The organism is Edaphobacter sp. 4G125 (assembly GCF_014274685.1).
Lineage (GTDB): Bacteria > Acidobacteriota > Terriglobia > Terriglobales > Acidobacteriaceae > Edaphobacter.
On sequence record NZ_CP060393.1, the window covers coordinates 3807214 to 4037899 of the forward strand.

Here is a 230686-nt window from a genome sequence, read left to right on the forward strand (position 1 = left end):
GCGTTTGAAGTCCGTAGAGAAGAAGTTAAAAATCCATAAAATCAAAGCCCATCTGTTTCAATTGCATTCGGATCAGGGTGAAAGCGGTACCCAACCCAAGGCTCGCTTTGAATATACTTCTGTCCTTCTCCACGTTCAATTTTTTTACGAAGCGAAGCAATAAGAACTCGAAGGTACTCCGGCTGGTCTTCTCCTGCTGTTCCCCATATTGAGCGCAATAAGATCTTGTGCGTAAGCACCCGACCTGGAGATCGCGCAAACAGCAAAAGGAGGTCGAATTCCTTTGGTGTCAGATGAACAGCCTGACCCCGAACGATTGCCGTATGAGCATCGGAATCGATAACAAAATCTCCGATTTCCAAATATGTTTCCACGACTTCAGATGCAGGAAGACGCCTAAGCTGAGCTCGGACACGAGCGAGCAGCTCCGGCATACTAAATGGCTTCGTAAGATAGTCATCCGCCCCTTCATCCAAAGCACTGATCTTCATCGCATCCGAGTCGCGGACACTGAGAACAATAATTGGTGTTTGTGAAAGATTGCGAATTGCACGCGTGAGTTCTAGTCCGTTCAGCTCTGGCATCGCCAGATCAGAAATGACAAGATCAGGTTGATCGGCCTCAAAACGATTCAGCCCCTCCAGCCCATTATTGGCTGTCACAACTTCGTATCCGCTCCCCTGCAGAGACGCCCGAAGCATACGAGTAATCTGTCGCTCATCATCGACAACTAATATCTTTCTCAATGTTTCTCCTGCGTTACGATGTGCAAATCGACATGTGGCGCCTCTGACATAAACCTTTGAATCGCAAGATAATACAGATAACTGTTAAGCCCATGCACTGCCGATCTCCCTACGATCGCTTGAGTAATTCGATTGTCTCGCACAAAAGCTGCCGTCGCGCGCGCTGTATCCTTACCATCCAGAAATACAATCGAGGCCCCAAGATTTTTGGCGAACTGCAAGCTCGATTCCAACACCTTTTTTCGATCAGGGTTATCATCGCGCCCACTGGAAACATGTAGAACATACAACTCTGCATCCAGCGCCTCCGCCAATCGTGCGCCACGTGCAATTAAATCTCGTGCCTGAAAATTAGAACTTATACAGACAGCCACTTTTTCTGAAACCGCCCAATGTGCGCCAAGTTTCTTTCTCCGCACATAATCGTCAAGATTGCGATCCACTGCGCGGGTTACTCTTTGTAGGGCCATCTCCCGGAGGGCGATCAGGTTTCCACGTCGAAAAAAATTAGACAGTGCTCGTTCCACGCGCTCTTGCGGATAAATATCACCCCGTTGCATTCGGGTGACCAATGCTTCCGGGGTCAAATCGCTGATCACGATTTCGTCTGCTCGATCAAGCACCCAATCAGGAATCTGCTCACGGACGCTGATCCCCGTAAGGGCCTGCACACGTGGAGCGAGACTCTCTATGTGTTGAATATTGATTGTGCTCAAAACATCAATCTTATTTTCTAGAAGATATAGAACATCTTCATAACGCTTAGGGAAACGGCTCCCTTCGATATTCGTATGTGCGAGCTCATCAATCAGAGCAACTTGGGGCATTCGCGCAATAATTGCGTCCACATCCATCTCTGAAAATACAGTGCCCTTGTAGTTGATCTCCCGCCGCGGAATATGCTCAAGCCTGGATTCCAACTCTGCCGTATTCGGTCTACCGTGTGTTTCGACGATGCCTATAACGACATCTTCACCTCGGCTGCGACGACGAATGCCTTCGCTCAACATGCTGAAGGTCTTTCCTACACCGGGAGCGTATCCAAGAAATACCTTAAACCGGCCACGCTGCTTCTCAGGATCGCTGGTCAACAGCCATTCTTCTGGTGATTTCCTGCTCTCCATCATGCAGCTACAATGCTCCTTATGAATTCGCGCCGTTTGATTATGACAACTCGATGGACGCTTGCATTTAGTGCTCTCGCCGGAATTGTAGTCATATATCGCTTGTGGCTCCACGTCAACCCCACCACAGTCGCCCTTACCCTTCTACTCTTTATTCTTATACTTGCGGCAGAGTGGGGATTGCGATACGCGGTCGTCATTTCCGTTGCTGCTACCGCTCTTTATAATTTCTTTTTCCTTCCGCCAGTGGGAACATTTACAATTTCCGACCCACAAAACTGGCTTGCGCTGTTTACATTTCTTTCTACTGCAATCATTGCCAGCCGCCTTTCCGAACGCGCTCGCGATGAAGCCTGCGACGCCCGCGCAAGGCAACGAGAATTGGAGATTCTGCTCCACCTCAGTCAAGAACTTCTGCAATCCGAAACCATCGCTACTCTGCTGAGTTCCGTGCCATCAACTGTAGCAAGCGTTACTGCAGCAAAGTCGAGCATCCTATATCTGCTGGAGGGCAATAAGCTGTATCAGGCCGGTGTTGACCTCGTCTCGGACATTGAACTTCCTCATCTGCGCCAATTAGCCAAAACACTCCCGAATGTCCGCCAGGAAGATAACGAGATGCAGATCCCCATTCGAAGTGGAGTAAAACCGCGAGGTTTGCTCCTTCTACGAGGCGTCACGCTTTCTCCTGAAACACTTGGAGCTGTTGGCAGCCTGATCTCCATCTCTTTAGATCGCGCGCAAGCCTTTGAAAGCATCGCGAAAGATCAAGCGGCAAAAGAAACCGAGCGACTCCGGTCATTGATGATCGACTCTATTACCCATGAATTGCGCACCCCGCTTACTTCAATCAAAGGCGCAGCAACCACTTTATTAAGCGGAGAAATTCAAAAAGAAGAGCAACATGAGCTACTGACCATCATCGATGAAGAAAGTGACCGCCTCAATCGACTCGTTTCCGAAGCAGTTGAAATGGCCCAACTTGACGCTCAACAGGTCCAAATGCACTTCAGCCCAGTAAAGATTCGAGATCTCATCGATGAAGCCCTTTCAACTTGCAGCTGGATAGAAGATCATCATTCGCTGCAAGTGAACATCCCAGATGGCCTGCAGATTCATGCCGATCCCGCAGTTTTTCAAAAGGTCCTCAGTAATCTGCTAGAGAATGCCGCAAAATATTCAGCGCCAGGCACACTTATCACGATATCCGCAGAGATAAAAAACGAATGCGTTGCGATCAGCATCGCAGATCAGGGAGTTGGCATTGATCCATCAGAGCAGGGCCTCATCTTTGAACGCTTTTACCGTGCCCGCTCTCTAGTCAGCGGAACTTCTGGCACGGGAATGGGCTTAGCCATCAGTCGAGCTATTACTGAAGCGCATGGAGGGAAGATTACCGTTGTCAGTCAGCCCGGACATGGTTCAGTCTTCACAATCTACTTACCCTCACCCGCCCCCATCTCTGTTAAATAAAGAAGGAGAGGATTTCTCTCCTCTCCTTCTCAAGACTGTACTCTGCTTCGAATTAATGGGCTGCCCACTCAATCTTAGAGAGGTCAATCCCTTCTTTCACCATCTCGTAAAGCGGGCTCAGTTCACGCAGCTTCTTCACAACGTCGATGATTTTATCTGCGACATAATCCACTTCAGCCTTCGTGTTGAAGCGACCCAGGCCAAATCGAATCGAACTATGGGCAACATCATCTCCCAGGCCAAGAGCCTTGAGGACGTAGCTGGGCTCAAGGGTGGCCGAAGTGCAGGCAGAACCCGATGAAACCGCTACATCGTTGATCCCCATCAGCAGGCTCTCGCCTTCAACATAGACGAAGCTCATGTTCAAGTTACCCGGAAGGTGATGCTCCATGTTTCCGTTTACATGAACGTAATCGAGGGCACTCTCTAGTTTGTGCTTCAGATAATCGCGCAACTCTTTCTCACGCTTTGCTTCAGCGTCCATCTCATTCAACGCAATCTCACACGCGGCTCCCAGACCAACGATGCCTGGAACATTCAGCGTTCCTGAACGCATTCCACGCTCATGACCGCCACCGTTAATCTGCTCGGAGATCTGCACACGAGGATTACGTCGGCGAACGTACAACGCGCCTACGCCCTTCGGACCATAAAGCTTGTGCCCCGAAAGCGATAGCACATCGATGTTGTCTTTCTGCACATCCACAGGAATCTTTCCTACAGCCTGCACAGCATCTGTATGGAAGAGAACTCCCTTTTCTTTACAAATCGCGCCGATCTCGCGAACTGGCTGAATGACCCCGATCTCGTTATTGGCATACATGATGGAGACCAGAATCGTCTTATCATCAATGGCCCGCTTGAGATCTTCAAGATCGATCAGGCCGTCTGCCCCAACGGGAAGATAGGTTACGCGATATCCCTGCTTCTCAAGCTTCTTACAGGTATCGAGAACTGCCTTGTGCTCCGTAACCTGGGTAATGATGTGATTACCGCGCTCGCGATACATCTCCGCGATGCCCTTAAGCGCAAGATTGTTCGACTCCGTTGCTCCAGAGGTGAAGATCACTTCCTTCGCCGTCGCTCCAATTAGCTTCGCTACCTGTTCGCGCGCCTTTTCGACTGCCTTTTCGGCTTCCCAGCCAAAGCTGTGGTTTCGGCTGGCTGCATTCCCAAAGATGTTGGTCAGATAAGGCATCATCGCCTCAAGAACTCGAGGATCCAGCGGCGTCGTAGCGTGGTTATCCAGATAAATCGGAAGGCGGACTCCTTCTGGAAGTGGCGTTGATGATTCTGCGATAACGACTCCGGTTCCATTGGTGCTCATAGAATTTCCCACTCCTGACGTTCTTTCCGTAAATCTCTACCTAATGTCTTTTGAAAAGCTGGCCTACATCGCGATCGAAACCAGACCGCCGCCAACTGCATTTGTCGCAGCATGTTCTGGTTCGATCAGGTCAGCAATATAGATGCCGCTCAATAGAGCTTTGATGCTGTCGTTCACCTTACGCAGCGGTTCTTTGATGGTGCAGGTACTAGTGAGATCGCAAGCTCCGTGAATCGTAATGCAGCTTGTAATAAAGAGGGGGCCATCAATCGCCCGGATGACCTCAAATGCCGAAACCTCTTTGGCCGATCGAGCCAACGCATAACCGCCATTGGTGCCAGCATGAGAAACCAACAAGCCCGATTTGGCCAATGTTTGTAATATCTTAGCCAACAGTTGCGGGGGAATATGATAGGCTTCGGCAATATCTTTTGCGCTATGCGCAGAACCGCTCGTCTGTTCCGCCAGATATTTCAGGGCCATCAACCCATAGTCCGCTTTTTTGGTGAGTCGAAGCATTTTGAGTCTACGTGCCCATCTCCCAGAAGCTCTTCAAAACTCTGTAAAAATGCCTGACGAACCTCGGAACGGGGCTATGGATAGTGTACGTCTGGAAAGGAGGACGCCGCAAGCATATCTCCTACTCCTATCCCTTTCTCATGGACAGCTCTTTTGGTATTTTTCTCGAATTTGCCGTTGACAACCTCTACGGGTAAAAGCAGAATCCAACCAATTCATCCCATTTCCAATTCGCTTTATGACTATCCAGTGCAAACACCCCATTGTTAAGATCGTCTCCCGCGATGAAGACGCCGAGTTCGTCGAATGTCAGATGTGTGGAGAAATCTTTGATTCCACGGAATTTCGTGACATTGCCATCGAAGAAAGCACTTCCGCAGAAGAGGAAAGCTAAAGTCTTGAAAGTGGCCTCTCTCATGCCGATTCCCAATTGGAGTTGATCCGCCTGAAGACAATCCACGCATACTGCGCTGCTGAAACGGGGGCTAGAACAGCAATAATCTGCAAAAGTGCTCCCGTAAGCAGATTGAGCCAGGCCATGGGCCAGAGCTTCCCCAGAAGGACTCCCACCACTCCCAGAATCTGAACCAGGGTATTTAGCTTCCCCAAAATGCTCGGGCGAAAATCCCTCAGCGTACCTGTAGCAAATAACAGGGTAGAGATGAGTAGTATCCCCAGATCTCGACTAAAGACCAGCACCGTTACATAGCGCGGGATAGCGCCAGCATGCGTCAGAACCAGAAAAAGCGTGCTCAACAGAAGCTTGTCGGCTATAGGGTCAAGGTATTGTCCGAGCGTTGTCTTCTGACTCAACCAGCGTGCTAATAAACCATCCAGCGCATCCGTTAGCCCTGCCAGAAGAAACAGAGCAAAGGCCAAAGAATAATTGGTGTCCAAAATCGCAATCACCAGGAAAGGCAGAATAAATAACCGCATCATGGTGAGCAGGTTGGGCGTAGCGCGAACTTGGTCGAGAAAGGACACAAATAATAATTTTGCTTAAATAAACGGCCTTATTTTGCAGCCTGTCGTATCGTAAACGAAAATAAGCCTCAATTCGCCCCGCACACGCCAGAACAGTTGATCTCTGTGATGATTGTCGTTAGACTAAGGCTACGCATTCAGGCGCGTAGCTCAGTTGGTTAGAGCGCTACCTTGACACGGTAGAGGTCAGCGGTTCGAATCCGCTCGTGCCTACCATATCTTTACCACTTACAACCTCCTCAAATTCGATTCGCCGTGTCGCTGCAGGACAGATGCACCGCTTCAGGATGGCATCGAAGCTGTAACGCGGCCTTCCCTTCTTCCGTGCGCTAGCGAAGATCCAGCCCTCCAACTGCAAACCGCTGATCTCTATTCTCGGCAATCTTCATATGGGCAACTGATTTGTAGCTGTACGCTCCAGGACGAAACTATTCTTGATCCATTTCGCAGGTGGCGGCAGCACGTATGCGGAAGTTCTCATTAAAAAGGTCGCAAGTATATATTGCGAGCGGAAATGGATGATACCTACTCCCAACTCGCACTTGCTGTCACTCAAGGCGGCGGCACCGACGCAGCCTTCGTCTAAAATCCGCGAACGGTTGACCTGCGTCAGTCAAACATGTTCCTTCGCCACCGCCCACCGCCCTAAACTCTTCCGGAACTTTATCAGTCACGGGTGCAGATCGTTTGCAGGCGCTGGGATCTCCACGAACATTAGGCCTCTAGAGAACGGAAGTCATCGCCCCAACATCTAAAACTGGCACGCTTCTTCTACCAAACCGCTGCCATCGTGTATGTTTTTCCTCAGACATCAACAGTCATCCGGCCCTTGCTTGGGGGCCAGAATTTGTACTCCAAACTGGAGGATGTCAGCGAAGTTCGCGGAACCATTTTGAACTCGAATGGTTGGAGCAAAAATACCCAGGATAGCCACGATGATCGAACGAAGATTAGCTAAGTATTTGGGAGATTTAAATACAATTCATAACGCATCGTTACGAAAACAGAATATGACAGCTATATCGGGAAATCTATATCTTCAAAAAACTGATAGTTCGCAAGACTGGCAGGCGGGGAAAAAAAACACGCCACCTTCATCTCGATGTCAGACAGATTTTCAAGCATATGGATCTTACCCTTAGGAAACAAGACAGCGCATCCTGTCCTCACCAACTCTACTTCGCCATCTACCAGCACACGACCATGGCCACTAAGGATATAAATAACCTCTTCTCCATTTGGATGAGAATGTGCTGGACGTACTCGTTGACCAGGTCCAACATGAATGACAGCCATCGTGCAGTACTGAGCACCGGTATTTTCCTGTGAAATTACCCAGCGCAGCTTTCTTCCCGGAAGGTCCAACTCCTCTACTGTGGCCTCATCTACGATTGGTATCGGCATAGAAATATCTCATTTCCTAACTTCTCAATTGTTTCTGAATAGCGCTCGAAATTGCTGCTGGGGTCAGATCGAAAACATCGATCAGTTCTTCGTAAGTTGCGGAATGGAGAAATTGTTTATTTCCGTTGACATCTAGCGTATTGATCGAAAATATTTTGCTAAGCCCGGAGAGTTTAACATCGGCCTGATGACGATAGAGTACTTTCAAAAAGTTCTGCCAAAGATAACCGTTATTCTGCTCCGCAAAGACCATGGGCAAACCAGTTCGATAAAGTTTCATCAATAACTCTCCATCAATGGAGGGCATATCAACGACTGTGATATTGATCCCTTCTCTTGCACAGATATCTGCTGCACCGAGAGCCTCATGTACTCCACGGCCGCTACTAATCACAATCGCGCAGTCATTATCACTCTCTCGAAGTGTATAACCCATTCCATATTCAAACTGGTAATCGTCCTCATAGAGAACAGCCGATCCTGTACGCATCACACGCAAATAGACCAACCCTTTATTCCCGTCCATAATCCACTTCATGATCGATAACATCTGCTGTGGACAGGAAACATCGATAATCTTCAAATGGGCCACCGCGTCAAACGTCGTCGCATCGTCGTTGCCCATATGGGTCGCACCGTTCGTTCGCGTCTCAAAATTTGCTGCTGTAGCAAGGAAGGTAATGTCGAGGCCATGTCCTTCATTCAGCCAACCGTCAGTTGCCGCAATAGTCTCCAATCTCTCCTGATGTCCAACAGCTATGCGTCGCAGGACCTGCCAATTAAAAAACGGACAGAAGGTGCTGCACCACGTGTTATACCCCAGAGCCGCAAACGCTTCCGAGATTAGCATCATGTTCGCTTCAGCTACACCAACATTTAAAGCGCGAGCTTGGTCGACACTCCCTGTCCCCGCTTCGAGACCACTGGTAGAGGCTAGATCAGAATCGATAGATACGACATGCGAACTCTGGGCAAAGACCTTCATCCCCGCAGTCACAATCTCGGCAGCACTATAAGTCTTACTTTTATCCAGCCTCGGCAAAGCTGCAGCTTCATATTGAATTTTCTTATCTCGCCGAGGAGCACGCTTCGTAAGAAGCGGCCCAATCACCTGTTCAAGAAATGATTCACCTAAAGAGTGATCTGTCGATAAATGCATACGCTCTGCTTCGTTCAGCAGTAACTCACGCGTCGCCACGCCATCTGAGCTCTCAGGGAATTCATCAAGAAATGCACGAAATTCTTCCACTCGTGCGACTCTCCGTTGCTGCTGCAGGAGGAGTTCTTGAGCAAGCGCAGTTGTCGGCACTGTAACTTTGTGCTTATTAAAAAAATTCGAGAAAGCTCCAAAACCTTTTCTCGTGTTACAAAGAATCGCCGTCGGCTTTCCACTACGAACGCCAAAGCGAAAGGCATTCAAAGCCGAGAAAATACCGTCATATTGCGTTGCATCGACGTTATGTGTATTCCACCCGAAAGAACGGAAGACCTCTTCTAGAGGAGGCATTGGATACAACATACGGTCGTGAATATCAAGCTGACCATTATTCCGATCGACCAGAACACAGAAGTTATCAAGGCCGTGCTGGGCTGCGTACATCACAGCTTCCCAGCAAGACCCTTCCTGCAGTTCTCCATCCCCCACCATACAGTATGAATCGAAACGAGGATTTCCCTTGCCAGCAATAGCAAACCCTTGCGCAACTCCAATTCCCTGTCCCATCGGACCGGTAGCGATCTGCACACCTGGGAGAATGGGGCCTGGATGACCGTTCAGCAGACTTTCATAGGATCGTGAATTTCGGAGAATCTTCTCATCGAAATATCCTATCTCCGCATAGATTGATGCCAAAGCCGCAACGGCGTGTCCTTTGCTCAGCGTGAACATATCCTGCCCCAATCGGGTGGGATCTGCGATATCTAACCGCAAAAATCCACCATAGAACAGTGCAACGAGAGGCAAAATGGCTGAGAAGGCTCCGCCCGCATGAAATCCTCTGTCTATGGCATCGCCGCTCTGTCCCAGGGTAAGGATACGGATATCTGAATCCTTGATCGCAAGAAGTTTCAGCATCCCGGCTTGAAACATCACATCTCGATGCGCAAAAGGCTCGCAGTTCGGAGTTCGGGTCTCAGTCGTTGCGAAGCCTGAGGGACTCATCGCTCTATATCCTCACGTTTTTATTATGCATAATACGCAATATATATTGCGTCATTAGATGAGAAGTATATGTAGCACAGCAAACCTCCGTCAACCTCAACCCTCGAGCTTCTCCCTTAGACGAAATAAAATGTTGTCCCTAGAACTACAACTCAAAGCAGGAGAGCCCATGCGAATCGCGATCATCGGTGGAACCGGCCACATTGGCAGCTATCTCACCCCACAACTCGTAGAGGCGGGACATACTGTTCTCTGTGTAACCCGCGGGCTCAGGCATCCATATCTCGAACACTCCGCCTGGAAAGCAATCCGGAACGTTTTTCTCGATCGAGATGCAGAAGAGAACGCAGGAACTTTTGGTGAGAAGATCGCTTCGCTCGAAGCGAATGTCGTCATCGACCTGACTTGTTATCGCCTTGAGAGCGCAGAGCAGCTGGTCGATGCGCTCTGTGGTAAAACGGAACATCTGCTTCATTGCGGAACTATCTGGGTCCATGGTCCGAGCGCTGAGGTTCCGACAACCGAAGACGCAGTGCGAACTTCTTTTGGCGACTACGGTATACGTAAGTTGCAGATCGAACAATATCTGCGATTAAAGGCCCGGCGAGAGGGCTTTCCGGCAACCATACTTCATCCGGGCCACCTGGTTGGAGTTGGATGGAACCCAATCAATCCACAGGGAAACTTCAACCCTTCGGTCTTTTCTAATCTGGCTCAAGGGAAAATTGTTACGCTGCCTAACTTTGGCATGGAAACCGTGCATCATGTTCATGCTAGCGATGTAGCACAGGCATTTATGTGTGCTCTAGCAAGGAGAAGTGTTTCCATCGGCGAAAGTTTTCATGTTGTGTCCCCGGCAGCAATTACCCTTCGAGGCTTCGCAGAACGGATGGCCGACTGGTTTGGTCACAAGGCGAATCTTACATTTCTGCCGTGGAAAGAGTGGGAAAAAACCGTCAGCGAAAAAGACGCGCGATTAACCTGGGATCACATTGCTCACTCACCGAATTGCAGCATCTCCAAAGCCCGTAAGCTACTGGGCTATGCTCCTCGCTATACTTCGCTTCAAGCGGTTCAGGAAGCAGTAACCGCTATGCAGGTGAATGATTTATCGTTACTGCATAGCGGTGATCCAGCTTAGAATCGCGTGACCAATCCCGAGCCTTCTCACCATTGATTTAGTTCACGTTAGAGTTGTTGCTGCCGGTACCAATATCACATCAAAATCTCCAGGAAAACAGCCCACTGGCCATCTCAATAGAATCGGTTAGTAGCGTTCATTCCAATGCACCATGGGCAATCCAGGCATCGGGGCGCGGAAGTATGGAATGCTTGGTGCGCGAAGCGAACCTATATAGACCGTTTGAAGATCGGACCCGCCAAACGTAACACTGGCCATCCAGGGGGCAATGCCTCGACCAGTCGCGAATAACGTATCTTCTGTAACAGAACCAGATATAAATTGCTTCTCCAGAGCGTCCACTTTCACCGGATCTCCTTCATCCAAAAGAACCCGCAGATCGCCATCAGGAGTCAGCACAAATAGTTTGTCTGAATAGACGCATGTGCCCCAAAGATTTCCGAAACTATCAAACGCGATTCCATCTGGCCAGGCCCCTTTTCCCAGACTCGACGGACCAAAGACCTCACGATCGCTCAGCGCCCCATCTTCATGTACACGTAGACGGCTTATGCAACCACCCGTTGTTTCCACCACATACATATATTCTTCCCGAGCATCCAGGCGGATCTCGTTCGTAAAATGGAAGCCATCAGCAACGATCCGGAACTTTCCATCGATATATTGAGCAATATAACCATCCGATAGATCAGGCCTAAGCGCGTGCATCCAATTCTTGATCCGAGTTGAAACAGTAATCCAGATATGTCCTTTCGAATCGCGCAGCACGAAATTAACCTTGCCGATCGCCTCACCGTCGATGCTGTCAGCAAGCACTTTCGACTCACTTCCCGATCTCGTCATTATCTCGAGCCGGTCAGTTCCAAAGTTTGAAATGAGGAGATCTCCGTTCGCCGCAAACGCCAGCCCATTCGGAAGCGTTCCGGTTAGATAACGCGCACCTTCGTTCTCTGCTTCTGAGAAATGAGAAGAGATCTTTTGCGTGATAATCTCTTGGGTTCCATCATGCCGCAGTCGAACGACGCCACCACGAGAATCTGCGGACCACAAAGTGCCGTCTTTCTCCGCAAGAATGCATTCAGGCCTCTGCAAGTCCTTGCCGATATATTGCAATTTTGATTTATCGATCTCAAAATCGAGGATCGGATTTCTCATCTTGTTGGCTATCCTTATATTGCATAATATGCAATATAATTTGCAATATTAGCACAAAATGAAATTTTGAAAAATTCTAAAAAGGCAGTCCCCCTAAAAAGGAAAGACACCAACATCCGTCGGTGTCTTTCCTTGGCAATTGATCGTTAAGCGCTCTGTTCAGAGACTTCGTCAGATACGCTCAGAAGCTGACCAATTTTTTTAGCGCACAGCATCACTAATTTGGAATGCGAAGGATAATGTTCCTTCAGAAAGCGCGAGGCAGGCGCTGAGATACCAATAGAGCCCACAATCATGCCAGTATTTAACCGAATCGGAGCTGCTACACAACGTATCCCCTCCATATACTCCGCGTCATCGGTCGCATACCCATGATCGCGAATCGTGACACATTCTCGCGACAGTGCAGGTATGGTCTTGATTGTAGTCTTGGTGAACTTCTGTAAAGAGTCGGCCCCGAAGATATGGTGCAATTCCTTCTCTCCCAGATCAGCCAGTAGGGCTTTTCCATGAGCAGTAGCATACAGTGGCACTAGTTCGCCAGTTTGACCAGCAACCACAATGACATGATGGGCATGAACAGAATCGATAAAAAGCGCGCTTCTGCCTTCCCGAATAGCTAGGTGGGCTGTCTCATTGAGCCCCTGTGCGAGCGCCTTAAGCTCCTGGTGCGCCACACGAACGAGCATATTACTCCAGTCATATTGACGAGAGAGCGTCCAAATCGCCGAACCGAGAATATAGTCTTTGCGGCCGGCCGGTGTAGATAGGAAGCCCCTCCTTCTCAGAGTCTGGGCCAAACGGAAGGCGCTGCTCCGGTCGACTCCAAGCAACTCGGACAGCTCACCAAGAGTGACCGGCTGTCTCGACGTGGCAACGGCTTGAAGAATAGTTAGACCGCGATCAAGGCTTTGGATAAATGGAACTTGGGCTACTTTTTTTGGCATGGTTCCTGCTATTCAAGCTCGGAATCGGACTCCAATAGACTGCAAGTAGTCCCGACTTTGTTTTGCCAGGTTCATTGAGGTCGGAGACGGATTCCTAAAATCATTATCTAACTCGACCATTACCATACCACTAATCTTTCGTCCTTCCATCAGGTCTAGGATTCCAGGTACATCCACTTCCCCCTGTCCAAGGGGGCAATATCCTAAAAGAGCATCATCTTTTCCATTGAAATCCTTCAAATGCATGTGCTGAATCAAAGGTAAGAAATCCTTAACTACTTTAAGGGCATCCTGACCTCCTTTGGTCAACTGTCCCACATCAGGACCAAATTTCAGATGATGGGTATCCACGGTCTCCATCACAGCATAGGTTTCATCGCGCGATTCAATGCAGGTTCCCGTGTGTTGATGCAGCACCGGTGTCAAACCTTGGTCCGTTACCGTCTTGGCGAGTTCATTCAACATACCGATGATGTTGGCTTTATTAGAAGCGAAGTCATAGGTTTGCCGTGAAACCTGATTCGGCCCTACGACGAAAATCTGTCCTCTATTCTTTTTGATTAATTGGCACCATCTAACGGCCTTCGCCAACTCCTCTTTTTTACGAGCTGGTTCGGTCAGATTCATCGTGCAATACGCTGAGATCAGAGGAATATGATTCTTTCTCAGGATCGAATAGAAGCCGCCCCTTTCCTCTTCTTTCTCCAGAACCTCCCCAAAGGTCTCAAAGCCATAGAACCCTAACGAGGCGACATCCTGAACCGCAGATTCGACGTCGGAATTTCTCCACGTAATACCCGTGTGCCCCAGATGGATCGTTCTTCGCTTCGACGATGCGCAAAAAGCAGGCGTCGCGACGAGTCCGGCAGAAGCGAGAGCCGCGCGCAAAAGAAATGTGCGACGAGCCAGAATGGAATTCAAATGCTACCTCCCCCAACGTATTGATCATGTTTGCGTAAAAAGCAAAACATATTGCAATATACGCAATATAATTTGCGCTTCTTTTCAGCGACCTGTCAAGCTAGACTTCGGCCTCATGAAAGTCCGCTCCTCTCAAAAAACATAAGTCATCCTAAAGACTTACGCCTTGACGTAGGGATAAGCGAAAGATAATATTTTTTCGCGATATATTGCATTATATGCAATGTTATTCTCTTTTTATGCAATATAAACTCTCGTAAATTAACGAACCTTCTAAGTCGGCTCTAAGTCGATCTTGGATGGGGAGGAGCATCCTTTGCCCGACTATTCCAGCTTTGACCTTAAAGACAAAATTGCCGTCGTAACAGGCGCATCTCAAGGGATCGGCCGAGCAATCGCTCTAGGGCTCGCGCAAGCCGGAGCCCATCTGGTGCTCGCTAAATATCCCGGCCCCCGAATGGAAGAGATCCAACAACTACAACAAGAGATTGAAGCGCTGGGGCGGCAAGCTCATATCGTCATAACCGATGTCAATAAAGTCACGGACTGTCGCGCTTTGGTTGATCAAACGATCGCCAGATTCGGCCGCATCGATATTCTTGTTAACAATGCAAGCTGGACCGGAACCGGAGATGCGCTCGACGTTACGGAAGAGGAATATGACAAGACTTTTGATGCAACCGTGAAGAGTATCTTCTTCGCATCCCAGGCGGCTGGCCGGGTTATGCTCGCTCAAGGAAAGGGTCGCATCATTAACATCGGTTCTAACTTTGGCGAAATTGCATTTAAGAAACGCGCTGTTTACGCTGCCGCTAAAGCCGCTGTCCACCACATGGCCAAAGCCCTCTCGCTTGAATGGGCTCACCAGGGTGTACTGGTTAATACCGTCGCACCTTGCATTACGGAAACTGAATCGCGCAAAAACATCCTTGAGCGGCCCGGATATAAAGAATGGGCAACCCAGGAGATGATTCCACGCGGACGATGGAACCAGCCTGAAGACCTTATCGGCGCGGTGCTCTTTCTAAGCAGCGACTTCGCGGATATGATCGTCGGCCACACTCTCATGGTGGATGGTGGGTGGACCATCCACTAATCTCGATTTCTATCGGACAACAATCTTCAACTGATGAAATTTTCACAGGAGCGACAGCTCGATAAAGGACAAAATATGAGATTAAAGGGCAAGATCGCTATTGTGACAGGAGCGGGCCAGGGGATCGGGCGAGGGATTGCAGAAGTTTTTGCCCATGAAGGTGCGGATGTCGTCATCAATGACCTGACTGCGGATTCGCGAACGGATGAGGTCGCAAATAACATTCGAAACAAAGGTCGTCGCGCGATTGTCGTTCCGGGAGATGTGTCCAGGCGCTCCGATGTCGAACGTGTCTTCGATACTGCATGGGCAGAGCTTGGCCCAGTCGATGTGCTTGCGAACAATGCTGGAATCGAGACGATCATTCCATTCACCGAGCTCACAGATGAACAATGGGAGGCGGTCACGACTACGAACCTGAAGAGTGAGTGGATGTGTTCACAGGCTTTTTGCAGGCGCCTGATCGCTGAAGGGCGCAAAGGATCCATCATTAACATCGGATCCATCCAGGCAGCTCGGGTGCTCCCAGGACGTACCCACTATGCTCCCAGTAAACTAGCAATCGAGGCGCTAACTCGCAATATCTCTGCCGAAGTAGGAGCCAACGGGATTCGTGTTAACTGTATTCATCCCGGCCTAATTGATACCCCTATGATTCAATGGGTCCTGAATAGACCAGATATCCTTCCTCAGGTGGTCACCCAAATCTCGCTCGGTAGACCGGGACTTCCGGCGGAGATCGGCTCTGTGGCAGCCTTTCTCGCTTCTGACGAAGCCTCCTATGTAACAGGTCAATCTTTATATGTAGATGGTGGATGGGTGGGCAAATAATAACGCGCCTGAAAAGCGCTCTATTCGAAAAACACTCGCGCCGAGACGAGTCTTTTCATTTGCTAATGACTTACATCATCATCGTCGAATGCTCAATGCAGTCAAACAGGAGATATCGACCGGACCGATATGTGATCAGTCGATATCTCTGACTCTTCTTTCCTTACTCAATCGAAATTATTTCTTCTTTTCCGGTAGTGCGAAAACAACGAACTGGTTATGCACTGTACGTACGGGCTTAGTGCCAGAGCCCGCAGGCCTTCCGGAACCCTTCGGGCCGATGACTCCGCTTGCGGCGGGAACGACGACGTACTCGCGACCGTTCACAGCATAAACGGAGGGAATCCCTACAGCATTCTCCGGAAGATCTCCTTCCCATAGAGTCTTACCGGTGTCCGCGTCGAGTGCGATCAGTTTCTTCAGGCGATCTTCTGGAACAAAAAGAAGGCCACTTCCGGTGATGGCGATTCCGACCTTATTGGTGTCGCCTGTGCCAGTCTTGATGCCTTTAATGGGATAGTTTGGATCGCTATCGATCGGGACCTGCCATAACTGCGCGCCGGTATTCATGTCATATGCCGAAAGCGTCGTCCATGGCGGACGCATCACGCCATTGCCTGCTTTGGTGTACCAATAACCATAATCGGTGCGCCAGCGCGGCTCGCCTTCAGCTAGACCTTTCATCACCTTGCGAGGTGGAGCGTCACTCGGTATGAACCCATTGTTGACATAGGTCAATAGATCAGTCATCGACTGACCAGTGATGTTCGGAAAGCCCGGCATCGGCGACTTACCCGCATGGATGAGATCGATAAGCTCTTCATTGTTCAAACGGGCGTTGACGCCGATCAGAGAAGGAAATGTTGGCGGGTGGCCGGTGCGATCGGCCCCATGACAGACTGCACAGTTCTTCTGGTAGAGAGAGCGGCCACGCTCCATCGGATTGTTCCCTGCACCAAATTGCGGCCGAGACTTGGTCAGCTGAATTACTGCAGGAATGTCAACACCGGCCACATACACTCGTCCACGCACGGGATCGGCAGAAGTTGTGCCAAAGTTCGCTGCACCGTTGCTTCCTGGAGCTTCAAGTGTGGGTTTGGTGGAGGGCGGTGTGAAGATGCCTTCCCATCGCAGGGTTCGAAAACGAGCTTGGATCTCCGAGCGCTCTGGCTCCGGAATCGCCGGATCGATATCGTCAACCGTGAAGGTCTGACGTACGAAAGGCTTCAGTACAGTGGGGAACGGTTGGGTTGGTGAAAGGCGTTCCCCCTCCATGTGCTCTCCCTGCGGTACAGGGCGCTCTTCAATGGGAAAGAGAGGTTTGCCAGTCACGCGATCAAAGGCAAAGAGAAAACCGGTCTTTCCGGCGATAGCGACCGAGTCCACCTTTTTACCTTTGCTTTTGGCTGTGAACAGAACTGGCGTGGAAGCCAGATCATAATCCCACAGATCATGGTGGACATCTTGAAAATGCCAGAGAAGCTTGCCGGTCCGGATATCAATGGCGAGCAAACAATCTGCATACAGATTGTCTCCGGGACGATCGACTCCCCAAAAGTCATAGGTGCTGGAACCTGTAACGGCATAGAGAATGCCACGCTTCTCATCGACGGACGATCCCGTCCAGGAGTTCGCTCCTCCGTTAAAGGCTCGCGGATTGGGTCCCCAAGTCTTCGCCTCCGGTTCGTCCGGCGTTGGAATCGTATGGAACTGCCAGACAAGTTTGCCAGTATTAAGGTCAAAGGCACGGATATCTCCGACGGGCGATCCATACTCCTCACCCGGAGATGAGCCAACAAGCAATGTGTCACGCCATACCCTCGGTGGCGAGACACTCTGCACATTGAATATGACTTCGGGATCACGCTCGAGGCCCTGTTTTAAATCCACATCATAAGTTGGATCGAGCTTTCCTGTTTCGGCGTCGATCTGTCGAATGTGATTGGCGCGGTAGAAGACGATACGACGCTTGGTGTGGTCGGTGCTCTCCCAATATGTCAGGCCGCGCTGACGAGCGCTTACCATCTTTGGCTCCGAAACCCATATCTCCTTGCCAGTTGCGGCGTCGAGCGCTGAAATAGCTCCACCATTCTTGCCGCTGAGATACATGATCCCGTTAATGATGAGTGGATTATCGATCGAAACCGACTCCCCGATATCGTAGGTCCAGGCCACCTGGAGATCTTTTACGTTGGAACGGTTAATCTGCGTTAGTGGTGAATAATGATTCCCCTCTTGATTCGCTTCATAGGTTGCCCAATCAACGTTCAGAGACTTTCCAGCACCGCCGTTACCCATAGCACCATAAATTGCAAAAACCGATAGCGCTGCAACTCCGGCACCACCAGCAACAAACTTCAACCCGCCACAAAATTTCATCACAAACACCCTTTTGTAAGTCCCCTAACACCAGTCAGCAAACAATATGCTGGCGCGGCTCTGTGCTGAGCCGCGCCAAGGGTTGAGATCAGAAAGCAAACCTCGCATGCATCTGGATTTGACGTGCATCGAAGCTGTTCAGGTTGATCGTCCCGAAGGTAGCACTCGTGCCCAGTCCAGGAATGAGGCCACCGGCTAGATTATTCGTGAGATTGGTCGACCCGAGGCCACCGGTATTGTTGTTCCCGGAATTATTCCACTGCGCATTATTGAGCAGGTTCGTTACCTCAGCCGAAATATCGATCCGATACCTCTCATGGATCGGGAACGCACGACGTAGACTGAAATCCACGTTATAGCGCGCCAGTCCGCGCATATCGCCACTGGTCTGCGCATGGTTTCCGATCCAGTAGATATCAGGGACAACGCTCCCGTTCGGCGTAGTGATGGTGCGCCCCGAGAAGGCACAGGCGTTGTACTTCAGCAACTGATACTTGCCTGGGGTTACTGTTTTGCCGCAAGGGAGCGTCACCGTAGTCTTGCCGTCGTAGCGCTTCTGCAGTGCCGTCGGGACCTGGATCGGCACCCCAGGCACGCGATCAACTCGCGATGTGAGAGCACTGCTGTTCATACTGACCGTAATCGGCATACCACCTTGAAGGCTGACAACCGATCCGAGGCTCCAGCCGCCAAGAGCAAAACGTGCGGCCGGATTCTCCAGGGCATGCTTTCCATTCTTGCCGAAGGGCGAGTTATAGACGATCGTTGCGACGAAGCGATGAGGAACATCCGCGAGACCATAATTCCGGTTCAGGCTGTTGTGGATGAGGTCAGGCGTTCCGACCGTACCACCGGAGTTGACACCCTGCCCATCCTCAATAGGAGTCGTAACATAGTCCAGCTCTTTGCTCCATGTATAGTTCGCCGAGAGATTCAACCCAGAAGAAAAGGCATGGGTGAGTCTGGCTTGCAGAGAGTTATAACTGCCGTAACCACGTGAACCGTCAAGCGTGGCTCCCCAGAGCAGAGGATAGGGCATATAAGGAATCTGCTGCTGGAGGGTGCGGCCAGATAGACCTCCCTGGAAGGGAACCAGGCTGGCACCAGTCTGATATGGATTTGTGACCTGGACATTGGCCGGATTTGTTTGGCCATTGCTCGCGACGTATTGATCATGCCAGTTTCCTAACACCGACGGATCAATGCTTTGAAGATTCTGGAAAGGCTGACTGCGAGTGGTCAGATTATTCGAAAAAGACCCACTCCAGCCCAGAGACATGATCCACTGGTCGCCTTTACCGAACGCCTGTTCGATAAACACATTTCCTTGTTTGGCGACCTGATTCTTCAGGTGCCTGTCAAAGTAGGTTGTCTGGGTTCCATAGATCTGCGGAGCCGATTGATTTGCGCCAACGGCAGCAACAAGAGGAGCCGGGTCGCTAAGACGTGTGACCGGGACGCCGTTCGGGTTGGCGCCGTAGGGCAGTGCCTGATTGCCGGCAGCAAACGGAGCTCCACCGTAGTCGTTAGAACTGGAAAAATAACCGCTGTTACTCGGCAGGTAGGTGATGCCGAATCCGCCTCGAATAACCGTTCCTGGATATACCTGATAAGCGAATCCTACACGCGGCTGGAAGTCGTGGTACTCCGTATCCCAAAGATTGCGGCTATACCCATTGACACCAGGGAAGGCGAATACTCCCATCGAACCGAAGGGATTCTTCTTCGTAAAATCGATGGCAGTCATCCGGTTGTAACGCTCGGTCACTCCTGGCTGTACGTCCCAGCGTAGACCGAGGTTGATGGTCAGATTCGATTTCACCTTCCAATCGTTCTGTGTATAGACGGCGAAGTACTTTGCAGTATAGGCGGGCTTAAGGTTTGCTCCAGGACGAACGAACCAGACCCCCTGGCCCAGCAGCATCGCTGCCGAGTTCACTCCAGCCAATACAGGCGACGTATTATTCGGCGCAGACCCTCCAGAGGCAGTGACGTATCGGAAGGAGTAGTTTCCTCCAGGATCGGCCGCACAGCAGCCACCGATGTTCGACGAGCCCTCTTCAAAGTCGGTGTAGTTTGCCAGCATGACGCGATACTCTGCACCAGCCTTATATGTCCAGTTGCCCGCCACCTTCGTAACGCTTCCGTTGATCGCATGTGCGATCTGGCTCTCGCGTTTATTGGCAAACTGTCCGCTGGAAAGAGCAGTCCAGTTGCTTCCTCCACCTGTTCCGCCACTAAAGCCGTTCGGGTTGACTACAGGGGCTGACCCCATCACGGCAAAAAGTGCCTGCGTTGCGGGGGCGATTCCAAAATCGTTGTACTGGGTAAAGCCTGACTGATTGCCGGCCAGATTATAGGTGCTGATTCTGGTGACGCCATAACGGACATCGACATAAAGCGTTGGCCGCACGACGATGGTGTCGCCGAGCTGCGCATAGTAATTATTGTCTTGCGTCGAGCTTGGAGCGTTATTGAAAGGAGCCGTACCGAATGCGCGTGGTTGTGTAATTTTTCCGAAGTCGTATCCGCCACTGCTGTAAAACGAGTGATTGCCGAGCTTGTAATCGATGCGTGTACTCAGCGTCTGGCGTCGAACCGTATTGACCACCGCCGAGGTGTAGTTGTTGGTGTTGTATACGTCATCAGGAGTCCTGTTAGGGAGCGGATAGAAGCTGTACATCAACAGAGCAGCTGGATTTGGATTCGGAATGATGGCATTCGGAATCAGCGCTCGCTCATAGAGATTAGAAGCCAATTGCGTAACTTGGTATGGGTTGTAGATCTGAACTGGAACTGGTCTTCCACTGGCATCTTGTGTAAGGGTCTGGCTGAAATTACCGACACGCTCGAGAGCGGTGGGAACGGTCTGTAAATAGTTCTGTCCCTGGTTGAAACGCAGGTAATGATAGCTCGAAGAGAAGAAAAGCTTGTTCTTGATAATCGGACCGGACAAGCCGCCGCCGAAATCGTTCACTTTGAAGGCTGGCCTGCGAATCCCCTGGGCTTTATTTCCCGGAGTGTTCGCGTTGAGTGCCTCATTGCGGATCATGTATGAGGCTTGGCCATGGAACTGGTTTCCACCGGATTTGGTGCTGATCGCCATCACCGACATGCCTCGACCGTAATCCGCGGTGAAGTTATTGCTGATAATCCGGACCTCTTGAATACCTTCCGTATTGGGAATGACCGCCGCTTCGTTGAAGCCATTGCCGGTAATTGGAAGTCCGTCCAATTGAATATCATTTTCAAAGGCGCGGCCGCCATTTACTCCGATAGACGAGTATTGAGCGCGGCCCGCAACCCCAATGCCGAAAGAGTTGAGCGACTGGCTGTTTGCAGTCTGGTTCCGAGGCTGAACACCGTTCTGCAAGGTTGTGTAATAAAGCGGGTTCTGAGTGATGTTGGGAATGGCGTCAATCACCTCCGCGCTAACCGCCGAAGTGATGGTGCTGCTCTCAGTTTGCAGTTGCACACCCGACGCCTGAATATCGACCTGCTCAGTCGCGGTACCGACCGACAGCGTACCATCCACCTTCACCGTCTGTGCGACGCTTAGACGTACACCTGTAGCCGAGTACTTTTGAAATCCAGACTTAGTTACCGTAACGGTATATGTTCCCGCTGCCAGATACGGAATCGTGTATTGACCGGCCTGGGTTGTCTTCCCCGCGTACTCGAGGTTCGTTGCCTCATCCCGTGCAATCACGTCCGCATCGACGACAACGGCTCCCGTCGAATCCATAATGGTGCCAGTGATGGTGCCGGAACGGACCTGAGCATAAGCTGCCTGAACCAAAAAAATCAGCAGACTTGCACAAAGTATCCAATATTTTTTCAAGTTGACGTTCATTTGCGGTGCCTCCCTTATGCCATGTAGTGACGACATCCTCGTCAATTACATATTGCATATTACGCAATTAATATTGCATTATTCGACGAGGCGAATCGTAGCAATATGGAGGAACGCGAGTCAAGAAATTGTTTTGCATGAAATCAATTTTTTAGATTAGGGGGCAAATGCCCCGGAGCGCCCCCATCTATACAGGCAGGATGGCAGAGGTTCTCTGATCCCGTCTACTCGCTGGAACCACTCGACAAATTCGGCGGGCTGCCCCCGACTACAGCTCGGCGACTCCGCCTGCGTATCCCTGATCGCAAGGAAAATCTCCTCTCGTCGAGAACATGCCAAGGGTTGCAAGCATCGAGAATCGCAGCATTTTTGAATTCCACTATCATTTCACCGGTAAGCGATAAAAATCGCTTCAGCCGGAGCACGTCAACGGCAATTGCTTTGATCTGTGTGACTCCATGCGTATGAATCTCGCCTGCCAATGAGCGCGGCTACTTCCCCTGAACAGAGCCCGTACGTCGCGGAATCCCCCAATAAATAAAAGTCCCAAATCGCGTGGACGTTACAACATCGATCGCCCCATCATGATTGAGATCAACAGCAAGCACATCCGAGCCGACACCACTGTGCGTATCGATCAGTTGAGGAAGCAACTCAGCGCCACCGGGAGCCTTATGGTTTCGAACTGTCTTATACCAGTAGAGAACTGGGGCTCCTCGCGGGTCTGGATCTAGGTTGGTATCAAGATGCGAGAAATAACGCTTCCCCGCGATAAAATCAGGAATCCCATCCCCATCGACATCGGCATATCCTGTCCCATGCAACTCCGAGAATGTAACCCCTCCGGCATTCTTGGTCGATCGGTCATCCATGATCATGTGTTCTGTAAAGGTGATCTCGCCGGCGGCATCCCTTTTCTGCTCATACCAGGCAAGCCCCCAGCCATGAGCGTTGAGCGAGGTCACGATGTCGTTAAGTCCATCGCCGTTAGCGTCATAGACAGCCATAACACTTCCTCCCATCATCCCCCGTCCGAACTTTGCGAAGGCTGCAGGGTGATAAGTCCAGAGACCCGAGTCTGCTCCAGCAGCTGGTTGTTCCCACCAACCATAAGGGTTCACGATATCCATGCGACCATCGCCGTTGATATCCCCCACGCCAATGCCGTGTCCTGCACCATACCCGCTTTCAGAAATGTCATGCACTATCCACTTTTCGGTAGGCTTGGCAGGATCAGGCTTTGCATAACGGATACGCCCATCGCCAGAGTAGATTAGCTCCGGTTTCCCATCACCATCGATATCGCGCAGTACCGCAATCTCGCTCTGTACGCCTCCTCCAACAACATACTTCTGCCAGCGGCGTCCTTCGCCCTTTGGGTTAATGTAGAGCTGGATGCCGGAATCTCCTCCGAACATTACAGTAAGGACATCGGGCCAGCCATCTCCATTGAAGTCAGCGGCAAATTCCATCGTCGAATCAGTGGCGAACTCGGTCGTCGGGTTGGATGCCAATGCAACATAGATCTCACGAGACTTCCGATAATCTGGACCGTAGTAGATATAAGGGCCTGAGATCACATCGAGCACACCATCCTGGTTAAAGTCAGCAGCTGCCGTCCCCCAGGAGTAGTAAAAGTCGCTCAGTCTTTGCTTACGAAAGTGTGGGCCAACCTTTTCCTCATCTCTTACCTTCAGAGACATATCCATATAAGCGAGCCCGCGAAAGTGAACTGCCCCCTTACCACCTACATGGAGCGCCACTGGACCATATCCACCATCTTCAGCAATCGCACCTTGCTGGTGGCCATCGTTAAGAAAAGAGCGGACCGTGTTGGTATCAAAAAAAATCTCCACCGAGTTCCACTCGTGAGGCCGAAGCGAAGTATCGGCGGGCTTCACAGGAAGGTCGATGCTAGGACGCTGCGGCCTCGGCCTGTTCCCTGCTTGCGATTGAGAGGGCGAAGGCGGGGGCGTCACGCGAGCCAGCAGACCGCCTCGTGGGAGCTTATCTTTTTTCACAATTCTTCCACTGGAGTCGATCTTCACCGCATATGTATTCAGAACTGAATCATCAAGTGAGACGTAAACACCCTTCATCCCACCATCCGGCGTTTTCTCAGCGCGCAGCAACACCCCGGTCTCGCAGCCTTCTTCGCAACGAAACTCCGTATAGAAACTAATGTCCTGGTATGAGTTACCCAACACCAGCCAGCCACCCATGTCGTCGACCGGCCGCCCCGTAATCGTACCCGTATCAGCGCTCCATTTCGACTCGCCTAACGTGTGCCAACCCTTTATCGAGGACCCGGTAAATCGAACATCGGGGTTGAACGAAGGTCCCGACGCAAATGAAATTTCCGCGATAAACAATACGATCAACAGAAGCAGATTTTGTCTCATCTATACTCCCCGAGCATCTATCGACTAAGGTTCAATCGGATATATTGCGAATTATGCAATATATTGTGCTTAATACGAGAAATAAACTATAGAGTGACGGCATGCGATCGTCAACAGCCTCGCACACTTTCCTTGCATATTCGCTCACTTCTCGGTGTCCCGCGACTGTCAGCCCCTACGATCATCCTCAGCACCTTTTGAGCGGCCTACGTCAATGCCCGATATGGCGCCGCAGAGGTCGTTGGGTTCGAATCCCCATAACGTAGTAGGTGACAGATACAAACCAGATGTATCTGTCTCGCAGTACTTACAGGCTTTTGGGAGTGTGCGATCAGATCCTGAGAAAGATCTTCCTGCGGTACATCCAGAAAAGCATCAGCCAATAGGTCGTCAGCGTAAGAACACCGACAACAGTCGGTTCGGCGTACGCGCCGAATGCATTCAACCCCCGTGCGCTGATGTGTGTGCGGAAACTGCGTTGGATGAACTCTTCCATCAGATGCACCATCAGGTAGGCGGAAATAGCATTCATGCCGACCACAACAAATGGGAATGCAGCCCGAGAATGCTTCCTGGTATAGACACCCCAACAGAAAAGCGCGAGAAAAAGGATGCAGACCCCGCCGCTGAAAAGCGTCCATGACGGCGTCCAAATGCGCTTTACGATGGGGCAGATACCTGTAACGTGCAGCACGACACCCACCACCATAAGGCCCGCCGCAGTCGTAAGCATCCGGCGAAATGGAATCTCCGGTTCCGATTGAATGAGCCATTGCCCCGTGATAAGCCCGATAATCATCGTGCCCAGCGTAGGAATGAAGCTAAGCGTGAGATATCCTCCACCATTGAAGCGGAAGGCCTCCGGACGCGGAAAGAGGTTAAGGAACCAGAGATCGAACGCCTGGCCGAAGTTACTGTTCTTGTTCCAGTGGCTCGCGAATCCGTGGTACAGATGTGACCAGTCGGCCGGCACCCCAACAGAGGGATAGGAAAAGTTGGCGCCTGGCGCTGGATAGACCGCCCATGCCAGCCAATACCCAAAGAGGATGAGACCCAGGCTTGTCCATTGCCAGCGAGGACGAACAAAAGCAAGCAGAAATGCGAACGTATAACCGAGTCCGATCTGGGTAAGCGTGTCTTCGAACGTGAAGTTCGTAACAGCGCTATGGGTTGAACGAAGAAATATCCCTAGAAACACGAGCACCACGCTGCGCCATACCGTATGCAGAAGCATCGCCTGGAAAGGCTGTTGTCTCTTCATACGGCTGCGCAGCGAATAAGGGAGCGCCACCCCAACCAAAAACGTGAATCCGGGCTGGATGGTATCGTGCAAACTCATACCCGCCCACTCGACATGGGTCTGGTTGTACGCAAGGATCTTCAGAAGCCAGCTCGTAGGATGCACCAACGCGAGCTTGGAGAAATGCAGGACCTCGCCCATCATCAGGAGCATAACGAAACCCCGATACGCATCGATCGCAAGGTTGCGTTTTGGCAAAGACTCAGTAGACGAAGCCATGTTGTGGATACATCCTCAGATCGTTTGTAGGATTCGGAGGAGAGTAGAAGATCAACAAACGAAAGTCAATAAAGCTTCCCCACAAATCAGACAGTACAGTAGACTTTTCGTGCGAAAGCACGACCTGCTACAGACAGCCTCGGATAATCTGCGATGTGAGCTGACTCTCCTGCGCATAACGCAGCAACTCTCTAGTGCAGTGCGAAAATCCGGCACGGCAAGTCCTGCAACCAGCGCAGTCCTTAACTGGAAAGGAACCAAACTTAGATGAAGGCCACGCGACGGGATTTTATTAAGACCTCACTCGGTACCGCAGCCGCCATTGGATTCCCCACTATCGTTCCTGCCACAGTTTTTGGACAAAAGGCCCCAAGCGAACGAATCAATATAGGAGCCATCGGCGTCGGTCGAATCTCCCGCGGACATGATCTGCCGGCCATCTTTAAATATGACGGTGCCCGCGTCATTGCCGTCTGCGATCTGGACGCAACACGGGCCGAACTCGGCAAACAATTCGTGACCGATGCCTACACAAAGAAGCTGGGCAAGCCGTACGATGCCGTCACGGTTTATCACAATTTTCACGAGCTTCTGGCAAATAAAGAGATCGATGCCGTCGTGATCTCCACTCCCGACCATCAACACGCGATCGTGGCCGCCGCAGCCGTGCGTGCAGGAAAAGATGTCTATCTCCAGAAGCCCGCCTCTCTGACCATCGCGGAAGGGCGTTACCTGAGCAACGCCGTCCAGGCCACTGGAAGAATCCTCCAGATCGGAAGTCAGCAGCGTTCATGGAAGCAATTCCATCGCGCCTGCGAACTGGTTCGCAACGGCCGCATCGGAGAGATCAAGCACGTAGAGATTGGCCTCCCCGGAGATCCCTCCGGCGGCGATCCCACCCCCATGCCGATCCCGCAGGGATTCAACTACGATGCGTGGCTGGGCTCGACTCCCGTTGTTCCCTACACCGTAGACCGGGTCATGCCCCCAAAGGGATTCGATAGGCCAGGATGGCTACGCATCGAACAGTTCGGGGCTGGCATGATCACCGGCTGGGGAGCCCATCATGTCGACACTGCTCATTGGGGCATGAATACCGAATATACCGGCCCCGTCGAGATCTGGGGAACAGCAGAGTTCCCCAAAACCGGCCTATGGAATGTCCACGGGAAATTTCTGACCCACGCCAGGTATGCCAACGGAATCACTATGGATATCTCGGGCGACTTTCCCAACGGCATTAAATGGTATGGAACCGAAGGGTGGATCTTCGTCACACGCGACGAGATGACGACACCCACCGCCGGCGCAGGGCAACCAGCAAAGATTGAGCCACTGATGGCCAGCAACCCGAAGATTCTCGATTCCGTCATCGGCCCTAACGAAATTCATCTCGAAACCTCCAGCGAGCATCATGCCAACTGGCTCGATTGCGTCCGGTCTCGAAAGCAACCCCTGGCTCCCATCGAAATCGGGCACCGGGCATGCTCCACCTGTCTTCTGCATCACATCGCAATGAAGACCAATCGACACCTTCACTGGGACCCCGAACGCGAACGCTTCAACAATGACAAGGAGGCGAACGCTATGCTGTCGCGTTCCCAGCGCTCACCCTACACCTTCGAGCAAAGCAGCTGGATATAAAACCTCGTTTACTCGATTGCAAACAAGGACGCCGACATCATCTCTCCGCGCATTCGTCCAAGAATGGCGGCCAGCTCATTTGCCAGTGACGGCATACTTCCCCGCTGCAACGCGGTTGAAAATTCCTGCATCTCCGGTGGAACCAGAGGTTCACGAATCGATGCAACAGGACCTGGCTGCGTATCTGTGTTCTCTGCTTCAAGATAAGCAGCCATCTCTCTCAAAGTATTGGCGCATGATTCCTCGAAGTGGTCCAGTGCTGCTTGAATCTTCTCTGGAAGGTTGGCCGTCTCTCCAAACGCGCGATACTGCAAAAGTGCAAGGTCCAGCAAATAAAATGTCCGCAGCATCGCCTGCCATCGCCGGATGCGATCCCGCGCCGCCATATGCTGATTCCGTAGCTGTCCGATCTCAAACGGCACTGCGTCAGCCTGCGCATTCACGCTGGAAAAATTGTTGTAGATCCTGTCTCGTAGCTTTCGTGCCGTAACAATGGCCACAGGATCGCCTGGATGAAGCTTGATCACCGCCAAATCCGCCATCAGCCGTAAGTTCTTGATAAAGGTCCCCACCATCTGATTCGCTGCGGTCTTCTGTTGAAGCTGATCAAACACCAGCCACATCATTGCAATCCCCAACAGCACGCCGATGGCCCGGTCGCGAGCAATCGCAAGCGAAGTCTGAATCGTGAAGTCATTCACATGGATGAGGTAAAAAGCCAACGCAATCTGTAGTCCGCAATATGACAGTCTCGGGCTCGACGTCGCGATCCATGCAGCAATCGTTGAAACAGCAACAAATAATAGTGTGAACCCAGTGATCGAATCGAGATAGGGAAGAACAAAGATCTGCGCGCCAAGCCCAAAGACAAACCCGCCAATCAACGCCCCGGCAATCCGCAAAAGCTGCTTCTGCCGCGAAGCCCCTATATTCGATAGTGCTGTCAGCACGCACGTCGTCACTGATGTTGACAACCCCGGCCAGTCCAGCGAGGCATAAAAAACATAGCACAGCATTCCCGCAAGACACCCTGCCAGTGCGTACCGCACATGCTCAGGATTCGTAAATGCGTCCCGCACCAAAAACCCCTGTTTCTTCTCCTCCGGAACATGCGAAAACGCGCGATACGTCTCCAGCGAGGTCGCACCTTCAAAGACTCGCGGGATCAGCCCAATCATCTCCTCCAGCTCTCGCAGTAACGAGACGTGGGATGCAGTAGCCTTCCGATTCACGGGCGGCGGCTTATGTCCCTCTTTCAGGTATCTCCGTATATCAGCCAGCTCCAGCTCCATCTTGGCCGCAAGCTGTCGATCTTCCGCAGAGATCTCCGGATAGGCCTGAATCATGCCTGCCGCAAAATCAATCGAACGCCCTGCCAGGGAAACCACCGCTGTCATCTGTGCGCTGTAAAGCTGTTCGTAGTTGGTATGAGCCAGCAGCCTCCGCAACGCTCCAACGCCTGTAAGGGCATACTGCGCCAGCTTCTGCTCAGTCTCTCGCGATACCGGAGTGCCATTCGCATACTCCCGAAACATCGCCTGCATCGCCTCAAGCCTTGTGTCCAGGGCAACGAGCAGCTCATCTTCGTGGCGAAATGCGTGAAACACCGCCTCCACACCAAACGTTACCGCCGCCCCTACAGCAGGGGAACACACCTGCCACAACGTACGCTCAAGGTTTAGCTCGGCCGGTCCCGGCAGATACCATACCGCGATAGCCGAAGTCGCCATTAGACCAAGTCCGCTGGCAATGCTGTAATTCGCAAGTACGCGAATAGCAAAGAAGATCAGAAAGATGCTGAAGGCTTGCCACAGAAAATGAGTAAGGGGAGTCGATGCAAACATCGCCGCCCCCACCGGGATAAAAACCGCACCGATCCCAAAAGCAATCACCACGCTCCACGCCGACTTTGCCGTGGAAACAAGGTTCTCGCGTGAGATCATAAACGCATACAACGGACCGATCGCTCCGCTAGGAATGCGAAACGTCATCACTAGGATCATGGTGATCGTTGCCGAAATCACCATGCGTGCAACAATAGCGCCCCGTCCTGGGTAGGGTGCCAGCTCCTTCTTCAAAAAATCAACGAACCACGCTCCGAAGCTTCTTGTATCGGTGCGCGGAATGGTCGCGGCAGTAGCCATCTCTACGACTCGCCGCGAATCACAACAATCGCCGATTCGCTAATGCGAAATAGGTCCGACGGCCCTGCCTCGATCCGTACGCGCACAGGAAATCGCGACGCCAGATGGACCCAGTTCAGCGTGCGCTGCACATCCGGAAGCCCCTGCGAAAGCCGCCCCACAATGTCTGCATCCGGAGTCACGCCAAACCCCACACTATCCACGACTCCATGCAAACGCACATTAGGCCGCGACAGCACATAGACGTCCGCCTTCATCCCCGGATGAATGTGATGAAGCTGCGTCTCGCGAAAATTCGCCACTGCCCACCACACGCGCGTGTCGATCAGCGTAAAGACCTGCTGCCCTGCATGGGCATATGCTCCCTCTGAGATCGTCAGGTTCGTCACTCGCCCATCGAACGGCGCATAGAACCGGCAATTGTCCAGATTGTATTGAGCCGTATCGATCGCGGCGCTTCGTCCTCCACGCTGTGCCACCAGAGGCTCCAATGTCGTCACCGCATGGCTTGCCTGTTGAACCTCATTATGGCTCTGCTCCAGTACGGCTTCGGCCTGCTTGTATTGCGCCGTCGCCGAAGCCAGCTGTGCCTGCGAGAGCGCCAGCTGCGAGCGAGCGCCTACAAGCGCCTGTCCTCGAGTCACCTGCAAGGTCCTCGCCTGGTCCACTTGATCGACCGTAACAAACTGTTTCGTCAACAGCGGCTCAATCCTCTGTAGATTGTTGGTCGCATACGTCAGTTCAGCCTGCGCGCGATCCACCGCAGCCTTCGAGGTGGATACATCCGCCTTCGCCGCCTCCACCGCCGCGGCCGCGCGGCTCAGACTCGCCTCCGAGCTCTTCGTGCTCGACTTCGCAACATCCACTGCGCTCACCTGCGACGCAATCGTGCGCCGCTCATCGACGATCTGGCCTTCAAGAGCAGCCTGCTCCGACATCGCATGTCTCAGGGCATATGCATAGGGACGCTCGTCAATATCAAAGAGCAGGGCCCCCTGCTTCACCTCTTGATTGTCCGCGACATTCAACTTCATAATCGGGCCACTCACCACCGGAGCCACACCAATAAAATTTGCCAGCACCTCTGCATCGTCCGTGCGCGGATTCAGCGTATTCTCTCGCAAAACCAGTAGACCCGTAATCGCAGCGCACACCACAGACGCAATACTGATGATGCGTCCAATTCGCCGGCGTCCCTCTTCCGATTCCGTAAGCGTCATCATCCCCTCAAATCACCGAAACAAAATCAGCCAAAGCGTAAACGCAAAAAATGCGGCCAGGCAAGGATAGACAACAATCGATGGCTTGACCTCTTTTTCAATGCGCAACCGAACGAAGACCCAATACGACAACGCCGCCAACGTAATTCCCAGAACAATACAGAACAGCCATGCAGGGAAAAAAGAACCCAGAATATTGAAGGATGGCGCGCGGGAACACCCGCTCAACCAGGGCAGCGTACCCGCAACCGAGATCTTTCCTACAACACACCGCTTCCTCGTCATGGACCCGCCTTTCGTGGAGGAGCCGAGATCCAGTCCCCCGTCTCAAATGCCAGGTTGGCCGATTGCAGTAACAGCTGTGTCCTCGCCGAAACGTCCTCCGACCGCGCTACTGCCAGCGCCTTCTGCGCCGCAACAACATCCAGCAGATTCCGAACCCCATACGAGTACGACTCCTGTGCCGACGCATACGATTCGTCCGCAGCAACCAGCAACGCCGCAGCCGCCTGTTGCTGTCGCTGCGCCGTCTTCATGTTCGAATACGCTGCCCACACCTCATTCGCAATCTGGTCGCGTAACGAGTCAATCTCGGCCTGCGTCGCCGCCCGCGCCGCTTTTGTCTCGGCGACTTCGTGCTCGCGACGCGTGCCATCAAAGATCGTCCACTTCAGCGCGAGACTTACGTTCCAGGTCTCTCCGCCAACATATGCCGGCGGCAGCAGCTCCTGCCGCCCATACTGCCGCGTAGCGCCGCCATCTCCGTTAAAGCTCAGCGAAGGAAAATACGCAGAGCGTGCCCGTTTAATTGCCGCATCATCCGCCCGTAGGTTTGCCAACTGCGCCTTCAGATCAGGCCGCTGTTCAAAGGCACGGTCAATCGCTGCATTCACATTCTCTGCGAGCTCTCCGGGAAGGTTCAGCTTAGTAATGTCTTCGACCTGCAAAGCAGTGTCCGGCAGCAACCCAAGAACCGTCATCAAGTCGCCCCGTGAGATCTCCTCCGCTCCAATCGCCGCCTGCAAATCATATTGCGACTGTGCCGTCACCGCCTGCGCCTCCAGCACATCCGGTTTTGTGCCCAGTCCATGATTCAAGCGATCCTGGGCATCTTCCTGTACCGCCTGTGCATTCTTCAGGCTCACCTCGGCAGCCTCTCTCTGCCCCACGGCATTCAACAACTTGTAATACGAGGCCATCGTCTGGAAGATGATCTTCCGATGCGTATCGTTAAAGACCATATCGGCAGCCAACAAACGCGCCTTCGCCTCGTCGATCGTCCCGCTCCTCTCTCCAAAATCCAGGACCAGATATTCCATGTGGATATCCGGAGAAAACACCCCGTAGGTTTGCCGGAAGAAGGCCGAGTTGAAAAGGATCCGCGTCCTGGTCGTATTGGCAACTGCAACTGCGGCCACGGTGGGGAAAAGAGCGCTCCGGGCAACTCCCAGAACAGCAGCACGTTCCTTAGCTCGCTGCCATGCAACGCGAGTCTCCGGATTATGCTGCTCAGCAATATCTACCAGCTCCGCCAGCGTATAGGTCTTGTTCGCATCTGTCGGGTACTTCGTCTCCGGAAGCGAGGAGACCTGCTGTTTCAGCTTCTGCTCGGCGGCGTCATGCCATACAGCGCCAGGAGACGGCGGAGCGCTTTGCGCCCACATGCTCTTCGAGGCACAAAAGAGACAACAGCCAACGATCGCAATCTGAAAGTATCTGCTCATCCCGACTAGAAACAGCGAAAGCCAAGTCTCAATTCTGCATCGACCAAACGCCTGAAACAAGAACAGATCCAATGACACCCCCAAACGAAGCAACACTCACAATTTGCAACCCACTCTCACCCCGACCTTTCCCAGGTGTCATTCCGGTCGAAGGTGCGAGGCGATGTAGCCAAAGGCCCCCCGCATTTCGCCGGGTGCCCCTATCTTCGCGACAATTTCATCGTCACTAGGCGGGTTTGCAGGATTCCACCAAAGAATTCAACCGGTAGCGGGTGTGCCCTGTACATGACGCGCTCTTAATCGCGCCCCTGTGTGGGACATTTCGCGCATTACGCGACCTACCTCAACTTCTGTCAAGCCCCATGTCCCTCTAACCCACACAATCCACAAGAGATCCCATTTGCAGATCTCCCCTATTCACTCCTCTACAATAGGAGTAGAGCCTTGGCCTTCGAGTCAGGCTTTTGTCTTTTAAGTACAGGGGGGAGAAAGAGAACACCAAGTCCACCCTCATCTTATCTGTTTCGAATACTTTACCTACTTTTCGGGGGGGGAGGCCCTTATGCAATCGACGACCACAACTGATTTGCACAGACAGATCCGTAACTCCCAAGTGAACTGTCTCAGAGCCAACGCTCCTGCCAACACATCCTCGCCACGGCCGACGCCGCGGAAGCCCTCCCTACGCAACGAAAAGTTTTTGTTATTGCCATCACGACACCTGCCGTCCGTCCTCACTGCATCCCTCAAAACCCTCGTGCGGCACCGTGGCGAACTCCCGCAGGATGAGAACAAAACGCCGGGCGATACTACTGCGACACAGCCTGCTATTCTCCCCAACCTCAACGCTGCATCCCAAACACAAGCCAAATCCGTAGTGAGAGATTCACGCGTCCACAACAGGCGCGGAATTCCACGAAGGCGCAAAGACAAACCCACGCGACGTATCGTAATCTCTCTTTATAACCATAGCCTTCCCCAAACTTTGCTTCACGGAGTGACATGCAGAACATCGTAGAAACTCAGTTAGATCGGTCCATCGCCACGCTCACCGCGGTCCGTCAGAACAAGAACCTCATCGATACCGTCGTTCAGGCGGCCCAGGCGATCGCCCAGGCCATGAAGAATGGAAATAAACTGCTCGTAGCAGGCAATGGTGGCTCGGCTGCCGATGCCCAGCACCTCGTCGCAGAGTTTGTCGGCCGCCTCACTCGAAATCGCCCTGCATTACCAGCCGTCGCGCTCACCACCGATACCTCGATCCTTACCGCCGTCGGAAACGACTTCTCCTTCGACGATGTCTTCGACCGCCAGGTGGAAGCCATCGGAAAGCCCGGAGATGTCTTCCTTGGAATCTCTACCTCCGGCAACTCACGCAATCTCGTCAAAGCTTTGCACCGCTGCCGCGACCAAAAGCTCATCACTGTTGGATACCTCGGCAACAAGGGCGGTACTATGGCCCCTCTCTGCGACTATCCCGTGATCGTACCTTCGAACGTCACCATGCAGATTCAGGAATCGCACCTCGCACTCGAACACATCCTCTGCCTCGTGGTCGAGCGATATTTCTTCGGCGAAGGCTTCGATAACATCCCGCAATACGTCGCGGAGTAAGCATCTTCGAAGCCTCAACCCTCCAGACGTGCTTGAAGCTGCTCAAGCGTGGCGCCTTTGGTCTCTGGATAAATAAAGAGCACGACAACGAACTGCACCGCCGTCATCGCTGCAAAGAAGTAGAACGGAGCGCTCCGGGAGAACTGCGCCACCGCAAGAGGGAACAATGCTGCGATCACAGCATCGCTGATCCAATGGGCGCTGCCTCCAAGGCTCTGCCCCTTGGACCGCACCTTCGTAGGAAAGATCTCTGAGATATAAACCCAGATCACCGCTCCCTGAGATAACGAGAAGAGGCAGATAAACGTAACCAGCAGCCACACAACTCTGCCCTGGTCGATTCCCGAACTGAAGATCCTGGCCGTGAGCAGAAGACAGACGAAGGTTCCCGCGGCCCCGATCAGCAACAGCAACTTGCGGCCAATCTTATCGATCAACAACATCCCAATGGCTGTACCGATAAGGTTCGCAAGTCCGATATAGATCGATTGTGAAAAGGTTGAAAGCCGACTCAGGCCCGCTGCGGCAAAAATGTCATTTGCGTAGTACAGAATCGCGTTGATCCCTGAGAACTGATTAAACAGCCCGATCGTAATCGCGAGAAAAATTGGAAGACGAAGCGACCACTGGAACAGTGGTTGTGATTTTTCCAGTCGCTCGCTGTGTAACGACGATCGAATCTCGGAGAGCTCGTGCTCCGGGTCTTCTGTCCCCATCATCTTCAGCACAGCGAGAGCATCTTCCAGGCTGTTCTGCGTAATCAAAAACCGCGAACTTTGCGGAATCGTATAAAGAAGCACAGTAAACAGAATCGCCGGAACCGCTGCAATCCCGAGCTGCCAACGCCATTCCATCAGGCCAAGCCCAAGCCGGGCAATCCACCAGTTCGAGATGTATGCGAAAAGGATTCCGAGCACAACGTTGGCTTGAAACAAGCCGACCAAACGTCCCCTCCATTTGGCCGGAGCAAGCTCTGCAATGTAGACCGGACCCAGTACAGAAGATCCTCCGATCCCCAGGCCCCCAATAAATCGGAAGATCATCAACGACGGCCAGCTCCATGCGAAGGCGCACCCCAGGGCGGAGATCATGTACAGAATCCCCATAATCCGAAGCGCATTTCGACCACCGATTCGCTGCCCCAGCGGACCCGCCAGAATACAGCCGGCTACCGTTCCCCAGAGCGCAATCGAAACCGTCAATCCAAGGGACTTCGGAGTCAGGTCAAAGACCTTGGTCAACAGCGAGGTTGTACCGGAGATCACGACCGTATCAAAACCAAAGAGGAAGCCGCCCAGGGCTCCCACTGCGGTGCTACGAAAAAGGCTGGATGTCATGCGCATAGGGTGAAATCAATTCTCCAGAGTGGCTTTGATCATACTTGATCCTGTATTTTCCGTTACTTAGAGAGACCACCCTGGCTCCTTTGGAGGATCAGCTTGTAACTATCCCCTCGATCCGTTACCATAGATTGGACATGGTAGAGGGTTAGCGGTTTGTCATCCGTTCTGCCTACCACTTTCGCAATTGAAGTGCGTTGAAGCTTGGATCAGGCTGGTTTGCTCCTGTTCCATCATGGAAGCACTCGTCGGCGAAAGCTCATGACATCAAGATTGGAGCAGTTTTATGGCGCAAAAATGTGATCTCTGCGGTAAAGGCCCGCAGTTCGGCAACAATATCTCGCACGCCCACAACACGACCCGTCGGCGCTGGAATGTGAACCTTCAGTCGGTCAAGGCTCTCGTCGATGGCGCAAGCAAGCGTATCCGTGTATGCACCAGCTGCATCAAGACCGGAAAAATCGTCAAAGCCGCTTAATCGCTGATCAAAATCGATAGAGGCCCCAATCCTTTGGATTGGGGCCTTTACGTGTTCCCTGAAGAAATTTACGCCTGCTTCTCAAAAGCGAGTGACGCGCTATTGATGCAATAACGCATTCCTGTTGGCCGCGGGCCATCCGGAAAGAGATGTCCTAGATGCGCCCCACATTGTGCGCAAGTCACCTCAATCCGAGTCATTCCGTGAGTATTGTCTTCATGCGCCTCAATAGCATCGGCGGAAACCGGCAGCCAAAAACTCGGCCACCCGCTCCCTGAGTCGAATTTCTTATCCGATGTAAACAACGGAGCGTTACAGGCGCCGCAATGGTAGATTCCTGTCTCATGGTTATTCAAAAGGGCTCCGGTGAAAGCTCGTTCGGTTCCCTTTTCGCGCATGACATGGAACTGTTCCGGCGTCAGCAGCGCACGCCATTCCGCTTCGGTCTTACGGATCTTTTCCTGTTTCTGAATCTCAGACATCGCTTACCTCACATTTATTGGATGCGATTCAGCTCTTCCGGTCACGCTTTGGCGACAACCTCAATCTCGACCAGCGCATCCTTCGGTAAAGCCGCAACCGCCACCGTCGAGCGGGCCGGAGGAACTACTCCCTGCGGAGCAAGGTATCGTTCATAGACAGCATTCATCGCAGCAAAATCGCCCATACTCTTGAGGAAGACGGTGGTTTTGACCACATCCGCAAGCTCTAGCCCTGCTCCCGCAAGCACGGCCTTGATATTCTCCAGCACCCGAACTGTCTGCTCCGCGACTCCACCTGAAACCAGCTGGCCCGTCGTCGGATCAAGAGCGACCTGACCGGAACAATAGAGCATCTCGCCTACGCGAACTGCCTGAGAATAAGGGCCAATTGCGGCAGGAGCATCTTCGGTTGAAACACGGATCTTTTTTTCGCTCATAGACCGTCAGTCTATCGTGAACAGCTTTTCTCAACAAAACTCACTCTTATGCAATCATTTGCGGCAACCCTAAGAGGTCCTCTGCCCTCTCATAAGAGGCATCGCGAACAGGAAATTGTCCGTAAATAAACCGAAGAACCCGTGTGCGGGATTATGATTCCGCCGACGTACGATTTCGAAAAAAGGAGAAAGTATGGGAATTCTCGACACGATTCAACAGCTTGCAGGACAAACGGGAGCAGCCGCTCAGGGAGATCAGGCAAAGATTGCAGGAGGCTTCATCGAGGCGCTGACCGCACATCCCGAAGGAATTGAAGGTGTGCTCAACAGCCTGAAGGCAAATGGGCTGGCAGAACATGTCGGTGCCTGGGCTGCCGGACAAGCCCAAACCGCAACGCCTGAACAGATTCAGCAGGGGCTGGGATCGACTGGGCTGATCGAAAAGACCGCTCAGGCCGCAGGCGTCTCTCCCTCGGCAGTAACCTCGGCGCTTGCGATGGCACTCCCGATGGTGATCCAACACTTCGCACCCAATGGTCAGGCAGCCGAGCAAAGCACCTTCGGCAGCCTTGCACAACAGGTTCTCGGGAAGCTTCTGTAATATCCATTCTTCATTGACTTCACATCACGCGTCGCGAATGCGATTCGCATTGAAAAGGAGAGTACCGCATGGCTGATCTTGGACAACTCACACAGAAGTACCAGCCTGTGATCGACACGATTAATAGCTTCAGCGAGTTTGGCGCATCCGTTGAAGGCGTTGACCTGGCTGGCGAACAGCTTCACTTGAAAGCCTCTGTCCCTTCAAAGGTGATTGCGAACCGCGTGTGGGACAGCATCAAGCAGGTCGACCCTTCTTACTCCGATCTGAAACACGAGATCGCGACCACAGGCGGCGACAGCCAGGCTTACACAATCAAGTCCGGCGACAACCTGTCGAAGATCAGCAAGCTGTTCTACGGAACGGCAAATAAGTACAACGAGATTGCTCAGGCAAATGGCATTGAAAACCCTGACCGCATCCAGGCGGGCCAGCAAATCAATGTACCCGCCCTCGGATAAAATCGAGCATCTTTCACAGCTGCAAACCGCGATCGTTTTTTATGGTCGCGGTTTCTTCATTTGTGGATAACTCCAATTTGGCGAATCAGTTGCAACATATACCTTCGCAGGCGTGAAACTGGCGTGCGCTGGTATGAAAACAGGAAAGTTTGGGCAACAAGACAGAATTTCTTTCCTATCCAGCAAATGTCAGCTGAAACGTCCTCGGAGGCAAGCGTCTGCGCCATTATCCGAGGCAGAACCATGGAAGGAGCATCATGAAAGCGAAATGGTTCCTCGGTAGCTTACTTTCCGTTTCGGCTCTTACAGCGCCTGCATTCAGTCAGGTCTCCATCTTTATCGGAACTCCACCGCCACCTGTTCGCTATGAAATAGCTCCTCCGATGCCGTATCCCGGATCTGTGTGGACGCAGGGTTACTGGGCTCCGGTCGACGGCCGGTATGTCTGGTATCCAGGCCGTTGGGCAAGACCTCCTTATTATGGAGCAGCGTGGTACGGTCCACGCTGGGAACACGGAGATCGCGGATGGCGTTATCGCGAAGGTGGATGGAGAGGCCGCAGATGGCGTGATGACGACGATCATGGTCATCGCGGCCACGGTCGCGGTCATGGCTATGGACACGACAGGTAATCCGCAGCTCATTGCTTTTACATAAAGATCAACCCGGCATATCCGCCGGGTTGATTCGTTTATCACTCGATGATTGATCACCAGGTGATTTGCACTGTGTGTTCTGAATAACCTCCTGGCTCACCAGTTACAGTGATCCAGTTCTGGTTGAGCTTTGCACCTGTCACCCTAACCGCACGGCCAGTACGGTTAACACGTACAAAGATACGCTGATTAACCTGAGGCGGCACATCCAGCTTCAGAACCAGAGAATGATCTCCGTACTCTTGTCGAATAATCTTCATCTGGCTGGTTTGCTCTCCAGGCTGTATCGGTTGAAATTCCAATCCAACCTCAACCTCTGGAAGAGGAAGCCGCTGGTGATACACCGAAGCAGAAGCGGCAGAACAAGGAGTTTCAGCACTGTCAAAAAATCGCTTCGAATTCTGGAGACATAACTTGACTGGCTTTGAGGAGGTCACTTCAACATCAAGATTCGCGCCATCCCGGCGCATCTGTAGATTCAGTCTTGCGTCGCCAAAGGGGACATTCTTCAATGATGCCTCCGACCATTCCGCCGGCAACTTGGGATCGACTCGCAGACGTCCTGTCAGAGCGTCGACTTCTAATCCAAACAAGCCCCGAATCGCGGGAGTAAGCACCATGGCCGAAGACCAAAGCTGGTGCGAACTGCTTCTTCCGAGCGGCTGATAGAACTCTCCAGACAATACCTCTGTAACCGCACCCGGGTCCTGCAGCCAGGTAAGCTGCGCATTCTGTTTCAAATGTGCAAACCCTGCCTGCGGACGATCAGCGCGATACTCCGCCAGCGAAGCCCATCCTGTATACAACGGCCACACCGAACCATGGTGATAGCTGATCGGATCATAGGTTGCTTCTCCAACCGCCATCGACCGCGTCCCCCAGTCGGTTGAGAAACGATGCATCGCCCAAGCATCGAACATCGCATCCGATTGTGGAAGCGTTAAAGCCCCGCTCCACCATGCAACCGAAGGAAAGATCGTATGCTGCGTATCGAATGAGCCATCCTTACTTCGGCTGAAGTTATAAAAACTGTCACTGTTGCGATACGTTGCCAGATAATCCCGAATAAGTTTCGCCTGCTGCGTAGCTGACGATACCAGTTCATCGTCTTTCATTATTTTGGCAAGATGCGCGATCGCTTCGGACGATTGTTCATCGAGTGCTGCAAGATAAATCTCCTGCTGTGGCATCTTCGGCAGCCACTCTTCCACCCATCCACTACCCTGCGAGTTATCGTAAACACCATTCGTTGTATGAGCTCGTGTAAACGCATAAGCACGTTTGATGTTGTCCCAATGTTCACGCAGATAACGAACATCTCCGCTGGCATTCACGTAGTCGGCCATCTGCATCACGAAGAGTGGTGTGGAATCCGCAGCTGCATAGAGATAGGGAAGGCTGGCCCAATCCAACAGATCAGCGGTTTGCGAAACCTCGTGCATCATCTTGCCGTCTGCACGTTGATGCGCCAGCAAGAAGTCCATCGCTTCGCGACTTAGCTTGAAATCACCATAGCTGTTTACTGCATAGAGGCTCCATAACGTATCGCGCCCAAAGAACCACCCGAATCCAGGACGCGCAGAATCACCGGATGTATACCATCCACCTGCCAGACCGGAGCCAATCACAGAAGACACCCTGGCTTGTTCGATGGATATCTCCGCCCACCGCAAAGCGTCATCCAGTTTCCTATCGGGAGTCTGTGCAGTCAACCGCGTGTCGAAGAAGTGGTCAAAGAAATCAGCCGTTGAACGATACAGCGCTGGTATCTGCTGTGCGACCCCCATAAGCTGGCTTTCAAGCTGTGAAGAATTTAGCTCTGGCTTGCCACTGACTCCCGTGACTGCCGCCAGTAGAGGGAAAAACTTTCGGTCGTCGCGAGCAGGATCATAGTGAATCTCGAACTCCAGGGGCAGTGTTTGCGGCCGTTCCTGGTAAGGGCGAATCAAGCCACGCGTACTGCCGGGCATTGCTACCATTCCAAAGAAGTTGGGATTATCCGTAGACAGCGTATAGATTCCTCCATCGCCTACGCTGGTCCACGAGCCATTAGGACGGCCAAAGTTCGGAGCAGGCCACTGTCTCTCCATCGATGGCTCAAATTGAAGCGTCACTGTAGCTGGACGCACTGCATGAATCTCGAACAGCACCACCGCCGTAGCAACACCCGGCTGTGCCGAACGAGGAATAAACATGTGCTGCTTCACCGTAATTGCAGCATGGGAGTATGTAATCGTCGTGTGGTCAGGTCTAACCTCAATCTGCGATGCATGTGCATTGAGATCGATGATGGCATCATAATTCTGCAATCGCGCCGTGAGTCGAGCGTTATGCAGAATCTTTACAGGAAGCAACCAGAGCTCGAAGCTACCGTCCTGCTGGCCAAGAATAGCCCCTCGCTGCCCTGTCACGCTGAAGGGACGATTCGTCTGCGCAGGTTGTCGAATCACGAGAGGATTGCCGTCGAGAGGAAAATCTGCGACGGGAGCGAAAGGGGGTTGTGTCTCAGCCATAAGCAAGGGAGAAAATAGAAAGACGCAAAGCAGATTTCGCATCGTAAGCCGGAAGTCTCGCACAGTTCCTCTTCTTTCTTTCGGGATTCTTATAAACCTTAAATGAGTAATCACAGTAAAACAGGAGCTGCCACAGGCAGCCCCTGTTTTAAACGTTCATCCGCTCAGAAAGTAATGCGTCCAGCAAACTGCAACTGGCGCATGCTGGAGTTCCCTTCCAGACTGGTAATGATGCCACCCGCCGAGCAATCGATGCAACGAGCATTCGATGCCGTCGGAATATCCAGCGCAGCGTGGTTGAACATATTGAAGGCCTGGAACTGGAACTGTGCCTTCACGCGTTCCGTGATGGGAATGTCCTTGATGAGGGCCGCATCGGCATAGTAATCACGTGGCCCCACGAATGAGTTGCGGCCGATGTTACCGATCGCACCAAACGCAGGACGAGCAAACGCTCCAGAAGTAGCTCCGTTGCTTGCCAGTGCTGCCACTGGCGCGAAGTACTGACGTGAGTGCGTGACAGGATCAAGCGATCCCACCTGAGTCGTAAAGCCCCCGCCCGCCCGATCCGGCCGGCAGTCGCTGCTCATACCCGGACCGCCAAAGTTGGTGTCCAGGTCCTGATCAGCTCCGCACTCCGCATAGGTTGGAGTGAACGGGCGTCCGCTCTCCCATGTCGTCGTGCCGCTCAGCGTCCATCCGCCAATCGCATAATCCATCATGCGATTCACATGGTTCGCGAACATCCGATCGCGTCCAAACGGAAGAGCATACACACCGCTCATCACGAAAACGTGCGTACGGTTCGTATCGTTGCGCCCTCGGCTCAGCTGCGGATAGTTCGCGAAGACCGCGTCGTTGGCATAATTGATTGCCTTCGACCAAGTATAGTTTGCGTTGAACTGCAAGCCATTGCTGAAGCGCTTATCGAGCTTCGTCTGCAATGCGTGATAGTTGGCATTGGCCGTCGGCGCAGCCGAGGTCAAACCGTTTGAGCAGCAGATCGTGGGAGCTCCCTGATAAAAACCGCTGAACTTGTTGTAGTATGGCCGCCGCGCTGCATTGTTTCCGAGCTGACTCGGCGAGGTCGGCAGTAGTGGTGAATTAAAGTCGAATCCATACGTCTCGCCGGGATAGATTCGCTCGGAGTGGTTCCCCACATAAGCAATCTCCGCTGTAAACGTATTGGTGAACTGCTGTTGCAATGAAAGGTTCCACTGATCAACTTTAGGAAGCTGAATACGGCTTCCGCGGAACTGCGGGCTGGTGTTGTTGGAGAAAGGAATAATTCCATTCGAAGGAATCGTAGGCGCTTCAGGCTTCGCAGGAAGTGTCGTCAGGGTGGCGAAGTAATCTCCTGTTGCGCTGGTCGATCCCTGATCTTCGTTGTTCAACACAGGAAGATTGTGGGTAAGGACGGAGCCAAAAAGCGTTCCAAAGAAACCGACGCTGTCATACACCTGGCCGATTCCGCCGCGGATGACTGTATTCGGATGTACCTGATAGGCGAAGCCGAAGCGGCCGGCAAGATTCATGTAGTCCATCTTCTGGCCACCATTGGTGCCAATACCACTAGCACCGGCAATACGGATGCCACCAGCATTGATATCGGCAAAACCACCATTTCCAGGACTATTAACTGTCTCTGGATAGATGATGTCCCAACGCACGCCATAGTTGACTTGCAGCTTATTGGTCACGCGCCATGAATCCTGTCCGTAGAAGGCTCCACGCTTCTGACGGTTAGAAGCATTCTGCGAGTAGACATCGAAGCGCTGGAAACGGGCCACCTGGCCGAAGAGCAACGAAGCCAATGCATTGCCACTCGAAGGAACAGGATCCAATGGCCCCGCTGCCGTCGAAGCCGACGCAAAGTTCAGCACGCCTGCACGGTCGTTATCACTTGCATTTCGAAGATTCAGGGCATAGCGAATATCACCACCGAACTTGATGGTGTGGTTCCCCAGAATCTTCGTCCAGTTGTTGGCAAGCTGGAAGACCTGCTCGCTCTCCAGCAGGGGGCAGTTGCAACCCTGGTTGCCGAAGTTGCTGATCGTATCGGTCATGGAAAAGTTCGGCAGACCGCTACTGTCAGGCGCAGTATTCAGATTCGGAATCCCGGCATTAGCGGCGGGAGTTTGCCCCGCAGTCAGTTTGCTCAAAGCAACGTGATAGCTGAGGAATCCAAAACGAAGGTCCGTCAGTAACGAAGGGCTCACGGCCCAATCTGCGCCAAGTGCCGCGCTCTGGTTTTGCACCTGTCCGTTTCCTGTCGTTCCATTCATTCCAAAGCCAGGGCCTCCTCCTGGCCCGAAGGCTGCGTTGCCAAACAGACGGAAGAGAGCATAGTCGTAACGGCCAAAGGTGTGAATCTTACCGTTGAGCTGATGGTCGAGCCGAACATCGGCCTGATCGGCATTGCTACTCCCATTCCCCGAAGCAGCAAAGTTATTCACGATGGACGTTCCGTTCGTGTTCGGAGCTGGAAGCAGCTTCAAAAGATTGATCGCCTGTGGCGAAAGAACCGAGCGCGGAATCGCATTGCTGGCATACTGTTGGCCTGCAACACCCGTTCCCGAAGGATGATAGTAGACCGGCTGCGATCCCAGGTACTGACTCAGATCGCAGGTTACACCCGAGTTTTGATTAATACAGGTATTGATCACTTGCTGAGTCGGAACAGAGAGCAACTGACTTGCGCCAAGACGCTGACGTGTCCCCTGATAATCCATGAAGAAGAATGTGCGGTCCTTAATAATTGGCCCCGACAGCGATCCGCCGAACTGACCGAACACCTGCCCCGGAATATATTTTCCCGTCACAGGGTCCGGTGTGGATTGGGTAAACGGATTCCGCGCCAACTGCTCTCCGCTATGACGATAAAAGAACGCATCGCCGTGAAACTGATTTCCACCGGACTTGGTCTGCGCGCTGACGATTCCACCGACAGCTCCGCCAAACTCAGCATCGTAATTTGAAGAAGTAACCTTCATTTCGCCGATGGAGTCGAGTGTGGGGTTAATAACAATAATCCCCAGAACAGGCTCGCGATTGTCCGTTCCGTCGAGCAGCCAGCCCTGAACTCCGTAACTCGATCCATTGGTCGTCACCGAAGTGGTTCCTTGTGGATTCTCCGGGCCATTGATGTTGAAGCTCGAGTGCTGCACTCCAGGGGTCAGAAGCGTAAACTGGGTAAAGTTGCGATTCAGATTCGGAAGATTTTGAACCGCACGCTCATCCAGAATCTGCGCCACGTCGGCTCGATCAGTCTTCAGCGCCGGGACCTCGTTTGCGGAGACTGTTACTGACTCCGTGGCCCCTTCGACCCCAAGCTGCACATCAATCAATTGTGCTGCGTCCGCGTGAACCGCTACGCCTTTCGTCTCTTTCGCGGTGAATGTCGAGGCTTCAACCTTCACATCGTAACTATCGGGAATCAGATGCCCGATGCTCCACGCACCGCTATCGTTCGTCTGCGTCGTCTGAGTGGTTCCTTTGGCCGTATCCGTAACAGTAACTGTTGCGCCTTTAACGACTGCCCCCGAGCTATCTGTCACAGTTCCATAGAGGGAACCATAGACCGCCTGTGCCAGCAGCCCTCGCGAACCGGTCAGCAACAGACACACGGCTGCTAACACCAGCCATAAGCGGGCTGCTTTTATATATTTCATCTTGTCCTCCTGATGATTGAGGCAATGTGCCACTTCAAACAGATGCACAACCTCATACAACAGTGGCTAACTCTCCATGCCTGAAAACATGAATGTCACCGTATTCACGGTGCTCAACGTCGTTTGACGGGTGAAATTTCAGCGTGAAATACTCATAGTTGCTGTGAGTGGAGCTGCTGTATATCCTTCATTCCTTGGAGGAACAATGAATGATCCACGTTGGGCCCTCGCTCAACGTATCATTGCCAGTCCACACCTGAGTTCCTCGCCCAAGTTATGCGATTTCTTTCTGTACGTTGTGGATTGTTGTTTGCGCAATGCGCCGGAAGAAGCGACTGAACAGCAGATCGGCGTTCACGTCTTTCATCGCATTCCGGGTTACAACTCCAGCGATGACAGCATTGTGCGTTCGCAGGCTCGGCTCCTGCGCATGAAACTGACAGCCTACTTCTCAAACGAAGGAAGCCACGAAGAACTTATCGTTGAGATTCCAAAAGGCCACTACCTACCGGTCTTTCGGCCGTCCGCGCAAACATTTCCCGCCCTCGAGATTGTTCAACCTGCCGAACCAGCGTTTATCACACCCGTTGATCCGGTAAACGAACGGGCGCTCGCATCTCCACTCCTTAATAAGGAGCAGAGCAAGAAGAACTCTCGCTGGACGAATCTTGCTGTAGCGCTCGTCTGCCTTCTGCTCGGCGGTCTGGCCGGTCTCTTGCTCGGCCATCACTTTTTTTCGGTCTCTTCTTCTCGTACCGAAGTCGACGTCTTCTGGAAGCCATTTTTGGATGGCGAACCACCACTGATTATCTACAGTAATCCTCTTTTCAGGGGTACTCCTTTTACAGGCCTGAAGCTTGTCCCAAACGCGGATACTCCCGACTCCGCGGAATACACAGGAACTCCAGATGAAACCTATACCGGAACAGGTGAAGTTGCGGCCATTCACGAGCTGACCAAGATCTTCGACAGCCAGCAAAAAGATTTCACGCTGAAACGTAGTCGGCTTGTCACATGGGACGAAGCAAAGTTGCGTAATCTCATCTTCGTGGGCGCACCAAGTCAAAACGGCGCGCTACAGGATCTCCCGACCATCTCCGACTTTGCCATCAGTCTGGATGCCGGCAATAAGGGATATATCGTTAACCGTCATCCTCTCCAGGGCGAACCCCAAAGTTTCGTTCCGTCCTCTCCCAACGATGAATATGCGATCCTGGCCTCGATCCCTGGTATTCAAGCCAACCGTCGCATCGCAATCTTTACCGGCCTGACCACCAACGGCACTCAGGCAGCAGTGGAATTTGCCTGCAATCCGGATAACGTACAACAGCTCGCAAACCGAATCGGCTTGTCCAATGGGGTCCTGAAACCTTTTGAGGCCGTTCTGCATGTCAAATTGAGCGGGGGCGTCCCCATTCAGTCCGACCTCGTTGCAATTCACCCTCATTAATTGACCATCTGCTCCATCCTGAGGACATCTTCTGTTCAATAGGTGCCTTTTGAACGACCTGCCATTACACTATCCAAGGCATCCCTGATTAAGTACCCATAAGAAAGGGGGGAGCTACTATGGAAGACACCGCACAGCGCTGTATTGCCATTATTGCGAAGGCCAAAAACATCCCTGCCGACAAGATCACCCTCGATACAAGCTTCGAGGAGCTGAATATCGACTCGCTCGACAAGATCAACATCTCCTTTGAGGTAGAAGAGGCATTCGACATCGCCATTCCCGATGATGCCCTCGGTTCTCTTAAGACCGTCGGCGATGTCGTTCGTGGAGTCGATCAGCTGGTTGCAGCGAAGACCTCTGGCTCTGCCCCTGCCACCGCATCCTGAGACCCGAGGAGCCCGCCTTTCACGTGAATCGTGTTGTTATAACTGGTCTTGGATGCATCACTCCTATCGGGTCGACCGTCGATCTCTTCCGCGACTCTCTCTTCGCAGGCAAGACCGGCATCGCGCCTATCGCCGCTGTTCCTGATGCTCCTGAGGGAGACCCGGGCGTCCGCTACTCCCAGGCTGCGCAGATCTTCGACTTTGATCCCGCACAACACCTCGACTCCGGCATCATTACAGCAACCAACCGCAATACCCAGCTCGCCATCGTTGCTGCGCGTCAAGCTGCCCGTCAGGCCAGCCTGACGGAGCATCACGCTCCCGAAAACATCGCCATCATCATGGGCTGTGCCTGCGGGGGCCGCTCTTCAGAAGAGAGCGAAGTCAAAAAACTCTACCTGGCAAATGCCCGGGCCCACCCGCTGACCATCGTCCGCACGATGTCATCGGCAGGGGCCAGCAATATCTCGATCGATCTGCGCATCACCGGGCCAACGCTAGATATCTCCACCGCCTGCGCCTCGGCTACCCATGCAATTGGCATGGCCTTCCACATGGTGCGCTCCGGCATGACGACAGCGGCCATCGCTGGCGGTCATGAAGCCCCCTTGAGCTGGGGTTTCTATCGTGCATGGGATTCCATGCGGGTCGTCTCCCCTACGCGGTGCCGCCCCTTCGCTGCCGATCGTGACGGAATGACTCTGGGCGAGGGCGCAGCCATGCTCGTTCTCGAAACCCTGGAGTCCGCCCAGGAGCGGAATGCCCCAATCTTCGCAGAGATCGTTGGCTTCGGCATGTCCGCGGACGCCAACCACATCACTCAGCCGCAAGCCGACGGCGCCGCAACTGCCATGCGTAAAGCTCTGGCCGATGCGAATATCTCGCCTGGGGAAGTCGGCTACATCAACGCGCATGGAACCGGAACCCAGGCCAATGACTCCACCGAAGCCGCAGCGATCCATCAGGTCTTCGGGGCTCGCGCAGCGAAGATTCCAATCAGCTCGACAAAAGCCCTCCATGGGCATTCCATTGGAGCCAGCGGCGCGCTGGAAGCACTTGCCACAACGCTGGCTCTTCAAGAAGGCAAGCTTCCTCAGAACGGCGATGTTACCAATCCCGATCCTTCGCTGAACCTTGACATCATCATCAACGGACCTCGGCCAACTGGAGCAACCATTGCTCTCTCCAACTCACTGGCCTTCGGGGGACTCAACGCCGTAATCGCACTCCGCACCTGGCAGTAGATATTTCGACAAACTTCGCAAAAAGAGCTGGTGCAGATGCATTTCATTCGCACCAGCTTCTTTCCCTTAAGCAAAATTCGTCTCGAGCAACTTCTCCAACCGGTCGTAGCTGGCCGCAACTCCACTCTCCATCGGGGAACGCAGAACCGTATCGCGCGTCTCCTGCGAGGAGTAGGTCACGGTGCTCTCTACCGTCGTGATGCCGTTCTTCTCCGTAAGAACAGTCGTAACAACCGCGCTGCCCGGATACCATGCTTCATCGAATTGCTCCGTCGCCGATATCCGTTCATGCGGAATAACCTCGCGATAAACGCCACCCATTCCCATCTTCTGGCCGTTGTCGTGGGTCCACTCGTAACGGTAAGCACCTCCAACCTTCAGATCGATGGTGCATACGGTCATCGTCCATCCCGAAGGGCCCGCCAGCCATCGACTCAGCAGCTCGGGCTTGGTCCATGCATCGAAAACCAACTTCCGCGGTGCCTGAAACTCCCGCGTCATCACGACCTCGCGGTCACCTCTTGCAGCGACCTTCAACTTCCCTGTCTCATTCGTCGGCATCTATAACTCCTTTGGAATCGTTTATCTGAAACCGGGCTACGCAGTTGGAATAAGAATCTCTGTCACCAACTTGTCTTCGGGCGTCGTCTTGGGATCATTCGTATAGTGTTCGATGGTGAAGTCATCGCGTAGTGGAATCTTCTTCTCACCAACAATCGACCACACACGCCCGGAGGCCTCTGGCAGATTGGAATAAGATCCCGTCAAAACGAACCGGCTATACTTCCCACCGCCGAACTGTATCGATTGCACATCTGGTGGCAGCTGCTCTGGTGCGGCGGCAAGCAGAAAGCCAGCGCGATAGACCTTCGGCCCGATCTTATAGAGAGCCATCGCTCCGCTGATTTTGTTGTGCTTTGAGATGGCAGGTTCAAGATGATGCAGCTCTTGCCAGGCCTGTGCCGCAGTGTTTAAAAACGGACCTATCTTTTCAATGAAAACATAGTGGGTTGTGGGCTGCGTAACAATCTCCGGTTCGATTGTAAGGTTCATATCGTCTCCTTTTTAACTTCCAAAAATGCCGTTCTCATTTCGCTTTATGATGTCTTCTCTTCTGCCGTGTTTTCGTATTCCTCATTCGGCTGTCTTCGGCCTTCAACTCTTCCAGCAAGAGATCCAGACGGGCAAAATTTTGTTCCCATACTTCGCGATAGCGCTCCAGCCACTCGCTTGCCTCAGCGAGAGGCTGCGCCTCAAGTCGGCACGGCCTCTTCTGAGCATCCCGTCCCCGCGAAACCAACCCTGCACGCTCCAGCACCTTCAAATGCTTGGAGATCGCCGGCTGGCTCATTGCGAATGGCTCAACCAGCTCCGCCACCGAGGCTTCACCTTCTGCCAAACGAGCGACAATCGCTCTCCGTGTTGGATCGGCTAATGCCGCAAAGATTGCATCCAAATTCGGAGAAGTCGGTGCAGCGAACTGAATACCATAACTCATAAGCTATATAACCTATTGGTTATATACATCGGATAAGCATTTGCGGTCAAGAGATTCACTTTTTTCAAAATCTTTTCCTCGAGCTGTCTTTGTCCCTGCATACCTCTCCGGTATAGGGTTGAGAATATGAAGGAGTTGCGTAAACTCTCCATTGCAGTTCCGGCCCTTGTTCTTCTTGCGAGCTTGATCGGCGCCTATCTTACCCGTGGCGCCATGGCAAACCTCCCCTTTCTCCGCGCCAACGGTCGTACATACGGCTCTCGCCCCTCTGGCGAACTCGTCGATCAACGCCCCTGGCAAACCATCGAGGCGCTCGCTCCTCTTGCCGTATCGGTCGAAGAGAAACGACTCGTCCGCGAGGCCGAACGCCTTGCCGATCACGAAGTCGATCAGGCCTTCGCCCAGGCGCTCCGTCAGACATCGCTTGAAACCAAGACCCTGACTGGAGAAGCCAAAATCCTGCAGCAGAGGATTGCGACCCTGCAAGCAGTTATCAAAGATGATCAGGCCAAGCTCGACAGCCTCACCGCTGCTTCAAAAAGCTCGAATCCTCCCTCATCCGACGATCTCGATGCAGCCAAAGCGCAGGTGCAGTTAGATACGGATGAATTGAACGATGCGAATGAAGACTTCGCTCGCATGATTGGCGACAAACGCGGCCAGGTTCAGCAGGAGCTCGCAATACGCGAAGCCGCGATGAAGAAATTCGACGAGCAGAACGATGCTGCTTCCGCTCCATCCTCCGTACAGACCGCTAAGCGATACGGAACCCTCTCCGGACGCATCTCTGCCTGGTTCGATCAACTCACTCGCATGAATGCGATTGCGCAGGCCCAGGCCGAAGCCAGTACGGGCTCTGCTGCTCTCACCAAAGAACACGCTAGCATCGAAAGCCAGTTGAGTGATGCAAATACGGCAAATGCACAGGACACCAACACGCGCAGCCGTGTCGCACGGCTCGCCCGGATGCATACGCTTTCGCAAATCCACTCTATTCTTGATGACCGCATCCAGACCCAAAAGCAACTTGCAGCCGTGTATGGGCGATGGATGGATCAGGTAAAACGCCAGCACCAAATTATCCTTCATCTTATTCTTCAGTCCATTGGCGCAATCGCATTTCTTTTCCTCTGCTCGGCAATCATTACAGCGATTACAAGAAAGTTGCTCAACCGGCTCAAGATCGACCGTCGGACATCATTAACACTGCATACGATCGCAAATCTTGCGATTCAGATCATTACGATCCTACTGGTGATTCTTGTCATCTTCGGTGTCCCCAGCCAGATGCCCACCATCATCGGCCTCGTCACGGCCGGTTTAACTGTCGTCTTCCAGGACTTCATCCTCGCCTTCTTTGGCTGGTTTGTCCTCATGGGGAAAAAAGGCATTCGCGTCGGAGACTGGGTTGAGATTAATGGCGTCGGAGGCGAGGTCGTCGAAGTCGGACTCTTCCGTACATCATTGTTAGAAACCGGTAACTGGACCGACAAGGGCCATCCCACCGGGCGTCGCACCAACTTCATGAATGGCTTCGCTATCCGGGGTCAGTACTTCAACTTCTCCACCTCAGGCCAATGGCTCTGGGATGAGATCCGAGTCAATATCCCTACCGGCCCACACACCTATCAAATCATCGATGCCATCCATAATGCAGTCCGGCAGGAGACAGAAAAGAGCACCAAACTGGCTGTAACCGAATGGCAGCGAGCCACCGGAGCACATGACATGAGCCAATTCAGTGCCGAACCCTCCGTCGACATGCGACCGGCCTCATCCGGAATCGACGTGATCATTCGTTATGTCACTCGCGCATCGGATCGCTTCAGCGTTCGTAACCGTCTTTATCAAACTGTCATCGAACTCATGCAAAAGAAAGAGGAAGCTGCTGCTCTCGAATCCAGCGAGAAGTCAAACTGAAGCTCAGGAGCCCTAACGTGAACCTGCTTGTCATCAACAGCGGATCGTCCTCCATCAAATTCTCGATCTTTTCTACGGATAGCAGCTCTCCTCGCTCGCTTTACGAAGGCGAAGTCCTTGGAATCGGAACTGGTAACGCGACCTTCGATTTTCATCGGACCGGAGACAGTTCATCTCCTGCAAAAATCAAGGCTGACGATCCCGTCGCAGCGATCAATAAAGTTGTTGAAGCTGTCACACAGTCGAGACTTCCATCCATCAACGCTGTGGGATACCGCGTCGTCCATCCCGGACCCAAACTCGATCACCACACTCGCATTACCGAATCGGTTCTAAGTGATCTCAATCACGCCGTCCTCTTCGCTCCTCTTCATGATCCATCCGCGATCAGGATCATCCACGAAGGAATGAAACACTTCCCTCGCCTCCCGCACTTCGCCTGCTTCGATACGATCTTTCATCAAACCATGCCTGAGGTCGCGACCGCCTATGCCATCCCCGCCGAATATCGCTCCCAGGGAGTCCGGCGCTACGGCTTTCACGGACTCAGCTGCGAATCCATCGTCGAACAGATGCACTCTACGAACTTTCCCCTCCCGCACCGCATGATCATCGCCCATCTCGGCAGCGGGTGCAGCGTCACCGCTCTCGTGGATGGCCACTCCATCGACACATCCATGGGGCTCACCCCCACCGGCGGAATCGTTATGGGAACCCGCCCTGGCGATCTCGACCCCGGACTCGTTCTCTATCTCCTTCGGCAACAACAAGGAGACAGGGACACAGCCTTTAAATCCGTCGAGCATCTTCTCAATCACAACGCTGGAATTACCGCTCTCTCTGGACTTCCCAACGATATGCGCTCTACCCGAAAAGCAGCCGCAGAGGGCAATTCTCAGGCACAGCTCGCCATTGATGTTTTCACTCGCAGTGTCCGCAAAGCGATAGGAGCGTACACCTGGCTCATGGGAGGACTCGATGTCCTTGTCTTTACCGGTGGCATTGGCGAACATGACACCAAAACCCGAGCTGAAGTCTTGGCCGGACTCGATTCTCTCGGCATTCAGATGGATGCTGAGTTAAATCTTGCAGAAAACAAACAGCCCAATAATCCCATCCAGCAGATTTCCGCATCTGAATCAAAAACAAAGGTCTTTCGGGTTCCAGCGAAAGAAGATTGGATCATGGCGATCCATCTTCAGCAGATGCTTACTCAAGCCTGATCCACACGGGTCATCAAGTCCTGATTTTTAGAGGAGAAATCGCCCATGCCGACGACACGTCCTGAGAAGACGAAGAAAACATCCGGGATCCTCAGCGAAGACGAACTACGCAAAATGGACGCCTATTGGCGAGCCTGCAATTACCTCTGCGTCGGCATGCTGTATTTGCAAGAAAACCCTCTTCTTCGTCAGCCTCTGAAGCCGGAACACATCAAAAACCGTCTGCTCGGCCACTGGGGCTCCGATCCAGGCCAGTCCTTTACCTGGGTCCACCTTAATCGGCTTATCAAAAAGTATGACCTCAATCTGATCTTCCTTTCCGGTCCCGGTCACGGCGCTCCGGCGACACTCTCCAACTCTTATCTCGAAGGCGTCTACTCCGAAATCTATCCCGATAAGAGCGAAGACGAAGAGGGAATGAAGAAGTTCTTCAAGCAGTTTTCCTTCCCTGGTGGAATCGGGAGCCACTGCACACCTGAAACTCCCGGCTCCATTCACGAAGGGGGCGAGCTCGGCTACAGCCTCTCGCACGGATTCGGCGCTGCCTTCGATAATCCCGATCTGATCGTCACCGTCGTCGTCGGAGATGGCGAAGCCGAAACCGGCCCACTCGCGACGAGCTGGCACTCCAATAAATTTATCGATCCCGTCCGTGATGGGGCCGTGCTTCCTGTCCTGCATCTCAACGGATACAAGATCGCCAACCCGACCATCCTGGCGCGTATCTCTCCGGAAGAACTCGAAGCGCTCTTCCGCGGCTATGGCTGGACCCCTTATGTAGTCGAAGGAGATGATCCGCACCTCATGCATCAGAAGATGGCCGAGGTCACTGAAAAGTGCATCCAGGAAATCCGGGACATCCAATCGAAAGCTCGCAGCAGCAAATCAAAATCGCCCGAGCGTCCACGCTGGCCCATGATTATCCTGCGCACACCAAAAGGCTGGACTGGCCCCAAAGAAGTCGACGGCCACAAAGTTGAAGGCTTCTGGCGCGCGCATCAGATTCCGATTCTCGATCCTAAATCCAATCCCAAACACCTCAAGCAGGTTGAAGCCTGGATGAAGAGCTACAAGCCCGACGAACTCTTCGATAAATCCGGTCGGTTCATCGAAGAGCTCCGCGAACTCGCCCCCAAAGGGAAAAAACGGATCACGGCCAATCCTCACGCCAACGGAGGTCTCCTTCGCAAACCGCTTGACCTGCCCGACTTCCGTAAATATGCCGTCGAAGTCAAAAAGCCCGGCCAGATTGAGATCTCTCCGACCTACAACCTCGGCGGATTTCTCCGCGATGTCATGCGCAGAAACATGACATCCTTTCGCGTCTTCGGCCCGGATGAAACCGCCTCAAATCGCTTGCAGGTTGTTTACGAAGCCAGCCCGAAGACCTGGATGGCAAAGATTCTCCCGGAAGACGCAGACGGCACTCTCATTGCGCCTGACGGCCGAGTGATGGAGATGCTTAGCGAGCATACCCTCGAAGGCTGGTTCGAAGGATACGTCCTCACCGGCCGTCATGGATTCTTCTCCAGCTACGAAGCCTTCGTCCACATCATCGATTCCATGTTCAATCAGCATGCCAAGTGGCTGGAGAAAAGCAAACTCGAGCTACGCTGGCGCGCGCCCATCTCTTCGATCAATCTTCTGATTACTTCTCTCGTCTGGCGACAGGACCACAACGGCTTTACCCATCAGGACCCCGGCTTTGTTGATGTGGTCGCCAACAAGAGCCCCCATGTAACGCGCATCTATCTTCCGCCCGACGCCAACTGTCTGCTTTCAGTAACGGATCACTGCTTGCGCAGCGAAAACTACGTCAACGTCATCATCGCCGACAAGGCCCCCCACCTTCAATACCTCAAGATGGAAGACGCGATCAACCATTGCACCAAGGGCATCGGTATCTGGGACTGGGCTTCTACCGACGCTGGCGTTGAACCCGACGTCGTCATGGCCTGTGCCGGGGATATTCCTACCGCCGAAGCTCTCGCCGCAACAGCCATCTTGCGTGAGCACTGTCCGAACCTGAAGATCCGTTTCGTCAACGTCGTCGATCTCTTCCGCCTGATGCCGGAGACTGAGCACCCTCATGGGCTCTCCGAACGCGAGTTCGACGCGCTCTTCACCCTCGATAAGCCAGTCATCTTCAACTTCCACGCCTACGCCTCGCTCATCCACAAGTTCACCTACCGCCGTAGGAACCATAACAATATTCACGTGCGTGGCTATAAGGAGCGAGGCAACATCAACACGCCGCTCGAACTCGCCATCCTGAATCAGATCGACCGCTACGATCTGGCTATCGACGTCATCGATCGCGTGCCTCGTCTTCAGGCCACGGCTGCTCATCTGAAAGAGTGGCTAAAAAACGAAATCATCGAGAGTATCAACTTCGCCCATCAGAACGGCATTGACCGTGAAGAGGTCACCAACTGGAAGTGGCCTTTCTAGTAAAAAGCAACTCCTCGTCGTACTGTTCATATAGAGCGATACAATTCCTGAGCCATGCAATAACCTTGTTGGCTCATTCTTTTTTGTAGCGAGGAATACTTTGAAATCAGGAAAGTGGACCACTGCCTTTGCAAGCGCCTTGATTGCGTTGGCCGCCATTGCTCATGCGCAAGCCAATAAAACAAAGAATGTAGTCATCGTCATGACCGATGGACTTCGCTGGCAGGAAGTCTTCCGCGGAGCCGACGCCTCTCTCTTCCCCGACACAAAAGATGCAAATGCCGAAGACAAGAAACTGCGCCAACAGTTCTCTCCCGGAACACCCGAACAGAACCGTACCGCCCTGATGCCCTTCTTCTGGAACACCATCGCCAAACAAGGCCAGATCTTTGGCGATCGCGATGCGCAATCGAGCGTTGTTGTAACCAATGGATTCAAGTTTTCCTATCCCGGATATAGCGAAACCCTGACCGGCAGACCAAATCCAGCCATCGATTCAAACGACGCTCCCAACAACCCACATGCAAGCGTGCTGGAGTGGCTGAATAACCAGGCTGAATTCAAAGGCAAAGTAGCCGCCTTTGCCATGTGGGATCGTTTTGCCCAGATCCTTCGCAGAAGCGAATCAGGCTTGCCGGTGAACGTCGCTTACGAGCCGTTGATCCTCTCGCCCATGCCTCAGGGACTCTCCGATTTGAACGCCGTCAAGACCTCACTCCCCCGAATCTTCGGAGACGACGAATCCTACGATGCGCCAGAGTTCTATCAGGCCCTTGTCTATCTGCATCAGAAGAAGCCACGCGTTCTCTTCATCTCACTTGGCGAAACTGACGATTGGGCTCATCGCCGAAATTATCCGCAGTACCTTGCTTCAGCGCATCGCTTCGACAGCTACCTGCAGACCCTCTGGAACACGCTTCAATCCATGCCGGAGTATCGAAACTCCACCACCCTCGTACTGACAACCGATCACGGACGCGGCTCCGGAAAAGAATGGAGCAGCCATGGACAGAAGATTGACGGAGCCGAGAACATTTGGACAGCCTATCTCGGACCCGACACCCGCGCGCTCGGTCAAAGAGCGAACGTCCCGCAACTCACCCAAGGACAGCTCGCAGCAACCGTAGCCGCTCTCCTCGGCAAAAACTTCGGCGCGACCGATCCCTCCATCACGCCCAGCATTACCGACGTCTTAGCTCACTGATTCCAATTCATCGAACATCTCTTCGTCGCGCAAGGTACACGCCATCCATCTACGCTCCGCCGCGCTCCAGCTCCCTCGTCTTCAGCACAATCATGTACTCATAAAACGACTGTAGCGTCGCATAGGTCACTCCGGCTCCGCCATCCAGAATGGCTCCGCGAAAGAACATCATGTACGCCCACTTGATCAGCGGTCGTGCAGGCATCCTATAAAACAGCGCCTTCTGATGTAGTCTTCGCGTGTGAAAGTCAGGATCGCGCAGTGCACTCTTCCACGAAGGATTCCGCAGCCCCTGCTGACGATAGATCAGCTCCGCCTCCATCGTCGAATAGGTATTGTGCTTCGCCACCCAGTGCGCAATCCCTTTTGAAAATGGATAGTGATCCAGCGGATATCCCAGATCCGCCACTCGTCCATCGACCTCAATCACCTCGTTGATGGCCCGCGTATACTTCGCCCTCTCCGGCCGCACCAGCCGGATATAAAACGGTGAAATCTGCGCATGCTTCAGCCATGTGCCAAACAGAAAATCCCTTCGCCGCAGCCGGAAGCCCGTCACATTCTCCGACGCCCCCAACACCACCTGCTGCATCTCCCGCGACAGCTCCGCGGTAGGTCGCTCATCCGCATCCAGCAGAAATAACCAGGGATATTTGAACTTTACTTCGGTCATCCCCGCATTCCGGTGTGTCGCGTAGTTGTCGAACGCCCGCTGCGTCACCTTTGCTCCCGCAGCCTCCGCAATCTTCACCGTATCGTCCGTCGAGTATGAATCTAAGACGTGCACATCATCCGACCACGCCACCGACTCCAGGCACCCCGGCAGGTCGCGCTGCTCATTCTTGGTAAGAATCAGGACCGAAATCATCTCCCTCCATTAGACCATCTCCCCTCCGCCCTTCCCCATGCCCCAAAAGTCCACTTTTTCTCCTCATACAAAATCCGTCTTCTCCATCTAAACTCATCCCATGTGCGGAATCGTTGGATACATTGGTCCGAAACCTGTCGTGCCTGTCATTATCGAAGGCCTGCGCCGCCTCGAATACCGCGGTTATGACTCCGCAGGCATCGCCGTCGCCGGCAACACCGCCGGACTCGAGCTCCGCCGCGCCCCCGGCAAGCTGCGCAATCTCGAAACCGTCATCGCCGACCATCCCATCACCGGCACCTTCGGCATCGGACACACCCGCTGGGCCACGCACGGTCGCCCCACCGAAGAGAACGCCCACCCACACCGCGACTGCACCGGCTCACTCGTCGTCGTCCACAACGGCATCGTCGAAAACTACCTCGCCCTCAAAAAAGAACTGACCGCCGCCGGTCACAAGTTCGTCACCGAAACCGACACTGAGATCATCGCCCATCTCATCGAGCAAGAGCTTAAGGACACACCCGAGCTCCCCCTTGAGGAAGCAGTCCGCGAAGCCGTCAAGCGCCTCACTGGAGCCTTCGCCATCGGAGTCCTCTCCGCCAACGAGCCCAACAAGCTCGTCGCCGCCCGCATGGGACCACCCGCCGTCATCGGCATTGGCGACGGAGAATTCTTCCTCGCCTCCGACGTCCCCGGCATCCTTCACCACACCCGCAACATCCACTTCCTCGCCGACGGCGAACTCGCCGTGCTCACCCGCGAAGGCGTCGCCCTCTCCGACTTCAATGGCCGCCCACTGCCGCTCAAAACTCAGCGCATCGCCTGGGACCCCATCCAGGCCGAAAAAGCCGGCTACAAGCACTTCATGCTTAAGGAGATCAACGAGCAGCCTCGCGCCATCCGCGACACCACCCTCGGACGCATCTCTCTCGAAACCGGCCAGGTCTTCCTCGACAATCTCGATCTCTCCGCCGACGACATCCGCCACGCCGCCCAGATCACCATCGCCGCCTGCGGAACCTCCTGGCACGCCGGACTCGCCGGAAAGTTCATGATCGAACGCCTCGCCCGCCTCCCCGTCGACGTCGACTACGCCTCCGAGTACCGCTACCGCGATCCCATCCCTAATCCCAAAGCCATTGGCCTGCTCATCACCCAGTCCGGCGAAACCGCCGACACCATCGCCGCCCAGACCGAGCTCATCGACAAAGGCTCCAAGACCCTCGCCATCTGCAACGTCGTCGGCTCCGCCATCACCCGCCGCGCCAACGGAACCATCACTACCAACGCCGGACCTGAGATCGGTGTCGCCTCCACCAAGGCCTTCACCGCGCAGCTCACCGCGCTCTTCCTCCTCGCTCTCCACCTCGCCCAAACCCGCAATACCATCACGCCCGAGCAGTCCCTGCACCTCGCCACCGAGCTCTCGAAGATCCCTGGCAAACTCGAGTCCATGCTCTCGCTCAACCGGCCCAACATTACCGGCATGTCCGAAGGAGTCGCCGCCCCCTCACCCGCACCACCATCTTCTTCGAGTGTCATTCCGGGCGATCGAAGTGGAAGTGTCAGCGGAAAAAATGAAAGCGTCATCCTCAGCGGAGCGGCGTCAGCCGCGCAGTCGAAGGATCTGCGGTTAACACCGTCAGCCAACATCCCCTCACCCTGGACCGGCCCCGAGCGCCGCCGCACTCCGCGCCTCTCCCTCGACGAGCAGTGCCAGCACCTCGCCCGCCTCTTCCACTCCGCCAACGACTTCCTCTTCCTCGGCCGCGGAATCCATTACCCCATCGCCCTCGAAGGCGCTCTCAAGCTCAAGGAGATCTCCTACATCCACGCCGAAGGCTACCCCGCCGGCGAGATGAAGCACGGCCCCAACGCCCTCATCGACGAGGCCCTGCCCGTCGTCTGCATCGCTACCAAGGACCCCTCCGACCCCGCCAGCGTCCTCAAGTACGAAAAGACCCTCAGCAATATTCAGGAGGTCACCGCCCGCTCCGGCCGAGTCATCGCCATCGCCATCCAGGGCGATACCGAAATCCAGCAGATCGTCGAACACACCATCTACATCCCACCCGCCCCCGAGCTACTTCTCCCCATCCTCGAAGTCGTTCCGCTACAACTCCTCGCCTACCACATCGCCGTAAGAAGAGGATGCGATGTAGACCAGCCTAGGAATCTGGCGAAAAGCGTGACGGTGGAATAGTTTCATTAAATACAAAAATTAGGATGCCCTCAAACTATGGCCGAATCGAACGGGCTGCTTTCTGCCGAAGAAATTGCTGAGATAAAGCAACGCGCTCTGAGAGCTATAAGCCCCCTGGAGCCTCCGAGCCGCGGTAAAAATTACAGAGTAGGCGATAAACGAACCGAGGCGGGGAAGAATCTCCCAGAATATTACCTTGTCTACTTCTTACTCGTAGAACTATTGGGATTCCCACGCGGAGGTCGGTGGGAAAAGACTGCTTGGTCCATACCGGTGGATTTCGAGGGCAACCTTGCCTTTGTCGAACACAGAAAATTTGGCCTCGGCATTTTCTCTCCTGGCGAGCCTGATGATGAAGTAGTCGCGCAACAGATCGTGGCTTCGATCAACCGCGGGGTAAGAACTGCAAAAGAATTCTTCAACCATCTCGCTTGGCAAGCAGTAGAACAATCGCAATTAAATGTCACCAATACCAGTCGCTGGCTATTTGACAGATATAGGTACATCTACGACCGCTTCCGAGAGAAATCTGAGGAGGCAGAACGTAGAAAAGAGGAAGTGATAACTACTCGTAACGAACATAGCAATGGAAGTCACTCAACGATGTATTCACGTCCGAGTTTTCAACTCCGAAGAGAAGCTACTTGGTTTGGGCTTTCGGCCATTGAGGCGTTCTTTAGTTGGACAGAACATGTACTTGTACATGTCGCTGTTCTGCGTGGAAACATCAAAACCGGTCAAGAAGTGGCAGATCTAGCAAGACAAGATTGGCAAATCAAAGTGAGGGCGGCTCTCGACATCAGTTCAGCTGAAACTAAATCTATTTTCGACGATCTCTTGCTAATTAGACGACAGATTCGGAACTACATGGCCCACGGTGCGTTCGGTAAACATGGCGAGGCATTTTTGTTCCATTCAGCCGCCGGGGCTGTTCCGGTGATGTTGACGGAGAACGAACGCTACTCCATCTGGGAAGAGCCGATGTTTGATGAGACCTTCGCCTTGCAAAGAGCTGAGGCTTTCATTGAGCACCTATGGTCCGGTGATCTCGCTCCAGCAAAGATCCATATCCAAGACGCGAGTCTGCCAACTATCTTGCCTTATGCATCAGATGGAACGTACGCTCGGGCAATGAGTTCGGTCGGCGAAATGGAAGACTTCACGGAATATCTATCCCGTCGAATGGATGACGCCGCGAACATGGATTTCTAAAATGGCGGTAACCTAAGCGTCACATACATTCGAGCGGTGGGTGACCACACATCCAATCCTACCCATAACGGGTGCCCCATTCATGGCGCAGTCTTATCGCGACATGAGTAGGCATTCGAGCGAAGCTCGAACCGTTCTCCCTCACACCGGCCAAAATCCAGACCATGCCCGTAGGCCTCGAGCGGAGACAACAAACAGGCCAGTTCCACTTCATCACCTTCAGCTGTTACCACCGTCTCTCCTTCCTCAAAGACCCCGAACCTAAGAACATCCTCGAACAGGTCATCGAAAAGACCCGGCACTCGCACTCCTCACCATCTACGCCTACGTCCTGATGCCCGAGCACGTCCACCTCCTGATCAACGAACCGAAGTCCGCACTCTCTCCTCGTTCCTCAGAGTCCTCAAAGGAGAATCCTCCAAACTCCTCAAAGGTTCACGCAACAAGTTCTGTCAGAGCGTTATTACGACTTCAACACCTTCACCTCCGGAAAATTCGTCGAGACGGTCCAGTACATCCATCGCAATCCCGGGGTCCCCAGACAGCTTGCTGGCTGGGGTGGAATCCCATCACCCGAAGCATCGTCTCCTGCCCTGAAGACTACTGCTGGAGCAGTTTCAATCACTACGCTATAGGTCATCCCGGCATCATCCAGATCGATTGCGAATGGCCCAAAAAGTTTCGTGCTACGCACGAAACCCCACTCATGCCGCGATAAAACCCTCGTCACGAATGGGCCACCCAATAATCGCCGTTTCTAACTCATCGATCTCTCGGAAACCGGCTCGTTGATCTGGATCAGCGGCTGGACATTCGTAAAGTTCGCAATATCCCCTACGACCTCTTCGCCCGACGCTGCAAGCGCGCTCTCGAACGCCTCTTTCGAAACAAACGTCAGCAGCGTGATCACCTCATATCCAGGCCCACCGCCATCGGGAGCAGCAACACCGCGCATCCACTCCATCTTCACCAGTCCCAGGCTCGTCCATCGCAGCTGCACCAGCGGCATGTGCTTCTTCTGGTAGTACTCGTGATCGAACCGTGATTCGCCATTCCGTGGATACAAAACTGAGATAATCGTCATGCCCCGAATCATACCGGACATCCCGCATCCATCCATGCCTTGAAAAGTGCCACCCGATCTTCCGGCCACGGTTCATCCGGAGGCATCGAACCATCCGCCACCGTGGCATACACGCTCTGTGCATTGGCAGGAACGCACATCCATTTGGGATCATCCAGAGCAATCCCCATCGGCGTCATGCAATCAATGTCCCCATCCCGAAAAAGCGGTCGAATGTCCTTCGCAAAACTCAGTGCCATCATCCCTCCCGTGGAGCATCCTTCCTTAGGATGCTTCTAAGTCCGATCCCACTGCTTGCGTAAGCGCAGGAATGGCTCGCATCTGACTGGTCCTCCACGAATCGGGTGTCCCATCATGCGCCGTTGCAAAGAGAACGAAACGCACCACATTTCATGCATAGCTTTGCACATGTCTGCAATAAAACTAACGCATTATCAATAGTTTAGGAATGGAACTCGAGCTGCATATCCTTGTTCATCCTCTACAGCTCTCGAACACGGGCGTTGTAGACATTTCTGTCTGCACAAAGGAATTAAAATGAAAAGGATGGCTGCAGTCGTCGCCGTTGTACTGCTGTGTTTTGCTTCCGCCGCTTACGCCGACAGTTTTTCGATACATATCACCGTGGACGAAAACGGCAACGGGACATTCACGAACACTACCGGTTTTTATGACACGTTGACCGGCTACATGGCTGCGGACCCAGGTCCGGGCGGCGCGTCGAGCGCGCTTACTTACTCATTGCTTAACCCTCCAGGGCTGATTTCGGGCGACCTCCTGATCTACAACGGCAGCGTGTTCAGCGATGTGGTTCGTTTCAATTCGTCCAACGGCACGCTTGTCTTCTATTCCAATCCAGCCGATGGATACGATAGCCTTGCGGACATCGCGTCGCCTCCCGGCTCCTATTACTCGAACACTTTAACTCTTTTCGAGATAGATGGAGTCGTTAACTTCACGCCAACTGCCGGCCAGCCCGGGTTTGTGACTGGCGCGGCGGGACCGATCACCTACACGCTGTTGAGTGATCCGGCTCCAGTCCCGGAGCCTTCTTCCCTATTGCTGATAGGGACAGGCGTTCTGGGCGCGGTCGGTGCGCTCCGGCGTCGGTTCAACGCGTAAGACTGTCGGTAAAACTCGTAGAAATATCGAGCCGTGGCTGTAGCCCACACATCAGCCAGCCATACGTCGGGTGCCCATTCATGCGGCTTCATCGCATGAGTGGGCACCCGAGCATAGTTCGAACCGCCTTTACAAAACCGGCGTAAAATCCACCCATGTCGAACCCTGTCCCCACCCTCTACGAATGGCTCGGCGGTTCCAGACCTCTTGTGACCCTCCTCGATCGCTTCTACCAGAAAGTCCCCTCCGATCCTCTCCTCGCTCCACTCTTCGCGCAAATGCCACCCGAGCACTTCCAGCATGTCGCCTCTTTCATCGGCGAAGTCCTCGGCGGACCTGCTGACTACTCCGCTCATCACGGCGGGCACGCCAACATGGTCCAGCATCATCTCGGCCGGGGAATCACCGACGAGCAGCGTAAGCATTGGATGCAGCTTTTGCTCGAAACCGCAGACGAACTGGGCCTCCCCTCCGACCCCGAGTTCCGCTCCGCTCTTGTCGGTTATCTCGAGTGGGGTTCCCGTCTGGCCGTCATCAACTCAGAACTTCCTGCGGATGCTCCCGTTACCGAAGCCCCCATGCCTTCCTGGAACTGGGGAGCTCCTGGCGGCCCCTATCAACCCGAATAGCTTACGCTGCCAGGCCGGAACCTGTTCGCTTCCGCGAAAGGAAGTAGAACCCGATTCCCATCCCAATCAGCGTCACTCCAGCGGCCAGCCCAAGCAGCCGCAATACCGCAACCGTGTACTTTCCCGACGAAGGAACATAGTTGCAGCAATAAAGCAGGAACAGGTCCTTCGCTGAAGCAATCTTCAGATTCGAGGCATTGACCAGCGCGAGCCGCACATCTCTTGTCGGATAATCGATCCCCGCCAGATACTCCGACATCCTTCCATCGGGAGTCGCAAACATCACCACGCTCGAGTGCGCAAACTGGTCCATCTTCCCATCCGGTCCCGGCACTCGCACATAGTGGAAGCCCGTCGCCTCGCTCAAAGCGGTAATCTCCGCCTGCTGTCCGGTCAAAAAATGAACCCCGTTCCCTGCATCCGGCTGGCCCAGTTCCGTCAAAAATGTCTTCTTTGCCGAACTCGCATCTTGTGGAGTGTCCATCGGGTCGATGCTGACCACCACCACGTCATAATCTTTGCCTGCCGTGAATCCAACCCCTCGCAATGCGGTCGAAAGGCCATGCAGAACCTGCGGACACAGCATCGTGCACTTGAAGTACACCAGCGCCATGGCGACCGGTCGCTTGTGGAAGTACTCATCCAATGCGACCTGCTTCCCGGTCTCGTCGACAAACGATGCCTTGAGCGGCAAAGGCTGGTTCAACCGCTCCACAAGCCCGGCATCCTTCAAATAGTTCGGAGTAGTCTGCGATGTCGAACCCAGAGGATGGCTATCGTTAAGCTGCTGTCCCCACAAAGCCGCCCCGGATAAGACCAAGCCCAGAACCGCCACTACACCGAAACGCAAAAAACGCATCGAAATCCTCTTTCTGCAAGGACGCTCTAACTTTTATGCTACGCCCCGAATATCTCGGTCTGGGAGTCTGTCAAGTCCAAATCCCTTCGATATCACTGATTCCACAGCACATCCCGATTGCAGATTGACCCCTTCCACTTCGCTAAACTGGAAGTAGAGCTGAAACGAAAAGGAGTTCCGAAATGTCTCCTTTCCTCATCCTGCACTCGCGGCAAGTCCAGACCTAAGCCCCATCTCCTGAATACTTTGTACAAAAACAGGAGGAGGGGCATCACACCCGGCAACCGCTACAGGAAAACCGCTCACGTACAATCGGTTCGATAGAAACCTTTTGCCGGAGCCATATCCTGTCCCATCTGCTTCCATCTTTGACCTCGGCCCTCGGGCTGCTGCTGGCCCCGCATGGCTTTAGCCACTATTGGAAGTCGCACTACCTCGACCAGACCTTCAAGGGGCTCTATCGCTGGAATGCTTTCGATACAGCGCTGTTGATTCCTTACTTCGTCGTCATGGTCATCCTGGCGTTCTACGGAATCCATCGCTATCAGCTCGTCTGGCTCTATTACAAGAACCGCAAGAACGCCAGCAAATGGAACGAGCCGCTGGCCCGTTTCGTCGAAGGTCAGCTTCCCTTCGTCACCATCCAGCTCCCCATCTTCAATGAGCAGTTCGTCATCGATCGCCTCATCGATGCTTGCTGCCGCCTCGATTATCCTCGCGACCGCTTCGAGATTCAGGTGCTCGACGACTCCACCGACGAAACCACGGAAGTCGCCCAGCAGATCGTCGAACGCTACGCCACCGGCTTCGCCGGAATGGACCCGCAACCCATCGTCTATATCCATCGCACCAACCGCTACGGCTTCAAAGCGGGTGCGCTCGATAACGGGCTCAAGTCCGCGCGTGGCGAATTCGTCGCCATCTTCGACGCCGACTTCGTCCCGCCGCGCGAGTGGGTCATGCAGGTCATCCACCACTTCGCCGAGCCGCAGATCGGCATGGTTCAGACCCGCTGGACGCATCTCAATCGCGATTACAGCTTCCTCACCCAGGTCGAGGCCATCATGCTCGATGGCCATTTTGTGCTGGAGCACGGCGGCCGCTCCCGCGCAAACGTCTTCTTCAACTTCAACGGCACCGCCGGAATGTGGCGACGCGAAACCATCGGCGCCGCCGGCGGCTGGCAACACGACACGCTCACCGAAGACACCGACCTAAGCTATCGCGCCCAAATGGTCGGCTGGAAGTTCAAGTACCTCCAGGATGTGGAGTGCCCCGCCGAGCTTCCCATCGAGATGACCGCCTTCAAGACCCAGCAGGCACGGTGGGCTAAAGGACTCATTCAAACCGGCAAAAAAATTCTCCCGCGCGTCCTCAAGAGCGACGTGCCTTGGCACACCAAGCTCGAAGCCTGGTATCACCTCACGGCAAACATCAGCTATCCCTTGATGATCATCCTTAGCATCCTGTTGATGCCCGCGATGATCATTCGCAGCTGGCAGGGCCTCTTGCAGATGCTGCTGATCGATCTGCCACTCTTCATGGCCAGCACCATGTCGATCTCCAGCTTCTACCTCGTCAGCCAGAAAGAGCTCTTCCCCAAGAAGTGGGGCCGAACATTCCTGTATCTCCCATTCTTGATGGCACTTGGCGTTGGCCTCACCATCACAAACACCAAGGCCGTGATGGAGGCGCTCTTCGGTGTGAAGTCCGCCTTTGCCCGTACTCCGAAATATCGCGTGAACAAAAAGGGCGAGAAGAGCCAGGCCAAGAAGTATCGCAAGCGCCTCGGCATCATCCCCTGGATCGAGCTCGCCATCGGATGCTACTTCGCCGCGACGGTCTGGTATGCCATCACGACAGAGAACTACTTCACCGTGCCCTTCCTCGTTCTCTTTGTCTTCGGTTACTGGTACACCGGCCTGCTGAGTCTTCTTCAGGGGCGTTTCGAACGCTTCGGAAACGCCGGGCAGGAGTTCCACGAAAAGCCGTATCCGATGGGAATTTAAGATTGCTTGCCCTGCATGTGTCATCCTGAGCGAAACGGCGTCAGCCGCGCAGTCGAAGGATCTGCGTTTCACTATGCTGGACGAGCGCAGTTAGCACATCAGAAATACGGGGTGCCGCCAAATGAAGATACGAATATGGATCGCAACCATCCTACTCACTCTCTCCTGTGCTTCCTCTTTCGCCCTCGACTCTGTCCCTAAGCCTGAATATCACCAGCGCCGCGCCGCGCTTGCAGAAAAACTGCACGGCGGCATCGCTGTTCTCTTTGCTGCAGAAGAATCTGTTCTAGACTTCATGCCTTACCGTCAGGACTCGGACTTCTACTATCTCTCCGGGTGGAACGAGCCCGGAGCCGCAATCGTCATCCTCCCTGCTGTTGACGCAGCTCCCGAGACTCCCGGCACTGCACTCGGAGGCCGCGCAGCGCAGCCCTACCGCGAGATTCTCTTCCTGCCAACGCGCAATCCTCGCACCGAGAAGTACACCGGCCCCAAGATGGATGCAGCCACCCCTGGCGTCGCAGCAACCACGGGCTTCGACGAAGTGCTGCCGATGACTGAGCTGCCTGCCGTCCTGAACAAGATCGCGCAGGCAGACCGCAATCGCATCCGCGATGTATGGACAGAAAAAGACTCTCCACAGGCCAAAGCCCTTCTCGGATTCACCGCCGCTACGTTGGGCCTCTCTGATCTTGAATCTGCAGGCGATGTCTCGCAGCCCATCATGACTCTGCGAGCATTCAAATCCCCCGCTGAAGTGGAACTAATTCGCAAAGCGACTGACGCCTCCATTGCAGCGCAGCTTGCAGGTATGAGAACCATCATGCCTGGCGTTCGCGAGCGTACCGTCGCCGGTGTCGAGATCGCAAAGATGATGCAGGAGGGTTGTGAGCGACCGAGCTATGCTCCCATCGTCGGTTCAGGCCCCAACTCCACCACGCTGCACTACAGCGACAACTCCCGCATCATGAAGTCCGGTGATACGGTCGTCATCGACGAAGCCGGCGAGTACAGCATGTACGCCTCCGATATCACTCGCACCATGCCCGTCAGCGGCCACTTCACCGCGCGGCAGCGCGAAATCTACAACCTCGTCCTCGGTGCACAGCGAGCCGCAGCCGCGGCCTTCGTTGCCGGTAAGTCCACCATCAATGATCCCCAGCATAAGCGTCCCGATTCACTCGACACCATCGCCTTCAACTACATCAACGAGCACGGCAAAGATCTCCACGGACAGCCGCTCGGCCAGTACATGGTGCATGGCATTGGCCATCTCGTCGGTATCGATGTCCACGATCCCTGGGAATACTCCAGGCCTCTCGACAAAGGTATGGTCTTCACCATCGAACCCGGACTCTATCTACCCGAAGAGAACATCGGCGTCCGCATCGAAGATGTCTTCTACGTCGGTCCCGATGGTAAGCTCATCGATCTCGTAGAGAAACTTCCTCACGAAGCCACGGATATCGAAGCCGCGATGAAAAAGTAATCTCTGTTCGCGAGCACGAAAAAGCCCGGCATCACGCCGGGCTTTTTCTCATCCACCCACAAAAACTACCAGCGAATACCAACCGTGATTGGGAAGTATCCCGTACGCTTGTTGTTCTCTGGATAGTACGAGTTCACCGAGTTGGAGCTGGGCTGGTTGTCGACCCAGACATACCGCGCCTCCGCATACAGCTTCTCCGAAGCAAATCGCGAGAACCGGTAGGTAAAACCGATACCGCCATTCACACCGCCAGCATTATTCGAATAGTGATCGAAGGTCTGGTTCTGGGTGAACTGGTAGCAGAAGCCGAAGAAGTCGCAGAACACACCGGTCTGCGGAAGAGTCCAGTTCGTAATCTTACGGTAGAAGCCGCCACCGCCGATCACGTACGCCCCCACCGAATCACCCTGATAGAAGGTGTACATCGGATTCAGCGTGAACGACCACATGTGCGCATTGCCATCGAGGCCCGCAAGGCTGATGGGATTTCCATTGCTGTCGACAAGGTTGAGATTGGTGTAGCGAGCATATTGACGATTGATGTTTCCACTCGTCAGACCGAGCTTGTCATAGTCATATTGCAGCAGCACGGCAAACTTTTTGCTGAAGTTATATCCAGCGCCCACCTGGAACTTCCAGCTTGTGCCAAGCTCTTTACCTGCAGAGCCTGTGGGCAGGGTAAAGCCTGCGCCAGCGTTGAAAGTATATTTGTTCGAACCATCAGGATTATGCCAACGATCGCTGTAATTGGTGCGGCGTCCATAGGTGCGGCGCGGTGGCGGCTGGTCTTCTCCAAAACGTGGCATAAAGTTTTCTGCCGAGGCCACCTCATCGCTGCTCGAAGCACTCGAGCTGTAGTTCAACTCTGCCGGTCGAGTCAGATCAATCGGAGCCATCAGACTCTTCTTCAGGTCAATGGCCTTTCCTGCATCCGGTGCTGGTGCGGCAGACTGTGCATAGAGGCACACGCTCGTCCCCGCACTCAAAAAAGCTACAGCGGCGGCGTAGGCCACCGTTCTGGAGAGACGGTTGTTGCTCGTCATGAAATGCATCCTTCTAGCTCCCCTTGATAAAAATCTACTGGTTCTCTAACCCTAACTCACAGCGCTTGTTGTGTAGGACGCGTGAAATTAGAAATTGGATGACAATATCTCGTTCAGTTTGTGACAAAAAGACAAAGGAAAAGGGCATCCTTCGTTCGGGATGCCCACGTATTGTTTTCCTTATTCTACCGCTTAGTGGATGTCGAATTGCTCCGGATGGAGGCTCGGGTCCGACTTCACCAGAATCGTCTTGCCCACCATCTCTTCCATCTCCTGCAGCCACTTCGTCGAAGACTTCAGTTGCTTCACCACATCGGGATGCACACGCAGCATTACATCGTTGCGGTCCAGGTGCTTCGACATCTTCCGCATCTCGACATAGATGTCGTTGCACACTGTCACCGGCGACTTCACCATGCCCGTTCCCGCGCAAATGTTGCACTGCGTCGAAAGCGTACGCTCCAGCGACTGTTTCACGCGCTTGCGCGTAATCGCCACCAGACCAAAATCGTTGAACTGAAGAATCTTCGATGGAGCACGATCGTTCTTCAACTCCTCTTCCAGTGCCGCCATCACCTTCTGACGATTCTTGCGCTCATCCATATCAATGAAGTCGATAATGATGATGCCGCCCAGATCGCGCAATCGGATCTGACGCACAATCTCCGGGATTGCATCCAGGTTCGTCTTCACAATCGTGTCTTCCAGACGCGCCGTTTTACCGACATACTTGCCGGTGTTGATATCGATCGCGACCAGGGCTTCGGTCTGGTTGATCACAATCGATCCACCGGACTTCAGCCACACCTTCGAACGCAGCGCCTTGTTGATCTCCTCAGTGATGCCGAACTGTTCGAACAGCGGCGTCTCCTTGGTGTACAGCTTCACGCGGCGAATCAGGCTCGGCTGGAAACGCTGCAGGAAGCGAAGAATCCGCTCGTAGTTGTCTTCACTGTCGACCCAGATCGCCGAAAAGTTATCCGTCACCTGGTCACGCAGAATGCGCTCGACAAGATTGAGATCGTGATAGATCAGCGCCGGCGACTTCGAGGACTCCGACCGCTGCTTGATGTCGGCCCACAGGTTCAACAGGAATCGCAGATCGCTGCGCAGCTCTTCTTCCGTCGCTCCAGCCGCAGCCGTGCGAACAATAAAGCCACCTGCTGCATCGCCTTTCTCGCTCAGCAGAATCTCCTTCAGCCTGCGACGCTCGCCATCCGACTCAATCTTGCGTGAGACACCCGTATGGTTCACCGTCGGCATAAACACCAGGAACCGGCCCGGCAGAGCAATATGCGATGTAATTCGCGCACCCTTCTTGGCGATCGGCTCCTTGGCGATCTGGACCAGGACCTCCTGGCCCGGCTTCAGAAGCTCGGTGATCGCTGGAAGATCGGTCGCCTGCACCGAGCTGCGGCCACGACGGCGATCTCCACCGCCCGTGTGACGCACTCCGCGCCCTCCGCGGCGATCTCTACGGCCACGACGGCGATCAAACTCACGCGCAGGCTCCTGCTCAGTCGCTGCACCGTCGGCCACTGCACCGGTTTCACTCTCTTCGGAGTCTTCCTCGTCCGTCAGGCCTTCGTCTTCTTCAGTTTCATCCTCGACAGCGTACTCGGCTCCTGCTGTCTCGTAGCTCCCATCGTCGACGGCTTCTTCCTCTTCGAAATCTTCTTCTTCCAGCGCAGGAGCCGTGACCTCGTCGATCGACATCTCGCGGATCATCGTCCCCAGATCCGCAGCGCCCTCCAACGTCTCCTCCTCATCGAAATCATCCAGCTCTTCGATCGAGCTGGCAAACAAGGTATCCGGATCGAGGGCCGCTCCATGAATGGCTCCTTCTTCGATTCTGTCCGCTGCATGTTCGAACGCCTGCTGCTCTGCCTCTGTCTCGACTGTGCTGACTTCCGGCTCAGGCGAAACCATCTCGCCACTGGCCTCGATCGAAGTCACCTCGTGAACCTCCGCCGCCACCTCTGGTTCTTCTGGCGCGGTCGCATGAGTCTCTACAAATTCGTGCTGCTCAATCTCGACGTGCGGTAGCTCAGAGTGATGTGCCGCAACCTCCTCGACTGGAGACTCCACCGGCTCTTCCACTGGCGCACTCTGACGAAACTCACTCGGAGGAACAGGATCGAACCGATACGACACCGAAGTCTCTTCGGTTGGTTCATACTCCACAGGCTCCGCGGGCTTCTCCTCCAGGGGAGCGCTGGCCAACTCTTCGGTGGTGGTCTCCTCAACCACCTCTGGAACAGGAGCCGCTACCGGCGGATCCTTTCGGCGACGTCGCGACAGCGACTCACCCGGAAGCACCAGACCGCCATCCCATCCCGCCGGAATCTCATACCCGGGCGCTGTCGGTGCAGCAACCACCGGTGCAGGCTTCGCTGCGCTGGCGACAGGCTCCTCTTCCCCCGGTTTGCGATACTTCGAGAGAGACTCGCCCGGAAGCACAATCGCCTCATGGCCCGGCTCCGGCTGGTCCTTCTCTGTCGAATACTCCTCGCCCGAACCCTCTAAACCATACAGCGATGTTCGCGGAGCGAATCCTCGCGGTGCGCGGCGCCCACGATCACGCCCGCCACGGTCGCGCCGACCCCGGCCACGATCTTCGCTGCGATGAAAGCCCTCATCCGAAGGCTGCTCTGTTTCAGGCGCAGACTCCAGAACGGCCTCCACGGCCTCGGTCGATCCATCAATCTCGATTGGCGCCCCATATTCCTCGCCTTCCTGCTGAGGCTCGACTGTCTGCTCGCCCTCGGCGCTCTGCTGACGTCCACGTCCACGTCCGCGCCGACGGCGTCCGCGCCATCGGCGGCTGCCCTCTGCCGAGGACACACCCTCACCTTCACCCCGAGCCTGCTCGCTATCCTGCTCCTCGGCTCCTTCAGAAGGCCCATCCTGTCGGACGTACTCTTCTCTCTCCGAAGCAGCTCCGCCCTCGGCGTTCTGCTGACGTTCGCGGCTTCCATTCCGGTCCCGGCGATCGCGACGGCCACGCCCCTCTCCCGATCCCGAAGCCCCCTCGCGACGTCCACCGTTCTTGTGCGAACCTTCGCCCTCGAAGTCGGCAGAGTCTCCCGCCTCCTCCATAAAGTCCGTGATGTACAGGAAGGCATCGCGCTCCAGCCCGATATCCACAAAGGCGGACTGCATGCCTGGTAGGACGCGTGTCACACGCCCGTTGTAGATCGATCCCGCGAGAGTATATTCATTCTCCCGCTCGTAGTAGACCTCTGATAGAGCGTCACTTTCAACAATGGCAAGCCGCGTTTCATGCGGCGTGCTTGAAATATAAATTTCCTTCGACATTCGTCTGCTCTTTTCCGCAGACCAGACAAGAAGAATCTAGAGCTAGATGCAGCTCACCGAAGGACGGACAGGATAGGACACGAGCGCAGACTCGAAAAAACGAGGGCCAGCCGATAGATCAAAATGTGGGATAACAACTCTGCCTGTCCGCCTCCCGCTACTTGCGGGTGGAACAGGACCATTGAGATCGGATACGCCTGAAAAATCTCCGAGCCACTGCCGGAAGCATGCGGACTTTGTGACCATAACAGCCTCAATCTTCACGATTTGAGGCGGGGCCGTTTGCCATCCGGATGCACTCATTTTCCTGAAACCTGTCCGGCCAATGGACCGATGTCTCTCGCCTGGCCGGCCTTTTCTTTCAAAAATCAAAATCTTGTTAGCCGCTCCGGCGATCACACGATTCAGCAAGGAGCGGGATACCTCTGACCCGGCATCTACAGCCTGTCAGGTTGCTGTCTTTAGTATTGCACTAAAGTTATGGCAACCGCCAGTATGGATTCCGCTTCCTCCAACCCCATCACCGCGTGCGCATACGAGCGAACCCGACCCTCGGTCTGCCGAAACTCCTCCACCGTCATTCTGAGCCGTAGGCGAAGAATCCCTATATTTCAGGCTGTCAAGTCGGAAAATGAAGCAAACTACACAAACCAAAGTACATCTTCATTGCAGAATGATCCCTTCCAAGTCGCTATCCTTAAAAGAGAGCGAAAAAGGAGTTGTCCAACATGCTAAAGGAGCGGAAGTACGAGCCTAACCAGCTTGAATCCAATACTTTGCACAAAAACAGGCGGGGGGAGGGGTCAGTTCACAAACCGGCGCATCCTGACATTCATCACGATGCCAAGCGCCAGGAACGTGAACAGAACAGACGATCCCCCATAACTCATCAGCGGCAGCGGAATTCCGGTCACCGGCATCATCCCCACCACCATGCCGATATTGACCGCGATCTGGAACGTGATCACCGCCACCACTCCCATGATGATGAAGGTGCCGGGCAGATCGGCGGCCGTCTGGGCATTCTGAATCAACCGCATCAGGATCAGGAAGTACAACAACAACACCCCCATCGCACCGACAAAGCCGTGCTCCTCGCAAAACGCCGCAAAGATAAAGTCGGTATAAGGAATCGGGAGGAAGTCTCCCTGGGTTTGGGTGCCCTTGTTGGCTCCCTTGCCCCAGATGCCACCGGAACCCACCGCGATCAGCGACTGGCGAATCTGGTAACCCGATCCCCTCGGGTCCGAGTCAGGGTCGAGAAAAGCATTGATGCGGGCCTGCTGATACGGTTTCAGCCGCTTACCGCTCTTCCAGGCGATCCCACCAATCATCACGAGGACCAGCAGAATAATGCCGACCTGTTTCGGCCGGATCCCGCCAAGAAATAGCCCTGCAATCAGGACCGGAGAATACGTCAGCGACGTCCCCAGATCGGGCTGAGTCAATACCAGCCCCATCGGAACGCAGACCAGTGCAACGGCTTTCCATATATCTGGCCACGTCAGGTCCTTCCCGGCCAGATTCCAGAAATAGCGGGCCACCGCCACAATCAGCACCAGTTTCACCCATTCGGAAGGCTGGAAGTGAACACCGCCTCCAAGATTGATCCACCGACGCGCACCCAGTACCTTCTGCCCCACCAGCTTCACCGCCAGCAACGACAAAATACTGATTCCATAAGCCCACGGCACGATATCGAGTAGGCGATGGTAATCGATCATTGAGATCAGAAACATCAGCAGCAGGCCTACGACCAGAAATCCGATCTGCTTGTGATCGAAGCCATGAAACTTCGTATGCACCGTCGCCGATTTGATCTCGAGGACGCTGATCACCGACAACAGCATCACAAACCCGAGCAGGACCCAGTCGAAATCGCGATAAGAAGAAAGGCGGAACATGAAATAGCTTGAAGTCAGATTACCTGAATCGAAACCACGGAAACTTGCTAGTTATTCGTAGCAGTTGATGGAACTGTCGCACTCGTGGCTCCTTCCCTATTATTTGAGGGAGGAGAAGCAGGAAGGGAAGGCTTTGGAGCTTCAGCGATTCGAAGGTTGTTCTCACGCCTGCGTTGCTTTTCGACAAAGGTATTAATAATTCCTGCCGCTAATCGGGCGGAGTTATTGCCCCAGTAACCGTGTTGCCACAGAACCGCAACCACAATGTCGGGGTTCCGGCGGGGCGTCATTCCGACAAACCATGCATTCGGAATCGTATCCTTGTTCTTGCTGCTTTTATCGCGCCCACTGACGACATCGGCCGTACCGGTCTTGCCGGCAAAGTCGATACCTTCCAACCGGGCAGCGTAAGCCGTACCGATCGGTGCAGAGGTTACGGAGTACATGGCATCCGTAATAATCTCCCAAATCTGAGGCGAGATAGGAATGGTCTTTTCGCCGGAGCCGGGAAAGGTCTCATGAATCGCCTCCAACTCATCGGGCGGGACCTCATTCGGGAAGACCAGGTGCGGACGATGCATCACTCCGCCGGAGGCAATACCGCCGAGCGCGCGCGCCATTTGAAGAGGCGTTACCGTCACGGCTCCCTGCCCGATGCCAACCGAAATCGTCTCGCCTGCGTACCACTTCTCGTGAAACGTCTTCATCTTCCATTGCGTGGAGGGCATGATGCCCGCCGCTTCATCCGGAAGGTCGACCCCGGTCTTCTGCCCGATGCCGACCGAGCTTGCATACCGCGCTATCGTATCGATCCCGAGACGGTCTGCAAGCGTGTAGTAGAAGGTGTCGCACGAATAAGGAATCGCGTTGTCGATCGTAACCATGCCGTGATTGCGATCGCAGGAGAAATAATGCCCATAGAAGGTCGCACCGTGGTTACAGGGCACGTGCATCAGCTGAGCGATGCCCTCCTCGAGTCCGGCATACGACATGATGATCTTGAAGGTCGACCCCGGAGCCAGTTGCGCCTGGATGGCTTTGTTGAGCAGCGGATGATCGGGATTGTTCAGAATCTCGTTCCAGTAGCTCTTCGTCAGCCGGACCGAAAATTGATTGGGATCGAAAGTGGGTCGCGAGACCAGCGCCAGAATCTCACCGGTGTGCGGGTCCATCGCGATCACGGCGCCGTTCTTGCCCTCCATCGCTTTTTCGGCAGCCTTCTGGATGTCGAGATCAATCGTCAGCCGAAGGTCTTTTCCGGGTTTCGCCATCGTCTCGCCAAGATGACCGATCTCCTTGCCGTGGGAGTTCACGATCACGTCGCGGCTGCCATCTACGCCACGCAGCAAGGCATCGTAGGTCGCCTCGACGCCTGACTTTCCGACGACGTCGCCAGGCTGATAGAACGCATACTTTTCTTTGTTCAGGTCTTCTTCCGAGATCTCGCCAACGTAACCGATCAGGTGCGCTGCAAAACCATCACGTGGATAGACTCGCCGCTGCTCCTCCAGCGTCTCGAGCTCGGGCAGCTCGTTCCGGTGAGCTTCGATAAACGCCTGTTCGTCGGGAGTAATGTCCTGCTTCAGAGGAATGGGTTGATACTTCGGAGCGGTCTGGTACTTCTTCAACGTAGCTTCAATCTGGTCAACGGTCAGGTGCAACCCCGAAGCGATCATGGGTAGATCGGTATTCAGGTCCTTGATCTGCTCACGAAGCAGGTAGCAGGAGACGGAAGGATAGTTATCGACCAGCAGCCTTCCTTCCCGGTCGAACAGTCTCCCGCGCGGAGCCATGATTGGAACCTTACGAATACGGTTGGCCTCGGCGAGGGCACGGAAGTTATCCGCTCCAACAACCTCCAGGCGCCATAACCCAATCGAGAGAATCACAAGAACCAGGGCTACAACGTATTGGGCAATGTGGAGCTTTCCCACAGGCAGTTTCTCCACCTTGCCCACCGTCAGCTCGGTTTGCGGGGTTAGTTCCATTGAGGTCCTCGGATACAGATTAGACGTTTCATCGTGTCTATTCGGGGCGCTTGGTCAAGTCCAGCAGAAGAAATACAGGAATCGCGATGACCGTATTGCCTAGGGCGCGCAAAAGCTCTTGAATCCATTGCAGATGAATATTCGACAAACCCAGAAGTCTCTGGTCGATCAGAAACAGGATTCCGCTGTTGAGCAGAGAGAAGGCAAAGTTCATCACGATTCGGGTAGTCAGACTATCGACATCGACGCTGATTCCAATGCTCGACGCGATATAGCCGATCACTGATTTGGCCATACCGTTGACCCCGATAGGCCTTCCAGTCAGGGCATCCTGCATTAACCCGATTGCCGCCCCAGTCAGGGTTCCCGCCGCCGGACTACGACGAGAAACAGCAAAGAAGATCGTTACGATCAGTGGAAGATCGAGTAGAGAGAATCGCCAGTACAGCTTCGAGAGCAGCACCTGTACCACGATTGCTGCGATGGGAACTAGCAGCGTGGTGGCAGGCGAAAAGCTATGCTCTTCGAGCTCCCGGCGCGATGTGTAACTGAGAATGGGCATAGCGATTAGTTTTTCGGGCCGTTAGTCTCCGGCTTTGGCTGTTGATTTTCTGATTTTGGCTGTTCTTTTTGCTTAATGGAGGCAGGAATCTCGTCGGAACCAGAAGCGCCCGACTCTGCCTGCGATCTCGACGTCTGCGGGCTTCGAGCAGAGCTCGGCACCGGAGCCGAATACGTAGGTTCGCTGTTCTCTGCGCCCGGTTTAAGTGTTGAGGCTGGCGGAGTTGCTCCAGGAGAGTAACGATCAGGACGAAGCGCTGGCAACGGCCGCGGCACCACTCCTGCCGGGTGCGCATCCGTAGATTTAGCAGCATCGGCCGATGCGTTCGGATCGGTTGCTGTGTTTTCCTGGAGGCTCGGTAGTTTCTCGGCGATTATCTGCGCCGCAGACTGAGCTGCCGCCTCCGCCGCGGCTTCCTCCGCTGCAGCCTTGGCTTCGGCCATTTGTTTTGCCGTTGCCGCTCCCTGAGCCAGGTCTTTTTGAGCAAGGGCTGGGAGATTCCCCTGGGTTCCGGTAATCACTAGAACTTCTTCCAGTTGGAAGAGATTCGTGGATGGCTTCACCGTAATCAACGTATAGGGCTGATGATCGGGGTCCGACACAATCGATTCGATAGTGCCTACACTCAGCCCGCGCGGATAGACCTGATCTCCCCCCGAGGTCAGAACTTTTTCGCCCGGCTTGATGCGCTCGTCCGGGGTGAGGTTGGTAATCACGATGTGGCCGCTCTGGCTTCCTCTAAGAATTGCGCGAATCCTCGTCGACGCCAGCAGGACACCGGCACCCGAGGTGAAATCGTTGAGCAGCAAGACCTGAGCTGTATGAGGAAACGTCTCGCGAATCTTGCCCACGACTCCATCCGGAGTCATGACCGCCTGATCGATCTTCAGGCCATCGACTGCACCCTTGTCGAGGTAGAGCACACGGGACTGATCGGTTCCACTTGTTCCGATCACCTGAGCGGCAACTGTTGAGGTGACATAGTTGCGCTGAAAGTTCAGCAACGCCTGTAGCCGGTGGCCCTGAAGGGCGTCTTCGGCCAACTCGGCCTGCTCCAGACGGAGGCGCGCGATCTCGTCCTTCAACTCGTGATTCTGCTGGCGCGTGTTGCGAAGATCCACGTAGTTCGACCAGCCAGAACGAACGTTGTATCCGATGCCGTGGAAGAGCCGCTCGATCGGCGTCACTGCTATCACAACCCAGGTCCGCAGCAACGTCACCTTCGATCCATCCGGAGCCCCGGAGACCACGGGGCGGCGCACCTGAATTGCAAGGCCAATGGTCTGAACCAGCAGCACCGCCACCAGAACGAGCACGTTTTTAAACCGGATGAAGAAGGATTCCATGCGCTTTTTCTATTATCCCGCGAGCCAGCCTCGCGCGCAGATTGTCGCTATGGTGTAAGCCTAAATCAGGTCTGGATGGACTCAGAAGATTCTGGAGACAAACTGGACCAGACCTTCGCGCCACACGATATAGCTGTGCGTCCCATCCGGTTCCTCTAGCTCCACCGTTCGGCCTCGGCCCCGGAGCCACTGAGCAAACCGACGATTGCTCTCCAGCAGCTCGTCGCCGCGGCCGCAAACCATCCAGACTGGTCGTCGCAATGTATTTTTCATCACCGACGCGGGAACCTCCGCGTCGAAGTCCAGATTTTTCAACGCCGCGCTCTCTCCGCCAACCCATCCGAACCGGTCCGGATGATTCAACCCGATCACCAAGCTTTCGAGTCCACCCATCGAAGCTCCCAGAATTGCAGTTCCTTCAGCATCTTTTCGCACGTTATACATCGACTCGACCTGCGGCATGATTTCCGTGAGGAGCGCCTTTTCGAAGAGCCGCAGGTTCCGTTCGACCGCCTCGTGGTTCTCCCACAGGTCGTAGTCATCTGCGAACTTCATGTCGCCATAGCCCAACGGCATCACAACGACCGTCGGTTTTGCCTTTTCCTGTGCAATCAGGTTATCCAGGATCAGATTGGCCTGGCCGAAACGGGTCCAGCTGTCGGGTCGATCTCCCCAGACATGCAGCAGATAGAGCACGGGATAAGGCTTGTCCTTCGGGTTATAGCCGGGTGGAGTGTAAACGACAAAGCTGCTGCGATCTCGCGGCAGGCCAATAACCACGCTGGATCGATACTCGTGCTGAGTCACCGTGCCGCGAGGCGCACCAGCATCTTCCCAAGGCTCCGGAGGTTTGCCGGGAATCATCAGCAGATCGTTGCCGTATCGCCTGACCGGGTTCTGGGGATCGTGGACGGTCTGGGCCTTACCGTCGATGGCAAAGCGGTAGCCGTAAATCTCCGGCCGAAGAGGCGTGGTCGTGATGCTCCACATGCCGTTCGCGCTCTTCTGCATGGGCAAACGATCGGCACGATTCTCCAACACCAGGTCAACACGGCTGGCGTGCGGGTCGAAGTAGCGAAAGATGACGCTGTGGTCTGCACGGACCTCCGTCGAACGGAAGGACGGTATGCTCTGGGCGCAAGCAGACAGCAGACCACCGAGCAACACCGCAAAAGTCCAACAGGCTCTCATCGACGCGACTACCTGTCTGTGAACAGCAGAGGCGTGAAGTGAATCAGGTTGTCTCTCCACACGGACCACGTATGGCGCCCGGGAGTTTCGACCTGCGTGACAGGCATGTCTTTGGTTTTCAACCAGTCGATGAACTGCCGGTTCGGCGTGATGAGACGATCGTCAACGCCGCAGGCGATCCAGAGCAGACGGAGGTTTGCGGTCTTCGGGGTAAGACTGGCCGCAGCCTGGTTCGTATCGAGATTATGGATCGCCGAGCTGAATCCGCCGATCCAGGCGAAGAGGTCGGTATGGGTCAGACCGGTCGTCAGAGACTCCAGTCCTCCCATGGAGAGCCCTGCAATGGCGCGGTCTTCTCTCTTCCTCGAGACGCGATATTCCGATTCCACCTGGGGTAGCACCTCGGTCAGGAGCGCCTGCTGGAAGAGCGACACATTGTGGTCAACGGTCGCAGGAGAGTTCCACACATCGTGACCGCGCACGAAAGACATATCGCCATAGCCCAGAGGCATCACGACCACCATGGGCTTGATCTTGCCCTGGGCCAGAAGATTGTCCAGGATCAGGTGAGCCTGGCCCACGGCCGTCCAACCCGAAGCGTCATCGCTCCAGCCATGCAATAGATAAAGGACCGGATAAGGCTTCTTCGCCTTGGGATCATAGTTCGGAGGGGTATAGACGTAGTACTCGCTCTGGTTGTTCTCGAGCCCCAATACGACACTGGTGTTGTAAGTGTGCCGGTGCACGACTCCGTGAGGAATGTTCGTTGGGTCCCAAGGTTGCGAGGTATCGCCGGGAACCTCTACCAAGTTTGAGGAACCGACCAGATTGGGAGCCATGCGCGGATTTCCCGCGTCCAGGCGCGTGATGCCGTCAACAGTAAAGTGATAGGCGTAGATCTCAGGTTGAAACTCCTGCGTCGTGACGGACCAGACACCCTCATCGTCCTTTTGCATCGCCAGCGGAGTACCGAGGACATCGATACCAACCTCGACTGTGGTAGCCGCCGGATCGCGGTACCGGAAGGTGATCGTGCGGTCGGAGTTCACCTCGACAGAGTGAAATGGGGATCCTGCTACAGGAGGTTTCGGTGCTGGAGGCGTGGTCTGCGCCATTCCCAGGGAAGGCAGACAAAACATCGCAAGCGAGAGAGCGACAATGCCGTTTTTCATATACGCGAGCAGTGTATCTGAAGAGACGGTTCTTTTCCCGCAGCGCATAATGGTTGGGATGGCATTTCGTTCCGGTTTCGTCTCTATTATCGGCCGCCCTAATGCGGGTAAGTCGACCCTCCTTAACGCCTTGCTTGGGCAGAAGCTCGCAATCGTCACTCATAAGCCACAGACGACGCGTACGCGTATTCATGGTGTGCTGGAAGTTCCGCTGCGCAAGAAGACCCGCACCGATACCGGGCATCCGGCTGCGCAGATCGTTTTGGTCGATACGCCCGGAATTCACAAACCCACCTCTCAGCTCGACCGCCGCATGATGCAGGAAGTTCAGGATGCGCTGGAGTCGCGCGACCTGGTGCTGTTTCTTGTCGACGTGACACACCGACTGCCCCGCGAGAATGACGGCGACAGCAAATCTCCTTCGGCAACACGGCGGCGGCTCTCCGCGGCCGAAGACGAGTTTGCGCTCTCGTTTGTGCGCAAGCTTACCTGCCCGGTGATCCTTATCCTCAACAAGATCGATATGGTTCGAAAAGATGAGCTGCTTCCGCTGATTGCACATTGGAGCTCGCTGCACCGCTTTGCCGCCGTCATTCCAATCTCAGCGAAGAAGAAGCTGGGCCTGGAGCTGTTGCTAGACCAGGTGATTGCGCAGCTTCCTGAGGGCCAGCGATATTTCCCGAAGTATCAGCTCACCGATCAGCCGGAACGCTTTCTGGCAGCAGAGATTATTCGCGAGAAGATTCTCCTGCTGACCGGCGAAGAGGTTCCCTACGCGACTGCAGTAGTGATTGAGAAATACGAAGAGCCCGCATCGCTGCGCAAGACAAAGGACGGGAAGCTGCCCGTCACCAAAATTGCCGCCACGATCTTCTGCGAACGAGCGGGCCAGAAAGCCATTCTGATCGGGAAAAATGGTGAGATGCTCAAACGCATCGGGACGAACGCCCGCAAAGAGATTGAATCCTTATTGGGCACTCGGGTCTTCCTGGAGCTATTCATCAAAGTTCACGAGGACTGGCGCAGTTCGGCCAACTTTGTGGAAGACCTCGACTGGCGGCGGCAGTTGGAGGAGATCGCTTCCAGGCAGACCGAGGAGTAGCTTGACGCCTCCCAGTGAAGCTCATATTCTCCTCCCACTGGGGAAACCCTTGTTTCGTGTAACCGCTACAGCAACACCCCTGTTAATGGAAAGGTGGAGACTTGTCGCACACTGCATCGCCCCCTCCTGACATGAAGACCGATCGACGCAACTTTCTGAAGCAGACCGCGATGACGACCGCAGCTCTCTCGCTCGGCCAAAGCGCATTTGCCGAATCGGAAGTGCAGCCGGCGTTCAAACCCTTTGATCTTGGCTTGCTGATCCATCCATATCCTGATGTAGAGGGGCCGATCGCTCTTGTTCGTAAACTTGGCTTCCCTACCTGCTTTCTTTCACTCGACAGCTATATCGGCAAGTTCACGCCTGCGTTGGCGAAGACGATGCGCGATGCGCTAGACAAACACCAGGTCGTCGCCACGACAGTTGAAGTCGTTCGTCCCGAGCCACTCAAATGGAACTTTATGGATGGGCCATCGACCATCGGTATCGTTCCTCGCCAATATCGTGCAGCCCGGATCGATGCCCTGAAGCAGGTCTCCGACTTTGGAAAGCTCCTCGGCGTCAAGCAGGTCCAGACCCACTGTGGCTTCATTCCAGAAAATCCCCGCGACGAACTCTATGAAGAGACCGTCCAAGCTATCCGTGAGCTGACTCTTCATTGTGCAGGCAACGACCAGAGCTTCCTGATGGAAACTGGTCAGGAGACTCCGACGACAATGTCACGTGTGATTCGCGATGTCAATCATCCTGCGCTTGGCGTCGGACTGGATACAGCGAACCTGATCCTGTACGGCAAGGCGAACCCTGTCGATGCAGTCAAGATTCTTGGCCCACACATTCGTGCTATGCATGCCAAGGATGGCAAGTGGCCCACGAACCCTTCGGAGTTAGGCAAGGAGGTCCTCATCGGGCAGGGAGAGGTCGATTTCCGAAAGGTCTTCGAGGGACTTCGCGCCGCAGGTTACAAGGGAGCAGTCAGCATCGAGCGCGAGACCTCGGGACCGCAACAGATTGAAGACGTGCGCCAGGAGAAGATCTACCTCGAACGCATTCTTAATCAGGTTTAATCCGCATAGAAATTACGGAGACAATTTCATATGGATAGACGCAAATTTGTTCAGGGCGCGGCAACAGCCTCGGGACTTCTTTTTGTTAAACCCCAGACGGCATTCAGCTACGCCGCAAACTCTCGCGTACGTTGGGGACTATTAGGCTGCGGCCGACGCGGTACCGCCGTGGCAACCTCCTTTGCCAAGAACGCTGGAGTCGAGATTGTTGCTCTTGCAGACATCTTTCCTGACCAGCTCGCTAGAGGAAAGCAGCATTTCGACAAGGTAAATGCCTCACTGGGGCTTCCTGCCATTGATCAGCGCCGGATGTTCCGTGGACATGATGCCTCAAAGGCCATCGCGGCCTGCAAGGATGTCGATGCGGTACAGATCTCCACTCCACCATTTTTCCATGTCGATCATCTCGACACAGTGACTGCGGGCGGAAAACATGCCTACTGCGAGAAGCCCGTCGGGGTCGATGTCCCCCAGACGCGTCGCGCGCTCGAGATTGGCCAACGCGAGAACAGTAAAGTCAGCATGGCTGTCGGCTTCCAAATTCGCTCGGCTCCTCCGTTTGTCGAACTGGTTCGACGCATTCATGCAGGACAGATCGGAAAGATCGCACAGATTGCGGCGTACTATAACGCGCCCCCTGCGGCGATGGTCGACGGTATAACACCCGGCACCGACGAGTATCGCCTGCGTAATTGGTTACTGTACAAAAATCTCTCGGGCGATATTTTGGTAGAACAGAATATCCATGTCATCGATGTGTGCAACTGGGTCATGCAGTCTCATCCCATCGCCGCCTATGCGAAGAGCAGCCGCAAAGTAATTCAGCGTCCGGGCGATACCGCGGATAATTATGAGATCATCTACACCTACCCGGACGACATCGAGATGAGCTTCACCTCAACGCAGTTCAACAAGAACCACTTCTTCGACGTCTCGGAACGCTTCTTCGGAAGCGAAGGACTGGCCGATGCTCCTTACAGCGGCGCGCTTCAGATTCGCGGCACGCAGCCCTGGGCGTGGAGTTCCGGCGCGGCAAAACCAACCGGACAGTTCGCCGCCAACGGAGACTTCTCTGACAATCTTGCCGAAGCCGATCCCATGAAGGATCGCGACTTCGTTCAGAGCATCGTCAGCGGGAAGTTTCAGAACCAGATTGCAGCCGGAGTGGATACCGCCCGCAGCTGCATCATGGGAAGAAAATCCGCCGAGACAGGCCGCACTGTCACATGGCAGGAGATTGAGGCGGACAACGACGCGTACTCTCTGGGAATGGATCTGAAGCAGTTTAGCTAAAGGCTTACTCCTTCACATTCACGCCCAGAGCCTTCATCTTGCGGTAGAGGTGGCTTCGCTCTAGTCCTAACCCCTCTGCCGCACGGCTGATATTGCCGTGCACCTCGTCGAGCTTCTTCAGGATGAACTCTCTCTCATAAGCCTCGCGTGCCTCTACCAGACTTGAGAATTCCTCGGTCTTCGTGTTCAACCTGCCAGACTCAGTCAACTTTGGACCGCGATAGACCAGCATCGGCAGATACTTTTTCTCGATGCGATGGATCTTCGGGTTGAGGATCAGCACCCGCTCCACCAGATTGCGAAGTTCGCGCACATTGCCGGGCCAGTGATACTGGCGCAGCACAGCGACAGCATCCTCCGTAATCTCCACGCGGGGACGGCCATACTGCTGGCCAAACTCCTCCAAAAATTCCTTTACCAGTAATGGGATATCTTCCTTCCGTTCACGCAGTGGAGGAACATAGAACGGAATCACATTCAGGCGATAAAACAGGTCCTCACGAAAATTTCCGCGGGCAATCTCATCTTCAAGGTCTTTGTTCGTAGCTGCGATGACACGCACATCGACGTGCACCGGATGCGATGCCCCGACAGGAAGGAATCTCTGCTCATCGAGAGCCCGTAACACTTTAGCCTGTGTCTTCAAGCTCATGTCACCGACCTCGTCGAGAAACAGCGTTCCACCATCGGCGCGTTCGAAGGTCCCTCGTTTCTCCTGCGGGCCGCCGGGAACAGCACCATGGCGATATCCAAAGAGCTCGCTTTCGATATAGTCCTCGGGGATAGCTGCGCAGTTCAGCTCAACGAAGGGCCGGTCCTTGCGGAGACTGGCTGCGTGCATCGCGCGGCCAATCAGCTCTTTGCCCGTTCCGCTCTCTCCAAAGATCAGCACGCGCCCGTTGGTAGGAGCCATCAGCTGAATCTGTTGCCGCAGGGCCTTCATCGCAACGCTCTGTCCAGTCACATTGCTTTTGGTCGTAAGTTGACGGGCAAACTCAGCATTGTCCGCGCGCATCTGCCGTGCGCGCATAGCATTCTTGACGACGATCAAGGTACGTTCCAACGAGAGCGGTTTCTCGAGAAAGTCATACGCGCCGAGCTTGGTTGCACGCACGGCAGCTTCAATCGTCCCGTGCCCACTGATAATGACTACCTCAGGCAGGCTGGTGTTTTCGAGCCGTCTAATCTCTCCCAATGTCTCCAGCCCATCTCGATCCGGCAGCCAGATATCCAGTAGCACCACGTCGTAGTCGGCATCGCGCACCAGATCCAGCGCTTCGGTCGCCGTCGCGCTTGTGGTCACGAGATACCCCTCTTCGCGAAGAATACCCTCGAGCGATTCGCGGATTTCCGCTTCGTCGTCGACGATCAGAACGTGGTTCAAGCCGTTACGCCTCCATTCCTATGTGCCGCGCTTGCCTGTCCCTCCAGTTCTCCTTCCGAACTCGCAGCAGCGCGCAATTCGATAATGAATTTCGCCCCTGCGGGAACATTCTTCTCCGCGCGAATCGTGCCCTGATGCTCCTGAACGATCTTGGCTGCAATGGCGAGCCCCAAGCCGGTGCCACGCTGCTTGGTCGAAAAGTAGGGCAGGAAGAGCCGGTCGCGCATCTCATCCGTCAAACCCGACCCCGTATCGGCGACGGTAAGCTCCACCATGCCATTCTCCAGCAGGCTGGTAGCGATACGCAGCTCTCGGAGCAGGCTCGATTGCATCGCCTCGGCGGCGTTATCGATCAGGTTGCCGAACGCGCGCTTCAGCGCATCCGGATCGGCCATCACCAGTGGCAGCCCCTTGCCCATCCGCCGAACAATGGTGATGTTCTGCATCCGTCCGGCAAACATCGCCAGGGCATTCTCCACAATCGTGTTTAGATCCGCAGGGCGCGGCTGAGCCGTGGGAAACTCTGCCAGCGCAGAGAACTGATCGACCAGTGAGCGCATGCTCTCCACTGAACTGGAGATGACCTCACTGCAACGCCGGATCACACTCGGAGAAGGTGAATCGATCTGATGAAATCGCAGCGTCTCGGCAAGCCGGTCGATGTGCCGGCGAATCTGCTCGGCGCTTAGGCCAATGGGCGTCAGAGGATTTTTAATCTCATGCGCTACCCGACGCGCCACTTCTTTCCATGCCGATTGCTTTTGAGCTCGCAGCAGCTCCGTCGCATCTTCCAACACAATGACATAACCGCGATGCTCACGCCGCATACGATCACTACCCACTGAACTCTCCAGCAAGGCCACGGTTGCCAACAGATTCAACGTGCCTCCGAATCCTTCCTTTCCGGGGGCCGTCATCTCAATCTCACTTGAAGCAGAACCCATGCGGTGGCTGCGATTGATCAGGCGATCGAGAATCTCCGCGACATCGACGGGAAAGACCTCTTCCATCGCCAGCCCGAGAAACGGCCGCTGCCCCCCAGGATCCATCATCTCGCTCAGTGCGCGATTGGTGAGGATAACCTTACGATTTGCATCGAGGGTTGCCACGCCATTGGGAATTGTCTCCAGCATCGTCTCGAGCTCGCTACGGCGGGCTTCGAGCGCGGAGTTGGCCGCACTCAGCTGAATGGTCGATTCCTCCACCGCCCGGCGGCTGCCCTCAAGATCGGCAGCCATATGATTGAAGCTCCGCACCAGCTCTCCAAGTTCCTCGGTTGCACTCTCCTTCACGCGATGGCCGTAGTCTCCGGCTGCAATCGCATCCATAGCGTCTGCCAGAGCCTCGACCGGTTTCGTCACCTGTTTGGAGAGATGCAGCGCCAACCAGCTCGAAGAAAACAGGGCCAGGCTGGTCATCATCAGCAGTAGAAGCATGTATAGATTTCGCAGCTGCCGTCGGCTGCGAAACAGCGTCCAGTAGGTATCGGCCGCCGAACGGAGACTCCCCATCGTCTCCGCCATGCCCTGCGGCATCGGCAATCCCACTACGACAACGATGCCTTTCTTGGCCGTCGCCGCGCCCAAAGCATAGTCCGTATCTTCAATACTGAAGATTGGCGTATCACTGCGTCGTGCCACGGTAAGGATCGCTTCCTCTTTCGAGGCCATCCGATCCGTAGCAATATCTGCTCCTGTCTTTGCTTCTTTGCCCTCAGGGAGCCAGGGCTTAACACGAACCGGTGCGCCATCTCCCTTCGGAATCTGAAAGGAAGAGATGGTCTGCTGGTCGTGGTAGACCACCACAAATCCACTCTGCAATGTAATCTCGTGCTGGCGCAGGATCGCCAGGACATTTCGGCCATACGCTGCGCCCGTCGTCTTTTCGGGGAGATCGGGCAGAGAAGTGGCGATCGATTCGGCCTCGGCCCTGGCGTTCGCCGTTGTATATCGCGCTAGTTCGAATGCCATATTATTGCTGGCGTTGCGCATCTCCGTTACCGGCTGCGAAAACCAGCGCTCTACGGCACGGTTCAGCAAGAGATAGCTGAACGAAAACATGAACGAGATCGGAAGCAGGCTAACCAGCACCGCCCCCCACAGCATTCGTGTTCGAAGACGCGTGCCCATCACTCGGCTACGTTGATCCGCATACAGCTTCAATACGTTGCGGACCAGCATCACCAGAACGACGACAAACAGAAGAAAGGCTACGATCGTCAGGCCGGTATAGATAAAGATCTGCCCGGTAGTCTCTGGATCTAGAAAACGCTTATTGAAGGCATTCAAAGCCGCCAGAGATGCTAGAAGCACAAGGAGGCAGGTACCCAGAGCAACACTTAGTCCCTTCCGCTTGTTGTCGTCCATGGATATCTCCGTGTCTTGAGGTGGTTACACCAACTCCGCCACGCTCTTCCACTCCCGCTTCTGCGCCGCGGCAACGGCTTCATAGGTCAACACGCCGTCATAGGTGTTTACCCCTTCAGCGATGCCTTTGTCCTCCTGGATAGCTGCCTTCGCTCCCAACTTTGCCAGCTTCATCACATACGGGAAAGTCGCATTCGTCAACGCCAGGGTCGAAGTATTCGGAACAGCCGCCGGCATATTGGTCACACAGTAATGAACGACACCATTGACCTCGAACGATGGATCGCTGTGCGTCGTTGGGTGTGCTGTTTCGATGCAGCCTCCCTGATCGATCGCAACATCAACAATCACGGCACCCTTCTTCATCTTTTCGACCATAACTTTGGTCACGATCTTCGGCGCCGCCGCCCCGGGAATCAGAACGCCTCCGATCAGCAAGTCCGCCTCGCTCGCTGCGCGCTCGATGTTGTAGCTGTTCGAGGCCATCGTAAATACGCGGCCATTGAAGATATCGTCCAGCTCCCGCAGCCGGTTCAGGTTCAAATCTACCAAAGTGACCTTCGCGCCCATCCCCAGCGCGATCTTCGCCGCATTGGTTCCAACCACTCCACCGCCAATAATGCAGACATTCGCCGGAGGGACCCCCGGAACGCCTCCCAGCAGCAGACCGCGACCCCCATGCTCCTTGGTCAGATACTCCGCGCCTACCTGCACGCTCAAACGACCGGCGACCTCGCTCATCGGGGTCAGTAGCGGCAGCGCTCCGACGCGGTCCCGAACCGTCTCATAGGCGATTCCCGTTACCTTCTTTTCCAGAAGGGCGTTGGTCAACTCCTTCAAGGGAGCCAGATGAAGATAAGTGAACAGCACCAGTCCCTCGCGGAAGTGCCTGTACTCCTTTTCGACCGGTTCCTTGACCTTGACGACCATATCGGCCAGCCGCCATACATCATGGGCCGAACCGACGATCTCGGCTCCGGCGTTCTGATATTCCTCATCCGGCATGGCAGAAAGCGCCCCGGACTTCTGCTCCACTAGAACTTTATGTCCAGCCTCGACTAATGCCTTGACTCCTGCCGGGGTAATCCCCACCCTGCTTTCATGGTCTTTTACTTCCTTGGGGACGCCAATAATCATTTTGTCTTTCTCCATAAATCATTGTATCTGCGCACTCTCAAAATCCGCCCCAGCCCCTCTCTTCCCCGCTTCGTGGTCTTGTTTCTCCCAGATTGGACCGCGCACCATTCGAGTCACCACGCAGCAGGCTTGATTCTGGCCGTACAATAGCCATAACTACCGTTCCTTCAGGAAGCCCACACAGTCCAAATGTCTTCGAACTCCTTCCAGACCCGCTACTCGCGCATCCACAACATGCGGTCGCTCTTCAGCCTTTTTTCCAGCGACTTAGCCATCGATCTTGGAACCGCCAACACCCTTGTCTTCGCGCACAATAAAGGAATCATTGTTAATGAGCCCTCCATCATTGCCGTCAACAAGATCACCAACGAGGTAGAGGCGGTCGGGAAAGAGGCCAAGGAGATGCTCGGCCGAACCCCCGGCAACATCGTCGCCATCAAGCCGATGAAAGACGGGGTCATCGCCGATTTCCGGCATACCGAAAAGATGCTGAACTACTTCATCCAGAAGGCGCACAACCGCAAGATGATGGTGCATCCCCGCATCGTCATCGGCGTCCCTTCTGAGATCACCCAGGTTGAAAAGCGCGCCGTCATGGATTCGGCCTATCGGGCAAAGGCTTCGGAGGTTCACCTTGTGGAACAAGCCATGGTCGCCGCCATCGGCGCCGGGCTGCCTATCACCGAACCTGGCGGAAACATGGTCGTCGATATTGGCGGCGGGACTACAGATATTGCGGTGATCTCACTGGCCGGTATCGTCTACTCGCGCTCGGTTCGTATGGCCGGCAATCAGATGGATGAGGCTGTCATCACCTATCTCAAGCGGAAGTACAACCTCCTGATCGGTGAACGCACCGGCGAACTTATCAAGATGCAGCTCGGCTCCGCCTACCCGCTCGATAAGCCGCTCTCTATGGAGGTCAAGGGTCGCAACCTCATCGAAGGCGTCCCCAAAACCATCACCATCGACGATTCCGAAATCCGTGAAGCACTCTCCGAATGCATCTCCACCATCATCAATGCGATTCGCGTCGCTCTCGAACGTACTCCCCCTGAGCTCTCCGCCGACATCTCCGACCGCGGAATCGTGCTCACAGGAGGCGGTGCGCTCATCAAGAATCTCGACAAGCGCATCCGCGAAGAGACCGGACTGCCCGTCTCCATCGCAGATGATCCCCTCGCTTCCGTGGTGTTGGGAACCGGAAAGATGCTCTCTGACTTCAACCTGCTCCGCAAGATCTCGATTGAATAGTTCTCACTATTCAACAGAAAAAGCCCCGGATTTCCGGGGCTTTTCTGTTTTCACAATTGCTGAAAACTTCCGGGGAAGGATCGATAATTTATCGGGCAAGTCCTAACGTTGTAATCATCTTCGCAGCAGGGCTTATGCCACTAATCGAACTCTTAATATTCGCGACCGTATCATCTGCCGCATTTATCTTAAGGACGAATCCTCTGGTCCCTATAGCTATGGGCTGTTCGAAAACCCTACGCAAGGTTATAGAGGAAGAATCGCAATGCGTTACTACAAGGGTCCCGCCGGGTGTGCTGGAACTACGGGGATTGACTACGGTGTCCGGAACTTTTTCGTCTTGCTTTAAACAGGTCACGGTTTGGCTACTTGCATGAGCTGGCGGCGCCACTGTTGCATCCACATGTCCGCCAACTGCGATTTGGTCGCTGCCTGTAATATCGATCGCTCGCGCGTAATATACCTCTGTTATGACGCGAAGCCAAACAAACTTCCCCTTCGACAGTCCTTGCGCCGGTAAGTACTGTGATTTGATTTTGTTGTTGTCTTCGAGCATCGCGGATAAAACGCTGGCGGCGTTGACTGAATAAGATTCAGCCGCTGGAACCTTGATTACAACTTGGTTGTACTGGCTCGCGGCGACGGCGATGCCTACTTGTACACCCTGCACTGGAAAAGCAGCATTCGCATCGGCTTTGGTCAGGACCACATTAGCGAAGTCGGGCATCTCAACGATTTCGAGTCTTGAAGGTTTTCCTCGCGCAGCGAAGACCCCATCGCTCTTAGGGGTTGTTGGCTCGTGCCAAACATTTACGGAAGCAGATGCTGGGGGTTTTGGAGTGCCATCTCCGAGAATTGAATCGTAGTCGTTCGGTGTAGCTGGCCAAACATAGCGTGCATCATATTCATTGAGCAAATCGGTCACGTTCACATGAGTCCATCGTGGCTCTATCCCGATATTTAAATTGCCATGCTCGAATCTGTATTGCGTTATTTTGCTGTTCGGATCGTAATCGGATAGATAAACATCGCCGACAAAAACATCTTCTCGCGGCGGATACGTAGGGGCGACACCAAGTTGACGAAGTGTTTTCGTCCACTCTACCTGAGCTTTGTTAGGGTGAACGCAGCCGATCAAGAAACTTGAAAAGCTAACGATGCAAGTCAATTGAATAAGAGATATACGCAGCGAAACCTTGCGATTCCACAAAATCATAGTTCTTCTCCAAGACAGAGATTCCAAGGCGTGAATTGTTACAAAGTAATGAGAAGCGTTGGGAAGCAGGGCCCGAGGGATGAGAAAGGTGTAACTGGACAGCGAATGAAAGTCAATACACGTATTTAGTTCAGATCATTCAGCCATAGGATGGTCTGCAAGGCTTACCCGAACCCTACCAATCCTTCGATCGGTCGAAGAAAGCACCTCAAATCGCATACCATCCTTCTGAACAACCTCCCCCGCTGCCGGGATATGGCCCGCCATCTCAGAGACCAGTCCGCCCAGGGTAGTCGACTCATACTCGTCTGGCAGAAGGATGAACTCTCTTTCCTCCTCTTTTGGCTCTTCTGGTTCTACTGCCTCAACACCTTCCGCAGGTTGGTATTCTCGTCCGAGTTGATCGCTGAATAGGTCCCGCAGGCGTGAAATTTCAAAACTCCCGGGAACGACATAGGATCCATCCATCTCTCGCACTGGAGCCTCTTCCGGCTCAGACTCATCATGTTCATCCGCAATATCGCCTACGATGGTCTCGAGTAAATCTTCGATCGTCACCAGACCAGCTACTCCGCCATACTCGTCGATCACGATTCGCATGTGCTGCTTCTCGCGCTGCATCTCGCGCAGCAACTCCGCCACCTTCTTGGTCTCGGGCACAAATGCGGCGACCCGCTGAATCTGCGCGACTGTCTTTGTTCCTGCCTCAACATCCAGAACCTTCAGCAGATCATGAGCAAACGCAATTCCCGTCACATGATCCAGCGAACCCGCAAACACTGGAACACGAGAGAACGCATGTTCGTTAATCTCAGCGGTAAACTCTCGCAACGTCAGGGTTCCCGGTACAGCAAAGATCTCCGGCCGGGGAGTCATCACCTCGCGCACGACCTTATCGCCAAACTCCACGACCGATCGCACCAGCTCGCGGTCCGACTCCTCCAGGATGCCTTCTTCTTCGCCAGCCTCCAGCAAGGCCTCCATCGCCTCGGAAGGATGCTCCTCTTCAGTCTTGTCTTCCGGCTCGGCCAGCGCCGCAATTGAGAGCAGCAGCTGCAACACGATCGTCACCGGCAGAATCAAGTAGAAGAAAACCTGCAGCAGCCATCGGATTCTCCGGATCCAGAGTCCTTTAGTTCGCGCGAACAGAATCTGCGGGATCAGACGATCAAAGATCAGGATCAGCAGAACCATCTCTGCAATGGCGCGGGCCACTGCCCCGCCATCTGGTGTATGGATGAGTCCACCCGTTTTCTGATAAAGATGCAGCCCCCAGAAAAGCGATAACGCAGCCAGAGAGAGCTGGCGCATCACGGATGCAGCAAGCGCAATCGACTCCCGCCCCAGCCTCAACCGTGGCTCGATTACCTGCTCCCAGGAGTCAATATTTTCCTGGTACTCGCGAGCGAGAAACTTGCCCATCTCCGAGTACACACGATCCACATACGCCGCCAGGGCGAGCATCAACAGCAGCACCGCGAATAGGACAACGTAGCTCATCTCGATCCAGCTCATTGGCTACGCCTCCGTGCTAATTTCTTCGGCGTTCTAATCGCAGCTTGAGGCCTGGAAACCCGCTCGATCAGTGTGACTGGAAGCTTCAGCTCGCTCCTCAACTCGGCCTCACGCGCAGCCATCTCTCCAGAATCGACCTCATGGTCCATTCCAGCAAGATGCAACAAGCCGTGTAGCAGCAGGATGCGAACCTCGTCAGACAGAGAATGGCCAAAACTCTCCGCCTGCTGTGCAGCAGTGTCCAACGAGATCGCCAGATCGCCCGCATGTTGCAAAGCGATCTCTTCCGGAGCGGGAAAACTCAGAACATCTGTAGGTTTATTTTTCCGGCGAAAGGTGCGGTTCAGGCGTTTGATCTCTGCATCGGAGGTCAACAGGACATCGACTTCACCCGCAAGGCCCACCACCTCGCGCGCCCGGCGAAGAAAGCGCGTCAAACCGCTCCTGGCTAGCGCAGGTGAATTGGAACGAGTACTTGGAGGCTCGATCGTAATCATCACTCAGAGTGAAATGGCGCCAAAGCAAAGGAAATCATCGCTTGCTTCAGCGCCATATCTCGATAGTATCGCAGCCACGTGCAACTCACTGCGGTTTGACGACATGTTTGCTTTCGCCATTCGAAATGACAGGCTCGGTCAGTACAGGTTCACCCATCGAAAGCGGAAGCTCTTGCTGGGCTCGTCCATAGCTATCGTAAGCGCGCACAATTCGTTGCACCAGGTGGTGGCGAACAACGTCCGTGTCTTCGAAATGACAGAACCGGATGCCTTCGACACCGTCGAGCACATGCAGTGCCTCCAACAGACCCGACTTCTTTGGATTCGGGAGATCGGTCTGTGTCAGGTCACCTGTAATGACGGCCTTTGAGTTATTGCCCAGACGAGTAACAAACATCTTCATCTGCTCGGTCGTCGTGTTTTGCGCTTCGTCCATGATGATGAAGGCGTCGTTCAGTGTGCGTCCACGCATAAATGCAAGGGGAGCCACCTCGATCACGTTCGTCTCCAGCATCTTGTCGACCTTCGGTGGATCGAGCAGGTCATAGAGAGCGTCGTACAACGGACGAAGATAAGGATCGACCTTCTCCTGCAATGAGCCGGGAAGGAAGCCCAGACGCTCTCCTGCTTCGACAGCTGGACGAACCAGGATGATGCGGCTCACCTTCTTCGACAGTAACGCAGAGACTGCCATCGCTACCGCAAGGTAGGTTTTACCCGTACCTGCCGGTCCCAGGCCGAAGACCATGTCGCTTTGTTCGATGGCTTCGACATAGCGCCGCTGGTTGATCGAACGCGGCTGGACCAGCCGTTTTGTTCCGGATGAACGCTGTTTCCCGGAATCAATCAACGACTTCAGCGTCGCCGAAGGATCAGCAACAATCATCTTGAGCATTCCGTGCAGCTCGCCATTGTGCAGATTGACACCAGATTTGCGAAGCGATTCAAAGTCACTGAAGACGCGCTCCACCCGGGCAACGCTGTCCTCATTTCCGGTCACATGGATCGCTTCCGATTTAAGGTCGATGGTGACGTGCAGGCCATCTTCCAGCAGGCGTAGGTTTTCGTCGTGGGTTCCGTACAGCGGCTCGATACCTGGGGTGATCTCGATAGCTTTTTTAATCAAGTGGAAGTCTGACCTCCGTCAGAGACAGCGGGTTACTTTGCTGTTTATTGGATACTCGAGGCAGGGGCGAGGTTGCGACCTGGCCAAAACGCACAGAAGAGATTTTGTTTGGAATGGTCAGGACCGGGATGGCGAAAGTTGCCAATCGTGTACCGAAGATGGGCACAGACTAGCTCTACTGGTTTCGCCCGTCAAGGGCCTTCCGTCCCAGAGATGAATCTAACGAGGAAACTCCACTCTCCTGCGAAATCTCCTGCACAATCCTAGCGACCAGCCTGCCATGACATCTGCCTGTCGATCCATACCACCCCTCCCCCCAGAAAGTATCTAAAGTATTCGAAACAGAGAAGATGAGGGTGGACTTCGCTCAAAGCAACGACCCAATGAATCTTCATTACGCGACCGGGCTTTTCGATTCTGGTCTATTTCCAGATTAGCAAAATGGGCAGGGTAAATCTGCATCTGTAAATAATTGAATTTGTGATAGTTAGAAGAATATTCACTTGACAGGCGAGGAAGGTGATCGGTCTGCGAGAGCGGACGAAAATATTGACCCAATCCCTAATCTTCTCTAAACTTAGAGATTGCAGGGGATGGGTCAGGCTGTGTTTCTGGCCAGCCTGAGGCCTGCATCCCAAATTTTCCCGACGAGATTCCGGGCACAAAGAGAGTTCAGAATGGCAAATCATGTTTCATCGCTGAAGCGCGCACGTCAGACCGAGACCAAGACCGCGGTCAACCGCGCCAACAAGAGCAAGCTCCGCGGCAGCCTGCGTTCGCTGCGTGAAGCGATCGCCAAGGGCGATGCCAAGACGCTCAACGCCGCTTACAGCGCCACAGTTTCGGCCCTCGACAAGAGCGTGCAGAAGGGCGTAATTCACAAGAACACCGCCAGCCGTTACAAGTCCCGCTTGAACGCCCGCGTCAAGGCAGTCGTGGCCCCGGCAAAGGTCGCCTAAGCAATATTTCATCTTCGATGAAAAGCCAACTCTTCGGAGCTGGCTTTTTCTATTTCGGAGCAGTCTGTTTCGGCGTTCCACTTTCATGGCTTTCGCCCGGAGCATATAAAGTCGGCGGCTTTCTCGGCTGCTCCGGCTGAGACTCATTCTCCTGTCCGGTTGCCGCCGCTGCTTTTGATCCATCCGTGGATGAGGGTTCTGAGGCCGAGGCAGGAGTTGGCGTTGTCTGATTCACTACGGGTGCCGGGTTGGGCTCCGGTGTCGTAACTGAGACTGGTTGCGGTGTCTCTTTTTGAGAGGCAGCAGTCGAAGAAGAGCTTTCCTGTCCGTTCGAAGCCAGAGCTAGCGCAGGATCTCCATCGATCTGAGGAGCAGAAGCCGCGGCCGTCTGCACGGCTTGCCGCTCCTTTGGAGTGAGAGCGGGAAGCTGGAAGATCTCAATCGCATTCTCGCGGATTACGGCCAGCTTCATGCCATCCGGTGAAAGAGAGAAGTTCTGTCCGGCGCGAGCGATCGGGTTGGCATCGACACGCAGCAACTGGCGCCCGCTATCGGTCTGATAGACCGTGATGCTCTGCCCCTCGAAGAGTTCCGGCGTCACCATATCCGAATCGACCAGAGAGGACCGCGTGAGAACGCGACTCAGCGCAAAGCGTCCACTCTCGGGAGCATAGGCGAACATCGGAGAGACATAGCTTTCCGTGAGGTTCTGCTCCCACATCTCTTCGCCGCGCATATTGAAAGCTCCCACCACCTGCGGCGTGTGGCTCAGGTGGCAGCCGAAGGCGATAAACTCGCTGCGGCTCACCAGTATCGGCACCGGCCGGCAGGTGGAGTCGAATGCAGCCAGCTCCTTTACCTTGCCGCCATAGGTCTGGAAATTAAAAGCCCAGTGCTGCTGTCCCTGATCGAGGATGGCGACAAAGCCCGCCGCATTCGCCGGAATTCGGCCTGGGACAGCTACCCGTATGGCGCCGCCGGGTTTCGGTTCCACCTCACCAGACCTGGAGCTGAGTAACCGGATGAAGTTGATCTGTACCGGTTTTTCCTGCAGCTTGGGTTCTTCTCCTTCGGGGCGAGGAGGATCCATGGTCTCAAGAATCATCAGATCCGTTTCTGGCGACAGAAGGATTGCACCGATCCTGCGATCTGTACGGATAAACGGAGTCTGAAGAAACGCGTCTCCCTTTGGGAGATTCGCCATGGGAGCAAAGGTTGACAAGGTATCTCGAATTCGCAGCATGAAGCGGCCTTGCCCCAGGTTCCAGAGATACTGGCCGTGATCGTGGGTCCTCCATGAGGCGCGCGCCATCACTTTGCCTGCGGGTAGCTCCAGCATCACCGCATCGACCTCGCGATCCTGATCCCCCTGCGGACACTCGGGCAACCGCTTCAACAAGCGCTTTGCGCTATAGGTCAGCAACACGTGATTGTTATCGACAAAATCTATGGTCAGCATGGAGCTGCCCGCCAGCATGAACTGTGTCAGCGGTGTCTGGAAGCCGAGCGGTTCGAGGGCAATGCTCCTGGCAGGTTCGGGTCCCTTGGCCCAGCCGCAGCTCGTCACAAAAACAAGCGCTCCAACAAGCAGAAGTCGGCTGGAGGTCTTGCAAAACCAGGAGCTCGCGGGAATGATGCAGGGAACCGGCATGGCAGGAGAAACGTAACCCCGAAGGGCGGACTGGCTACTACTGTTTCACAGACGATTGCCCCCCGCCAACGGGAAGCAGCTCATTCTCACCGCTTCATCGGGCAGTGATACAAATACAGAGGTTTCAGTTGGATTCTGGAGGAAAAGACAAAATGATCGAACAAAGATGGCTGCAAAAGCAGGCCACGTGCGTTGCTTTGGGACTAGCGGCTGCCCTTCTCGCAACAGCAGCAACCGCACAGACAAAGCCTGCCCAGACGGCTAAGGATAAGCCCGCCGAGGTTTACAAGCCTATCCCAGGCTTTGACCTCTCCTCCATCGATACATCGGTTGATCCCTGCAACGATTTCTACAAATTTTCCTGTGGCAAATTCGCGGGGAATCACCCCATCCCATCCGACCAGCCCGGAGTCGACCAGTTTTATGCGCTCTATAACGTGAATACGCAGTCATTAAACGGCATTCTTACGAAGGCTGCAGCGGGTGGAGCCAGCCGCACCGCCAACGAACAGAAAATCGGCGATTACTACAAGAGCTGCATGGACACGGAGACGATTGAAGCCAAAGGACTGACGCCTTTGAAGCCCCTGCTCGACCAGATTGATGCTGTAGAGTCGCCTTCTGAACTGGCCCCCCTTGCAGGCAAGCTCCAGCGCAATGGGATTGATGTCTTCTTCAGCTATGGCGAGCAGCAGGACTTCAAGGACGCCAGCAAGCAGATCGCCTACATCGATCAGGGTGGTCTGGGTCTTCCGGAGCGCGACTACTATCTGCGGACCGGAGCCAAAGACGAGGCTCTTCGCAAGCAGTATGTCGAACATGTGGCAAAGATGCTGACCCTCGCCGGTACCCCTGCTGACCAGGCAAAGAAGGACGCCGACGCCATCCTGGCCTTCGAAACCAAGCTGGCCAAAGCTTCCATGCCGGTGACCGAACGTCGCGACCCTGAGAAGGTCTATCACCTTCAGACCATCGCAACCTTTAACGAGAGCTTTCCGGCGGATGCCTTCGGGGCCTTCCGCACGACAATTCAATCTCCCGAGATCACTGAGATCAATAATGCCAATCCGGAGTTCATCTCCTCGATGGTCAGCACCGTTCAGGACACAGACATCAACACGCTGAAGGCGTACATGCGCTATCACCTGCTGACCGGCGCGGCCAATCGCCTTCCGAAGAAGTTCGACGACGAAAACTTCGACTTTTACGGCCGCATTCTTACCGGGCAGCCGCAGCAGAGCGCACACTGGAAGCGCTGCTCCAATGCAGTAAACGGCGCGCTGGGCGAGGCGCTGGGCCAGGTCTACGTCTCGCAGTACTTCGCTGGAGACAGCAAAGCGAAGATGCTGGAGATGGTGCATGACATCGAGCACGCAATGGATCGTGACATCGATCAACTGGACTGGATGTCCGCCGAGACCAAGGCGCGTGCCAAGGAGAAGCTACAGGGCGTCGCGAATAAGATCGGCTACCCGGACAAGTGGCGCGATTACTCGAAGCTCGAGATCAAAGCAGATGATGCCTTGGGCAACAAGTTCCGCAGCGTAGCGTTTGAAAACGACCGTCAGCTCCGTAAGATCGGCCAGCCGGTCGATCACAGCGAGTGGGGGATGACGCCACCAACGGTCAACGCCTACTACGATCCCAGCATGAACGACATCAATTTCCCTGCCGGAATTCTTCAACCGGCTTTCTACGATCCCAAGCAGGATGATGCAGTGAACTACGGACACATCGGCGCAGTAATCGGCCATGAGCTGACGCATGGCTTCGACGATGAGGGACGTAAATTCGATGCCAAAGGCAACATGACCGATTGGTGGACGGCAGAAGACGCGAAGAAGTTTGAGACTCGCACTGACTGCCTGGTGAACGAATATGGATCGTTTACTGCCGTCGATGACGTCAAGGTGAACGGCAAGCTCACGCTAGGCGAGAACACTGCCGATAACGGTGGTCTGGTGTTGGCTTACCTTGCCTATCTCGAGCGGGCGAAGACAAACAAAGTCGACCTGAACGCGAAGATCGATGGCTACACGGCTCCGCAGCGGTTCTACATTGCTTACGCACAGAACTGGTGTGAGAACTCGCGACCCGAGGTCATTCGCCAGCAGGTGCTGACCGATCCGCACTCGCCGGACCACTTCCGCGCCAATGGGGCGATCGTCAACCAGCCCGGCTTTGCGGCGGCCTTCAGCTGCAAGAAGGGTGCGCCGATGGTTCCAGCCAACAGTTGCCGTGTCTGGTAACTGACATCCGGTGACAACAGACGGGCGCAGCTCAGGCTGCGCCCGCTTCTTTTTGTGCGACATTGGAAGTATGCCCATCGCATCCAGACAGCGCGCCATCGGATTTCTTTCGTGTGCGCTGGCGAGCGCCTTTTGGGGCTGCGGTTTCTTCTTCGGCAAGATTGCGCTGGCCGAGATGGGCTTCGCACACATGGTGCTCTATCGTTTTCTCTTTGCGCTGGCGCCGCTTCTTCCGCTGTTAGCGACACATCGTCCTGGCCTGAACCGTAAAGAATGGCAGACGCTTGCGATTGCTGCATTCCTTGGCATCCCGGTCCAGTTCCTGATCCAGTTCTATGGACTGTCGCTTACGACGGTCTCGCACGCCGCGCTGATGGTCGGCACAATGCCGGTCATTCTTGCTGTAGGGGCAACAATCTTTGCGCATGAACGGCTAGACGCGACGGGATGGCTGGCTCTCGCTGCATCCACAACGGGTGCGGCGCTGATCGCCTTCGGACGTCACAGCACCGGCGCAGGACAGCCTTCGCTCGCAGGAGACCTTCTGGTCGTGCTCTCGCTGGCGATCGCGCTGGGATGGATTCTGCTGAACAAGCAGCTGATGGATCGCCACTCCCCTGTCGTCGTCACCGCATACGGCATTCTGCTGGGCACGTTGATGCTCGCAGTGTGGGTACCGTTCCGTTACGGCGCGCCTCCAGTGGCTCATATCTCAACCAAAGCGTGGCTCGCGCTGGCAGCGAGCGGAGTTCTGTGCACGGCCACAACCACGCTGCTATGGAACTGGGGTCTGACACAGGTTCCGGCTTCACAGGCTGGCGTGCTGCTCAACATGGAGCCGCTAATGGGAAGCCTGCTCGGCGTCTTTGTGCTGGGCGAGCATCTTGGGCCTACCGCATGGACGGGAGGATTCCTCATTCTCGCAGCGGCCGTTACTTTGACGACACATTCGAAGGCACGCGTCGCCAAACCTCAGCCAGCGAGCTAGTCCACGACCTTCAGGAGATTCACGTTTCCCAGACGCAAAGTTTTTGTCGTCCGGCTCCAGACCGTCGTGAGCGCGATCCCCGCAACGATAAGGCCAGCGCAGAGACCGAGCCAGAGACCGATAGCTCCATAGTGAAGGTGGAAGCCGAGCCAGCAGCCGATGGGCAGACCGATGATCCAATAGCCGATGATCTGGACGATGAGTCCGGCGTGGGTGTTCCCTGCTCCTCGAAGGGCTCCGGTAGCGGTGATCTGGAGGCCGTCGAAGAACTGAAATGCAGCAGCGACAAAGAGCAGCGGAATCGTCGCTGCAATCACGGCGCGATCAGGCGTAAAGGCCCGGGCGATGGGGTGAGCGAAGAGAAACAGCATCACCGCGAAGCTGGCCATGCAGGCTGCTCCGAGCAAAATGGCGCTCCAGCCCGCGGCAGCGGCTTCCGGCAGGGCATTGCGTCCGATGGCCTGACCGACACGCACCGCTGCAGCTGCCGAGATGGCGAAGGGGACCATGAAGGTGAAGCTGGCACAGTTGAGAGCGATCTCATGGCCGGAGAGCGGAAGCGGTCCCATGGTTCCAATGAGGAAAGTTACGGCTCCGAAGATGGAGATCTCGACGAAGATCTGTCCTCCGGCGGGAGCACCGAGCAGAACCAGACGCTTGAGGCGCGAGCTTTCGATATGACGGAGCATGGAGCGCAGGCCATAGTTGTGCTGATGCTCGACTTTCCAGATCGCAATGATGAGGAAGATCGCGAGATAGGTTCGGGAGAGCGAGGTCGCAAGTCCCGAGCCAGCGATGCCGTAGGCGGGAATCCGAATAGCTCCCCAAGAATGGCCGTAGATCAGCAACCAGTTGCCGAAGACGTTACAGAGGTTGGCCGTCACCAGTGCGATGGCGATGGGACGAGCGTGGTTGAACGCCTGCAGGTAGCGGCGGAGCGTGAAGTAGAGAAAAAGGACCGGGGTTCCCCAGTTGAGGGCGTGAAGGAAACTCTGCGCACCGCCGAGGACCTGCGGGTTGATGGGCATGCGTTGCATCAACAGCGGAGCTAACTCGATCAGCCCGAAGAGCACGGCAGCGAGGACAGCAGCCAGGATGAGGCCGTGGTAGAGCCAGCGGTTGGCTTCGTCGTAGCGTCCGGCTCCATGAGACTGAGAAAGGAAGGTGTCCAGGCTGAGGAGGACACCGGCGATTCCGAAGGCGAGGGTGTTGTAGAGGACCTGCCCCAGAGCCGCGGAGGCGATGTTCATGGCCGGGTTGTCCATATGCCCGACCATGATCGTGTCGACGATTCCCATCGACATCCAGCCGAGCTCCGCAGCAATGAGAGGCAGGGCGAGGGTCAGGACAGAACGCATCTGACGGCGGATCGACATGGCCCTCTCCCCCTATCTTTCTTGTGCAAAGTATTAGAAACATGAATCTTAAGCCCGTACCACCCTTTGGGGTTATCCAAAACTCGGTCAGAACTGCGATTGCGGCTGAACAGAAAAGCCCCGGAGGTCCGGGGCTCGGTCTGCTGATTTCATTATAGCTCGTAGGAAAGGATGGTTCTGCAACAGCTAAGTGTATTTATATAAGTCACTTAAGTGATGAGGCGACTTGACATCTTTTGTCGGAAAAATGCGGGGATTTCTCCACTTCGCTGACGTCTACGACGTCAGCTTCGGTCGAAATGACACTTCCGAGGAAGCAGCGATTGATAGGGTTGGTGAGGTATGACCGCAGATCCTTCGACTTCGGTCTTTGCCCTTCGCTCAGGATGACACGGTTAGGAGTTACTGTTTTTTACCTTCGTGCTCGGCTCACTTCGCCATGCGGAGCCAGTGTTCGAGGCCGTGGAACTGGTCGATGTGGTCCGGCGCGGTATTTCCGGCAAAGCCGAGGATGTGCAGTCCTTTGACGTGGATGTCGCTGAGCTGCTGCATGCCGCCGGGGCCCCATTTGAGGACGGGGTGCTGTTGGAGCGCGAGTGCCGTGATGAGGTAATCGGCGGTCTCGGTGGTGCTGGCGAAGGTTCCGGGGAAGATCTCGGAGTGGGTGAAGACGAAGACCTTGCGTCCGGCGACGGCTTCGCGAGCGAAGTCGAGGAAGGGCTGGAGTGGGGCGGGATGGAGTGGGCCGGGGGCTCCATCGGGAATGTAGCCGGTGTGCAGGCTGTCGACGAGAACGATGCGGTCGAAGTATTTCCAGTTGTCGTGGTTCTTCAGGATCTCGCGGATAGCTCCGTAGCCTGCGCTGAACGAGGACAGGACGATTGGCTTGAACTCAGGTGGATTGGTGGGGTCGATGGCCTTGGCGGCTTCCTGCAGGAGCTGCTCAAAGCGCGCCGGGGCGTGGAAGGCGCGGGAGTAGACTCCGGAGCCTGCGCCGATGTTGAAGGTGATGATGGCGGCGCGCGGATTGACGGCGTGGATGCTCTGCTCGGCGACCCAGGGAGCACCGTGGAAGTGGATGTAGAGCGGCATGGTGCGCTGGATGCGTGCCGTGTTTGGTATGAGGAGTGTGCCTGCGGAGAGATCGATGCGTTTGCCGGGCACGTCGGTCTTGGTGAGCCGGGTGTGGGCGCGCAGGGACTCCGTCATGGGCGAGGGGTTCTGTGACGCGGGCTTTGGGGCGGGTTGCTGCGAATTTGCGGTTGGGCCGAAGAGCAGAAGAAGCGCGAGGTGAGAGAGTTTCATCCGCCCTCAATGTATCTCAGATCGAGATGCGGGAGCGCGCAGGCTACTGCGGGGTGATGATGCCTCCGACAGGAAGGCTGGTGGGCAGGGTGCCGGGACGGCGTAGGTGCATGGCTTCGGCGGTCATGTCGGTGTATTTGAGTCCGGCTCCGGTGTTGAAGAGAACGACTTTGTCGGTGGGTTTGAGTTCGCCTGAGGCGATCAGCTGGTCGTAGGCAGCGGTCGCGGCGGCTCCTTCGGGAGAGAGGAAGATGCCTTCGTTACGGGCGTAGTCGAGGATGCTCTGAAGGATGGTGGCATCGTCGGAGGCGATGGCCTTGCCCCCGGACTGCTGAAGGATGTCGAGGATGATGTAGTCGCCGTAGGGCTTGGGGACCCGGAGGCCGGCGGCGAAGGTGTCGGCGTTCTGGAAGAACTCGCTGGTTGGCTTGTGGTGATCGAAGGCGGTAGCGATGGGAGCGCAGCCGGAGGCTTGCAGGGCATACATCTTTGGGCGTTTGCCCCCCGTCTTTGAAGTATCGACCCAGCCGAGGGCTTCCATCTCCTCGAATGCCTTCCACATGCCGATGAGACCGACGCCTCCGCCGGTGGGATAGAAGACGGCGTCGGGGTAGGTCCAGCCGAGCTGTTCGACGAGCTCGTAGCCCATGGTCTTCTTGCCTTCGACGCGGTAGGGCTCTTTGAGAGTGGAGATGTCGAACCAGACTTCGTTAGCGGGGGTATTGGATTCTTTTTGCTGTTTGATGCGCTCGCCGACGATGCGGGCGGCGTCGGAGATGAGTCCGTCGACGAGAGTGACGTCGGAGCCGTAGACGACACCTTCGAGGTAGTTGGCGAAGGGAACGTCTTTGGGCATGAAGATGTGGGCCTTGATTCCGGCTGCTGCAGCGTAGGCAGCGAGCGCTCCAGCGGCATTGCCTGCACTGGGAACGGCGAGGTGTTGAAGACCGTAATACTTCGCCATGGTGACGGCGAGGCCGAGTCCGCGGGCCTTGAAGGTGCCGGTAGGATTAGCGCCCTCTTCCTTGATGTAGAGGCCGGGATAGCGCTTGCTGTGCAACATCGGGGTCCAGCCCTCGCCGAGGGTAATGGGAGTGACATCAGGCAGCACGGCAGAGTAGCGCCACATGCCGAGAGATGCGGGAGAGGCAGCCACCTTCGCCGCGATATCTTCGCGTTTCGCTGTTCGCTTCAACTCGTTCATGTCATAACGGACGTACAGAGAACCTGTACAAGCGGGGCAGACAGTCTGTGGGGTTTCGGCGGAGACGTGATTGTGGCAGCGGGAGCACTCGAGATATGCGATGCGAGGCATGTCTCGATGCTACTAGAGGGGTGTTTAAAAAGTGCCTCAGCGAAAGAAAAGAGTCCCTCAGCGGCTGAAGCCGCATTGAACCCACGTGTCTTGCGGCACGGCTAAAGCCGTGCCCTTAACAAAACACGTGTTTTACCTGCAATGCGAGAATGGAAGGATGGCGGGTAATCGAAATGTGCGCATGGTGGCGATCGATGTAGATGGGACACTGCTGGGCACGGATGGAAAAGTAAGTGCGCGCAATGTGGCCGCGTTGAAGGCAGCGGAACGAGCCGGAGTCCATGTTGTGATCGCGACGGGACGGCGTCACAGCTATGCGATGAAAGTGCTACGTGGACTCGGACTGAGCGAAGAGGCGGGGCTGATCAGCTCGAACGGGGCCGTAGTGCGAACACTGGGGGCCCAGCTGATCGAACGCAATGTTCTCGGACAGAAGACTGCGGAGTGGCTGTGCGGACACGTGGGAGAGTTTCGGCAATCGCTACTGATTACCTTCGACCGGGTTCAACCGGATGGCGAGGATACGCGTGGGGCGCTGGTCGTCGAAGAGATGGAAGCGCTGAACGGTAGCATTGGGAAGTGGATGGCCGCGAATGAGCCATATATCGAGAAAGTAATTCCGATGGAGGCGGCGCTGGGGCGCGAGGGCCTGATCCAGATGATGCTGTGCGGAACGATCGACCGAATGCGCAAAGCACAGGCGCGACTGCTGGCCGATCCAAAGGTGCTCGGAGTAGGGTTGGAGCCGCTACGGACGAACGGGCCACGGAAGCGTCACGAGGACATCTCTTCTACGGCGGAGGCTGCTTTGCATCGAACGGAGTATCCGGAGCGAGACCTGAGCATTGTGGACATCCTTCCGGCAGGATGCAGCAAGGGGCGCGCCCTGCTGGATCTGGCGCATCAGCGCGGCGTGGCCCAGGAAGAGATTCTTGCAATTGGAGATAACTGGAACGATGTCTCCATGCTGGAGGCCGCGGGTAGCGCGGTGCTGATGGCAAATGCTCCAGAGGACCTGAAGGTTGCGGGACAGGCGCAGGGATGGATTATGGGCCGCCACCATACAGAGGATGGTGTAGCGGCGGCGGTAGAGACGATGCTGGCAGGAGAGCTGGTGAATAAGTCCACGGTGGTAGGCTTTTAGGTGATGATTCGGTCATCTCTTCAGCGGGGAATTGCGCTTTCGTTTGCAGCGGTCATGGTGTGTCCTATGGCGCGCGCGGCGGAGCATGTGACCCTGAAGAATGGCTTTGAGCTGGACTGCGTGCGACGCGAAGCCATGGGCGATCGGGTACGACTGTATCTGGCAAAGGACTCTGCCAGTTATCTGGATGTAGCGAGGGATGCAGTAGCGCGGGTAGAGGAGATTCCGGACCTGCCTGAAGCTCTGACGAAGGCTTCTACTGCGAACGACAAACACCTCTCTGCTGCACCGTCCGCACTGACCCATGAAGAGATGCACACGATGCTGGCGCATGCGGGAGATGAACACAATATTGATGCCGATCTGCTGGCGAGCGTGGTGCGGGCCGAGAGCGGGGGACAGGTCAGGGCAGTTTCTCGTGCAGGAGCGCAGGGACTGATGCAGCTGATGCCGAAGACGGCTGGAGAGTTAGGGGTCCACGACACGTTTCAGCCGGAGGAGAATATCTCCGGGGGAACTGCTTATCTTGACCAGTTGCTGGACCGTTACCATGACAACGTGGCACTGGCGCTGGCAGCTTACAACGCTGGTCCGGCGGCGGTGGACAGATATCACGGCATCCCACCTTATAGAGAGACTCGAGCGTACGTGGCTCGGGTGATTCGCGAGTTCAACCGACGCAAGCGAATGGTTGGCGTGAACGAACAGATAGCGCAGGCACAGTAGATCGGCCAAATCAGATCAGGAAAAGGCGGAACAGTCTTCGATGAAGAGACGGAGTGGAGTGCTGTGGGCGGTGCTGGTTCTTGTGCTCGCAGGAATCGTCTTTGTTTATCGCGACCGGATCCATTTTGATTGGGCAAACTTTAAACAGCAGCTTCAGCATATCCATTGGGGACATGCGATTGCAGGAATCGTTCTGATCTACGGGACCTACTGGTTGCGGGCGATACGCTGGAGTGTGCTGGTACGGCCGACGAAGGACGTCAAAGCAACGGCGCTAGTGGGGCCACAGTTTATCGGCTTTACAGCAGTCGCTTTGTTCGGACGTCTGGCAGACCTGACGCGTCCTTACCTGGTGGCAAGAAAGATTGAGCTTCCGCTGAGCTCGCAGGTTGCGGTGTATACGCTGGATCGGATGTTCGACCTGGGAGCGGCGGCCTTGATTTTTTCGACGGCACTGGCCTTTATGCCAAAGGATATGCCGCATCAGGAGATCTTTTTGCGAACGGGCCTGATTAGCCTGGCCGTCACACTGGCGATTGCTGTCTTCGCTGGAGTCGTCAGAGTTTCAGGTGGCGCGGTGGCTGGGTTTGCGCGGACGGTGCTGCGGCCTCTGTCGAAGAATGTCGCGGAGAGTATCGCAGAGAAGATCACCGGATTCCGCGACGGATTGAATGCGCTGAAGAGCTGGCGCGAGTTTGCTGTGGTGGCAGGAATCTCGCTTCTGATGTGGGGGATGATTGCCTCGGCGTATGTCCAGACAGCGCATGCCTTCGTGGAGACTCCGGAGTTGGGGCAGCTTTCGTTCTCGCGGGCGATGCTGCTGATGGCTGCAAGCATCGGCGGCAGCCTGTTGCAGCTTCCGATTGTGGGGTGGTTTACCCAGATTGCCGTAACGGCGGCAGCGATGCACACCTTCTACGGCGCTCCGATTGAAGCCGCAACTGCCTGTGGCGCCCTGCTGCTGGTCGTAACGTTTTTCTGCATCATCCCGGCTGGGCTAGTATGCGCACAATTGGAACAGGTAAGTCTGCGGAAGATTACGACGGAGAGCGAAGAGGCGGGGAAAGAGCCAGCGGTGGCGCAGGAGTAGGGATCGTGCTCTCGCACGATGACCCGGCTTGGGATGAGATCTGCAAAATGCCGGGATTTCTCCACATCGCGGCTCAAGCCGCTCCGGTCGAAATGACACTTCAAAATTTCAGGTTTCGAGCGACGGCCACGAAGACACGGCCTCTAGCACTGCTAGAATCGAAGTATTCCGATGAAGTGTCCTTACTGCGGTTTTACCCAGGATCGAGTGGTCGATTCGCGAGAGAGCAAGGAGGCGGATTCGATCCGCCGCAGACGCGAGTGTGAGAGGTGCAACAAGCGGTTCACCACTTACGAGCGTATCGATGAAATTCCATACATGGTGGTGAAGAAGGACGGCCGGAGAGAGAAGTTCGACCGGCAGAAGGTCCTGAGCGGGCTTTTGCATGCCTGCGAGAAGAGACCTATCTCCGCTGCGAAACTGGAACAGATTGTCGATGAGACAGAGGCTTATGTGGTGGACTCCCCGGAACGTGAGCGGTCGACTACAGAGGTGGGCGAACTGATTACGACTCGGCTCAAAGAGATCGACACCGTGGCTTATATCCGGTTCGCCAGCGTGTACCGGGACTTCAAGGACGTGAGCGAGTTCAAACAGGAGTTGGAACAGCTTTTGAGCGGAAACGGCAAAGACCAGAAGAAGAAGCGATGAGGATGGATTTAAAGCAACCGCAGATCCTTCGACTTCGGGCCACGCCCTTCGCTCAGAATGACACCTCCATAAGAGGTAATGAAATTTCGCTGAAGAGATAAATAATGAATTCGCTAAAGGGTGAATTCATCGACCAGAACCAACCACGGGAAGAAGGCGAAAGAACGATGGCGATTGAGAGAACACACAAGATTACGTTGATTCCTGGTGATGGGATCGGTCCAGAAGTCTCTGGCGCGGTCGTCAAGATTGTGGAGGCGGCGGGCGCGGCAGCCGGTGTCGGGTTTGAGTGGCATCGATTCGCGGCCGGTGCAGATGCCTTTGAGCAGACCCGCGAGTACATCCCGAAGGCGCTGTATGAGTCAATTGAGCAGAACAAGGTCGCGCTGAAGGGGCCGGTGACAACTCCGGTCGGGGGAGGATTCGCTTCGATCAACGTAACACTGCGGAAGAAATTCGACCTGTTCGCAAACTTTCGACCGGTAAAGAGTCTTCCGGGGCTGAAGACGAAGTATCCCGACATTGACCTGATCATCGTGCGCGAGAACACGGAAGATCTGTACGCCGGGCTGGAGCACGAGATTGTTCCGGGAGTCGTACAGTCGTTGAAGATTATTACCGAGAAGGGGTCGTCGCGCATTGCGCAGTTCGCCTTTGACTATGCTCGCAAGCATGGACGCAAGAAGATCCATGCGATCCACAAGGCGAACATCATGAAGCTATCGGATGGCTTGTTTCTGCGCTGCTGCCGTAAAGTGTCCGAGGGTTTTCCGGAGGTCGAATACAAGGAGCACATCGTCGACAACACCTGCATGCAGCTGGTGCTGAATCCTTACCAGTACGACATTCTGCTCACCGAGAACCTCTATGGCGACATTCTGAGCGACCTGTGCAGCGCTTTTGTAGGCGGGTTGGGGCTGGTTCCAGGAGCGAATCTCGGTCACGGCTGCGCCATCTTCGAGGCCGTGCATGGATCGGCGCCCGATATCGCGGGTAAGGACATGGCGAATCCAACAGCGCTGCTGCAATCAGCGGTGCTGATGCTGCACCACATCAACGAAGGCGCAACTGCTGAGCGGGTACAGAATGCGATCGAGCAGGTGTACCGCGAAGGCAAGACGCTGACGCGTGATGTGGGCGGGCAGAGCGGGACGAGGGCGTTTGCCGACGCGGTACTTGAGGCTATGTCTTCTCCTGCGACGATTTAGCTAGACAGAGCAGACCACCCCATGCAAGATTTTCATCGAGCTGGCCAGGCTAAGTTCGCCTGCTCGATGAAGTTTTGGAGGCATGCATGGAGTTTGCGTCTGTCTTGTGGCAGGAGGTGACCGGACACGGGTTCAGTCTTACGCTGATCTCTCATCGGCTTCCCTTCTGGTTTCTGGTCTTTGCGCTATTTCTGCCCCGCATCTCGCTGATTGTCGCGTGGCTTCAGGGAATCCTGGTACCGTTTCAGCTGGTGGGGTGGGTTCCACTGGCCTTTGCCATCCTGCTGCCGCGCGCGCTGGTTCTTTATCTGATCTACCTGGACCAAGGGATCAGTCTCTGGTTCCTGATCCATCTTGCGGTTGCGATCCTGGTGTGGATCGGCGGCGGACATACCTACCGAAGCCGGCGGGGCGACTAGGTTTTACGAGTTTCGCCCTTGGAATTCAGCTTCTGCACAGTGCGCCGTGACGCGGGTGAAGATGACGCGTTATTCTTAATAGACTATGGAACGGCGACGGGTTGGTATTCTTGGCGCGACCGGCATGGTCGGTCAGCGATTCATTCAGCTTTTGCACAATCACCCCTGGTTTGAGATTACGTGGCTCGCAGCAAGCGACCGCAGCGCGGGTAAGGCCTATGGGGAGGCCTGTAAATGGAAGCTGGACACTCCTTTACCAGCAAAAATTGCGGCCATGAAGGTGCAGCCGAATGTGCCTGAGCTGTGCGAAGGCGAACTGCCGAAGATTATCTTTGCCGCTTTGGACGCAGACATTGCGCGTGAGCTGGAACCGAAGTTTGCCGCTGCCGGATGCGCAGTAATTTCGAATTCGAGCGCCTTCCGCATGGTTGCGGATGTTCCACTGGTTGTGCCCGAGGTCAACGCAGATCACCTGCAGCTGATCGAGACGCAGGAGTGGCGACGCGAGAGCGGCGGGTACATTGTGACCAATCCGAACTGTTCTGCGATTGGGTTGGTATTGGCGCTGAAGCCGCTGGAAGAGCGCTTTGGAATTGAGAGCCTGTTTGTTTCGACAATGCAGGCGGTAAGCGGCGCGGGCTATCCCGGCGTACCTTCGCTGGACATCATGGGCAATGTTGTCCCGTTCATCAAAAACGAAGAAGAAAAGATGCAGGAGGAGGTCGGCAAGCTGCTAGGCCGCCTGCGCGGGAACCAGATCTCCATGCTGGATGCCAAGGTCAGCGCACACTGCAACCGCGTGCCGGTAGAAGACGGCCACACCGAGTGCGTGAGCATCAAGTTCAAGAAGAAGGCGACGCGGGAGGAGATTCTGGCAGCGTGGAGTGAATTTGCTCCGCTGCGTGGAGAGGGCCTGCCGACGGCTCCCGAGGTTCCGGTGGAGTTCGATGGTGCTGTGGATCGTCCGCAGCCGCGCCTGGACCGGATGCGCGGTCACGGCATGGCCTCCACGGTGGGTCGTCTGCGCGAATGCCTGCTGCTGGACTGGAAGTTCGTCGTGCTATCGCACAATACGATTCGTGGTGCGGCGGGAGCCGCTCTGCTGAATGCCGAAGTACTGGCGCGTATGGGCAAGCTGGATAAGCTGGGAGTTCCAACCGGAGTAGCTCAGGGTCAGGCGGTGCTGGCTTGAGCGAAGCACGGGAACAGCTTGTCGTCATGAAGTTTGGCGGAACCTCTGTGGAGGACGCCAAGGCGATGGAGCGGACGGCGGCGATCGTCGGCGGACGCAGGAAGAAAGGCCTGGAAACGATTGTGGTCGTCTCAGCGATGGCCAAGGTCACGGACCAGCTTCTGGCCGGAGCAGCCGCAGCCGGACGCGGAGACAAATCCGGAGCTCTGGCGATTAGCTCGCGTTTGCGAAACCGTCACATCGATACCGCGACCGAGCTTCTGGACGAACAGCGATTCGGGAATCTGCAGCTGGCGATCCATCAGGAGTTTGATGCTCTGGACGATCTGCTGCGCGGCATCGCTGCCGTTGGAGAGCTGACGGACAGGACCAGCGACTTAGTGGTGAGCTTCGGAGAGCGGCTTTCGAGCCGCATCGTTGCAGCCGCGTTCGAGCAGCGCGGATTGAACGGAGCCCACGTCGATGCGCGCACCTGCATTATTACTGATTCCAATTATGGCAAGGCCGCTCCGCAGGAAGCCGCGATTGAAGCCAAGCTGACGGAGTTGGTGCTTCCGCTTGTGGAAGAGGGCAAGACTCCGGTGATGGGCGGCTTTATCGGCTCAAACGCTGAAGGCATCACCACGACTCTTGGCCGTGGCGGAAGCGACTACACCGCTGCTCTGGTGGGCGGGGGACTTCATGCCGGCGCCATCGAGATCTGGACCGACGTCAACGGCATTATGACGACCGACCCACGCATGGTTCCTGAGGCGTTACGGGTGAAGACGATCAGCTTTGAAGAGGCCGCCGAGCTGGCCTATTTCGGCGCGAAGGTTCTGCACCCGGCAACCATCCTTCCTGCGGTGCAGAAGAGCATTCCGGTGTGGGTGCTGAACTCGCGGAACGCGGAGAACGAGGGCACGAAGATCACTGCCGTGGCTCCGAAGTGCAAGAGCCCCTTCAAGAGCATCGCGGCCAAAAAGAAGCTGACGATCATCGACATTGTTGCGAGCCGTATGCTGATGTCGCACGGCTATCTGAAGGCAGTCTTCGATGTCTTCGATAAGTACAAGTGCGTGATCGATATGGTTTCGACCAGCGAGGTCAGCATCTCGCTGAGTGTGGACTCGAACGAGCGGCTGCCGGAGATCTGCGAGGAGCTGTCGAAGATCGCCGATGTGAAGATGGAGGGCGGGAAGGCCCTCATCTGCATGGTGGGCGAAGACATTCGCGGACACAACGGCATTGCCGGACAGGTGTTTACAGCGGTCAGCCACGTAAACCTGCGGATGATCTCGCAGGGCGCCAGCGAAATCAACATGAGCTTCATGATCGATGAACAAGACGTAGAAGAGGCCGTGCGCAGTCTGCACAAAAACTTCTTCGCCGATCCTGACCCGTCGATCTTCGATATAGAGGCGCGGGTTCCTGCTGAAACCAGGGCTTAGCAGCACGGCCTTGTTGCGAGTGGATTGTGAATGTGAAGGGCACGGCTTTTGCCGTGCCCTTCACAACTAAGATGTCGAACCAGTAAGTCGTTCAGGATAGGAAGGAACAGATGCGAGTATTGGTGCTGGGACATGGCAAGACAGGAAAGCTCGTGGCCGAGGTGGCGGCCGAGCGTGGGCACAGCGTCCATGTGCTGGATGCGAAAGAGAATGCGAACGCCTCAGCCCTGACGCCTCCATTTGTCGCGGGCTTCGATGTGGTGATCGATTTCACCACCCCCGAAGCAGCGGTCCAGAATATGCGGGCAGTACTGGCGACCGGAGCAAAGATGGTGGTTGGCACGACGGGCTGGTATGACAAGCTGCCGGACATGCGCTCTCTGGCCGAGCGTAAGCAGGCCGGTCTGCTCTACGGTACAAACTTCTCCGTCGGCGTACAGACGATGCTACAGATGGCGAAGCGCATGGCCGAGCTACTGAAGAATTCTGGCTACGAGTTTTCTATCGAGGAGACGCACCATGTAACGAAGCTCGACTCTCCTTCGGGCACGGCGATCTCGCTCGCCAACACGGTGAAAGCTGCGGCGGGAATCACGGATGTCCCGATCAAGGCTCATCGCGTAGGCGACGCTGCCGGGCTTCACGTTTTAGAAGCCAGGAGCAAAGCAGACAAGCTGGTGCTGACCCACGAGGCACATTCGCGGCGGGGATTTGCCGAAGGTGCGGTACGGGCGGCGGAGTGGATCTCCACCCATACTGGCTGCTACGACTTTCAAGAAGTCTGCACGAAAGTGTAGGTGTGCATCGACTTGCGAATCGCTCGCGTCTAATCAGGTAAGGACAAAGAAACCATGAGTGTTGCAGAAGCAGTGAACGTTACAGGATTCGATCAACTTACGCTGGATGAAAAGCTGGACCGGCTGGCGGAGGTCGCGGTTAAGGTTGGTCTGGGACTCAAGGAAGGCCAGGAGCTGATCATGTCGGCTCCGATGGATGCCCTTCCATTAGCGCGCAAGATCACAGAACAAGCCTATAAAGCTGGCGCGAAGCTGGTGACCACTTTCTACGCCGATGACGCAACAGCGTTGGCGCGGTTCCAATACGCTCCTGATGCGAGCTTCGACTATGCCGCGACATGGCTGTCGGACGGTATTGCGAACGGTTTCCGCAGTGGAGCGGCACGGTTGGCGATTGCTGGCGCAAATCCTGCGCTGCTGGCCAGGCAAGATCCAGCGAAGGTTTCGCGCGCCAATGTTGCCGCCTCGAAGGCAGGCAAACCAGCGATGGAGCTGATTACCCGTCACGAGATCAACTGGACGATTGTCGCCGCAGCAACGCCGGAGTGGGCAAAGCTGGTCTTCCCCGGAGAGCCGGAAGATGTCGCCATTGCGAAATTGTGGGAGGCGATCTTTGCAACCTCGCGAGTGAATGTAGACGATCCTGTCAAAGAGTGGAAAGAACACGGCGAGCGGCTGAAGAAACGCGTCGAGCTACTGAATGCGAAGCGTTTCTCTGCCCTGCACTTCAAGTCGGCCGATGGAACGACCGATCTGAAGGTGGGTCTGGCGGACGACCATCTGTGGGCCGGAGGCGGCACCACGGCAGGAAACGGCGTCTACTGCCAGCCGAATATCCCGACGGAGGAGTGCTTTACCACTCCGCACAAGGACCGTGTAGATGGCGTGGTACGTGCTTCGAAGCCACTGTCGCATCAGGGCACGCTGATTGAGAACATTCAGGTTCGGTTTGAGGGTGGAAAGATCGTCGAAGCAAAAGCCACGGCTGGCGAGGATGTACTGAACCGGCTGATCTCGACGGACGACGGCGCCCGACGGCTGGGTGAAGTGGCTCTGGTGCCGCACAACTCTCCCATTGCACAGAGCGGCATCCTGTTCTGGAACACGTTGTTCGACGAGAATGCGGCGAGTCATATCGCGTTGGGCCAGGCGTATTCCACCTGCCTGATCGGCGGCGAGAAGATGGATGCAGCCGAACTGGCAAAGCGCGGAGCGAACGAAAGCCTAATCCACGTGGACTGGATGATCGGCTCCGCACAGATGGATGTCGATGGGATTGCCGCCGATGGCACCACGGAGCCACTGATGCGCAAGGGCGCATGGGTGTAAGCTCGCAGGCGTTAGCGCTTTCGCACTTCAATCTTCAACAATCTAAGAGTTCCGGGTCTCCGGAACTCTTTTTTTCGAGCAAAAACGAGCGCTTCTCCGTCTGATTCCAAGAACACACAGGTCCACACACGGTAAACTTGCAATCATTATGGAATTGATGGGTTGTGGAACGGCGCTGGTAACTCCTTTTCGCGGAGACTCGAGCGTGGACGAGGCCGGGCTGCGCGCTCTGGTCGAATGGCAGATCGAGAGCGGCATCGGCTTTCTGGTTCCCTGCGGCACGACGGGAGAGGCAGCCACACTCAGCGAGCAGGAGTGGCTGCGGGTGATCGAGATCACTGCTGAGACCGCAGCTGGACGAGTTCCTGTCTTTGGTGGATGTACCAACAATTCAACGCAGGAAGCCGTAGCCAAAGCCAAAAAGCTAGCGAAGGTGAAGGACCTGACGGGCATTCTGACGGCGAATCCGTACTACAACAAGCCCGGTCAGGAAGGTCAATATCGGCACTTCCGCGCGATTGCCGAGGCAGTTGATCTTCCGGTGCTGCTGTACAACATCCCCGGACGCACAGCGGCAAATCTTGAGCCCGCAACGGCGGTAAGGCTGGCAGAGATACCGAACATCATTGGAATCAAGGAATCGAGCGGCAATATTACGCAGATCACGGAACTGCTGACGATGGTTCCTGAGGGATTCAAAGTATTTTCCGGAGATGACTCGATCGCGCTACCTGTGCTGGCACTCGGCGGCGTGGGGCTGGTTTCGGTGGCGTCGAATGTGATTCCAGCAGAGATGTCGGCGATGGTACGAGCCGCTATGGATGGCGATTGGGCCACGGCGCGCAGTGTCAACCGACGCTACTTCCGGCTGATGCTGGCGCATTTCTGGGAGGCCAGTCCAGCTCCGGTGAAGGCTGTATTGAAGATGGTCGGACGCGGCGAAGATGTTCTACGACTGCCGATGGTTCTGGTGTCGGATGCAACACGGAAGCGGCTGGAAGCTCTGGTAGAAGAACTTGGATTGCTGCAGGGGATCGCCATACAGGGTGAAACCCGCCGCGCATCGTAGTTCCCCCAATTATTTTTCGTAATTTCTTTCCGAGTTTTATAGAAAAGGTGACAGGTTGAGTCTGAACGGTTCGTTGCAGGAGAAGATTGAGCACTGGTTCGCCCAGGGCGCAGAGGCAGTTGGAAACAAAGAAGCAGAAGCCGCATTTCAAGAGCTACGCAACGCTCTCGAGGCAGGCACCTTGCGTTCGGCAGAACCGGATGCGACTCAGTCTCTGGGATGGCGGGTGAATGCATGGGTGAAGCGCGGAATCCTGTTAGGCTTCCGGCTCGGCCAGATGACCGAGATGGGATCTGCCGAAGGGCTTTCGTTCGTTGATAAAGCGACGTATCCAGCGCGGCGGTTCAGCGTAGCCGATGGCGTGCGCGTCGTTCCAGGTGGCTCGAGCGTTCGCAGTGGAGCGTATCTCTCAAAAGGCGTCGTTGTGATGCCTCCTGCGTATGTGAACGTCGGAGCCTATGTCGATGAGGGAACCATGGTCGACTCGCACGCACTCGTGGGAAGCTGCGCACAGATCGGCAAGCGTGTTCACCTGAGCGCAGCGGCGCAGATCGGTGGCGTACTGGAACCGGTAAACGCTACCCCGGTCATTATCGAGGATGACGCCCTGGTAGGCGGCAATACGGGAGTCTATGAGGGAACCATCGTACGGAAGCGCGCTGTCATCGCCGCCGGAACCGTGCTGACGCGCGGGACTCCGGTCTATGACCTGGTGAAGGGCGAGATCTACAAAGCAACAGCGGAGTCGCCACTGATCATCCCAGAAGGAGCGGTGGTCGTACCGGGTTCGCGGGCCGTCACCAAGGGTAAAGGGGCAGAGTGGGGCCTGAGCGTCGCTGCCCCGGTAATTGTGAAGTACAGGGATGAGAAGACGGAGCTTTCGCTGGTTCTCGAGGATGTGCTGAGATAGTCACAATCCCACGTGCTGCTAAGATTTAAGTCTCATGGCACAAGATAAATTGAAGCTGATTCCGCTGGGAGGGTTAGGCGAGTTCGGAATGAACTGCATGGCTCTCCGCTGGCAGGATGACATTATTGTCATTGACGCCGGCTTGATGTTCCCCGAAGAAGAGCTGCTAGGGGTCGACGTCGTTGTACCAGACATCAGCTATCTGACTGAAAACCGGGAGAAAGTCCGCGGCATCGTGTTGACGCATGGCCATGAAGACCACATCGGCGGTCTACCGTGGATCCTTTCGGAGCTGAATGTTCCGGTCTTCGGCACAGAGTTCACGCTGGCCTTTGTGGAAGGCAAGCTGGAAGAACACGAGCTGCTGGATGATGCCGATCTGAACGAGATCACTCCGGGACAGCGACTGACACTGGGGCCGTTCTCGATTCTGCCGATTCGAGTCACCCATTCACTGGTCGACTGCGTAGCGCTGGCCATCTATACACCGGTTGGTATCGTCCTGCATACCGGCGACTTCAAGGTGGATCTCTCCCCCACAGATGGACAGCCCTTCGATTTGCAGGCCTTTGCGGAACTGGGTAAGCAGGGTGTGCTGGCGTTGCTGCAGGATTCCACCAACGTAGACCGGCGCGGTTATACGCCGAGCGAAAAGGCTGTGCTACCGCGGTTGAATGAGATCTTCGGGCAGACGAAGAAGAAGTTGTTCTTCAGCTGCTTCTCCTCGTCCATTCATAGAATCCGTCTGGCGATGGAGCTTGCCGCCGAGCACGGGCGCAAGGTTGCCATCATCGGGCGCTCGCTCGATAACTCGACCGAGATTGCACAGGACCTGGGCTATCTCGATCCCGCGCCAGGGCTGATTATTCATCCCGGCCAAATCAAGGACTTCGCTCCGGAGAAGCTGTGCATCATGATCAGTGGAACCCAGGGCGAGCCCATGAGCGCGCTGAGCCGGGCCGCGGTCAACAATCACAAGCATGCGCACATTGAGCCCGGCGATACCGTGCTGATGAGCTCGCGTGTCATTCCAGGCAACGAGAAGTCGATCTATCGTGTGATCGATCACCTTGAACGCCGTGATGCAAAAGTGATCTACGACGACGGCGCATCCGGCCTGATCCACGTAAGCGGACACGGAAGCCAGGAAGAATTACGTCTGATGATCAATCTCGTGCGGCCAAAGTTCTTCATTCCGATTCATGGCGACTATCGTCACCTGAAGCGTCATGCAGAGCTGGCCTCGTCGATGGGGCTGGTCGAAAAGGCCATCCTGATCGAAGATGGCGACGTGCTGGAGCTGGACCAGCACTCCGTGACGAAGACCGGCCAAATCACGGTAGGCCGCGTCTGTATCGACTCCGGCGGCGCGGCCTCCGACGTGGTCGAAGACCTGGTGATTCGCGACCGGCGGCATCTGAGTGAGGATGGCATCGTGTTGCCAATCATCGCCATCAACAAGGGCACGGGGCGGCTCGAAAACCTACCCGAGATTGTGATGCGCGGCATGGCGGTCCCGGAAGAGAGTCTGATCGCAGAGGCTCGGCAAGTGGTACAGCGCACGCTCGATGGCTCCTCTGGTGAAGAAAAGGCCGACTATGGCGTCATCAAAGAGAAGATCCGGACCGATCTGAAGCGGTTTATCCAAAAGAGCATGAGCCGCAGACCGCTGATTATGCCAGTGATCCTCGAGATCTGACACATTCCACTTTTCAGCAGAGAAAGAGCGCCCTTTCAGGGCGCTCTTTTGTTGAGTCGAGGTATCCCGAAGGGTACGCCGAAAGATAGCTATCTCCTGTATCCAGCGTAAGATGGCAGAAAAGTCTGAAAAACATGATCAAGACCAGAAAATTCCGAGAAGTGGCAATCGATAAATTCAGTTGTGGTTTGATCCTGGTTCTTTCGGAGGTAATTCTTACCGCAATTGTGGCTGCAGCAGCTCCCCAACAATCCCCTAATCCCCCAATCAATCACGCGCCTTCGACCAGCAAGGAAGGTGTCGGCCTGGTACTGGAAGGCGGAGGTGCACTGGGGTTTGCTCACATCGGTGTGATCCAGTGGATGGAAGAGCATCACATCCCCGTAGACTATGTCGCCGGAACCAGCATGGGCGGTCTTGTCGGAGGTTTGTATGCCTCAGGGATGAGCCCGGATGAACTCAAGACCTTTGTAAGACAGATCGATTGGCCAACAGTACTGAGCGGTCAGGTTCCCTTTCCAGCGCTAAGCTATCGACGCAAGGAAGACAAACTCGCGTTTCCCAACCGCCTCGAATTCGGAATCCAGAAAGGGATTACGCTGCCGAGCGCGCTGAACTCCGGCGCCGCCGTAGGGCTGCTTTTTGATCGGTCGATGCTGCCCTACTGGAATCTGAAGAGCTTTGACGATCTCCCCATTCCCTTTCGCTGTGTTGCCACCGAGCTGAACACCGGGCAGCCGCATATCTTCGAAGACGGTTCCCTGGCACAGGCATTGCGCGCAACCATGTCGATTCCCGGGATGTTCGCCCCGGTGCACCACGGGAATGAAGTCTACTCCGATGGCGGTGCTGTCGATAATCTCCCAGTCGACGTCGCCCGCTCGATGGGAGCGAAGGTGGTGATCTCGTCCTATCTGAACGTCGGGCCTCCCGATCCGGAGAGCCTGAATTCCTTGACCGGAGTCGTGGGCCGTAATGTCTCTATCATGGTGGCAGCCAACGAAGTCAACAGCCTGAAGAACTCCGACATCGTCGTCTCGTCAGATGTCAGCAAAGTTGGGACGCTGGATTTTCAGAAGAACGAAGATATCATCCCGCTGGGCTACAAGGCTGCGGAGTTGATGGCCCCGGAACTGGAAAAATATGCTTTGAACGATGCTGACTGGGCGGCATACATGGCTCAGCGGCAGGCCCGGCGTAGAAGACTTGTTCCCATCCCGCAGTTTGTCAATGTCTATGGAGTCAGCGGGATGCAGCAGAGCGACATTCATGCGCGGTTCCAGAAGTATGTTGGGAAGCAAGTTGATTCCACCCAGCTTGAAAAGACGATCGGCGACCTGCAGGGAACGGGGCTCTATTCGACAATCGACTACAACATCACCGAAGAAAACGGCAAAACCGGTCTTCTAATCCGGCCACGCAACAAGAGCTGGGGACCGCCATTTATGAATCTCGGCCTGCCTATCCAGGCCAATGATGTCAATGATGTCGAGCTGGGAGTCGGCGTGCGTGCGACGTTTTTCAATCTCGCCGGTCCGGGCTCTGAAATCCGGCTGGATGGCCAACTGGGTCAGCCAGCCATCCTGAGGGGAGAGTTGTTCAAGCCGCTTCAGGCCGGTTCGCGGGCCTTTATTGCTCCTCACGCCTATCTGACACGCCAGACGAATCCTTACTATCAGGGAGACCAGCAGCTGGAGCAGTACCGGGAGAACCGCAATGGGCTGGGCGCTGACCTGGGCTACCAATTCAATTCTCGAACCGAGTTACGCGCCGGCGAAGATGTGCTGTGGTTCAACGAGCATCGCACCATTGGCTCAGGCGGCATCCAGGAATTCAGCCTGGTTCCGTTTGTGACGCGAGTCCGGTTCCAATATCTCGGGCAGGACGACATGATGGTGCCCACGAAAGGCAGCGTGGCGACAGTTGCCTATAACTACTTCACCGATCAGCCGAATGCATCTGGCGGCTACTCACAGATGTCCGGCAAGCTGGAACACTTCATTCCAGTCAAGTCGCGAGGCATTCTGTTTGCACAAGCGCAGGGAGGCACCAGCTTTGGCGCAAGCAATCTTGGGCTGGCGGGTCTTGCCCTTGGCGGCCCTCTGCGACTGAGCGCTTATGCAAGAAATGAACTGCTGGGCACGGATTACTTCCTCGGGCAGGTGGGCTATCTGCATCGGTTGACGCAACTGAATCCGGTATTTGCTGATGCGGTCTATGCGGGCGGAGTCTACGAGATCGGCAAAATGTATGGCGGCAATTCGCAGACGCCCTCCACCCCCAACGATGTCGCCGCGGCCGTTGTGGTCAAAACTCTGTTGGGGCCCCTCTTCGGCGGCGTCAGTATCGGAGATAGCGATCATCGCCGATGGTACTTCGGTATCGGAAGGGTCTTCTAAGCACAGGAGTCCGCTCCAGCCGGTTATCATGGCGACATGAGCGAGTTCGTCACCCTGAGCGAGATACGGGCAGCACAAGAGAGAATCCGCGGCGTTGCCGTACGGACACCGCTTTACCGTGTGGAGCGCGCGCGGCTGCGGATGGCAAAGCTGCCTGAACCGGAGTTCGATCTCTATCTCAAGGCCGAGAACGAACAACCCATCGGAAGCTTTAAGCTCCGCGGAGCTTACAACATGGTGGCGCAGCTCTCGCCCGAAAAACGTTCGCGAGGCGTCATCACCTACTCCAGCGGAAACCATGCCCAGGGCGTCGCCTATGCCGCAAAGGCACTCGGTGCAAAGGCCGTGATCGTGATGCCTGCGAGCGCTCCGGAGGTTAAGAAGGCCGCCACACGAGCGTTGGGAGCGGAGATCGTAGAGGTTGGTCCAGCATCTTCCGAAAGGCTCCGAAAAGCTGAGGAACTGGTAGCGCAATTCGGCTATGCCATGATTCCTCCTTACGACGCGCCGCAGATCGTCGCAGGGCAAGGCACCTGCGGGCTCGAAATCGTAGAGCAGCTTCCGGATGTCGACCTTGTGCTTTCGCCTGTCAGCGGAGGCGGATTGCTCAGCGGAGCAGCAACGGCGATCAAACTGGCCGCTCAGGAAGGACTCGCCAAATCTGGTGTCAAAGTCTGGGGAGCGGAGCCCGAGCTGGCTGCCGATGCGAAAGAGAGTTTCTACTCGAAAAAACTTGTGGAGTGGCCTGCAGAAAAGACGACACGAACCATCGGAGACGGCCTGCGCACGCAGAGTCTGGGCCAGGTGAACTTCAAGCATGTCCTCGAGTACGTCGACGGCATTGTCGCGGTCACTGAAGAGGAGATTCTCTCCGCCATGCGCGTAATTCTAGCTGCTACAAAGCTGGTCTCCGAACCCAGTGGGGCCGTCGCCCTGGCGGCAGCACTCTTCCATGCCCACGAGCTTCCCACGTCGCACAAAGTCGTTGTAATTTTGAGCGGAGGCAATCTGGAACCCTCCCTGCGTCAGCGACTGGAGACAGAGATCGCAGCCACTCCATTGGCGTGAGGCTACACGTTTTCTAGCCCCGTGGACCTCAGCGACGAAAGCCGCTTGAATCTATAACCTTGTGGCACCCTTCGGCTTCGCTCAGGGCAGGCTCTAAACCGTGCCCTTAACACAAATCTCCCGTCTAATATGTTGCTATGCGAAACGATCGTCTGCTCTGGATGGGTTTAGGTGCCGCCCTGCTTCTACTTCCGTCAACCGTGTGGGGCCAGAAACGCAAGAACGACGCAGGATACGATCGTGCAGCGCGGGCGACCGTACTGCACGATGCCAACGTCTACGTGTCCTCGGATGCAGACTCGCAACGAGTATCGATGGTGGCTCCAGGTCATGAGGTTGTCGTCGTCGAACGCAGCGCTCCCTGGGTCAAAGTCTTCGCCAATACTGACGTTCAGGAAGATCCCGAGGATAAGCCGGAGTTCGGTGACGATGCTGCTCCTACACCGTCCTCGGGCTGGATTCGCGACAAAGGAGTCGTCGGCCCTACGACTCCGCAGGGCGATTTGATCCTGTACGGGGCCGCGGCAAATCTTGAAGACGCTGCCAGCCGCCCCAACGCTCCGAAGGATGCCGCAGTAGAAGCCCAGTTGCTCTATAGGAGAGTGGTGGACTACTTCCCTCAGTCTTCTCTGGCTTCTGAGGCAGCATGGCGCTCGGCAGATATTCGCTGGCAGTTGGCGAAACGGGATATCAGCACGTTGCCCTCGGCAAAGGAGCAGGATCCCATCTTGCGCCCAGCGATCTTCGAAGGCGAGATGAAGAAGATTCTCAAGAACTATCCGGGGACGAAGTACGCAGCAATGGCAGCCTACGAGATGCTCGATAACAAGCTGTGCGGCGATTGGCAGGGCCTGCCGAAGTGCCCCGAGAAGGAAGCGGAATTATATGAGAAGTATGCGCGTCAGTTTCCCGATGGACCTCGTGCTGCAGAGGCCCTATACAACGCGGTCTATCGAACAGCCGTAACTGTCACGATGTACACCGTGCAGGAAGACAAGAAAAAAGCAGACTCCGCTACCGCAAAAACCCAGACGCTCGCAGCTGATCTGAAGGCAAAGTATCCGCAGACAGACTATGCGGCACGCGGCGCCAGCATCGCATACAAAGTCCAGCAGGGAATCTCGATCTATGGCAACGACCGCGACTGAAAAACCTCTCACCATACGCGAAGTAGAGATCGGCGATTCCATTGCTGTTGCTGAGCTGAGCGGACAGCTCGGCTATGCTTCCTCTGTTGAGGAAGTCAGAGACCGAATCGAAGCTATGCAACCCCTTCGCGAAGACCATCTTGCCCTCGTTGCCTGCGCAGGAGACGAAGTGGTCGGATGGATCGGAGCAGAGATCGCGAGGCATCTGCAATCCGCTCCGCACACCTTGATTACCGGATTGGTTGTAAAGGATAGCGCTCGCTCGCTTGGCGTGGGCAAGCAATTGTGCGAGGCAGTCGAACAATGGAGCAATCAGAAAGGTATTTCCGTCATCCAGGTGACCTCGAGGATGACACGCGAACGAGCGCATCGGTTTTATCGTCGTGAAGGTTTTACACAGATCAAGACCTCTGCGGTGTTTGAAAAGATACTCTCCAGCTAAGCCAGGAACATCTTCACGGAAGATTCAGGGAGTGCATGTAGCATGGTGCTATGCCGATTCTGAAGGTTATTGTGCTCGCCATTGTGCAGGGGCTCGCAGAGCTTCTACCAGTCTCGAGCTCCGCTCACGTCGTCGTCGCTGAAAAACTGATGGGCCTTGACCCTTCTTCTCCCCAGATGACGCTGCTGCTGGTCATGCTACACACCGGCACCATGTTCGCCGTTATCGTCTATTTCTGGAAGCAGTGGAAGAAGACCTACTTCGCCAACGCCGATGCCTTCAAGCGGTTCCTGATCCGCATTATCTGGGCGACATTTCTTACCGGCCTGATCGGTGGAGCTTTGAAGGTAGCCATCGAGAAGACCATGTTCCACGGAGCTCCTAAAGCAGAGATCGAAGAGCTCTTCGGCAGGCTCGACCTGATTGCGCCTGCACTTCTGGCCGCAGGTGTGCTGATCCTTATCGCAGGACTGCGTGAACGAAAGGGCCAGCCCGTCGAGCAGGCCTATGGCAACAGCGTAACCATGCGGCAGGCGGGATGGATGGGTGCGGTTCAGGGCCTCTGCCTTCCTTTTCGCGGTTTCTCGCGCTCTGGCGCAACCATCTCCACTGGAATGCTGGCCGACGCGAGTAAGGACCGCGCCGAGCGATTTAGCTTCGCACTGGCCGTCGTGCTCACTCCGCCTGTTGTGCTGCGTGAGGCCATGCGCCTGGTCAAGGCGTCGCGCGAGGCTTCCACCACTGGCGCTGCCATCGATCTACATAGCAGCGTAGCGACCAGTCTGATCGGAATGGTTCTGGCATTTTTTGCGGGTCTCGTCGCACTCCGATGGTTGAGCGCGTGGCTGGAAGAAGGGCGCTGGTATCTGTTTGGAATCTACTGCCTGCTCGCTTCAGGGGCCGTCTTTTATCTGCATCATCTCGGGTATTGAGAAATAGATGAGATCTTCGGAGTGAAGATATGGACTCAAAGATCCCATATCTTCACTCCAGGCTTACTTTGTTACCGCCACATCGCGTTGACCTTTAACATAAGTGTGCGAGTCCAGAACATGGGCTTGCTGCTCGGCTAATATCTGGCGAATTGGTAGTGGAAGCTCCTGACGCAGGGCATCCTCATAGGCTTCTTTCACTGTGTCCTCGCCCTGCTCTGCGGTTGCAAGCAGCGTATGATCGCCGCCCCCGAGCTTTGCCTTCAGATCACCCCATACGCGATTCAGCGCCCCCACCGCAGTCCCTGATTCGGTAATGTCGTGAACGCCATTCTGGTGGAGAACTTCTTCCAGGTCACCACGAAACTGCGCCCGCTTGAGAGACTCGGCCAGAAAGTATTTTTTGATTGCCGCATCTTTCAGGTGGTCGCCGATTTCGGCGAATGCCTTTTGGCTGTCATGCAGAGTATTGATTACGGACAACAAAGCCCGGCGCATCTCATTACGCTTGGCAGCATCTGTGGCCATGCCTGAACCTCATTCGAAATGATGAAAACCAGTTGGCAGGGTCCGCCGGCTGTCAGCGATTCTCCTTCACCGGCGGCAAGCAGGAGAAATCGCGAAAATCCCACTCCCCTGCCAAACCGATACTAAGGGCCGCCGAGATAGCTCGGCGGTAAGTTGTAAAGATAGATGCACCTTCTTGTCATCAGGTTTGCATTCGGATACCTGCATTCAGTTTTTCGATTTTGTTTCGCATTTTGCGCAACCGACTCTGGGATAATCAAAGTTGCTCTGGTGGTTAAGCCTCAATAGCAGCATTTTGCTATGGCCCGCCTGCACGGAAAGGCTCGCCGCCGGCAGGCAAGAGAGGCTGTGCGAACCCCCTGATGAAGACCCTTAGGCTCGTCTCGACCCCAACCCGTAATCGCCGTTTGAATGAGATTCTTGGCCTTATTGTCCTGGTGGCCGCGGGGCTCCTGCTGCTTGCCCTGGTGAGCTATACGCCGACGGACCACTCGTTCAACACCGTGGGGGCCTACGCCACCGGAAGACCCGCTCATAATTGGACCGGAATCGCCGGAGCCTACGTCTCCGATGCACTCTTCCAGGCCATTGGCATTGCCGCTTTCTTTCTGCCACTGGTTCTGGCAAGAATCGGGATCTGCTGGATGATGTCGCGGCCCGCCGGATCGCCCATCGCCAGGGCCGTCGGGTTGGCACTGTGGGTTGTCTTTGCTCCTGCCGCTGTCGCTCTCCTCCCCGGACATATCCTGTGGCGCGGTGCCTTGCCCATCGAGGGCACCAGCGGACGTCTGCTGGCCGATATGCTGGTTGAGTTTCTGAATCTTCCGGGAGCCGCGATTGTGCTGGCCCTGATGGTGGCGCTCTCGTTGTATCTCGCTACGACCTTCACTTTCAATACAGCTCGCGAATGGACCACAGCACGTTTTGGCTTTGCCCAGAGAATATGGGAGCGCTGGTCGCAGTGGCGCGAGAGCCGTCATGGCGCAGATCTTCCAGCAGAGACCTACGGTAGCAAGCGTGAACGGGCTGAGCTGCGGGCCCAGAGAGCGCGTGAGCAAGAAGAGCGCAAGGCACGTGAGACAGAGGCTAAACTCGCCGAGCCCAATTCCACACTGCTTGGAAGCCTCTTTGGCTGGCTCAGCCGCCGTAAAAGAGCCAAGCTTGCTACACCGGAATCCGAGGAGTCGCTTCCGTCAACGGACACCTCCATATGGCGAGGGATGCCGCGCACCATGGTGGATGCTCCTCCGGTTACACCGATCAGTACAGCAACAGCGGCAGCGGCTCCATTTGCCGAAGCGTTGGCCAAAGCGGCTGCCCCTGTGCGGGCGATCGACGATGTCTCAAACTTTCGCGACAGCCATCTTCCTACGCTGGAAGACCGCACTGAAAAGTCTGTTCCGCAGATTGCACCGCCACGCACGGCGAAAAGGCCTGTTGAAACTCCAGCAGAGACTGCGGAAGATGGTATCTCCTTCGGAAAACGCGCCGACGCCGATATCAAGGCCGTCGCCATTACGCCGAAGAGCGTGCGTGGCTACAAACTTCCGCCGTCATCACTGCTGTATCACAGCGACGAACAGACAGCAGTCCGCGAAGATGCTCTGCGCGAAGAGGCCCGGGTGCTGGTGGAAAAGTGCGGAGAGTTCGACGTCAATGGACAGGTCACGCACATCAATCCCGGCCCGGTCGTTACCACCTTCGAGTTCAAACCCGATGCCGGCGTGAAGTACTCACGGGTTGCCGGTCTGGCAGACGATCTCTGTCTGGCGATGGCCGCCGAAAGCATCCTGATCGAGAGGATGGCCGGCAAGTCCACCGTAGGGATTCAGATTCCCAATGCAAAGCGGGAGACCATCTGGCTGCGCGATGTGGTCGAGTGCGAGAGCTTCGCGCAATCCAAATCGCGACTGCCCATCGCGCTTGGCAAGGACATCAATGGCCGCATCGTAACCGGCGATCTCGCCGCAATGCCACACGTCCTGATTGCAGGTTCCACCGGCTCGGGTAAATCCGTCGCGATCAACGCGATGATCATGAGCGTGCTCTTCAAATCGACGCCCGAACAGGTACGCATGATCCTGGTTGACCCGAAGCGCGTCGAGCTGGGCATGTATGAAGGGATTCCGCATCTCTTCACCCCCATCATCACGGAAGCCAAGCTCGCTGCCAATGCGCTGCGCAATGCCGTGCGCGAGATGGAGCGGCGCCTCAAACTGCTGGCTGCAAACCATGTTCGCAACATCGACCAGTTCAACAAGCTCTTCGATAGCGGCAGCGGACATCTCTTCGAAGATGTGAACCAGGAACCGCTGCCCTACATCATGATCATCATCGATGAGTTGGCCGACCTGATGATGCTGGATCGGGCCAACGTCGAAGAGGCCATCACCCGTCTTGCCCAGATGGCCCGTGCTGTAGGAATCCATCTGGTGCTGGCGACGCAGCGTCCTTCGGTCGATGTCATCACTGGACTGATCAAAGCCAATGTTCCCACTCGTATGAGCTTCCGCCTCGCAACCAAGGTTGATTCGCGCACCATCATCGACTCCAACGGCGCCGAAAGTCTGTTGGGGCGAGGTGACATGCTTTATCTCCCCCCCGGAACCAGCCGTGTACAACGCGTCCACGCCCCCTTCGTTACGGAGAAGGAGATCTCCGCGGTCACCGAGTTCTGGAAGGCGCAGGGCCAGGCCGAGTACGTGGAGGGCTTCCTAGAAGGGCCGAAGGATGAGGCTGGACGCGATCTCGATGGCGGCTCGGATGGAGACGACAACGATCCCCTGTATGACGATGCGGTTCGTCTGGTCTATGAGTTCGGCAAGGCGTCCACCTCGCTGCTACAGCGCAGGCTGCGCATCGGCTATGGACGCGCCGCGCACCTGATCGACATGATGTACAACGATGGTCTGGTGGGACCGGCGGATGGCTCAAAGCCGCGCGAGCTGCTGAAGTCGGCCAACTGGATCAATGAAGTCGATACCGCTGTGCGATAGAACACCGCCTATCGCGGAAGATGGCGCGACGAACGCAGCGCGATCACTCCCAGGATGCAGATGACGGCAAGAAACACCACCCAGATCAGCTCCGGGTGGCGTTCTGTCGCAGCGCGCGTATCCGGACGTGGCGTATACACGGGATTCTTCTGTTCCGGCCCCAGACGCGCAAGAGGCACCTGGTTGGTGATGGACACTGTGCGCGAAAAATCATAATGCGGCGGCAATAAAGCGGCATCGCCATAAAAGATGGTCAGAGCATCCGTGGACTGCGCATCGAAACACAAACGCCGTTGCCGCATCTCCAGACGGACGGCAGTAATTGGCAGAGGTTGATCGTCGCCGTTCTCGACCGCAACCTCCACTTCGGCTGAGCTTTGCAGATTCGACCCCAGTGTTGCGGGAAGGTTTAGTCTCTGCTGATGTATTTCACGACCTGCTTGCGACAGATGAACGCGAAAGATCGTTCCTGAGATCGTTTCTCCCGACGAAGCAGGCGTACCGGTTGCATAATCGCTGATCGTGACATCGCGGCTGAAGTTCCCTTTGTACGTCGGCGAAAGTTCAAAAGTTACCCGTTCCACCGGAACACGCTGAGGAAGATGAAACGAAGCGACGGTCTGGCGTCCGCGTTGGGTAATAGCGCGCGTCTCTGCTGCTTCCTCGAAGATCGTCTGCGCCTCGCGACTGGGAGGGACCGAGGCCCCTCGCACCATCACCGGCGAAACCTGAAAGCTGCGCGTCCCCGGAGCAGGCGTGATGTTCAACTCGACGTGCAGGTAAGGAAAACTGGACTCCTGCAAAGGCAGCGTCGTACTGCGTGAGAGATGCTGCGAGCTCAGGTCGAACAACGTGAATTCTCCCAGGCGAGTCCCCCCCTGGGCTCCAGGAGCATTGCTCCCCGTGACCGTAGCAGCAGCGATGTAGTCCGTACCGTCGAGGTCGAGCACCACCTCGGTGTAAGGGCGGTGCGGCATCGCGAGATCAAAACTCAGCGAACGGCCCTTTAAACCACTGTTCAGGACGCGTGCCGGCTCGGAGTCCAGCTGTGCGGACTCACTCAAGGCAATCACGTAAGGCACTTCATGCGCCTGCGCCGTCTGGGGAAAAATCCGTACATCCTTGAGCGATGCAGAGGCATGCGCAAACGTCTCTGCATCCAGCACTGCGCAGTTAAGACCTGCGCCCGCGGGAACAACAGAGCGCTGATAGAGAAAGTACTGCCGTTCAACAGCGGGCGCCTGCCAGAAAAGAAGCAGGAGAGCGAAAAGAAGCGACTTCATTGGTCACTTCCAGCTGGGTTGGAGGCATTAGAACCGCGCAGCGACAACCAGTCCTTCTGATAAGCAAAGCTCACGGCCATCAGCAGGACGCCAAGACCGAGGAAACTGACGACCCGATACCCCTGGCTAAGGTTCCGCATGTCATAGAGAAAGGTTTTGCCAATCGTAAAGACCAGAAGGATGAGCGCCTGCCAGCGCACAAACGCCGTGCGCCGCCAGAAGCCAACGGCGAGTAACGCTGCTCCATAAACCATCAGAAAAGCAGAGACAGCAAGCGCGCGCCGCAGCTCCAGGTCGGGATTCGCTCCCGTCATGGGCCAGATGGATTCAATTTCGCGAACGCCTGTAAAGATCGCAATCAGGTTCAGCGCGATGATCGAGCCGCCTGAGAGATGCGCCCACAGTACCGAACCTTCTTCAGCAAGAGCCGTCCGCCAGGAAAACCGTGCCACTGCTGCGAGCATTCCCAATCCAACCAACGCCATGCCGAAATCGGCATTCCAGAACGGCTCATGAGGCAGGCTGGACCATGTTGTCCCGATCTCGCGAAGACTGAGCAGAAGAGCAACCAGGTCAACGGCAATCACTGAAAGAAATGCAAACTGCGACCATGCAGGCCACGCAGCACGATCGACACGACGTGTGCGCAGAGCCAGCCATCCGACTGCCGCATAGGCAGCCGCTGCAATCACCGCGGTCGCAAGATTGCGATTGAAGAAGGACGGCGAAGTCCCGACTCCCAACCAGAAGGTTTCCGAAATCAACCCTGCAAATCCGAGGACCAAAGATGCACCCGAAAGCCAGCGCAACACATTGCTCGCATCCGAGGCCGGTCGAGGTTGTTCCGCATGGGATGACGTGATTCGCGCGGCCACCCAGAGGATAGCAACACCCTCAACCAACCACGCAACCGTAATCCAGTGACCACTCGCCTTCAGTGGAATCGCAATCGTAAGAAAGACCACGGCCAGCGAAAGGTGCAGCGCCGCCGGTACGGGCGACTGCGGTAGCCGCGTAATCAGCAGATAAACCGCCGACAGGATGAGCATCAGCCACGGAACGAACCAGCCGCGATCCGAGTCCTTCATTGCCAGGTAGAGCGCGAGCGAAACAAACGCCGCGTTCCCCAGGGGAAGCAGAATATGCGGCGTAAATCGCCCCAGCCGTTGCAACAGACCTCGCCGCGCATCGGGCTCAGCCAGAAGGCCGCCAACGGAGGCACTGACAAAGACGAGAAAAAACAATCCTGCAAAGATCGTTGTGATCGCGAACGCAGGCTCCTGGTAGTACTTCGCGTACCAGGCAAAAAAGTAAAACACCGTTGCCGGAAAAGCCCCGAGCAACAGGCGAGGCCAGGACTTGATCTTTACCAGCGCAACAATCGCAACATCAATCGCCAGCAGGTACGTGAAGAGGAAGATCTCATGGTTGCCCCCGCTCGACAGCAGCAGTGGCGTCGCGACTCCTCCAGTTAACGCATAGGCCGCCAGCAGCTCCGAGTCCTGCGCCCACGCCATGTAGGCGTTCCATGCCGTCACCAGAATCATTCCGGCAAGCGCAGCCTCGGACGGAAGCAGATGGTATAGCTGATAAGCCGCCCACAAGGAAAGGTAAAGAACCCCCGTCCCAATCGCCTTTAGCGAATAGGAAAAGGCCGAGAAGCCTTTCCTGCGGAATCTCTCCGACCAGACCACCACTCCCGCGCCAGCAATCAGGCCGATCAGGATACGGCCCACCGGACCAATCCATTGGTTGTCGATAGCTAGCTTGAGGAACCACGTCGCCCCGACCATCAGGGCCAAGATGCCGATCCGGTTGAAGACATGTGCTCCCAGCCTGTTCTCAAGCGACGGGCGAGAGCGGCCCGCAGAAGCCATCACCGGCCCAGGCACAACTGATGGGAAAACCTGCTCAGGCATCGGCGGAGGGGGTGGCGACGAAGCAACGCGCGGCGCAACTTCCCTGGTCGCCGTTGCTTCCATCGGTTTTGCGGAGGCCCGCATCGCAGCGAACTCACGCTCAAGCGCTTCGACACGAGCGGTAAGAAGACGTAGCTCATCCGTCATGGAGGTTTCGCCCACTCGGTCTGGCTGCTGCGGAAACTCCTCCGAACCCATAGCAACTACTGTACCCTCTGCCAAACACAAGTGGCATGGAAAACGCCCGCTTGATACTCTTCTCCCCATGGCCGAGTACGCACAGCGCCGCATCCTTGTCATCGATGATGACCCTATGATGTGCGAGCTGCTTGATCGGCTGCTCACCCTTGAAGGGTATCGAGTGGATTCAGCCGAATCTGGCGAAATGGCTCTTCGGTTCATACACGCTCCCGGCCCCGCTCCGCATGCCGTGCTCACCGATCTGCAGATGCCTGGACTCACAGGCGCATCGCTTGCCGCACGGATGCGCGCTGCCTGGAGCAATGTATGCATGATCGCCATGAGCGGCGCCGAGGCCAATGCAAAGATGCTTGCGGGATTCGACGGTTTCCTCCGTAAGCCCTTCACCATAAGCGCCCTTAACCGGCTGCTGACGAACGGAAACCCCGACCATCAGGAGCTGGACAAGATTCAGAACGAACTCCGCATCCTGAATGAAAACGTGTATCTCCAGTTGAAAGACGCTATGGGAGAGCAGAAACTTACAAAACTCTACTCTCTGTGCCTTGACGACACTCGAAAGCGGATCCTGCAGATGCAGCAGGCTTGTCAGCACAACGACGAAGCGACCTATCTGAAACAGGCTCACGCCATCAAAGGAAGTTGCAGTATGCTGGGGGCCCTGGAGGTCCAGGCCATTGCAGAAGAGATCGAGGATAGCGGTGCCATGATTGAACCCGCGACAAAACTCGACAGACTGTTACAGGCCTGCAATCGTCTTGAAGGTATGCTGATTCAATACAGATCAACGACTGCAAACCATACGACCAGCGAAACCGCGAGGAGAAGTCACGCATGAAGGAGTTCGGCAAGAGATCCACCGAGAAGGCCATTGCAACTCCGCCGGTTCGGGTCGTCGTCGCAGACGATCATCCCGTCGTACGCTTCGGCGTGCGAAACATGCTCGAGAGCGAGCCTGGCTTTGAGATCGTCGGCGAAGCCGAAGACGGTGACGTTGCCATCACCGAGACACTGGAACTGGAACCCGACGTCCTGCTGCTGGATGTACAGATGCCGCGTCTGCCTGGCCTCGAGGCGATGCGGGCCATTATGGATCGATCTCCGAGAGTGAAGATTATCCTGCTCACCAGCACACTCTCCCTCCAGGAGATCATTGAAGCCCTGCAGATTGGAGCAAGAGGAATCGTCCTCAAGGGCTCCGTTGTCGGCGATCTCACCGATGCTATGCGCGCCGTGGTTGCAGGAGACTACTGGATTGGCGGAGAGCGCGTCATCAACCTCGTCGCTGCGCTCAACAACCTGATCAAACAGGCCGCTGTAACACCCGAGAGAAAGACTTACGGGCTCACGCCGCGCGAACTGGAAGTCGTTACCTGCATCGTCGAAGGATGCAGTAACCGCGATATTGCCAAACAGTTCGCCATCAGCGAAGAGACCGTCAAGCGCCACCTCTCCAACGTCTTTGACAAGACCGGAGTCTCGACCCGCCTCGAACTTGCTCTATTCGCCATTACGCACAAGCTCGTTTCGCTGGGGTGAGCCATCGATTCATCTTCAGTAAGATGGATTTATGAGTGAGCAAACAGCCCCAAACGATGGGATTTTCGACCTGGCGGTCATTGGAGCCGGCCCTACGGGAATGGCCTGTGCCATTGAGGCACAACGGGCAGGGTTTTCCGTCATCCTGATCGACAAAGGCTGTCTCTGCAACTCGCTCTTTCATTACCCATCCAATATGACCTTCTTCACGACTCCGGAGTTGCTGGAGATCGGAGACATTCCCTTCCCCAGCCCCAACCAAAAGCCCAGTCGCGACGAAGCCCTGGAGTACTACCGCAAAGTTGCCGAACACTATCGTCTGGATGTACGGCAGTACGAGACTGTCGAAAAGGTGGCAGGCAGCGACGGCAACTTTACTGTCCATACGGTCGATCGCTTCAGTCGCCCCATCACGCACCCTGCACGGAAACTGGTCGTCGCTACCGGGTACTATGATCTACCGAATTATCTCGATATTCCAGGCGAGGACCTGAACAAGGTCTCACATTACTATCACGATCCTCACCCATACTTTGGGCTCGATGTATTGGTCATTGGCGGAAAGAACTCCGCGGCAATTGCGGCGCTCGATCTATGGCGGCATGGAGCGCGTGTCACGTTAGTACACCGTGGTCCGGAGATGCACCGGCACGTGAAGTATTGGATTCTTCCGGACATCAACAATCGCATCAAAAACGGGGAGATTACTGCCTTCTTCTCGAGCCGTGTTGTGCGGATCACTGAAGATGACGTTACGCTGGCAACTCCCGAAGGAGAGCGCGTGCTGCCGAACCAGTTTGTTTTCGCGCTGACAGGCTATCAACCGGACTTTAGTTTTCTGGAGTCTCTCGGGGTCCGGTTGGACGAAAGCAATGATCGCTGCCCGGCCTGCGACCCTGCAACACTCGAAAGCAACGTCCCCGGAATCTATCTGGCGGGAGTCGTCATCGCAGGAGAGCGCACCAACGAAATCTTTATCGAGAACGGCCGCTTCCACGGCAAACAGATCGCCACGGACTTGCTCGCCAAGAATGTCTCGGCTGCGGCCTTCGACTGAAGTTCTGTCAAGCTCCCTATTTCTTCAAGAAGTCGGTAAACGATATAGAACAAATCTACTTATGCGGATAAATAAACCCGTTTAAAGTGCATTTTTGCTCCATCGTTCTCGCTAAAATTAAAAACAGAGAAGAACTAATAGAAAAAGGGCCTCTGTTTCATCCGCACCCTCGAAATTGTCATCCACGCTCTTGAAGAGTGGCATCCTTCGGCTGCATTTTGTGACTGCCCTGCGACAAGCGCGATCACGATAACTCTTTTGTTTTCTATATTTTTATGTTTAAACCTTTTATTTGGAATATTTTACGAGAGAGAATTTCGTTAAATAGCACAAAATAAACGATTTACTTTAAAGCAGGGGAGGGGGGCCTTCCCTACGGTCCTAACCGATCACTCGGCGCATAAATCCACGGATTCCCAACCAGGTCAGCAGAATCAGGAAGAACGTCAACATGCCCAGGATCAGGAAAGGATTCATGTGCGGCAGTGTTGGCGTGAGCGCAGAGCGTAGTCCCTCGCTCATATACACAATCGGATTCACCAGAACTCCAATCTGGAGCCAGCGGATGTGGCTAAGCGCCATCCAGGGATAGTAGACGCAGCCCAGGAAGGTGATCGGCATTACAACGACACCGAAGATCAGGCCGATCTGCTTTGGTTCGACCGTCGTGCCGATGGTCAGGCCGAGCGCCCCCGACGTTACCGACGCCAACACAAGGATCGCAATCAGATAAGGCCAACTTGAGACATGCGCCACCACTGGAGTGGAAGGAATGTAGTATGCCAGTGGAAAAACGACCGCTGCCGCAATCACGCTCTGCATGGCAGAAAAAACGACCTTTTCAATCGCAACGGCTGCGACCGGCAAAGGACACATCACACGGTCATCAATCTCGCGGGTAATACCGAACTCTTGAGCCAAGGGAAGCGCCACTGCTGCAATTCCGCTAAACATGATGGCCACGGCCATCAAGCCGGGTAGCAATACCGTGCTGAAGTCTTGCCCCATCGCGCTTGCAGTTGGATTCATCGATGCTCCGCCACTCATGTTCGGCATGATGAAGGTGAATACAAAGAGAAACAGCATCGGGTTCATGCAGACGCGGATCACAAAAGGAAAGACCTCACGGCGCAGAACATGTAGATCACGCAGAAATAATCCCGCAAAGGCGCGCAAGTATTGAGTCTGTATTGAACCGGTCGTTGCCGCCGGCGCGGAAGTCTGAGATTCGATCGTGGCTAATTCTGACATGGACGTTCGTCCTACTCGCGAAGGTCGCGGCCCGTGAGCCGGATAAAGACCGTCTCCAGGCTCGGTTCAGTGATGGTCAAATCGCGCAAGCCATAGGGATTGGCAGCATGCACGACCTCGGAGAGCAGCCCTTCGGTTCCCTCGGCAAAGATGCGTACTCCTTTGGATGTCATCTCCGCGCTCGAGACCCCGGGCTGGCGCTCAATTTTTTCGAGCAACCGTGGTGCTCCCTGCAGATCGCGAAGATCCAGCTCGTAGATGCGCTGCGCTCCGACAGAGTTTTTCAAAGCAGCCGGAGTATCTTCTACAAGGATCTTGCCGTGATCGATAATGGCGACCCGGTCACAAAGCTCATCGGCCTCTTCCATATAGTGCGTCGTCAGGACAACGGTGATCCCCTCCTGACGGAGGTTCCGAACCGCCGACCACATAGCGATGCGGCTCTGCGGATCCAGTCCCGCGCTGGGCTCGTCCAGGAAAAGGACCTTCGGATGATGCGCAATCGCACGGGCGATCTGAACCCGTTGGGCAAGCCCACCCGAAAGCTGCGCTGGATAAGCTCCTGCACGTTCGGTCAGATGAAACTGCTCAAGCAGGTGGTCCGTACGCTTTTTGGCATCGGCACGGGAGAACCCGAAGAAAAGGCAATGAAAATGAATATTCTCGAAGACCGTGCAGGCACGATCGAGAGTGTTGTACTGCGGTACAACTCCAATACAACGTCTCGCTTGCGAAGGAGACTTCACGACGTCGATCCCTGCGATCCGGACACGCCCTGCGGTCGGCAGAGCGCGGGTCGTGCAGATGCTGATGGTTGTGGTCTTCCCCGCCCCATTCGGCCCCAGAAAGCCATACAACGCTCCTTCGCGCACCGAGAGGTCAATCCCGTCGACCGCGACGACCCGTTGCTTGCCTTCGTAGACCTTCCTGAGGCCCTCGATCTCAACGATCATTCGATCTCCTCTCCTACGCGACCTTCAAATTATATGGAAGCTGAAGTGTTACCTCATATTCCATAGACTTAGAAGCTCGCCGCAAAGTCACAAATGCCTTCTGTCATACTCGATCGTGATCGGCTGAGCGTAAAATGTGCACATGTCGCGTGGATGGGAGAGTAAATCCGTGGAAGAACAACAGGCCCAGGCCTCCGCTCCAAAGCCAGTAGCACAAGATAACAACGCCGAAGTCGCCGAACGTAAACGTCGCGTTCAGGCGCTTGAGCTGCAACGGGAACGCATCCTTTCCGAACGCACTTCAAGTCCGCACCGGCGCTCCGCACTAACCAATGCGCTGGCCGATATCGAAGAGAAGCTCGCCGAGCTGGGCTGGACTGTCCACATGTAACTTCAGCTATGCCGATGGAAGACGACGGAGTTCGCCTGATCGATAGTCGTCATCACTACGGTATGGATGTTCACATGCGCCGGACGTGAAGCGGCCCAGACGATGGCATCGGCAATGTCTTGTGGCTGCAACGGCGTAATGTTCTGGTAGACCTTCTCTGCTCGCTCCTTATCTCCCCGAAAACGAATCTCGCTGAACTCTGTCTCCACCATTCCGGGATCGATCGAGGTCACGCGCACAGGAGTTCCCATCAGGTCGATCTTCAGTCCTTCGCTGATCGCTTTCTCTGCCGCCTTGGTTCCACAATAAACAGCGCCATTGGCGTAGGTGATGTAGCCCGCCGTCGAGCCCATGTTGATCACGTGGCCACGCCCGCGCTCCACCATGCCGGGAACGACCGCTCGCGTGACATACAGCAGGCCCTTGACGTTGGTGTCGATCATTTCTTCCCAGTTTTCGTGATCGTCTTCATAGACCTTCGTAAGGCCGCGGCTGAGACCAGCATTGTTGACCAGAACATCGATAGCCGCCCACTCTCCAGGAAGTGCAGCAATTGCCTGCTCTACGGAGACGCGGTTGCGAACATCCAATATGAAGGTGTGGACCGCAGAAGCGCCTGCCTGACTCAACTCGCTTGCAAGCTCCTTCAATCGCTCTTCACGACGCGCACAAACCGCAACACGGGCGCCCTCTCGCGCAAATGCTAATGCAGTTGCCCGGCCGATGCCGGAACTTGCCCCTGTAACCAGAACCGTCTTGCCGCTCAAATATCCCATAGCCCTTTATAAACAAAAAGCTGGAGGGCCGTCAGATGGCCCTCCAGCTTTCAATACAATTCAGCAGTTTTTTATTCTTGAGGAGGATTAGAGACCCCGCGCGAAGCGGGAGCAGGCGTTGGAGCCGGTTCTGGAGTGGAATCCGCATCCGGCCCCTTCTGCTGAACACCGATGGCATCGCCTGAGACGACCAGCTGGACACGGCGGTTCTTTGCTCGCCCCTGTGCAGTGTTGTTATCCGCCACCGGCTTAGCCATGCCGTAACCCGTGGCGGCAATATTGTCTGGGCTAACCCCCTGCGTAACCAGAAAATCACGAACCGCTCCAGCGCGGTTTTCCGAGAGCTTCTGGTTGAACTCTGGACTGCCCGTGCTGTCCGTGTATCCCTCGACCTGCAGTTTCAAGCCAGGGTAGGCCTGGAGGATCCCGGAAACCTTCGCAAGACTGAGCTGCGTGGTCGGTTTGAGCGTGTACTTTCCGGTATCGAAGAGCACGTCCGACATGTTCACAATGAGTCCGCGGGCCGTCTCGCTGGTCGCCAGCACGCTGTTGAGTTGTGCTCGCAGGCGTTCGCGAGCTTCACTCGCCTGATCGGCGCTCTTGTTCGCCGCCTGGGCCTGTGCTTGAGCTTGCGCTGCTGCCGCTTCAGCTCGCGCACGTTGCGCATCGGCCTCAGCCTGCGCTGCACGAGCATGTGCAGCGTCGAGTGCGGACTGCTGCGCCTGCGCCTGGGCTTGCTGCTGGGCCAACTCGGCATTGCGTTGACGTTCGGCTGCCTGCTTACGCAACGTCACCAGACGGGCATCCTCGGCTCGCTGGACCGCCTGACGCGCATAGGTGATCCCCATTCTGGTGTTGGGCTTTTTGCCGGACAGAATGTCGGTAGCGTTCCGCAAATCCAGCATCGCTTCGTTGTAGATGTCGGAGGCATACTTCTGTGCGCCGGCTTGCTGCGCGATCCGAAGAGCGTTATTGGCCTCGTAGAGCTCAAGCGGCATCTTTTCGTCGCGCGTGATGGGATTCGCAACCGAGTTGGCTCCGCCGGTTTCGGCATAGGTTCCGCGTGGCAACAGCATGTAGTGCGCGTTTACCTTTTCGAGTACGCCGGTCGTCTTGTCCTGGATGATCTGGTTCTCCAACACCACCACGTCGCTCGGCTGCGTTACCGAGAAGTAGGGCTCCGCCGTAACTACCAGGCCGAAGGACTGAAGCGCCGTTGTAACTGTAATGTCATTCTTCGTCCCGGCAGGAAGGACCTCGCCAAGATTATTCGGACGTCCGTCCGGCGTAATCGCCCACAGGACATAAGTGAGGTACTCGGGGCCAAATCCATTCGCCGGGGTCAACCCCTGAAAACGCGCCTCAATGGTGATGCCTCCGCGTTCGCTCGTCACCTTGGCCTCGCCCTTGGCCATGGGAAGCAGCGGAGTCCCTTTGAAGGCGATCCGGGTCGATCCGCTGCGATGCAGGTAATTCACGGCATCGAGGTCGCGCTGGACCACCTTCACACGATAGAGATAGACTCCCTCCGACTCTTTAGTGATCTTGTTATCGTCCGGGGGCGCCTGCTGCGCCATGGGACTCATCTCCTGGGCCAGCAGTCTTGCCGGATGAGAAAGAAAACAACCCGCAAAAAGAACACCCGGCAGAACAAGTGCAATAGGAATCATTCGACGTTCGATCTTAATCAATGCAGTCTCCTTGGTCACGTGCAGCCCCTGGCTCCTGCCCCAATCGACAGGAAGACGAGGTGAATTACTGATCTGCAAGAAGTTGCGATGCGTTAAAGAAGAAAAAAGTAGTCTGAAGCCAACGAAAGCAGGAATAGAAAAAGCGCCCTTGAACGGGCGCTTCTCCTTGATTTCTCAATGCTCAAGCCGAGTGCTGGTGCGTATTGGTGCGATGAACAAAGTGATATGGGGGCCACGGTCCGGAGAGCTGCATCTGGCACTCCTTCATCTGTTGCATCGCAGAGGTGTATTTGTTCTGGTAGCGCTCGATGGTCTTGTTATCGATCAGGTGAGCGATATCGAGAAGCATCTTGCCGGATTCCATGCGGCGGCAGGTAATTTCCTCGGCCAGGGGAAGGAACATTCGGTGCATCTGCACCGAAAGGGCCCGAGCTTTGGATTGGCGTTCGCGCTGACGGCTGGCACTCTCGCGAAGGCTGGACAAATATTGCTGGCCCACCGTCATATCGCGATGTATCATGCCAGGGCAGATATCGTCGACCAGCACCTTGAGGTGCATCTCGGCCTTGCCCCGCAATCGTTCAACGTTGGCAAGAAAGTGGCGCTGATTCGAGCGGACCGAGCGACGCAGCGCGTCGTCGTCCTGAAACGTCGTCCCAAAGCGAAAAGGCAGAACCGTGGAGTGCTTGAAACAGTCAGCGATCACGCGGGCGTGGTCTTTCTGGGCCTGCTGATCCATCCGGGCGCTGTCTTCGGCATTATGCTCAGTGACGATTACGGCTAAGTCACTGGCTGGAAAAAGAAAGGTTTGATTTCCAAACAAGCCTGTCACCCCGGCCAGCGGCATCGGGCGACGATGCCGGCAAAGTTCCGGAAAAGCCTGTCTCTCGGCAATACAGTAGGCGTACCATGCCATCGTTTTTTACCTTCCTTGTTGCGCGACAAGGCTTTAGCCGCCCTGGCAAGCAGTTGTTATGAACTCACACCGAAACGAAAGGTTTGGACAAATGAATCATTGCAACGCTTTCGACTCCCACACTTGCGCGATAAGCGCACTTATTGAAGCCGAAACGGATACTATGCTGATCGAATAACGGTTGGCAAGTGGACTGTCCAAAAAAATGCATCCAAAGCGAAGCAAGAAGCATCTCAGACTCATTTCGTCGGCTTTCCTTCGCTTTCTTTTGGGAAGGTAAATCAAAGTAAATTCTGCTATTTCTCTCCATTCAGGAGGGTCCTTCGTGACAACTCCGCAGGCAGAACCTGTGTCTAAGATTGGAGTTAGAGCAAGAATCAAATTTCAGGTAAGGCCAATTAAACGCAATGAATATTCTTCTGCAGAATTCTTCCCCTTTCTGCCCTCGCCGTTATCGAGGTTTCGCGTACGGCGTTGTGGCCGCAGCCATCTTCGCCACTTTGTTCTCCGTTTCGTCCCGAGCACAGGACAAGCCAGCCGCCCCCGATGTGGTTGTTCTGAAAAACGGAGACCAGTTGACCGGCAAGTTCGAGCGGAGCGTTGGAACCGATATCACTTTCAAGAGCGACATTGTGGGCGAGGTCACCATCCCCATGGATAAGGTGAGAGAGCTGCGCTCCAACAGCAACTTCGTCGTTCTACAGAAGAATGAAAAGATTACCCGCCAGCCCAAACAGGCCGGAACCCTCGCCCTGGAGGACAGCACCCTCACGGAGACAATTCCAGGCATCGCGCCCCAAACGATTCCCGCGAAAAACGTTGCTTATGTCGTCGATGGCGCGACTTACAACAAAGAGTTGAATGGGAATCCCGGCTTCTTCCACGGATGGAACGGCGCCATTACCGGCGGAGCGACTGTACTACAGTCCAGCTCTTACGGCCAAACCCTTACTGCCGGCATCTCCTTGATTCGCGCGATCCCGTCTGTCGCTTATCTCCCACCCCGCACCCGTACGACCTTCAACCTGCTGGAGACTTATGGCAAGCTGACTCAGCCGGTGATTCCCAACCCCACAAACCTGCCCGCTGCGGTGGCGAAGACCAGCATCTTCCATACTGACTTCGAGCACGACAAGTACATTACCCCGCGCTTTTACATGCTGGGAGATCTGTCTTTCGACCATAACTTTGCTCAGGGCATGAACCTCCAGCAGATCTACGGCGTGGGCGCTGGATACACGATTCTTCAGGATGCAGTTCAGCAACTCGATGCAAAGGCTGATCTTCACTACTCACAGTTGAAGTACATCGCTCCTATCCAACCACCGCCACCGGCAGGACCTATTCCTCAGACACCCGATTTGAACCTTATCGGTTCCACCTTCGGGGAGGCATACAAGAGAACGCTACCGGGCAAGATTCTCCTAACCCAAAGCGGGACTTACATTCAGTCGTGGAACAACACGGATGCCTGGTCAGCTATTGGATCTTTGGGCCTGGCGCTTCCGGTGTACCACCGTTTCAGCCTGAGCATGAACCTGCTGGATAACTATCTGAATCTTCCCAGTCCGGGATTCAACAAGAACAGCTTGCAGTTTGTAACGGGAGTGACCTACACACTGCGCTAATCCCAAGCCAATCGAAACAAATCAGGGCGATCCGAGCTGGGTCGCCCTGATTTGTTAACCACCCCATTCAAAGCGATTATTTGCCTTGAAGAATCTTCAGTACCGGATCGGGCAATCCCTGGTCGGCATTCTTGAGCAAAAGGCTCACCTGCCACATCTCGGTATCAGAGAGCACTCCTTTGAAGGCTGGCATTCCAGTCAGGCGAATTCCATTCGCAACCTTCCAATAAGTCTCGCCGGGGTCGTCATCACTGACGCCTACGACACCTCGATGTCCGTGTTTCTTCCAAAGCGGCGGGGCCTGGGGATACATGTGCTGGGCAAAGCTCACATCCTGCCCTGGTGTTCCATGACAGGCCGCACATTGTTCGTGATATACCTTTGCTCCTCCTTCGAAGACGTCTTCGCTAATGCCAAAAGGGGGAGTTTTCTTCTCACCATCGATGCGATTGTGCAGGGGAAGCTGAACAAGAGCCTTCTCAAAGGGAAAGGGAGCATCTTTAACTGCGACAGGTAAAGCACCCAAGCGGAAATAAGCCAAACCCGCGAGTGCAACTACTCCCACGCCCAGGACAAACCCCAAGAACAGTTTTCCCAGACCTCCGCCGTTGCTTTTCTTCGCCATATCCATACCCTTTCAGGGAGTAAAACTGCTTTTGATTCGCCGTGGATGTTCTAATAAGAAAGGCCCGCGGTTCGACTTCCGGCGGCGCGCCTCAGGTTCCACCATAGCAAGAGCCTAGCTAGTGCAGGAGTAATCGTTGATGTTCGGTTTCAGGTTTCGTGTGAAATATGCGGCAGCCGCGCTGGCCGCCGTCTTTGTCGCCAGTGGAGCGAGCTCCCTTCAGGCCCAGTTTTTCCCTCATCCACGACGGGAAACGAATGCCAATCGCAGAGCTCGTATCGAGCGGACCATTCAGGATACGTACAGCCATAAGTGGGAGGTCGGCGGAGGCGGCGGCTATCTCCGGTTCCGCTCCGGCGAACTTCTGCAGAAGAACAATGAAGTTACCTTCTTCCTGTCAGGAACCCGCTTCTTCGATCCGAAGTTCGGCATCGTGGGGGACGTGCGCGGAGCCTATGGCCATGCCAAGGTTGGGAATACGATCTATAACATCAACAACCCCCAGATTTCTCAGTACACCTTTATGGGCGGCCCGCTTTACCGCTTCTATCGCGGAGAAAAGTTCGGCGTCAGCGTTTTCGGTACAGCGGGCGCCGGGATCGGAAAGTTCGACAGCGGCTCCAAGGGAATCCCTGCGCAGAATCTGGGCCTCTGGCCGTCGGAAACACGAGCGGTCTTCTCCGCAGGCGCGAACCTTGACTACAACTTCTATCCGAACCTCGCGTTCCGGATCACCCCAACCTATCTGGGGTCGACCTGGGGAGGAACCGTTCAGAACAACCTGGGCGTAAACCTCGGAGTCGTTTACCGCTTCGGGCGAATCAATAAGTAAATTCGCTCGTACAAAAATCAGACCGAGCCCTTGCATCAGGACAATTTGATGTGGGGTTCGGTCATATTTTGGGGATCGAGAATTTCTGCAATCTGGTCTTCATTGAGCAGCTTCTTCTCCCGAGCGAGATCGACGATAGAGCGACCTGAGGCAACCGATTCTTTTACCAGTTCAGCCGCTTTCCGGTATCCGATATACGGGTTCAGAGCAGTTGCAAGCGCGATCGTGCTTCCGGCGTAGAACGTCGTGCGCTCGCGGTTGGCGGTAATCCCGCGGATACAGTGGACGTCCAGTTCGCGCAACGTGCTGGTCAGGATCGTAATGGATTGCAGCGTGTTGTGCACCATCGCAGGCATCATCACGTTCAGCTCAAGCTGTCCTGCCTGCACTGCCATTGCGGTTGCAGTGTCGTTGCCGACGACCTGAAAGGCGACCATTGCGGTTAGCTCCGGCAGAACAGGGTTGACCTTACCGGGCATAATGCTCGATCCGGGCTGCAGGCTGGGAAGGTGAATCTCGTTGAAGCCGGTGTTCGGCCCCGAGGAGAGCAGACGCAGGTCGTTGGAGATGCGAATCATCTCCAGAGCAAGCCCTCTTAGAGCCCCCGAGACATCGGCCATCGGAGCGCAGGACTGCATCGCGTAGCGCAGGTCGTAGGCAGAGTGCAGCTCGAGCTTGGCGATTCGGGCGAGCTTGGCGACAACTTTCTCGCGGTAGTCGGGATGCGTATTGAGGCCCGTGCCGACGGCCGAGCCACCCAGGCCAAGCGAGTGCAGGGTTACGGCGTTGCGGCAGATTGCCGCGGAGGATTCGCGAACCGCAGCGGTATAGGCGGCGAACTCCTGCCCCAGCGTGATGGGCACCGCGTCCTGCATGTGAGTGCGTCCGGCCTTGAGGATGTCTTTGAACTCCTCGGCTTTCTTCCCGAAACTCGCGGCCAGCGAGTCGAGCACTGGATACAGATCCTCCAGCGCAAGCAGAACGCTCAACCGCATCGCGGTGGGAAAGACATCGTTCGTCGATTGACCATAGTTGACGTGATCGTTGGGATGGACCTTCTTATACGTTCCCAGCGGTTCGCCAAGGATCTGGTTCGCCCGGTTCGCCAACACCTCATTGGTATTCATGTGCAGGCTGACGCCGGCTCCTGCCTGAAAGACATCGACGACGAAGTGCTCGTGATGCTGGCCGTCGAGCACCTCCTGCGCGGCTTGCGCGATGGCCTTTCCTTGCTCGGGCGTGATGAGGCCAAGCTCAGCGTTAGCCTCGGCAGCGGCGAGCTTGATCATCGCCAGCGCGCGGATCAGGAAAGGACTCGCCTTTAATCCACTGATGGGGAAGTTCGCAACAGCGCGAGTGGTCTGGGCTCCGTAGAGGGCTGCCTCTGGAACTTCGACTACTCCGAGAGAGTCGGATTCAGTGCGTACCTTTTTCATGCTCTAGCCTCTAAGCATTAGATGACATACATCTCCAGGAAAATCGAGAACATTCGATAACCGCTCATCGGAGCCACTGTCCGGCGACAATCGTGCTTTGCAACCCCTAGAATGAGGGTGTCATGGCCACTATTAAGCAAGCCGATTTCATTCAGTCCGTCGCGGACGCTTTGCAGTACATCAGCTACTACCACCCTGAGGACTTCATCACCAACCTGACTCGCGCCTACGAGCTGGAGCAGTCTCCGGCAGCCAAGGATGCGATGGCGCAGATCCTGATCAACTCGCGCATGTGCGCCGAGGGGCATCGGCCCGTCTGCCAGGACACCGGGATCGTCACCGCTTTCATCAAGCTGGGGATGGAAACGCGCTGGGACAACGACGGCAAGCCGCTGATGACCGTGCAGCAGATGGTCGATGAAGGTGTGCGGCGCGCTTACATGCTGCCGGACAACAAGCTCCGCGCCAGCATTCTGGCCGATCCGGCGTTTTCGCGTAAGAATACAGGCGACAACACTCCGGCGGTCGTCTCGGTCGAGATGGTCGAGGGCGGCAACGTCGATGTAACGGTCGCGGCCAAGGGCGGCGGCTCGGAGGCGAAGTCGAAGTTCGCCATGCTCAACCCATCGGACTCGATCGTCGATTGGGTGCTGAAGACCGTGCCGACGATGGGCGCGGGATGGTGTCCTCCGGGAATGCTCGGCATCGGCATCGGAGGAACAGCGGAGAAAGCGATGGTAATGGCGAAGGAGTCGTTGATGGACCCCATCGACATGCAGGAGCTGATCGCCAGGGGGCCGCAGAACAAGCTCGAAGAGCTGCGTATCGAGCTCTACAACAAGATCAATCAGCTCGGCATTGGAGCCCAGGGGCTTGGTGGTCTTACGACGGTGCTCGACATCAAGATCAAGGACTATCCGACGCACGCAGCCAACCTGCCGATTGCGATGATTCCGAACTGTGCGGCGACGCGGCATGTGCATTTCCATCTGGATGGCTCAGGGCCGGTGGCGCTGGAGCCGCCGTCGCTCGAGAGCTGGCCGGAGCTGACCTACGACACCTCGAAGGCCCGGCGCGTTAATCTGGACACCGTCACTCACGACGAGGTGAAGACATGGAAGCCGGGCGAGGTCTTGTTGCTGAACGGCAAGCTGCTGACGGGCCGCGACGCCGCGCACAAGCGCATGACCGACATGCTGAACAAGGGCGAGAAGCTCCCGGTCGACTTCAAGAACCGCTTTATCTACTACGTCGGTCCGGTGGATGCTGTGCGCGACGAGGCAGTCGGCCCGGCTGGTCCCACAACGGCTACTCGCATGGACAAGTTCACTCGCCAGATGCTGTCCGAAACCGGGTTGCTAGGCATGGTCGGCAAGGCCGAGCGCGGACCGGTGGCGATCGATGCCATTCGCGAGTTCGAGGCCGTGTACCTGATGGCCGTAGGCGGAGCCGCCTACCTGGTCTCGAAGGCGATCCGCAGCTCCAAGCTGCTGGCCTTCGGTGACCTTGGCATGGAGGCAATCTACGAGTTCGAGGTGGTCGATATGCCGGTGACGGTTGCGGTGGACTCCAAGGGGACCAGCGTCCACCAGACCGGGCCGGAGGAGTGGAAAGCCAGAATCGCGGGCGCGCTGGGCGGAGTGCCGATCCTCCAGTAGCCCCCTCCCCCGTACTTTTTCGCGCAAAGTATTCCAAAAATGACACTTAGCTTTGGACTTCGGTTTGAATGCAGGTAGAAAAGCCAAACGCCTCGGATGATCCGAGGCGTTTTCTATCTATTTCTATTTTAGCGGGGACCAGAGGGTGAATCTGCAATAGACATCTTATTGTTTTTATGTGGCTTATGTTCGCATAGTACTTGACAGCAGTTCGAGCCGCACTTTCTGCCACTTCAACGGATAGCAGACGCTTCTCAAACAAAACTGGACAAAGTCCAGACTTTCCAAAGCGAGGACAAGCTAGCTTGACATTGCTTCGTTGTTATGTAAAGTTAACTTGTCTAAATGGAAAGGAAACACGTCATGGCCTACACACTCATATCCCGCGCGACGCGTCGCTATCTCTTTCGCCTCGTCTCTGCGATGGTTGTCAATGTCGCCTTTGTTTTCTTCACGAAATGGGCGTTCCAACATCTTCATCCCACTGGACTCATGATGTATCTCCTCGCCATGCTCCCGGTATTGCCGATGGTCGGCTCACTAGCCATCGTCGGCCTCTATATCGCAGAGGAGACGGACGAGTTTGAGCGTTTCATCATCGTCAAATCCGTACTCTGGGGACTGAGCGGAGCGCTCGCCTTCAGCACCATCTGCGGTGCGCTCGAAGACTTCGCCCATGCGCCCCATCTCTCCCCCTTCTACTCCTACCTTTTCTTCTGGATCTTCATGGCAATCTCCGGGGCCATCATTCGCCTGAGGTACCGATGAAGAACCGACTCCGTATCCTTCGCGCCGAACGCAACTGGTCCCAGGCAGACCTCGCCCAGAAGCTCGAGGTCTCCCGCCAGTCCATCAACGCCATCGAAACCGGAAAATACGACCCTTCGCTTCCTCTGGCTTTCAAACTAGCGCGCCTCTTCAACACCACCATCGAAACCATCTTCAATGATGAAGCATAAACTTCTAGAACTCCGTAGTTGCTTGAGAGCACCCTATTGCGATTAGTTCGAAAGAGACGTACCTCAGCGGCTGAAGCCGCTTTCTTATTGCGATCGATATGGCACGGCTGAAGCCGTGCCCTTAAGCGCTACGGTTCGCGCTTGTGCGAATACCCACTCATGCGATGAACCCGCATGAATGGACCACCCGGCGACGATGTACTCCCTGTATGGGCACCCGATTTGAATTTTAAGGACGAAATGCGGGGAATTTCTCCACTTCGGCCCTATGGGCCTTTGGTCGAAATGACACTTGGAAATGCAGGGGATTCTTCGTCCTTCGTTCTGAGCTTCGCTCATATCTCAGTCCTTAGAATGACGGACAAGGAGGATTCCCTCACGTATAACGTTCATGTCAATCAGTCCACAGACTAGCGAACTACGAGATGCGGGAGGGATGTTCGGGGCTGGGCTGAGAAGGCTTTGCCTTGCGGCTGAGCACGACGCGACGGCGCGTACGGGCCCGCTCTGAGGCGTGGTCGATCTTCTTCCAGAAACCGACGAAGTAGTCGACTGCGGAGATGATGGAGACAATCGTCATCCAGTAAATGGCCGTGATCGCGATAAAGTGCACGCCAATGACGAAGCCGCCGTGGAAGTTGGGGAACCAGAGCCAGTAGTCCCAACGGTGGGCGAGAATCGCGGCGACCACAGAGACGACCTGGATGACTGTCTTAAGCTTGCCAATCTCGGAGGCCTCGATGGTGAAGCCCTCGGTGGCAGCAATCGAGCGCAGGCCGGAGACGAGAAACTCTCGACCGATGACGACGACGGCGATCCAGGGTGGAACGATGCGTGGGTTATAAGCCACCAGCACAATGTAGGCGGCAGAGACCAGGAGCTTGTCGGCCAGGGGATCGAGGAGCATCCCCATGGTGGTGATCTGGCCATTCTTCCGGGCCAGGTATCCATCCAGGCCGTCGGTGATGGCAGCCGCGATGAAGAGGAGCGAGGCGATAACCTCCTGCTCTCCGCCGCGCAGACCGATCTGACCATGTCCCTGAAGAGGGAAGGCTGGCGAGAGAATCCAGATGAGCAGTGGGATGGCTGCAATCCGGCTCATCGTGATGGAGTTCGGTAGATTCATCGCTCAGTACCTTAGACGCGCTGGCGGGGTCGTGCAGGGCAGCCAATGACACCATTCTGCCATAGTGGGCATTGGATCGGCAGACCACAGAGGAAAAGCTGGACCTCGACGACTGTTCCTTTTATCTGACGCGCCGATATAGAAAGCACAATGGCATTTCGCATATGGTTTCTGGCGATCTACGCATCTTTGCTTTTGATAGCTACTGCCCTGATGGCGCAGGACAGCAGCGACACGAACCGAGTAAAGACCGAAGATCTAGCGGTTGGAACAGGAACGGTTACGGTAGCAGCAGGCGATGCGATTAACATTCCCGTAACGATCTATGGCAGCAGCATTTTGGCGAAGACCTTCCGTCTGAACTGCGTTGGTCTACCGAAAGAAGCGGCCTGCCAGTACATTCCAGGAACAACTGACGATGAGGTGGCCGCGATTTTGAGGATCAGCACCTCAGCCCCAAGAGACTGTGAAGCAGCGACTCCATATGGAGTTCCGACGAAGAGCGCAGCACTGCCGGGAGTGGGTCTGCTGCTGTTCGCTGTTTCGAGGAAACGCCGCTGGAAGGGGCTGCTTGCGGTTGTGTGTGCAGCGTTGGCGATAAGTTCAATGGCCGGATGCAGCTTTGGGAACTGCACGGACCTGGGGACGCTGCCGGGAGACTACATCGTTACGGTCGTCGGCAATGCGGGCGGTGCGCAGGTTTCGCAGAAGGTGAAGCTGGTGGTGACTCCGTAGTTGTTCGTTGCCAGGTGTTGGTTGCAGGATCACGTTTGAAGAATCCCAGCTCGAATGGCACACACGAGACGAACCGCAGATCCTCGACTACGCGCGTCCTTCAGGACGCTTCGCTCAGGATGACACATTTCAAGGGGATCGAAATTTGTCGATCCCCTTAACAACTACGCGTAGATGCCACGCTGGCGCGTCGTGTAAGCCACGCGATCGATGGCGAGCATGTACGCTGCGATGCGGTTGTTGACGTTGTGATTGGCGGCATAGGTCATCACATCGCTGAAGCTGGTGGACATAATGTGGTCGAGACGCTGGTTGACCTCGGCCTCGGTCCAGAAGTAGCCCATGCGGTCCTGGACCCACTCGAAATAGCTGGTAGTGACACCGCCAGCATTGGCAAGAATGTCGGGAATGATGAAGACCTTCTTGTCGGCAAGGATATCGTCGGCGATGGGGGTGGTGGGGCCGTTCGCACCTTCGCAGAGGATCTTGCAACGGAGCCGGTCGGCGTTGCGACTGGTGATGACATTTTCCGTGGCTGCGGGAAGAAGAATCTCGCAGGAATAGGTCAGCAGCTCGTGCGGATCGACAGCTTCGGCTCCTTTGAAACCAGTGATCGTGCGAGCCTGCTTGCGATGCTCGAGAAGCGCGGGGATATCGATGCCTTTGGGATTGAAGAGGCCGCCGTCATATTCGGCGATACCGATGATGGTGTATCCCCTCTCGGCCAGTAGGCGAGCAGCGTTGGAACCGACGTTACCAAAACCCTGCACGATGACGCGGCATCCTTCAACGGGCATGTTGAGCGCCTTAAGAGCCTCGTCGCAGACAACCGAGAGGCCGCGGCCAGTGGCGGCGGTGCGTCCGCGAGAGCCGCCAAGATTGACGGGTTTTCCGGTGACAACCGCGTTAACGGTCTGACGCATGTGCATGGAGTAGGTGTCCATGATCCAAGCCATGGTTTGCTCGTCGGTGCCCATGTCGGGTGCGGGGACGTCTTTTTCGGGGCCGAGGAATTCAATCAGCTCGGCGGTGTAGCGGCGTGTGATGCGCTCGAGCTCGCCCTGAGAGAGCTTCTTGGGGTCGCAGATGACTCCCCCCTTGGCCCCGCCGAAGGGAATGTTGACAACGGCACACTTCCAGGTCATCCAGGAGGCAAGGGCGCGGACTTCGTCGAGGGAAACGTCGGGAGCATAACGGATGCCGCCCTTGCCGGGTCCCCGGGCGACGGAGTGCTGAACACGGTAACCGGTGAAGACTTCGACCGAGCCGTCGTCCATGCTGACGGGAATATGGACAATGAGCTCGCGGGTGGGCTGACGAAGGACCTTCCAGAGTCCCTGGTCCAGGTTGAGTTTTTTGGCGGCGAAGTCGAACCGAGCAGCCTGGGCCTCCCAGGGGTTGGTCTCCTGCTCGAGCGTGAGAGTTTGCATGGTTACTTCCTTTTGTTCCGTTGCTGGGATCAGCGATTCTCCGGCCATCGTTCTCTCCCTTGAATGAAAATCCGACGAAAAGCAGCATACAACTTTGACCAAGCCGGTCTGTGGCCAAACCCTCCGGAGTATAGGACGCGCAAACAGCCGTGGCAATGCGACGAAACAGGCGGGCGTACCACGTTTGCTATGGATCAGGCAAGCAATGGAGTGATCGTCATGGCCGTTTGAAAGAGTACCTCAGGGGCTGAAGCCCCTTCTTCTTTTAGCAATATTCGGCACGGCTAAAGCCGTGCCCTTAATGTCAGAGACATACGTTGCCCGGGTATGATGGAGGCAACTATGCCTGTTTCCGCCGCAAATTCCCTGCCCTCAGAGAGCGACTTTCTACGGCTCTGCCGCTCACATACTCTGGTCCCGGTCTATCGGACCATAGCTGCCGACCTGGAGACCCCCGTTTCGGCGTTTTTGAGGATTGCAGCGGAAGAGCCGGAGGCGTTTCTGCTGGAATCCGTCGAGGGTGGCGAGCATGTGGGGCGGTACACCTTTATCGGGATTGAACCGTACAAGAAGATTGTTGCTCGCGGTACGGAGCTTACGGTGCGTGAGGGCAAGCGTGAGAGGAAGTTTACGGGCGACATCTTCGAGGAGCTGAAGCAGGCGCTGGGAGGACATAAGCCGGCAAAACTGGCGGGGCTTCCTCCTTTTACCGCCGGAGCCGTGGGGTTCTTTGCCTATGACGTGGTGCGGCAGATCGAGAAGCTGCCTTCGACGGCCAAGGATGAGCTTGGGGTTCCTGACGCCTGCCTGATGTTCTTCGACCAGGTGCTGGCCTTCGACCACGTAAAAAAAGAGATTCACCTGATGGTGACGGCCGACCTGACTCGCGAAAAACGCGAGGGAGCTTATGGACGCGCAGTTCGCAGGCTGAACAAGCTTGAGAAACGACTGGCAAGCTCGCTTCCCTCGCTCAAGAAGAAGAAGCTGACGGGCAAGCTGAAGCTGACTTCACGCACACCGAAAGCGACGTTCCTGAAAGCTGTCGAAAAGACGAAGGAGTACATCGCTGCAGGAGATGTCTTCCAGTGCGTGCTTTCGCAGCGGTTCGACTGCGAGCCCGGAGTGGATGCGTTTGAGGTTTATCGCGCGCTCAGAATTGTGAATCCGTCGCCGTATATGTATTTCCTGCGATTTGGGTTGGAGAGTAAGGCAGGTAAGAAGGGTTCCACCAAAGAGACGACGCATCATATTGTGGGCTCATCGCCAGAGCTTCTGGTGCGGGTGCATGGTCACGATGTGGAATACAGGCCGATTGCAGGTACGCGCCACCGCAGCGCGGATGAAGTGGAAGACCGCAGAATCGAAGAGGAGCTTCGCAGCGACGAAAAAGAACGCGCAGAGCACATCATGCTGGTCGACCTGGGCCGCAATGATGTTGGCCGCGTGAGCGAGTTTGGGTCGGTGAAGGTGAAGGACCTGATGTTCGTGGAGCGGTACAGCCATGTGATGCACCTGGTGAGCAAACTGGAGGGCACATTGCGCGGGGACCTGGGGCCGATCGATGCCTTCCGCGCCTGCTTCCCTGCCGGGACACTGAGTGGCGCTCCTAAGGTGAGGGCGATGGAGATCATCGAGGAGCTGGAACCGGCGCGGCGCGGCGTTTATGGCGGCAGCGTGCTGTATGCAGACTTCAACGGCAATCTGGATTCGTGCATCGCGATCCGCACACTGTATATGAATGGGCCACACGGGCATATTCAGGCAGGCGCAGGGCTGGTTGCAGACTCGGTGCCAGAGAAAGAGTTCGAGGAAACACGGAATAAGGCTCAGGCGGTGGTGAGAGCGATTGAGAAGGCGCGAGGCTAGCGGCCAATCTCGCGAGCCATTTCGTACTCCATGATCTTCGGATCATTGGGGTACGGCTCTGTCTTCCCTGTCATTACAAATCCAATGCTTCGGTAGAACTCGACAGCGGAGTCATTCACGCTGGTCACCATGAGCAGTAGTGTCTTGATGCCCTTGTCAGCGGCCCATACTGCAATCTTCTCGATCAGTTGGCGTCCAACACCAAGTCTGCGTGCCTCCGGGGCGACCCACATAGAGACAACCTGGCCCTTCTCTGGATCGCTTTCATCGGCAAGGCAGAGGGCAAGCCCCGCGTAGCTGCCATTAGAACGGGCAAGGAAGCCGATATCGCGCCCGTTGGTAAGGCGCGTTACACGAATCAGCCACTCTTCGTCTGCCATCTGAGATTCGCGAGCATAGGTACTTCCAAAAGCTAACGGCGTATCCTGCAGGGCCCGTAGGCGCACAGTCTTGTAATCCTCAACCAGCAATGAGGTGATGGGAACAAGCTCCGTCATGAAGCTGAGTTTAAGCCAGTCGGCGTAGAGAAGACATGGATTTTACTGGAGTTGCAGGCACAAAAAATTCTTTTACGAATAGCCCTATCTCGCCCTGGGTCAGGGGTTAGCAAAGAGAGCGTACGCGCATCTCTATATAATGCAAAAGGTTTCATCGAGCCCCATCTCGAAAGCAGGATGGGCAGGAGTCGACCCCTGCATGGTCCACGGAATCTGATTCAACTTACTGGAGGCATTGAGTGCGAAAACACCAGTCGTATATCTGTAGGGTTACCTTTGGAATTCTTTCTGCCATGGTTCTTTCTATTAGCCTGGCACCCTTTGCCTTTGGGCAGGATTCTCTGGTTGAAGGATTGAAACATAAATATCGCCTTTCAGAGATCAATGCACAGGGCGTAGTCGCGAACCCCGGAACCGTGCTGACGATCGAGGCCGACGGAATCAACGCCGAGCCTTATCCCACGATGATCACTTTCGAGAACCCCGTGGTCGACGGACAGGTGAAACAACGTTCCAAGGGGCTCGGCTTTCTGAAGAGCAACAATCTCCAGATTCTGCAGCCTGGGCAGAAGGTCTATATCACTAAGATCAACAGCGGCACCTCAGCTCAGGAGGATTCTCTTAAGATCACCATCCTGACAAGTGACGCCATCCTGGCTCGATTCGGCGGCACCTACAGCTCGTATCAGACCCCGAAGCGATATTCGACGACCCTGGCTTTCAAAGTTCCTAAAGGTTCCCTCTCGACGATGTCCGTAGACGATGCGGAAAAATTGATCGGGGCCGTTCTGTCAGTGAACCCTGCCGACCAAGAGCGGACGCATGACGCTGGTGTCGTGACCCGTTCGTGCGAACCGCACTGCGCCGTTTCCGCAACCACGGGAGCTCCGGTAGGAACACCAAGCAGCGCATTCGCCCCGCCACCAGCTGGGGCGCCAGCCGGTGCTGCTCCAGCCAGCGCACCAACCATTACATTGGGGCAAACACCCGAACAGGTGACTGCAATTATGGGTGAGCCCCAACAGATTATCGATTTGGGCGCAAAAAAGATCTTCAAGTATCCCGACATGAAGATCGTTTTTAATAACGGCAAGGTCAGCGACGTGCAATAACCACCGTACTGTCGTGTAGTTCAAGGAAAGCCAACAAGATCGAGGACAAATTCCATCGCAAAGCTGATTGCTAGGCTATGCGGCGGGAAGAGTCCTCGATCTTTATTGGGGCCTTTGCAGCCGTCTCACTCTTGCTGGAGTGCAAGACCCATAGAATTCCACCGACGACCTGGACAGCCGAAAGGGCTCGGGTAAGGTTTGGACGATCCTCAAGCGACTGCATCAGGTTCTGCCATGGCTTAGGACCGTACTCCCAAGCACGGGCATCACGGCGCGGATTGATGACTCCCATAATGCCGTCGCCGATGATGGCCATCGCCGTGAAGTGCTTCCAACGACTGAAGTCGAATTGCATTTAAATACTCTCCAATCGTTCTATAAGACGCCGATGAGCTGCTCACGTTTGCCCGCAAAGATCCATTACCGAAAACTTCTATACATCGCAAAGATCAACTGCCTGCCTCAACGAGGTCAGAGGGTCGCGCTTCGGAACAAACTCGTGAGCGACATAGCCGGAGAATTTGAGATCGACAAGAGCTTTCATCAGTGCCGGGTAGTAGATCTCCTGTGTATCGTCGATTTCATTCCGGCCGGGAACACCTCCCGTGTGGAAATGACCAAGAACATCGATGTTCTCGCGGATGGTGGCGATCAGGTCACCTTCCATGATCTGCATGTGGTAGATGTCGTAGAGCAGTTTCACTCGCGGCGAATTGACTTCTCGCATGACATGCGCGCCCCAGGCCGTGTGGTCTGCCATATAGTCCTTGTGATTGCGTTTGCTGTTGAGCAACTCAAGGCAGATGGTCACGCCGTTATCTTCGGCGATCTTCTTCAACCGGTTCAGTCCCGCGATGGTGTTGCGGGCTCCCTCTTCATCTGACATGCCGCGTCGGTTCCCGGAGAACGTGATGACGTTTGGGACACCGGCCTTGGCTGCGAGGGGGATGTTTTTACGGAAGGCTTCTTCAATCGCCGCATGGTTCTCCGTGCGGTTGAGAGCATCTGGAATCGTTCCTCCGCCAGCGTAGCCCATCGTGCAGAGCAGACCGTAACGACACGGCACGTCCCAGTCTTTGATATCCAGCAGGTCGATGCCTTTCAACCCTATCTGAGCGCCATAGGTGCAGAGCTGATCGAGGGTAAGCTCTTTGTAGCACCAGCGGGAGACAGATTGCTGGATACGTCCTTTGCGTTGTATGGGCGAGGGTTGCTGGGGGGTGTTCGTCTGCTCAGCAAGGGACGATGTTGCAGTCAAAACTGTTGCTGCCAAGCCTGATTTGAGGAAAGTGCGTCGATTTGCCATAACCGCAGATCATGGTACAAGGCCCAGCGCCCGGCGTACAGGAGCTAGAATCGTAATAGCCATGGTCTTCGTTCTGGATAATTACGATTCGTTTACCTACAACCTGGTGCAGTACATGGGTGAGCTGGGCGCCGAGATGGTCGTTAAACGCAACGACGAGCTGACGCCGGAGGAGGTGGAGGCGCTTGGGCCTGACCACATCCTGATCTCACCCGGACCCTGCACACCACAGGATGCAGGCATCAGCATGGAACTGATCCGTCACTTCGCCAATGCCAAAAAGGCCGTGCCGATTCTAGGGGTATGCCTTGGACATCAGGCCATCGGCGCAACGTTTGGGGGAGAGGTCATTCGCGCACCCAAGCTGATGCACGGCAAGACGAGCGAGGTGGAACACGACGGCCGCACCATCTTCCGGGGTATTCCGAAGACGATGACCTGCACGCGCTACCATTCGTTGATCGTGAGCCCGAAAGGCCTGCCAAAAGAGCTGGAAGTTTCGGCCCGCACCATCGATCCGAAGACAGGCGAAGAGACGATTATGGGGCTGCGGCATCGCGAGCTTCCCATCGAGGGCGTACAGTTTCACCCCGAGAGCGTGCTGACCTCGCATGGCAAAGAGATCATCGCAAATTTTCTGAAGATGTGACCGGCAACGAGAGTGACTCAAAGCAAAGGCAAAATACAGGGATTCTTCCTCTTCGACTCGCCCTGCTCGCTCAGAGTCAGAATGACGCCCCTCTGTGTATGTGCGAGTGTGGCGACAGTTTGCTTGCTACTCTCTGGTGGCGCCTACGGAATTGCACAGCAGATCGGCTCAGTTGGGGTACAGGATGCGACGGTCTCAGGCGCGCTGGAGGTTTCCAATGGCCGCGCCAGACTGTTAGGAGCCTCGACGGTTACAGCGCGAGATCACACAGCCGAGGTGACGCTTCAGCGCGGCGGCACGATACGGGTATGTTCGACCAGCGGACTACATCTGGCAGCGGGCAAGGGAGCTGGAGATGTTCCCCTGATGATGTCTCTGGACCGCGGTGCGATTGAGATCGCAACCCATGCCACAGCGAGCGATGTAGTTATGACTCCAGACCTGCGATTCTCGATGAAGGCAGCAGGGCCGCTGGACCTGAGTCTACGAGTGGCGCGTAATGGCGATACCTGCGTGGAGAATCGCGGCGCGGGAGCCCCGGCCCTTGCTGTTACTGACCAGTTTGGCGAGTCAAGTTACGAGGTCAAGGCGGGGCAGCACGTACTGTTTGAGCATGGGAGCCTGAAAGAGGTCGTCGACAATGAGCGCGAACCCTGCGGATGTCCGGCTGCGCCGGTGGTCTCCGTCGCCGATGCCGGCGTGACAGGGGCGACTCCAGCCGCACCCGGAAGTACCGTAGCCGCAAAGACAGCTGCCGAACAACACCCCTTCCCCGCAGCAGTCAGCGCAGGGTTGGCTCCGACGAGCGGCCCGCCACAGGCTCCAGCAGGCACAGTCCATGCGCAGATCTCGACCACGATGAGCTACGGCGGCGAAGCCGGCAGCGCGAACACAGGTGATGGCGGTTCAAGCGGAGGCTCGACAACGGTGCCTGTAGCTTCGGGAACTTCTGCCCCGGCGTCGAATGTTGCTACGACTCCAACCACAACACCTGAGGATGCTTCTGCTTCGACCGCGACTGCAAAGGCTCAGGCCCCGCCACCAGCCCCTGCGCCGCCTCCGAGCGATGTGTTTCATTCCATTGGACGGTTCTTCAAGAGGTTGTTCGGAGGCCATTGAAGCAAGTTCGCAGAACCGCTGCGATACAATAGACAAGGTTCGGATGATCGGACGCCAGGGCTGGCGCCTCCGCCGGCCAAACTCTCAAAATAGCTGAATACCAGCCAGGATCAGGGGTTTTTCTATGTCGATTCCCGCAACGCAGATGCGCCCGGGCATGATTATCAAGTTCAAAGACGATCTCCACCTCGTGTTTTCGGTGGAGCACCGAACGCCGGGCAATCTCCGCGCCTTTATTCAGGCGAAGCTGCGTAACATCCGTACAGGCGCCATGTTTGTGGAGCGCTTCCGCTCGCCCGACCCGATTGACCGTGTGGTTGTAGATGAAGTGAAGATGGAGTTTCTGTACAACGACGGGGACGACTACTACTTCATGGACATGGAGACCTTCGAGCAGACGCACCTGAAGCGCGAGACACTGGGCGATGCCGTCGATTACCTGCTGCCGAACCTGACCATCGCGGTCAGCTTCCACGATGGCAAGGCCGTCGGTATCGAACTGCCGCAAGTGGTCGAAATGACCGTCGTCGAGACGGAGCCGGGCATCAAGTCGGCTACTGCATCTTCAGTGACGAAGCCTGCGAAGCTTGAGACCGGCCTTGTCGTTCAGGTCCCCCCGTTCATCAACGAAGGCGAGAAGATTCGCGTGGATACGGCCGAAGGCGCTTACATGAGCCGCGCATAAAATTGTTTCGATAAACAAAAGGACAGAGCTTGCTCTGTCCTTTTGTTTTGTTCCCTTGCAAGCATCAGGAGCGCTCTGCGAAACTGAAGGCTCGATGGTTCGCTATTTTCTCGTCAAAGGCCGGGTGCAGGGCGTAGGTTTCCGCTGGTTCGTCCATCGCGAGGCCGCAGAACTCGGCTTGCGGGGTTGGGTTCGGAATACGGACGAGGGCCATGTAGAAGTTGTAGCCTCGGGCGATCCGGAGGTTCTGGACGAGTTAAAGAGCGCCATTAAGAAGGGATCGCGTGGCAGCCGTGTAGATGCCGTGATCGAGCAGGAGCTGGACGAGAGTGAAGATGAAAAGCTCGGTCCATTTGTGATTGAAGGAGCCTGGTAAGAAAGAATGCTGAAACCAACTCAGATTAATTGTGAGCCGCTGAAGGCTCTTGTACGAACGGTGCCGGACTTCCCCAAGCCGGGAATCCTGTTCTATGACATCACCACGCTACTGAAGGACAAGACTGGGTTCGCGCAGCTGATCGATGCGTTCGCCGCCTACTACATTGGCCGCGAGGTCGATCTGGTGCTTGGCATCGAGGCCAGAGGCTTTATCTTTGGGCCGGCGCTGGCCTATCGTTTGAACGCAGGCTTCGTCCCCGTGCGGAAACCGAAGAAACTGCCCGCAAAAACAGCCCGCGTGAGCTATGACCTGGAGTACGGCACCGACTCGCTGGAGATTCATCTGGATGCCATCCAGCCTGGCCAGCGCGTTGTCATCGTAGACGACTTGCTGGCGACTGGCGGAACGATGCAGGCGACCGTGCAGCTGGTGCGTCAGATGGGCGGCGAGATTGTGGGTTTGGGATTTGCTGTCGAGCTGGATTTCCTAAAGGGCCGCGAGAAATTCCCGGAGTACGACGTCTTCAGCCTGCTGCACTACAGCGAGTAGAGGACGCCGCGATTCTAAATCCGGAGGGTGATCTTCACCCTCTTTTATTTTTACAGGCGTAATTTGCATACGAGATTGGCGTAATCTGCAAGTTCGCCTACATTCGAGTTCACATCCAATGGATATCCACTGTAAAGAAACGGAGAGACTTCAATGATTGCAACTAAGGGATACGCTGCTCAGGCGGCGACAACTCCTCTGGCTCCTTTTGCCTACGAGCACCGTGAACCGGGTGACCATGATGTGTCGATCGATGTGCAATTCTGCGGAATCTGTCACTCGGATATTCATCAGGCGCGGAATGAGTGGGGTAATTCGCTCTATCCGATGGTTCCAGGCCATGAGGTGATTGGAACAGTAGCCCGGGTGGGCTCGAAGGTGACGAAGTTCAAGGTAGGTGACCTGGTGGGCGTGGGCTGCATGGTGGACTCCTGTGGCGAATGTGCTTCCTGCAAAGACAGCGAGCAGCAGTACTGCGAGCGCGGCCAAACCGTCTACACCTACAATTCCCGCGGCAAGGACGGCAACCTTACCTGGGGTGGTTACGGCAACCACATCGTTGTGGAGGAGGGTTTTGTGCTCTCCGTTCCGAAGAATCTCGATCCTGCCGCCACCGCTCCGCTGCTGTGTGCTGGAATTACGACTTATTCTCCTTTGAAGCACTGGAACGCGGGTCCCGGCAAAAAAGTTGGCATCGTTGGCCTGGGCGGACTCGGTCATATGGGCTTGAAGTTTTCGCATGCGTTTGGCGCGAAGACAGTTCTGTTCACCACTTCGGCTTCGAAGATCGAGGATGCAAAAAAGCTCGGAGCTGACGAGGTGATCCTGACCAAGGCAGAGGGCTGGGCAGCCAAGCACGCCGGAACCTTTGACTTCATCCTCGACTGCGTCTCGGCCGATCATGATCTCAACACTTATCTTTCCTTGCTGAAGCGCGACGGGACGCTGTGCCTGGTAGGAGCTCCGGAGAAGCCTGCTTCGGTGTCGGCATTCTCGGTGCTAGGCAGAAAGAACCTTTCAGGCTCGATGATCGGCGGTATCCGCGAGACGCAGGAGATGCTGGACTTCTGCGGCAAGCACAACATCGTCTCGGATATCGAGATGACGAGCTTCCCGAAGGTGAATGAGGCCTGGGAGCGCGTGCTGAAGAGCGATGTGAAGTACCGGTTTGTGCTGGATCTGAAGACCTTGTAAATCGTGTAGAGTTGCTCAAAGCAAATGCAGGGATTTCTCGACTTCGTTCCTTCGGGACTTCGCTCGAAATGACACCCCCAAAACTATGCGGGCTCGGAGACGCAGATGCGCTCTTCGGGCCCGATGTAGTTTTTACGGCGGAACCAGTCCTGCATACCCGCCTCCAACCGATCGAGCGGAACGCGATACCCGGCTTCCAACAAGCCATCTGCGATCGGAAGAGTGTCGTCGAAGATGGCATCGTTGGTGAAGTTTCGCATGGCAAAGCTATCGATCCAGCGAATGGGACACGGATGTGCTGCGCCGGCGGAATCGATGCGTTCGATGCGGAGCCGACGAGCAAACATATTCAGGCAAAAAGAAGGAACAACGGAGAGTCGACCGGAGCGCTCTGGAGCGGCCCCATCAGCTTGCCGGTGCCTTCGTCGCGCCGAAAGATGGTGATTGAGGCAGAGTCCTGATTGCCGCAGAGAATCCAGCGAAAGGTGGGGTCGAAGGTGAAATGACGTGGCGTTTTGCCTCCACACGAGATGCGCTGAATCTCCTTGAGCGAACCATCATCCGCAATGGAAAAGACGACCAGGGTATCTTCTCCACGGTTCGAGGCGTAGAGGAAGTTGCCATCGGGGGAGATCATCACCTCGGAGGCCGTATTCTTCGCCACCGGGAAATCGGGAGCGATGGTCTTAACGGTCGTGTTGGTGTTGACCAGAAGCCCCTGGGGATGCGCACTCGAATGAGTTGTGGTCCACAGCAGATGATCGAGCGTAGAGTCGAGTTCGTTGACCAGGTAGATCCAGCGACCATTGGGATGGAAGGCGATGTGGCGCGGCCCGGAGCCCGGCCGAAGCGTTGTCAGAAGAGGCTCCGCAGGTGTGAGCTTCGCTGTCATGCGGTCGATATGGAAGACCGAGAGGGCATCATTGCCGAGATCATTGACCAGAAGAAAGCGATCATCGGGCGAGACCATGACGGAGTGAGGATGCGTGGTGTCCTGGCGTCCGGGTACTGGGCCATGATGCCCAAAACGAGCTTCTTTGTAATCGAAGGTGTCGACCGGCTGCGAGAGGGTTCCATCAGGCTGGATCTTGTATGAAGCAATGGTGCCGCCAAAGTAGTTGGCGACAAAGGCGGCGTGACCGGTAGAGTCCACGGAGATGTAGGCTGGGCCCGCACCTGCAGAGGTCACCTTGCTCTTTTCTGTCAGTACCCCGGTTCTGGGATCGAGATCGAAGGTTGTAACCGTGGCAGAGGGATCCGGAACAGCATTGACCGCGTAGAGTGACCGGCGTCCGGTCCGCAATGGCGAAAGCGCGAGATAGGACGGCCGCAGGGTCCGGGCTACGAGGACAGGAACTGTAAGCTGCCCTGTCACGCTGTTAAATGTGCAGTGATAGATACCTTTGCTGACGCCCTTCGCCGTATCGGTTCCCACGAAGACACGAGTAGGAGGAGGGGGAGCAAGCTGCTTCTTGCGGAAAAGCGATTGCGCCGATGCCGTATAGGCCGGAAGAAGCAGGAAAAACCGGCGACGAGTAATCATGACTGCTAAGCAGGCTCTCCGGGAAGATGAATTCCCATCTCATCTTCGGCCCGGATATTTTCGTTGATCACGGGAAGGCTGGGCAGGTTGGTAGTGTGTCCTGCTTCGCGGACGACCTGATCGGCGAGTTCGAGGACCTCATCGACCGTCATGGTATACATCTCGCGACCGTTATCGTAGCCAGACTCGATGGCCTGTTTGAGGTATCGGCCAGCGACCTGGGCGGCCAGATAATCCGTGATTACATGGCCCGTCCTGCGCTTCTGTTCGACCCAAGCTGCGTTGGGCAAAGCGATCCAGACGGTACGGCCGTTAACCGAAAAACGGATGTCGGTCGCGTCCGCATGGCGCGTCGCAATAGCGACGATAGTTCCATTCCAGGCGCAGTGAAGCTCCTCGCCGGTCCAGCGGTCCTTCACCTTGAAATCTTCGTACATGGCTGAATTTTATCCCAAGGGGCTGGCCTGGCGTGGGCTGCGCGATTTTCGGACTCATCCTCGCGCCCCGGGAGGCTGCAAAACCCTGCGACGGCTATAGGAACGGACAATAGCTGCGGGAAGTGACGGCATCCCGACCCCAGGGTGATAGGGGCCTCCGCGATCCCACCACCCGTCCCACAGACCGGCCAGAATCGCGTCCTGGCTCTCGGACTTTGCGCCCAGACGATTCCAGTGACGCAAAAACCCATGAAAGCTATACCAGGCCAATCGCATACTGCCGAGCAGGCCGCGGTGTTTCCTCCAGAAACGGCTCTCGTTTCGGGCCATGTAGTACCAGTAGTGCGGCTTGATCTCGAGCGGCCTGGTATTGCGGTTCTTTTCCAGGTGCCGCACGGTTGAGGCAGAATCGACGACGTTCCTGAACCCCGCATTCGCGCTGCGTGCTGAATAGTCGATGTCTTCGAAGTAAGCGAAGAAGGCCGTGTCCAGCATCCCGATCTTCTGCACCAGGTCGGTGCGGACCAACATCGCGGTGCCGATTACGAGGCCCGCATCGGGATACTTCGTGTTCCATTCAGAAGCCTCCGATGGATCGTGCGTCTCGTTATAGAGCCCTTTCTTCGTAGAAATCACTCCTCCGGCGAAGGTCAGCCGGTCTTCATCGAGCGCTGCGATCCGTGGAGTGACCAAACCGATGGAAGAGTCCGTCTCCGCCAGGGCGACGAGAGAGGAGAGTGTATGCGGCGGAACGATGGCATCGTTATTCAGAAGCCAGATGTACTTCGCGTCCATTTCCAGAGCGCGCTTCATCCCCAGGTTGCAGCCGCCGGTATAACCCGTATTAATGGGAGATTCCAAAAGTTCTACACCGTCTGCAGCCAACTGCTTCAGGCGAAGCACGGAGTCATCCGCAGAGGCATTATCAACAATGAGGATCCGGAAGTTCGGATAATCCATGCCGCGCACAGAGGCGACCGCGGCGATGGTCTCATCCGCGCTGTTCCAGTTCAGCAGAACGATCAGGACCAGGGGAGCACTTCCCTGCGATCCCCATGAATTGGTGTATTCCATCTACGCTCTTTTAAGATGCCAATTTGCGGACATCAGAAGTCGGTCCAAGTCTCTTTATATTTATCAGTATTTACATCGGTTGAATCAATCGACCATACTGTTCCCCACTCTAGTTTTTTGCATTGGGGGCATGCATCCTTTCTTCTCTCTCCATTCCAGCCTTTGGCGGCAATGTATTCGTGTGCGCCTTTCTCGATGCTCCTCGATGGGCGCAGAACTACGACCCTGCGCACCACTGGCTGCTCTCTGCAGCATGGGCCGCTTTGCCTCTCTGCGTTCTGCTAGTCACAATGGGCGTATTCCGCGTTAAAGGACACCTTGCGGCGCTTGCTGGACTGGCCACCGCCCTCGTCGTTGCAATCGCGATCTTCCATCTCCCCTTGCACCTAAGCTTGCTGGCTGCCATCTACGGAACCGCGTACGGGTTATTTCCGATTGCATGGATCGTCTTCCCGGTCCTGTTTCTCTATCAGCTCACTCACCGTTCTGGAAGTTTTACGCTGCTGCAACAGAGCATGGTGGGCGTTACACAGGACAGCCGACTGCAGCTACTGCTAATCGCCTTTGCCTTTGGAGCTTTTTTTGAAGGCTCAGCAGGGTTCGGGACTCCGGTCGCCATCTGCGGAACTATTTTGATCGGACTTGGATTCCCTCCACTCCAGGCCGCTGGGCTTTCTCTGCTGGCCAACACGGCTCCGGTTGCATTTGGTGGGCTCGGTATCCCCCTGGTCGCCCTGCACGGAATTACCGGACTGGATACGCTTCTGCTGTCGCGCGTAGCCGCCCGCATCATCGCTCCTTTCTGCCTGCTGGTTCCTTTCTGGCTGATCTGCGCCTATGCAGGCTTTGCCGGGATGCTTGAGGTCTGGCCCGCAATCCTGGTTGCGGGGGCAACCTATGGGCTCACCATGCTTCTGGTTGCAACGCTGCATGGCCCATGGCTGGTCGATATTCTGTCCTCTGGCTTCACCATCTTTGCGCTGTTGCTGCTGTTTCGCGTGTGGAGACCAAAGCGGGTCCTCAGTCCTGCGCTTGAGGCCGTCTCGCCCATCTCCCGCGGTTCAGAAGAACGGCAAAGAGGAGCAATCTGGAATGCCATTCAGCCCTGGGCCATCCTCACGCTTTGCCTGATCTTCTGGGGATTGCCGAAGTGGTCGCAGTGGCTGGACTCCACCACCAGCGTGCATTTCATGATCCCCGGACTTCATCAGGCTGTACTGCGCATGCCACCGGCTGTACCTACTGCTGCCGCCGAGCCCGCGATCTTCAACTTCAACTGGCTTTCGGCAACCGGAACAGGGATCTTTATCGCGGCGATCATCGCAGGCTTTGCGATGCGGCTTCGTCCTCGCGTCATGGCACAGACATGCGTGGAGACCTTCGTCTCCATGCGCTTCACCTTCATCACAATCGCAGCCCTGATGGCGCTCGGTTTCGTCACGCGCTATGCCGGCATGGACGCCACCCTGGGCCTCGCCTTTGCGCGCACCGGCAAACTCTATCCCTTCTTTGGAACCCTGATCGGTTGGGTTGGCACGGCCTCTACAGGTTCCGATACATCATCGAACGTCCTCTTTGGAAGCCTCCAGAAGCTCACGGCACAGCAGCTGGGCATCTCGGCCTTCATCATGGCAGCGGCAAATACGGCTGGCGGAGTGATGGGCAAGATGATCGCTCCGCAGAGCATCGTGGTTGCGACGACGGCCACCGATCACTACGGAAAAGAAGGCACGCTGCTACGCTTCGTCATCCTGCACAGTTTTGCGCTGGCCTGCCTGGCGGGACTTGTGGTGCTGCTCTATACCTCTGTCCCTGTTATTACGAACCTTGTGCTGCGTTGAGTTATGGCGCAAGCAACACACGCAGATCGCGCAGATTATTTCCTGTTGGACCTGTAACGATTGCGTCTTCCAGACGCATTAACAACGGATAGCTATCGAACGCGGCCAGAGCCTGCTCAACCGAGTAGCCCTGCCGCACTGCGCGATCCATCGTCGTTCCATCCGCGATTCCTCCAGCGGCGGGACTGTTGCCATCGACGCCATCGCTTCCCATGCTGAGCACAGCGATCTCGTCGTTGACGATCAAACGGCTCGTCTCCAGGACAAAATGCTGATTTCTGCCGCCAGAGCCATTCGCTCCATGCGGAACTGTAACTGTGACCTCGCCGGCGGAGAGTAAGCAGACGCGCTGCTGTGTTCGGCGCAACTCCCGCAGACGATCGACGAGATAGCGAGCCGCGTCTTTTGCATCCCAGTCGTCGCAGGTATTGTCGACCGCCACATGCCAGCCAAGCTCTGCCGCCCGCTTCCCCGCAGCAGCTTCGAGCGATGTACTGTCCAACAGAATTGACCAGCGCGAGCGCGCAAAAACAGCATCCCCTGGCTTCGGTGTCTCCACGAGTGAACGTTCTGCAAACTGAGCAGCAACACTGGCCGGAAGACGATTCATCAAGCCATAGCGGTCCACAGCAGCATAAACATCCGCAAGCGTGCTCTCGTCGGGAGTCGTCGGGCCGGAGGACAAGGCATCCAGCCTTCCCGCAGGCACATCGGAGACTGCGATCGTTAGCTGCTTCGCAGGAGCGGCGGCAGCAGCCAGTCTTCCTCCCTTGACGGCCGAAAGGTGCTTCCGTATCGCGTTGATCGCCGTAATCGGCGCGCCACTCTCCACCAGCGCTTTGTGGGTTGCGGCGATGGTTTCGAGCGACGTTTTCGGATCGAGGAACTGTTCCACCAGCGACGAACCGCCACCGCTGATGAGGAAGACCACCAGATCGCGTTCCGTAAGAGGCTTTAACTTCTCAAGAATGGCTTCGGCGGCCTGAACTGAACCGGCGTTTGGAGTTGGATGACCTGCGTGAAAAGCAATGAACTTCTCTGAGGGAAGCGTGACCGGATCAGGAGCGACGATGATTCCTTCAAAACGCTTTACCTCTTCGCCGCTGCATGCAAGGAACGATGTGACCATGGGATCCGCTGCCTTTCCCATCGCTATCACAACACAGCGCTCAAACTCTCGCAGACAACAAGAAGAACCATCTACCTGCATGAGTCCATCGGTAAAATGAATTCGTTCCGGAATTGCCCGCTCTACCCGCGAAGTATCCAGGGCGTATTGTGCGATCTTGAGAATCTCATGACGTACATCTTGCATTGCTGATTCAAACTTCCATTCGAGTTAAGGGCACGGCTAAAGCCGTGCCGTAATTATCCGACGCTCAAAGCGGCTTTAGCCGCTGAGGCCATTCCCTACCCTCAGGGGCTAAAGCCCCTTTCACACCTCTAATCCGCTACGGCATGGCTAAAGCCATGCCCTTAATAAAACGATAACTTCACTCACAGGAAAGCGGCAGAAACATGTTGACCACTATGACACGTCCATAGAAATCAGATTCGGCGCTATGCTTAGCTTCGCTTCCGTACGTGCCTGCACCTCGGTTGGGCTGATACCCTCGGCGATTTCAGCCAGAACAAGCCCCTCGTGAGTCACCTTGATCCAAGCCAGCTCCGTAACGATATCATGCACTACGCCGGTTCCCGTCAGGGGCAAGGTACATTGCTTCAGGATGCGAGACTCTCCCTCTTTCGTCTGGTGCTCCATTGCAACGATGACTCGACGCGCTCCGGCCACCAGATCCATCGCGCCGCCCATTCCCTTCACCATCTTGCCGGGAATCATCCAGTTTGCAAGATCCCCTTTTTCGTCCACCTGCATCGCACCGAGCACGCTCATATCCATGTGTCCGCCGCGAATCATCGCAAATGATTCGTCGCTGCCGAAGTAGGAGCATCCTGCCAGTTCGGTCACCGTCTGCTTGCCAGCATTGATCAGGTCAGGATCGGCCTTGCCCTCGGCGGGTGGAGGCCCCACGCCCAACATGCCGTTCTCCGACTGAAAAACTACATCGATTCCGTCAGGAAGATAGGACGCGATCATCGTCGGCAGGCCGATGCCGAGATTTACATAGAAGCCATCTTTCACCTCACGCGCAATTCTGCGGGCAATCTTTTCTTTGGCGTTCATACCGTACCTCCCGCCACATGCTCTTTGATGAACTGCGATTCGATGGGCTTGAGGTATCGCTCTCCGACAACGATTCGTTTCACGTAGATCCCGGGAGTCACGATGAGATCCGGATCAAGCTCTCCGGGTTCGACCAGTTCTTCCACTTCAGCGATTGTCATCTTGGCCGCAGTCGCCATCACGTGATTGAAGTTTCTTGTCGTCTTGCGATAGATCAGGTTCCCCATCCGATCACCCTTCCACGCCTTTACCAGCGCGACATCAGCGTGCAAGGCTGTCTCCAGCACATAGGTGCGGCCGTTGATCTCACGCGTCTCTTTGCCGTCGGCAACGATGGTTCCCAATCCGGTCGGGGTATAGAACGCGGGGATACCTGCACCGCCTGCACGAATGCGCTCGGCCAGCGTTCCTTGCGGAACCAGAGTCAGCTTCAACTCTCCCTTCAGAACGAGCTGTTCCAGTCTGCGATTCTCACCGACATAGCTGCCGATGTGCGATGCGATCATTCCGGCTTCAAGCATCAGCCCCATGCCGAAACCGTCCACGCCCATGTTGTTACTGATCGTGTTCAGTCCTGCAATACGCCGCCTGACCAGGGCGGCGATCAGATTCTCGGGAATTCCGCACAGGCCGAAGCCGCCAAGCATGATCGTCGATCCGGCCGCGATATCCGCGACCGCTGCATCCGCCGAGCCAATCACCTTGTTCATCGCTTCCGCCTGTGCTGTTTATTTCTCCGTCGAGAAGGTGAAGGTCGTCGTGCTGTGCCGTGACTGCCCTGGCTTCAGCTCCGTGGTCGGGAACGAAGGATGATTCGGGGAATCCGGAAAATGCTGCGTCTCCAGGCAGAGCCCCGTGTTCTTCCCGTAGGCCACCCCTCCCGGCCCATGCAATGTGCCATCCAGAAAGTTCCCCGTGTAGAACTGCACGCCCGGCTCGGTCGTCGTTACCGTCAGGACGCGACCGCTTACCGGATCATGCACACGAGCCGCTGTCTTGATCTCACCGTTCGATCCGCGAAGCACCCAGTTCTGGTCATACCCACCGGCGATCTTCAACTGTTCGAAGTTGTCATGGATTCTCTTGCCGATTACGGTGGCCTTACGAAAATCCATCGGCGTCCCCTCGACTGGAGCAAGTTCTCCAGTGGGAATCAAACCTACATCCGCTGGCGTGTACTTGTCAGCGGCGATCATGATCTCGTCATTCAGAATCGTCCCGCTGCCGATCCCGCCCAGATTGAAGTAGGAATGGTTCGTCAGGTTGACCACCGTATCCTTATCGGTCGAGGCGCTGTAATCGATCCGCAGCGCGTTGTGATGCAGGGTATAACGCACATGCGCCGTCAGCGTGCCGGGATATCCCTGATCACCATCTTTGCTGACCAGAGTCAGTTCCACACCCTCAGGAACCTCGCGCGCCTTCCAAACATGCTTGTCGAATCCTGTCGTTCCGCCGTGCAACGAATTTCCACCGTTGTTGATTGGCAGGTGGTAGGTCTTGCCGTCCAGTTTGAATTCACCGTGTGCGATGCGGTTCCCATAACGGCCAACCACCGCACCAAAGTAGGCCGTATCCGCCAGATAGCCTGCCAGCGTGTCGTATCCCAACACGACGTCGGCAACTTTGCCATTCTTATCAGCCGTCTTGATCGACACAATACGTGCGCCATAGTTCGTAATGCGCGCCTCGACTGTGTCGCTCTTCAGCGTATAAACGTCCACAGCCGTGCCATCCGGCGTGGTGCCAAACGAAGCCTTCGTTACCGATCCATGTGCAGCCATCGCAGTTGTCATGCTAAGCAGCATAACCGTTAGCCATCGCATCGTCATTCTGCGGTTCCTCATTTCCTTGATCGGAGAGTACTCATACCCTCAAATGATCTCTTCCTTCAACCCTCGCCAATATACTGCACCGGCCGCCATCACAGAAGTTCTGTGCCTGGCCGCACATAAATTTCGCACGGCGGGCATGAAAAATCGCGATAGCATGGGGTCGTCAAAATTTTCCCGCAAGGAAGGCCATGAATCTGCACAAGAAGTTTCTTTGCCTCGCCGCACCCCTGCTTGCTCTCACCCTATCGACCACCCCCTCCTCCGCCGCCGCACCCGACCATTGGGTCGGCACCTGGGCCACTGCCCCCATGGGCCTTCCGAACCACGACGAAAAATTTGGGGCCGCCGAAACCACCTATCGCGAGATCGTGCACATTTCGATCGGCGGGAACACCTCCCGGATTATCCTCACCAACGAGTTCGGCCTTACGCCCCTGACCATCAACGCCGCCTATATCGCCCTGCGCACAAAAGACAGCGAGATCGATACCACTACGGCGCGCCCCATCACCTTCGGCGGACGCACATCAATTACGATTCCTGCCGGAGCTCTCGCCGTCAGCGATCCGGCAGCCCTGAAGCTCCCCGCGCTTTCCGATGTGGCCGTGAGCTTCGTCGTGCCTGCTCAGCCCATCACTCAGGTCAGCTATCACAGCTTCGCCGACCAGACCAGCTACACGGCGGCAGGTGACGTCTCCGGAGCAAGATCCCTCGACAACCCTGAGGAGATCAAAAGTTGGTTCTTCCTCAAAGGCATCGACGTCCGCGTCGAGGACAAGAGCGGCGCCATCGTCGCTTTTGGCGACAGCATTACCGACGGCGCTCGCAGCACTCCGAATACCAACCAGCGCTGGCCCGACGTGCTGGCCAAGCGTCTGCAGGCCGACAAAAAGCTGCGTAGCCTCGGCGTCCTGAATGAAGGCATCGGCGGCAATCGTGTGCTTCACGACGTCGCCGGCCCCAGCGCGCTGGCACGCTTTGACCGCGACGTCCTCGCGCAGGCCGGCGTCAAGTACCTCATCATTCTGGAGAGCATTAACGACATCGGCCATGCACAAGATCCAGTCAAGCCCTATGATGTCGTCTCTGCCGACGACCTGATCCAGGGAATCAGTCAACTCGCCGCCCGCGCCCATACCCACGGCATCAAGGTTTATGGAGCCACGCTAACGCCGTATGTCGGCGCAAAGTACGCCTCCCCAGCAGGCGAAGCGATGCGCCAGGCGGTCAACCAGTGGATCCGCACGACGAATGTCCTCGACGGCTTCGTCGACTTCGATAAGGCTACTCAGGACCCGGCAAACCCGGCTGTCTTCTCCTCTACGGCCGACGGAGGCGACCATCTGCATCCCAGCGACGCAGGTTATAAAGCCATGGGAGACTCGATCGACCTGAAGCTGTTCACCAAATAGGGTAACCACCAAAAACAGGAATAGCGGTTAGAGACTGAACTCTAACCGCTATTGTTTTAATCCTACTAAATCGAACTACTTCAGTTCGAAACCGGCAAAGAAGTAACCGATCTCAAACGCAGCAGTCTCTTCGGCGTCAGAACCGTGGATCGCGTTCTCCCCGATAGAGGCTGCAAACTTCTTGCGGATGGTTCCCTCTTCGGCCTGCGCCGGGTTGGTCGCTCCCATCAGCTTGCGCAGATCGGCGATGGCATTCTCCTTCTCGAGAACCATCGGGAAGATCGGCCCGCTGGACATAAATTCCGTCAATTCACCGAAGAACGGACGGTCCTTGTGAACGTAGTAGAACCCCTCGGCCTGGGCCTTGGAGATAGAGAGCTTTTTGATCGAAACAATCTTGAATCCGGCCTTCTCAATTTCGGCCAGGATGGCGCCGGCGTGTCCCTTTTTGACTGCATCCGGCTTGATGATGCTGAATGTGCGCTGTGACAACGTGGTTCTCCTTGCTGTTTTCCTACTCTTTTCAGTGTAATGCACCCAGAGGCGCAAGCCCTGCGGCTGTTCTCATGCATCCAAAGGCTATGCGTTGGGTGGCATGGATCTGGTTCGTTGGGTTCGCAGTCTGGATAGTCGATGCCGCAATTAGCCTGCGGCTCCACTCGATGCAGCATGCACAACTTGCCTTTCTGGTAGCAATGGTCTTCCTGGCGGCAGGATTCTTCTACCGTCGCCAACAGCGGTAAATGCAAAAAGGCACGGCCAAAGCCGTGCCTTTTGTTCATCAACAATTAACTAAGCCTTACCCAGCACCTTAGCCATGGCATCGCCGATCTCAGCTGGGGACTTGACGACTGTAATCCCGGCAGCCTCCATCGCTGCCATCTTGCTGGCCGCCGTACCCTCACCGCCCGAGATGATCGCGCCTGCATGACCCATACGACGTCCTGGAGGCGCTGTCTGGCCCGCGATAAAGCCGACAACCGGCTTCTTCACGTTGGCCTTGATGTACTGCGCCGCAGCCTCCTCGGCCGTACCACCGATCTCGCCAATCATGATGATCGCCTCGGTCTCCGGGTCCTCATTCAGCAGCTTCAACGCGTCGATGTGGGTCGTTCCGATGATTGGGTCGCCGCCGATGCCGATCGCTGTTGACTGGCCAATGCCACGCTGCGTCAGCTGGTACACCGCCTCGTAGGTTAGTGTGCCCGACTTCGACACGATGCCGACGTTGCCTTCCTTGTGGATGCGGCCCGGCATAATACCGACCTTGGCTTTACCTGGGGAAATCACACCCGGGCAGTTCGGCCCAATCAGACGTGTCTTCGACTGGCGAACCACTTCCCAGGCCTTCACCATGTCAAGCACTGGAATTCCTTCGGTGATGCAGATGACCAGCGGCAGACCGGCAGCGGTCGCCTCAAGAATGCCGTCCGCAGCAAACGGTGGAGGAACGAAGATGACCGAAACATTCGCACCCGTCTCCTTCACCGCCTCCTCGACGGTGTTGAACACAGGCCAGCCCTCATGCGTCGTACCACCTTTACCCGGTGTCACACCACCGACAACCTTGGTGCCGTACTCCTGGCATGCTTTCGCGTGGAAGGTGCCTTCGCGCCCTGTAATTCCCTGAACGATTAGCCGCGTCTCTTTATTAACCAGAACTGCCATTACTTCGCTCCCTTCGCCGCGGTAACAGCCAGTTCAGCTGCTTCCTTCATGGTTGCGCCCACACTGAACTTCAGACCGGATTCCTGCAGAATCTTTCGGCCCTCTTCAACATTCGTGCCTTCCAGACGCAGAATGATCGGCAACTGCACATTCAGCTTCTTCGCCGCAGCAACCACTGCCGTTGCCAGCACGTCTACGCGCAAGATACCGCCAAAGATATTGATGAAGATCGCCTTCACATTTGGGTCGCTTAGCAGGATGCCGAACGCATTCTCGATCTGCTCCTGATTCGCACCGCCGCCTACGTCGAGGAAGTTTGCCGCCTTGCCGCCAGCGTACTCGATGATGTCCATCGTCGCCATAGCAAGACCAGCGCCATTCACCATGCAGGCGATTGAGCCATCGAGCTTGATGTAATTCAGCGCGAACTTCGACGCCTCGACCTCGAGCGGGTCTTCTTCAGACAGGTCACGCAGTTCCTTCAGATCCTTGTGGCGGAACATCGCGTTGTCGTCGAAGTTGATCTTGCAGTCAAGCGCCAGCAGCTTGTCGTCCTTCGTCGTGATGAAGGGGTTGATCTCCATCAGAGTCGAGTCCGTCTCGACGAACGCTTTATACAGGCCGAGCATGAACTTCACCGCATCATTAATCTGCGTCGGCTTCAGCCCCAGTTTAAATGCCAGTTTGCGCGCCTGATAGGGCTGCAAACCGAGCGCAGGATCGATGTACTCCTTGTAGATCTTCTCCGGCGTCGCATGCGCAACTTCTTCGATCTCCATGCCGCCGGCCTGCGAGGCCATGAAGACTAGTCGGGCCGCCGCGCGGTCGAGCACGATGCCCAGGTAAAGCTCGCGATCGATGGCCGACCCCTCTTCGATCAGCAGGCGCTGCACCTTCTGCCCCTGCGGACCGGTCTGGTGCGTGACCAGCTGCATTCCGAGGATCGTCTTGGCCGCCTTCGAGGCATCGTCAAGCGACTTGACGACCTTCACACCGCCACCCTTGCCACGGCCACCGGCGTGGATCTGCGCCTTCACCACAACGACAGAATTGCCACCATCAAACAGGTCCTTCGCGGCACGATCAGCTTCCTCGAGCGTCTCGACCATTACACCGTTTGGAACCGGCACACCATACTTCCGCAGAATCTCTTTTGCCTGATACTCGTGAATTTTCATAGTTTGTCTTCGGAATACGCCCGCGAAAAGTGTAGCGGACGCCAATAAGGCCCCGCAATGCGAAACGCGAACAATGGTGCGGTTATCGCTTCTTCGTAGGTCAATTTTCCTAGAAAATCGCCATCTTTACCTTGTTTGAGCGATCATGCAGCGCTGTCCTTCGTGTCGCATTAGGAGGACGAAACCTGCATGGGAGCACCACTTCGAACCGAATGCAGTATCTCCTCCATATCGCTGGCCACATCTGCCCAGCTCCGACTGTGGTGAGCTGAAATAGCCGCGGCGTCCCAAGAAGCCAAGAGGACCTCCTCCAGCGCCTTCGCCAGCGCCTCAGCATTCCTTGCTGGAACCAGACGGCCGCTGCGATCATCCATCAGCTCTGGAATACCTCCAACATCAGTCGCAACGACAGGCCGCCCCGAGGCCAAAGCCTCGATCACGACATTCGGACAGCCTTCACGGTAGCTGGGAAGCGTAATCAGATCCGAGGCGGCCATCCACCCGGCCACCTGTCGGGTTCCGCACGAGGGAACAAGCGCGACCTGATCTGCAACGTTGTGGGCTGAAATCGTCTGAAGCAGCTCCTGACGCGCTGGGCCGTCTCCAACGATCCACGCCTTGAGCCGTGGCCGCCGTAGACTCGCAATCGCCGAAACCAGCTCGCCCAGTCCCTTCGCCATGTCGAGCCGTCCGACGTAGACGATCGCTTCGGCATCCTGCGCGATGCCAAGTTCTGCTCGAGCTTGCTGGCGATCGCCGGGATGAAAGATCGTTGTGTCGCATCCATTCAATACGGCACGGCTCCGGTCGATGGGAGCCCCCAGGCCACGAGCCGTACGGAGCAGGTCACCGCTGACCGTCACCGTGCAATCGGCCTCGCGCAGTACTCGCCGTGTCAGCCCCTCGCAGAACGGAGCAATCAGGTTCAGATCAGAGCCGATTGCCGTGACAACAAAGGGAACCTTGAGAGCACGGGCGACACGCAGCGCGGCATCCCCATCGGGATAGACAATGTAGTTCAGGATGATGTCGGGCCGGTACGCGCGCACTTTAGAAAGAATGCTGCGGGCTGCCGACCATCCATTGAACGGCCGGGAGATCGCCGGCAGGGCCGGATAGGAGATGTACTCCACGTCGACATCGGCCACCTGATGCTGAAAGTCGATCCTACGTCCCGCCCGGCTACGCGGCGTCAGCATGGGAGGATACTCTGACTCAGGATAAAAGACCTTCAGCTCACAGTGCTTCGCGAGAACGCGCAGAGTCTGATAGGAAGAGTGACCGGCCCACGGCTCATGGGAGGTCGGAAAGTAGCGTGTGATCACAGCGACTCTCATCGGTGGATCTGCTCCTTTTGTGTCGTTCTTGCTCTAGCTACTATCTGCTTGAGCAGCTCCGCATAGCGAGCTGAAATGGGCCGACGGTGATAAGCGGCGATACGCTCATAATCCGGCTCAGGCCACATCGAGGAGGTTTCCACTGCCTGGATCAGCATTCTTCCGATCTCCTGCGAATCGTCGACATCGGCCCACAATCCGGCGCGCGTCTCTTCCAACAGACGACGCACATCGCCCTCCGGATGCACAGCTCCAAGAATGGGTTTGCCTCCGCCCAGGTAGTCGTAAAACTTTGCCGCAACATTAATCTTGTCGTGAGTAATCAGTAGAAGATAATCGGTGTCTCGAATCGCGGCCAGCGCCTCCGCTTGCGGCATAAACCCTTTGAGTTCAACCGTCTCGCCTAAGCTGAGCAGCTGTTCCCGATATTCCGGAACTTCAACATGCCCAATGAACCGGAGATGCAGGCGCGACCGGATTGCCTCCGGTAGATTACGAACTGCCTCAATGAAGCTACCAGGAGCAGTCGATCCATAAACCGTTCCGATATAAGTAAGAACAATCTTCTGCTGCAGCGCTTTTGCGGCAGAGGCTTCCTTCGGCGTCGGCGGTGCTACATCATATCCATTCGGAATCCAGAGAAACTTTTCTTGCGAAAGATCGGGATAACGCGATTGAAGCTCGCGGCGCGCAGCTTCCGTCACCAGAACAACAGCACTCGCATCATGAACAGCATCGGACTCTGTCTTCTGCGCGACTTCTCTTGCTTTGCTGTTGTTGTTGAAGCTGACAAGATCGAGCGTTGTGGTCAGCCACTCGTCGCGAAAGTCCACGATGATCGGCAGCGTTGGAAATACTCTTCGCAGGCGCGAGGCCAGTTTCACGCTCGAGAAAGGAGGCACCGTAATCACAACAGCATCAATCGCGCGCGCGCGAATGATTCGCACCGCTGCTGGAAAAGCAAAGGGCAGCCAACCGACTTGAGGATCCGGAAGCAACAAATTGCCGATCGCTCGTTTCAGCGGGTTTCCTGCTTTTGTCGGCGCTTGCGACACGGGCGCGACCTTCTGTCTTGCCTGCCCTCCAGTTACGGCCTTCTTCACCGACTTGCGAAGCCAGAACGGAAGGTCAAGCGTCCAGGTGCGATGCACCGTGACACCTGAGGGCACCTGCTGCAACAGCGTTAGGTCCTTTCCAACAGCGGGTGCATTACGAGCAGTCAACACATCGACGCGCACATCGCTCTCCGGCAGATACTTCGCCAATGAGAGCGCTCGAAGCACTCCGACTCCCCCGGCTGGAGGAAAGGAAAACGTGATCAGCAGCAGATTCAACGTCCGCGCTCTCCTACAGTAGCCGTTGTCAACTCTTCGATCGGCCGGGGTCCAGGATTCAGAGGGCCGGTCAACGCTTCGACAGCGCAAAACATATCGTAGGCACTCGCCCAGCGAAGCTCGATGCCGCGACGCTGTGTCTCCTCATGCAGCCAGCGAAACATCTGCTCTAATCCACCGGCGCGTATGGGTGTGCCAAGCAGAGCATCAGCATTGTCTTCACGGGCCCCATGCGTATGAAGCTTCAGAAACATCTCATCGCCTACCTGCGGAGCGAAGTCGAGCCAGCGGCGAACGCGATACTCCGTTGGAACATCGTTATGAGCGATTTCGCCCATCTCCACACGAGGCATTAGACGGCCCTCATAACGAAGACCAACCGGACCTGTAATCATCAGCAGGTCGCCCTGCGATCCGCCACCGACCGTAGCCTCAACCCCATAGTTGAACGCCTTCGGTCTTCCTGGAGTTCCCGTGCACCAATACACCTGGTTCACAACACGGCCCTGCGTTGGCGACGGAATGGAAGGCATTGTAAAGTCCGCATAGCAACCGAGATCGCGCAGAAGCTCGATCTCGCCAGTCAGCCCACAGTCCGTACCATCCGGTTTAGAGTTATCCAACGCCCAGTTGCCATGAATGAAGGCAAAGACCATGCGGCCACGGTGATCGTGCAACAGCCCATGATCGTTCCGCAGCGTGTTGCAAAAATCCCGCATCTTCTGGATAAAGCCTTCGCGAGTCTCGCGGTCATGGTGAATATGGACCTCAACGTCGCCAATCCCCTGTCGCGTCATCTCCGCCAAAGGTTCCAGCAGCTCTGGCCTGTACTCCTCCTGGGGGTAGAAGAAGCTATAGCAAGGAGTACGCCCCGCGGCATCCCGGGGAGCAGTCTCCGCAATCCTGGGCCAAATCTCCTGCCAGCGCGCGACTCGGCGTAGCGCTGTCTCCATCGGCACCTTCTGGCACAACGGCTCATAGTGATCTGTGATTGCAACCCATAACCGCCGAGGAGCCCGTTGCCCTAAACGGCGGATGCGGCTGCTGAGGTAGCCCGGAAACCATAATTCTGCGTGACGCGGAAGTTTCATGACGATTTGGCCCAGATGAGATCGTACGATATCAACAGGCTGCGGATACGCCTCATTTCAGGCTCCGGCTGTCCTATTTCCCCTGCGGGAAATATGGAATGCACTAGTATTGCAGTGGAGCCGTTATCCATTTTATGGGACTTTTTCTCACGCTACTGTACATTTTGACGGCTTATCTCGGCCCCGAAACCCTCTGGGGCCCGCTCTACGAATTTCATATCGAGATTATCTTGGCCGCTCTTGCCTTTGCGGCATCCGTTCCGGCCATTCAGCGCTCGAAGCTCTTCAGCATTCCCCAGAGTTATGCCCTGGTCGGCATGTGCATCGCCGTCTTCTGCTCTATGGTGATGACGGGATGGCTGGGCTCCATCCTGCCCGCAGTCCTCGGTTTTATTCCGAACGCATTTACGTTTTTCCTGGTGGTCGTGAACTGCAGGACGAAGAGACATCTTCAACTGCTTGTCCTGACCATGCTCATCTTCTGCGCCTTTCCAATCTACAAAGGCTACACCGCGCTGCACGCAGGAAATTTCTCGAGCCCATATCTTATGCCACAGGGAAGCGACGAGGGCGGATTTTTCTATCGCCTGCGCGGCATGGCCTTCATCAATGACCCCAACGACTTTGCCCAGGTGATGGTCAGCCTCATTCCCTGCCTCTTCTTCCTTTGGAAGAAGAGAAGTCCGATGAACTTCCTCTTTGTGCTGCCGGCTGCCGCATTGCTGATCTTCGGCATGTACCTGACCCACTCGCGCGGCGGAATTATTGCGTTCCTCGCAGTCCTTCTGTTCGCCTTCCGGCGTAAGATCGGGACGATTCCTTCCGCCGTCATGGCTGCGGGATTTTTTGCCCTGACCAGCGTGGTGAACTGGTCGGGTGGCCGCGATGTCTCCGTCGAAGCAGGCGCGGGACGAATGGAGGCCTGGGCCGTAGGACTGGATCTGATCAAAGCCCATCCCATCTTCGGCGTAGGATTTGGTCGATTTGGCGAATACTTCTTCATCACGGCCCATAACACGATCGTCGTTTGCGCTGCCGAACTTGGCATGTTCGGTCTCTTCTGGTGGGTGATGTTTGTCCTTCCCACCATTCGGGATGCGATGGTCTGCTCGCAAGGAAAAAAGTTGAAGCCTGTTGAAGAGGACAGCTTCTCCTATGATCGCGCCTATGGAGTGCAGCAAGGCTCTTCCGCACCATTGCGACGTGAGCCCGCAGAGTACGCTGCGCGAGAGATGTCCGCTCCCACTGCTCTCACAATCGAAGCCGACCTCCCTGGGAGATATTCCATACCGGCAGGAGTTCCGTTGCATCTTGCAACAGCAGATGAAGAAGACCCGAAGCTTCCCCCCGAAGAGGTCCGTCGCATCTCGCACCTGATGCTAACCTCGATCGTTGGCTACTTCGTCGCGGGATGGTTCTTATCGCGCGCGTATATTATGACGCTCTTCATCTATGGCGGCATGGCCCAGGTGATCTACCGGATGGCGCTAGCACAGGACCTTGCGCCGCCGAGGATGAAACCTCTCAAAATCGTGCAATATGCCGCCATTGGCTCCGTTGGGCTGATCTTTGTGGTTTACATCATGCTGCGACTGCAACACCTGACATCGCACTAGCCGATTACATCGGCCTGAAGGCTCCAAAGATAATCTTCAGGCCATGCATGGAGTTGGTGACGAAGATCAGGCCAAGAGCAAAGTACGCAAGCGTGATCGCGTTGGCAATATGATAGATCGCGCGGTTTTCCCGGTACTTTGCGTAACGCGCCTTCCCGAGCCGTTTCTTGAGGAACAGCGTGTAGTAATGCACGACGACGACACCAACGGCGTGCCACAGGCCATAGATCACGAAGTTCCACCCTGCGCCATGCCAGATGCCCATCAGAACAAAAACAATCGCAATCGCAAGAGCGATGCAGTGCGGCGTAGAGGCTGGCCCAAAGCGACGGACGAGAGATTTCGACAATGGCACGAAGACCATGTCGCGCATGTAATCGGTAAGGGTGATATGCCAATGCGCCCAGAACTCCTGCAAATTGCGCTTACTGAAGGGACGATCGAAGTTCTCATGCACGTGAATTCCGAGCAGGCCAGAGACGCCGATAGCGATATCGCAAAATCCCGAAAAATTCAGATACAGGTAAGCGCAGTATCCGGCAACGGCGATGGGAAAATCGATCCAGAGATGTGGCAGGCCATCTGCAAGCAGACCATCGTAGGTCAGCTGGTTGGCGAGATTTCCGAGAAAGATATATTTCGTGAGCCCGATGAGAATACGCGCCCAGCTTCGGCCAATAGGAGTCAACGTGCGATCAGGAGCTTCCAGCGATTTATGAAATGCGCTGTAAGGGTTAATCGGGCCAATCGAAAGTGTCGGGACGAAAAATGCGAAAGATAGGTACTCCGCAAAACTGGGCAGAGGAACAATGCCATTGCGGATCTCGTGCACCATGTAGGTGAGCCGGAAGGCCATGTATGAGAGGCCCAGAAAGAAATCGGCAAAGACCTTGTTCGAAAATGGAGCGGGTACAAAACCCTGGGTCCACTGACGCGGGACGTATTTGACCAGGATAAGAATTAGGATCGGAAAAAACAGGGGCAGCCATGATCCCAGCTTCTTTTCAAGAAGAAGGTACTGCACCGCAACCAGCGCGACGTAAACCACAAACATCGCAGTGGAGAAGATGAAATACTCCTTGACGTCGTGAAGCCGCACGCCATACGTCCCGCGCGAGATACACACGCCAAGAGCGAAGATGAGGTTGACGATGGCGAATAGAGCCATGCGCATTTTGCCGGAAGTGCAGCGCAAAACCACCCATGCTGCTAAAGGAAAGAGCAGAAAAGGAACTGCCAGCGTTACAAGCATCAGCGAGTTCGAGAAAAAGTGAGTCAGGCCGGGCGGCATTGCGAAACGGTTCCTCCGTTAAAACGCCTGATAGACGAGATTGACCGACAGCGAGTCGGGAGTGACAAAAAGCATCAACGTAATTGCCGCGATGCACAAAACGAAGAGAATGCCCAGCAGCGTCGGGTTCGGTTTAGTGGATGGAGCCGCCATGGACCTCCTTTGTATAAAGATCAAGCACGGCAGGCGTAATGGCCCGGGTAAACATCTCTTTGCCGTTGTCGTTGAAGTGCTGATCATAGTAGTAGTTCTTTACTTCGGCAGGAGGCGTATTGCGGAAGAGCGTTGCGGAGGGAATTCCAATGACAGGCGCCGAAGGAAGACCAACGACCTGGGGCCAGTACATCCGCTCGGGCACACGATCCATTCCTCTCTCGGTATCTTCCGGGATATGAATCATGACGAAAGGGACGTTGTACTCCGTCGCCAGTTTGCCGATCTGTTGCGCCCAGTATCGGTGATACGGTCCGAGCGGAAGGCCCGCAAAATCGAAGTTCTTGTCCTCCGGGCCATGCGAGAACATGCTGTCTACAGGAATCGTTGGTGGGGTTCGGGGTTCATCGACAAAGGGGCCGCCAAAATACCCTACGGAGCCATACTCTGACTGGGAACCAAGGTTAGCAACGAGCTGCTGATTTTGGATCTTTCGGTTCGGACGCAGGTAGTTGACCAATTGCCGAGGCGCGCCCAGGACCTGCGCACCGTAGATCGCCATACGATCGCGGAAGGAAAGGTCGGCCGTGGACGTGGGGAACTCTCCCCAACGCATCCAGCGATACGCCTGGATATGCGGAGAGTCGCCAATCAGGGCCAGGGTCGGCATATCCATGATGACCATCCCTGCTTTTCGGTGCTCCAGAAAATCGCGCATCAACATGTACTGCATATCGAGCCCCTGCCACTTGAGCGACAGATGACTGATCCTCGCCGGCCTTCCGAGCTTTTCGCTCAGCTGCTGCTGCAAGTAAGGGATATCGATTCCGCGCACCATCAGCGAGCTGCCAACGAATAGGATGTCGACCGGCTCCTTCTCTTCGAAGATCTGATGCTCATCGGCAGGCCCCATGCCAGTCTCTACTCGAATGCCACTATAGACGCGGTCGCGGGGAGGTAATCCTGCAACCGACATCAGCTCCGGCAACGTAAGCAGAATGGCTATGACAAGAATTAGAACCGCCGCATGGCGGTTCGACCAGATCGCGGGGAACATTAGGCCTTCGCGCCTTCGTTCATACGACGCTGAATCAGGTCCGCAAACTCTCCGAGGTTCTTCGTTGCTTCCACCTCGCCTACGCGGAACCGCACGTTGAAGGCCTTTTCCACACCAAGCACAAGAGAGATCTGCAGCAGCGAGTCCCACTCTTCCACATCTTTCGCGCTGAGTTCAGGCGCTACCTTCACATCGTCTAGAAACACGTCGTCGAAGACAGTCTGCATTTTGGCAAGGATTTCAGTTTGTGTCATAAGCTCTCCGGTCCATCTGTATATGTGTCTTGTGAGGCGTAAAGTTTTCGATCGATAGCTGATAAGTTGTGCGCTCTGTCGACTCTTCAACCAATTCGAATCCCATTCGCGGAAAGAGATCGCGAACCATGCCGTTCTTCTCGGTAGGAAGATAATTCCCGAGCACTGTCGTGCAACTGCGCTTTCCGGCAAGGCGAACGATCTCGTTGACGACCTCGTCTTCCATCTGTCGCTTCAGCACGCGGCAGCTCATCAGCCATGTATCGACTACAGCGGTCGCGCCTTCCACTTTAACGATCACTACCGAAATCAGGCCGTTATCGCCAAACTTATCTGCGAGCCGCACGCTGAAGGCGTAATGGTCTGAATCCGTGAGCAACGCCTCCACTTCCGCTTCCGTGCGGCGACGAGTCGTTACGTTGAACTGATTGCTCTTATTGATCAGCTGCGAGATACGCGGGACATCCACCTCGGTAAACTCGCTGATGACGCTGTGCATCTCCAGTGATGCCAGATAGGAATCCATATCGGTCTCTGAAGCATTCATCGCCTGAGCACGTGCCGCCTGCTGCTGGTACTGCTCGCCGCGCTTCAGATCATCCGTAGTGATCGAACGCGGTTCAAAGAAGCGGCAGTCCAGAAGCTGCGATGCGTACTCCGATGGATCGGGACCAAGCCAGATGGTTTCAATCTCCGGGACAAACTGCTTTACGATTTCGATTTCGGCAGGATTGTCGTCGACAAAAACAATAGAGTCGAGACCAAGGTTGAGTTCCTGCGCAATTCTGCGCAGATTCTCGGATTTCGGCTCCCAATTCGCCTGGAAAGATGCAATATCCTTCAGGCGCAATACCATCTCAGGATGCTTCTCGAACGGTTCTGCGGCGTTCTTGTAATCGTTCTTGCTACACACCGCCAACACAACACCGCGTTGAGCCAGAGAAGCAATCGCCAACTGAAACTGACGAAAAGCCTCGCCTCGCGCATGGGTTCCGCCGATCTCGATGCCTGCCATACCGTCATCCCCGATCACGCCACCCCAAAGCGTATTATCGAGATCGAGCGCGAGTACCTTCTTCGAAGGCCGGTGCAAAGAAGCGGCGATCGCAGCGACCTCTTGCGCGATGTCTACCGCAAAATCAGAAGAGTATAGTTGCTTCGTCTCAAACCATGCGCGAGGATCATGGCAAGTCGCTGCTCCACGACGAGTGGCAAGAAACTCTGCGTCGCAGACATGCACGTAAGAAGGAGCGTTGAGCCCAAGCTCCATATTGACCAACTTGCGGAAGTTCCAGTTTGAGCCGAGAGTGCGAACACGAAATGATCCTGGGTCGAATTCAGCCGCAGGAAGAAAATTGGCAACAATCACTTCAGCCCCGGAACGCTCGTGGGCGATGCGGCAAAGGTTCAAAAGCTCTTCCGCCATCTTTGTAGCCGCCACCTTCTGCAACTCGGGCCCATCGGTCAACGCTCCCTGGTAAACGCAGCGCTGGTTCGATGGAATCAGGAAGATGACCTCTGGCTTGAAGATGTACAGCTCGCTCTCCGGATCAAAAATCTCGGCAATGTAGTTGTCGTAATCGCCCTTCCAGATCTCCGTCTCCCACCATCCCGTGGCGGAGCGCGCACCAATCTTTTGCTGCACCAGCTCATGCAGTGGATAAAGATTGGAGCCGCCGATCATTGCCAGGCGAATCGTCTTATCTATCCCACCAGAGATGCCGGCCTTGAGCGCCTTCTTGCGTAGATTCGCCAGCGCAAGCACCTCGGAAAAATCTGACGCGGCCTGTGTAGCAGCCCGAAGCGCGGGCCAGATCTCTTCCGACCGCTGTGCGAAAAGTTCACGCACATCTTCGAGGCCAGCCTTCTGCTTCAATGGCGCAGCTACTGCTTCGCTACTCATCATTCAGACCAGCTCCTTCCGTAGGATTCGCGATCCTGCAAACCAATCAAGGGGGGTCGCCAAAGAAGACCATACCTTGTGAGCGGATAAATGCGGGGAGGAATACCAGAATATCGCCTGTGGACGCGTGTATGACCTTGTATCATGTAAATTCAACAACGATTTTTCCTGATCAGAGTTGGATTGAGTGCAGCACCGCGCATGAAGATTGTTCACGTTGTCTATAGCCTCGAGATGGGCGGGGCCGAGGTCCTCGTTGCCCAGCTCTGCCATCTGCAGAGGGAGCACGGGCACGATGTCTCCGTCATCGCATACAGCAATCTCGGGACTCTTGGAGAAAAGCTGCTCCGCGAAGGCATCCCTGTACTTGTCCTGGGTGAGGCTCCTCTGCCGCGAACGCTCCTCCGATTCCTGAAGGAATTTCGGCGCATGCGCCCCGATGTTGTGCATTGCCACAATCCGGCCCCTACGCTTCAGGCCGCGATTCCTGCCAAGCTGGCGGGAACACGTTCTGTTATTGCAACTCGCCACAGTCTCGTGGCTCCGCCTTACAATCGTGGCGAGGAAATTGCGTTCAACTTCGCCGCGCGCTTCTGCGACTGGATCGTTGGAATCTGCGATGCCACCTGCGAGAACCTGCGGCGCACGCCTGGAGCCCACCGCAACCGCATCGTTCGCATCTACAACGGAGTCGATCCTCTCGTTCCTCCCCCAGCAAACACGCCAGCGCAGCGACCAGGAACCACGCTGTTGTTTGTGGGTCGGCTTGCTCCAATCAAGAATCTCTCCCAGCTCATCCAGGCCACCGCCAATGCTATTGGGCACGTCCCCGATCTTCACCTGTGGATCGTTGGCGATGGTTCGGAACGCCCTGCCCTGGAGGCTCAGGTTCAAACACTTGGGATCGAGGACCACGTCACCTTCTGGGGAGAGCGCCTCGATGTGGCTGGGTTCTTCTGCGCAGCCGACATTTTTGGCATGTCCTCCACTTCGGAGGGCCTTCCTATGTCTCTGCTGCAAGCGATGTCTGTCGGGCTGCCAGCTATCGTTACCAATGTTGGAGGCATGGCGGAAGTTGTCCGCAACGCTCATGCCGGGCTGACAGCTCCCGTGGGAGATGCCGACCAGATGACGAAGGCGATCGTTCAGCTCACATCGGATCCAGCCCAGAGAGAGCTTTTCCGCAACAATGCGAGAACCGCTTATCGCGAACATTTCACTCTCGAGCACATGAACGCGTCCTACATAGATCTTTACCAGCGCCGATCTTGAACTGAACCCAGTCATCGTAAATAAGCTCTAAACCTTACCTCTAAAAACAAAAAACTTATGGATTTGCGATTCCAGAAATCCTACCGGAACATATCTGTTCTGGTTATGCGTTCCCCGACCCTGTCTCCAGCGAAATCGTGCCTTGAGGAGCTCTCTCGCCGGGAGACCATATCTTCCATAAAGGTCCGCGGGTAAATAAAAACTTGTAAAAACCTGCAACCGCCGCAACATTAAGAACCAGTAACGCACTGGCAGCTGAGGCAAGGCGATGAATCATCGGAATCCTGGTCCGCAATGCAAGTGCAGCCATCAACCACCCCATCCACTGCACCAACGCAACAATCTGCCAGGCGAACGAATGGGATGCCAGCCAGGTTGAGCTCAACAACATCGCCAGGAAAAAATACGGAACGATCAGCCGCATCAGCTTGTGTGAAACCAACTGAAAGAGCGCACGGTTGCGCAGGCTGAGAGTCCAGGGTGCCAAGGCAAACAGCTGATAGTTTCCGGCCAGCGTCCGCACCTTACGCTGGAACTCATTCGCAACCTTGCTCGGCCAGGCATCGACTACGATAGCCGAGCGATCAAGTACGCTGCGATAGCCCTGGCGCACAATCGACAACGGCTGGAACATATCGTCGAGGATAATGCCGGCGGGAAATGGCTGAACCAGCTTCCGTCGCGCTGCGTAAAAGCCACCGTAGACGCCAACTGGAGAATCCCAGGCGGCCTCGCAATTCCGGATCCACTGTTCATATCGCCAGTACACACCGCTTACCGCCGAAGCCGCGGCATCCTGCCCTTCCGTACTCAGAACCAGCTCTCCGGCAACACAACCTACTGAAGGATCCGAGAAGTTACTCAGCAGCTTTGACAGGGCTCCAGGCGCCACCTTCGGACGAATATCAATAAATAGCAAAATCTCGCCGGTCGATGCAGCAATGCCGTGATTGAGCGCCGCAGCTTTCCCAACTTGTTCAGTCAGGATGATCGCACGCAGACGAGGAATCCTCATCTGGTTCAGAATCTCCGCGGTGCCATCGTTCGAACCATCGGAGATCACGATGATCTCGCGCACCCGCTCCGGCTCCATTGAAGCGAGGTGTTCCACCTGCTCCTTAATGCGAAGGGCTCCGTTATGTACGGCCATGACGATACTGACTGGCGCCCCGAACTCACCTCGTCTCCACCGCCAAGGGAAAAACCGCGCCAGCAAATACATGATGATGGGGTACCCGATATAGGTGTACAGGATCACTGCTAGAGAGATCCAGAAGAGCGCCTTCATTGCGCACCTCTGCGGCGAAGAATCGTCTTGACGGTCTCAAACATAATCAACAAGTCGAGCCCGAGGGTCATGTGCTTGATGTAATAGAGGTCGTATTCCAGCTTTTCGCGAGCTTCTTCAAGAGTCGAGCCATACCCGTAACGGACCTGAGCCCATCCGGTCAGGCCCGGGCGAATCATGTGGCGAAGATCGAAGTAGGGGATGTTCTCCGAGAGCCACGGCACAAACTCAGGCCGCTCCGGACGGGGACCAACAAATCCCATGTCGCCCTTGAGTACATTCCAGAGCTGCGGGATTTCATCGATTCTGGTCTTCCGCATAAAGCGGCCCACTTTCGTCGCTCGAGGATCATCCTTGCTCGCCCACTTTGCTCCCGCAACTTCCGCGTCGGTTCGCATCGTGCGAAACTTGATCACTCTAAAGTTGCGGCCGCCTAGGCCCACGCGCGTCTGGGTGAAAAAGATCGGACCGGGCGAAGAGAATCTCACCGCCAGCACAACAAACGGAAAGAACGGCAGAAAGAGGAGCAGCCCGGTCGCTGCTGCCAGGGTCGAAACGAAACGTCGCGCAATCTGTTGCGAAGGCTTTACGCGGAATCCCTCGCTATAGATAAAGTTGCTGGGCCGCAGGCCATCCAGATACAGCTTGCCGGTCAGGCGTTCCAGCAAAGCGCCTGCCTCTTCAATTACAACGCCGTCAAAGCGCAACTTCAGCAGTTCGCGTAACGGCACCTCGCCGCGACGGTCTTCCAGTGCGACGATCACGCGATCGAGCCCCTGCGCCCGGCCGCGAAACGATTGCAACGCCGAGCGAAACGCTTCTTTGCGCTCTTCTTTTTCTTCCGGCACAGTCTCAAAGCCAATCACTTCCATCCCCGCGTCCTTGCGGGTACGAAGCATATTCACAATGGACTGCGCTCTCTCTCCCCCGCCAAGCACGTAGACGCGCTCGCGGAAGATCTCGCGACCAATGATCCATTCATAAGCGCTCCGCCAGATTACCAGCCCGAGCGTGAGAAACATCAGCCCAAGCAGCAAGACATAGTGTGCGATATCAATCTGAGGGAAGAAGTAGATGATCGCCGAAAGCAGAAACGATAGAAAGCCAAGAACCAGCAAAAGACGGAAATAGATCTCCCACCGCTCCGAGATACGCTGCGGCTCATAAAGATCAAAGTAATACGAGAGAAGTAAGGTGAGGGCCGTCAATGCTACGATCTTCAGGGTTCCGTACTCATAGTTCAGGCAGATATAAGTGTCCGGCCCAAGAATCAGCACGGTCGCCAGCAAAAACGATCCGCCAACGATCAGCGCCTCGCACATCAATAGAACAATCGTGCGGGTCGGATAATAAACATTGAATAACCGAATCATCTCCGCCGTTGCTCCGCTTATTCCTTGTCCGCGTTGTAGTTGTAATAGCTCCCGGCTCCGAGATCCTCGTGTACGGCATTCAGAACGAATCCGAGAACATTGGCGGCTCGCAGCTCTGCTGCCGCGCGCTGTGCAACGGTGTACTTCGTAACTCCGGAACGGGCAACCAGTAGGACACCATCGCACGAACGTGCAAGGTTGACGCCATCCGACACTGGAATCACCGGCGAGGAATCGACGATAATCCAGTCGAAGTGCGGCGCGGCAATTCGCAGCAAATCCGCAAACCTGGAGTTACCCGAAAGGTCAGCCGCCTTATCCCCACCGTTCCCGCCAGGAATGAACGTTAGGTTCGAAAGAACCTGACGTTCTATGTCAGGGAAGTTTGTGTTCTCCGACGGGCGTTGCATCACATCTTCGAGAGAAGCCTTACCTGAGAGATAGTCCGCTAAGCCCGGGTGCGACTCCGCGCCCAGGAGCTCATGCAGCGTATAGCGACGCATGTCACCATCAATCAGCAGCACCTTACTGTTCTTGTGGCGCGCCAGGCTTACCGCCAGGTTGGCCGAGACAAAGCTCTTGCCTTCCTGCGGCAAACCGCTGCTCACCAGGATCGATTTGATTGGCTTGATATCCCGCGCTTCAAATACGCGTGAACGCAAACTGCGGAACTGCTCCACCGCAGGCCCTCTTTCAAGCAAAGATGGAAGGCGCTGGATCGAAGGAGTCCATGCACAACGCTTCACGGCCCGAAGATTCAATCCTCCACTGGTCTCAAAGCGGTCTTCTTCGACACGAAGATCGTCTGCGGAATCACTGACCTGAGAAAGCGGACGCTCATATTCGACGACAACCGATGCTGGAGCGTGCTCTGTTTCAGGACGCTCCTCAGGTCGCGGCTCGCGCTCTGTACGCTCAACCTTCCGTTCGGACTCTGCCTTTTGAAGCGCTTCGTATATTCGGCTCATCGATCCTGTCGTCCCTTCATATCGGCATCAAACGTTGTCATCAATCCGGAGTCGGCGCCAGCGTTGCCGCCCCGGCCATAAACCCCATTTATGCCAGCCGGGGAGATCAAAAATGGCTGCGTCTCCAGCTCAAGCTCTGCCGCAACACCCTCAACAATCTCAACGCCCACCTGCTGAACCTGTTCCACATAAGCCACAATCAGAGAATGCTCGCAAAGCAGATTGATGAGGCGCGGAATCCCATGGCTATAGCGATAGATCAGGCTGAGCGCCTCTGGCGTAAAGATCGTCCAGCTTGCTCCAGCCAGCCTCAAACGCTCCGCAACATACGCATGCGTCTGGTTCTCAGTCAGTGGCTGCGTCCTGCACCACAACGCGACACGCTGCCGTAACTGGCGCACGCTGGGATGCCGCAACTTCTCTTCAAGCTCCGGCTGTCCTGAGAGCACAATCTGCAGCAGCTTTTCTGAAGAGGTCTCCAGGTTCGTCAGCAGCCGAATCTCTTCCAGCAAGTCCCAGGAGAGGTTCTGCGCCTCGTCGATCACCACGACGCAGGTCTCTTCCATTCGGAACCGCTCAATCAGCCAGCGATTCAACTGCAACAACATTCCAGACTTCGTCCGACTGGTCGGTGCAATTCCAAAGTCCGCCAATACGAACTCCAGAAAATCCAGCACCTCCAGACGAGGATTGAAGACGAATGCCGTCGAGATACGGCGACTGTTGAACGAGGCGAGCGCCCGCTTGAGCAGTGTCGTCTTCCCTGTTCCCACTTCGCCCGTGAGTACGGTGAATCCTTTTCGTGCTGAGATTCCATACTCCAAGCAAGCCAGGGCCTCTCTCGTATGCGGCATCATGTACAGAAACCGCGGATCGGGACTGGTCCCGAAGGGGCTGCTATGAAGTTTAAAGAAGCTGTTATACATTCGATGACCCGCCCGCATTCGCTAGAGGCTTATCCGCTTGAAAGGTTTCTTTTCGTTTTAACCAGCCCCAGCGACGCCGGGCAGCCACCGGAATCTCCGGAATGGCACCAGAGAACGAGATCACCGCCAACGTCGGGAGTTTCGTAAAGGCCCAGATATCACGCTCAGAACGCATCGCCGTATCCCGGTACTCTCTCCAGGCCACGAAGAGGACTCCAAGGATGAGACCTGCCATAAACCCGGCTCCCACAAAGACGCCGCGCTTGGGGAACACAGGAGTATCCGGAAGGTTCGGTTGATCCATCACGCTGAACTGCTCACCCTGCTGACGCTTTTCGAGATCAGTGGCCATCTTGGATTGGTTCATCTTCTTCAGAAGATCGTCATAGAATGCTTGCGCTGTCTGGTAGTCACGAGTCAGGGTCTTATATTGTTCCAGCACCCCAGGGCTTGAGGAGATCCGGGCCTGATACATCCGGACCTGGCTGGAGATCACCCCTTGCTCATGCCTCTTTGACTGAATTCCCTGGTCCAGCGCACGCAACTGAGCACGCAATTGCTGCACCGCCGGAGTATCGTTGCGATTCGGCGCCGAGCTTACCGTACCGCTCGATGCCGACGCGGCAGGAGCAGGAGCAGCGGCAATCTGCGCACGCAGGTCCTTGATCTTGCGCCGTACTGCAACTACATCCGGATAGTCGTCCGTATACCGACGGGTCAGATCCGACTCTTCATTCTGCAGGTTCTGTAACTCTATCTGCTGGGCTCCGGGAGCAGCCGCACCGTGCTCTCCAGAAGCAGGAGCCATGCTCTGCTGTTGCGAGATCATCGCCTGAATGTATGTCCGGTCCTGCTCCATGCGACTCAGCGCCTGGGTTGAAGCATCCAGCTGCGTGTTCATGCTGGTCAGCATGTTCATGTTCTGCGACTCATCCCCAGGCAACTGCCCCAGGTACTTCGCCTGAAACGCCGCAAGCTTTGAATCCTGATCGTCCAGCGACCTCTTCGCATCCGCCAGCTGGCTCTTCAGAAACTCTGTGGTGCCCTCTACCGTCTGGGCACGGGCATTCAGGTTCGCCGTCACAAACAACGAGGCAATCTCTCCGCAGACCATCTGGGCCGTATGAGGATCGGAATCCTGAAACGAGATGAAGAACCCCGGCAATCCGCCGGTCCGAGCCATCTCTGAATGAATCGGCTTGATGTCGATGTTCTTGCGGGTCTCTTCGATCCTCTCGTCCATCTGCATCTTCTTAGTGCTGTACAGATTGAATCGCTCAATAATCGGTTGAAGCCGCGAACGGCTCAGGATTTGCTCCTTCATCGAAGCCAGCCGGGCGGTGATGTCTTCCACCACCACCGGACGAACATAGTCGTCAGGAACCTTCTGCTGTTCTACCAGGATCAGCGTCTGCGACACATATCGTGGAGGGACGATAAAGGTCAATGCAAATCCCACCAGTGTCAGAAGGACCGCGGGAATAGCAATCATCCAGCCACGGCGCTTCAGAATTCCCAGATAATCGTCCACATTCAGCGTACGATGTCCCAACATAACTCAGCTCCTTAGAAGTCTCCCAAACGGGTGGATTGCGGCGTCCAGGAAACCCCAATTCCAAAAATGTGCGACAGGCCATTGAATGCATTTGGCAACAGGATGCCCTGGTTGGTCGACTGATTCTGTGCCGTATAGCTTGCGTATCCCGAAAATGTACGGGTAAAACCATGCGTGACCTGCAACGTTCCGTACTCCGTATTTGTGATTCCGTTGACCGATCCAAGCGCCGGGTTAACCACCAGAAGCCCGGAGGTCCTCGTATAGACGAACGACGCTGACGCCGCCCACTTCGGGTTGAAGGTCCGCCCAACCGAGGCGCTCACTGCATCGGACAAAGCTCCTGGCTGAACACCAGATCCTCCGTTCACTCCATGCATATAACGCAGGGAATAGTTGGTAAGTTGGCGATTGTAGTTCGCACCAGCACTCAGAGAGTAATTCAATCGATCCGGAATCAGCTGAGCTGCTGAGGTCTGGATCCACATCGGACCCGCCGAGATATCTGTGCTGAGAGCGCGGGTCCATAGACGCTGATATGAAACGTTGATGCCCTTCGTCTGGTATGTCACGTCGTTGTTTGGAAACCCTGGAGGATAGATCGCCAGCAGGTTGGTCGTATCGAAGGTGGAGTACAACGCGCTGATGCTCGCCGTGTTTCGCGCATTAATCTGGTGATTGAGACCCACTTGGCCGCTCAACATCGACGTATCCAGGCCGGCATTCTTGTCGATAAAGTGCAACACAGACCACATACCCGTACCGCTGATCGAAGTCCGGCCCGTCAGACGACGTTCGACCGTGCCGTTGATCATATTGCTGATCCGGTTCCCTGTGTATGTCAGAATTCCTCCCGCAGGCCCCTGCGATGGACCATCGATCGGCGTGGATCCCGGATTATTGATGCCCGGAACTCCCGCCACTCCCGTGACCGGCGATTGCGGCAGGAAGCTGAAGGAGTCGGCAACATTAAAGACCCACAATCCTTTAATCAAGGATTGACTGATCGCGAAGTTCTGATAGGTGGTCGTGCCCTGACCGCCCTGACCAAAGACCACGCCCCCCGAGAAGAGCAGCGACGTGGGATGAACCTGACTCAAGGAGGAATATCCTGCCACTCCAGAAATGGCCGTCGAGCTGGTGGTATTTCCCGCGCCATAGTAACCGTACTGGACGATCTCAGCGGCATTAACGGCATAGTGAATCGTCCCATCCAACCAGGAGAGACGGGGAGCAGTGGCTCCGGCCGGAGTCGGAGCTGCTACAGGCGCCAGCGTCGCTGTAGGAGCCGCCTGGCCAAATACCTGGGAGGTAAGGGCTATAAGAAACAACGAGATGGCGATCCGAATTTTCATAAATTGGCTCATGGGACGACGATCGTATCTCCCGGCTTCAGCTCGATGTTCTGCGAATCATCCCCTTTAAGGGCCTGTTTATAGTTGAACGGAATCTTCTGTTGCTTCCCACCCTCGTTCCGCAAAATATAGATCTTCTTGGCATTTGCAAACGGCGACAATCCACCTCCCGCTGCCAGGGCTTGCAACGGGGTCATCCCCGGAGTCATCGGGATCGGACCGGCGTGCCCGACCTCGCCCAGCAAAAAGACCCTGCGGCTATTGACGGCCATCACCACGACCGACACATTCGGATCCTGAATATACTTCTTCAACTTTGCAGTAATGTCATCGGCCAGTTGCATCGGAGTTCTTCCAGCGGCCGGTAGATCGCCCACTAGAACCAGGGAGATCATCCCGTCCGGCCGGACCGGAACCACTCCTGAAAGCGAGGGTTCCTTCCATACCGTAATGGAAAGAGAGTCCTCAGCCCCAATCACATACCGGGCATTGTCAATATCCGCAATTCCCTGTGGAAGCGCAGGGGCCGACGCCGCCTGAGAAGATGCAGGTTTCTGCTGCCCTTCGGCTGGAACATCTGGCCTGGAAGTCTGTGCAAAACCGGAAACCGACAGAGCCGCGACCAATACTCCTGTAAGGAGTCCCTTCATGGAATCGCTCTCCATTCCCGTGCGGATTTTGGTCCAATCTCTTTTATTCTCGCTCATCTGATTATGCTTTACCTCTCTTTTCCATATGGCGTACTGATTTCCTTTGACTTATACCTATGGCTTCCGGCATAGTGACGATTCTCTTCTATATGGATGCATGGTCAAATGTGCAATTTTTAGCGCATCCATAGAAATAATCCTTCGAGATTAGAACTTGAAGTGAAAAACTCTGCTCATTCAACAAGCACAAGAAGGGCCAAATCGATGAGAGAACCCATTTTTCTTGTGGATGTCGGAGATTTATCCCCTGAACAAATCGGACCCCGGAATCTACGGCATATCCAAACATGGGCGAATGGGCAGAGTGTCCTTGCAAAATCTCCGAGACATGCAGAATGCATGCGAAAAAGGGAAAAAAAATTCCCTTTTCCTGTCCCCAGTGGTCGACTGTCTTCCCACCCGGGTCGAACTTCACACGCAAAATTTCGTTTAACACGACATTCCGTCGCGGCAAGTAAATTGCATACAGAAATCATGAAAGATAATGTCCTGTAAATGGTGAGTGGTAGCTTGCAAACCGAACGGCTCTCAACCGAGATTGTTTCTCCTTCCGATCAGGCTCCTCTGGCATCCCGGCTCCTGTTTCCGCCCCGCCTGTGGTTCCCTGTCGGGATTCTGACTATCCTGCTGATTTCACTCTATTTCCGAATCGGCATTAAGCTCGTTGTCGACTGGTACAACATCGCTGACTATTCTCACGGATTTCTGGTTCCGCTCTTTTCCATCTTTCTTCTCTGGGACCGCAGAAAGCAGATCGCCGCAACTCCCGTAAGTCAAAGCTGGGCAGGGCTTTCCCTGGTCATCTTCGGCCTGATTACCCTGATCCTGGGGGTTTACGGCGCAGACCTGTTCACCTCCCGCATCTCCTTTGTGATCCTCCTGGGTGGCCTCGTCTGGACTTTTCTCGGACGGGCTATGCTCCGCGAACTGCGATTCCCTATCCTGATCCTCCTTCTGGCGATCCCATTTCCCGCCATCATCTTTAACCAGATCACCTTCCCACTCCAGCTCCTGGCCTCCCGGTTTGCCAGTATGATCCTGCCGTTCCTCGGTGTCCCCGTCCTGCAGGAGGGAAATGTCATTCAGCTCCCCATCATGAAGCTGGAAGTAGCCGAGGCCTGTAGCGGTATTCGTTCCTTGATGAGTCTCTTCACCCTGTCCGTCTTCTACGGATATTTTCTGGAGCGCACCACCAGGAGACGATTCATTCTGGCGCTCGCGAGCATCCCGATCGCGGTCGCGGCCAACGTCGTCCGTATCGTCGGCACCGGACTCTGCGTCCAGTATTGGGACCCCGAAAAGGCACTCGGCTTCTTCCATGAGTTCTCCGGGTGGGTCATGTTTGTCGTCTCCCTTTGCTGCCTGTACCTTGTCCATCGCCTGATGCGTTTAATTGCTCCGCCCAGGGAGGCTGCATGAAATCCCCCCGTTTCTGGACCGTTCTCGTCTTCATGGCTGCCGCGCTCTTTATGCTGGTGCATCGCGGAGATGCCGATAACGTCCCGCCCAGCGAACCTCTTCACCTGATGCCCACGATGATCGACGGCATGGTCTCGCAGGACCTTCCTCTCGAAGACGACGTCCTTGCCGTCCTCGGCAAGGGAGACTTCCTGAACCGCATCTATACGGTTCCCCTTTCCGCGGTCTCACCGCAATCGCACCGGTCCGCGCCGATCAGTCTGTTTATCGGCTATTTCGCCACACAGCGCACTGGACAATCCATCCATTCGCCCCAGCACTGCCTGCCTGGCGCCGGCTGGACCTTCGACTCTTCCGACTACACCACTCTGGAAGACATCAACGGCAACCGTTTCCAGGTCGGGGAATATGTCATCAGCAACGGCGAATCCAGGCAGTTTGTCATCTATTGGTACCAGGCTCACGGCCGCAGTATCGCCAATGAGTACAAGGCGAAGGCCTATATGCTGGCAGACGCCATTCGTTACAACCGCACCGATGGCGCCCTGGTCCGCGTTATTACTCCTATTTCTGCCACCGAGCAGGTCGCTGACGCTCGCGAGCGTACGGTCCGCTTCACTGCCCGTATGACTCCCTATTTGCCTCAGTTCATTCCGAACTAAGGTTAAACATCGTTCGGCAAAGCCGGACACAAGCTTTATCCCGGCCTGACTGGCGGGAGCAACATCAGATTGAGGAACCAATCATGAGAATGCTACGGAATTCTGCTCCACTTCACCTGACTGCCATCGTCGTATCGGCCTCGCTGACACTTGGTTTTGCAACCGGCTGCTCCCGCGATCCCAACAAACAGAAGCAGAAGTATTTCGAGAGCGGAAAGCGTTATGAGAAAGAGGGCAAGCTCAAGGAAGCGGCCATCCAGTTCTCCAATGCTCTCAAGGTCGATCGCGACTTCGCCGACGCACACTACGAGCTATCGAAGGTCTACCTCAAGCAGGGCTCTGTCATGCCCGGATATAGCGAACTACGCCGCACGGTCGATCTGGCACCGAACAACCAGGAGGCCCGTATCGAGTTGGGCAACCTGCTGTTAGCAGGAAACTCTGCCGACAAGGCAGCCGAACAGGCCAATGCCGTTCTTGCGCTGAACAGCAATAATGCCGACGCCTACGCCCTTCTTGCCGGAATCGCAGCCCGGAAAGGGGATCGCACCACCGCGTTGACCCAAATCAAAAAGGCGCTCTCGATCGATCCTAATCGCGGCACCTTCTATACCACGCTTGGCATGCTGCAAGCCGGCGACCCAACCACCGCGGGACAGGCCGAAGAGCAGCTTCGCAAGGCCGTCTCCCTCGACAGCAAGAACGTCACTTCGCGGATCGTTCTCGCCTCTATGCTCCAGAGAAAAGGTGACCTCGCTGGTGCTCTCGACCAGATGAATGCGGCTGTTACGGCCGATCCCAACAACGTTATGGCCCGCTCCAGCCTGGCAGACCTCTACATGCTGCAGAACAACCAGGCCAAGGCTGAAGAGACTCTCCAGAAGGCCGCTGACGATCTGCCTGACGATGCAACCGCAGCCGACATGCTCGCCACGTTCTATCTCCGCACCCACCAGCTCGATCGCGGAGAACAGGTCTACTCCGACCTCGTCTCCAAACATCCCAAGAGCCCCTCACTCAAGCTCTCCTATGCTCGCCTCCTCGTTGCCAAAAAGGACCTGAACAAGGCGCACGCCATCGGACAGGAACTGGCCAAAACCGACAGCGATCTTCCGCAAGTTGCGCTTCTGAACGGCATGCTTCTGATGAACGATGGTAAGTCCTCCGAGGCCTTCGATGTGTTGCAGAAGGCAGCCAAAGCAAATCCCGACAATCTCCAGGTAAAGGTCTGGCTTGGACGCGCCGCCGCATCCAAGGGAGATATTAACGCCGCGCAACAGGCCTTCCAGGACGCCGTGCGCATCAGTCCTCGAAACCCTGATGCGCAGCAGGGTCTCGCTCAGATCGCAATTAGCCGTCGCGACTTCAATACGCTCGCTCAGCTTGGCGACGCCGCCATTACTGCCTCTCCGCAGGCTGCAAACGGCTATATCTGGCGCGGCATGGCGGAAGGCAGTCAGAAGCTCTACGACAAGGCAGAAGCTGATTTCAAAGACGCCATCAAGATGGAGCCCTCCAATGCGACCGGCTACCTCGAGCTGGCCCAATTGCGCCTCGTCCAGAAGAACATGTCTGATGCGCGCAACCTTCTCGAGCAGACGCTGACGCACGATCCAAACTCCTCACGCGCGCTTCGCCTGCTGGCGGCCACCTACATGGCTGATAAGCAGCCCGCCAAGGCCGTGGACCGCGTGCAGCAGCAACTCGCGAAGTCCCCGCAGAATTCCGACATGTACAGCCTGCTCTCGCAGCTCCAGGGAGCGACCGGCAATAACGCCGGGGCCATCGACTCCGCAGAAAAGGCTATGGATCTCAATCCGAACGATCCGGTTGCTGCTATCGTCTACACTCGCGCGGTCGTCAGCAGCGGGGATGCAGCCAAGGCTCTGGCCAAGTGGCAACAATGGACCAAGGACCATCCTACCGATCCCAGAGGGTTCACCCTCCTCGGCACTCTCCAGGAGGCACAAGGCAATCGCGATCAGGCGATGGCCTCTTATAAGAAAGCCCTGGAGATTCAACCGGAGCAGCCCGTTGCCTCCAACAACCTCGCTTACCTGATGGTTGAGACCGGTCAGAACATCGACGTCGCGCTCTCACTCGCTCAAACCGCACGCCGCGCGATGCCCGATTCTCCAAACACGGCCGACACGCTCGCCTGGGCCTACTACCATAAAGGAAATTACACCTCGGCCCGCGATCTGCTTGAAGATGCGGTCAAGGCCAGCCCCAACGATGCCGCACTGCACTATCACCTCGGTCTGACCTACAGCAAGCTCTCGGACAACTCCGATGCGACCCTGCATCTGAAGAAGGCTGTCTCGCTTGCACAGCCAAACAGCCAAACGGCAAAGGACGCCGAGAAGGCCCTGAGCCAACTCGGCTGATCTCCTGACGTTAGGGCTCTTTTGTTTCCATTCAAGATGCCGGACCTGTAATCTTTCTGCGGGTTCGGCTCACTTAGCTTCTGCGGAAAACACGTGAACAGTAAAACCATCGCTCGCAATACCGCCTGGTACGGGCTTGAGTCTCTCATCGGCTTTGTCTCGTCCCTGGTGACGTCCATTGCCATCGCTCGGGCGCTCGGCCCGACGAAGATGGCGTACATCATCTACGTCACCTGGCTGACCGGCATCGTCAGCAGCCTCGGTTCCGTCGGTATCCCCACCACCACCCGCAAGTACATGGCGGAGTTTCTTGGCGGAGGAGATGCCGCTACCGCCCGTTACATCTACCTCCGCACCTTCTTCCTCCAGACAGCCATCGGCGCCATCGCAACCCTCGGCGCAGTCATCTGGGTCTTTCACGACGCTCCTCTGGAATATCGCACCGCCGCGCTTCTTCTCGTTCTGGGCATTCTGCCCGCAATGAGCAACTTCATCTCGGCCCAGGCCAACGTAGCCGCGGAAACTCTCTCTGCCAACCTTCCCGGTTCGCTTGCCTCTACAGCAACCTATTTCGTTCTCACCCTGCTTTCTGTCACCCTCCACTGGGGAGTCAACGGAATCGCCTTCGCGATGTTCGCGATGAAATGGGCCGACTATCTCGTACGCCTTATCCCTACCATGCGACGCATCCTCGCCTGGGACAACGGTGACGCCCATCCTCCTGCAGACCTCCGCGACCGCATGATGAGCTTCGCCGGGCAGAGTGTGATGAGCATGCTTCTCATGCTCGTCGTATGGGACCGCTCCGAGCTCTTTCTGCTCAAGCATCTCTCCACCGATATCCGCCAGCTCTCCTTCTACTCCGTTGCCTTCAACCTCGCCGAACGTCTTCTACTCTTCCCCACCATCTTTGGTGCAGCTGCCGGAGCCAGCATCTATGCCCAGTTCGGACGCGACCGCTCTAAACTGCCTGCTCTCACTGCAGCTTCAGCGCGATACATCGCAATGATCTCGTTGCCGATCCACATCATCTTTGTCCCTCTTGCAGCTCCCGTCCTTCTCACCTTCTACGGCAATCAATACGTCGGGGCTCTCCTGGTTTCCTCCGTCGCTCCTCTGCTCTGCCTTCCTAAAGCCTTTCTCGGCCCTATTCAGAGTCTCTATGAGAGCGTCGACCGCCAGAAATACTTTATCTACACCACAGTGTTCGCTTCCTTTGTCGACATTGGAGTCGCATGGCTCCTGATCCCCGCACACGGCGCTCTCGGGGCCTGCATCGGCAGCGGAGCCGCACAGTTCACCGCCGTCGGATTGATGTGGGCAATAGGAATTCGCCAATACAAAATTCCGCTCCCCTGGAGCTTCATCTTCAAGATCACGGCGATCAGTGCAATCTCCAGTGTTGCTGCCTACACACTCGCTTCCCGTCTCTCACCGTTCCTTGCACTTATTGCTGGAAGCGCCGCGGCCACAGCAGTGTTCTTCCTGCTCGCTTATATCTTCAAAGTCCTTGAGCCCGAAGATCGTGACCGCTTCAAGGTCATCATCAACGCCTGCCCTGCCGCGCTGGCCTCTCCCATGAACTTCCTTCTGGACTGTTTCACGCAGCGTCCCGCCACGAACCGGACCACTGCGGTATAAGTGTTCCGATCTAACCATTAACCGTCGGAGCGCTATTTCAGACTGGAGAACCTACATTGCCCACGGGATCGGCAGCGAGTTCACGACCAACTCGCCCGCCCATGTTCGTCCATCGGTTCGCATAACAAAACGCGCCAGGACGCATGCAGCATGCAATTTGCATTCACAATGGTCGGAAGCTGCCCCTGCTTTTCTGCCATCGATGTGCTCGAGCCCAAGCAACCAAATTGGGGAAAGGGAAAGACACAACTTCGCAATAAAAAAATAAGTGAGGAGAGATTCTCCTCACTTACAGAAAGCTACAAACTGCCGGGCCTTGACCCTTTGCAGCAGGGCTCCCGACACCTGCTGCAAAGGGTCAGCCCCGTCAGACCTTACTTCGTTGCGGCTGCCTTCATCCGACGCATCAGAGCGCCGGCCGAGCCCATCAGGCCCGTTCCGAGCAGCAGCAGCGTTCCGGGTTCCGGAACCGTGGTCAACTCGCCAGAGAAGTCCAGCCCTTGGTAAACCAGACCGGTCTGTAGCACGTTGAAGGTCAGCGTGTTCGTGCCGGCCAGCAGGTTAATATTGCTCAGGTTGAACGTGTACTGCATGACGCAGGTTGGGGGTCCATCCGCGCAGTGCGCATCGCTTCCGATGACGCCCTCGGGGATAATCAGAGTGCCATTCAGCCAGACGTCCGTGGTATCGTCCGCCAGCACAGTCAGGAAACCGTGATAGACCTCGGTACCAAGTGCCGAAAAGGTTGTGGTGTAGGTATAGGTTCCGTTGGGATCGACATTGCCGCCCGTCGGACCAGAGTTCGGGTCAAACGACACCCAGCTCGAGTTCGTGCCGGCTGCCGGGGCCCATGCACTGCCGGACCCAATGTTGTAAGTCTGAGACGCCCCATACGTAACCGGGGTGTTGTCAGGTAGCGTGGCTGGTGCGGATCCACCATTGCCGTTGGATGCGCCATAGCTGCCCAGAGAGATGGTATCTGCAGCCGCAAACGCGGTCGTAAGTACCATCATCGCTCCCAGAGCAGAGAGTTTCGAAGATAGCTTCATTGCTTCCTCCTGGAATGCCTTCGAATTTAAGATGGAAACCGGAATCCGTCTTGAACCGCGTCGTCCAGAAACCATTTACTTCAAACAAACAGGTGAAACAGGCCCTGAAGCCGGCAAGAGAGAGAGATGCATGGCTTCGTTTGTGCCATATATCTGCATATAGCCGTCCAAAGATAAAAGACTATTTTTCAGCTATTTACAGAGGGATCCGCCAGGTAAACATGCAAATAATTGCTTATTTGAAGGGGAAATTAAGCTCCCAATCCGTCGACTTTGCAGAACAATGAACCTATATTCATTCGTACTGATGCAAGATGTTTGTTGTAGGAGTTCGTCCAACCTCTTGTTCTGGAACGACCACTATCAATCCCAGACCGGAGATTTATATTGAATCCACCTCAGAAAGCCACCGAAATATCTCCCTCCCGCACTCCATCTGGGTTTGAGGTCTCTCGATCGATATTGCTGGTACTTTGCCTCTTCTTTCTCGCCGCTCGAAGTCTCGCAGCTCTTCCTCTCGCCGGAACTCCTCTCGACGAGGGCTATCGCGATATGTACAACCTGCGCTTCGCCGACGCGCACCTGAAATTTCAGCAGTGGACGAAGATCCATCCGGAAGACCCCATGGGCCCCGTCTCCGATGCTGCGGCCTGGCTCTTCAGTGAATTCGAACGCCTCAAAATCATCGACGTCCAGCTCTTCGCGAACCAGGACCGTTTCGACAGCCGGGGCCGTCTCACTCCGGATGAGAACGTGCGGCGGTCCTTCGAAGACCGTCTCAACCAGGCCTCCAGTCTGGCAGATGCCGCGCTCCAGAAGAATCCTCGCGATGCCCGAGCGCTCTATGTCAAAACCCTCGTCAACGGAATGCGCTCCGACTACGCCCTGATGATCGACAAGAAGGATCTCGCAGCGCTCAACTACAGCAAACAGGCCAGCGCCCTCTCTAAACAGGCGCTCGCCGTCGATCCGCACATGTACGACGCCTACCTTGCATCAGGCGTAGAAAACTACATGCTTAGCCTGAAGTTCGCTCCCGTGCGCTGGCTCCTCAATCTCACCGGGGCATCCACCAGCCGTGAAGAAGGAATCCGGCTCTTGAAGATCACTGCGGCCCAGGGACACTATCTCGCACCCTTCGCCCACATGATGCTCGCCGTCGCCGCGCTCCGCGAAAACCGCCCACAAGAGGCCCGCGCCATCCTTATCGATCTCAAACGCCAGTTCCCCCAAAATGCTCTCTACGACCGCCAGCTCGCGCTTATTCCATAAATGCCGGAATGTTGGGCGCCCTCTACATGCGGCAGGCATGCGTGTTTTAGGACTTCCATCATTCTCAAAAAAACTTTTACTACTCTTCCAGCCGAAAGCATGTACGCTGGATTGCGTCTTTCAAAAACTGTTCCACGTATCCACGTAATCCAAAAATAAAGGCCCACACACTTCATGCGCATTGCATCCGTCGGGACAGCTTATCCTCCCTATCGCTATCACCAGAGCATCATCTCCGAAGCCCTTCGCGAACGCTGGCAACACAAAATGGAGGAACCCCGTCTCCTCACCCGCCTTCATGCCAACTGCGGTGTTGAACATCGGCACACTGTTTTTCCTCTGGAGGATTACCCCACTCTCGACACCTTCCGTAAGACCAATGACGCCTGGATCAAGGCCGCTGTCGATCTCGGCCAGCAGGCCATCTGCCGTTCTCTCGACTACGCAGAGATCTCTCCCGAGCAGATCTCCGCTATCTTCTTCGCCTCTGTCACAGGAATCTCGAGTCCTACTGTGGACGCGCGCCTCATCAACCGGCTTCCTTTTCCTGTCAACATCAAACGCACCCCCATCTTTGGTCTGGGTTGCGTCGCCGGTGCCGCCGGCATCGCCCGTGCATCCGACTACGTCCGTGCCTTCCCGACCCACTACGCTCTTCTTCTCTCGGTTGAGCTATGCTCGCTCACCTGGCAAGACGACGATCAGTCCATCGCCAATCTCATCTCCTGTGGCCTCTTCGGTGACGGAGCAGCAGCCGTCGTCATCGCAGGAGCAGAAACTGAGTTCGCAAAGAAGCAACGAGGACCACGCATCCTCGCCACCCGGTCCACCTTCTACCGCAACACCGAGCGCGTCATGGGCTGGGATATTGTCGAGACAGGATTCAAGATCGTCCTCTCCCCCGATGTCCCCCGCGTCGTCGAAGAAAATCTTCTTCAGAACGTTGAAGACTTTCTCGCCGACAACAATCTAACCCGTTCCGATATCTCGAGCTACATCTTCCATTCCGGCGGTCCGAAGGTCCTTGAGGCCATGCAGAACTCCCTCGGTCTGCCGCCCGATGCCCTCGCTCCTTCATGGAAGAGCCTGCGTGAAGTAGGTAACCTCTCCGCAGCCTCTGTCCTGGCTGTCCTCGAAGACTATCTCAAGGTCCACCCTGGCAAGCCCGGTACCTACAGCATTCTCGCCGCAATGGGACCGGCCTTCTGTTCGGAGCTCGTTCTCCTTCAGTGGTAGGTGTCCGGATTACACAAAAAACAAAAGATGCCCATATCTGGCGGCTTTATCGCCAGATGTGGGTCCATTGCGCGACACGCAAACCTGCCTCATTCACCCAAACGTGTCATTTCGACCGAAGGCCGCAGGCCGTAGTGGAGAAATCCCCGCATCTCCATCTCTCCAAAAGTCGATTGCCTCGCCAGATTCTTCGCTAGTTCGGTGTCAAGCCCCTGATCCGCCTAACCTGTACAAACCAAACCACATCCTCGATGCAGAATTACCCCTCTCACCCTGCTATTCTGGATGGAGATGAGAAAGCCCCGGAGATATCTCCGGGGCTTTCTCATTAAGAATTACCACCAGGAAGTCCGGACTTAAACATCGAGCAATCAAGACTTTGCACAAATATGGGGGGGAGGGTCGCAGTGAGTCAGTCTCGGGCTCCCGGCATCGACGTCACCAGAGAAGGCTCCCGGTAACCGTGATCCTTCTCATCCTTCGCAGGCTCCGTAGTCGCAATTCCATATAGCGAGTGCGAAGAAAGTCTTTGTGCCACCAGCCACGATACAGCGCACGAAACCAGGACCATCGGCAGCAGATGCCATTGTCCCGTAAGCTCCACCGTCATGAATCCTGCCATCAGGGGAGCATGAGTCGCCGCTGCCAGCAGGCATCCCATACCGAGAACCGCAGCCATCAGCGGATTCGCCACATGAAAGAGGTGCGCCAGCAGATATCCCACCGCGCCGCCGGCAAAGACCGTAGGAGTAAACACTCCGCCCACCGTTCCTGTTCCCACACAGAACGTCGTCGCACAGAGTCTTAGGAGCAACACGATCAGCAGACCATCGACCGCTGGGGAAGATTGCATCATCGAAAGCAGCGCAGCGTCTCCATTCCCCCAGACCATCGTGCTCTTCAGCGAGAGGACGCCCACCAGAACTCCGCTCCAGAGCAGCGGAAGCGGCCATCTCGAAGTACTCCTAAGGCTCCGGATCAGCCACTGATAGGCCGGGCCTGCAAATCCGATCAGAACGGGAAACAGAAGCAGAAAAATCAGTGTGCTGTCCGCTCTCAGCCGAACTGATGGCATCTCGAAGACAGCAAATAACGGTCCACGCCCCAGCAGCAGAACGCTGATGAACCATCCTGAAAGCGACGCAACCAGAAGCAACGGAAGAACCGGGAGTACGAGGCTGCCCATCACAATCTCGGCCGCAAAAAACACTCCTGCAATGGGGGCTTGATATGCCGTAGCGACCGCAGCGGCAGCGCCGCAGGCAACCTGGGTCGCCAATGGAAGATGCGAGCGGCGAAAGCGTCCTCCCACCCATGATGTTGTGGCCGTCGCAAACTGAATCATCGAGCCTTCGCGCCCGATCGCTGCACCTGTCGCGATCGAGAACGCCGACGAAAACGTCCTCCACAGCGTTGGGATAAACGAGATGTGTCCGCCATTCTTCTGAACCGCTTCGACATACTCTTCCGAACCGTTCTTCACAAAACGATGCCCTAGTTCTGCAATCGCCATCGCAGCCAGCGCACCAATCACAGGAATGAACACCCTGTGCCACGAGCTCAGTGCCCCGGCAGCATGAGAGAGCAGGCCGGAGTGGCCCGTAAACAGCCACTGAAGAAGGCGAAACAGTAGGCGGATTGCTACGCAGGCAGCGCCGCTGATGAGTCCGAGAACCGTAACCCAGGCAAGATCTCCAAGGATGATCAGTGGTTTAGCTCGCCAGTTCATAATTCCCTGCAACCTCTCCGGTGGGAACAGAGGGCTGATCAACAGCTTCAATGCTATCCGTCTGCTGATGAACAGAAAATCTCTCTGCAAGTATCGTCGCCAAATCCGCCGCCTGTTGACGCAGCTCCGGCACCGCAATGGACTCGATCAGCGTACCTTGTCGCGGCGGACCCACGCAGAAGAGAATCGGGGAAAACGCTCCGCTACGCTGGCGGAGCGCTCCTGCTTCATCCGCCCACAGACCGTAACCATGCGGTCCTGCAACGGCCTGCCCTTGCGCAAAAAGACTGTTCAACAACGGAGAAGCCACTCGGGTATAGTTCATATCCGGCCCCGTGCAGTTGATCACGCGTGCAGCCGAGATCTCTTGCAATTCGCCCTTGGAATCTCGCATTTGAACCCGCGCTCCTTCTGATGAGACATGCACGGCATGAAGGCTACCGCGGCGCTGGAGCAATGTCCCCTCCTTTAGTTCCGCGTCGATGCGATCGGCAATCGCTGGGGCCATGCGATGACGCACGACCTCCCACCGGCGCTGAAGATGACGACGGAATCGCTGTTGCTCTACGAATGGAAGCGCTAGCCACAGTTCATTTGTTCTTGAACGGAGACTATCGACTACAGCGCGCCAATCTGCTCCCGAGCGAATCGCTCGATGCACCACATGGAGCAGTTCACTTGCCCGTTTCGGAGTATTCCTGATGACAGGTCCATCAAGTGCCTGATAACCAGCGTGCCGATACGGAAAGACGCCATGCCGCGAGATCGCAGTCACAGCACCGCGATGCCCCAACTCACGTAGCCGCAGGAGAACATCGACAGCCGTCAGTCCGGAGCCAATCAAGGCTACAGGAGCCTCTGGAGAAAGTTCGGCATAAGTTTCATTCTTCCAGGCAGAGTGGCAGTAGACACCTGCCGCAATTGCCTGCTCGTCCACACCTCGCAACGGCGCAGGATTGAAGTTGCCTGTCGCGAGTACAACTGCATCTGCAAGGATCTCTGTCCCGTCTGCAAGGCGAACAGCAGCCTGTCCGCCTCGAACGTTGCAATCCAGCACTGTTGTCTGGCGGTGTTCCAGTAACGGAAGCATGGGTTCAAGAATGGACTGGATATAGCGGCCAAATACGGCTCTGGGAATGAAGTCCGTCTCCTTAACCTGTGCGTCATAGTTCTTTCGTAGCCATCTCAGGAGGTGATCGGGCTGATCCGGCAACGCGCTGATCTTTCCCGCTGGAACATTCAGCAGATGCTGATGGCTCTGGGTCGAGTAAGCAAGCCCTAGTCCCAGGTCGAAGGAAGGATCGACGAGAACAACCCTGGCCCGCACCTTACGACGCAACAGGTGGTATGCCGTAAGAGTACCGCTAAAACCGCCGCCTACAACTACGATCGTTCTACGCAATCTCATGACTTCAACCTACCGCTCATCGCGCAGCTTGGATATTTTCAAATTGTGATTCGCTATAAGAAAAACGAATGACCCCTATTACTCCATCCAAAACGCCCCAGGGCTCGCGGGATCGTCCCCAAATTTGCTAAAACGGTTCCTGACCTGGAGGGCTTGAACCATGTTTCGGTTTGTTCCTGCTATTGCGACTGGAGTCCCCTGCCTCCTCCTCGCACTGAACATCAACACTCAACCGTTCATGAAAGGATCGAACAATCCATCGATGGAGATTCCAGTACAGATCGAACGACTCGATCCAGCAGCAGATGCTCTTCTACCCCAGCATCCCGTGTGGCATAGAGTAGCGACAGGATTCACCTGGGTGGAGGGGCCGATCTGGATTCACTCCGGTTACCTGATGTTCGCTGATATCCCCAGCAACAGCATTCGTAAAGTCGACTCTCACGGCGATTCAATCTGGCTGCAGCCCAGCGGATATCGGGGCCAGGAACCCTATGGCGGGAAAGAATCAGGAAGTAACGGCATGACGCTTGATCCTGCGGGCCGTCTGACAGTGGCCGGCCATGCAGCTCGCAATGTGATGCGCTTCGAATCCATGGATCCGCATGGCACGGTAACAATTCTTGCCGACAGCTATCAGGGAAAGAAACTGAACAGCCCGAATGATCTCGTGTATGGTCCCGATGGTTCGCTCTATTTCACAGATCCTCCCTATGGTCTGCGAACACAGAACGACAGTGATCCTCACAAGGAACTGAAGATCAATGGCGTCTATCGCATTCCGAATGCCACGAAGCAGAAACCGGGTTCGCAACCAGACCGCAATGCGCTGCAACTCCTCGTGAGCGATCTGCCACGCCCGAATGGAATCGCATTTTCCCCAGACGGCAAGTGGCTCTACGTCAGCAACAGTGAGCCGAAATTCTGGATGCGCTATTCCGTCAAGGAAGATGGGACTTTAGGCGCGGGCAGTATCTTTCTGGACGCCTCAAATGACAAGCGTAACGGCGCACCTGACGGCATCAAAGTCGATGCCAAAGGAAATCTCTTTGCAGCAGGCCCCGGAGGCGTGTGGATCATCTCTCCGACAGGCAAGCATCTGGCAACCCTTCTGACAGAGAAAAGCACGGCCAATATGGCATGGGGAGGCGCAGACGGGCGAACACTCTACACGACGACTACGGACTCCGTCTTCAGCATCCGCCTTAATACGACAGGCCTGCGTCCGTAGAGATCACCAGTCCGTCAAAGTTCCATCGAGTTTGCGTGCAATCGGCAGATAGGCGCGCTGGTAGGGATATTTCTGAGCTAGTCTTTCGTCAATATCCACGCCTAACCCTGGTTCATCGCCGGGAACCATGTATCCCGCATCGAAGCGATAGGCATGAGGGAAAACCTGATCGGTGAGCGAAGTATGCGGCATGTGTTCTTGAATGCCGAAGTTGTGGATCGCAAGTCCGAAATGAAGCGCCGCTGCCATCGTCACAGGAGAAAGATCAGTCGCACCATGGAATCCCGTCTTTACCTGATAGACCGCGGCAAAATCCGCCGCTTTCTTCAGCGCGGTGATTCCACCTCCATGCACGATGGTCATGCGGAGATAGTCAACCCACTGGTTTCGGATAAGATCATGCGCATCCCAGAAGGAGTTAAAGACCTCTCCCGTAGCAATAGGAGTAACCGTGTGCTGACGAATCAGACGAAACGCATCCTGATCTTCGGCAGGCGTAGGATCTTCCATCCAGTAGAGGTGGTAGGGTTCGAGCGCTTTACCTAAACGCGCTGCTTCGATCGGTGTGAGTCGATGATGGACATCATGCAGCAGGTGAACATCCTCACCAACCTCGCGTCGTAATGCCTCGAAGAGCTGAGGGACGAAGTTCAGATATCTCTCGGTGGACCACACGTTTTCCGATGGGAGTCCTCTCTCCGCAGGCTCATACGGCTTGCTTCCCTTCGGAACTCCATAACTTGAGGCCACTCCCGGAACCCCGCACTGCACCCGCACAGCAAGATATCCTTCGGCCATCAACTTCTTTGTGCTCTCAATTGCACCTGGAATATCTGAACCATTCGCATGAGCGTAGACCAACACTCCCTGACGGCTCTTGCCTCCGAGCAGGTTATAAATCGGCGTGTGCAGCGCTTTTCCTTTGATATCCCAGAGCGCGACATCCACGGCAGAGATTGCCGTCATGGTGACCGGGCCCCGCCGCCAGTAGGCTCCGCGATAGAGATACTGCCAGACATCTTCGATTGCAAAGGGATCGCGGCCAATGAGGCAAGGGATGACGTGTTCCTCAAGATAGCTTGCGACGGCAAGCTCCCGGCCGTTCAGCGTCGCATCACCCAGTCCATAGATTCCTTCGTCGGTCTCAATCTTGAGAGTGACAAAGTTGCGATCTGGCGAACAAACAATCAGCTTGGCAGCTACGATCTTCATAACAGGACCTAATTTCCCCTCAACGAAACCTTACACAATCATCGATTGACTCCGCTTGCCAGAAATCCTCCGTCGACCGTCACAATCTGCCCTGTCGTAAAGCTAGATCGGGGGCTGGCAAGATACAGCAGTGCGGAAACCAGCTCATTCGGCTCGCCATATCGCTGCATCGGCGTCCTTTGCAGAAGTTCCTGCCCTCGAGGACTGTCGATGATCTTGCGGTTCAGCGCTGTCGGAAAGACCCCCGGAGCAATCGCATTCACTGTCACCCCAAAAGGGGCCCATTCCACCGCAAGAGATCGCGTTAATGCGCCAACAGCAGCCTTGCTCGCTCCATAAGCAGCGACCTCATGAAACGCCACGAAGGTAGAGAGCGATGCGATATTTACGATCCGGCCAAAGCGGCGCGCCAACATAGTTTCTCCAAAGACCTGACAGCTGCGAAGTGTCCCCGTCAGATTCACGTCCATAATCTGGCGCCACAGGTCTTCATCCATCTCCAGCGTCGGAACACGTTTCGTAATACCGGCACAGTTGACCAGAATGTCCACTGCACCAAACCGAGAGAGGACTGCGTCACGCAGACGTACCAGAGATGACCGATCCGCGACATCGCTTGGCATACTCAGCGTAGAAACGCCTATCGCTTCAACCTCCACGCTGGTTTCCGCAACGGACTCTTCACTGCGCGATGAAGCTACGACGGTAATCCCTTGCCGCGCCAGCCCCAGCGCGAGCGAGCGCCCGATCCCAGACGTTCCTCCGAGTACGACGGCGCACATGTCCCTAAACTCGACAGGATTCGCCAACGGTCTATTCATCCCATCAATTCAATCACCTTTTGTTACATGTCCTCTGAATAATTGAAGGGACAGTAGCTCAAGCGCGATCAAGGATTCTCCTGTTCCGATGGCTCACCAGGATTTGCAAAATGCAGAGTATCCATAGCACCATGGTTCTCTCAATGGAATCTCTCACAGGAAAAACGGCGCTTGTCACTGGCGGATCCCGCGGAATCGGACGTGCTACCGCACGCTCTCTCGCTACAAGAGGCTGCGCCATCGCGATCAATTATCTCCATTCGGCAGAAGACGCCTCCTCTCTCCTTCAAGAGGTTCGGGACATAGGCAGTCGCGCTTGTATGGTGCAAGCCGATGTCTCTCATCCCGACGAAGTGACACACATGGTGAATGCTGTCTCGCAGGAATTAGGACCTGTCGATATCCTCGTCAATAATGCGGGAATCAATCCCACAAAACCTTTTCTCGAGCTTGATTTATCTGACTGGAACCAAACCATCCAAACGAACTTGACCTCTGCCTTTCTTGTCTCGCAAGCCGTTCTCCCCTCTATGCGACAGAGACAATGGGGAAGACTAATCTTTCTCTCCTCCATCGCAGCACAAACTGGGGGTGTCATTGGCCCTCACTACGCTGCCAGCAAAGCAGGCATGCTGGGGCTCATGCACAGTTATGCCAATCTCCTCGCTAAAGAAGGAATCACTTCGAATGCAATTGCTCCTGCGCTAATCGAAACCGAGATGGTCCGTCAGAATAAAACAATTCGCCCTGACATGCTTCCCGTTGGTCGCTTTGGCCACGCAGAAGAGGTCGCTCAGGCGGTTGTCTTTCTGGCTTCGAACAGCTATACCACCGGCCAAACTATTAATCTGAATGGCGGATGGTACATGAGCTAACCAACGTCCCACTTTAGATATTGAATCAGTGAACTCTCCCTCCTCCATCCCGGAATCCCTCTCTCCGCGCGACTTCTCTCCTGAAGACCAGCGGAAGATCCATGCCAGCCTGAAAAAGCGGTGGCTCTTTGTTCTTCCTGCGGCCTTTATCACCTACAGTCTGGCCTATGTCGATCGCGCGAACTATGGATTCGGGGCTGCCGCCGGACTGGCGGACACGCTTCATATCACCGGCGCCCAGACCTCTCTTCTCGGCTCGCTCTTCTTTCTCGGCTATTTTCTCTTCCAGATTCCCGGTGCCCGGTTCGCCAGGACACGTAGCGCCCGTTGGATCATCTTCGCCTCCCTCATCGCCTGGGGAGCACTCGCAGCTCTCACCGGCGTCGTTCGTCATTTTTCTTTGCTGGCCGCGATCCGCCTCTTGCTTGGCATCGCAGAGAGTGTCATCTTTCCCGCGATGCTGCTCCTGCTCACGCGCTGGTTTACGCGCGAGGAACGGTCGCGTGCCAACTCCATTCTGATCCTCGGCAATCCTGTCACCGTCCTCTGGATGTCCGCGATCACTGGATATCTCATCCAGGCCGTTGGCTGGCAAATGACCTTTGTTCTCGAAGGGCTTCCCTCTGTAGCTTGGGCCGTAGTCTGGATTCTTATCGTCCGCGATCGCCCTGCCGAGGCTCGCTGGCTGGATCGACACGCATCTCAGGCTCTCGAAGAACGGCTCGCACAGGAGCAGGTAACTCTCGATCCAGTGAAGTCGGTTCAGCAAGCCTTCCTTCGTCGCGATGTCATCCTGCTTTCCATCCAGTATTTTTGTTGGAGCATCGGCGTCTACGGCTTTGTCCTGTGGCTTCCGACGATCGTGCGGCAGGGTGGTTCGCTCTCTATGGCACAGACAGGGCTGCTCTCTGCCATCCCTTATCTCGCAGCGATCGTCCTCATGCTCGTTGCCTCATATCTCTCCGATAAGACTCTTCGCCGCGAATCTCTTGTCTGGCCATTTCTGCTGCTCTCCGGAATCGCTCTGCTCGGCTCTTTCCTCATCGCAGACAAGAGCTTTCATATCGCATTCATTTGTCTTGTCATCGCAGGCGGCTGCATGTATGCGCCGTATGGACCCTTTTTCGCTATCATCCCCGAACGCCTGCCAAAGAATGTCACCGCCGAAGTCCTCGCCCTGGTCAATAGTTGCGGAGCTCTCGGAGCTTTTGCTGGAAGCTACATCGTCGGCCTTCTGCAATCATGGACAGGAAGCTCGCGTCCCGGATTCTTATTCATGGCCATCTCACTCATCGGTTCCGCTTTGATCCTGCTCGCACTTCCGAAAACGCCTCACCGAAACACGATATAAAAACAGACAGAATGCAATAAGAACTAATATGCCTCCAGAGAGCGACATCTCGATCTCCAGCATCCTCGAAAGCGATTCCTCACTCTTTGCAGAAGTCAGGACGCATGCGCGAGGCCCCGAAGGCGCGCTTCCTATCACTCCCGAGATGCTGCTCACTCAACCCTCCGGCAATCTCTTCGGACTTTCACAAGATGCCGGTATGGGATGGGAACCTTCGCGCCTGCTCGACCCTGAGTTTCTCATCCTGAGCACACACGGAGGTCTGCGCGCTCAGGATGGCACTCCCATCGCGCTCGGCTTTCACACCGGTCACTGGGAGGTCGGCCTGCTCGTCGCTGAAGCCGCACGCGAGTTCCGCAACCTTCACGCCATTCCTTTTGCCGGAGCCTGCACCGATCCTTGTGACGGCCGCACACAAGGCACGATCGGCATGTTCGACTCTCTGCCTTACCGCAACGATGCCGCAGTCGTCCTCTCGCGTCTCATTCGCTCTCTTCCCACTCGCAAAGGCATCGTCGGCATTGCTACCTGCGACAAAGGTCTTCCCGCAATGATGATGGCGCTGGCCGCCTGTGGCCCTCTTCCATCTGTCCTCATCCCCGGCGGAGTCACGCTGCTCGCAGACGAAGGAGAAGACGCAGGCAAAGTCCAAACCATTGGCGCGCGATACTCGCAGAACCAGATCACTCTCGAATATGCTGCTGAAATCGGCTGCCGCGCCTGCGCATCCCCCGGTGGTGGCTGCCAGTTCCTCGGCACTGCCGCAACCTCGCAGGTCGTCGGCGAAGCCCTCGGACTCTCACTTCCTCACTCTGCTCTTGCCCCGTCAGGTCAACCCATCTGGCAGGAGAGCGCTGCTCGCTCTGCACGCGCCATGCTTCGACTCGCGCATCTCGGCCTCGGCACCAGCGATATTCTCACCGATGCCTCCATCCGCAACGCAATGGTGCTTCACGCGGCCTTCGGTGGATCGACAAATCTTCTCCTCCATGTCCCTGCCATCGCCCACGCAGCTGGTCTGCGAAGACCCTCTGTAGAAGACTGGGCCAGCATCAACCGACACATTCCTCGCCTCGTCGATGCTCTTCCCAATGGTCCCAACAACTTCCCTACCGTGCAGGTCTTCCTCGCTGGCGCAGTCCCCGAGGTAATGCTGCATCTTCGCCACGCCGGGCTGCTCGATACCTCCGTTCGTACCGTTACCGGAGAGACGCTCGACGAAAATCTCAACTGGTGGGAACAGAGCGAGCGTCGTCGCGGGCTCAAAGAAAAACTACGCCAGCTCGACCGCGTCGATCCCGATGACGTCATCCTCTCTCCCGATCGCGCACGCTCTCGCGGCCTCACAGCGACTGTCTGTTTTCCTGTAGGCAACCTTGCACCTGAAGGCTCCGTTATTAAGAGCACTGCAATCGATCCTTCGCTCATCGACGAGAACAATCGCTATCACCACGTCGGTCCTGCGCGAGTCTTCACTACCGAAGAAGCTGCTATCGCAGCTATCAAACAAGGTTCCATCGGCAAAGGTGATGTCCTTGTCCTCATCTGTGGCGGCCCTGCCGGTGCTGGCATGCAGGAGATCTATCAGATCACCTCTGCGCTAAAGAGTCTGCCGCACTGCAAACACGTCGCCGTCCTCACGGATGCCCGTTTCAGCGGCGTCTCGACCGGAGCATGCATCGGCCACATTTCTCCCGAAGCCCTCGCCGATGGTCCCATCGGGCGCGTACTCGATGGTGACCTCATCGAGATCATCGTCGACCGCAACGCTCTGCATGGCAGTGTCAATCTCGTTGGCGAAAACAACGAGCGCTTCTCCGCGGAAGAAGGTCACCGTCGCCTCCATGCGCGTGCTCCGCGTAACGATCTCGCTCCCCATCCCATGCTGCCCGCTCAGACCAAATTATGGGCGGCTCTTATCCAAGCAAGTGGAGGCATCTGGGGCGGCTGCGTCTACGACACCGACGCCATCGTCACCCAACTCCGCGCAGGACAACAAGCTATCCAAAACTCATCTCAGAATAAGGAAGCAAGATGAAGCTCTATCGCACCCAGACTGGATTCTTTGCAGAGAAGGACGGAAACTACTTCTCCATCAACGCAACCGATTGGGATGATCTGCTCGCCAGCCCCGACATCTACGAGCACGTAAAGAACTCGCTCTCAACGCGTATCGAATCCCTCGACGATCATCAGGTTCTTGCGCCTGTCGTCAGCCAGGAGGTTTGGGCCGCAGGCGTCACCTATTTCCGCAGCCGTGATGCCCGCATCGAAGAGTCCAAAGATGCAGGAGGCGGTACCTTCTACGATCGCGTCTATCATGCAGAGCGTCCAGAGCTCTTCTTCAAGGCAACCGGACGACGCGTCGTTGGCCCCGGCAAGCCGGTCCGCATTCGTACCGATGCCAGCTGGTCCGTGCCAGAGCCCGAGCTCACTCTTCTGATCAGCTCCGCGGGGACCATCACGGGCTACACCATCGGCAATGACATGAGCTCTCGCGATATCGAAGGGGAAAACCCGCTCTACCTTCCTCAGGCGAAGGTCTACGACGGTAGCTGCGCTCTCGGCCCCGCTCTTCTTCTGTCTCCCGATCCTCTTCCACGCACGACCTCCATCCAGCTTCAGGTCTCGCGCAAAGGATCGATTGCCTTCTCTGGCGCGACGACTCTCGCAGAGTTGAAGCGCGAGCCTAAGCTCCTCGCCGCATATCTCTTCCGCGACAACAGCTTTCCTCACGGAGTCTTCCTGATGACGGGAACCGGCATCGTTCCCGGAGACAGCTTCACGCTCGCCAGCGGGGACATCGTCCGCATCACCATCGACGGCATTGGAACCCTGGAAAACCCCGTCGCCTGACGAGGTCCCCCGTCAAAAAGTGCACAAAGTATTCAAAGGAAGGGACATAGCCTCGGACTTCCTTTGTCGCTCCCTTGAAACAACGACACCCGGCACAGGGCCGGGTGCGCTTCTTACTCCTGATTTAAGGATATCAGGGGGTGTCAAGTGAACCGTCGTCCGGCACAGAACAGGATCACTTCCCACAAGCCAACTTATCGGTATCACCCGGTTCTCAATGAGTAACTCGGCAATTTGGCATCCATCCAGACGCATGAATGAAAATGCTGCTTTTCACTGGCGTACGGATTCATGACGTCGCCGACCCATCCTCTCCGCCGTGTACTGATTAGTAACTGACGGATAGGCAACTGATGCTGCGCCCACTCACGCGCGATCAACCTGCGCGCGGGTGGGCGCTAGCCGGGATCGATTTCTTACGCAGCCATTTTCCCCTGGACCCCCTTCACTGCCGCACGGATCACATCCAATACCTTGCCGGGCTGGGAAAGCATTGGGACATGGCTGCTGTCCAGTTCATAGGTGTTGGCTCCCATCCGTTTGGCCATTGCACGCTCCAAATCAGGATGCACGGTGTGGTCGTTTTTCCCGACGATGTACCAACTCGGCTTCGTCTTCCATGCTGTTCCTCCGGCCTTCGCGCCGAAAAGATCAGGTTTCGGGACACCTTGGGTCGCCCACACCAGCTTCTGCTCCTCTTCTGAAAGATCTCCGCAAAAATACTTCGTACCATCGCGCCGCAGCCAGATACGCCCGTCGACCACCTCGATGTGCGAGAATACGTCCGTTGCCGGAAAGTTTGACTGCTGTGTCTGGGAAGATTCATCCGCGTCCGGAGCGAGGGCGCAGATGTAGACCAGTCCCGCAACACGGTCGTCGTCACCCGCACCGGTAATTACGGTCCCACCGTAGGAATGGCCGACGAGGATGACAGGGCCACTGACCCGGCCAATCGTTGCCTTCGTCACGGCCACGTCTTCTTCCGTTGTGTTGAGACCGTACTGCGCTGCAATACACTCATACCCCTCTGCCTGAAGAGGGACGATGAGCTTGCTGAAACAGGAACCGTCTGCCCACAGTCCATGGCAGAACACGAGGCTGGGTTTGGTTTGCATGTTTTTGTCTCCTTGGCGCATTGGGAATCACTTGCTGCTCACACTAGGCATCGAGCCATTTGCTTTCTTGTATAAACATGCTGGTTTTGCGAATTCTTGCCCAAAAATCACCAGAGTCGTCCCTGAGAGAAGGCCGATCTCAGGCTTGACGGCTTGCTGCAAGTTCTCGGCGCCATCTCCCAGGAGTTACGCCCACTAACTGGCGGAAGGCGTTCGTAAAGGCCGCCTGGTCATTAAACCCGGATCGGATCGAGATCTCAGTCAACGACATCCCGGTCTGGCTCATCAGTTGTTTGGCAACGTCAATGCGATGCTGAATCAACCACTGATGTGCAGACACACCGAAGGATGTTTTGAACGATCGGGCAAAGTGGCTCGTGGAAAGGCCACACTCTCTGGCAATTTCGGCCAATCGAATGTGACCGTTAAGGTTTGCATGAAGCACCTCAGAGGCTCGCCGCTTCTGCCAAGGCGCGAGACCGCCCTTCAGCCGTCGCGTCGTCTTGAGAAGGATGCCGTATCGCTGCAGCAGATGCGCTCCGAGAACCAGGCGCAATTGGTCTAGAGCCAGCACAGAGGGGGCATCGTTACGACCGATGTACGGCAGTATGCTCTTCGTGATTTGCGCCACAACCAGATCGTCTTCCAGCACTGCGGGGCGATAGTCTCGCACCTGGCCATAGCCCAGGTCCTCGGCGATATCATTCAGCCCGGTTCGAGGGATGGAGTAATGCATGAAGTCGAAGGCGCTGCCCGCCCAGCATCTTGGCTGGGAATCAAAGTCGACCACATTCGATCGAAACGAATGTACCGTCGAGGTCTTGATCAATTTGTCTCCCGCCCAAACGCGGTAACTTGAAGATGCCAGAGGCTTCAGCGAAACCGAAAGCAGGAGCGCGGGAACAGACGAGGACTTTGTAATCCGGTCCTGCAGCCCAAAGGGCGACGTCAGTCGCGTAATTGAAAATGTCGGCGCGGTCCGATACTCGGATGGAACCACGGACCGCTCGTTCAACTGGAAGAACGTCGTGAACGGAGAGTCCTCTGAAACCTGCTGATTTACGCCTGCATTCGGTGATGCCTTCTTGTCCATCGCAACCCCTGGGGACTCAAAGACTGATCATCTAGAAAGTGGCCGTATTCTACGACTGTGGCTATGCGACTGCGAAGTTATTCTTTAATGAAAACTTCTGCACGATTCTAGTTCTATTGACCGATTCCGAATCTCAACTGGCGATAGCAGAGCAAGTCGCTCATTCACCTGAGAGGAATCCATGAGGATTAGTCCCGAAAAACGTTCTTATAGACACTTACCAAGTATCCGCTCCGAATTGGCAGCCATTTGGAAGTTGTAGATTCAAACTGCCCTACTACCCGTCGCTACGATCGGCTCAACACCCCGTTCAGCATCCGCATAATCCCTAGAGAATTCGCCTTCCGCAACGCCTCCGGCAGCGATCCATCAGGACAATCCTGATAGCAGACCGGCCGCGCAAAGCGCATGATGGCTCGCGTCCCTACTGAGGTCGTCCTGCTGTCCGAGGTTGCCGGATACGGTCCCCCATGCACCATCGCATGGCACACCTCAACACCCGTCGGATAGCCATTAAAGAGAATGCGCCCGACCTTCTTCTCCAGCACACGGATCAGATCGCCCGCCTGCGCGATATCTTCTTCCGTGCCATGAATCGTTGCCGTAAGGTGACCATGCAATTTCTCTGCAACCGCAACAAGATCACTCATCTCACCGTACTGCACCAGCAACGTCGTCGGCCCGAAGATCTCTTCTTCCAGCGCATGGTGTCCTAAGAACTCCTCCAGCGAGACCTCGAACAACGAAGGCGCACCCAAGGCTCCGTCTGCATCTCCCGAGCTCTTCGCACCCGCGACCAATTTCGCCCGGCCCTCTTTCGCTCGCTCCTCGACTCCGCTCTTATACTTTGCGGCAATTCCGGGAGTCAGCATCCCTGTCGACGTCATCGCGTCGACTCCTGCCTGCAGAGCCCCGGTAAACGCTCCCATCTCTCCGGCAGGCCCGAACACCAGCCCCGGCTTCGTGCAGAACTGTCCCGAACCTAACGTGAAGGAAGTTTGCAGTCCCTGCGCAATCGCATCCCTGCGCTCCTTCATCGCCCCCGGCAAAATAAACAGTGGATTCGTGCTTCCCATCTCGGCATAGCAGGGAATGGGCTCTGGCCGTTCCGTCGCCAAACGGGTTAGCGCTTTGCCCGCGGCCTGCGATCCGGTAAACGCAACCGCCTTGATCCCCGGATGCTTCACCAGCGAGACTCCAACCTCTACACCTGCATCGAACAGCAACGAGAACACGCCCTCCGGCAATCCACTCTCCTTCACCGCCTTCTGGATTGCTTTGCCAACCAGCTCACTCGTGCCCGGGTGCGCTGGATGTGCCTTCACCACGACAGGACAACCCGACGCCAGCGCCGAAGCCGTATCTCCACCCGCAACGGAAAATGCCAAAGGAAAGTTACTCGCTCCAAACACCGCCACTGGCCCCAGCGGCTTCCACATCGATCGCACATCCGGCTTTGGCAGTGGCTTACGCGCAGGATCAGCCTCATCGATCCTCGCATCCACCCATGATCCTTCCTCCACTACCTCCGCAAACAGAACGAGCTGATTCGCCGTCCGTGCCAGTTCGCCTTGCAAACGCGGTACAGGCAAGCCTGTCTCCAGATTCGCGCGCCCTACAATCGCCGCACCCAACGCTGTAAGCTCTCCGGCAATCTTTCGCAGAAAGGATCCTCGTTCCTTAACCGAGATTTCTGCATAGATCGAAAAAGCTGCGCTTGCCAGCTTTACTGCATCACTGATCTGCTGCTCTGTCGCGGAATAGAACAACGGCTCCATCGTTTGCCCTATGGCTGGGTTCACAGCGCGAAAGGTTGCTGCGCTCGACGAAGCAATACGACCTCCGATTAAAGACAATCCCGCCAACGAAATTTCGACCGACGACATGCACATACTCCTTCAATCTTCTTCAGAACAAGATGTTGAATGCTCGCAAACAGAGATCATAAAGTTGCGAACCAACCAGCTTTCATCTCACTCAACGATCGCGAGGTCAGTGTAAATCACCCCTATTTCTAACTTTATCTCCGGTTTTCCTTTTCCCTTCATTTCGGGCACACTCGAACCATGGTGCGTGTCGGTATCGACGAAAACCTCTCTCACGAACTATTGAAGGACTTTCCTCCGCAAGTCGAGTTTGTCCGCATCCCTCGCCACTCCACAACAGAACATGAGATCGACTTCTGGATTCTTCCCTTTGCCCGACGTGATGCCGTCAATACCTTCTCTCGTCTGCATGGCGTAAAGGTCATCCAATCTATGATGGCCGGTGTCGACTGGATTCTTCCCTGGCTGCCCAAAGACATTACTCTCTGCGATGGCCGTGGAATCCACGACATCTCCACCTCCGAGTGGGTCCTGTCCGCCATTCTCTCTTCCCTCAAGCGATTCCCTCTCTACCGCGATCTGCAGCACCGATGCGAGTGGGGCGGACAGGCTGCCGTCAAAGATGGCTTCCTCAACGAGACCGGAACCAACGCAGGCCAGTACCGCATCCTTAGCGAAGACCTCTCCGGCAAGACCGTCCTGATCGTCGGCTACGGCTCCATCGGAGCCGCCATTGAAGCTCGCCTCGCTCCCTTCGGCGTCGACATCCTCCGCATTGCACGAAGTGCGCGCTCCGCTCCGCAGGTCTTTCCTGTCTCGGATCTCCATCGCCTACTCCCTCAGGCGGACATCGTTGTCGCTATCGTTCCGCTCACGTCTGAAACAACCAGCCTCTTCAAAGAGGAGGAATTCAAACTGATGAAGCATGGAGCTTTGCTCATCAACGCAGCGCGAGGGCCTGTCGTCGATACAGATGCTCTGGTAGCAGCACTTCAGTCACACAAGATTCGAGCTGCCCTGGACGTCACCGATCCCGAGCCGCTTCCTCAAGACCACCCTCTCTGGTCAGCGCCAAACTGCTTGATCACTCCACACATCGCGGGCTCTACGCCAGAGTTTATCCACCGCGCTTTTCGCTTCGGAGCTGCCCAGGTGCGCCGCTATCTAGCAGGCGACCCCCTCGAAAACGTCGTTACTGAAGCCGGCTACTGACAATGAAAAAACCGCCCGGAAAACCCTCGGACGGCCTTTCTTCTGGACCACGAAATCTACCGATTACATCCGGCGTACCCGAGGCGCGCGAGGAAGATCTTCGTCATATTCGCTCTCCTCCTCCTCGTCATCATCATCATCCTCATCTTCGTCGTAATAACCTTCGTCGTCTTCGTCCTCTAACTCTTCATCGTCGTCCGAATCGTCATATTCGTCGTCGTAGTCTTCATCGTCCTCGTCGTCATCCTCTTCTTCTTCGTCCTCTTCCTCCTCGTCGTCGTCATAATCTTCATCTTCGTCGTCTTCCTCCTCGTCGTCATCGACACTACGCGCTGCGACAAAGAGTGGGTCGAAGGGAAACAGATCCGTTGCGATCGCACTCGGATCGAACAGAGCAGTGGAAGGGATCGGGCTATTCATTTCAGTCGTGATGGGCTCGAGGGCCATGAACAATTTCTCCTGTTCGCACTATTGTATTGGGGTAGGATGCATGGATTTGCAAAAGGTTAGTGTGAAAATTCACGAATTCGCATCTCGCCCCGGCGAAGAAATTTAGAAAATTTCCATTGCACCCGTTTCAAAGGCAGTGCAACCATCTTCTCCACGCTTATTCTTTCACTTCTGTCCTGAAACAGGACACGTGACTTATTCCGGGTCATTCCTGACGAAAAAGTAAGGGTACTGGAGGCACGATGAACCCTTCTCTCTTTCGATATAGAAGATGCAGCCCGGCCTCGCTCCTCTTTGCGCTCCTTCTGTTTGCCCTTCCCTCTCCCGCCCCAGCACAGGAGATTGCTGTTCCGCAAAGCCTGGAGGACGCTCTCCACCGGATGTCCGATGACGCGGGAATCATCTTCGCAGGAGAGGTCACCGCAATCCGCCATCTAGCTGGAGAACAGGACAGCTCGGGGATCGTCGAGGTCGACTTCCGCGTCGATCAGGCCATTCGAGGCTGTTCAACCGGTGCGTATACTCTTCGCGAATGGAGCGGACTCTGGCAGGGCAGCGATCAGCGTTATCGCATCGGGCAACGCTTCCTCATGCTTCTGCATACTCCTAATGCTGCCGGCCTCACCTCTCCCGTGGAAGGGCCTGACGGAGCCATCCCTCTCCTAACCATGCCTTCGACCGACAACTCTCCTGCTATCACCGTCGACTTTCGCTGGATCGAAACCCACATCCTACAATCCGCACTCTACTCTGCCTCCAACCGGATCGCCCATCAGGCTGCTGCTTCTCGTGTCAGGCCAGAAGATGCCTCATCTCCCATTTCGCAGCAATCTCCTCTCTCCACCGTCGTCGAAAAGCTGCATTCCTGGAAGCAGGAAGCTCCGTGATCGATGTGAGCAAATTGCTGGAACGCCTGCTGGCGATCGTCCTCTGCCTCTTGCCTGCGGCATCCTACGCCAGTGGCCCCCGATGGGTCACCGGTAAACCGTACTATCCCTTGGAGGGGGTGATCGTCACCTGGTACACCAACAACCCCAGGTACTATACCGATCCCGGCAATCTCAGCCCCTACGTCAGCCACACGGCTGCCGATGCAATCGTCGCAGCCGCCGCAGGAGCCTGGAACGTACCCATGGCCAGCCTGACCCTCGCTTATGGCGGCACACTCGACGAAGACGCCAGCTCCTTCAACATCTATCCCACCGGAACCGGCCTTGTCTTTCCCGCCGATATCCAAAGCGCCAACTATCTCAATAAGCCGATCGCGATCCTCTACGACTACGACGGCTCTATCACCGATCTCATGCTCGGCAGCGGAGCCAGTTCCCCCTCAAGCTGTCGCCAGAACGCCGTAACCGAAAGTGTGGACTCCATCTCCACTACTGGAAAAATTCAACACGCCATCCTCGTGCTCAATGGACGCTGTACTGGCCCCGCCCCAGAACAGCAGCTTCAACTTCAATATCAACTCATGCGTGCCTTTGGTCGCATCCTCGGCCTCGCCTGGTCGCAGACTAACGACAACGTCTTCACTGGGACTCCCACACCCACCATCCAGCAGGCGCTCCGCTGGCCTATCATGCACCCCATCGATATCCTCTGCGGCCCTTACTCCTACCAGTGCCTTCCCCAACCCTTTACTCTGCGCGACGATGATATCGCCAGCCTCACTCTGCTCTATCCCGTCACACCACAAGCCCCTGTTGCCGGAAAGACCGACTCTCTTGCCCGTGCCAGCCGCGTTCGCGGCAAGGTGACCTTCCCGGATGGACAGGGGATGCAAGGAGTCAATGTCGTCGTCCACCGGCTACAAGCCGCATGGAATGTACCCGAAGCCTGGGAGACTACCTCGGCCGTCTCCGGATCTCTCTTCCGTCGCCGCAGCTCCACCCCCATCAACACCATCACATCGTCCTTCACCAGCAATATGGGAACCTCCGATAAGACCTGGCAGGGCTACTACGACATCTTCCGTACTCCCATCATTGGCACCGATACCTGGCAAAACCTCGTTCTGTCCACTCAGACCATTAACCCGCTTTACACCGGCCCCTATGCCGTCGGCCCTTACGACTCCAAACAAGTCGCTCCCTCTGGCTCCTCCCTCCAACAGATGTTCTATGTCACACAGTCCTACTCTCAGGAGACCGTAAATTTCAGCATCCCCGATGCTGTATCCGGCTGCCAGACCGCCCAGAGCGGTACAGAATCAGCTCCCGCATCTGTCTCCGCCGCCGGCTGGTGGACCGGAAATCTCTGCACCTATGGCTATGCAGCCTGGTCAACCGTGTCCATGCGTGCCAACCGCAGTGCCACCGTTGAAGTCACCTCCCTCGACGAAAATTCATCTCCGACCTCCTCAAAGGCCATGCCAGTCATCGGCCTCTGGAACGCAACCGACTCTGTCGGCACTCTCCCTACGATCGCCTCTACGCCAGCGGCCTTTAACGGTGTCTCTCTGGGCACGACGTCCCTCACCACACAGACCTCTCAGGCACGACAACTCCGCATCGCCATCATGGATCAGCGCGGAGATGGCCGCCCCGACTTCGCCTATCAAGCCCGCGTTCTCTACGCCGACTCCGTCACTCCCACGGTCCTCCCCGCTAAAGGCGGAGCCATCACCATTAACGGCATGGGATTCCGCGCCGGAAATATCGTCACCATCAACGGAGTCCCTACATCCGTCTCTAGCTGGACTGCGAACACCATCACCGCCATCGCCCCTTCGCAGCGCTCCAACACAGCAGTCACCGCCGATGTCACCATTCGCGACCTCGCCAGCGGAGGAACCACCACCATGACAGCCGCGCTCACCTATCAGGCTCCTCTACCCGATCTCACACTTCTCTCTACGCCATCGGGTCTAATCTTTACCGGAATCGCCTCCGCGCTTCCCTTCGCAGTCAAAGCCCTTGCCGCGGACGGAACCACTCCTCTTGCCGATATCCCGGTCACCTTCTCTGCCAGCGGCCCGGTTCGCTTTGAAGCCTGCGGACAATCGACCTGCACCCTCACCACAAATTTTCAGGGAATCGCCTCAACCTATGTGACGCCTCTCTCCCCCGGCCCTATCACTCTCTCTGCCGCCAGCGGCGTCGGAACCGTCACAACCTCCATCACTGCCCTCAGAAGGATCCAAGCCATCACCGCACTCCAGCCTGAACTCTATCTCGCCTCAAATGGTGTCCTTACCTGGACTCCGCAGGTCTCGCTCTCCGATAACGCCGCCTCGCCCATCGGAGTTCCAGTGCAGTGGACCGCAATCTCCGGCCCTCTTACCTTCCATCCACCCGTCTCTTCCGCGAACTCTCAATTCATCGCCCAAACCTCAGCCACAGCTGGCCCGCTCGCCTTGAACACGCAAGCCTCAGTAACGGCCTGCGCCTGGACCTCCGTCTGCACTAGTTTTGTGGTCAACAGCGTCGAAGACCACCTTCTTCAACTCCAAACCATCAATCTCTCCAACGTTGCTCAGTCTTTGGATTCCGCGTCCACCTTCTCGCCCGTAGTTTTCCTCGTCACCGATGCTTTCAGCCATCCCGTTGCAGGAGCCTCCGTCACCGCTTATCAAACCACCCGGTCCTGGACTCCACCATGCCCCGATCAGGGACGCTGTCCCATCTCTCCAGTAGATAGCCGCTCCAACGAATCGCTGATCGCCGGGCTTGATGGCACCGTCACGTTTTCTCCTGCCCCGTTCACGCGAGACTCTGGCACTCTCTCAATCGCAGCCGCCACAGGCACACAAGGCTTCGTCTCCTTCATGATTCAAAAAAAAACGCAAATTTTGGACGCCGAGTCCCCCCGTAGCCCCTCTGCATCAAAATAGTGATGATGTATCAGTGACGATAGCTCTACAAAGGAGCCAGAGAAATCATGGCCATGAGCAGCACTGCACGGAAGCGGGTCGTTGTTATCGGGGGAGGGTTCGCAGGCATTAACGCCGCGGTGAACCTCGCAAAGTTTCCCGTCGACATTACCCTGGTCGATCGTAAAAACCATCACACCTTCCAACCGCTTCTTTATCAGGTAGCGCTCGCCGTGCTCTCTCCCGCCGAGATCGCGCAGCCCATCCGCTCCATTCTGCGCGACCACCAGAACATCGAGGTCCTTATGGACGAGGCCGTCGGTTTCGATCTTGAAGAGAAGCGGGTCGAGCTCAAAACGGGCGCACAGCTCGAGTACGACTACCTCATCATCGCCACAGGTTCAACCCACTCCTACTTCGGCCATGACGAATGGTCCAAACTCGCTCCCGGCCTCAAAACCGTGGAAGATGCTACCGAGATCCGCCGCCGCGTCCTTCTGGCCTTCGAATTTGCAGAACGCCAGATGCAGGAAGCAGGAACGCATCCGCCTCTTCGCTTCGTCATCATCGGCGGTGGCCCCACTGGAGTCGAACTCGCCGGAGCCATCAGCGATATCGCGCGCCTATACATGGCGCGAGACTTCCGCCACATCGACCCTGCGAGCGCCCAGGTGTTGATCCTCGAAGGTTCTCCCAACATCCTCGCCGCCTATCCTCCTGAGTTGCAGAAGAAGGCTCTCGATCAGCTCTCCGCTCTCGGCGTCAAAATCCGTACCAACGCCCACGTCACCGATGTTCAACCCGGCTACGTCATGATCGGAGACGAGCGCCTCGATGCCACCGTCACCCTCTGGGCCGCCGGAGTCCAGGCATCGCCACTCGGCAAACTTCTCGGCGTTCCACTCGATCGCCGGGGGTGCGTCATTGTTGACCAGTTTCTCAACCCACCGGAACACCCTGAAATCTTCATTTGCGGCGATCTCGCCCACGTCGAGGAAGACGGCAAACAGGTCCCGGGAGTCGCTCAGCCTGCCATGCAGATGGGAACCTACGCCGCCAAGCGCATCGGACGGCTCGTCTCCGCCGAGCTTGGAAGCGATGGAACCGGCCTCAACGAACCCTTCCACTACTTCGACAAAGGCGACATGGCCACAATCGGCCGCAAGGCGGCAGTCGCAAACATCAAATGGCCATTTCACGGCAGATGGAGCGGTTTCCCAGCCTGGATCGTCTGGCTGGTAATCCATATCTACTTCATCATTGGATTCCGGAACCGTCTGGCCATCTTCCGCCAATGGGCCTGGACCTACCTAACCTTCCAGGACGGAGCCCGCCTGATCACCGGCTCCCAGGAACTTCCAGGTTGGGACTCGCAGTATGGGAAGCAGCCTTCGGAGGCGGTTGTTCCGGCAGAGTCCGTGACCACCAGAACATAGCTCTTTAGCTCCCTCATTCTGGCTTCAAGATCGTCTTTGAGGCTTTTTAACGTTGCAGAACCCGCCGGAAAAATAAATTTCAATGTGCAGGTTCAACACTTTGTGATGCCTCAACCACTTCGAAGTAAATATGCAATCCCCTGCACTGAAACCTGCTCAGTCTGGGAGAGTCTCTTCCTATCCAAAGAATAGCGACCTTCAAAAGTAAAGGGTTTAGCGATCTCGGCTAAACCCTTTTTCGATCTTTAAGCAATCAAGCATCCAAAACCATCGATACCGCTTCTGTCAAGGGTTGTCCCGGTTCAATTACGTCAGTAACTGAGCTGGATAATTATCCTTATATATATCTCATTGCATTGGACTTACATTCGAATCGATCATATGTTTATCTCAGCTGATTTGTCCAGCGAAATTTTTTGCAACATTAGTAAATTTTCGAGGTTATCCACAATGAAATTCATCGTCCGTACCGCCGTCGCTGCCCTGGTCCTTACCGGTGCTTTTGCCTCCACCCAGATCTCTTCTGCCGCCACTTCGACCTCGGCTAAAGTCACCGTCGCCCGCAACAGCGCCATGCCGGTTCCCCGCTGCGCTCCCGATGATCCAAACGCCTGCGGAATGAAATAAACCAGCATTTTCAAACATTTAGGAGATTTCCATGAAATTCATCGTCCGTACCGCCGTCGCTGCCCTGGTCCTTACCGGTGCTTTTGCCTCCACCCAGATCTCTTCTGCCGCCACTTCGACCTCGGCTAAAGTCACCGTCGCTCGCAACAGCGCCATGCCGGTTCCCCGCTGCGCTCCCGATGATCCAAACGCTTGCGGAATGAAATAAACCAGCATTTTCAAACATTTAGGAGATTTCCATGAAATTCATCGTCCGTACCGCCGTTGCCGCTCTGGTTCTTACCGGTGCCTTTGCTTCCACCCAGATCTCTTCTGCCGCCACTTCGACCTCGGCTAAAGTCACCGTCGCCCGCAACAGCGCTATGCCGGTTCCCCGCTGCGCTCCCGATGATCCAAACGCCTGCGGAATGAAGTAAGCCAGAGAAACATCGTATTTTAATTTGAAATTAGAGATTTTTTCGTTGTGTCTGTTTCCGGAATGAACTAGCTTTAATGGTAGTCGTCGCACGGAGACAGACAACATGGCGCAGAGCACCTTACTGAATCTTCTTTCCTATCTCGAACCCTTGTTCTGTGGTATTGCCTTGGCAATGTTATTGCGAAGCAAGGCAGGAGGAAAGTTCATTTACCTTACGGCCCTGTTAGCCGTCAAGATGATTGCTTCAGTTCTATGCTTGTCGCTCCTGCTCTTTGGATCTGAGTTCATTGGGCGAAGCGCAAACTATCAGTTGTATTTCTATATTTACTGGATTACCTACGCTATCGAGGGAATTCTCTCCCTGATGGTGATTTATAGCATCTTCAAGCTGGCGATGGAACCTCTCAAAGGTCTACAGACCCTTGGCATGCTGGTCTTCCGCTGGGTTGCAGCTGTTGCTATTGCCGTCGCAATCGGTGTCGCCTTGACTCCCCACCTCTCGGGAACCAAGTTCATGGTCGCTATGATCACGCAGCTTCAGCAGACCTCCAGCATTCTCACGCTGTGCCTCCTGCTCTTCGTCTGCTTTGCGATCCGTCCGATGGGACTTTCTTATCGCAGCAGGATTTTTGGCGTCAGTTTTGGCTTGGGTTTCCTCGCGACTACGAACCTGGTTCAAGCCGCATGGTTATCTCATGCTGCCAGCATGGAGACCGCTCTTAGCATCATCAATGGCCTCGCCATCTGCCTCACGCTGGGTATCTGGTCGGCATATTTCGCCTTCCCCGAAGAAAAGCGCCGTCTTATCGTCCTGCCGACGACCTCGCCCTTTCTTCGTTGGAACCAGATCTCCATGGCTCTCGGAGACGATCCTGGCTATGTCGCTGTCGGTGGAGTCTCCCCAGAGATCTTTGCTCCTGCGGAACTTGAGATCATGCGTCGCGCTTCGGCTAAGATGCTGCCGGAGTCTGCCGCGCCTGAGCTGGTGGCTGCACCTGCGATGCGCTCCATCCCTGCATAGTTCTTAACTTTCGGACAATAGAGAAGCTGCCTGATTGGGGCGGCTTTTCTGTTTCCATCTGCTGAGATCGAAAACAACGATGCTGTAAAGTGTCGTCACACTGACCCTTCAGCTTCGCTCAGGGGCAGAATGCGCTTGGAGACATTATTCCGCTTCCTCTTTGAGAGGCATACATTACGCCGCCCCTGATTCCGCCATGGGTTCTCTTCTCTTCCAATAAGAAGGCCGCCCGATCTGGGCGGCCTTTCTTATTGTTTGTAAGGTTACTACTCACCAAACTCCGAACGCTTCCAATTGATGAGATCTCCCAAGGTTGTACTGCTCGAGGAAGAAGAAGAGCTCTTGTGGTCACGCTCCTTATAGCTCTCGACCTCGGCTCGGCTCGCCTCTTCTCCAACCGCGCGGATGCTCAGGCCGACCTTCTTCTCATCCTGGTTCATCTTCACGATCCGGAACTCATGTTCATCACCAACATCGAGCTTGACGGGCACGTTGTTCTCGTCAACAGCCTCGGAGACGTGGCAAAGGCCCTCGACTCCCTCAGCGATCTCGACAAAGGCTCCGAACTGAGCCGTGCGGAGGACCTTGCCCTTGACCACATCGCCAATGCGGTGCTGTGCAAAGAAGGTATCCCAAACGTCGGGCTGAAGCTGCTTGACTCCCAGGGAAAGCCGGCGGTTCTCCGGCTCGACGCCGAGGACAACAGCCTTTACCTTCTCGCCCTTCTTCAGGACCTCCGAAGGATGCTTGATGCGCTTCGTCCAGCTCAGGTTCGAGACGTGAACCAAGCCATCGATGCCGTCCTCGATCTCGATGAAAGCTCCGAAGTCGGTCAGATTGCGAACGCGGCCTTCGACCACAGCACCCGCGGGATATTTGTCTTCCAGCTGCTCCCACGGATTCTCCTGGAGCTGCTTCATGCCCAGAGAGATGCGGCGATCGCTGGGATTGACGTTCAGGATAATCGTGTCGACTTCATCACCTGGCTTGACCAGCTTCGACGGATGCTTCATCCGCTTCGACCAGGTCATCTCTGAGACATGAACCAGACCTTCGATGCCCTGTTCCAGCTCAACGAACGCACCGTAGTCGGTCACCGATAGAACGCGGCCACGAACCTGCGCGCCGATGGGATAACGCTCAGTCGCATCCAACCAGGGATCAGGCGTCAGCTGCTTGAAGCCAAGAGAAACGCGCTGCTTATCCTTGTCGAACTTCAGCACCTTCACCTGAATCTCATCGCCGACGTTGACGAGGTCACGCGGATGCGTCAGACGACCCCAGCTCATATCGGTGATATGAAGCAGGCCGTCCAGGCCTCCCATGTCGACGAATGCGCCGTAGTCGGTCAGGTTCTTAACGGTCCCGGTTAGAACGCTGCCCTCTTCGAGGGTTGCCAGGGTCACAGACTTCTTCTCGTTCTGCTCCTCTTCCAACAACTCCTTACGGCTGATGACCACGTTTCCGCGCTTCTTGTTCAGCTTGATGACGCGGACTTCGATCTCCTGGCCGATATAACCATCCAGATTGCGAACCGGACGAATCTCAACCTGCGATCCGGGCAGGAATGCCTTGATTCCGATATCGACCGTCAGGCCGCCTTTGACCCGGCTCAGAACCATGCCCTTGACCGGAACCTTTTCGTTCGCAGCAGCCTCGAGCTTGTCCCACACCTTGTGGCGTAGGGCCTTCTCGTAGCTGACCAGATAGCCGCCCTCAGGCTCTTCCCGTTCGACCACAACCTCAACGGAGTCACCAGCCTGGAACTTCGGAGCGCCGTTGATATCCAACACCTGCTCCAGCGGGATAAGACCTTCGGACTTCAGCCCAATGTCAACAACAACATGCTTGTCCGTAATCTTGACGACAGTACCGGTGACGACAGCCTCATCGGCGGTCAGGCTTTGCGCGGCGGCAGATTCGGCCGCTTGTTCGCGGTCAAAGTTCGCCAGTGCCTCGGCAAAGTCGGCAGAGTCGTAATCGGGCTCTTCGGCGGCCTCGGCTACAACCGCAATGGGGTGCTCCGCAGGCTCGCTCTGGGCGGTCTCATGCTGCTGGTTAGAGGTGGATTCGGAAGACAGCTCGATGTTCTCGGCCGTCGCTTCGGGCGCCAGGACTTCCAATTCGGTGGTCAGGGGTTTGCTCTCGGTTTGTTCGGATTGATGGTTATCTACCATGGTGATTGCGGACTCCAGGACCCAAGAATCCGTTCCATCGCAACCCGGCTTCCTTTTCAGGACACTTTAGCCAGCCTTGAGCGGCTGACCTCTCTTTCCCTAGAGAGAATGCGCAGGGCAAGAACGAACTGTACATCTAGCAGAAGGAGCGGCTGCACTTGGGTCCCACACGCAGAGGCTCGTATTTAACGATAGAACTTGGTTCCGTATACGTCAACCAAACCAGCGCTTCAAACCCTGCGTTTTTACAGTCTCCTTGCGAATGTGCGATCAGCGGACGATTCCCTCCACATCCATCCCTCTTCCGCTGCCGCTATACTCGGCTCACGTATGGATTATCTCTGGACCCCCTGGCGATATGCCTATATCACCCACAGCGATCCCATTGCCCGTACCGGGGTAGCTCCTGAGCTGGCCGATTGGCCTGCTGCCGAAGATAAACACTGCGTCTTCTGCAACATGGTCGCTGCCACTGATTACGCCGTCGCCCACGGCGTGCCCCAGGAGAAGGCCGAGCGCGCCTCGCACATCGTTCACCGCGGCCAGCATTGCTTCGTCTGCCTCAACGCCTATCCTTACGCGACTGGCCACGTCCTCATCCTGCCGTATCTCCATACCGATTCCCTCGCTGCCGTTCCCCCAGATGCCGCCCACGAGATGATGGAATTAGTACAGCGCACCGAACGTGCACTCCGCTCTACCTACCGGCCTGACGGCATCAATCTCGGGATGAACCTGGGAGAGTCCGCCGGCGCCGGAGTCGCCGGACACGTCCACATGCACGTGCTTCCTCGTTGGTTGGGCGATACCAACTTCATGACCGTCACCGCCGAGACACGCGTTCTCCCCGAGACCCTCGATGTCACCTGGAGCCGCCTTCGCGAAGCCTTCGGAACTTTCATGCAACGTTGAAGCAATGAAGACCATCAAAGTGATTAGATCCCCTGTAAAGATCGGGGTTTTAACCACACCGTTCCGAGGGCTTCATGAACATTCTCCCGAAAATTCCTCCGTCCTCCGTCCGGTCCGGGTCTTCTGTGCCTCCTGCCGCTGGAACACGCTCTCCCGAGCCACGCCTTTACCTGCTGAGAATCAGGCAATCCGCCTCCGTCATCAAACGTCCGCTTAAGCTGTTTCCCCACGAATCCGAAGACGCCCGTCTCACCGGCGAAACTCGTTCTCTCTATCGTCGGTTGCTGGCTTTGAACCTTCCCATCGTCGCGGAATCCATCACACGAATCGAAGCTGCAAACTTCGAGAAGATCGCCTGAGAGCTTCTCAGTGCATAAAGCCGAGGCCCTGCGAGAGCAGGGCCTTTGTTCTATGAAATCCCTCTGAGGTGATTCTTCCCGCAGCCTCAAAAACCGCATTCTGCTCGTTCGAGTCCGGTTCCTTCACCTCTCCCTGGCTCGACTTCGCAGGTCGGATTTTCGTCGACTCATAGCTGGTAATCTTCCACTGACCTGATGGGAGCTGCTGATAAACCCGCGTGTAGCGATAGACTCCCTTGACCGAAGTTCCTTCGCTGGTCCCCTCGACATCCACCTGCCCGGTGACGATTGCTACTGAATCCAGAACCTTCACCTTCATGTCGCTCAGATCCATCTTGGTAAGAACGACTTTGCGGGTCTGAATCCGCTCCAGTTGCTGGGCCTTCGTGTGCACCTGACCCGACATCGAAATCCCGATAAAGTCATCGGAGAGCAGTCGCCCCATGGTCGCAGCATCTCCGGCCAGCTGCGCGACACGCCACTGCTCCTCCATTGCCTCAATCTGTTTCCGGGATTCGTGATGTTTATCGTGTTTGTTCTCATGTTTCTGGCCCTGCTGCTGCGCTCGAGCGCACGCAATAAAGCAGGCCAGGATTACTACAGCCATCATCACCTGCGAGGATGCAGAGCAACTGCGGAATGGGACCGAACGCACCATAGGCGTACCGGATAGTAGACCGATTCTCCTTGCAGAGTCAAAACAAGTTTTTGTTACGAAAAAATAGCCGTCGCAAGGACGGCCGTTTCTCAACGAATCTCTCACCTATCAGGCGATTGCTGTCAGGTTCTCGAGTTGTCGCTCCAGCATCTTCTGATATAACCCGCCTACAGCGTACTGCTGGAAATGCGGTGTGCCCCGGTGATGCTCCAGGGCAGCCTCATCCGCATACTGTTCGTAGATCACGACCGTGGCCGAATCGCCATCGACAAAATGCGGAACATAGCTCACGCATCCCGGCTCCTGCCGCGAAGCCTCCGTCAGTTTGCGCAAAATCCCCGCGATCTCGTCATGATCGGCCGGGTCGAATCGCATCCGGACTGTAAAGCTCACCATCATCTTGTCCTTATCCCTTCAGTGCCGCTTCGAACTCCGGCAGCGCCATCGTCTGATCACGATCCGGTCCTGTCGAAACCATCCCGATCTTCGCCTTTGTTTCCTTCTCAAGGAACCGGAGATACTCCTGGGCCAGCTTCGGCAGCTTGTCCCACTCCGTAATCCCTTCGGTCGATTCCTTCCAGCCCTTGAGCTTCGTATAGACCGGCTCGATCGACTCAAAGCCGCGAATATCCGCCGGAATCACGTCCGTGACCTTTCCATCGACCTTGTAATGCGTGCA

Annotated in this window: 199 protein-coding genes and 1 tRNA gene (1 of these 200 cut by a window edge); 95 read left to right on the forward strand and 105 right to left on the reverse strand. The window is 55.6% G+C overall.

What is annotated here, in order from left to right; genetic code table 11:
- Window positions 1–41: 41 nt before the first annotated feature.
- Both H7846_RS16005 and H7846_RS16010 read right to left on the reverse strand, forming a co-directional pair.
- Window positions 42–746, reverse strand: a complete 705-nt coding sequence (locus H7846_RS16005; RefSeq protein WP_186693532.1) for a response regulator transcription factor — start codon at window positions 744–746, stop codon at window positions 42–44.
- Window positions 743–1873 carry a histidine kinase gene (locus H7846_RS16010; protein ID WP_186693534.1) on the reverse strand — a complete coding sequence of 377 codons (1131 nt, stop codon included), beginning with the start codon at window positions 1871–1873 and terminating at the stop codon, window positions 743–745. The genes H7846_RS16005 and H7846_RS16010 overlap by 4 nt, the downstream gene beginning before the upstream one ends.
- Window positions 1874–1891: 18 nt before the next feature.
- Between H7846_RS16010 and H7846_RS16015 the strand changes: the two genes are divergently transcribed.
- Complete coding sequence (locus tag H7846_RS16015; protein WP_186693536.1) at window positions 1892–3343, forward strand: sensor histidine kinase; 1452 nt, start codon at window positions 1892–1894, stop codon at window positions 3341–3343.
- 52 nt (window positions 3344–3395) lie between these two features.
- Here the strand turns inward: H7846_RS16015 and H7846_RS16020 are convergent, their stop codons facing one another.
- The 4 genes from H7846_RS16020 to H7846_RS16035 all read right to left on the reverse strand — a co-directional run bounded on the left by H7846_RS16020 (window position 3396) and on the right by H7846_RS16035 (window position 6173).
- Entirely contained in the window at window positions 3396–4670 is a 1275-nt protein-coding gene (locus tag H7846_RS16020; protein ID WP_186693538.1) for an IscS subfamily cysteine desulfurase, read from the reverse strand.
- A 63-nt stretch (window positions 4671–4733) separates the two neighbouring features.
- Window positions 4734–5189 (reverse strand): RrF2 family transcriptional regulator, encoded by a 456-nt coding sequence (locus H7846_RS16025; RefSeq protein ID WP_186693540.1) that lies wholly within the window; start codon window positions 5187–5189, stop codon window positions 4734–4736.
- Window positions 5190–5376: 187 nt separating this feature from the next.
- On the reverse strand, window positions 5377–5607 hold the full coding sequence (locus tag H7846_RS16030; protein ID WP_186693542.1) for a hypothetical protein: 231 nt from the start codon (window positions 5605–5607) through the stop codon (window positions 5377–5379).
- Window positions 5604–6173 carry a CDP-alcohol phosphatidyltransferase family protein gene (locus H7846_RS16035; RefSeq protein WP_186693544.1) on the reverse strand — a complete coding sequence of 190 codons (570 nt, stop codon included), beginning with the start codon at window positions 6171–6173 and terminating at the stop codon, window positions 5604–5606. Before H7846_RS16035 ends, H7846_RS16030 begins: the two co-directional genes overlap by 4 nt.
- A 139-nt stretch (window positions 6174–6312) precedes the next feature.
- On the opposite strand from H7846_RS16035, the gene H7846_RS16040 reads away from it, so the two are divergent.
- Window positions 6313–6389 (forward strand) — tRNA-Val (locus H7846_RS16040).
- Window positions 6390–7190: 801 nt separating this feature from the next.
- Here the strand turns inward: H7846_RS16040 and H7846_RS16045 are convergent.
- Window positions 7191–7577, reverse strand: a complete 387-nt coding sequence (locus H7846_RS16045) for a cupin domain-containing protein (protein WP_186693546.1) — start codon at window positions 7575–7577, stop codon at window positions 7191–7193.
- Between the two features lie 16 nt (window positions 7578–7593).
- Complete coding sequence (locus H7846_RS16050) at window positions 7594–9738, reverse strand: transketolase C-terminal domain-containing protein (protein ID WP_186693547.1); 2145 nt, start codon at window positions 9736–9738, stop codon at window positions 7594–7596.
- Window positions 9739–9907: 169 nt separating this feature from the next.
- Between H7846_RS16050 and H7846_RS16055 the strand changes: the two genes are divergently transcribed.
- Entirely contained in the window at window positions 9908–10879 is a 972-nt protein-coding gene (locus H7846_RS16055; RefSeq protein ID WP_186693549.1) for an NAD-dependent epimerase/dehydratase family protein, read from the forward strand.
- Between the two features lie 126 nt (window positions 10880–11005).
- Here the strand turns inward: H7846_RS16055 and H7846_RS16060 are convergent, their stop codons facing one another.
- The 3 genes from H7846_RS16060 to H7846_RS16070 form a co-directional block, all read right to left on the reverse strand.
- Window positions 11006–12034 carry an SMP-30/gluconolactonase/LRE family protein gene (locus H7846_RS16060; protein WP_186693551.1) on the reverse strand — a complete coding sequence of 343 codons (1029 nt, stop codon included), beginning with the start codon at window positions 12032–12034 and terminating at the stop codon, window positions 11006–11008.
- A gap of 146 nt (window positions 12035–12180) precedes the next feature.
- Window positions 12181–12981, reverse strand: coding sequence for an IclR family transcriptional regulator (locus H7846_RS16065; protein WP_186693553.1), 801 nt, complete (start codon window positions 12979–12981; stop codon window positions 12181–12183).
- 12 nt (window positions 12982–12993) lie between these two features.
- A complete protein-coding gene (locus tag H7846_RS16070) occupies window positions 12994–13902 on the reverse strand; it encodes a sugar phosphate isomerase/epimerase family protein (protein WP_222597521.1) in 909 nt (302 codons plus the stop codon).
- Between the two features lie 316 nt (window positions 13903–14218).
- Here H7846_RS16070 and H7846_RS16075 point away from each other — a divergent pair, with 316 nt between their 5' ends.
- On the forward strand, window positions 14219–14998 hold the full coding sequence (locus H7846_RS16075; RefSeq protein ID WP_186693555.1) for an SDR family NAD(P)-dependent oxidoreductase: 780 nt from the start codon (window positions 14219–14221) through the stop codon (window positions 14996–14998).
- A 33-nt stretch (window positions 14999–15031) separates the two neighbouring features.
- A complete protein-coding gene (locus H7846_RS16080) occupies window positions 15032–15829 on the forward strand; it encodes an SDR family NAD(P)-dependent oxidoreductase (protein WP_186693557.1) in 798 nt (265 codons plus the stop codon).
- A 177-nt stretch (window positions 15830–16006) separates the two neighbouring features.
- On the opposite strand, the gene H7846_RS16085 is transcribed toward H7846_RS16080, so the two are convergent.
- The 4 genes from H7846_RS16085 to H7846_RS16100 all read right to left on the reverse strand — a co-directional run bounded on the left by H7846_RS16085 (window position 16007) and on the right by H7846_RS16100 (window position 25982).
- Complete coding sequence (locus H7846_RS16085; protein ID WP_255461009.1) at window positions 16007–18208, reverse strand: outer membrane protein assembly factor BamB family protein; 2202 nt, start codon at window positions 18206–18208, stop codon at window positions 16007–16009.
- An 88-nt stretch (window positions 18209–18296) separates the two neighbouring features.
- Window positions 18297–22061, reverse strand: a complete 3765-nt coding sequence (locus H7846_RS16090) for a TonB-dependent receptor (RefSeq protein WP_186693561.1) — start codon at window positions 22059–22061, stop codon at window positions 18297–18299.
- Between the two features lie 491 nt (window positions 22062–22552).
- Window positions 22553–24463, reverse strand: a complete 1911-nt coding sequence (locus tag H7846_RS16095; RefSeq protein WP_186693563.1) for an FG-GAP-like repeat-containing protein — start codon at window positions 24461–24463, stop codon at window positions 22553–22555.
- Window positions 24464–24794: 331 nt separating this feature from the next.
- Window positions 24795–25982, reverse strand: a complete 1188-nt coding sequence (locus H7846_RS16100; protein ID WP_186693565.1) for an acyltransferase family protein — start codon at window positions 25980–25982, stop codon at window positions 24795–24797.
- A 267-nt stretch (window positions 25983–26249) separates the two neighbouring features.
- Here H7846_RS16100 and H7846_RS16105 point away from each other — a divergent pair, with 267 nt between their 5' ends.
- On the forward strand, window positions 26250–27626 hold the full coding sequence (locus H7846_RS16105) for a Gfo/Idh/MocA family protein (protein ID WP_186693567.1): 1377 nt from the start codon (window positions 26250–26252) through the stop codon (window positions 27624–27626).
- Between the two features lie 8 nt (window positions 27627–27634).
- Here the strand turns inward: H7846_RS16105 and H7846_RS16110 are convergent, their stop codons facing one another.
- Genes H7846_RS16110 through H7846_RS16125 form a run of 4 tightly spaced genes read right to left on the reverse strand, consistent with a single transcriptional unit; the run spans window position 27635 to window position 32654 of the window.
- Complete coding sequence (locus H7846_RS16110) at window positions 27635–29770, reverse strand: FUSC family protein (RefSeq protein ID WP_186693569.1); 2136 nt, start codon at window positions 29768–29770, stop codon at window positions 27635–27637.
- A 2-nt stretch (window positions 29771–29772) separates the two neighbouring features.
- Window positions 29773–30993, reverse strand: a complete 1221-nt coding sequence (locus tag H7846_RS16115; protein ID WP_255460685.1) for an efflux RND transporter periplasmic adaptor subunit — start codon at window positions 30991–30993, stop codon at window positions 29773–29775.
- A gap of 9 nt (window positions 30994–31002) precedes the next feature.
- On the reverse strand, window positions 31003–31275 hold the full coding sequence (locus H7846_RS16120; RefSeq protein ID WP_186693571.1) for a YtcA family lipoprotein: 273 nt from the start codon (window positions 31273–31275) through the stop codon (window positions 31003–31005).
- Window positions 31272–32654 carry a TolC family protein gene (locus H7846_RS16125; RefSeq protein ID WP_255460686.1) on the reverse strand — a complete coding sequence of 461 codons (1383 nt, stop codon included), beginning with the start codon at window positions 32652–32654 and terminating at the stop codon, window positions 31272–31274. The genes H7846_RS16120 and H7846_RS16125 overlap by 4 nt, the downstream gene beginning before the upstream one ends.
- Before the next feature lie 1062 nt (window positions 32655–33716).
- On the opposite strand from H7846_RS16125, the gene H7846_RS16130 reads away from it, so the two are divergent.
- Complete coding sequence (locus H7846_RS16130; protein WP_186693574.1) at window positions 33717–34328, forward strand: D-sedoheptulose 7-phosphate isomerase; 612 nt, start codon at window positions 33717–33719, stop codon at window positions 34326–34328.
- Between the two features lie 14 nt (window positions 34329–34342).
- On the opposite strand, the gene H7846_RS16135 is transcribed toward H7846_RS16130, so the two are convergent.
- Window positions 34343–35671, reverse strand: a complete 1329-nt coding sequence (locus H7846_RS16135) for a sugar porter family MFS transporter (RefSeq protein WP_186693576.1) — start codon at window positions 35669–35671, stop codon at window positions 34343–34345.
- 283 nt (window positions 35672–35954) lie between these two features.
- On the opposite strand from H7846_RS16135, the gene rpmB reads away from it, so the two are divergent.
- Window positions 35955–36146, forward strand: coding sequence for a 50S ribosomal protein L28 (gene rpmB / locus H7846_RS16140; protein WP_186693578.1), 192 nt, complete (start codon window positions 35955–35957; stop codon window positions 36144–36146).
- Window positions 36147–36214: 68 nt separating this feature from the next.
- On the opposite strand, the gene msrB is transcribed toward rpmB, so the two are convergent.
- Both msrB and H7846_RS16150 read right to left on the reverse strand, forming a co-directional pair.
- Window positions 36215–36628 (reverse strand): peptide-methionine (R)-S-oxide reductase MsrB, encoded by a 414-nt coding sequence (gene msrB, locus H7846_RS16145; RefSeq protein WP_186693580.1) that lies wholly within the window; start codon window positions 36626–36628, stop codon window positions 36215–36217.
- Window positions 36629–36669: 41 nt separating this feature from the next.
- Window positions 36670–37065, reverse strand: a complete 396-nt coding sequence (locus H7846_RS16150) for a RidA family protein (protein ID WP_186693582.1) — start codon at window positions 37063–37065, stop codon at window positions 36670–36672.
- Window positions 37066–37258: 193 nt separating this feature from the next.
- On the opposite strand from H7846_RS16150, the gene H7846_RS16155 reads away from it, so the two are divergent.
- The 3 genes from H7846_RS16155 (at window position 37259) to H7846_RS16165 (ending at window position 38759) form a co-directional block, all read left to right on the forward strand.
- The gene (locus H7846_RS16155; RefSeq protein ID WP_186693584.1) at window positions 37259–37666 is read left to right on the forward strand and encodes a YidB family protein; all 408 of its coding nucleotides are present in this window, start codon (window positions 37259–37261) and stop codon (window positions 37664–37666) included.
- Window positions 37667–37734: 68 nt separating this feature from the next.
- Complete coding sequence (locus tag H7846_RS16160; RefSeq protein WP_186693586.1) at window positions 37735–38127, forward strand: LysM peptidoglycan-binding domain-containing protein; 393 nt, start codon at window positions 37735–37737, stop codon at window positions 38125–38127.
- Between the two features lie 257 nt (window positions 38128–38384).
- Complete coding sequence (locus H7846_RS16165; protein ID WP_186693588.1) at window positions 38385–38759, forward strand: hypothetical protein; 375 nt, start codon at window positions 38385–38387, stop codon at window positions 38757–38759.
- Between the two features lie 77 nt (window positions 38760–38836).
- Here the strand turns inward: H7846_RS16165 and H7846_RS16170 are convergent, their stop codons facing one another.
- On the reverse strand, window positions 38837–41338 hold the full coding sequence (locus tag H7846_RS16170) for an amylo-alpha-1,6-glucosidase (RefSeq protein ID WP_222597522.1): 2502 nt from the start codon (window positions 41336–41338) through the stop codon (window positions 38837–38839).
- A gap of 122 nt (window positions 41339–41460) precedes the next feature.
- Complete coding sequence (locus H7846_RS16175; protein WP_186693591.1) at window positions 41461–44967, reverse strand: TonB-dependent receptor; 3507 nt, start codon at window positions 44965–44967, stop codon at window positions 41461–41463.
- 205 nt (window positions 44968–45172) lie between these two features.
- Between H7846_RS16175 and H7846_RS16180 the strand changes: the two genes are divergently transcribed.
- The 3 genes from H7846_RS16180 (at window position 45173) to H7846_RS16190 (ending at window position 48050) form a co-directional block, all read left to right on the forward strand.
- Window positions 45173–46417, forward strand: coding sequence for a hypothetical protein (locus tag H7846_RS16180; RefSeq protein ID WP_186693593.1), 1245 nt, complete (start codon window positions 45173–45175; stop codon window positions 46415–46417).
- Window positions 46418–46536: 119 nt separating this feature from the next.
- Entirely contained in the window at window positions 46537–46806 is a 270-nt protein-coding gene (locus H7846_RS16185; RefSeq protein WP_186693595.1) for an acyl carrier protein, read from the forward strand.
- 23 nt (window positions 46807–46829) lie between these two features.
- Window positions 46830–48050 (forward strand): beta-ketoacyl-[acyl-carrier-protein] synthase family protein, encoded by a 1221-nt coding sequence (locus H7846_RS16190; RefSeq protein ID WP_186693597.1) that lies wholly within the window; start codon window positions 46830–46832, stop codon window positions 48048–48050.
- Window positions 48051–48116: 66 nt separating this feature from the next.
- Here the strand turns inward: H7846_RS16190 and H7846_RS16195 are convergent, their stop codons facing one another.
- From H7846_RS16195 to H7846_RS16205, 3 genes are read right to left on the reverse strand one after another with little or no spacing between them, the layout of a single operon-like run.
- Entirely contained in the window at window positions 48117–48611 is a 495-nt protein-coding gene (locus tag H7846_RS16195) for an SRPBCC family protein (protein WP_186693599.1), read from the reverse strand.
- A 36-nt stretch (window positions 48612–48647) separates the two neighbouring features.
- Window positions 48648–49103, reverse strand: a complete 456-nt coding sequence (locus H7846_RS16200; protein WP_186693601.1) for a GyrI-like domain-containing protein — start codon at window positions 49101–49103, stop codon at window positions 48648–48650.
- 34 nt (window positions 49104–49137) lie between these two features.
- Complete coding sequence (locus H7846_RS16205; RefSeq protein WP_186693603.1) at window positions 49138–49548, reverse strand: ArsR/SmtB family transcription factor; 411 nt, start codon at window positions 49546–49548, stop codon at window positions 49138–49140.
- 126 nt (window positions 49549–49674) lie between these two features.
- Here H7846_RS16205 and H7846_RS16210 point away from each other — a divergent pair, with 126 nt between their 5' ends.
- The 4 genes from H7846_RS16210 to H7846_RS16225 all read left to right on the forward strand — a co-directional run bounded on the left by H7846_RS16210 (window position 49675) and on the right by H7846_RS16225 (window position 56346).
- Complete coding sequence (locus H7846_RS16210; protein WP_186693605.1) at window positions 49675–51468, forward strand: mechanosensitive ion channel family protein; 1794 nt, start codon at window positions 49675–49677, stop codon at window positions 51466–51468.
- A gap of 17 nt (window positions 51469–51485) precedes the next feature.
- Window positions 51486–52691 carry an acetate/propionate family kinase gene (locus tag H7846_RS16215; RefSeq protein WP_186693607.1) on the forward strand — a complete coding sequence of 402 codons (1206 nt, stop codon included), beginning with the start codon at window positions 51486–51488 and terminating at the stop codon, window positions 52689–52691.
- A 45-nt stretch (window positions 52692–52736) separates the two neighbouring features.
- Window positions 52737–55142: a phosphoketolase family protein gene (locus tag H7846_RS16220; RefSeq protein ID WP_186693609.1), complete on the forward strand. Its 2406-nt coding sequence runs from the start codon at window positions 52737–52739 to the stop codon at window positions 55140–55142.
- A 100-nt stretch (window positions 55143–55242) separates the two neighbouring features.
- On the forward strand, window positions 55243–56346 hold the full coding sequence (locus tag H7846_RS16225) for an alkaline phosphatase family protein (RefSeq protein ID WP_186693618.1): 1104 nt from the start codon (window positions 55243–55245) through the stop codon (window positions 56344–56346).
- A gap of 49 nt (window positions 56347–56395) precedes the next feature.
- Here the strand turns inward: H7846_RS16225 and H7846_RS16230 are convergent, their stop codons facing one another.
- Entirely contained in the window at window positions 56396–57214 is an 819-nt protein-coding gene (locus H7846_RS16230) for a glycosyltransferase family 2 protein (RefSeq protein ID WP_186693620.1), read from the reverse strand.
- Between the two features lie 100 nt (window positions 57215–57314).
- Here H7846_RS16230 and glmS point away from each other — a divergent pair, with 100 nt between their 5' ends.
- The 3 genes from glmS (at window position 57315) to H7846_RS16250 (ending at window position 60967) form a co-directional block, all read left to right on the forward strand.
- Window positions 57315–59420 carry a glutamine--fructose-6-phosphate transaminase (isomerizing) gene (glmS, locus tag H7846_RS18035; protein WP_255460689.1) on the forward strand — a complete coding sequence of 702 codons (2106 nt, stop codon included), beginning with the start codon at window positions 57315–57317 and terminating at the stop codon, window positions 59418–59420.
- A 36-nt stretch (window positions 59421–59456) separates the two neighbouring features.
- Window positions 59457–60632, forward strand: a complete 1176-nt coding sequence (locus H7846_RS16245; RefSeq protein ID WP_186693622.1) for a hypothetical protein — start codon at window positions 59457–59459, stop codon at window positions 60630–60632.
- A gap of 164 nt (window positions 60633–60796) precedes the next feature.
- Window positions 60797–60967, forward strand: coding sequence for a hypothetical protein (locus H7846_RS16250; RefSeq protein WP_186693624.1), 171 nt, complete (start codon window positions 60797–60799; stop codon window positions 60965–60967).
- A 128-nt stretch (window positions 60968–61095) separates the two neighbouring features.
- Here the strand turns inward: H7846_RS16250 and H7846_RS16255 are convergent, their stop codons facing one another.
- The 3 genes from H7846_RS16255 to H7846_RS16265 all read right to left on the reverse strand — a co-directional run bounded on the left by H7846_RS16255 (window position 61096) and on the right by H7846_RS16265 (window position 61958).
- Window positions 61096–61326 (reverse strand): hypothetical protein, encoded by a 231-nt coding sequence (locus H7846_RS16255; RefSeq protein WP_186693626.1) that lies wholly within the window; start codon window positions 61324–61326, stop codon window positions 61096–61098.
- 63 nt (window positions 61327–61389) lie between these two features.
- On the reverse strand, window positions 61390–61716 hold the full coding sequence (locus H7846_RS16260; RefSeq protein WP_186693628.1) for an EthD family reductase: 327 nt from the start codon (window positions 61714–61716) through the stop codon (window positions 61390–61392).
- 8 nt (window positions 61717–61724) lie between these two features.
- Entirely contained in the window at window positions 61725–61958 is a 234-nt protein-coding gene (locus H7846_RS16265) for a hypothetical protein (RefSeq protein WP_186693630.1), read from the reverse strand.
- Window positions 61959–62253: 295 nt separating this feature from the next.
- Here H7846_RS16265 and H7846_RS16270 point away from each other — a divergent pair, with 295 nt between their 5' ends.
- The gene (locus H7846_RS16270; protein ID WP_186693632.1) at window positions 62254–62838 is read left to right on the forward strand and encodes a PEP-CTERM sorting domain-containing protein; all 585 of its coding nucleotides are present in this window, start codon (window positions 62254–62256) and stop codon (window positions 62836–62838) included.
- A gap of 155 nt (window positions 62839–62993) precedes the next feature.
- Window positions 62994–63467 (forward strand): group II truncated hemoglobin, encoded by a 474-nt coding sequence (locus tag H7846_RS16275; protein WP_186693634.1) that lies wholly within the window; start codon window positions 62994–62996, stop codon window positions 63465–63467.
- 1 nt (window position 63468) lies between these two features.
- Here the strand turns inward: H7846_RS16275 and H7846_RS16280 are convergent, their stop codons facing one another.
- Window positions 63469–64326, reverse strand: coding sequence for an SCO family protein (locus H7846_RS16280; protein WP_186693636.1), 858 nt, complete (start codon window positions 64324–64326; stop codon window positions 63469–63471).
- Window positions 64327–64694: 368 nt separating this feature from the next.
- Between H7846_RS16280 and H7846_RS16285 the strand changes: the two genes are divergently transcribed.
- Window positions 64695–66335, forward strand: coding sequence for a cellulose synthase family protein (locus H7846_RS16285; RefSeq protein WP_255460690.1), 1641 nt, complete (start codon window positions 64695–64697; stop codon window positions 66333–66335).
- Between the two features lie 121 nt (window positions 66336–66456).
- Entirely contained in the window at window positions 66457–67824 is a 1368-nt protein-coding gene (locus H7846_RS16290) for an aminopeptidase P N-terminal domain-containing protein (protein ID WP_186693638.1), read from the forward strand.
- Between the two features lie 65 nt (window positions 67825–67889).
- Here the strand turns inward: H7846_RS16290 and H7846_RS16295 are convergent, their stop codons facing one another.
- From H7846_RS16295 to H7846_RS16330, 8 genes are all read right to left on the reverse strand, one after another.
- Window positions 67890–68867 (reverse strand): outer membrane beta-barrel protein, encoded by a 978-nt coding sequence (locus H7846_RS16295; protein WP_186693640.1) that lies wholly within the window; start codon window positions 68865–68867, stop codon window positions 67890–67892.
- 192 nt (window positions 68868–69059) lie between these two features.
- Complete coding sequence (locus H7846_RS16300; RefSeq protein ID WP_186693642.1) at window positions 69060–72185, reverse strand: Rne/Rng family ribonuclease; 3126 nt, start codon at window positions 72183–72185, stop codon at window positions 69060–69062.
- Between the two features lie 803 nt (window positions 72186–72988).
- Window positions 72989–74089 carry a rod shape-determining protein RodA gene (rodA, locus tag H7846_RS16305; RefSeq protein ID WP_186693644.1) on the reverse strand — a complete coding sequence of 367 codons (1101 nt, stop codon included), beginning with the start codon at window positions 74087–74089 and terminating at the stop codon, window positions 72989–72991.
- 47 nt (window positions 74090–74136) lie between these two features.
- Window positions 74137–76077 (reverse strand): penicillin-binding protein 2, encoded by a 1941-nt coding sequence (gene mrdA / locus H7846_RS16310; RefSeq protein WP_186693646.1) that lies wholly within the window; start codon window positions 76075–76077, stop codon window positions 74137–74139.
- Window positions 76078–76114: 37 nt separating this feature from the next.
- Window positions 76115–76639, reverse strand: coding sequence for a rod shape-determining protein MreD (gene mreD / locus H7846_RS16315; protein WP_186693648.1), 525 nt, complete (start codon window positions 76637–76639; stop codon window positions 76115–76117).
- 5 nt (window positions 76640–76644) lie between these two features.
- Window positions 76645–77985 carry a rod shape-determining protein MreC gene (mreC, locus tag H7846_RS16320; RefSeq protein ID WP_186693649.1) on the reverse strand — a complete coding sequence of 447 codons (1341 nt, stop codon included), beginning with the start codon at window positions 77983–77985 and terminating at the stop codon, window positions 76645–76647.
- An 81-nt stretch (window positions 77986–78066) separates the two neighbouring features.
- Entirely contained in the window at window positions 78067–79176 is a 1110-nt protein-coding gene (locus H7846_RS16325; protein ID WP_186693651.1) for an alpha/beta hydrolase-fold protein, read from the reverse strand.
- Window positions 79177–79184: 8 nt separating this feature from the next.
- On the reverse strand, window positions 79185–80348 hold the full coding sequence (locus H7846_RS16330) for an esterase (protein WP_186693653.1): 1164 nt from the start codon (window positions 80346–80348) through the stop codon (window positions 79185–79187).
- 58 nt (window positions 80349–80406) lie between these two features.
- Between H7846_RS16330 and era the strand changes: the two genes are divergently transcribed.
- The 3 genes from era to H7846_RS16345 all read left to right on the forward strand — a co-directional run bounded on the left by era (window position 80407) and on the right by H7846_RS16345 (window position 83810).
- A complete protein-coding gene (gene era, locus H7846_RS16335; RefSeq protein WP_186693655.1) occupies window positions 80407–81450 on the forward strand; it encodes a GTPase Era in 1044 nt (347 codons plus the stop codon).
- 101 nt (window positions 81451–81551) lie between these two features.
- Window positions 81552–82517 (forward strand): sugar phosphate isomerase/epimerase family protein, encoded by a 966-nt coding sequence (locus tag H7846_RS16340; RefSeq protein WP_255460692.1) that lies wholly within the window; start codon window positions 81552–81554, stop codon window positions 82515–82517.
- A 30-nt stretch (window positions 82518–82547) separates the two neighbouring features.
- Entirely contained in the window at window positions 82548–83810 is a 1263-nt protein-coding gene (locus H7846_RS16345) for a Gfo/Idh/MocA family protein (RefSeq protein WP_186693657.1), read from the forward strand.
- Between the two features lie 4 nt (window positions 83811–83814).
- On the opposite strand, the gene H7846_RS16350 is transcribed toward H7846_RS16345, so the two are convergent.
- The 3 genes from H7846_RS16350 to ald are packed head-to-tail and all read right to left on the reverse strand — an operon-like array spanning window position 83815 to window position 88697.
- Window positions 83815–85194, reverse strand: coding sequence for a sigma-54-dependent transcriptional regulator (locus tag H7846_RS16350; RefSeq protein WP_186693658.1), 1380 nt, complete (start codon window positions 85192–85194; stop codon window positions 83815–83817).
- Complete coding sequence (locus H7846_RS16355; protein WP_255460693.1) at window positions 85191–87560, reverse strand: sensor histidine kinase; 2370 nt, start codon at window positions 87558–87560, stop codon at window positions 85191–85193. The genes H7846_RS16350 and H7846_RS16355 overlap by 4 nt, the downstream gene beginning before the upstream one ends.
- Window positions 87561–87584: 24 nt before the next feature.
- On the reverse strand, window positions 87585–88697 hold the full coding sequence (gene ald / locus H7846_RS16360; RefSeq protein ID WP_186693660.1) for an alanine dehydrogenase: 1113 nt from the start codon (window positions 88695–88697) through the stop codon (window positions 87585–87587).
- Between the two features lie 189 nt (window positions 88698–88886).
- Between ald and H7846_RS16365 the strand changes: the two genes are divergently transcribed.
- Window positions 88887–89951, forward strand: a complete 1065-nt coding sequence (locus H7846_RS16365) for a rod shape-determining protein (RefSeq protein ID WP_304487883.1) — start codon at window positions 88887–88889, stop codon at window positions 89949–89951.
- 88 nt (window positions 89952–90039) lie between these two features.
- On the opposite strand, the gene H7846_RS16370 is transcribed toward H7846_RS16365, so the two are convergent.
- The 4 genes from H7846_RS16370 to H7846_RS16385 all read right to left on the reverse strand — a co-directional run bounded on the left by H7846_RS16370 (window position 90040) and on the right by H7846_RS16385 (window position 94305).
- On the reverse strand, window positions 90040–91167 hold the full coding sequence (locus H7846_RS16370; RefSeq protein ID WP_186693662.1) for a hypothetical protein: 1128 nt from the start codon (window positions 91165–91167) through the stop codon (window positions 90040–90042).
- Window positions 91168–91302: 135 nt separating this feature from the next.
- Complete coding sequence (locus tag H7846_RS16375) at window positions 91303–92682, reverse strand: hemolysin family protein (RefSeq protein ID WP_255460694.1); 1380 nt, start codon at window positions 92680–92682, stop codon at window positions 91303–91305.
- A complete protein-coding gene (ybeY, locus tag H7846_RS16380) occupies window positions 92679–93119 on the reverse strand; it encodes an rRNA maturation RNase YbeY (RefSeq protein ID WP_255460695.1) in 441 nt (146 codons plus the stop codon). The genes H7846_RS16375 and ybeY overlap by 4 nt, the downstream gene beginning before the upstream one ends.
- 145 nt (window positions 93120–93264) lie before the next feature.
- Window positions 93265–94305, reverse strand: a complete 1041-nt coding sequence (locus tag H7846_RS16385; RefSeq protein WP_186693673.1) for a PhoH family protein — start codon at window positions 94303–94305, stop codon at window positions 93265–93267.
- 677 nt (window positions 94306–94982) lie between these two features.
- Here H7846_RS16385 and rpsT point away from each other — a divergent pair.
- Complete coding sequence (rpsT, locus tag H7846_RS16390) at window positions 94983–95264, forward strand: 30S ribosomal protein S20 (protein ID WP_186693674.1); 282 nt, start codon at window positions 94983–94985, stop codon at window positions 95262–95264.
- Window positions 95265–95313: 49 nt separating this feature from the next.
- On the opposite strand, the gene H7846_RS16395 is transcribed toward rpsT, so the two are convergent.
- Window positions 95314–96831 carry a hypothetical protein gene (locus H7846_RS16395; RefSeq protein ID WP_186693675.1) on the reverse strand — a complete coding sequence of 506 codons (1518 nt, stop codon included), beginning with the start codon at window positions 96829–96831 and terminating at the stop codon, window positions 95314–95316.
- Window positions 96832–97067: 236 nt separating this feature from the next.
- On the opposite strand from H7846_RS16395, the gene H7846_RS16400 reads away from it, so the two are divergent.
- Entirely contained in the window at window positions 97068–99164 is a 2097-nt protein-coding gene (locus H7846_RS16400) for a M13 family metallopeptidase (protein WP_186693676.1), read from the forward strand.
- Window positions 99165–99234: 70 nt separating this feature from the next.
- A complete protein-coding gene (locus H7846_RS16405) occupies window positions 99235–100152 on the forward strand; it encodes a DMT family transporter (protein WP_186693677.1) in 918 nt (305 codons plus the stop codon).
- On the opposite strand, the gene H7846_RS16410 is transcribed toward H7846_RS16405, so the two are convergent.
- From H7846_RS16410 to H7846_RS16420, 3 genes are all read right to left on the reverse strand, one after another.
- Window positions 100149–101528 (reverse strand): MATE family efflux transporter, encoded by a 1380-nt coding sequence (locus H7846_RS16410; protein WP_186693678.1) that lies wholly within the window; start codon window positions 101526–101528, stop codon window positions 100149–100151. The genes H7846_RS16405 and H7846_RS16410 overlap by 4 nt on opposite strands.
- 429 nt (window positions 101529–101957) lie before the next feature.
- Window positions 101958–102833, reverse strand: a complete 876-nt coding sequence (locus H7846_RS16415; RefSeq protein WP_186693679.1) for a hypothetical protein — start codon at window positions 102831–102833, stop codon at window positions 101958–101960.
- Window positions 102834–102876: 43 nt separating this feature from the next.
- A complete protein-coding gene (locus H7846_RS16420; protein WP_186693680.1) occupies window positions 102877–104148 on the reverse strand; it encodes a threonine synthase in 1272 nt (423 codons plus the stop codon).
- A gap of 157 nt (window positions 104149–104305) precedes the next feature.
- Between H7846_RS16420 and H7846_RS16425 the strand changes: the two genes are divergently transcribed.
- The 18 genes from H7846_RS16425 to H7846_RS16510 all read left to right on the forward strand — a co-directional run bounded on the left by H7846_RS16425 (window position 104306) and on the right by H7846_RS16510 (window position 123801).
- Window positions 104306–105292 carry an HAD-IIB family hydrolase gene (locus H7846_RS16425; RefSeq protein WP_186693682.1) on the forward strand — a complete coding sequence of 329 codons (987 nt, stop codon included), beginning with the start codon at window positions 104306–104308 and terminating at the stop codon, window positions 105290–105292.
- A gap of 3 nt (window positions 105293–105295) precedes the next feature.
- On the forward strand, window positions 105296–106018 hold the full coding sequence (locus tag H7846_RS16430; RefSeq protein ID WP_255460696.1) for a lytic transglycosylase domain-containing protein: 723 nt from the start codon (window positions 105296–105298) through the stop codon (window positions 106016–106018).
- Window positions 106019–106058: 40 nt separating this feature from the next.
- Entirely contained in the window at window positions 106059–107108 is a 1050-nt protein-coding gene (locus tag H7846_RS16435; protein WP_186693684.1) for a lysylphosphatidylglycerol synthase transmembrane domain-containing protein, read from the forward strand.
- Window positions 107109–107279: 171 nt separating this feature from the next.
- On the forward strand, window positions 107280–107759 hold the full coding sequence (gene nrdR, locus H7846_RS16440) for a transcriptional regulator NrdR (RefSeq protein ID WP_186693686.1): 480 nt from the start codon (window positions 107280–107282) through the stop codon (window positions 107757–107759).
- Window positions 107760–107926: 167 nt separating this feature from the next.
- Window positions 107927–108967: an isocitrate/isopropylmalate dehydrogenase family protein gene (locus H7846_RS16445; RefSeq protein ID WP_186696449.1), complete on the forward strand. Its 1041-nt coding sequence runs from the start codon at window positions 107927–107929 to the stop codon at window positions 108965–108967.
- Window positions 108968–109053: 86 nt separating this feature from the next.
- Window positions 109054–109386: a hypothetical protein gene (locus tag H7846_RS16450; RefSeq protein WP_186693688.1), complete on the forward strand. Its 333-nt coding sequence runs from the start codon at window positions 109054–109056 to the stop codon at window positions 109384–109386.
- 85 nt (window positions 109387–109471) lie between these two features.
- Entirely contained in the window at window positions 109472–110578 is a 1107-nt protein-coding gene (gene asd / locus H7846_RS16455) for an aspartate-semialdehyde dehydrogenase (RefSeq protein ID WP_186693689.1), read from the forward strand.
- A gap of 26 nt (window positions 110579–110604) precedes the next feature.
- The gene (gene lysC, locus H7846_RS16460; RefSeq protein ID WP_186696450.1) at window positions 110605–112008 is read left to right on the forward strand and encodes a lysine-sensitive aspartokinase 3; all 1404 of its coding nucleotides are present in this window, start codon (window positions 110605–110607) and stop codon (window positions 112006–112008) included.
- Window positions 112009–112118: 110 nt separating this feature from the next.
- The gene (gene dapB / locus H7846_RS16465; protein WP_186693691.1) at window positions 112119–112805 is read left to right on the forward strand and encodes a 4-hydroxy-tetrahydrodipicolinate reductase; all 687 of its coding nucleotides are present in this window, start codon (window positions 112119–112121) and stop codon (window positions 112803–112805) included.
- Window positions 112806–112859: 54 nt separating this feature from the next.
- Window positions 112860–114134, forward strand: a complete 1275-nt coding sequence (locus H7846_RS16470; protein ID WP_186693693.1) for an aminopeptidase — start codon at window positions 112860–112862, stop codon at window positions 114132–114134.
- Between the two features lie 148 nt (window positions 114135–114282).
- Window positions 114283–115203: a 4-hydroxy-tetrahydrodipicolinate synthase gene (dapA, locus tag H7846_RS16475; RefSeq protein ID WP_186693695.1), complete on the forward strand. Its 921-nt coding sequence runs from the start codon at window positions 114283–114285 to the stop codon at window positions 115201–115203.
- Between the two features lie 55 nt (window positions 115204–115258).
- Complete coding sequence (locus H7846_RS16480) at window positions 115259–116113, forward strand: 2,3,4,5-tetrahydropyridine-2,6-dicarboxylate N-succinyltransferase (RefSeq protein ID WP_186693697.1); 855 nt, start codon at window positions 115259–115261, stop codon at window positions 116111–116113.
- 34 nt (window positions 116114–116147) lie between these two features.
- Window positions 116148–117812: a ribonuclease J gene (locus H7846_RS16485; protein WP_186693699.1), complete on the forward strand. Its 1665-nt coding sequence runs from the start codon at window positions 116148–116150 to the stop codon at window positions 117810–117812.
- A 161-nt stretch (window positions 117813–117973) separates the two neighbouring features.
- Entirely contained in the window at window positions 117974–120211 is a 2238-nt protein-coding gene (locus H7846_RS16490) for a patatin-like phospholipase family protein (protein WP_186693700.1), read from the forward strand.
- A 36-nt stretch (window positions 120212–120247) separates the two neighbouring features.
- A complete protein-coding gene (locus H7846_RS16495) occupies window positions 120248–121279 on the forward strand; it encodes a threonine ammonia-lyase (RefSeq protein ID WP_186693702.1) in 1032 nt (343 codons plus the stop codon).
- A gap of 137 nt (window positions 121280–121416) precedes the next feature.
- Window positions 121417–122427: a tetratricopeptide repeat protein gene (locus tag H7846_RS16500; RefSeq protein ID WP_186693704.1), complete on the forward strand. Its 1011-nt coding sequence runs from the start codon at window positions 121417–121419 to the stop codon at window positions 122425–122427.
- Window positions 122408–122869, forward strand: a complete 462-nt coding sequence (locus H7846_RS16505; RefSeq protein ID WP_186693706.1) for a GNAT family N-acetyltransferase — start codon at window positions 122408–122410, stop codon at window positions 122867–122869. The genes H7846_RS16500 and H7846_RS16505 overlap by 20 nt, the downstream gene beginning before the upstream one ends.
- A 50-nt stretch (window positions 122870–122919) precedes the next feature.
- A complete protein-coding gene (locus H7846_RS16510) occupies window positions 122920–123801 on the forward strand; it encodes an undecaprenyl-diphosphate phosphatase (RefSeq protein WP_186693708.1) in 882 nt (293 codons plus the stop codon).
- A gap of 63 nt (window positions 123802–123864) precedes the next feature.
- Here H7846_RS16510 and H7846_RS16515 read toward each other — a convergent pair whose 3' ends face one another.
- Entirely contained in the window at window positions 123865–124329 is a 465-nt protein-coding gene (locus tag H7846_RS16515) for a PA2169 family four-helix-bundle protein (RefSeq protein WP_186693710.1), read from the reverse strand.
- 362 nt (window positions 124330–124691) lie between these two features.
- Between H7846_RS16515 and H7846_RS16520 the strand changes: the two genes are divergently transcribed.
- The gene (locus H7846_RS16520) at window positions 124692–127325 is read left to right on the forward strand and encodes a DNA translocase FtsK (protein ID WP_186693712.1); all 2634 of its coding nucleotides are present in this window, start codon (window positions 124692–124694) and stop codon (window positions 127323–127325) included.
- Between the two features lie 8 nt (window positions 127326–127333).
- On the opposite strand, the gene H7846_RS16525 is transcribed toward H7846_RS16520, so the two are convergent.
- Together H7846_RS16525 and H7846_RS16530 are read right to left on the reverse strand one after the other, a co-directional pair.
- Window positions 127334–128608: a DUF3999 family protein gene (locus H7846_RS16525; protein ID WP_186693714.1), complete on the reverse strand. Its 1275-nt coding sequence runs from the start codon at window positions 128606–128608 to the stop codon at window positions 127334–127336.
- Entirely contained in the window at window positions 128605–130725 is a 2121-nt protein-coding gene (locus H7846_RS16530; protein WP_186693716.1) for a DUF2339 domain-containing protein, read from the reverse strand. Before H7846_RS16530 ends, H7846_RS16525 begins: the two co-directional genes overlap by 4 nt.
- A 67-nt stretch (window positions 130726–130792) precedes the next feature.
- Here H7846_RS16530 and H7846_RS16535 point away from each other — a divergent pair, with 67 nt between their 5' ends.
- Genes H7846_RS16535 through H7846_RS16545 form a run of 3 tightly spaced genes read left to right on the forward strand, consistent with a single transcriptional unit; the run spans window position 130793 to window position 133324 of the window.
- Window positions 130793–131566, forward strand: a complete 774-nt coding sequence (locus H7846_RS16535; RefSeq protein WP_186693718.1) for a response regulator — start codon at window positions 130793–130795, stop codon at window positions 131564–131566.
- Window positions 131563–132267, forward strand: a complete 705-nt coding sequence (locus H7846_RS16540; RefSeq protein WP_186693720.1) for a response regulator — start codon at window positions 131563–131565, stop codon at window positions 132265–132267. The genes H7846_RS16535 and H7846_RS16540 overlap by 4 nt, the downstream gene beginning before the upstream one ends.
- Window positions 132268–132298: 31 nt before the next feature.
- Entirely contained in the window at window positions 132299–133324 is a 1026-nt protein-coding gene (locus H7846_RS16545) for a YpdA family putative bacillithiol disulfide reductase (protein WP_186693722.1), read from the forward strand.
- A 381-nt stretch (window positions 133325–133705) separates the two neighbouring features.
- On the opposite strand, the gene H7846_RS16550 is transcribed toward H7846_RS16545, so the two are convergent.
- The gene (locus tag H7846_RS16550; RefSeq protein WP_186693724.1) at window positions 133706–134575 is read right to left on the reverse strand and encodes an ABC transporter permease; all 870 of its coding nucleotides are present in this window, start codon (window positions 134573–134575) and stop codon (window positions 133706–133708) included.
- 11 nt (window positions 134576–134586) lie between these two features.
- A complete protein-coding gene (locus tag H7846_RS16555; protein ID WP_186693728.1) occupies window positions 134587–135528 on the reverse strand; it encodes an ATP-binding cassette domain-containing protein in 942 nt (313 codons plus the stop codon).
- A 169-nt stretch (window positions 135529–135697) separates the two neighbouring features.
- Between H7846_RS16555 and H7846_RS16560 the strand changes: the two genes are divergently transcribed.
- A complete protein-coding gene (locus H7846_RS16560; RefSeq protein ID WP_186693729.1) occupies window positions 135698–135919 on the forward strand; it encodes a hypothetical protein in 222 nt (73 codons plus the stop codon).
- Between the two features lie 2 nt (window positions 135920–135921).
- Here H7846_RS16560 and H7846_RS16565 read toward each other — a convergent pair whose 3' ends face one another.
- From H7846_RS16565 to H7846_RS16575, 3 genes are all read right to left on the reverse strand, one after another.
- The gene (locus H7846_RS16565; RefSeq protein ID WP_186693731.1) at window positions 135922–136695 is read right to left on the reverse strand and encodes an SDR family oxidoreductase; all 774 of its coding nucleotides are present in this window, start codon (window positions 136693–136695) and stop codon (window positions 135922–135924) included.
- 71 nt (window positions 136696–136766) lie between these two features.
- Window positions 136767–138404, reverse strand: a complete 1638-nt coding sequence (locus tag H7846_RS16570) for an OmpA family protein (protein WP_255460697.1) — start codon at window positions 138402–138404, stop codon at window positions 136767–136769.
- A gap of 163 nt (window positions 138405–138567) precedes the next feature.
- Window positions 138568–139302: a GvpL/GvpF family gas vesicle protein gene (locus H7846_RS16575; RefSeq protein ID WP_186693733.1), complete on the reverse strand. Its 735-nt coding sequence runs from the start codon at window positions 139300–139302 to the stop codon at window positions 138568–138570.
- Between the two features lie 407 nt (window positions 139303–139709).
- Between H7846_RS16575 and H7846_RS16580 the strand changes: the two genes are divergently transcribed.
- Entirely contained in the window at window positions 139710–140930 is a 1221-nt protein-coding gene (locus H7846_RS16580; RefSeq protein WP_186693735.1) for a DUF481 domain-containing protein, read from the forward strand.
- 76 nt (window positions 140931–141006) lie between these two features.
- Here H7846_RS16580 and H7846_RS16585 read toward each other — a convergent pair whose 3' ends face one another.
- Window positions 141007–141555 carry a c-type cytochrome gene (locus tag H7846_RS16585; protein ID WP_186693737.1) on the reverse strand — a complete coding sequence of 183 codons (549 nt, stop codon included), beginning with the start codon at window positions 141553–141555 and terminating at the stop codon, window positions 141007–141009.
- Window positions 141556–141694: 139 nt separating this feature from the next.
- Between H7846_RS16585 and H7846_RS16590 the strand changes: the two genes are divergently transcribed.
- Window positions 141695–142387 carry a porin family protein gene (locus H7846_RS16590; protein ID WP_186693739.1) on the forward strand — a complete coding sequence of 231 codons (693 nt, stop codon included), beginning with the start codon at window positions 141695–141697 and terminating at the stop codon, window positions 142385–142387.
- Between the two features lie 35 nt (window positions 142388–142422).
- Here H7846_RS16590 and H7846_RS16595 read toward each other — a convergent pair whose 3' ends face one another.
- Window positions 142423–143823, reverse strand: coding sequence for an aspartate ammonia-lyase (locus H7846_RS16595; RefSeq protein ID WP_186693741.1), 1401 nt, complete (start codon window positions 143821–143823; stop codon window positions 142423–142425).
- Window positions 143824–143945: 122 nt separating this feature from the next.
- On the opposite strand from H7846_RS16595, the gene H7846_RS16600 reads away from it, so the two are divergent.
- The 3 genes from H7846_RS16600 (at window position 143946) to H7846_RS16610 (ending at window position 146440) form a co-directional block, all read left to right on the forward strand.
- Window positions 143946–145481 carry a fumarate hydratase gene (locus H7846_RS16600; protein ID WP_186693742.1) on the forward strand — a complete coding sequence of 512 codons (1536 nt, stop codon included), beginning with the start codon at window positions 143946–143948 and terminating at the stop codon, window positions 145479–145481.
- 363 nt (window positions 145482–145844) lie between these two features.
- Window positions 145845–146249: a hypothetical protein gene (locus H7846_RS16605; RefSeq protein ID WP_186693744.1), complete on the forward strand. Its 405-nt coding sequence runs from the start codon at window positions 145845–145847 to the stop codon at window positions 146247–146249.
- A complete protein-coding gene (locus H7846_RS16610; protein WP_186693745.1) occupies window positions 146246–146440 on the forward strand; it encodes a helix-turn-helix transcriptional regulator in 195 nt (64 codons plus the stop codon). Before H7846_RS16605 ends, H7846_RS16610 begins: the two co-directional genes overlap by 4 nt.
- A gap of 418 nt (window positions 146441–146858) precedes the next feature.
- Here H7846_RS16610 and pgsA read toward each other — a convergent pair whose 3' ends face one another.
- A complete protein-coding gene (gene pgsA, locus H7846_RS16615) occupies window positions 146859–147566 on the reverse strand; it encodes a CDP-diacylglycerol--glycerol-3-phosphate 3-phosphatidyltransferase (RefSeq protein WP_186693747.1) in 708 nt (235 codons plus the stop codon).
- 150 nt (window positions 147567–147716) lie between these two features.
- Between pgsA and H7846_RS16620 the strand changes: the two genes are divergently transcribed.
- Entirely contained in the window at window positions 147717–148301 is a 585-nt protein-coding gene (locus H7846_RS16620) for a hypothetical protein (protein WP_186693749.1), read from the forward strand.
- Window positions 148302–148465: 164 nt separating this feature from the next.
- Here the strand turns inward: H7846_RS16620 and H7846_RS16625 are convergent, their stop codons facing one another.
- A complete protein-coding gene (locus H7846_RS16625) occupies window positions 148466–149779 on the reverse strand; it encodes a Glu/Leu/Phe/Val family dehydrogenase (RefSeq protein ID WP_186693751.1) in 1314 nt (437 codons plus the stop codon).
- A 294-nt stretch (window positions 149780–150073) separates the two neighbouring features.
- On the opposite strand from H7846_RS16625, the gene trpE reads away from it, so the two are divergent.
- Window positions 150074–151597 (forward strand): anthranilate synthase component I, encoded by a 1524-nt coding sequence (gene trpE / locus H7846_RS16630; protein ID WP_186693753.1) that lies wholly within the window; start codon window positions 150074–150076, stop codon window positions 151595–151597.
- On the opposite strand, the gene H7846_RS16635 is transcribed toward trpE, so the two are convergent.
- Window positions 151594–152094 (reverse strand): GNAT family N-acetyltransferase, encoded by a 501-nt coding sequence (locus H7846_RS16635; RefSeq protein ID WP_186693755.1) that lies wholly within the window; start codon window positions 152092–152094, stop codon window positions 151594–151596. The two genes, trpE and H7846_RS16635, sit on opposite strands and share 4 nt — an antisense overlap.
- 293 nt (window positions 152095–152387) lie before the next feature.
- Here H7846_RS16635 and H7846_RS16640 point away from each other — a divergent pair, with 293 nt between their 5' ends.
- Window positions 152388–153206: a hypothetical protein gene (locus H7846_RS16640; protein ID WP_255460698.1), complete on the forward strand. Its 819-nt coding sequence runs from the start codon at window positions 152388–152390 to the stop codon at window positions 153204–153206.
- A 70-nt stretch (window positions 153207–153276) separates the two neighbouring features.
- Here H7846_RS16640 and H7846_RS16645 read toward each other — a convergent pair whose 3' ends face one another.
- On the reverse strand, window positions 153277–153561 hold the full coding sequence (locus H7846_RS16645) for a hypothetical protein (protein ID WP_186693758.1): 285 nt from the start codon (window positions 153559–153561) through the stop codon (window positions 153277–153279).
- Window positions 153562–153639: 78 nt separating this feature from the next.
- Window positions 153640–154512 (reverse strand): TIM barrel protein, encoded by an 873-nt coding sequence (locus H7846_RS16650; protein WP_186693760.1) that lies wholly within the window; start codon window positions 154510–154512, stop codon window positions 153640–153642.
- 61 nt (window positions 154513–154573) lie between these two features.
- Here H7846_RS16650 and H7846_RS16655 point away from each other — a divergent pair, with 61 nt between their 5' ends.
- The 6 genes from H7846_RS16655 (at window position 154574) to H7846_RS16680 (ending at window position 159087) form a co-directional block, all read left to right on the forward strand.
- Window positions 154574–155161 (forward strand): anthranilate synthase component II, encoded by a 588-nt coding sequence (locus H7846_RS16655; protein WP_186693762.1) that lies wholly within the window; start codon window positions 154574–154576, stop codon window positions 155159–155161.
- A gap of 108 nt (window positions 155162–155269) precedes the next feature.
- A complete protein-coding gene (locus H7846_RS16660) occupies window positions 155270–156280 on the forward strand; it encodes a nuclease (protein ID WP_186693764.1) in 1011 nt (336 codons plus the stop codon).
- A 124-nt stretch (window positions 156281–156404) separates the two neighbouring features.
- Entirely contained in the window at window positions 156405–156965 is a 561-nt protein-coding gene (efp, locus tag H7846_RS16665; protein ID WP_186693766.1) for an elongation factor P, read from the forward strand.
- A 94-nt stretch (window positions 156966–157059) separates the two neighbouring features.
- Window positions 157060–157341, forward strand: a complete 282-nt coding sequence (locus tag H7846_RS16670) for an acylphosphatase (protein ID WP_186693768.1) — start codon at window positions 157060–157062, stop codon at window positions 157339–157341.
- Window positions 157342–157347: 6 nt separating this feature from the next.
- Window positions 157348–157893 (forward strand): adenine phosphoribosyltransferase, encoded by a 546-nt coding sequence (locus H7846_RS16675; RefSeq protein ID WP_186693770.1) that lies wholly within the window; start codon window positions 157348–157350, stop codon window positions 157891–157893.
- Between the two features lie 153 nt (window positions 157894–158046).
- Window positions 158047–159087, forward strand: a complete 1041-nt coding sequence (locus H7846_RS16680) for an NAD(P)-dependent alcohol dehydrogenase (protein WP_186693772.1) — start codon at window positions 158047–158049, stop codon at window positions 159085–159087.
- An 83-nt stretch (window positions 159088–159170) separates the two neighbouring features.
- Here H7846_RS16680 and H7846_RS16685 read toward each other — a convergent pair whose 3' ends face one another.
- The 4 genes from H7846_RS16685 to H7846_RS16700 are packed head-to-tail and all read right to left on the reverse strand — an operon-like array spanning window position 159171 to window position 162141.
- A complete protein-coding gene (locus tag H7846_RS16685) occupies window positions 159171–159434 on the reverse strand; it encodes a hypothetical protein (protein WP_186693773.1) in 264 nt (87 codons plus the stop codon).
- Between the two features lie 2 nt (window positions 159435–159436).
- Entirely contained in the window at window positions 159437–160630 is a 1194-nt protein-coding gene (locus tag H7846_RS16690; RefSeq protein WP_186693775.1) for a lactonase family protein, read from the reverse strand.
- Window positions 160631–160635: 5 nt separating this feature from the next.
- Complete coding sequence (locus H7846_RS16695; RefSeq protein WP_186693777.1) at window positions 160636–161067, reverse strand: hypothetical protein; 432 nt, start codon at window positions 161065–161067, stop codon at window positions 160636–160638.
- Window positions 161068–161121: 54 nt separating this feature from the next.
- Entirely contained in the window at window positions 161122–162141 is a 1020-nt protein-coding gene (locus H7846_RS16700; protein WP_186693779.1) for a glycosyltransferase family 2 protein, read from the reverse strand.
- A 179-nt stretch (window positions 162142–162320) separates the two neighbouring features.
- Between H7846_RS16700 and H7846_RS16705 the strand changes: the two genes are divergently transcribed.
- Entirely contained in the window at window positions 162321–163982 is a 1662-nt protein-coding gene (locus H7846_RS16705; RefSeq protein ID WP_186693781.1) for an L-lactate permease, read from the forward strand.
- A gap of 1 nt (window position 163983) precedes the next feature.
- Here the strand turns inward: H7846_RS16705 and H7846_RS16710 are convergent, their stop codons facing one another.
- From H7846_RS16710 to H7846_RS16725, 4 genes are all read right to left on the reverse strand, one after another.
- Window positions 163984–165297, reverse strand: coding sequence for a glycerate kinase type-2 family protein (locus H7846_RS16710; protein WP_186693782.1), 1314 nt, complete (start codon window positions 165295–165297; stop codon window positions 163984–163986).
- 213 nt (window positions 165298–165510) lie between these two features.
- On the reverse strand, window positions 165511–166167 hold the full coding sequence (locus tag H7846_RS16715; protein WP_186693784.1) for a CoA transferase subunit B: 657 nt from the start codon (window positions 166165–166167) through the stop codon (window positions 165511–165513).
- A complete protein-coding gene (locus tag H7846_RS16720) occupies window positions 166164–166877 on the reverse strand; it encodes a CoA transferase subunit A (protein WP_186693786.1) in 714 nt (237 codons plus the stop codon). Before H7846_RS16720 ends, H7846_RS16715 begins: the two co-directional genes overlap by 4 nt.
- Before the next feature lie 18 nt (window positions 166878–166895).
- Complete coding sequence (locus H7846_RS16725; RefSeq protein WP_370561297.1) at window positions 166896–167999, reverse strand: aldose epimerase family protein; 1104 nt, start codon at window positions 167997–167999, stop codon at window positions 166896–166898.
- 191 nt (window positions 168000–168190) lie between these two features.
- Here H7846_RS16725 and H7846_RS16730 point away from each other — a divergent pair, with 191 nt between their 5' ends.
- Complete coding sequence (locus H7846_RS16730) at window positions 168191–169414, forward strand: SGNH/GDSL hydrolase family protein (protein WP_186693788.1); 1224 nt, start codon at window positions 168191–168193, stop codon at window positions 169412–169414.
- Between the two features lie 75 nt (window positions 169415–169489).
- Here the strand turns inward: H7846_RS16730 and ndk are convergent, their stop codons facing one another.
- Window positions 169490–169906, reverse strand: a complete 417-nt coding sequence (ndk, locus tag H7846_RS16735) for a nucleoside-diphosphate kinase (RefSeq protein WP_186693790.1) — start codon at window positions 169904–169906, stop codon at window positions 169490–169492.
- 74 nt (window positions 169907–169980) lie between these two features.
- On the opposite strand from ndk, the gene H7846_RS16740 reads away from it, so the two are divergent.
- Window positions 169981–170157 carry a hypothetical protein gene (locus H7846_RS16740; RefSeq protein ID WP_186693792.1) on the forward strand — a complete coding sequence of 59 codons (177 nt, stop codon included), beginning with the start codon at window positions 169981–169983 and terminating at the stop codon, window positions 170155–170157.
- A gap of 49 nt (window positions 170158–170206) precedes the next feature.
- Here the strand turns inward: H7846_RS16740 and sucD are convergent, their stop codons facing one another.
- The 5 genes from sucD to H7846_RS16765 form a co-directional block, all read right to left on the reverse strand.
- Window positions 170207–171082 (reverse strand): succinate--CoA ligase subunit alpha, encoded by an 876-nt coding sequence (gene sucD / locus H7846_RS16745; RefSeq protein ID WP_186693794.1) that lies wholly within the window; start codon window positions 171080–171082, stop codon window positions 170207–170209.
- Entirely contained in the window at window positions 171082–172260 is a 1179-nt protein-coding gene (gene sucC, locus H7846_RS16750) for an ADP-forming succinate--CoA ligase subunit beta (protein ID WP_186693796.1), read from the reverse strand. Before sucC ends, sucD begins: the two co-directional genes overlap by 1 nt.
- Before the next feature lie 170 nt (window positions 172261–172430).
- Complete coding sequence (locus H7846_RS16755; protein WP_186693798.1) at window positions 172431–173597, reverse strand: glycosyltransferase; 1167 nt, start codon at window positions 173595–173597, stop codon at window positions 172431–172433.
- Complete coding sequence (locus tag H7846_RS16760; protein ID WP_186693800.1) at window positions 173594–174931, reverse strand: glycosyltransferase; 1338 nt, start codon at window positions 174929–174931, stop codon at window positions 173594–173596. The genes H7846_RS16755 and H7846_RS16760 overlap by 4 nt, the downstream gene beginning before the upstream one ends.
- Window positions 174928–176022 carry a hypothetical protein gene (locus H7846_RS16765; protein WP_186693802.1) on the reverse strand — a complete coding sequence of 365 codons (1095 nt, stop codon included), beginning with the start codon at window positions 176020–176022 and terminating at the stop codon, window positions 174928–174930. The genes H7846_RS16760 and H7846_RS16765 overlap by 4 nt, the downstream gene beginning before the upstream one ends.
- A 134-nt stretch (window positions 176023–176156) precedes the next feature.
- Here H7846_RS16765 and H7846_RS16770 point away from each other — a divergent pair, with 134 nt between their 5' ends.
- The gene (locus tag H7846_RS16770; RefSeq protein WP_186693804.1) at window positions 176157–177638 is read left to right on the forward strand and encodes an O-antigen ligase family protein; all 1482 of its coding nucleotides are present in this window, start codon (window positions 176157–176159) and stop codon (window positions 177636–177638) included.
- A 4-nt stretch (window positions 177639–177642) separates the two neighbouring features.
- On the opposite strand, the gene H7846_RS16775 is transcribed toward H7846_RS16770, so the two are convergent.
- The 5 genes from H7846_RS16775 to H7846_RS16790 are packed head-to-tail and all read right to left on the reverse strand — an operon-like array spanning window position 177643 to window position 182299.
- Window positions 177643–178929 (reverse strand): MBOAT family O-acyltransferase, encoded by a 1287-nt coding sequence (locus H7846_RS16775; RefSeq protein ID WP_186693806.1) that lies wholly within the window; start codon window positions 178927–178929, stop codon window positions 177643–177645.
- Between the two features lie 18 nt (window positions 178930–178947).
- Window positions 178948–179082, reverse strand: a complete 135-nt coding sequence (locus H7846_RS18040; protein ID WP_255460699.1) for a hypothetical protein — start codon at window positions 179080–179082, stop codon at window positions 178948–178950.
- Complete coding sequence (locus H7846_RS16780; protein ID WP_186693808.1) at window positions 179063–180139, reverse strand: hypothetical protein; 1077 nt, start codon at window positions 180137–180139, stop codon at window positions 179063–179065. Before H7846_RS16780 ends, H7846_RS18040 begins: the two co-directional genes overlap by 20 nt.
- Complete coding sequence (locus H7846_RS16785) at window positions 180139–180393, reverse strand: acyl carrier protein (protein WP_186693810.1); 255 nt, start codon at window positions 180391–180393, stop codon at window positions 180139–180141. The genes H7846_RS16780 and H7846_RS16785 overlap by 1 nt, the downstream gene beginning before the upstream one ends.
- Window positions 180380–182299, reverse strand: a complete 1920-nt coding sequence (locus H7846_RS16790; protein ID WP_186693811.1) for an HAD-IIIC family phosphatase — start codon at window positions 182297–182299, stop codon at window positions 180380–180382. Before H7846_RS16790 ends, H7846_RS16785 begins: the two co-directional genes overlap by 14 nt.
- Window positions 182300–182497: 198 nt before the next feature.
- Between H7846_RS16790 and H7846_RS16795 the strand changes: the two genes are divergently transcribed.
- Complete coding sequence (locus tag H7846_RS16795) at window positions 182498–183568, forward strand: glycosyltransferase (protein ID WP_186693813.1); 1071 nt, start codon at window positions 182498–182500, stop codon at window positions 183566–183568.
- Between the two features lie 103 nt (window positions 183569–183671).
- On the opposite strand, the gene H7846_RS16800 is transcribed toward H7846_RS16795, so the two are convergent.
- The 7 genes from H7846_RS16800 to H7846_RS16830 are packed head-to-tail and all read right to left on the reverse strand — an operon-like array spanning window position 183672 to window position 191740.
- Window positions 183672–184856: a glycosyltransferase gene (locus tag H7846_RS16800; RefSeq protein ID WP_186693815.1), complete on the reverse strand. Its 1185-nt coding sequence runs from the start codon at window positions 184854–184856 to the stop codon at window positions 183672–183674.
- Complete coding sequence (locus H7846_RS16805; protein ID WP_186693816.1) at window positions 184853–186229, reverse strand: TIGR03013 family XrtA/PEP-CTERM system glycosyltransferase; 1377 nt, start codon at window positions 186227–186229, stop codon at window positions 184853–184855. The genes H7846_RS16800 and H7846_RS16805 overlap by 4 nt, the downstream gene beginning before the upstream one ends.
- Before the next feature lie 17 nt (window positions 186230–186246).
- Entirely contained in the window at window positions 186247–187197 is a 951-nt protein-coding gene (locus H7846_RS16810; RefSeq protein WP_186693818.1) for a CpsD/CapB family tyrosine-protein kinase, read from the reverse strand.
- On the reverse strand, window positions 187194–188123 hold the full coding sequence (locus H7846_RS16815; RefSeq protein WP_186696453.1) for an ExeA family protein: 930 nt from the start codon (window positions 188121–188123) through the stop codon (window positions 187194–187196). Before H7846_RS16815 ends, H7846_RS16810 begins: the two co-directional genes overlap by 4 nt.
- On the reverse strand, window positions 188116–189678 hold the full coding sequence (locus H7846_RS16820) for a GumC family protein (protein ID WP_186693820.1): 1563 nt from the start codon (window positions 189676–189678) through the stop codon (window positions 188116–188118). Before H7846_RS16820 ends, H7846_RS16815 begins: the two co-directional genes overlap by 8 nt.
- An 11-nt stretch (window positions 189679–189689) precedes the next feature.
- Window positions 189690–191033 carry a hypothetical protein gene (locus H7846_RS16825; RefSeq protein ID WP_186693822.1) on the reverse strand — a complete coding sequence of 448 codons (1344 nt, stop codon included), beginning with the start codon at window positions 191031–191033 and terminating at the stop codon, window positions 189690–189692.
- Window positions 191034–191041: 8 nt separating this feature from the next.
- A complete protein-coding gene (locus H7846_RS16830; RefSeq protein ID WP_255460700.1) occupies window positions 191042–191740 on the reverse strand; it encodes a polysaccharide biosynthesis/export family protein in 699 nt (232 codons plus the stop codon).
- A 513-nt stretch (window positions 191741–192253) separates the two neighbouring features.
- On the opposite strand from H7846_RS16830, the gene xrtA reads away from it, so the two are divergent.
- The 4 genes from xrtA to H7846_RS16850 all read left to right on the forward strand — a co-directional run bounded on the left by xrtA (window position 192254) and on the right by H7846_RS16850 (window position 197852).
- On the forward strand, window positions 192254–193162 hold the full coding sequence (gene xrtA, locus H7846_RS16835; protein ID WP_255460701.1) for an exosortase A: 909 nt from the start codon (window positions 192254–192256) through the stop codon (window positions 193160–193162).
- Window positions 193159–193824, forward strand: a complete 666-nt coding sequence (locus H7846_RS16840) for an exosortase C-terminal domain/associated protein EpsI (protein ID WP_186693831.1) — start codon at window positions 193159–193161, stop codon at window positions 193822–193824. Before xrtA ends, H7846_RS16840 begins: the two co-directional genes overlap by 4 nt.
- 83 nt (window positions 193825–193907) lie before the next feature.
- Window positions 193908–196211, forward strand: a complete 2304-nt coding sequence (locus H7846_RS16845) for a tetratricopeptide repeat protein (protein ID WP_186693833.1) — start codon at window positions 193908–193910, stop codon at window positions 196209–196211.
- A gap of 93 nt (window positions 196212–196304) precedes the next feature.
- Complete coding sequence (locus tag H7846_RS16850) at window positions 196305–197852, forward strand: oligosaccharide flippase family protein (RefSeq protein WP_186693835.1); 1548 nt, start codon at window positions 196305–196307, stop codon at window positions 197850–197852.
- Between the two features lie 374 nt (window positions 197853–198226).
- Here the strand turns inward: H7846_RS16850 and H7846_RS16855 are convergent, their stop codons facing one another.
- A complete protein-coding gene (locus tag H7846_RS16855; protein WP_255460702.1) occupies window positions 198227–198901 on the reverse strand; it encodes a PEP-CTERM sorting domain-containing protein in 675 nt (224 codons plus the stop codon).
- 387 nt (window positions 198902–199288) lie between these two features.
- Between H7846_RS16855 and H7846_RS16860 the strand changes: the two genes are divergently transcribed.
- On the forward strand, window positions 199289–200173 hold the full coding sequence (locus H7846_RS16860; protein WP_255460704.1) for a hypothetical protein: 885 nt from the start codon (window positions 199289–199291) through the stop codon (window positions 200171–200173).
- Window positions 200174–200347: 174 nt separating this feature from the next.
- Window positions 200348–201409 (forward strand): type III polyketide synthase, encoded by a 1062-nt coding sequence (locus tag H7846_RS16865; RefSeq protein ID WP_186693837.1) that lies wholly within the window; start codon window positions 200348–200350, stop codon window positions 201407–201409.
- Window positions 201410–201821: 412 nt separating this feature from the next.
- Here H7846_RS16865 and H7846_RS16870 read toward each other — a convergent pair whose 3' ends face one another.
- Both H7846_RS16870 and H7846_RS16875 read right to left on the reverse strand, forming a co-directional pair.
- A complete protein-coding gene (locus H7846_RS16870) occupies window positions 201822–203138 on the reverse strand; it encodes a chloride channel protein (protein WP_186693839.1) in 1317 nt (438 codons plus the stop codon).
- Complete coding sequence (locus H7846_RS16875; RefSeq protein ID WP_186693841.1) at window positions 203122–204546, reverse strand: FAD/NAD(P)-binding protein; 1425 nt, start codon at window positions 204544–204546, stop codon at window positions 203122–203124. Before H7846_RS16875 ends, H7846_RS16870 begins: the two co-directional genes overlap by 17 nt.
- Window positions 204547–204706: 160 nt before the next feature.
- On the opposite strand from H7846_RS16875, the gene H7846_RS16880 reads away from it, so the two are divergent.
- A complete protein-coding gene (locus H7846_RS16880; protein WP_255460705.1) occupies window positions 204707–205777 on the forward strand; it encodes an SMP-30/gluconolactonase/LRE family protein in 1071 nt (356 codons plus the stop codon).
- A 3-nt stretch (window positions 205778–205780) separates the two neighbouring features.
- Here the strand turns inward: H7846_RS16880 and manD are convergent, their stop codons facing one another.
- The gene (gene manD, locus H7846_RS16885) at window positions 205781–206989 is read right to left on the reverse strand and encodes a D-mannonate dehydratase ManD (RefSeq protein WP_186693843.1); all 1209 of its coding nucleotides are present in this window, start codon (window positions 206987–206989) and stop codon (window positions 205781–205783) included.
- Between the two features lie 38 nt (window positions 206990–207027).
- A complete protein-coding gene (locus tag H7846_RS16890; protein ID WP_255460707.1) occupies window positions 207028–207810 on the reverse strand; it encodes an SDR family NAD(P)-dependent oxidoreductase in 783 nt (260 codons plus the stop codon).
- A 110-nt stretch (window positions 207811–207920) separates the two neighbouring features.
- On the opposite strand from H7846_RS16890, the gene H7846_RS16895 reads away from it, so the two are divergent.
- The 4 genes from H7846_RS16895 to H7846_RS16910 are packed head-to-tail and all read left to right on the forward strand — an operon-like array spanning window position 207921 to window position 212892.
- The gene (locus H7846_RS16895) at window positions 207921–208685 is read left to right on the forward strand and encodes an SDR family NAD(P)-dependent oxidoreductase (RefSeq protein ID WP_222597524.1); all 765 of its coding nucleotides are present in this window, start codon (window positions 207921–207923) and stop codon (window positions 208683–208685) included.
- Window positions 208686–208713: 28 nt separating this feature from the next.
- Window positions 208714–210036, forward strand: a complete 1323-nt coding sequence (locus H7846_RS16900; protein WP_255460708.1) for an MFS transporter — start codon at window positions 208714–208716, stop codon at window positions 210034–210036.
- A 28-nt stretch (window positions 210037–210064) separates the two neighbouring features.
- The gene (locus tag H7846_RS16905; RefSeq protein ID WP_186693845.1) at window positions 210065–212074 is read left to right on the forward strand and encodes a YjhG/YagF family D-xylonate dehydratase; all 2010 of its coding nucleotides are present in this window, start codon (window positions 210065–210067) and stop codon (window positions 212072–212074) included.
- Window positions 212071–212892, forward strand: coding sequence for a fumarylacetoacetate hydrolase family protein (locus H7846_RS16910; protein ID WP_186693852.1), 822 nt, complete (start codon window positions 212071–212073; stop codon window positions 212890–212892). The genes H7846_RS16905 and H7846_RS16910 overlap by 4 nt, the downstream gene beginning before the upstream one ends.
- 416 nt (window positions 212893–213308) lie before the next feature.
- On the opposite strand, the gene H7846_RS16915 is transcribed toward H7846_RS16910, so the two are convergent.
- The 3 genes from H7846_RS16915 to H7846_RS16925 form a co-directional block, all read right to left on the reverse strand.
- Complete coding sequence (locus tag H7846_RS16915) at window positions 213309–214007, reverse strand: alpha/beta hydrolase (protein WP_186693854.1); 699 nt, start codon at window positions 214005–214007, stop codon at window positions 213309–213311.
- Window positions 214008–214146: 139 nt separating this feature from the next.
- Window positions 214147–215100, reverse strand: a complete 954-nt coding sequence (locus tag H7846_RS16920) for a helix-turn-helix domain-containing protein (RefSeq protein WP_186693856.1) — start codon at window positions 215098–215100, stop codon at window positions 214147–214149.
- 287 nt (window positions 215101–215387) lie between these two features.
- Window positions 215388–216986 carry an aldehyde dehydrogenase (NADP(+)) gene (locus H7846_RS16925; RefSeq protein WP_255460710.1) on the reverse strand — a complete coding sequence of 533 codons (1599 nt, stop codon included), beginning with the start codon at window positions 216984–216986 and terminating at the stop codon, window positions 215388–215390.
- A gap of 180 nt (window positions 216987–217166) precedes the next feature.
- Here H7846_RS16925 and H7846_RS16930 point away from each other — a divergent pair, with 180 nt between their 5' ends.
- Complete coding sequence (locus H7846_RS16930) at window positions 217167–218138, forward strand: 2-hydroxyacid dehydrogenase (RefSeq protein WP_186693858.1); 972 nt, start codon at window positions 217167–217169, stop codon at window positions 218136–218138.
- Window positions 218139–218201: 63 nt separating this feature from the next.
- Here the strand turns inward: H7846_RS16930 and H7846_RS16935 are convergent, their stop codons facing one another.
- Window positions 218202–218585 (reverse strand): hypothetical protein, encoded by a 384-nt coding sequence (locus H7846_RS16935; protein ID WP_186693860.1) that lies wholly within the window; start codon window positions 218583–218585, stop codon window positions 218202–218204.
- A gap of 245 nt (window positions 218586–218830) precedes the next feature.
- Between H7846_RS16935 and H7846_RS16940 the strand changes: the two genes are divergently transcribed.
- The 7 genes from H7846_RS16940 (at window position 218831) to H7846_RS16970 (ending at window position 225901) form a co-directional block, all read left to right on the forward strand.
- Window positions 218831–219475 (forward strand): hypothetical protein, encoded by a 645-nt coding sequence (locus H7846_RS16940; RefSeq protein WP_186693862.1) that lies wholly within the window; start codon window positions 218831–218833, stop codon window positions 219473–219475.
- Between the two features lie 5 nt (window positions 219476–219480).
- Window positions 219481–222420, forward strand: a complete 2940-nt coding sequence (locus H7846_RS16945; protein ID WP_222597526.1) for an IPT/TIG domain-containing protein — start codon at window positions 219481–219483, stop codon at window positions 222418–222420.
- A 47-nt stretch (window positions 222421–222467) separates the two neighbouring features.
- Window positions 222468–223835, forward strand: coding sequence for an NAD(P)/FAD-dependent oxidoreductase (locus H7846_RS16950; protein WP_186693866.1), 1368 nt, complete (start codon window positions 222468–222470; stop codon window positions 223833–223835).
- Window positions 223836–224285: 450 nt separating this feature from the next.
- Window positions 224286–224462 (forward strand): hypothetical protein, encoded by a 177-nt coding sequence (locus H7846_RS16955; protein ID WP_186693867.1) that lies wholly within the window; start codon window positions 224286–224288, stop codon window positions 224460–224462.
- A 31-nt stretch (window positions 224463–224493) separates the two neighbouring features.
- On the forward strand, window positions 224494–224670 hold the full coding sequence (locus tag H7846_RS16960) for a hypothetical protein (RefSeq protein WP_186693867.1): 177 nt from the start codon (window positions 224494–224496) through the stop codon (window positions 224668–224670).
- Window positions 224671–224701: 31 nt separating this feature from the next.
- Window positions 224702–224878: a hypothetical protein gene (locus H7846_RS16965; RefSeq protein ID WP_186693867.1), complete on the forward strand. Its 177-nt coding sequence runs from the start codon at window positions 224702–224704 to the stop codon at window positions 224876–224878.
- Window positions 224879–224983: 105 nt separating this feature from the next.
- On the forward strand, window positions 224984–225901 hold the full coding sequence (locus tag H7846_RS16970) for a hypothetical protein (protein ID WP_186693869.1): 918 nt from the start codon (window positions 224984–224986) through the stop codon (window positions 225899–225901).
- Between the two features lie 266 nt (window positions 225902–226167).
- Here H7846_RS16970 and H7846_RS16975 read toward each other — a convergent pair whose 3' ends face one another.
- Complete coding sequence (locus tag H7846_RS16975; RefSeq protein WP_186693871.1) at window positions 226168–228078, reverse strand: 30S ribosomal protein S1; 1911 nt, start codon at window positions 228076–228078, stop codon at window positions 226168–226170.
- Window positions 228079–228408: 330 nt separating this feature from the next.
- On the opposite strand from H7846_RS16975, the gene H7846_RS16980 reads away from it, so the two are divergent.
- Complete coding sequence (locus tag H7846_RS16980) at window positions 228409–228990, forward strand: HIT family protein (protein WP_186693873.1); 582 nt, start codon at window positions 228409–228411, stop codon at window positions 228988–228990.
- Between the two features lie 74 nt (window positions 228991–229064).
- On the forward strand, window positions 229065–229349 hold the full coding sequence (locus H7846_RS16985) for a hypothetical protein (protein WP_186693875.1): 285 nt from the start codon (window positions 229065–229067) through the stop codon (window positions 229347–229349).
- Window positions 229350–229356: 7 nt separating this feature from the next.
- Here H7846_RS16985 and H7846_RS16990 read toward each other — a convergent pair whose 3' ends face one another.
- The 3 genes from H7846_RS16990 to H7846_RS17000 all read right to left on the reverse strand — a co-directional run.
- On the reverse strand, window positions 229357–229959 hold the full coding sequence (locus H7846_RS16990) for a nuclear transport factor 2 family protein (RefSeq protein ID WP_186693877.1): 603 nt from the start codon (window positions 229957–229959) through the stop codon (window positions 229357–229359).
- A gap of 156 nt (window positions 229960–230115) precedes the next feature.
- Entirely contained in the window at window positions 230116–230406 is a 291-nt protein-coding gene (locus H7846_RS16995; protein ID WP_370561298.1) for a putative quinol monooxygenase, read from the reverse strand.
- A 7-nt stretch (window positions 230407–230413) separates the two neighbouring features.
- A protein-coding gene (locus H7846_RS17000; RefSeq protein WP_186693879.1) for an adenylosuccinate synthase crosses the window boundary here: on the reverse strand, window positions 230414–230686 show its end. It continues 1038 nt past the right edge of the window; the window shows 273 of its 1311 coding nt (coding positions 1039–1311); its start codon lies off the right edge, out of view; it ends in the stop codon at window positions 230414–230416.

What these genes read in the sequence shown, in the direction of transcription:
- H7846_RS16150 (WP_186693582.1), bottom strand. Translation starts at nt 37,065, where the DNA reads ATGAGCGAAAAAAAGATCCGTGTTTCAACCGAAGATGCTCCTGCCGCA.
- H7846_RS16265 (WP_186693630.1), bottom strand. Translation starts at nt 61,958, where the DNA reads ATGATGGCACTGAGTTTTGCGAAGGACATTCGACCGCTTTTTCGGGAT.
- H7846_RS16010 (WP_186693534.1), bottom strand. Translation starts at nt 1,873, where the DNA reads ATGATGGAGAGCAGGAAATCACCAGAAGAATGGCTGTTGACCAGCGAT.
- H7846_RS16220 (WP_186693609.1), top strand. Translation starts at nt 52,737, where the DNA reads ATGCCGACGACACGTCCTGAGAAGACGAAGAAAACATCCGGGATCCTC.
- H7846_RS16585 (WP_186693737.1), bottom strand. Translation starts at nt 141,555, where the DNA reads ATGGCGAAGAAAAGCAACGGCGGAGGTCTGGGAAAACTGTTCTTGGGG.
- H7846_RS16275 (WP_186693634.1), top strand. Translation starts at nt 62,994, where the DNA reads ATGTCGAACCCTGTCCCCACCCTCTACGAATGGCTCGGCGGTTCCAGA.
- H7846_RS16555 (WP_186693728.1), bottom strand. Translation starts at nt 135,528, where the DNA reads ATGATCGTTGAGATCGAGGGCCTCAGGAAGGTCTACGAAGGCAAGCAA.
- H7846_RS16095 (WP_186693563.1), bottom strand. Translation starts at nt 24,463, where the DNA reads ATGAGACAAAATCTGCTTCTGTTGATCGTATTGTTTATCGCGGAAATT.
- H7846_RS16030 (WP_186693542.1), bottom strand. Translation starts at nt 5,607, where the DNA reads ATGAGAGAGGCCACTTTCAAGACTTTAGCTTTCCTCTTCTGCGGAAGT.
- H7846_RS16825 (WP_186693822.1), bottom strand. Translation starts at nt 191,033, where the DNA reads ATGAAAATTCGGATCGCCATCTCGTTGTTTCTTATAGCCCTTACCTCC.
- H7846_RS16345 (WP_186693657.1), top strand. Translation starts at nt 82,548, where the DNA reads ATGGATAGACGCAAATTTGTTCAGGGCGCGGCAACAGCCTCGGGACTT.
- H7846_RS16110 (WP_186693569.1), bottom strand. Translation starts at nt 29,770, where the DNA reads ATGGCTACTGCCGCGACCATTCCGCGCACCGATACAAGAAGCTTCGGA.
- H7846_RS16880 (WP_255460705.1), top strand. Translation starts at nt 204,707, where the DNA reads ATGTTTCGGTTTGTTCCTGCTATTGCGACTGGAGTCCCCTGCCTCCTC.
- H7846_RS16195 (WP_186693599.1), bottom strand. Translation starts at nt 48,611, where the DNA reads ATGCCGACGAATGAGACAGGGAAGTTGAAGGTCGCTGCAAGAGGTGAC.
- H7846_RS16495 (WP_186693702.1), top strand. Translation starts at nt 120,248, where the DNA reads ATGAGCGAGTTCGTCACCCTGAGCGAGATACGGGCAGCACAAGAGAGA.
- H7846_RS16990 (WP_186693877.1), bottom strand. Translation starts at nt 229,959, where the DNA reads ATGATGGCTGTAGTAATCCTGGCCTGCTTTATTGCGTGCGCTCGAGCG.
- H7846_RS16290 (WP_186693638.1), top strand. Translation starts at nt 66,457, where the DNA reads ATGAAGATACGAATATGGATCGCAACCATCCTACTCACTCTCTCCTGT.
- H7846_RS16800 (WP_186693815.1), bottom strand. Translation starts at nt 184,856, where the DNA reads ATGAAGGCGCTCTTCTGGATCTCTCTAGCAGTGATCCTGTACACCTAT.
- H7846_RS16405 (WP_186693677.1), top strand. Translation starts at nt 99,235, where the DNA reads ATGCCCATCGCATCCAGACAGCGCGCCATCGGATTTCTTTCGTGTGCG.
- mreD (WP_186693648.1), bottom strand. Translation starts at nt 76,639, where the DNA reads ATGCCCATTCTCAGTTACACATCGCGCCGGGAGCTCGAAGAGCATAGC.
- H7846_RS16330 (WP_186693653.1), bottom strand. Translation starts at nt 80,348, where the DNA reads ATGAAAAACGGCATTGTCGCTCTCTCGCTTGCGATGTTTTGTCTGCCT.
- H7846_RS16045 (WP_186693546.1), bottom strand. Translation starts at nt 7,577, where the DNA reads ATGCCGATACCAATCGTAGATGAGGCCACAGTAGAGGAGTTGGACCTT.
- H7846_RS16955 (WP_186693867.1), top strand. Translation starts at nt 224,286, where the DNA reads ATGAAATTCATCGTCCGTACCGCCGTCGCTGCCCTGGTCCTTACCGGT.
- H7846_RS16815 (WP_186696453.1), bottom strand. Translation starts at nt 188,123, where the DNA reads ATGTATAACAGCTTCTTTAAACTTCATAGCAGCCCCTTCGGGACCAGT.
- H7846_RS16515 (WP_186693710.1), bottom strand. Translation starts at nt 124,329, where the DNA reads ATGGCCACAGATGCTGCCAAGCGTAATGAGATGCGCCGGGCTTTGTTG.
- H7846_RS16580 (WP_186693735.1), top strand. Translation starts at nt 139,710, where the DNA reads ATGAATATTCTTCTGCAGAATTCTTCCCCTTTCTGCCCTCGCCGTTAT.
- H7846_RS16080 (WP_186693557.1), top strand. Translation starts at nt 15,032, where the DNA reads ATGAAATTTTCACAGGAGCGACAGCTCGATAAAGGACAAAATATGAGA.
- H7846_RS16680 (WP_186693772.1), top strand. Translation starts at nt 158,047, where the DNA reads ATGATTGCAACTAAGGGATACGCTGCTCAGGCGGCGACAACTCCTCTG.
- H7846_RS16500 (WP_186693704.1), top strand. Translation starts at nt 121,417, where the DNA reads ATGCGAAACGATCGTCTGCTCTGGATGGGTTTAGGTGCCGCCCTGCTT.
- H7846_RS16595 (WP_186693741.1), bottom strand. Translation starts at nt 143,823, where the DNA reads ATGAAAAAGGTACGCACTGAATCCGACTCTCTCGGAGTAGTCGAAGTT.
- H7846_RS16205 (WP_186693603.1), bottom strand. Translation starts at nt 49,548, where the DNA reads ATGAGTTATGGTATTCAGTTCGCTGCACCGACTTCTCCGAATTTGGAT.
- H7846_RS16795 (WP_186693813.1), top strand. Translation starts at nt 182,498, where the DNA reads ATGAAGATTGTTCACGTTGTCTATAGCCTCGAGATGGGCGGGGCCGAG.
- H7846_RS16050 (WP_186693547.1), bottom strand. Translation starts at nt 9,738, where the DNA reads ATGAGTCCCTCAGGCTTCGCAACGACTGAGACCCGAACTCCGAACTGC.
- H7846_RS16695 (WP_186693777.1), bottom strand. Translation starts at nt 161,067, where the DNA reads ATGTACGAAGATTTCAAGGTGAAGGACCGCTGGACCGGCGAGGAGCTT.
- H7846_RS16525 (WP_186693714.1), bottom strand. Translation starts at nt 128,608, where the DNA reads ATGAAGTCGCTTCTTTTCGCTCTCCTGCTTCTTTTCTGGCAGGCGCCC.
- dapB (WP_186693691.1), top strand. Translation starts at nt 112,119, where the DNA reads ATGCGAGTATTGGTGCTGGGACATGGCAAGACAGGAAAGCTCGTGGCC.
- H7846_RS16055 (WP_186693549.1), top strand. Translation starts at nt 9,908, where the DNA reads ATGCGAATCGCGATCATCGGTGGAACCGGCCACATTGGCAGCTATCTC.
- H7846_RS16435 (WP_186693684.1), top strand. Translation starts at nt 106,059, where the DNA reads ATGAAGAGACGGAGTGGAGTGCTGTGGGCGGTGCTGGTTCTTGTGCTC.
- H7846_RS16295 (WP_186693640.1), bottom strand. Translation starts at nt 68,867, where the DNA reads ATGACGAGCAACAACCGTCTCTCCAGAACGGTGGCCTACGCCGCCGCT.
- H7846_RS16725 (WP_370561297.1), bottom strand. Translation starts at nt 167,999, where the DNA reads ATGACGATGCGATGGCTAACGGTTATGCTGCTTAGCATGACAACTGCG.
- asd (WP_186693689.1), top strand. Translation starts at nt 109,472, where the DNA reads ATGGAACGGCGACGGGTTGGTATTCTTGGCGCGACCGGCATGGTCGGT.
- H7846_RS16910 (WP_186693852.1), top strand. Translation starts at nt 212,071, where the DNA reads ATGAAGCTCTATCGCACCCAGACTGGATTCTTTGCAGAGAAGGACGGA.
- manD (WP_186693843.1), bottom strand. Translation starts at nt 206,989, where the DNA reads ATGAAGATCGTAGCTGCCAAGCTGATTGTTTGTTCGCCAGATCGCAAC.
- H7846_RS16135 (WP_186693576.1), bottom strand. Translation starts at nt 35,671, where the DNA reads ATGCGCATGACATCCAGCCTTTTTCGTAGCACCGCAGTGGGAGCCCTG.
- H7846_RS16445 (WP_186696449.1), top strand. Translation starts at nt 107,927, where the DNA reads ATGGCGATTGAGAGAACACACAAGATTACGTTGATTCCTGGTGATGGG.
- sucC (WP_186693796.1), bottom strand. Translation starts at nt 172,260, where the DNA reads ATGAAAATTCACGAGTATCAGGCAAAAGAGATTCTGCGGAAGTATGGT.
- H7846_RS16980 (WP_186693873.1), top strand. Translation starts at nt 228,409, where the DNA reads ATGGATTATCTCTGGACCCCCTGGCGATATGCCTATATCACCCACAGC.
- H7846_RS16785 (WP_186693810.1), bottom strand. Translation starts at nt 180,393, where the DNA reads ATGACACAAACTGAAATCCTTGCCAAAATGCAGACTGTCTTCGACGAC.
- H7846_RS16920 (WP_186693856.1), bottom strand. Translation starts at nt 215,100, where the DNA reads ATGGACAAGAAGGCATCACCGAATGCAGGCGTAAATCAGCAGGTTTCA.
- H7846_RS16085 (WP_255461009.1), bottom strand. Translation starts at nt 18,208, where the DNA reads ATGAAATTTTGTGGCGGGTTGAAGTTTGTTGCTGGTGGTGCCGGAGTT.
- H7846_RS16185 (WP_186693595.1), top strand. Translation starts at nt 46,537, where the DNA reads ATGGAAGACACCGCACAGCGCTGTATTGCCATTATTGCGAAGGCCAAA.
- H7846_RS16720 (WP_186693786.1), bottom strand. Translation starts at nt 166,877, where the DNA reads ATGAACAAGGTGATTGGCTCGGCGGATGCAGCGGTCGCGGATATCGCG.
- rpsT (WP_186693674.1), top strand. Translation starts at nt 94,983, where the DNA reads ATGGCAAATCATGTTTCATCGCTGAAGCGCGCACGTCAGACCGAGACC.
- H7846_RS16930 (WP_186693858.1), top strand. Translation starts at nt 217,167, where the DNA reads ATGGTGCGTGTCGGTATCGACGAAAACCTCTCTCACGAACTATTGAAG.
- H7846_RS16200 (WP_186693601.1), bottom strand. Translation starts at nt 49,103, where the DNA reads ATGAACCTTACAATCGAACCGGAGATTGTTACGCAGCCCACAACCCAC.
- H7846_RS16180 (WP_186693593.1), top strand. Translation starts at nt 45,173, where the DNA reads ATGAATGATCCACGTTGGGCCCTCGCTCAACGTATCATTGCCAGTCCA.
- H7846_RS16020 (WP_186693538.1), bottom strand. Translation starts at nt 4,670, where the DNA reads ATGAGCACCAATGGAACCGGAGTCGTTATCGCAGAATCATCAACGCCA.
- H7846_RS16610 (WP_186693745.1), top strand. Translation starts at nt 146,246, where the DNA reads ATGAAGAACCGACTCCGTATCCTTCGCGCCGAACGCAACTGGTCCCAG.
- H7846_RS16245 (WP_186693622.1), top strand. Translation starts at nt 59,457, where the DNA reads ATGGCCGAATCGAACGGGCTGCTTTCTGCCGAAGAAATTGCTGAGATA.
- H7846_RS16450 (WP_186693688.1), top strand. Translation starts at nt 109,054, where the DNA reads ATGGAGTTTGCGTCTGTCTTGTGGCAGGAGGTGACCGGACACGGGTTC.
- mrdA (WP_186693646.1), bottom strand. Translation starts at nt 76,077, where the DNA reads ATGGAACTAACCCCGCAAACCGAGCTGACGGTGGGCAAGGTGGAGAAA.
- H7846_RS16530 (WP_186693716.1), bottom strand. Translation starts at nt 130,725, where the DNA reads ATGGGTTCGGAGGAGTTTCCGCAGCAGCCAGACCGAGTGGGCGAAACC.
- H7846_RS16650 (WP_186693760.1), bottom strand. Translation starts at nt 154,512, where the DNA reads ATGGCAAATCGACGCACTTTCCTCAAATCAGGCTTGGCAGCAACAGTT.
- H7846_RS16805 (WP_186693816.1), bottom strand. Translation starts at nt 186,229, where the DNA reads ATGATTCGGTTATTCAATGTTTATTATCCGACCCGCACGATTGTTCTA.
- efp (WP_186693766.1), top strand. Translation starts at nt 156,405, where the DNA reads ATGTCGATTCCCGCAACGCAGATGCGCCCGGGCATGATTATCAAGTTC.
- rpmB (WP_186693578.1), top strand. Translation starts at nt 35,955, where the DNA reads ATGGCGCAAAAATGTGATCTCTGCGGTAAAGGCCCGCAGTTCGGCAAC.
- H7846_RS16175 (WP_186693591.1), bottom strand. Translation starts at nt 44,967, where the DNA reads ATGAAATATATAAAAGCAGCCCGCTTATGGCTGGTGTTAGCAGCCGTG.
- era (WP_186693655.1), top strand. Translation starts at nt 80,407, where the DNA reads ATGGCATTTCGTTCCGGTTTCGTCTCTATTATCGGCCGCCCTAATGCG.
- H7846_RS16690 (WP_186693775.1), bottom strand. Translation starts at nt 160,630, where the DNA reads ATGATTACTCGTCGCCGGTTTTTCCTGCTTCTTCCGGCCTATACGGCA.
- H7846_RS16775 (WP_186693806.1), bottom strand. Translation starts at nt 178,929, where the DNA reads ATGCCGCCCGGCCTGACTCACTTTTTCTCGAACTCGCTGATGCTTGTA.
- H7846_RS16810 (WP_186693818.1), bottom strand. Translation starts at nt 187,197, where the DNA reads ATGAGCCGAATATACGAAGCGCTTCAAAAGGCAGAGTCCGAACGGAAG.
- H7846_RS16355 (WP_255460693.1), bottom strand. Translation starts at nt 87,560, where the DNA reads ATGGACGACAACAAGCGGAAGGGACTAAGTGTTGCTCTGGGTACCTGC.
- H7846_RS16210 (WP_186693605.1), top strand. Translation starts at nt 49,675, where the DNA reads ATGAAGGAGTTGCGTAAACTCTCCATTGCAGTTCCGGCCCTTGTTCTT.
- H7846_RS16890 (WP_255460707.1), bottom strand. Translation starts at nt 207,810, where the DNA reads ATGAATAGACCGTTGGCGAATCCTGTCGAGTTTAGGGACATGTGCGCC.
- H7846_RS16780 (WP_186693808.1), bottom strand. Translation starts at nt 180,139, where the DNA reads ATGTTCCCCGCGATCTGGTCGAACCGCCATGCGGCGGTTCTAATTCTT.
- H7846_RS16105 (WP_186693567.1), top strand. Translation starts at nt 26,250, where the DNA reads ATGAAGGCCACGCGACGGGATTTTATTAAGACCTCACTCGGTACCGCA.
- H7846_RS16620 (WP_186693749.1), top strand. Translation starts at nt 147,717, where the DNA reads ATGGCATTTCGCATATGGTTTCTGGCGATCTACGCATCTTTGCTTTTG.
- H7846_RS16895 (WP_222597524.1), top strand. Translation starts at nt 207,921, where the DNA reads ATGCAGAGTATCCATAGCACCATGGTTCTCTCAATGGAATCTCTCACA.
- H7846_RS16170 (WP_222597522.1), bottom strand. Translation starts at nt 41,338, where the DNA reads ATGCGAAATCTGCTTTGCGTCTTTCTATTTTCTCCCTTGCTTATGGCT.
- H7846_RS16400 (WP_186693676.1), top strand. Translation starts at nt 97,068, where the DNA reads ATGATCGAACAAAGATGGCTGCAAAAGCAGGCCACGTGCGTTGCTTTG.
- H7846_RS16985 (WP_186693875.1), top strand. Translation starts at nt 229,065, where the DNA reads ATGAACATTCTCCCGAAAATTCCTCCGTCCTCCGTCCGGTCCGGGTCT.
- H7846_RS16115 (WP_255460685.1), bottom strand. Translation starts at nt 30,993, where the DNA reads ATGATGACGCTTACGGAATCGGAAGAGGGACGCCGGCGAATTGGACGC.
- H7846_RS16950 (WP_186693866.1), top strand. Translation starts at nt 222,468, where the DNA reads ATGGCCATGAGCAGCACTGCACGGAAGCGGGTCGTTGTTATCGGGGGA.
- H7846_RS16550 (WP_186693724.1), bottom strand. Translation starts at nt 134,575, where the DNA reads ATGTCAGAATTAGCCACGATCGAATCTCAGACTTCCGCGCCGGCGGCA.
- H7846_RS16375 (WP_255460694.1), bottom strand. Translation starts at nt 92,682, where the DNA reads ATGAGCTGGATCGAGATGAGCTACGTTGTCCTATTCGCGGTGCTGCTG.
- H7846_RS16645 (WP_186693758.1), bottom strand. Translation starts at nt 153,561, where the DNA reads ATGCAATTCGACTTCAGTCGTTGGAAGCACTTCACGGCGATGGCCATC.
- H7846_RS16260 (WP_186693628.1), bottom strand. Translation starts at nt 61,716, where the DNA reads ATGACGATTATCTCAGTTTTGTATCCACGGAATGGCGAATCACGGTTC.
- msrB (WP_186693580.1), bottom strand. Translation starts at nt 36,628, where the DNA reads ATGTCTGAGATTCAGAAACAGGAAAAGATCCGTAAGACCGAAGCGGAA.
- H7846_RS16655 (WP_186693762.1), top strand. Translation starts at nt 154,574, where the DNA reads ATGGTCTTCGTTCTGGATAATTACGATTCGTTTACCTACAACCTGGTG.
- H7846_RS16420 (WP_186693680.1), bottom strand. Translation starts at nt 104,148, where the DNA reads ATGCCTCGCATCGCATATCTCGAGTGCTCCCGCTGCCACAATCACGTC.
- H7846_RS16935 (WP_186693860.1), bottom strand. Translation starts at nt 218,585, where the DNA reads ATGGCCCTCGAGCCCATCACGACTGAAATGAATAGCCCGATCCCTTCC.
- H7846_RS16765 (WP_186693802.1), bottom strand. Translation starts at nt 176,022, where the DNA reads ATGAAACTTCCGCGTCACGCAGAATTATGGTTTCCGGGCTACCTCAGC.
- H7846_RS16130 (WP_186693574.1), top strand. Translation starts at nt 33,717, where the DNA reads ATGCAGAACATCGTAGAAACTCAGTTAGATCGGTCCATCGCCACGCTC.
- H7846_RS16060 (WP_186693551.1), bottom strand. Translation starts at nt 12,034, where the DNA reads ATGAGAAATCCGATCCTCGATTTTGAGATCGATAAATCAAAATTGCAA.
- H7846_RS16430 (WP_255460696.1), top strand. Translation starts at nt 105,296, where the DNA reads ATGATTCGGTCATCTCTTCAGCGGGGAATTGCGCTTTCGTTTGCAGCG.
- H7846_RS16125 (WP_255460686.1), bottom strand. Translation starts at nt 32,654, where the DNA reads ATGTGGGCGCAAAGCGCTCCGCCGTCTCCTGGCGCTGTATGGCATGAC.
- H7846_RS16565 (WP_186693731.1), bottom strand. Translation starts at nt 136,695, where the DNA reads ATGGGATATTTGAGCGGCAAGACGGTTCTGGTTACAGGGGCAAGTTCC.
- H7846_RS16365 (WP_304487883.1), top strand. Translation starts at nt 88,887, where the DNA reads ATGTCTTCGAACTCCTTCCAGACCCGCTACTCGCGCATCCACAACATG.
- H7846_RS16160 (WP_186693586.1), top strand. Translation starts at nt 37,735, where the DNA reads ATGGCTGATCTTGGACAACTCACACAGAAGTACCAGCCTGTGATCGAC.
- H7846_RS16600 (WP_186693742.1), top strand. Translation starts at nt 143,946, where the DNA reads ATGGCCACTATTAAGCAAGCCGATTTCATTCAGTCCGTCGCGGACGCT.
- H7846_RS16520 (WP_186693712.1), top strand. Translation starts at nt 124,692, where the DNA reads ATGAAGACCCTTAGGCTCGTCTCGACCCCAACCCGTAATCGCCGTTTG.
- lysC (WP_186696450.1), top strand. Translation starts at nt 110,605, where the DNA reads ATGAAGTTTGGCGGAACCTCTGTGGAGGACGCCAAGGCGATGGAGCGG.
- H7846_RS16925 (WP_255460710.1), bottom strand. Translation starts at nt 216,986, where the DNA reads ATGTCGTCGGTCGAAATTTCGTTGGCGGGATTGTCTTTAATCGGAGGT.
- H7846_RS16960 (WP_186693867.1), top strand. Translation starts at nt 224,494, where the DNA reads ATGAAATTCATCGTCCGTACCGCCGTCGCTGCCCTGGTCCTTACCGGT.
- H7846_RS16540 (WP_186693720.1), top strand. Translation starts at nt 131,563, where the DNA reads ATGAAGGAGTTCGGCAAGAGATCCACCGAGAAGGCCATTGCAACTCCG.
- H7846_RS16270 (WP_186693632.1), top strand. Translation starts at nt 62,254, where the DNA reads ATGAAAAGGATGGCTGCAGTCGTCGCCGTTGTACTGCTGTGTTTTGCT.
- H7846_RS16790 (WP_186693811.1), bottom strand. Translation starts at nt 182,299, where the DNA reads ATGATGAGTAGCGAAGCAGTAGCTGCGCCATTGAAGCAGAAGGCTGGC.
- H7846_RS16545 (WP_186693722.1), top strand. Translation starts at nt 132,299, where the DNA reads ATGAGTGAGCAAACAGCCCCAAACGATGGGATTTTCGACCTGGCGGTC.
- mreC (WP_186693649.1), bottom strand. Translation starts at nt 77,985, where the DNA reads ATGGAATCCTTCTTCATCCGGTTTAAAAACGTGCTCGTTCTGGTGGCG.
- rodA (WP_186693644.1), bottom strand. Translation starts at nt 74,089, where the DNA reads ATGTTCCGCCTTTCTTCTTATCGCGATTTCGACTGGGTCCTGCTCGGG.
- H7846_RS16425 (WP_186693682.1), top strand. Translation starts at nt 104,306, where the DNA reads ATGGCGGGTAATCGAAATGTGCGCATGGTGGCGATCGATGTAGATGGG.
- H7846_RS16280 (WP_186693636.1), bottom strand. Translation starts at nt 64,326, where the DNA reads ATGCGTTTTTTGCGTTTCGGTGTAGTGGCGGTTCTGGGCTTGGTCTTA.
- H7846_RS16640 (WP_255460698.1), top strand. Translation starts at nt 152,388, where the DNA reads ATGGTTCTTTCTATTAGCCTGGCACCCTTTGCCTTTGGGCAGGATTCT.
- H7846_RS16870 (WP_186693839.1), bottom strand. Translation starts at nt 203,138, where the DNA reads ATGAACTGGCGAGCTAAACCACTGATCATCCTTGGAGATCTTGCCTGG.
- H7846_RS16230 (WP_186693620.1), bottom strand. Translation starts at nt 57,214, where the DNA reads ATGATTTCGGTCCTGATTCTTACCAAGAATGAGCAGCGCGACCTGCCG.
- H7846_RS16715 (WP_186693784.1), bottom strand. Translation starts at nt 166,167, where the DNA reads ATGAACGCCAAAGAAAAGATTGCCCGCAGAATTGCGCGTGAGGTGAAA.
- H7846_RS16625 (WP_186693751.1), bottom strand. Translation starts at nt 149,779, where the DNA reads ATGGCCGGAGAATCGCTGATCCCAGCAACGGAACAAAAGGAAGTAACC.
- H7846_RS16740 (WP_186693792.1), top strand. Translation starts at nt 169,981, where the DNA reads ATGCATCCAAAGGCTATGCGTTGGGTGGCATGGATCTGGTTCGTTGGG.
- H7846_RS16065 (WP_186693553.1), bottom strand. Translation starts at nt 12,981, where the DNA reads ATGCCAAAAAAAGTAGCCCAAGTTCCATTTATCCAAAGCCTTGATCGC.
- H7846_RS18040 (WP_255460699.1), bottom strand. Translation starts at nt 179,082, where the DNA reads ATGGCGGCTCCATCCACTAAACCGAACCCGACGCTGCTGGGCATTCTC.
- H7846_RS16120 (WP_186693571.1), bottom strand. Translation starts at nt 31,275, where the DNA reads ATGACGAGGAAGCGGTGTGTTGTAGGAAAGATCTCGGTTGCGGGTACG.
- nrdR (WP_186693686.1), top strand. Translation starts at nt 107,280, where the DNA reads ATGAAGTGTCCTTACTGCGGTTTTACCCAGGATCGAGTGGTCGATTCG.
- H7846_RS16865 (WP_186693837.1), top strand. Translation starts at nt 200,348, where the DNA reads ATGCGCATTGCATCCGTCGGGACAGCTTATCCTCCCTATCGCTATCAC.
- H7846_RS16685 (WP_186693773.1), bottom strand. Translation starts at nt 159,434, where the DNA reads ATGTTTGCTCGTCGGCTCCGCATCGAACGCATCGATTCCGCCGGCGCA.
- H7846_RS16755 (WP_186693798.1), bottom strand. Translation starts at nt 173,597, where the DNA reads ATGAGAGTCGCTGTGATCACACGCTACTTTCCGACCTCCCATGAGCCG.
- H7846_RS16090 (WP_186693561.1), bottom strand. Translation starts at nt 22,061, where the DNA reads ATGAACGTCAACTTGAAAAAATATTGGATACTTTGTGCAAGTCTGCTG.
- H7846_RS16470 (WP_186693693.1), top strand. Translation starts at nt 112,860, where the DNA reads ATGAGTGTTGCAGAAGCAGTGAACGTTACAGGATTCGATCAACTTACG.
- H7846_RS16875 (WP_186693841.1), bottom strand. Translation starts at nt 204,546, where the DNA reads ATGAGATTGCGTAGAACGATCGTAGTTGTAGGCGGCGGTTTTAGCGGT.
- H7846_RS16410 (WP_186693678.1), bottom strand. Translation starts at nt 101,528, where the DNA reads ATGTCGATCCGCCGTCAGATGCGTTCTGTCCTGACCCTCGCCCTGCCT.
- H7846_RS16575 (WP_186693733.1), bottom strand. Translation starts at nt 139,302, where the DNA reads ATGGCATGGTACGCCTACTGTATTGCCGAGAGACAGGCTTTTCCGGAA.
- H7846_RS16975 (WP_186693871.1), bottom strand. Translation starts at nt 228,078, where the DNA reads ATGGTAGATAACCATCAATCCGAACAAACCGAGAGCAAACCCCTGACC.
- H7846_RS16250 (WP_186693624.1), top strand. Translation starts at nt 60,797, where the DNA reads ATGCCCGTAGGCCTCGAGCGGAGACAACAAACAGGCCAGTTCCACTTC.
- H7846_RS16635 (WP_186693755.1), bottom strand. Translation starts at nt 152,094, where the DNA reads ATGACGGAGCTTGTTCCCATCACCTCATTGCTGGTTGAGGATTACAAG.
- H7846_RS16670 (WP_186693768.1), top strand. Translation starts at nt 157,060, where the DNA reads ATGGTTCGCTATTTTCTCGTCAAAGGCCGGGTGCAGGGCGTAGGTTTC.
- H7846_RS16165 (WP_186693588.1), top strand. Translation starts at nt 38,385, where the DNA reads ATGAAAGCGAAATGGTTCCTCGGTAGCTTACTTTCCGTTTCGGCTCTT.
- H7846_RS16675 (WP_186693770.1), top strand. Translation starts at nt 157,348, where the DNA reads ATGCTGAAACCAACTCAGATTAATTGTGAGCCGCTGAAGGCTCTTGTA.
- H7846_RS16995 (WP_370561298.1), bottom strand. Translation starts at nt 230,406, where the DNA reads ATGATGGTGAGCTTTACAGTCCGGATGCGATTCGACCCGGCCGATCAT.
- H7846_RS16590 (WP_186693739.1), top strand. Translation starts at nt 141,695, where the DNA reads ATGTTCGGTTTCAGGTTTCGTGTGAAATATGCGGCAGCCGCGCTGGCC.
- H7846_RS16700 (WP_186693779.1), bottom strand. Translation starts at nt 162,141, where the DNA reads ATGGAATACACCAATTCATGGGGATCGCAGGGAAGTGCTCCCCTGGTC.
- H7846_RS16155 (WP_186693584.1), top strand. Translation starts at nt 37,259, where the DNA reads ATGGGAATTCTCGACACGATTCAACAGCTTGCAGGACAAACGGGAGCA.
- H7846_RS16970 (WP_186693869.1), top strand. Translation starts at nt 224,984, where the DNA reads ATGGCGCAGAGCACCTTACTGAATCTTCTTTCCTATCTCGAACCCTTG.
- trpE (WP_186693753.1), top strand. Translation starts at nt 150,074, where the DNA reads ATGCCTGTTTCCGCCGCAAATTCCCTGCCCTCAGAGAGCGACTTTCTA.
- H7846_RS16505 (WP_186693706.1), top strand. Translation starts at nt 122,408, where the DNA reads ATGGCAACGACCGCGACTGAAAAACCTCTCACCATACGCGAAGTAGAG.
- sucD (WP_186693794.1), bottom strand. Translation starts at nt 171,082, where the DNA reads ATGGCAGTTCTGGTTAATAAAGAGACGCGGCTAATCGTTCAGGGAATT.
- H7846_RS16370 (WP_186693662.1), bottom strand. Translation starts at nt 91,167, where the DNA reads ATGATTTTGTGGAATCGCAAGGTTTCGCTGCGTATATCTCTTATTCAA.
- H7846_RS16325 (WP_186693651.1), bottom strand. Translation starts at nt 79,176, where the DNA reads ATGAGAGCCTGTTGGACTTTTGCGGTGTTGCTCGGTGGTCTGCTGTCT.
- H7846_RS16025 (WP_186693540.1), bottom strand. Translation starts at nt 5,189, where the DNA reads ATGCTTCGACTCACCAAAAAAGCGGACTATGGGTTGATGGCCCTGAAA.
- H7846_RS16915 (WP_186693854.1), bottom strand. Translation starts at nt 214,007, where the DNA reads ATGCAAACCAAACCCAGCCTCGTGTTCTGCCATGGACTGTGGGCAGAC.
- H7846_RS16015 (WP_186693536.1), top strand. Translation starts at nt 1,892, where the DNA reads ATGAATTCGCGCCGTTTGATTATGACAACTCGATGGACGCTTGCATTT.
- H7846_RS16100 (WP_186693565.1), bottom strand. Translation starts at nt 25,982, where the DNA reads ATGGCTTCGTCTACTGAGTCTTTGCCAAAACGCAACCTTGCGATCGAT.
- H7846_RS16905 (WP_186693845.1), top strand. Translation starts at nt 210,065, where the DNA reads ATGCCTCCAGAGAGCGACATCTCGATCTCCAGCATCCTCGAAAGCGAT.
- H7846_RS16710 (WP_186693782.1), bottom strand. Translation starts at nt 165,297, where the DNA reads ATGCAAGATGTACGTCATGAGATTCTCAAGATCGCACAATACGCCCTG.
- H7846_RS16965 (WP_186693867.1), top strand. Translation starts at nt 224,702, where the DNA reads ATGAAATTCATCGTCCGTACCGCCGTTGCCGCTCTGGTTCTTACCGGT.
- H7846_RS16510 (WP_186693708.1), top strand. Translation starts at nt 122,920, where the DNA reads ATGCCGATTCTGAAGGTTATTGTGCTCGCCATTGTGCAGGGGCTCGCA.
- H7846_RS16485 (WP_186693699.1), top strand. Translation starts at nt 116,148, where the DNA reads ATGGCACAAGATAAATTGAAGCTGATTCCGCTGGGAGGGTTAGGCGAG.
- H7846_RS16830 (WP_255460700.1), bottom strand. Translation starts at nt 191,740, where the DNA reads ATGAGCGAGAATAAAAGAGATTGGACCAAAATCCGCACGGGAATGGAG.
- H7846_RS16820 (WP_186693820.1), bottom strand. Translation starts at nt 189,678, where the DNA reads ATGTTGGGACATCGTACGCTGAATGTGGACGATTATCTGGGAATTCTG.
- H7846_RS16415 (WP_186693679.1), bottom strand. Translation starts at nt 102,833, where the DNA reads ATGAAACTCTCTCACCTCGCGCTTCTTCTGCTCTTCGGCCCAACCGCA.
- H7846_RS16940 (WP_186693862.1), top strand. Translation starts at nt 218,831, where the DNA reads ATGAACCCTTCTCTCTTTCGATATAGAAGATGCAGCCCGGCCTCGCTC.
- H7846_RS16730 (WP_186693788.1), top strand. Translation starts at nt 168,191, where the DNA reads ATGAATCTGCACAAGAAGTTTCTTTGCCTCGCCGCACCCCTGCTTGCT.
- dapA (WP_186693695.1), top strand. Translation starts at nt 114,283, where the DNA reads ATGGAATTGATGGGTTGTGGAACGGCGCTGGTAACTCCTTTTCGCGGA.
- H7846_RS16840 (WP_186693831.1), top strand. Translation starts at nt 193,159, where the DNA reads ATGAAATCCCCCCGTTTCTGGACCGTTCTCGTCTTCATGGCTGCCGCG.
- pgsA (WP_186693747.1), bottom strand. Translation starts at nt 147,566, where the DNA reads ATGAATCTACCGAACTCCATCACGATGAGCCGGATTGCAGCCATCCCA.
- H7846_RS16845 (WP_186693833.1), top strand. Translation starts at nt 193,908, where the DNA reads ATGAGAATGCTACGGAATTCTGCTCCACTTCACCTGACTGCCATCGTC.
- H7846_RS16855 (WP_255460702.1), bottom strand. Translation starts at nt 198,901, where the DNA reads ATGAAGCTATCTTCGAAACTCTCTGCTCTGGGAGCGATGATGGTACTT.
- H7846_RS16770 (WP_186693804.1), top strand. Translation starts at nt 176,157, where the DNA reads ATGGGACTTTTTCTCACGCTACTGTACATTTTGACGGCTTATCTCGGC.
- glmS (WP_255460689.1), top strand. Translation starts at nt 57,315, where the DNA reads ATGTGCGGAATCGTTGGATACATTGGTCCGAAACCTGTCGTGCCTGTC.
- H7846_RS16535 (WP_186693718.1), top strand. Translation starts at nt 130,793, where the DNA reads ATGGCCGAGTACGCACAGCGCCGCATCCTTGTCATCGATGATGACCCT.
- H7846_RS16605 (WP_186693744.1), top strand. Translation starts at nt 145,845, where the DNA reads ATGGCCTACACACTCATATCCCGCGCGACGCGTCGCTATCTCTTTCGC.
- H7846_RS16300 (WP_186693642.1), bottom strand. Translation starts at nt 72,185, where the DNA reads ATGTCGAAGGAAATTTATATTTCAAGCACGCCGCATGAAACGCGGCTT.
- ald (WP_186693660.1), bottom strand. Translation starts at nt 88,697, where the DNA reads ATGATTATTGGCGTCCCCAAGGAAGTAAAAGACCATGAAAGCAGGGTG.